This is a genomic window from Acidithrix sp. C25, from assembly GCF_904848545.2.
This window is the reverse complement of sequence record NZ_CAJHCI020000004.1, coordinates 1-230,686: the sequence shown is the minus strand read 5'-3', so window position 1 is coordinate 230,686 and position 230,686 is coordinate 1. Positions and strand designations below refer to the sequence as shown.

The 230,686-nt window shown below is 47.5% G+C and carries 193 protein-coding genes, 5 tRNA genes, 1 other RNA gene, 3 pseudogenes and 1 riboswitch; of the genes and pseudogenes, 107 read left to right on the top strand and 95 right to left on the bottom strand.

Features of this window, described 5'->3' with window-relative positions; translation table 11 throughout:
• Nucleotides 1-44: 44 nt before the first annotated feature.
• A complete protein-coding gene (gene tnpA, locus ACIDITHRIX25_RS000000103825; protein WP_201733736.1) occupies nucleotides 45-434 on the bottom strand; it encodes an IS200/IS605 family transposase in 390 nt (129 codons plus the stop codon).
• Between the two features lie 295 nt (nucleotides 435-729).
• Here tnpA and ACIDITHRIX25_RS000000103820 point away from each other — a divergent pair, with 295 nt between their 5' ends.
• Nucleotides 730-1,854, top strand: a complete 1,125-nt coding sequence (locus tag ACIDITHRIX25_RS000000103820) for a zinc ribbon domain-containing protein (RefSeq protein ID WP_201732504.1) — start codon at nucleotides 730-732, stop codon at nucleotides 1,852-1,854.
• A 387-nt stretch (nucleotides 1,855-2,241) separates the two neighbouring features.
• On the opposite strand, the gene ssrA is transcribed toward ACIDITHRIX25_RS000000103820, so the two are convergent.
• Nucleotides 2,242-2,591, bottom strand: a transfer-messenger RNA (tmRNA) gene (gene ssrA, locus ACIDITHRIX25_RS000000103815).
• Nucleotides 2,592-2,648: 57 nt separating this feature from the next.
• Nucleotides 2,649-3,152, bottom strand: coding sequence for an SsrA-binding protein SmpB (gene smpB, locus ACIDITHRIX25_RS000000103810; protein ID WP_052605440.1), 504 nt, complete (start codon nucleotides 3,150-3,152; stop codon nucleotides 2,649-2,651).
• Between the two features lie 41 nt (nucleotides 3,153-3,193).
• Here smpB and ACIDITHRIX25_RS000000103805 point away from each other — a divergent pair, with 41 nt between their 5' ends.
• From ACIDITHRIX25_RS000000103805 to ACIDITHRIX25_RS000000103795, 3 genes are all read left to right on the top strand, one after another.
• A complete protein-coding gene (locus ACIDITHRIX25_RS000000103805; RefSeq protein WP_213333505.1) occupies nucleotides 3,194-3,595 on the top strand; it encodes a M67 family metallopeptidase in 402 nt (133 codons plus the stop codon).
• 278 nt (nucleotides 3,596-3,873) lie between these two features.
• Nucleotides 3,874-5,340, top strand: coding sequence for a hypothetical protein (locus ACIDITHRIX25_RS000000103800; RefSeq protein WP_201733735.1), 1,467 nt, complete (start codon nucleotides 3,874-3,876; stop codon nucleotides 5,338-5,340).
• 107 nt (nucleotides 5,341-5,447) lie between these two features.
• Nucleotides 5,448-6,392 carry a hypothetical protein gene (locus tag ACIDITHRIX25_RS000000103795; RefSeq protein ID WP_201733734.1) on the top strand — a complete coding sequence of 315 codons (945 nt, stop codon included), beginning with the start codon at nucleotides 5,448-5,450 and terminating at the stop codon, nucleotides 6,390-6,392.
• A gap of 711 nt (nucleotides 6,393-7,103) precedes the next feature.
• On the opposite strand, the gene ACIDITHRIX25_RS000000103790 is transcribed toward ACIDITHRIX25_RS000000103795, so the two are convergent.
• Nucleotides 7,104-7,185: transfer RNA gene (locus ACIDITHRIX25_RS000000103790), tRNA-Leu, on the bottom strand.
• 232 nt (nucleotides 7,186-7,417) lie between these two features.
• On the opposite strand from ACIDITHRIX25_RS000000103790, the gene ACIDITHRIX25_RS000000103785 reads away from it, so the two are divergent.
• From ACIDITHRIX25_RS000000103785 to ACIDITHRIX25_RS000000103770, 4 genes are all read left to right on the top strand, one after another.
• Entirely contained in the window at nucleotides 7,418-8,008 is a 591-nt protein-coding gene (locus ACIDITHRIX25_RS000000103785) for an ATP-dependent Clp protease proteolytic subunit (RefSeq protein WP_052605443.1), read from the top strand.
• Between the two features lie 49 nt (nucleotides 8,009-8,057).
• On the top strand, nucleotides 8,058-9,002 hold the full coding sequence (locus ACIDITHRIX25_RS000000103780) for an ABC transporter permease (protein WP_052605436.1): 945 nt from the start codon (nucleotides 8,058-8,060) through the stop codon (nucleotides 9,000-9,002).
• Nucleotides 9,003-9,005: 3 nt separating this feature from the next.
• The gene (locus ACIDITHRIX25_RS000000103775) at nucleotides 9,006-10,220 is read left to right on the top strand and encodes an ABC transporter ATP-binding protein (RefSeq protein ID WP_052605435.1); all 1,215 of its coding nucleotides are present in this window, start codon (nucleotides 9,006-9,008) and stop codon (nucleotides 10,218-10,220) included.
• Nucleotides 10,221-10,715: 495 nt separating this feature from the next.
• A complete protein-coding gene (locus tag ACIDITHRIX25_RS000000103770; protein ID WP_201733733.1) occupies nucleotides 10,716-11,009 on the top strand; it encodes a hypothetical protein in 294 nt (97 codons plus the stop codon).
• Here ACIDITHRIX25_RS000000103770 and ACIDITHRIX25_RS000000103765 read toward each other — a convergent pair.
• On the bottom strand, nucleotides 10,990-11,214 hold the full coding sequence (locus tag ACIDITHRIX25_RS000000103765) for a hypothetical protein (protein ID WP_201733732.1): 225 nt from the start codon (nucleotides 11,212-11,214) through the stop codon (nucleotides 10,990-10,992). The two genes, ACIDITHRIX25_RS000000103770 and ACIDITHRIX25_RS000000103765, sit on opposite strands and share 20 nt — an antisense overlap.
• A 280-nt stretch (nucleotides 11,215-11,494) precedes the next feature.
• On the opposite strand from ACIDITHRIX25_RS000000103765, the gene ACIDITHRIX25_RS000000103760 reads away from it, so the two are divergent.
• The 3 genes from ACIDITHRIX25_RS000000103760 to ACIDITHRIX25_RS000000103750 all read left to right on the top strand — a co-directional run bounded on the left by ACIDITHRIX25_RS000000103760 (nucleotide 11,495) and on the right by ACIDITHRIX25_RS000000103750 (nucleotide 14,231).
• Nucleotides 11,495-11,899 (top strand): zinc ribbon domain-containing protein, encoded by a 405-nt coding sequence (locus ACIDITHRIX25_RS000000103760; RefSeq protein WP_201733756.1) that lies wholly within the window; start codon nucleotides 11,495-11,497, stop codon nucleotides 11,897-11,899.
• A 671-nt stretch (nucleotides 11,900-12,570) separates the two neighbouring features.
• Nucleotides 12,571-12,909 (top strand): helix-turn-helix transcriptional regulator, encoded by a 339-nt coding sequence (locus ACIDITHRIX25_RS000000103755; protein ID WP_052605433.1) that lies wholly within the window; start codon nucleotides 12,571-12,573, stop codon nucleotides 12,907-12,909.
• Nucleotides 12,909-14,231, top strand: coding sequence for a type II toxin-antitoxin system HipA family toxin (locus ACIDITHRIX25_RS000000103750; protein WP_283770459.1), 1,323 nt, complete (start codon nucleotides 12,909-12,911; stop codon nucleotides 14,229-14,231). Before ACIDITHRIX25_RS000000103755 ends, ACIDITHRIX25_RS000000103750 begins: the two co-directional genes overlap by 1 nt.
• Before the next feature lie 35 nt (nucleotides 14,232-14,266).
• Here the strand turns inward: ACIDITHRIX25_RS000000103750 and ACIDITHRIX25_RS000000103745 are convergent, their stop codons facing one another.
• The 3 genes from ACIDITHRIX25_RS000000103745 to ACIDITHRIX25_RS000000103735 all read right to left on the bottom strand — a co-directional run bounded on the left by ACIDITHRIX25_RS000000103745 (nucleotide 14,267) and on the right by ACIDITHRIX25_RS000000103735 (nucleotide 18,105).
• Nucleotides 14,267-14,539: a hypothetical protein gene (locus ACIDITHRIX25_RS000000103745; RefSeq protein ID WP_201733730.1), complete on the bottom strand. Its 273-nt coding sequence runs from the start codon at nucleotides 14,537-14,539 to the stop codon at nucleotides 14,267-14,269.
• A gap of 945 nt (nucleotides 14,540-15,484) precedes the next feature.
• The gene (locus tag ACIDITHRIX25_RS000000103740) at nucleotides 15,485-16,696 is read right to left on the bottom strand and encodes a glycosyltransferase family 4 protein (RefSeq protein WP_201733729.1); all 1,212 of its coding nucleotides are present in this window, start codon (nucleotides 16,694-16,696) and stop codon (nucleotides 15,485-15,487) included.
• Between the two features lie 359 nt (nucleotides 16,697-17,055).
• Complete coding sequence (locus ACIDITHRIX25_RS000000103735) at nucleotides 17,056-18,105, bottom strand: hypothetical protein (RefSeq protein WP_052605300.1); 1,050 nt, start codon at nucleotides 18,103-18,105, stop codon at nucleotides 17,056-17,058.
• Nucleotides 18,106-18,382: 277 nt separating this feature from the next.
• On the opposite strand from ACIDITHRIX25_RS000000103735, the gene ACIDITHRIX25_RS000000103730 reads away from it, so the two are divergent.
• On the top strand, nucleotides 18,383-20,539 hold the full coding sequence (locus tag ACIDITHRIX25_RS000000103730; RefSeq protein WP_201733728.1) for a SpoIID/LytB domain-containing protein: 2,157 nt from the start codon (nucleotides 18,383-18,385) through the stop codon (nucleotides 20,537-20,539).
• Between the two features lie 9 nt (nucleotides 20,540-20,548).
• Here the strand turns inward: ACIDITHRIX25_RS000000103730 and dprE2 are convergent, their stop codons facing one another.
• The 4 genes from dprE2 to ACIDITHRIX25_RS000000103710 form a co-directional block, all read right to left on the bottom strand.
• Nucleotides 20,549-21,319 (bottom strand): decaprenylphospho-beta-D-erythro-pentofuranosid-2-ulose 2-reductase, encoded by a 771-nt coding sequence (gene dprE2, locus ACIDITHRIX25_RS000000103725; protein WP_201733727.1) that lies wholly within the window; start codon nucleotides 21,317-21,319, stop codon nucleotides 20,549-20,551.
• 100 nt (nucleotides 21,320-21,419) lie between these two features.
• The gene (gene dprE1 / locus ACIDITHRIX25_RS000000103720; RefSeq protein WP_201733726.1) at nucleotides 21,420-22,769 is read right to left on the bottom strand and encodes an FAD-binding oxidoreductase; all 1,350 of its coding nucleotides are present in this window, start codon (nucleotides 22,767-22,769) and stop codon (nucleotides 21,420-21,422) included.
• Nucleotides 22,770-23,041: 272 nt separating this feature from the next.
• Nucleotides 23,042-23,950: a decaprenyl-phosphate phosphoribosyltransferase gene (locus tag ACIDITHRIX25_RS000000103715; protein WP_201733725.1), complete on the bottom strand. Its 909-nt coding sequence runs from the start codon at nucleotides 23,948-23,950 to the stop codon at nucleotides 23,042-23,044.
• A gap of 301 nt (nucleotides 23,951-24,251) precedes the next feature.
• Nucleotides 24,252-24,887 carry a LysE family translocator gene (locus ACIDITHRIX25_RS000000103710; RefSeq protein ID WP_052605295.1) on the bottom strand — a complete coding sequence of 212 codons (636 nt, stop codon included), beginning with the start codon at nucleotides 24,885-24,887 and terminating at the stop codon, nucleotides 24,252-24,254.
• A 197-nt stretch (nucleotides 24,888-25,084) separates the two neighbouring features.
• Between ACIDITHRIX25_RS000000103710 and ACIDITHRIX25_RS000000103705 the strand changes: the two genes are divergently transcribed.
• On the top strand, nucleotides 25,085-25,624 hold the full coding sequence (locus ACIDITHRIX25_RS000000103705) for a GNAT family N-acetyltransferase (RefSeq protein ID WP_160291771.1): 540 nt from the start codon (nucleotides 25,085-25,087) through the stop codon (nucleotides 25,622-25,624).
• Nucleotides 25,625-25,881: 257 nt separating this feature from the next.
• Here the strand turns inward: ACIDITHRIX25_RS000000103705 and ACIDITHRIX25_RS000000103700 are convergent, their stop codons facing one another.
• Both ACIDITHRIX25_RS000000103700 and ACIDITHRIX25_RS000000103695 read right to left on the bottom strand, forming a co-directional pair.
• Complete coding sequence (locus ACIDITHRIX25_RS000000103700; protein WP_201733724.1) at nucleotides 25,882-27,546, bottom strand: class I adenylate-forming enzyme family protein; 1,665 nt, start codon at nucleotides 27,544-27,546, stop codon at nucleotides 25,882-25,884.
• Nucleotides 27,547-27,706: 160 nt separating this feature from the next.
• Nucleotides 27,707-28,936, bottom strand: coding sequence for a serine hydrolase domain-containing protein (locus tag ACIDITHRIX25_RS000000103695; protein ID WP_201733723.1), 1,230 nt, complete (start codon nucleotides 28,934-28,936; stop codon nucleotides 27,707-27,709).
• Between the two features lie 788 nt (nucleotides 28,937-29,724).
• Between ACIDITHRIX25_RS000000103695 and queC the strand changes: the two genes are divergently transcribed.
• The 4 genes from queC to ACIDITHRIX25_RS000000103675 all read left to right on the top strand — a co-directional run bounded on the left by queC (nucleotide 29,725) and on the right by ACIDITHRIX25_RS000000103675 (nucleotide 32,696).
• A complete protein-coding gene (gene queC, locus ACIDITHRIX25_RS000000103690) occupies nucleotides 29,725-30,414 on the top strand; it encodes a 7-cyano-7-deazaguanine synthase QueC (protein WP_201733722.1) in 690 nt (229 codons plus the stop codon).
• Between the two features lie 132 nt (nucleotides 30,415-30,546).
• The gene (gene queF / locus ACIDITHRIX25_RS000000103685; RefSeq protein ID WP_201733721.1) at nucleotides 30,547-31,011 is read left to right on the top strand and encodes a preQ(1) synthase; all 465 of its coding nucleotides are present in this window, start codon (nucleotides 30,547-30,549) and stop codon (nucleotides 31,009-31,011) included.
• 47 nt (nucleotides 31,012-31,058) lie between these two features.
• On the top strand, nucleotides 31,059-31,646 hold the full coding sequence (locus ACIDITHRIX25_RS000000103680) for a VUT family protein (RefSeq protein ID WP_201733720.1): 588 nt from the start codon (nucleotides 31,059-31,061) through the stop codon (nucleotides 31,644-31,646).
• Nucleotides 31,647-31,931: 285 nt separating this feature from the next.
• The gene (locus ACIDITHRIX25_RS000000103675) at nucleotides 31,932-32,696 is read left to right on the top strand and encodes an exonuclease domain-containing protein (RefSeq protein ID WP_201733719.1); all 765 of its coding nucleotides are present in this window, start codon (nucleotides 31,932-31,934) and stop codon (nucleotides 32,694-32,696) included.
• Nucleotides 32,697-32,779: 83 nt separating this feature from the next.
• Here ACIDITHRIX25_RS000000103675 and ACIDITHRIX25_RS000000103670 read toward each other — a convergent pair whose 3' ends face one another.
• The 4 genes from ACIDITHRIX25_RS000000103670 to ACIDITHRIX25_RS000000103655 all read right to left on the bottom strand — a co-directional run bounded on the left by ACIDITHRIX25_RS000000103670 (nucleotide 32,780) and on the right by ACIDITHRIX25_RS000000103655 (nucleotide 40,441).
• The gene (locus tag ACIDITHRIX25_RS000000103670; RefSeq protein ID WP_052605286.1) at nucleotides 32,780-33,211 is read right to left on the bottom strand and encodes an organic hydroperoxide resistance protein; all 432 of its coding nucleotides are present in this window, start codon (nucleotides 33,209-33,211) and stop codon (nucleotides 32,780-32,782) included.
• 108 nt (nucleotides 33,212-33,319) lie between these two features.
• Complete coding sequence (locus ACIDITHRIX25_RS000000103665; RefSeq protein WP_201733718.1) at nucleotides 33,320-36,703, bottom strand: pyruvate carboxylase; 3,384 nt, start codon at nucleotides 36,701-36,703, stop codon at nucleotides 33,320-33,322.
• A gap of 357 nt (nucleotides 36,704-37,060) precedes the next feature.
• On the bottom strand, nucleotides 37,061-37,930 hold the full coding sequence (locus ACIDITHRIX25_RS000000103660) for a class I SAM-dependent methyltransferase (RefSeq protein ID WP_201733717.1): 870 nt from the start codon (nucleotides 37,928-37,930) through the stop codon (nucleotides 37,061-37,063).
• An 897-nt stretch (nucleotides 37,931-38,827) separates the two neighbouring features.
• Nucleotides 38,828-40,441 carry an MFS transporter gene (locus ACIDITHRIX25_RS000000103655; RefSeq protein ID WP_201733716.1) on the bottom strand — a complete coding sequence of 538 codons (1,614 nt, stop codon included), beginning with the start codon at nucleotides 40,439-40,441 and terminating at the stop codon, nucleotides 38,828-38,830.
• Nucleotides 40,442-42,314: 1,873 nt separating this feature from the next.
• Here ACIDITHRIX25_RS000000103655 and ACIDITHRIX25_RS000000103650 point away from each other — a divergent pair.
• The 6 genes from ACIDITHRIX25_RS000000103650 (at nucleotide 42,315) to ACIDITHRIX25_RS000000103625 (ending at nucleotide 49,580) form a co-directional block, all read left to right on the top strand.
• A complete protein-coding gene (locus ACIDITHRIX25_RS000000103650) occupies nucleotides 42,315-43,277 on the top strand; it encodes an NAD-dependent epimerase/dehydratase family protein (RefSeq protein ID WP_201733715.1) in 963 nt (320 codons plus the stop codon).
• Complete coding sequence (locus tag ACIDITHRIX25_RS000000103645; RefSeq protein ID WP_201733714.1) at nucleotides 43,274-44,521, top strand: glycosyltransferase family protein; 1,248 nt, start codon at nucleotides 43,274-43,276, stop codon at nucleotides 44,519-44,521. The genes ACIDITHRIX25_RS000000103650 and ACIDITHRIX25_RS000000103645 overlap by 4 nt, the downstream gene beginning before the upstream one ends.
• Complete coding sequence (locus ACIDITHRIX25_RS000000103640) at nucleotides 44,518-45,003, top strand: hypothetical protein (RefSeq protein ID WP_201733713.1); 486 nt, start codon at nucleotides 44,518-44,520, stop codon at nucleotides 45,001-45,003. The genes ACIDITHRIX25_RS000000103645 and ACIDITHRIX25_RS000000103640 overlap by 4 nt, the downstream gene beginning before the upstream one ends.
• Nucleotides 45,000-46,226 carry a glycosyltransferase family 4 protein gene (locus ACIDITHRIX25_RS000000103635; RefSeq protein ID WP_201733712.1) on the top strand — a complete coding sequence of 409 codons (1,227 nt, stop codon included), beginning with the start codon at nucleotides 45,000-45,002 and terminating at the stop codon, nucleotides 46,224-46,226. The genes ACIDITHRIX25_RS000000103640 and ACIDITHRIX25_RS000000103635 overlap by 4 nt, the downstream gene beginning before the upstream one ends.
• A complete protein-coding gene (locus tag ACIDITHRIX25_RS000000103630; RefSeq protein WP_201733711.1) occupies nucleotides 46,226-47,998 on the top strand; it encodes an ABC transporter ATP-binding protein in 1,773 nt (590 codons plus the stop codon). Before ACIDITHRIX25_RS000000103635 ends, ACIDITHRIX25_RS000000103630 begins: the two co-directional genes overlap by 1 nt.
• A 199-nt stretch (nucleotides 47,999-48,197) precedes the next feature.
• Nucleotides 48,198-49,580 carry a UDP-glucose dehydrogenase family protein gene (locus ACIDITHRIX25_RS000000103625; RefSeq protein WP_052605275.1) on the top strand — a complete coding sequence of 461 codons (1,383 nt, stop codon included), beginning with the start codon at nucleotides 48,198-48,200 and terminating at the stop codon, nucleotides 49,578-49,580.
• A 78-nt stretch (nucleotides 49,581-49,658) separates the two neighbouring features.
• On the opposite strand, the gene ACIDITHRIX25_RS000000103620 is transcribed toward ACIDITHRIX25_RS000000103625, so the two are convergent.
• Nucleotides 49,659-50,870: a YbfB/YjiJ family MFS transporter gene (locus ACIDITHRIX25_RS000000103620; RefSeq protein ID WP_201733710.1), complete on the bottom strand. Its 1,212-nt coding sequence runs from the start codon at nucleotides 50,868-50,870 to the stop codon at nucleotides 49,659-49,661.
• Between the two features lie 654 nt (nucleotides 50,871-51,524).
• Here ACIDITHRIX25_RS000000103620 and ACIDITHRIX25_RS000000103615 point away from each other — a divergent pair.
• Nucleotides 51,525-52,298, top strand: coding sequence for a PIG-L family deacetylase (locus ACIDITHRIX25_RS000000103615; RefSeq protein WP_201733709.1), 774 nt, complete (start codon nucleotides 51,525-51,527; stop codon nucleotides 52,296-52,298).
• A gap of 53 nt (nucleotides 52,299-52,351) precedes the next feature.
• On the opposite strand, the gene ACIDITHRIX25_RS000000103610 is transcribed toward ACIDITHRIX25_RS000000103615, so the two are convergent.
• The 3 genes from ACIDITHRIX25_RS000000103610 to ACIDITHRIX25_RS000000103600 form a co-directional block, all read right to left on the bottom strand.
• The gene (locus ACIDITHRIX25_RS000000103610; RefSeq protein ID WP_201733708.1) at nucleotides 52,352-52,762 is read right to left on the bottom strand and encodes a hypothetical protein; all 411 of its coding nucleotides are present in this window, start codon (nucleotides 52,760-52,762) and stop codon (nucleotides 52,352-52,354) included.
• A 1-nt stretch (nucleotide 52,763) separates the two neighbouring features.
• The gene (locus ACIDITHRIX25_RS000000103605; protein ID WP_349632179.1) at nucleotides 52,764-53,519 is read right to left on the bottom strand and encodes a heavy metal-binding domain-containing protein; all 756 of its coding nucleotides are present in this window, start codon (nucleotides 53,517-53,519) and stop codon (nucleotides 52,764-52,766) included.
• A 153-nt stretch (nucleotides 53,520-53,672) separates the two neighbouring features.
• Nucleotides 53,673-54,572 carry a heavy metal-binding domain-containing protein gene (locus ACIDITHRIX25_RS000000103600; protein WP_201733707.1) on the bottom strand — a complete coding sequence of 300 codons (900 nt, stop codon included), beginning with the start codon at nucleotides 54,570-54,572 and terminating at the stop codon, nucleotides 53,673-53,675.
• Nucleotides 54,573-54,961: 389 nt separating this feature from the next.
• On the opposite strand from ACIDITHRIX25_RS000000103600, the gene ACIDITHRIX25_RS000000103595 reads away from it, so the two are divergent.
• The gene (locus tag ACIDITHRIX25_RS000000103595; protein WP_283770457.1) at nucleotides 54,962-55,090 is read left to right on the top strand and encodes a hypothetical protein; all 129 of its coding nucleotides are present in this window, start codon (nucleotides 54,962-54,964) and stop codon (nucleotides 55,088-55,090) included.
• 169 nt (nucleotides 55,091-55,259) lie between these two features.
• On the opposite strand, the gene ACIDITHRIX25_RS000000103590 is transcribed toward ACIDITHRIX25_RS000000103595, so the two are convergent.
• Nucleotides 55,260-56,939 (bottom strand): sensor domain-containing diguanylate cyclase, encoded by a 1,680-nt coding sequence (locus ACIDITHRIX25_RS000000103590; RefSeq protein ID WP_052605270.1) that lies wholly within the window; start codon nucleotides 56,937-56,939, stop codon nucleotides 55,260-55,262.
• Nucleotides 56,940-57,468: 529 nt separating this feature from the next.
• Between ACIDITHRIX25_RS000000103590 and ACIDITHRIX25_RS000000103585 the strand changes: the two genes are divergently transcribed.
• Nucleotides 57,469-58,323, top strand: a complete 855-nt coding sequence (locus ACIDITHRIX25_RS000000103585; protein ID WP_235347889.1) for an aldo/keto reductase — start codon at nucleotides 57,469-57,471, stop codon at nucleotides 58,321-58,323.
• 275 nt (nucleotides 58,324-58,598) lie between these two features.
• On the opposite strand, the gene ACIDITHRIX25_RS000000103580 is transcribed toward ACIDITHRIX25_RS000000103585, so the two are convergent.
• A complete protein-coding gene (locus tag ACIDITHRIX25_RS000000103580) occupies nucleotides 58,599-59,315 on the bottom strand; it encodes a M48 family metallopeptidase (protein WP_201733705.1) in 717 nt (238 codons plus the stop codon).
• A gap of 286 nt (nucleotides 59,316-59,601) precedes the next feature.
• Nucleotides 59,602-60,201: a TetR/AcrR family transcriptional regulator gene (locus ACIDITHRIX25_RS000000103575; RefSeq protein WP_152626168.1), complete on the bottom strand. Its 600-nt coding sequence runs from the start codon at nucleotides 60,199-60,201 to the stop codon at nucleotides 59,602-59,604.
• 180 nt (nucleotides 60,202-60,381) lie between these two features.
• On the opposite strand from ACIDITHRIX25_RS000000103575, the gene ACIDITHRIX25_RS000000103570 reads away from it, so the two are divergent.
• Nucleotides 60,382-62,595, top strand: a complete 2,214-nt coding sequence (locus ACIDITHRIX25_RS000000103570; RefSeq protein WP_201733704.1) for an MMPL family transporter — start codon at nucleotides 60,382-60,384, stop codon at nucleotides 62,593-62,595.
• A 526-nt stretch (nucleotides 62,596-63,121) separates the two neighbouring features.
• Here ACIDITHRIX25_RS000000103570 and ACIDITHRIX25_RS000000103565 read toward each other — a convergent pair.
• Nucleotides 63,122-64,081: pseudogene (locus tag ACIDITHRIX25_RS000000103565) on the bottom strand (IS1595 family transposase).
• Between the two features lie 210 nt (nucleotides 64,082-64,291).
• Here ACIDITHRIX25_RS000000103565 and ACIDITHRIX25_RS000000103560 point away from each other — a divergent pair.
• Complete coding sequence (locus tag ACIDITHRIX25_RS000000103560) at nucleotides 64,292-64,621, top strand: hypothetical protein (protein WP_201733703.1); 330 nt, start codon at nucleotides 64,292-64,294, stop codon at nucleotides 64,619-64,621.
• 77 nt (nucleotides 64,622-64,698) lie between these two features.
• On the opposite strand, the gene ACIDITHRIX25_RS000000103555 is transcribed toward ACIDITHRIX25_RS000000103560, so the two are convergent.
• Together ACIDITHRIX25_RS000000103555 and ACIDITHRIX25_RS000000103550 are read right to left on the bottom strand one after the other, a co-directional pair.
• Nucleotides 64,699-65,307: an ImmA/IrrE family metallo-endopeptidase gene (locus ACIDITHRIX25_RS000000103555; protein WP_201733702.1), complete on the bottom strand. Its 609-nt coding sequence runs from the start codon at nucleotides 65,305-65,307 to the stop codon at nucleotides 64,699-64,701.
• Nucleotides 65,308-65,310: 3 nt separating this feature from the next.
• Nucleotides 65,311-65,673 carry a helix-turn-helix domain-containing protein gene (locus ACIDITHRIX25_RS000000103550; protein ID WP_201733701.1) on the bottom strand — a complete coding sequence of 121 codons (363 nt, stop codon included), beginning with the start codon at nucleotides 65,671-65,673 and terminating at the stop codon, nucleotides 65,311-65,313.
• Nucleotides 65,674-65,786: 113 nt separating this feature from the next.
• Here ACIDITHRIX25_RS000000103550 and ACIDITHRIX25_RS000000103545 point away from each other — a divergent pair, with 113 nt between their 5' ends.
• The 6 genes from ACIDITHRIX25_RS000000103545 (at nucleotide 65,787) to ACIDITHRIX25_RS000000103520 (ending at nucleotide 70,063) form a co-directional block, all read left to right on the top strand.
• On the top strand, nucleotides 65,787-66,056 hold the full coding sequence (locus ACIDITHRIX25_RS000000103545; protein ID WP_201733700.1) for a DUF3892 domain-containing protein: 270 nt from the start codon (nucleotides 65,787-65,789) through the stop codon (nucleotides 66,054-66,056).
• A gap of 11 nt (nucleotides 66,057-66,067) precedes the next feature.
• Nucleotides 66,068-66,931, top strand: a complete 864-nt coding sequence (locus ACIDITHRIX25_RS000000103540; protein WP_201733699.1) for a CBASS oligonucleotide cyclase — start codon at nucleotides 66,068-66,070, stop codon at nucleotides 66,929-66,931.
• A 4-nt stretch (nucleotides 66,932-66,935) separates the two neighbouring features.
• Nucleotides 66,936-67,829, top strand: coding sequence for an S-4TM family putative pore-forming effector (locus ACIDITHRIX25_RS000000103535; protein ID WP_201733698.1), 894 nt, complete (start codon nucleotides 66,936-66,938; stop codon nucleotides 67,827-67,829).
• Complete coding sequence (locus ACIDITHRIX25_RS000000103530; protein ID WP_201733697.1) at nucleotides 67,829-68,698, top strand: SMODS domain-containing nucleotidyltransferase; 870 nt, start codon at nucleotides 67,829-67,831, stop codon at nucleotides 68,696-68,698. Before ACIDITHRIX25_RS000000103535 ends, ACIDITHRIX25_RS000000103530 begins: the two co-directional genes overlap by 1 nt.
• 226 nt (nucleotides 68,699-68,924) lie before the next feature.
• Entirely contained in the window at nucleotides 68,925-69,182 is a 258-nt protein-coding gene (locus ACIDITHRIX25_RS000000103525) for a transposase (RefSeq protein WP_201733696.1), read from the top strand.
• A 5-nt stretch (nucleotides 69,183-69,187) separates the two neighbouring features.
• Nucleotides 69,188-70,063, top strand: coding sequence for an IS3 family transposase (locus ACIDITHRIX25_RS000000103520; protein WP_201733755.1), 876 nt, complete (start codon nucleotides 69,188-69,190; stop codon nucleotides 70,061-70,063).
• A 130-nt stretch (nucleotides 70,064-70,193) separates the two neighbouring features.
• On the opposite strand, the gene ACIDITHRIX25_RS000000103515 is transcribed toward ACIDITHRIX25_RS000000103520, so the two are convergent.
• From ACIDITHRIX25_RS000000103515 to ACIDITHRIX25_RS000000103470, 10 genes are all read right to left on the bottom strand, one after another.
• Nucleotides 70,194-71,693 carry an RNA-directed DNA polymerase gene (locus tag ACIDITHRIX25_RS000000103515; RefSeq protein ID WP_213333503.1) on the bottom strand — a complete coding sequence of 500 codons (1,500 nt, stop codon included), beginning with the start codon at nucleotides 71,691-71,693 and terminating at the stop codon, nucleotides 70,194-70,196.
• Between the two features lie 96 nt (nucleotides 71,694-71,789).
• Nucleotides 71,790-74,762, bottom strand: a complete 2,973-nt coding sequence (locus ACIDITHRIX25_RS000000103510; RefSeq protein ID WP_201733694.1) for a type I restriction endonuclease subunit R — start codon at nucleotides 74,760-74,762, stop codon at nucleotides 71,790-71,792.
• Nucleotides 74,759-76,195: a restriction endonuclease subunit S domain-containing protein gene (locus ACIDITHRIX25_RS000000103505; protein ID WP_201733693.1), complete on the bottom strand. Its 1,437-nt coding sequence runs from the start codon at nucleotides 76,193-76,195 to the stop codon at nucleotides 74,759-74,761. The genes ACIDITHRIX25_RS000000103510 and ACIDITHRIX25_RS000000103505 overlap by 4 nt, the downstream gene beginning before the upstream one ends.
• Nucleotides 76,192-78,303 carry a GmrSD restriction endonuclease domain-containing protein gene (locus ACIDITHRIX25_RS000000103500; RefSeq protein ID WP_201733692.1) on the bottom strand — a complete coding sequence of 704 codons (2,112 nt, stop codon included), beginning with the start codon at nucleotides 78,301-78,303 and terminating at the stop codon, nucleotides 76,192-76,194. The genes ACIDITHRIX25_RS000000103505 and ACIDITHRIX25_RS000000103500 overlap by 4 nt, the downstream gene beginning before the upstream one ends.
• Nucleotides 78,300-80,282 (bottom strand): type I restriction-modification system subunit M, encoded by a 1,983-nt coding sequence (locus ACIDITHRIX25_RS000000103495; protein WP_201733691.1) that lies wholly within the window; start codon nucleotides 80,280-80,282, stop codon nucleotides 78,300-78,302. The genes ACIDITHRIX25_RS000000103500 and ACIDITHRIX25_RS000000103495 overlap by 4 nt, the downstream gene beginning before the upstream one ends.
• A 464-nt stretch (nucleotides 80,283-80,746) precedes the next feature.
• Nucleotides 80,747-80,917: a hypothetical protein gene (locus tag ACIDITHRIX25_RS000000103490; RefSeq protein WP_201733690.1), complete on the bottom strand. Its 171-nt coding sequence runs from the start codon at nucleotides 80,915-80,917 to the stop codon at nucleotides 80,747-80,749.
• Between the two features lie 30 nt (nucleotides 80,918-80,947).
• Nucleotides 80,948-81,679 (bottom strand): WbqC family protein, encoded by a 732-nt coding sequence (locus ACIDITHRIX25_RS000000103485; RefSeq protein ID WP_201733689.1) that lies wholly within the window; start codon nucleotides 81,677-81,679, stop codon nucleotides 80,948-80,950.
• Nucleotides 81,672-82,325 (bottom strand): YdcF family protein, encoded by a 654-nt coding sequence (locus ACIDITHRIX25_RS000000103480; protein WP_201733688.1) that lies wholly within the window; start codon nucleotides 82,323-82,325, stop codon nucleotides 81,672-81,674. Before ACIDITHRIX25_RS000000103480 ends, ACIDITHRIX25_RS000000103485 begins: the two co-directional genes overlap by 8 nt.
• Nucleotides 82,322-83,569 carry a hypothetical protein gene (locus ACIDITHRIX25_RS000000103475; protein WP_213333502.1) on the bottom strand — a complete coding sequence of 416 codons (1,248 nt, stop codon included), beginning with the start codon at nucleotides 83,567-83,569 and terminating at the stop codon, nucleotides 82,322-82,324. Before ACIDITHRIX25_RS000000103475 ends, ACIDITHRIX25_RS000000103480 begins: the two co-directional genes overlap by 4 nt.
• 84 nt (nucleotides 83,570-83,653) lie before the next feature.
• A complete protein-coding gene (locus tag ACIDITHRIX25_RS000000103470; protein ID WP_201733686.1) occupies nucleotides 83,654-83,938 on the bottom strand; it encodes a hypothetical protein in 285 nt (94 codons plus the stop codon).
• Nucleotides 83,939-84,158: 220 nt separating this feature from the next.
• On the opposite strand from ACIDITHRIX25_RS000000103470, the gene ACIDITHRIX25_RS000000103465 reads away from it, so the two are divergent.
• From ACIDITHRIX25_RS000000103465 to ACIDITHRIX25_RS000000103400, 14 genes are all read left to right on the top strand, one after another.
• Nucleotides 84,159-84,479, top strand: coding sequence for a hypothetical protein (locus ACIDITHRIX25_RS000000103465; protein ID WP_201733685.1), 321 nt, complete (start codon nucleotides 84,159-84,161; stop codon nucleotides 84,477-84,479).
• A 5-nt stretch (nucleotides 84,480-84,484) separates the two neighbouring features.
• Nucleotides 84,485-84,757, top strand: coding sequence for a hypothetical protein (locus ACIDITHRIX25_RS000000103460; RefSeq protein WP_201733684.1), 273 nt, complete (start codon nucleotides 84,485-84,487; stop codon nucleotides 84,755-84,757).
• A gap of 17 nt (nucleotides 84,758-84,774) precedes the next feature.
• A complete protein-coding gene (locus tag ACIDITHRIX25_RS000000103455) occupies nucleotides 84,775-85,002 on the top strand; it encodes a hypothetical protein (protein ID WP_201733683.1) in 228 nt (75 codons plus the stop codon).
• Entirely contained in the window at nucleotides 84,989-85,543 is a 555-nt protein-coding gene (locus ACIDITHRIX25_RS000000103450) for a hypothetical protein (RefSeq protein WP_201733682.1), read from the top strand. Before ACIDITHRIX25_RS000000103455 ends, ACIDITHRIX25_RS000000103450 begins: the two co-directional genes overlap by 14 nt.
• Nucleotides 85,540-85,734 (top strand): hypothetical protein, encoded by a 195-nt coding sequence (locus ACIDITHRIX25_RS000000103445; RefSeq protein WP_201733681.1) that lies wholly within the window; start codon nucleotides 85,540-85,542, stop codon nucleotides 85,732-85,734. The genes ACIDITHRIX25_RS000000103450 and ACIDITHRIX25_RS000000103445 overlap by 4 nt, the downstream gene beginning before the upstream one ends.
• 249 nt (nucleotides 85,735-85,983) lie before the next feature.
• Entirely contained in the window at nucleotides 85,984-86,238 is a 255-nt protein-coding gene (locus ACIDITHRIX25_RS000000103440; protein ID WP_201733680.1) for a hypothetical protein, read from the top strand.
• Nucleotides 86,235-88,391 (top strand): type IV secretory system conjugative DNA transfer family protein, encoded by a 2,157-nt coding sequence (locus ACIDITHRIX25_RS000000103435; RefSeq protein WP_201733679.1) that lies wholly within the window; start codon nucleotides 86,235-86,237, stop codon nucleotides 88,389-88,391. Before ACIDITHRIX25_RS000000103440 ends, ACIDITHRIX25_RS000000103435 begins: the two co-directional genes overlap by 4 nt.
• 328 nt (nucleotides 88,392-88,719) lie before the next feature.
• Nucleotides 88,720-89,523: a replication-relaxation family protein gene (locus tag ACIDITHRIX25_RS000000103430; RefSeq protein ID WP_201733678.1), complete on the top strand. Its 804-nt coding sequence runs from the start codon at nucleotides 88,720-88,722 to the stop codon at nucleotides 89,521-89,523.
• Nucleotides 89,520-90,611, top strand: coding sequence for a DNA-methyltransferase (locus ACIDITHRIX25_RS000000103425; RefSeq protein WP_201733677.1), 1,092 nt, complete (start codon nucleotides 89,520-89,522; stop codon nucleotides 90,609-90,611). Before ACIDITHRIX25_RS000000103430 ends, ACIDITHRIX25_RS000000103425 begins: the two co-directional genes overlap by 4 nt.
• Nucleotides 90,608-90,748 (top strand): hypothetical protein, encoded by a 141-nt coding sequence (locus tag ACIDITHRIX25_RS000000103420; protein ID WP_201733676.1) that lies wholly within the window; start codon nucleotides 90,608-90,610, stop codon nucleotides 90,746-90,748. The genes ACIDITHRIX25_RS000000103425 and ACIDITHRIX25_RS000000103420 overlap by 4 nt, the downstream gene beginning before the upstream one ends.
• Nucleotides 90,745-91,062 carry a YlcI/YnfO family protein gene (locus ACIDITHRIX25_RS000000103415; protein ID WP_201733675.1) on the top strand — a complete coding sequence of 106 codons (318 nt, stop codon included), beginning with the start codon at nucleotides 90,745-90,747 and terminating at the stop codon, nucleotides 91,060-91,062. The genes ACIDITHRIX25_RS000000103420 and ACIDITHRIX25_RS000000103415 overlap by 4 nt, the downstream gene beginning before the upstream one ends.
• A 110-nt stretch (nucleotides 91,063-91,172) precedes the next feature.
• Nucleotides 91,173-91,772: an antirestriction protein ArdA gene (locus ACIDITHRIX25_RS000000103410; RefSeq protein ID WP_201733674.1), complete on the top strand. Its 600-nt coding sequence runs from the start codon at nucleotides 91,173-91,175 to the stop codon at nucleotides 91,770-91,772.
• A gap of 86 nt (nucleotides 91,773-91,858) precedes the next feature.
• Nucleotides 91,859-92,269, top strand: coding sequence for a helix-turn-helix domain-containing protein (locus ACIDITHRIX25_RS000000103405; protein WP_201733673.1), 411 nt, complete (start codon nucleotides 91,859-91,861; stop codon nucleotides 92,267-92,269).
• Complete coding sequence (locus ACIDITHRIX25_RS000000103400; protein WP_502756227.1) at nucleotides 92,247-94,076, top strand: recombinase family protein; 1,830 nt, start codon at nucleotides 92,247-92,249, stop codon at nucleotides 94,074-94,076. Before ACIDITHRIX25_RS000000103405 ends, ACIDITHRIX25_RS000000103400 begins: the two co-directional genes overlap by 23 nt.
• Here the strand turns inward: ACIDITHRIX25_RS000000103400 and ACIDITHRIX25_RS000000103395 are convergent.
• Nucleotides 94,039-94,114 (bottom strand) — tRNA-Ala (locus ACIDITHRIX25_RS000000103395). The genes ACIDITHRIX25_RS000000103400 and ACIDITHRIX25_RS000000103395 overlap by 38 nt on opposite strands.
• Nucleotides 94,115-94,497: 383 nt before the next feature.
• On the opposite strand from ACIDITHRIX25_RS000000103395, the gene leuS reads away from it, so the two are divergent.
• Complete coding sequence (leuS, locus tag ACIDITHRIX25_RS000000103390) at nucleotides 94,498-97,008, top strand: leucine--tRNA ligase (RefSeq protein WP_201733672.1); 2,511 nt, start codon at nucleotides 94,498-94,500, stop codon at nucleotides 97,006-97,008.
• A 483-nt stretch (nucleotides 97,009-97,491) separates the two neighbouring features.
• Here leuS and ACIDITHRIX25_RS000000103385 read toward each other — a convergent pair whose 3' ends face one another.
• Nucleotides 97,492-98,106 carry an HAD family hydrolase gene (locus ACIDITHRIX25_RS000000103385; RefSeq protein WP_201733671.1) on the bottom strand — a complete coding sequence of 205 codons (615 nt, stop codon included), beginning with the start codon at nucleotides 98,104-98,106 and terminating at the stop codon, nucleotides 97,492-97,494.
• Between the two features lie 455 nt (nucleotides 98,107-98,561).
• On the opposite strand from ACIDITHRIX25_RS000000103385, the gene ACIDITHRIX25_RS000000103380 reads away from it, so the two are divergent.
• The gene (locus tag ACIDITHRIX25_RS000000103380; protein WP_213333501.1) at nucleotides 98,562-98,861 is read left to right on the top strand and encodes an antibiotic biosynthesis monooxygenase family protein; all 300 of its coding nucleotides are present in this window, start codon (nucleotides 98,562-98,564) and stop codon (nucleotides 98,859-98,861) included.
• Between the two features lie 308 nt (nucleotides 98,862-99,169).
• Here the strand turns inward: ACIDITHRIX25_RS000000103380 and ACIDITHRIX25_RS000000103375 are convergent, their stop codons facing one another.
• Nucleotides 99,170-100,198, bottom strand: a complete 1,029-nt coding sequence (locus ACIDITHRIX25_RS000000103375; RefSeq protein WP_052606734.1) for a phosphotransferase family protein — start codon at nucleotides 100,196-100,198, stop codon at nucleotides 99,170-99,172.
• A gap of 120 nt (nucleotides 100,199-100,318) precedes the next feature.
• Here ACIDITHRIX25_RS000000103375 and trxA point away from each other — a divergent pair, with 120 nt between their 5' ends.
• The 4 genes from trxA (at nucleotide 100,319) to ACIDITHRIX25_RS000000103355 (ending at nucleotide 104,168) form a co-directional block, all read left to right on the top strand.
• Entirely contained in the window at nucleotides 100,319-101,029 is a 711-nt protein-coding gene (trxA, locus tag ACIDITHRIX25_RS000000103370; RefSeq protein ID WP_201733669.1) for a thioredoxin, read from the top strand.
• An 83-nt stretch (nucleotides 101,030-101,112) separates the two neighbouring features.
• Nucleotides 101,113-101,964 (top strand): dihydropteroate synthase, encoded by an 852-nt coding sequence (gene folP, locus ACIDITHRIX25_RS000000103365; RefSeq protein WP_201733668.1) that lies wholly within the window; start codon nucleotides 101,113-101,115, stop codon nucleotides 101,962-101,964.
• Nucleotides 101,965-102,013: 49 nt separating this feature from the next.
• A complete protein-coding gene (gene holA, locus ACIDITHRIX25_RS000000103360) occupies nucleotides 102,014-103,057 on the top strand; it encodes a DNA polymerase III subunit delta (RefSeq protein WP_152626131.1) in 1,044 nt (347 codons plus the stop codon).
• A 265-nt stretch (nucleotides 103,058-103,322) separates the two neighbouring features.
• The gene (locus ACIDITHRIX25_RS000000103355; RefSeq protein ID WP_201733667.1) at nucleotides 103,323-104,168 is read left to right on the top strand and encodes a crotonase/enoyl-CoA hydratase family protein; all 846 of its coding nucleotides are present in this window, start codon (nucleotides 103,323-103,325) and stop codon (nucleotides 104,166-104,168) included.
• A gap of 656 nt (nucleotides 104,169-104,824) precedes the next feature.
• On the opposite strand, the gene ACIDITHRIX25_RS000000103350 is transcribed toward ACIDITHRIX25_RS000000103355, so the two are convergent.
• On the bottom strand, nucleotides 104,825-108,286 hold the full coding sequence (locus tag ACIDITHRIX25_RS000000103350) for an indolepyruvate ferredoxin oxidoreductase family protein (protein ID WP_201733666.1): 3,462 nt from the start codon (nucleotides 108,284-108,286) through the stop codon (nucleotides 104,825-104,827).
• 645 nt (nucleotides 108,287-108,931) lie between these two features.
• Here ACIDITHRIX25_RS000000103350 and ACIDITHRIX25_RS000000103345 point away from each other — a divergent pair.
• From ACIDITHRIX25_RS000000103345 to ACIDITHRIX25_RS000000103330, 4 genes and pseudogenes are all read left to right on the top strand, one after another.
• Nucleotides 108,932-109,945, top strand: a pseudogene (locus tag ACIDITHRIX25_RS000000103345) (IS1595 family transposase).
• 611 nt (nucleotides 109,946-110,556) lie between these two features.
• Entirely contained in the window at nucleotides 110,557-111,825 is a 1,269-nt protein-coding gene (ltrA, locus tag ACIDITHRIX25_RS000000103340) for a group II intron reverse transcriptase/maturase (protein ID WP_201732343.1), read from the top strand.
• A 735-nt stretch (nucleotides 111,826-112,560) separates the two neighbouring features.
• Nucleotides 112,561-113,802, top strand: coding sequence for a group II intron reverse transcriptase/maturase (ltrA, locus tag ACIDITHRIX25_RS000000103335; protein ID WP_201732520.1), 1,242 nt, complete (start codon nucleotides 112,561-112,563; stop codon nucleotides 113,800-113,802).
• Between the two features lie 240 nt (nucleotides 113,803-114,042).
• A complete protein-coding gene (locus ACIDITHRIX25_RS000000103330) occupies nucleotides 114,043-116,490 on the top strand; it encodes an IS1634 family transposase (RefSeq protein WP_201733665.1) in 2,448 nt (815 codons plus the stop codon).
• A gap of 116 nt (nucleotides 116,491-116,606) precedes the next feature.
• Here ACIDITHRIX25_RS000000103330 and ACIDITHRIX25_RS000000103325 read toward each other — a convergent pair whose 3' ends face one another.
• Genes ACIDITHRIX25_RS000000103325 through ltrA (ACIDITHRIX25_RS000000103315) form a run of 3 tightly spaced genes read right to left on the bottom strand, consistent with a single transcriptional unit; the run spans nucleotide 116,607 to nucleotide 118,923 of the window.
• A complete protein-coding gene (locus ACIDITHRIX25_RS000000103325; RefSeq protein ID WP_201733664.1) occupies nucleotides 116,607-117,014 on the bottom strand; it encodes a group II intron maturase-specific domain-containing protein in 408 nt (135 codons plus the stop codon).
• 5 nt (nucleotides 117,015-117,019) lie between these two features.
• Entirely contained in the window at nucleotides 117,020-117,961 is a 942-nt protein-coding gene (locus ACIDITHRIX25_RS000000103320) for an IS1595-like element ISAxf1 family transposase (protein ID WP_052604138.1), read from the bottom strand.
• Nucleotides 117,962-117,990: 29 nt separating this feature from the next.
• A complete protein-coding gene (gene ltrA / locus ACIDITHRIX25_RS000000103315) occupies nucleotides 117,991-118,923 on the bottom strand; it encodes a group II intron reverse transcriptase/maturase (protein ID WP_201733663.1) in 933 nt (310 codons plus the stop codon).
• A gap of 1,191 nt (nucleotides 118,924-120,114) precedes the next feature.
• Between ltrA (ACIDITHRIX25_RS000000103315) and ACIDITHRIX25_RS000000103310 the strand changes: the two genes are divergently transcribed.
• Genes ACIDITHRIX25_RS000000103310 through ACIDITHRIX25_RS000000103300 form a run of 3 tightly spaced genes read left to right on the top strand, consistent with a single transcriptional unit; the run spans nucleotide 120,115 to nucleotide 123,193 of the window.
• A complete protein-coding gene (locus tag ACIDITHRIX25_RS000000103310; RefSeq protein WP_201733662.1) occupies nucleotides 120,115-120,906 on the top strand; it encodes a hypothetical protein in 792 nt (263 codons plus the stop codon).
• Complete coding sequence (locus ACIDITHRIX25_RS000000103305) at nucleotides 120,903-121,922, top strand: BREX system ATP-binding domain-containing protein (protein ID WP_052605267.1); 1,020 nt, start codon at nucleotides 120,903-120,905, stop codon at nucleotides 121,920-121,922. Before ACIDITHRIX25_RS000000103310 ends, ACIDITHRIX25_RS000000103305 begins: the two co-directional genes overlap by 4 nt.
• Nucleotides 121,923-121,924: 2 nt before the next feature.
• Complete coding sequence (locus ACIDITHRIX25_RS000000103300; protein WP_249685846.1) at nucleotides 121,925-123,193, top strand: BREX system ATP-binding domain-containing protein; 1,269 nt, start codon at nucleotides 121,925-121,927, stop codon at nucleotides 123,191-123,193.
• A 234-nt stretch (nucleotides 123,194-123,427) separates the two neighbouring features.
• Here ACIDITHRIX25_RS000000103300 and ACIDITHRIX25_RS000000103295 read toward each other — a convergent pair whose 3' ends face one another.
• The 5 genes from ACIDITHRIX25_RS000000103295 to ACIDITHRIX25_RS000000103275 form a co-directional block, all read right to left on the bottom strand.
• Nucleotides 123,428-123,640 carry a hypothetical protein gene (locus tag ACIDITHRIX25_RS000000103295; protein WP_213333500.1) on the bottom strand — a complete coding sequence of 71 codons (213 nt, stop codon included), beginning with the start codon at nucleotides 123,638-123,640 and terminating at the stop codon, nucleotides 123,428-123,430.
• A gap of 170 nt (nucleotides 123,641-123,810) precedes the next feature.
• The gene (locus ACIDITHRIX25_RS000000103290; RefSeq protein ID WP_201733659.1) at nucleotides 123,811-124,275 is read right to left on the bottom strand and encodes a DUF4383 domain-containing protein; all 465 of its coding nucleotides are present in this window, start codon (nucleotides 124,273-124,275) and stop codon (nucleotides 123,811-123,813) included.
• Nucleotides 124,276-124,277: 2 nt separating this feature from the next.
• Complete coding sequence (locus tag ACIDITHRIX25_RS000000103285; protein ID WP_201733658.1) at nucleotides 124,278-126,650, bottom strand: putative bifunctional diguanylate cyclase/phosphodiesterase; 2,373 nt, start codon at nucleotides 126,648-126,650, stop codon at nucleotides 124,278-124,280.
• An 860-nt stretch (nucleotides 126,651-127,510) separates the two neighbouring features.
• The gene (locus tag ACIDITHRIX25_RS000000103280) at nucleotides 127,511-127,873 is read right to left on the bottom strand and encodes a hypothetical protein (protein WP_201733657.1); all 363 of its coding nucleotides are present in this window, start codon (nucleotides 127,871-127,873) and stop codon (nucleotides 127,511-127,513) included.
• A gap of 146 nt (nucleotides 127,874-128,019) precedes the next feature.
• On the bottom strand, nucleotides 128,020-128,835 hold the full coding sequence (locus ACIDITHRIX25_RS000000103275; protein ID WP_201733656.1) for a winged helix-turn-helix transcriptional regulator: 816 nt from the start codon (nucleotides 128,833-128,835) through the stop codon (nucleotides 128,020-128,022).
• Nucleotides 128,836-129,204: 369 nt separating this feature from the next.
• Here ACIDITHRIX25_RS000000103275 and ACIDITHRIX25_RS000000103270 point away from each other — a divergent pair, with 369 nt between their 5' ends.
• On the top strand, nucleotides 129,205-130,125 hold the full coding sequence (locus ACIDITHRIX25_RS000000103270) for a serine hydrolase domain-containing protein (RefSeq protein WP_201733655.1): 921 nt from the start codon (nucleotides 129,205-129,207) through the stop codon (nucleotides 130,123-130,125).
• 578 nt (nucleotides 130,126-130,703) lie between these two features.
• On the opposite strand, the gene ACIDITHRIX25_RS000000103265 is transcribed toward ACIDITHRIX25_RS000000103270, so the two are convergent.
• Together ACIDITHRIX25_RS000000103265 and ACIDITHRIX25_RS000000103260 are read right to left on the bottom strand one after the other, a co-directional pair.
• Nucleotides 130,704-131,465 carry a hypothetical protein gene (locus tag ACIDITHRIX25_RS000000103265; protein ID WP_052606948.1) on the bottom strand — a complete coding sequence of 254 codons (762 nt, stop codon included), beginning with the start codon at nucleotides 131,463-131,465 and terminating at the stop codon, nucleotides 130,704-130,706.
• Nucleotides 131,465-131,866, bottom strand: coding sequence for a hypothetical protein (locus tag ACIDITHRIX25_RS000000103260; protein WP_052606949.1), 402 nt, complete (start codon nucleotides 131,864-131,866; stop codon nucleotides 131,465-131,467). The genes ACIDITHRIX25_RS000000103265 and ACIDITHRIX25_RS000000103260 overlap by 1 nt, the downstream gene beginning before the upstream one ends.
• Nucleotides 131,867-132,402: 536 nt before the next feature.
• Between ACIDITHRIX25_RS000000103260 and ACIDITHRIX25_RS000000103255 the strand changes: the two genes are divergently transcribed.
• Complete coding sequence (locus tag ACIDITHRIX25_RS000000103255) at nucleotides 132,403-132,843, top strand: SRPBCC family protein (protein ID WP_052606950.1); 441 nt, start codon at nucleotides 132,403-132,405, stop codon at nucleotides 132,841-132,843.
• Between the two features lie 303 nt (nucleotides 132,844-133,146).
• On the opposite strand, the gene ACIDITHRIX25_RS000000103250 is transcribed toward ACIDITHRIX25_RS000000103255, so the two are convergent.
• Nucleotides 133,147-133,344, bottom strand: coding sequence for a hypothetical protein (locus tag ACIDITHRIX25_RS000000103250; RefSeq protein ID WP_201733654.1), 198 nt, complete (start codon nucleotides 133,342-133,344; stop codon nucleotides 133,147-133,149).
• A 751-nt stretch (nucleotides 133,345-134,095) separates the two neighbouring features.
• Here ACIDITHRIX25_RS000000103250 and ACIDITHRIX25_RS000000103245 point away from each other — a divergent pair.
• Nucleotides 134,096-135,973 carry a G1 family glutamic endopeptidase gene (locus ACIDITHRIX25_RS000000103245; RefSeq protein WP_201733653.1) on the top strand — a complete coding sequence of 626 codons (1,878 nt, stop codon included), beginning with the start codon at nucleotides 134,096-134,098 and terminating at the stop codon, nucleotides 135,971-135,973.
• Between the two features lie 553 nt (nucleotides 135,974-136,526).
• Here the strand turns inward: ACIDITHRIX25_RS000000103245 and ACIDITHRIX25_RS000000103240 are convergent.
• From ACIDITHRIX25_RS000000103240 to ACIDITHRIX25_RS000000103225, 4 genes are all read right to left on the bottom strand, one after another.
• Complete coding sequence (locus tag ACIDITHRIX25_RS000000103240; protein WP_201733652.1) at nucleotides 136,527-137,993, bottom strand: purine-cytosine permease family protein; 1,467 nt, start codon at nucleotides 137,991-137,993, stop codon at nucleotides 136,527-136,529.
• A gap of 38 nt (nucleotides 137,994-138,031) precedes the next feature.
• A riboswitch (cobalamin riboswitch) is annotated at nucleotides 138,032-138,225 on the bottom strand.
• A 631-nt stretch (nucleotides 138,226-138,856) separates the two neighbouring features.
• Nucleotides 138,857-139,729 carry a hypothetical protein gene (locus ACIDITHRIX25_RS000000103235; RefSeq protein ID WP_213333499.1) on the bottom strand — a complete coding sequence of 291 codons (873 nt, stop codon included), beginning with the start codon at nucleotides 139,727-139,729 and terminating at the stop codon, nucleotides 138,857-138,859.
• A gap of 33 nt (nucleotides 139,730-139,762) precedes the next feature.
• A complete protein-coding gene (locus tag ACIDITHRIX25_RS000000103230; RefSeq protein ID WP_201733650.1) occupies nucleotides 139,763-140,758 on the bottom strand; it encodes a hypothetical protein in 996 nt (331 codons plus the stop codon).
• Nucleotides 140,759-140,791: 33 nt separating this feature from the next.
• Nucleotides 140,792-141,115, bottom strand: coding sequence for a hypothetical protein (locus ACIDITHRIX25_RS000000103225; protein ID WP_201733649.1), 324 nt, complete (start codon nucleotides 141,113-141,115; stop codon nucleotides 140,792-140,794).
• Between the two features lie 72 nt (nucleotides 141,116-141,187).
• Between ACIDITHRIX25_RS000000103225 and ACIDITHRIX25_RS000000103220 the strand changes: the two genes are divergently transcribed.
• Nucleotides 141,188-141,400: a hypothetical protein gene (locus ACIDITHRIX25_RS000000103220; protein ID WP_201733648.1), complete on the top strand. Its 213-nt coding sequence runs from the start codon at nucleotides 141,188-141,190 to the stop codon at nucleotides 141,398-141,400.
• Between the two features lie 1,054 nt (nucleotides 141,401-142,454).
• Here ACIDITHRIX25_RS000000103220 and ACIDITHRIX25_RS000000103215 read toward each other — a convergent pair.
• Together ACIDITHRIX25_RS000000103215 and pcaDC are read right to left on the bottom strand one after the other, a co-directional pair.
• Complete coding sequence (locus ACIDITHRIX25_RS000000103215; protein WP_201733647.1) at nucleotides 142,455-144,452, bottom strand: MFS transporter; 1,998 nt, start codon at nucleotides 144,450-144,452, stop codon at nucleotides 142,455-142,457.
• A 1,177-nt stretch (nucleotides 144,453-145,629) separates the two neighbouring features.
• On the bottom strand, nucleotides 145,630-146,766 hold the full coding sequence (gene pcaDC / locus ACIDITHRIX25_RS000000103210) for a bifunctional 3-oxoadipate enol-lactonase/4-carboxymuconolactone decarboxylase PcaDC (protein WP_052606565.1): 1,137 nt from the start codon (nucleotides 146,764-146,766) through the stop codon (nucleotides 145,630-145,632).
• Between the two features lie 459 nt (nucleotides 146,767-147,225).
• Here pcaDC and ACIDITHRIX25_RS000000103205 point away from each other — a divergent pair, with 459 nt between their 5' ends.
• The 3 genes from ACIDITHRIX25_RS000000103205 to ACIDITHRIX25_RS000000103195 all read left to right on the top strand — a co-directional run bounded on the left by ACIDITHRIX25_RS000000103205 (nucleotide 147,226) and on the right by ACIDITHRIX25_RS000000103195 (nucleotide 150,790).
• The gene (locus ACIDITHRIX25_RS000000103205) at nucleotides 147,226-148,359 is read left to right on the top strand and encodes a cysteine desulfurase family protein (RefSeq protein WP_201733646.1); all 1,134 of its coding nucleotides are present in this window, start codon (nucleotides 147,226-147,228) and stop codon (nucleotides 148,357-148,359) included.
• A gap of 152 nt (nucleotides 148,360-148,511) precedes the next feature.
• Complete coding sequence (locus ACIDITHRIX25_RS000000103200; RefSeq protein ID WP_201733645.1) at nucleotides 148,512-148,982, top strand: hypothetical protein; 471 nt, start codon at nucleotides 148,512-148,514, stop codon at nucleotides 148,980-148,982.
• Between the two features lie 335 nt (nucleotides 148,983-149,317).
• On the top strand, nucleotides 149,318-150,790 hold the full coding sequence (locus ACIDITHRIX25_RS000000103195; RefSeq protein ID WP_201733644.1) for a beta propeller repeat protein: 1,473 nt from the start codon (nucleotides 149,318-149,320) through the stop codon (nucleotides 150,788-150,790).
• Nucleotides 150,791-151,039: 249 nt separating this feature from the next.
• On the opposite strand, the gene ACIDITHRIX25_RS000000103190 is transcribed toward ACIDITHRIX25_RS000000103195, so the two are convergent.
• On the bottom strand, nucleotides 151,040-151,702 hold the full coding sequence (locus tag ACIDITHRIX25_RS000000103190; RefSeq protein WP_201733753.1) for an SDR family NAD(P)-dependent oxidoreductase: 663 nt from the start codon (nucleotides 151,700-151,702) through the stop codon (nucleotides 151,040-151,042).
• A 1,045-nt stretch (nucleotides 151,703-152,747) separates the two neighbouring features.
• Here ACIDITHRIX25_RS000000103190 and ACIDITHRIX25_RS000000103185 point away from each other — a divergent pair.
• From ACIDITHRIX25_RS000000103185 to ACIDITHRIX25_RS000000103150, 8 genes are all read left to right on the top strand, one after another.
• On the top strand, nucleotides 152,748-153,914 hold the full coding sequence (locus ACIDITHRIX25_RS000000103185; RefSeq protein ID WP_201733643.1) for a serine hydrolase domain-containing protein: 1,167 nt from the start codon (nucleotides 152,748-152,750) through the stop codon (nucleotides 153,912-153,914).
• Nucleotides 153,915-154,115: 201 nt separating this feature from the next.
• Nucleotides 154,116-154,472: a hypothetical protein gene (locus tag ACIDITHRIX25_RS000000103180; protein WP_052606530.1), complete on the top strand. Its 357-nt coding sequence runs from the start codon at nucleotides 154,116-154,118 to the stop codon at nucleotides 154,470-154,472.
• Nucleotides 154,456-155,361, top strand: coding sequence for a 16S rRNA (cytidine(1402)-2'-O)-methyltransferase (gene rsmI / locus ACIDITHRIX25_RS000000103175; protein ID WP_052606531.1), 906 nt, complete (start codon nucleotides 154,456-154,458; stop codon nucleotides 155,359-155,361). The genes ACIDITHRIX25_RS000000103180 and rsmI overlap by 17 nt, the downstream gene beginning before the upstream one ends.
• Before the next feature lie 1,198 nt (nucleotides 155,362-156,559).
• Nucleotides 156,560-158,062 (top strand): class I tRNA ligase family protein, encoded by a 1,503-nt coding sequence (locus ACIDITHRIX25_RS000000103170; protein WP_201733642.1) that lies wholly within the window; start codon nucleotides 156,560-156,562, stop codon nucleotides 158,060-158,062.
• A gap of 11 nt (nucleotides 158,063-158,073) precedes the next feature.
• The gene (locus tag ACIDITHRIX25_RS000000103165; RefSeq protein ID WP_052606533.1) at nucleotides 158,074-158,880 is read left to right on the top strand and encodes a TatD family hydrolase; all 807 of its coding nucleotides are present in this window, start codon (nucleotides 158,074-158,076) and stop codon (nucleotides 158,878-158,880) included.
• A gap of 565 nt (nucleotides 158,881-159,445) precedes the next feature.
• Entirely contained in the window at nucleotides 159,446-160,000 is a 555-nt protein-coding gene (locus ACIDITHRIX25_RS000000103160) for a septal ring lytic transglycosylase RlpA family protein (protein WP_201733641.1), read from the top strand.
• Nucleotides 160,001-160,044: 44 nt separating this feature from the next.
• Nucleotides 160,045-160,932 carry a 16S rRNA (adenine(1518)-N(6)/adenine(1519)-N(6))-dimethyltransferase RsmA gene (gene rsmA, locus ACIDITHRIX25_RS000000103155; protein WP_201733640.1) on the top strand — a complete coding sequence of 296 codons (888 nt, stop codon included), beginning with the start codon at nucleotides 160,045-160,047 and terminating at the stop codon, nucleotides 160,930-160,932.
• A complete protein-coding gene (locus ACIDITHRIX25_RS000000103150; protein ID WP_052606536.1) occupies nucleotides 160,929-161,831 on the top strand; it encodes a 4-(cytidine 5'-diphospho)-2-C-methyl-D-erythritol kinase in 903 nt (300 codons plus the stop codon). The genes rsmA and ACIDITHRIX25_RS000000103150 overlap by 4 nt, the downstream gene beginning before the upstream one ends.
• 174 nt (nucleotides 161,832-162,005) lie before the next feature.
• Here ACIDITHRIX25_RS000000103150 and ACIDITHRIX25_RS000000103145 read toward each other — a convergent pair whose 3' ends face one another.
• Both ACIDITHRIX25_RS000000103145 and ACIDITHRIX25_RS000000103140 read right to left on the bottom strand, forming a co-directional pair.
• Nucleotides 162,006-162,104 carry a 30S ribosomal protein bS22 gene (locus tag ACIDITHRIX25_RS000000103145; RefSeq protein ID WP_082058765.1) on the bottom strand — a complete coding sequence of 33 codons (99 nt, stop codon included), beginning with the start codon at nucleotides 162,102-162,104 and terminating at the stop codon, nucleotides 162,006-162,008.
• Nucleotides 162,105-162,645: 541 nt separating this feature from the next.
• On the bottom strand, nucleotides 162,646-162,816 hold the full coding sequence (locus tag ACIDITHRIX25_RS000000103140; protein WP_201733639.1) for a hypothetical protein: 171 nt from the start codon (nucleotides 162,814-162,816) through the stop codon (nucleotides 162,646-162,648).
• A 211-nt stretch (nucleotides 162,817-163,027) separates the two neighbouring features.
• On the opposite strand from ACIDITHRIX25_RS000000103140, the gene ACIDITHRIX25_RS000000103135 reads away from it, so the two are divergent.
• From ACIDITHRIX25_RS000000103135 to ACIDITHRIX25_RS000000103115, 5 genes are all read left to right on the top strand, one after another.
• On the top strand, nucleotides 163,028-163,834 hold the full coding sequence (locus ACIDITHRIX25_RS000000103135) for a zinc ribbon domain-containing protein (RefSeq protein ID WP_201733638.1): 807 nt from the start codon (nucleotides 163,028-163,030) through the stop codon (nucleotides 163,832-163,834).
• 246 nt (nucleotides 163,835-164,080) lie between these two features.
• Nucleotides 164,081-164,153: transfer RNA gene (locus tag ACIDITHRIX25_RS000000103130), tRNA-Gln, on the top strand.
• Nucleotides 164,154-166,087: 1,934 nt separating this feature from the next.
• Entirely contained in the window at nucleotides 166,088-166,822 is a 735-nt protein-coding gene (locus tag ACIDITHRIX25_RS000000103125; RefSeq protein WP_201733637.1) for an ABC transporter ATP-binding protein, read from the top strand.
• A 77-nt stretch (nucleotides 166,823-166,899) separates the two neighbouring features.
• Nucleotides 166,900-168,228, top strand: a complete 1,329-nt coding sequence (locus ACIDITHRIX25_RS000000103120; RefSeq protein ID WP_201733636.1) for a hypothetical protein — start codon at nucleotides 166,900-166,902, stop codon at nucleotides 168,226-168,228.
• 1,101 nt (nucleotides 168,229-169,329) lie between these two features.
• A complete protein-coding gene (locus ACIDITHRIX25_RS000000103115) occupies nucleotides 169,330-169,638 on the top strand; it encodes a hypothetical protein (protein ID WP_201733635.1) in 309 nt (102 codons plus the stop codon).
• On the opposite strand, the gene ACIDITHRIX25_RS000000103110 is transcribed toward ACIDITHRIX25_RS000000103115, so the two are convergent.
• Nucleotides 169,595-170,215, bottom strand: a complete 621-nt coding sequence (locus ACIDITHRIX25_RS000000103110; protein ID WP_152626102.1) for a hypothetical protein — start codon at nucleotides 170,213-170,215, stop codon at nucleotides 169,595-169,597. The genes ACIDITHRIX25_RS000000103115 and ACIDITHRIX25_RS000000103110 overlap by 44 nt on opposite strands.
• 1,265 nt (nucleotides 170,216-171,480) lie before the next feature.
• Between ACIDITHRIX25_RS000000103110 and ACIDITHRIX25_RS000000103105 the strand changes: the two genes are divergently transcribed.
• Nucleotides 171,481-172,683: an alpha/beta fold hydrolase gene (locus tag ACIDITHRIX25_RS000000103105; protein WP_201733634.1), complete on the top strand. Its 1,203-nt coding sequence runs from the start codon at nucleotides 171,481-171,483 to the stop codon at nucleotides 172,681-172,683.
• A 315-nt stretch (nucleotides 172,684-172,998) separates the two neighbouring features.
• Here the strand turns inward: ACIDITHRIX25_RS000000103105 and ACIDITHRIX25_RS000000103100 are convergent, their stop codons facing one another.
• Nucleotides 172,999-173,913 (bottom strand): LysR family transcriptional regulator, encoded by a 915-nt coding sequence (locus tag ACIDITHRIX25_RS000000103100; protein WP_201733633.1) that lies wholly within the window; start codon nucleotides 173,911-173,913, stop codon nucleotides 172,999-173,001.
• 70 nt (nucleotides 173,914-173,983) lie between these two features.
• On the opposite strand from ACIDITHRIX25_RS000000103100, the gene ACIDITHRIX25_RS000000103095 reads away from it, so the two are divergent.
• Nucleotides 173,984-175,063, top strand: coding sequence for a YeiH family protein (locus ACIDITHRIX25_RS000000103095; RefSeq protein ID WP_201733632.1), 1,080 nt, complete (start codon nucleotides 173,984-173,986; stop codon nucleotides 175,061-175,063).
• A gap of 128 nt (nucleotides 175,064-175,191) precedes the next feature.
• Here ACIDITHRIX25_RS000000103095 and ACIDITHRIX25_RS000000103090 read toward each other — a convergent pair whose 3' ends face one another.
• The 3 genes from ACIDITHRIX25_RS000000103090 to ACIDITHRIX25_RS000000103080 form a co-directional block, all read right to left on the bottom strand.
• A complete protein-coding gene (locus tag ACIDITHRIX25_RS000000103090; RefSeq protein ID WP_249685838.1) occupies nucleotides 175,192-175,704 on the bottom strand; it encodes a beta-class carbonic anhydrase in 513 nt (170 codons plus the stop codon).
• Nucleotides 175,705-175,981: 277 nt separating this feature from the next.
• Nucleotides 175,982-177,529 carry a sulfatase-like hydrolase/transferase gene (locus ACIDITHRIX25_RS000000103085; RefSeq protein ID WP_201733631.1) on the bottom strand — a complete coding sequence of 516 codons (1,548 nt, stop codon included), beginning with the start codon at nucleotides 177,527-177,529 and terminating at the stop codon, nucleotides 175,982-175,984.
• Between the two features lie 361 nt (nucleotides 177,530-177,890).
• On the bottom strand, nucleotides 177,891-178,610 hold the full coding sequence (locus ACIDITHRIX25_RS000000103080) for an SDR family NAD(P)-dependent oxidoreductase (protein ID WP_201733630.1): 720 nt from the start codon (nucleotides 178,608-178,610) through the stop codon (nucleotides 177,891-177,893).
• Between the two features lie 371 nt (nucleotides 178,611-178,981).
• Here ACIDITHRIX25_RS000000103080 and ACIDITHRIX25_RS000000103075 point away from each other — a divergent pair, with 371 nt between their 5' ends.
• Nucleotides 178,982-179,233 carry a hypothetical protein gene (locus ACIDITHRIX25_RS000000103075; protein ID WP_052606552.1) on the top strand — a complete coding sequence of 84 codons (252 nt, stop codon included), beginning with the start codon at nucleotides 178,982-178,984 and terminating at the stop codon, nucleotides 179,231-179,233.
• 161 nt (nucleotides 179,234-179,394) lie between these two features.
• Nucleotides 179,395-181,416, top strand: a complete 2,022-nt coding sequence (locus tag ACIDITHRIX25_RS000000103070) for an acetoacetate--CoA ligase (protein WP_201733629.1) — start codon at nucleotides 179,395-179,397, stop codon at nucleotides 181,414-181,416.
• Nucleotides 181,417-181,640: 224 nt separating this feature from the next.
• Here ACIDITHRIX25_RS000000103070 and ACIDITHRIX25_RS000000103065 read toward each other — a convergent pair whose 3' ends face one another.
• Nucleotides 181,641-182,552 carry a sulfurtransferase gene (locus tag ACIDITHRIX25_RS000000103065; protein WP_201733628.1) on the bottom strand — a complete coding sequence of 304 codons (912 nt, stop codon included), beginning with the start codon at nucleotides 182,550-182,552 and terminating at the stop codon, nucleotides 181,641-181,643.
• 38 nt (nucleotides 182,553-182,590) lie between these two features.
• Here ACIDITHRIX25_RS000000103065 and ACIDITHRIX25_RS000000103060 point away from each other — a divergent pair, with 38 nt between their 5' ends.
• Nucleotides 182,591-183,166 (top strand): glycine cleavage system transcriptional repressor, encoded by a 576-nt coding sequence (locus ACIDITHRIX25_RS000000103060; protein WP_052607206.1) that lies wholly within the window; start codon nucleotides 182,591-182,593, stop codon nucleotides 183,164-183,166.
• A gap of 40 nt (nucleotides 183,167-183,206) precedes the next feature.
• Entirely contained in the window at nucleotides 183,207-183,707 is a 501-nt protein-coding gene (def, locus tag ACIDITHRIX25_RS000000103055; RefSeq protein ID WP_201733627.1) for a peptide deformylase, read from the top strand.
• Nucleotides 183,708-183,932: 225 nt separating this feature from the next.
• Here def and ACIDITHRIX25_RS000000103050 read toward each other — a convergent pair whose 3' ends face one another.
• A complete protein-coding gene (locus ACIDITHRIX25_RS000000103050) occupies nucleotides 183,933-184,505 on the bottom strand; it encodes an NADPH-dependent FMN reductase (protein WP_201733626.1) in 573 nt (190 codons plus the stop codon).
• 162 nt (nucleotides 184,506-184,667) lie between these two features.
• Between ACIDITHRIX25_RS000000103050 and ACIDITHRIX25_RS000000103045 the strand changes: the two genes are divergently transcribed.
• Nucleotides 184,668-185,216, top strand: coding sequence for a pyridoxamine 5'-phosphate oxidase family protein (locus ACIDITHRIX25_RS000000103045; RefSeq protein WP_201733625.1), 549 nt, complete (start codon nucleotides 184,668-184,670; stop codon nucleotides 185,214-185,216).
• Between the two features lie 151 nt (nucleotides 185,217-185,367).
• Here the strand turns inward: ACIDITHRIX25_RS000000103045 and ACIDITHRIX25_RS000000103040 are convergent, their stop codons facing one another.
• Nucleotides 185,368-186,603: a geranylgeranyl reductase family protein gene (locus ACIDITHRIX25_RS000000103040; protein ID WP_201733624.1), complete on the bottom strand. Its 1,236-nt coding sequence runs from the start codon at nucleotides 186,601-186,603 to the stop codon at nucleotides 185,368-185,370.
• Between the two features lie 136 nt (nucleotides 186,604-186,739).
• Complete coding sequence (locus ACIDITHRIX25_RS000000103035; RefSeq protein ID WP_201733623.1) at nucleotides 186,740-187,405, bottom strand: hypothetical protein; 666 nt, start codon at nucleotides 187,403-187,405, stop codon at nucleotides 186,740-186,742.
• 691 nt (nucleotides 187,406-188,096) lie between these two features.
• On the opposite strand from ACIDITHRIX25_RS000000103035, the gene ACIDITHRIX25_RS000000103030 reads away from it, so the two are divergent.
• The 4 genes from ACIDITHRIX25_RS000000103030 (at nucleotide 188,097) to ACIDITHRIX25_RS000000103015 (ending at nucleotide 190,776) form a co-directional block, all read left to right on the top strand.
• Entirely contained in the window at nucleotides 188,097-188,237 is a 141-nt protein-coding gene (locus tag ACIDITHRIX25_RS000000103030) for a hypothetical protein (protein WP_201733622.1), read from the top strand.
• Between the two features lie 109 nt (nucleotides 188,238-188,346).
• Nucleotides 188,347-188,418, top strand: a tRNA-Cys gene (locus ACIDITHRIX25_RS000000103025).
• Between the two features lie 161 nt (nucleotides 188,419-188,579).
• Nucleotides 188,580-190,676 (top strand): glycogen debranching protein, encoded by a 2,097-nt coding sequence (locus tag ACIDITHRIX25_RS000000103020; protein WP_201733621.1) that lies wholly within the window; start codon nucleotides 188,580-188,582, stop codon nucleotides 190,674-190,676.
• A gap of 27 nt (nucleotides 190,677-190,703) precedes the next feature.
• Nucleotides 190,704-190,776, top strand: a tRNA-Val gene (locus ACIDITHRIX25_RS000000103015).
• A gap of 195 nt (nucleotides 190,777-190,971) precedes the next feature.
• Here ACIDITHRIX25_RS000000103015 and ACIDITHRIX25_RS000000103010 read toward each other — a convergent pair.
• The 5 genes from ACIDITHRIX25_RS000000103010 to ACIDITHRIX25_RS000000102990 all read right to left on the bottom strand — a co-directional run bounded on the left by ACIDITHRIX25_RS000000103010 (nucleotide 190,972) and on the right by ACIDITHRIX25_RS000000102990 (nucleotide 195,845).
• Nucleotides 190,972-191,661 (bottom strand): hypothetical protein, encoded by a 690-nt coding sequence (locus tag ACIDITHRIX25_RS000000103010; RefSeq protein WP_052607212.1) that lies wholly within the window; start codon nucleotides 191,659-191,661, stop codon nucleotides 190,972-190,974.
• Nucleotides 191,658-192,011, bottom strand: coding sequence for a GntR family transcriptional regulator (locus ACIDITHRIX25_RS000000103005; RefSeq protein WP_052607213.1), 354 nt, complete (start codon nucleotides 192,009-192,011; stop codon nucleotides 191,658-191,660). Before ACIDITHRIX25_RS000000103005 ends, ACIDITHRIX25_RS000000103010 begins: the two co-directional genes overlap by 4 nt.
• A gap of 1,347 nt (nucleotides 192,012-193,358) precedes the next feature.
• The gene (locus ACIDITHRIX25_RS000000103000; protein ID WP_201733620.1) at nucleotides 193,359-194,285 is read right to left on the bottom strand and encodes an NADP-dependent oxidoreductase; all 927 of its coding nucleotides are present in this window, start codon (nucleotides 194,283-194,285) and stop codon (nucleotides 193,359-193,361) included.
• Between the two features lie 458 nt (nucleotides 194,286-194,743).
• Complete coding sequence (gene coaD / locus ACIDITHRIX25_RS000000102995) at nucleotides 194,744-195,223, bottom strand: pantetheine-phosphate adenylyltransferase (RefSeq protein WP_082058826.1); 480 nt, start codon at nucleotides 195,221-195,223, stop codon at nucleotides 194,744-194,746.
• A gap of 82 nt (nucleotides 195,224-195,305) precedes the next feature.
• Nucleotides 195,306-195,845 (bottom strand): RsmD family RNA methyltransferase, encoded by a 540-nt coding sequence (locus ACIDITHRIX25_RS000000102990; RefSeq protein ID WP_052604607.1) that lies wholly within the window; start codon nucleotides 195,843-195,845, stop codon nucleotides 195,306-195,308.
• Between the two features lie 320 nt (nucleotides 195,846-196,165).
• On the opposite strand from ACIDITHRIX25_RS000000102990, the gene ACIDITHRIX25_RS000000102985 reads away from it, so the two are divergent.
• Complete coding sequence (locus ACIDITHRIX25_RS000000102985) at nucleotides 196,166-197,077, top strand: prephenate dehydratase (RefSeq protein WP_052604606.1); 912 nt, start codon at nucleotides 196,166-196,168, stop codon at nucleotides 197,075-197,077.
• 91 nt (nucleotides 197,078-197,168) lie between these two features.
• Nucleotides 197,169-198,170, top strand: coding sequence for a prephenate dehydrogenase (locus ACIDITHRIX25_RS000000102980; protein ID WP_052604605.1), 1,002 nt, complete (start codon nucleotides 197,169-197,171; stop codon nucleotides 198,168-198,170).
• 26 nt (nucleotides 198,171-198,196) lie between these two features.
• On the opposite strand, the gene ACIDITHRIX25_RS000000102975 is transcribed toward ACIDITHRIX25_RS000000102980, so the two are convergent.
• On the bottom strand, nucleotides 198,197-198,490 hold the full coding sequence (locus ACIDITHRIX25_RS000000102975; protein ID WP_201733619.1) for a Dabb family protein: 294 nt from the start codon (nucleotides 198,488-198,490) through the stop codon (nucleotides 198,197-198,199).
• A 325-nt stretch (nucleotides 198,491-198,815) separates the two neighbouring features.
• On the opposite strand from ACIDITHRIX25_RS000000102975, the gene msrA reads away from it, so the two are divergent.
• Entirely contained in the window at nucleotides 198,816-199,454 is a 639-nt protein-coding gene (msrA, locus tag ACIDITHRIX25_RS000000102970; protein WP_052604603.1) for a peptide-methionine (S)-S-oxide reductase MsrA, read from the top strand.
• 124 nt (nucleotides 199,455-199,578) lie between these two features.
• Here the strand turns inward: msrA and ACIDITHRIX25_RS000000102965 are convergent, their stop codons facing one another.
• The 4 genes from ACIDITHRIX25_RS000000102965 to ACIDITHRIX25_RS000000102950 form a co-directional block, all read right to left on the bottom strand.
• Complete coding sequence (locus tag ACIDITHRIX25_RS000000102965; protein ID WP_201733618.1) at nucleotides 199,579-200,325, bottom strand: SDR family oxidoreductase; 747 nt, start codon at nucleotides 200,323-200,325, stop codon at nucleotides 199,579-199,581.
• A 311-nt stretch (nucleotides 200,326-200,636) separates the two neighbouring features.
• A complete protein-coding gene (locus tag ACIDITHRIX25_RS000000102960; RefSeq protein ID WP_201733617.1) occupies nucleotides 200,637-202,355 on the bottom strand; it encodes a matrixin family metalloprotease in 1,719 nt (572 codons plus the stop codon).
• A 745-nt stretch (nucleotides 202,356-203,100) separates the two neighbouring features.
• The gene (locus tag ACIDITHRIX25_RS000000102955; protein WP_201733616.1) at nucleotides 203,101-203,541 is read right to left on the bottom strand and encodes a universal stress protein; all 441 of its coding nucleotides are present in this window, start codon (nucleotides 203,539-203,541) and stop codon (nucleotides 203,101-203,103) included.
• Nucleotides 203,542-203,924: 383 nt separating this feature from the next.
• A complete protein-coding gene (locus tag ACIDITHRIX25_RS000000102950) occupies nucleotides 203,925-204,581 on the bottom strand; it encodes a response regulator (protein ID WP_052604009.1) in 657 nt (218 codons plus the stop codon).
• Nucleotides 204,582-204,950: 369 nt separating this feature from the next.
• Here ACIDITHRIX25_RS000000102950 and ACIDITHRIX25_RS000000102945 point away from each other — a divergent pair, with 369 nt between their 5' ends.
• The 3 genes from ACIDITHRIX25_RS000000102945 to ACIDITHRIX25_RS000000102935 all read left to right on the top strand — a co-directional run bounded on the left by ACIDITHRIX25_RS000000102945 (nucleotide 204,951) and on the right by ACIDITHRIX25_RS000000102935 (nucleotide 208,793).
• A complete protein-coding gene (locus ACIDITHRIX25_RS000000102945; RefSeq protein WP_201733615.1) occupies nucleotides 204,951-205,373 on the top strand; it encodes a universal stress protein in 423 nt (140 codons plus the stop codon).
• Nucleotides 205,374-206,181: 808 nt separating this feature from the next.
• Nucleotides 206,182-207,789 (top strand): cytochrome b N-terminal domain-containing protein, encoded by a 1,608-nt coding sequence (locus tag ACIDITHRIX25_RS000000102940; protein ID WP_201733614.1) that lies wholly within the window; start codon nucleotides 206,182-206,184, stop codon nucleotides 207,787-207,789.
• Between the two features lie 566 nt (nucleotides 207,790-208,355).
• The gene (locus tag ACIDITHRIX25_RS000000102935) at nucleotides 208,356-208,793 is read left to right on the top strand and encodes a pyridoxamine 5'-phosphate oxidase family protein (protein WP_052604005.1); all 438 of its coding nucleotides are present in this window, start codon (nucleotides 208,356-208,358) and stop codon (nucleotides 208,791-208,793) included.
• An 85-nt stretch (nucleotides 208,794-208,878) separates the two neighbouring features.
• Here ACIDITHRIX25_RS000000102935 and ACIDITHRIX25_RS000000102930 read toward each other — a convergent pair whose 3' ends face one another.
• The 5 genes from ACIDITHRIX25_RS000000102930 to ACIDITHRIX25_RS000000102910 all read right to left on the bottom strand — a co-directional run bounded on the left by ACIDITHRIX25_RS000000102930 (nucleotide 208,879) and on the right by ACIDITHRIX25_RS000000102910 (nucleotide 214,557).
• Nucleotides 208,879-209,532: a phosphate signaling complex PhoU family protein gene (locus tag ACIDITHRIX25_RS000000102930; RefSeq protein WP_052604004.1), complete on the bottom strand. Its 654-nt coding sequence runs from the start codon at nucleotides 209,530-209,532 to the stop codon at nucleotides 208,879-208,881.
• Nucleotides 209,533-209,680: 148 nt separating this feature from the next.
• Entirely contained in the window at nucleotides 209,681-210,307 is a 627-nt protein-coding gene (locus ACIDITHRIX25_RS000000102925) for a DsbA family protein (protein WP_201733613.1), read from the bottom strand.
• A 110-nt stretch (nucleotides 210,308-210,417) separates the two neighbouring features.
• A complete protein-coding gene (locus ACIDITHRIX25_RS000000102920) occupies nucleotides 210,418-211,506 on the bottom strand; it encodes a glycosyltransferase family 4 protein (protein WP_213333498.1) in 1,089 nt (362 codons plus the stop codon).
• 1,000 nt (nucleotides 211,507-212,506) lie between these two features.
• Nucleotides 212,507-213,421, bottom strand: a complete 915-nt coding sequence (locus tag ACIDITHRIX25_RS000000102915; RefSeq protein WP_052604000.1) for an SDR family oxidoreductase — start codon at nucleotides 213,419-213,421, stop codon at nucleotides 212,507-212,509.
• Between the two features lie 206 nt (nucleotides 213,422-213,627).
• Entirely contained in the window at nucleotides 213,628-214,557 is a 930-nt protein-coding gene (locus tag ACIDITHRIX25_RS000000102910; protein WP_201733611.1) for a LysR family transcriptional regulator, read from the bottom strand.
• A 1,238-nt stretch (nucleotides 214,558-215,795) separates the two neighbouring features.
• On the opposite strand from ACIDITHRIX25_RS000000102910, the gene ACIDITHRIX25_RS000000102905 reads away from it, so the two are divergent.
• From ACIDITHRIX25_RS000000102905 to ACIDITHRIX25_RS000000102875, 7 genes are all read left to right on the top strand, one after another.
• Complete coding sequence (locus ACIDITHRIX25_RS000000102905; protein WP_201733610.1) at nucleotides 215,796-218,126, top strand: hypothetical protein; 2,331 nt, start codon at nucleotides 215,796-215,798, stop codon at nucleotides 218,124-218,126.
• Between the two features lie 536 nt (nucleotides 218,127-218,662).
• Nucleotides 218,663-218,956 (top strand): hypothetical protein, encoded by a 294-nt coding sequence (locus ACIDITHRIX25_RS000000102900; protein ID WP_201733609.1) that lies wholly within the window; start codon nucleotides 218,663-218,665, stop codon nucleotides 218,954-218,956.
• Between the two features lie 447 nt (nucleotides 218,957-219,403).
• The gene (locus ACIDITHRIX25_RS000000102895) at nucleotides 219,404-220,675 is read left to right on the top strand and encodes a MurT ligase domain-containing protein (protein WP_201733608.1); all 1,272 of its coding nucleotides are present in this window, start codon (nucleotides 219,404-219,406) and stop codon (nucleotides 220,673-220,675) included.
• A gap of 2 nt (nucleotides 220,676-220,677) precedes the next feature.
• Nucleotides 220,678-221,466: a type 1 glutamine amidotransferase gene (locus ACIDITHRIX25_RS000000102890; protein ID WP_052603992.1), complete on the top strand. Its 789-nt coding sequence runs from the start codon at nucleotides 220,678-220,680 to the stop codon at nucleotides 221,464-221,466.
• A gap of 134 nt (nucleotides 221,467-221,600) precedes the next feature.
• Nucleotides 221,601-221,810: a hypothetical protein gene (locus tag ACIDITHRIX25_RS000000102885; RefSeq protein WP_201733607.1), complete on the top strand. Its 210-nt coding sequence runs from the start codon at nucleotides 221,601-221,603 to the stop codon at nucleotides 221,808-221,810.
• Nucleotides 221,811-221,854: 44 nt separating this feature from the next.
• On the top strand, nucleotides 221,855-221,980 hold the full coding sequence (locus tag ACIDITHRIX25_RS000000102880; RefSeq protein ID WP_268749173.1) for a hypothetical protein: 126 nt from the start codon (nucleotides 221,855-221,857) through the stop codon (nucleotides 221,978-221,980).
• A gap of 94 nt (nucleotides 221,981-222,074) precedes the next feature.
• A complete protein-coding gene (locus tag ACIDITHRIX25_RS000000102875; protein WP_052607221.1) occupies nucleotides 222,075-222,260 on the top strand; it encodes a hypothetical protein in 186 nt (61 codons plus the stop codon).
• Nucleotides 222,261-222,557: 297 nt separating this feature from the next.
• On the opposite strand, the gene ACIDITHRIX25_RS000000102870 is transcribed toward ACIDITHRIX25_RS000000102875, so the two are convergent.
• On the bottom strand, nucleotides 222,558-223,298 hold the full coding sequence (locus tag ACIDITHRIX25_RS000000102870) for a hypothetical protein (RefSeq protein ID WP_201732924.1): 741 nt from the start codon (nucleotides 223,296-223,298) through the stop codon (nucleotides 222,558-222,560).
• A 36-nt stretch (nucleotides 223,299-223,334) separates the two neighbouring features.
• Nucleotides 223,335-223,715 (bottom strand): hypothetical protein, encoded by a 381-nt coding sequence (locus ACIDITHRIX25_RS000000102865; RefSeq protein ID WP_201732923.1) that lies wholly within the window; start codon nucleotides 223,713-223,715, stop codon nucleotides 223,335-223,337.
• 6 nt (nucleotides 223,716-223,721) lie between these two features.
• Between ACIDITHRIX25_RS000000102865 and ACIDITHRIX25_RS000000102860 the strand changes: the two genes are divergently transcribed.
• Both ACIDITHRIX25_RS000000102860 and ACIDITHRIX25_RS000000102855 read left to right on the top strand, forming a co-directional pair.
• Nucleotides 223,722-224,000, top strand: a complete 279-nt coding sequence (locus ACIDITHRIX25_RS000000102860; RefSeq protein WP_213333421.1) for a hypothetical protein — start codon at nucleotides 223,722-223,724, stop codon at nucleotides 223,998-224,000.
• A gap of 486 nt (nucleotides 224,001-224,486) precedes the next feature.
• Entirely contained in the window at nucleotides 224,487-225,278 is a 792-nt protein-coding gene (locus tag ACIDITHRIX25_RS000000102855; protein ID WP_349632153.1) for a GntR family transcriptional regulator, read from the top strand.
• Between the two features lie 374 nt (nucleotides 225,279-225,652).
• Here the strand turns inward: ACIDITHRIX25_RS000000102855 and ACIDITHRIX25_RS000000102850 are convergent, their stop codons facing one another.
• From ACIDITHRIX25_RS000000102850 to ACIDITHRIX25_RS000000102820, 7 genes and pseudogenes are all read right to left on the bottom strand, one after another.
• Nucleotides 225,653-226,588 (bottom strand): lysophospholipid acyltransferase family protein, encoded by a 936-nt coding sequence (locus tag ACIDITHRIX25_RS000000102850; RefSeq protein WP_052605656.1) that lies wholly within the window; start codon nucleotides 226,586-226,588, stop codon nucleotides 225,653-225,655.
• Between the two features lie 37 nt (nucleotides 226,589-226,625).
• Nucleotides 226,626-228,215: an NPN-dependent hydroxyacid isomerase, LarAH14/15/16 family gene (larAH, locus tag ACIDITHRIX25_RS000000102845; protein WP_052605657.1), complete on the bottom strand. Its 1,590-nt coding sequence runs from the start codon at nucleotides 228,213-228,215 to the stop codon at nucleotides 226,626-226,628.
• Nucleotides 228,216-229,118 (bottom strand): zinc-dependent alcohol dehydrogenase, encoded by a 903-nt coding sequence (locus ACIDITHRIX25_RS000000102840; protein WP_201733606.1) that lies wholly within the window; start codon nucleotides 229,116-229,118, stop codon nucleotides 228,216-228,218.
• Nucleotides 229,112-229,420, bottom strand: a complete 309-nt coding sequence (locus ACIDITHRIX25_RS000000102835; protein WP_201733605.1) for an alcohol dehydrogenase catalytic domain-containing protein — start codon at nucleotides 229,418-229,420, stop codon at nucleotides 229,112-229,114. Before ACIDITHRIX25_RS000000102835 ends, ACIDITHRIX25_RS000000102840 begins: the two co-directional genes overlap by 7 nt.
• Nucleotides 229,421-229,529: 109 nt before the next feature.
• Nucleotides 229,530-230,156 (bottom strand): HAD family hydrolase, encoded by a 627-nt coding sequence (locus ACIDITHRIX25_RS000000102830; protein ID WP_201733604.1) that lies wholly within the window; start codon nucleotides 230,154-230,156, stop codon nucleotides 229,530-229,532.
• Between the two features lie 63 nt (nucleotides 230,157-230,219).
• Nucleotides 230,220-230,396 (bottom strand): annotated as a pseudogene (locus tag ACIDITHRIX25_RS000000102825) (acyl-CoA reductase C-terminal domain-containing protein); the annotation flags it as partial.
• Between the two features lie 26 nt (nucleotides 230,397-230,422).
• Nucleotides 230,423-230,686: hypothetical protein (locus ACIDITHRIX25_RS000000102820; protein ID WP_213333497.1), on the bottom strand; the 264-nt coding region annotated here is incomplete at its 5' end.

Genomic DNA, 230,686 nt, shown 5'->3' with positions numbered 1-230,686 from the left:
TATGTACTTCTTCACTTCCTCTAATGGGGCTCCACCACAAGACACTATCGACTAGGAGGGCGACCAAAAGTGCTCCCCCCCCACAAAGCCTCTCGGACTTCCGGCCAGTTCTTTGCCCTTACTCTCATGGCGATAAGTGTCTTCATGGACATCACCAGTCTCGACAGGGCAACTTTAGCTGCGTTGGTGATCAGTAGGTGGGCATGATCGCCGTCTGTTTCGAAAGCATCGAAGGTGGAATCGAAACGAGTACACACCTCAAGAATCGCAGATCTGATCTCGTCACTAACTCTCTCGGTCATGACATTACGTCGATATTTAGGTACCAAGACGATGTGTGCATGTAATTGATATACCACATGCCTTCCATTGCGCCAATCATCGTCATGTAGTGAAATATAGTCCTTAGTAGATAATGCTATATTAGTTATCAAATGGCTAGTAAAAGCGCAGAGTATACAACAGCTATCGTGCCCGTTACTCTGACAGGGGCCTCTTATCGTCTAGCCCATGACTCGTGCCATAGGGCAGCACTGTTATGGAACCAAGCGGTCAATTGTGTCCATGGCGAATGGAAAGCCAAGCGCTCTCCTAATAAGTACGACATTCAAGCCTTCCTCAACTCGATACCTCGCCAAGACCGTCCATTACACGCCCATACCACTTTAGACAATCGCTCACGATCTCTCAGAGGCCATAACCACAGCTAGGGTAAACCGCATGCAGGGTATGAAGATCCGATCTCCTTGGCGTAAGAAGAACTACCGGCCTCTATCGTTCTCGAAGAACTCTGGCTGGCGTATCTCCAAAGGTCAACTCCACCTGTCACTAGGTAGGGGCCGTCCGCGTATAGATCTTTCTATTCCCACCGTTTTAGATTCTGCAACTGGCGAAGAGGTTGACCCTGGGCTATGGGGTGAGATTCAACTGTGCTGGGATCGAGATAAAAGACGATTCAGTCTGCATATCCCTTATGAGACTCTCCGAGAAGTCTCGGTGGGTGATGCTTTGAGTGCCATCGACGAAGGAATCATCAACTCTATGGCGCTAGCTACTTGGGTAGATGACAAGACCATAGACGTAACGATTATCAATGGACGCGAAGCTCCAGCTATCAAACGACAAAGAAACAAGGCCGTCGGTCAACTACAGCACAAGATCAGCAAGTGCAAGAATGGATCTAAGAAGCATAAAAGGCTGGTAACTGCGAAGAAGAAGATCAACTCCAAAGCAAAGCTATCGCTTCGTGACTTTGATCATCAGGTTTCCAACAAGGCGGCCAATCACGTCATTAGCCACAACACCGCCAGAGTTATAGTTGGTGACGTGAGGGGTATTGAGAAGGAGACCAAGTCCAAGCGGCGCATGGGCCGCCACGGTCGTCAACAACTCTCCCAGTGGTCAAGGGGTCGACAGGAACGCTACCTCAAAGACAAGACCGGATTAGACCTAGATTTCCTGAACGAATCAGGTTCAACCAAGACCTGTCCAGCGTGCTTGACACGCAATCGACCATCAGGTCGGCCCTACCGATGCAAGAACCCTATTTGTGGTTTTACTTGTCATCGAGACGCTGTAGGAGCGATCAATATCCTCCAGAAGGCGTTATGCGGGGAATACACTCCAATTGGACCGGACATAAAAGTCCGAGTCACGTATCTCCGGGCTGTCGAGCGCTGGTCACTTGATCAACGTGAAGCACACCCCAAGGTGCAGTGCCGCAAGGCCAGAGCCCGAAGTAGTGCCCAGAACCGGGCCTTGTCTGAGGCAACTCAGATTAGCAAGCCGAAGCTAGCAAACTCATCCACCAGTACCGATTCATCGGTACCAGACCAGTTGGTCGTGGTGGCGTGACGGGAGCGATGCTTGGTAACCCCAACCAAACGGCGGAGCCAGAAGCCCCGTCCGTAAGGGCGGGGAGGTTCACAGTGTAGCTAAGGTTAGCAGTTGCGTGGGATCAATTGTATTAGTCCCAGCGATCCGTAGGTTTAGAGTCTGGTCGGTTAGTGCTTTTGTGTGGAAGGACGTCGTGTACCTAGATCGAATTGGCATTTTCGCTTCAAATGGTCCTAATAGGTTTTTATTGTTGCGATCGGAGATCTATTTTAGTGGATTTCGAATGCAAAATGCATCTGCGCTCTGCGCTCTGCGGTTTGCCGCCGATTGTCGTTTTGTCCGTCTTTGTCTTGGTGTCACCACTAGTTTCAGGTTATATTTTCCTGCAACTAGTGGTGCAACCGATAGTGGAGGTGGCGGGAATTGAACCCGCGTCCTTCAGTTCCTTAGTATGACTTCTCCGAGTGCAGCACCCTGTATTTGTTCGAAATCAAGTTACCGGATGCGTATCACTTGATCCTTATTCTGTTGATTTTTGTCCGGTGATTCCAGAATGATCACCAGCTTACCTCTATTTGATCTCGCCCGATACCATCCCTAAGAGTTCGAAATGGTCGGACGTCGCTGGCTTATTTAGGCAGCGAGAGCGAGCTGAGGCTCGGCGTTTATTTATTTTTCCGGCTCTTTAACGTGGCTCCGGAGACCACGACTCGCTTCCCATACCGCAAACACCAAAGTCGAAGCCTGACACCCCCATGATTGGTAGATTAACTACAAATTAGATGCTAGTCACTTTGTGGCCACAGGGTGCGTCAGCGTCCTTTTCTAAGTGAGACCATCTCTCGCGCCGCATCTCTTTTTGCATCCTTTGCTGCAAGGTCTCGTCGCTTGTCGTAGAGCTTTTTACCCTTAGCTAATCCAATCTTTAATTTTACGTGACCACCGTGAAAGTACATCGAAAGTGGAATTAACGTCAGGGACTTTTGTTGCAACTTTCCTGTGAGCTCATCGATCTCATCTCGATGAGCGAGTAACTTCCTTGGTCTAGTTGGGTCGAATTGACCGAACCCATTTGAATAGTCATATTTGGCGATATTCATCTGGAAGATCCAAAGTTCACCAGTGATGATCCGTCCGAAGGCATCCTGGAGTTGCGCTTTGCCCTCCCTGAGTGACTTTACCTCTGAACCTTTGAGCTCGATCCCGCACTCAAGCTCCTCGAGTATCTCATATTCATGGCGAGCACGTTTGTTTTGTGCGATATTGCGAGTGCCAGCTGATATTCGATCTACAGCAGAGGACTTCTTTTTGCTCATTGGGACACCTTCTTTATCAAAAAGAGCTTAGCCTTTTTGGTGTGCTGAAAATTTCATCTGGCCTTATAAATGGCATAATTGACCATGCGGAGGTTCACTTTCCAATTGAGGTATGTGGACTGATATCTGGGGTCGACGATGATGTCTATGAAGTTTATCGGACGAGAAATGATGCAAATTCCGAAGTCCTATATCAACTGAATCCACTCGACTATTTAAAGGCGGATCGGGATGCGCAAACTAAGGGGTTCGAGATCATCGGAGTGTATCACTCTCATACAAGTTCCGAGGCTTTCCCGTCGCCTACCGATCTCCGTCTGGCACCAGATCCGAATTGGCACTACCTCATCGTATCTCTAAAGATGCAACCTCCCCAGGTGCGTTCATTCAGGATGGTGGACGGGGCTATCATTGAAGAAGATGTGCTTTCTTCCATTATGTAGGATTGTCATTTTGATGTGGCCAGGAGGAGCTATAGGCTCGGTGATTGATGGTCTAAATCCAATGCGATTTCCGGGGCTTAATGGAGTGGCCAAAGGTTTCTGATCTGACTTGTCATTGGTCGGTGTTTAATTTCTTTTCTGTTTTTGGCGCTCTCGGTAAATTATCTATGAGAATCGAGGTCTCTTACTCAGATATGGGTCACGGATAAGAGTAGATATTTAGTTATTCGTCGTTTATGCTAGCGAGGCTAGGTAGTGTCTTTTTAGTGAATCAAAAGATGAGCAAAAAGTCAAACGATAGTCTGATCGTTTTAGGACGCGTACTCCTGGTATTACAGGGCGTCTTGGCTTATTATGTCATCTCTAGGCGGGTGAGCGCCTCTTCTCTGGGGGTTTCTTTCCCAACTTATTATCAAGCATTTTCTTACTTTGCCCAGGGCCATTTTAACTTGGGTCCTAGTTATGGTGGCGCGCCCTTTTTGCGACTGACCGGCGACTTTACATTCTTTGGCCTTTCGGCAATTGGAGTGTTTTTTCGTAGCCCACTCGTACTTGGTGGCTTATATGTCCTTTTGCTTTTTGGGACGAATTTTTTGACGTTGAGCTATTCGGTTGATTTTCTTCGCACCTCGTCAAAGTCTGAGGAGATTTCGCTTAGAAACGAAGCCATCGTTTTAATGCTCGTTTTGATGAACCCGTTTTATTACCTGGCAATTCTGGGTGACTTCAACTTCGAATGGGTATTCGCAATCTTCTTTGCCATTATTCTGCTTCGCCCAGCATCGGCTACAAAACTTCCGCTTCGATCCATAGCCATTCTAGGTAGCTGCTTGACGGGTATATTCGGAGCGATTGTTTTGGCCGTTGTTGGTGTCTCGCGGGCACTTACCCTAGGAATCTCAAATCGTATTGAGGGAGTCGTAGAAGGAGCTGTTGGCGTTGGATGGCTAGTGATCCTGACGATGGGAGGATTTGACGCTGGAATCAACTATTCACATTTTCTTACGACCTATGCACCCTCTTTGGCGGTACTTGGAAATTCGGGATTAGTCCCTGGCATTGGAAGGCTGCTTTCTAGTTGGTCTGGTATAGCCTCAATCTTTAGAGCTAATCTTACTCAAATCTTGTACGTCGCCTCTGCGGGTGGCATGTTAGGTATTTTAGGGTTTTTAGGGCCGATATCTCTGATCTTTACCGTGGTTGGAGCCATGGTGTTCACCAATACCAGCGTGGCCATTGAGCCAGCAATAGGTTATAGCGCCACAATCTTATTTTGCGCCTCGACCGTAAGAGCTGTTCGGGCAATTTCTAAAGTAAATAGGCGGTTACAGTCGCTGGTGATGATCGTAGTTGCAGTTTCAATCGTCGTTTCTTTTGGCTATTTTATACTTACGACCTTATCGAGTCCGGCATTTCCATTGTCAGGGATCGATCGAGCGGCGATGGATCAGGTGGTCCTGAGGATTCCATACCGCGCTCAGGTCATTGGAGATCCAATGTTACTGGGTCGTTTGGCTGACCACCAATATCTCAATTCAGATCTTTCAACAGCACCCATATTGATAAAAGCACCCATCGTCTTTTTTGTATTTACATCTGGGAGCCCTAACTCTCTAACTCTCGGTGTGTCTTCGCCAACCAAGTTTTCCGTGGTTCAGACGCTGGGTGCCAAATTGATTTACCAGACTGGCTCAATATCGTTGTATAAGTGGATTCCTAACCACGTAGTCTCTTTTCAATTTTAATAGATCTTGTTCCTAATAACTTCCTAACAACTTCCTATGAAGATCTTCTCATTAGGTAACGAAATTTAGCCTTGTGATTTCGAGGGGTCTTTTTAGAGGAGGATTTGATGAAGGTAAAAGTTAAAGTTGCTTGGCTTTTGGCGGCATTGGGTGCTGCGGGGGCGGTGGCTGGCGGTTCTTTTCTACTAAGTACGTCCAATAGTTCGGCTGAGGTAGCAATTTCGGTCCCGCCTTCGAATAAGTTGAAAGTTGGAACTTCGAATGGAGCGGGAGCGACCGGAGGTGCGAAACCAATAGCGAGGGGACAGGCTAATGTGGCGCTGCTTCGAGGGGTGGATCATGCTGACTTTACGGTGGACCCAAAAGGCGCTGGTGTGGTGAATTACGCTTTCGATAAAGGGGTGCTAAATGTGATCAGCCCGACTTCTCTTACTCTGACACGTGCGGATTCGACGAAATTGACTTTGACTTTGACTTCGTCGACCGCCTTTGTAAATACGTCACAAAGTCAGCTGGCCCTAGATCTTTCTGGCTCAATTACTGTGCATGTCGCGGTGATTTCAAGCAATGGCATCGTAGAACGTATCACAGGACCCAAGACAAAGCCAGGTTTATCTTCTGCTTCTGGCCAAGCAACGTCGCAAACTTCAAAGGTTTCCCTGTTGTTGGGTCTTGAACATGCGTCGCTGGAGAGATACAGGAGCGGAACGGGGGTTGTTACTACCGAGGTTGATCGTGGCCGCGTTACGAAGATTTCATCTTCGTCGATAACGATTCAGCATCGTGATTCAACGACGGTTACCTTAGCAATCTCTTCTTCGACCGGATTTGGATCTTCAAGCGAATCCCAAGTTTCAACTTCTCTGGTTGGTAAGACTAAGACCTACGCTACTGTTATTTCGCAAAACGGTATGGCTAGGGAAGTTTTAGTGTTAGGTGGAAAGGGTAGTGTCCATTTTGGCGTTGGCAGTTCTGGTAAAGGTTCCTCTAACAGCACGGGGGCTCAAAATAGTGGACCGTTCGTATCCTCTGGGAATGTAGCCACCACTTGATGTTTGTCTAAGGCAATAGCTTTTTGCCTGTATCTTTGAAATGACGCTCTTTCGGCCACACTCAAAATATTACCCAAATGGGCGCCGACGTCTTCTGAGAGAGTGGTCAGTGAAAGTTAGAGAGACTCCTATTTGTGCTTTATGGGCTTTGGTGAGGCGTTATATCGTAGAAGGTACGGTCTCGACTTCGTTCTCATAGGCCAGAATTTGGGTGTGGCTCAGTTCCTCCTGCTAGCTCTGTTATTAGTTCCCATGAGCCCCTGTTCCCATGAGCCCCTGTTCTCATGAGTAGGGTTTGAATGGTTTATTTGGGTGGTCTGATTTAGTAAGATTTAGGCTCACCCTATCGGGCGATTGAATACGAGGGGCTACAGACTCGGATGACGTAGGAGTCTCAACAGCAGTTTTGGTTTTGAACTGATGTTGATTGGAACCGACGTTTTGACTGCTTACTTTAGGCGTTTGTGGTTACTTTGATAAATTGCAGATCGGTTGTCTTTGCTTTCATGGCCACATGAAATTTTAGTTGGATATTGTAATTTAGGAGAGTTTTGGCTGCGAGCTTGTTTCGTAGCGTAGCCGAAGTCTAACTACCTTGGGGGTGAAGCGTCGATATGTTGGGGAGGGTGGTCTAGCTTGTAGGGCTGATATTTGAAACGATAGGCGTTAGGGAGATTTATATATTGACCATTTTTATATCAATTATCAGTGTGCGGGCGGGGAGACTCGAACTCCCACGCCTCTCGGCACTAGAACCTAAATCTAGCGCGTCTGCCTATTTCGCCACGCCCGCATTGCTAAGTTGCGATCACTTTGTAATTAATGACCGATATTATACAATAGCGCCATCGAGCATTTCGTGATCCCTATTTTGATTGAAGGGTTTAATCTTGTTATTTAAAATCCATCAACCGCTTATTGATAGAACAGGTTACATGAAATTCGGTTTAAATCTTTTACAAACTATTAGCGTGGATGCTATGGCAGATTACATTCAAGGTCTTGGTGGTGGAGTGAGCGGTTTTATGATGGCAGGCGATCCAACACGACTGGAGTCGGGTTCAGATATTTTCCAGCGGTTGTTGGGAGAAAGAATTATCTTTCTTGGCAGTGTTGTAGATCAAGCAATGGCAAATGCGATTTGTGCGCAACTTTTATTACTTGAAGCGGAGGATCCCGAGAAGGATATTGCCCTTTATATCAATTCACCGGGCGGTTCGGTTACCGATGGTCTAGGTATCTACGACACTATGCAGTACATCAATTGTGATGTAGCTACAATATGTGTCGGACTGGCGGCTTCCATGGGGCAGTTTTTGCTTTGCGCGGGAACTCCAGGCAAGCGTTATGCACTTCCTCATTCGCGAATTATGATGCATCAGCCTTCAGCGCAGATGCAAGGCCAAGCGGCTGATATCGCGATTCAGGCAGAGCAAATCGGATACATGAAGAAGATGTTGGCAGAAAGAATTGCGATGCATACGGGTCAGACCCTTGAGACGATTCAAAGGGATTCTGAGCGGGATCGTTGGTTTACAGCAGATGCGGCCAAGGAATACGGCTTTATTGATCAGGTAATCACTCGGTCATCGTCGGCGAAATTTACAACAAAGTAGTATCCAGACTCGAGCGCGTCCAAAAGTAGGCGCAATCTAGGAGAGGGCATTGATCGAACAATTTAGCTCACACGATGAGAAACCTGATGGTGTGGCGATCCGCATGGGGCGTGAGAAACTCCATGTGGTTTCTCCTGATGTTGGCATTGGACAGCGCCTGATAAACCTTTGGGAATATCGGCCATTGCTGTTATCGTTGATTCGCAAAGAGCTTTCAGTCAAGTATAAAAATAGCGTTCTTGGCTTTGTGTGGTCAATGCTCAATCCAGCTTTGACCTTGATTATCTATTATGTGGTTTTCCAGTTAGTCCTTGGTAGCGGAATTCCACAATTTGCAATCTTTTTGCTGTGTGGATTGGTGGTTTGGAACTTCTTTCAAGCCGCACTCATGGGTGCGACCACATCGGTGGTTGGCAATGCTGGAATTGTCAAAAAAGTTTCATTTCCTCGCGAGGTATTGCCGCTAGCATCGGTTGGTTCTGCGCTAGTGTTTTTCTTTTTGCAATCGATTGTTTTGATCATCGCCCTTGTGATTGCTAGAGATGCTCCAGCAATAAGCTTTCTGCCGTTGCTCTTGGTGGCTATTGTCGCATTGGTTATTTTGACTAGCGCAATTGCCATCTTTTTGTCGGCATTGAATGTCTATTATCGTGATACCCAGCACCTAATGGAGATTGTACTTATGGCTTGGTTTTGGGCTACTCCAATTGTGTATCCCTACCATCTGGTAGCAACGCTTCTTGGCCGACACAATATACTTTGGGCGTTTTTTGTCAATCCAATGACTGCGATAATATTGACCTTCCAGCGAACTCTATATGCACAGATATCGCCTCTTGGAGCAAATCATCTCCCGGTGCCAATCTTGCCCGCTAATTCTGAACTTTGGTATGCCGGACAACTTGGAATAGTTGTCGCAGTCTCAGTAGTCCTATTCTTCCTTGCGCTTCGAGTTTTTGGGCGCATGGAAGGTAATTTCGCAGAGGAGTTGTAACTCTTGGCTAATGCTATTGAGATCGATGGTGTGACTAAGATCTTTCGACTTTATTCGGAGAAGTACACATCGCTGAAGGAGCGAGTAATTCACGCCGGTAAAAATCCATATCAGGAGTTTTACGCACTTAGGGATGTCACCTTCAATATCGAGGAAGGTTCGACAGTTGGCCTGCTAGGGCACAATGGTTCCGGAAAGTCAACCCTACTCAAGACTATGGCTGGCATCTTGCAGCCCACCAAGGGTGAGATCAGGATTAAGGGTCGGGTCTCAGCGATGTTAGAGATTGGAGCTGGCTTTCATCAAGAACTTACAGGGCGTGACAATATTTTCCTCTCGGCTACCTTGTTAGGCCTTCCGGTCAAAGAGGTCGAAGGACGTTTTGATGAGATTGTCGAATTCTCGGAGTTGGGCAAATTTATTGACAATCAGGTGAAGCACTATTCTTCTGGAATGTACGCCCGCTTGGGGTTTGCCGTTGCAGTGAATGTGGATCCCGATGTGCTTTTAGTCGACGAGGTTTTAGCAGTTGGCGATGAGAATTTCCAGAGAAAGTGTATCGAAAGAATAAAGCTTTTTCAGCGAGAGGGGCGAACGATTGTTTTTGTTTCACACTCTCCTGATTTGGTTCGAACTGTTTGTCAATCGGCATACGTCCTGGACCACGGATCATTGATTGGTCGAGGAGAGCCTAGCGAAGCAATTGCCGCCCTTAGAGACTCTCTGGGCCGTGGTGGAGTAGGAGGATCATTAATTGGTGACGAATCTTCAACTGCCCAAATTGATCCTACTGCATTGGTGGTCGAACAGGCGGTCACAGTTACCGCACTTAAGTGCTTTAGCGGTGTAGGCCAAGAGAATGATCACATCTCCCCCCACGACTCGCTGAACGTTCATGTTGCGTATCACACACAGAGACCAATAGGAGATGTGAGTCTGACAATTCAATTTTTGTCCCCTCAAGGAGAGACCATCTTTGCTGGCAATACCAAGGATTTGGATTTGCCGGGATATGACATTGACGGCGACGGAGTCTTTGAACTGTATTTTGAAAGCCTTCCGCTGTTGGATGGTGTATATGGAATTGTCGCCATGATTATAGATGCAAGCGGCACTTTGGTCTCATGGATTGAGGAAAAAGCTGCATTCCAGGTTATGAATCCTTCAAAAGTCTCTGGTCTAGTTGCTCTAACATTTAGGGTAACTAGTTCTTCTTAGGCCGAACGTTAGCTTTAAGTATTTCGATGTACAGACCGGACAAATGGCTTAGCAATCAAGCGGTATTGAGTAAGTTGAATTATCTGAAGTAAGGTCCGATTCTCGCCCAAATTCCAACGTCTATATGGGTAGGTTCTGGTTTTTTGTTACATACCAAGACTCTCATTGACTTGGCAACCTCCATTTAAATCTCCCCAATTGAAACTTAACGTATTGTTTGACATGGTGCGTGGTAGAAGCAGGGTAAGGGCGCATATAACCCTTTGGAAACTTTTATGGACAAGGTTGCGAGACTCATGTCCGTTGAAGGTTCTATTCGCGAAGATGGCTAGGTCCGTGATGAGATCTTGGTCAATCTTTCTCATTTGCCTTCAGTGACGATTGAACTAACGGGAGCGCAATCCCCTTCCGTACCCCTTCCGGTAAGGGAGGGGTCAAGCGACCCCATCCTTTCTTGGTCTCCCTGATTTACCTCTTGGGAGTTTCTGGTTTTCTATGTACTTTCTCACCGTACTTTCTCACCGTACTACTTCACTTTCTCTAATGGTGCTCCACCACAAGACACTACAGACTATGAGGGTGACCAAAAGTGGTTCCCCCACAAAGCATTTCGGACTCCATATCCCTTATGAGACGGTGCGTGAAGCCTCTAGTGGAGATGCCACCACCGCTATAGACGAGAAAATCATCAACCCTATGGCACTAGTCACTTGGGTAGATGACAAAACCATCGATGTGACAATCATTAATGGTCGCGAAGCCCGAGCTATCAAGCGCCAAAGAAACTAAGGTCATAGGCAAGCTCCACCACAAGATCAGCCAGCACAAGATCAGCCAGCGCAAGATCAGCCAGCACAAGATCAGCCAGCGCAAGATCAGCCAGCGCAAGATCAGCCAGCGCAAGATCAGCCAGCACAAGATCAGCCAACATAAGATCAGCCAGCGCAAGATCAGCCAACACAAGATCAGCCGGTGCAAACCTGCCCTGGATCAAAGAAGTATATAAGACTGGTAACTGCGAAGAGGAAAGTCAACTCCCTTGACACCTAGGGAAGACAAAATCATCACTTTGTGACTTTGACCATCAGGTGTCCAAAAAGCCGGCCAATCACGTCATTAACCACAACACCGCCACACTCATAGTTGGTGACGTAAGAGGGATAGAAAAACATAGTAAAGCCAAACGATCCATGGGTCGCCACGGTCGCCAGCAACTATCCCAGTGGTCAAGAGGCCCTCAAGAGCAATACCTCAATTAGAAAACTAACTTAGAGATACAACCCCTAAACGAGTCATACTCTAGCCAAACTTGCCCTGCGTGCTTAAGACGCAAGCGACCATCAGGTCGGCACTACCGATGCGAGAGCCCTATCTGTGGGTTCAGCTGTCATCGAGACGCCCTAGGAGCAATAAACATTCTCCAGAAGGCGATATACGCAGAGTGCTCTCCAATTGGACTAGATACAACAATCTTAGTCACGTATCTTCGAGCTGAAAAACATTGGTCACTCAATCAACGCAAGACACACCAAAAGGTGCAGTGCCCTAAGGCCAGAGCCCGAAGTAGTGCCCAGAACCGGGCCTTGTCTGAGATATCTCAGACAGGCAAGCCGAAACTAGCGAACTCATCTACCAGTACCAATTCATTAGCACCAGACCAGTCGGTCCCGGTGGCGTGATGGGAGCGATGTCAGGGAACCCCAACCAAACAGACGAGGCCAGAAGCCCCGTCCGTGAGGGCGGGGAGGTTCAGGGTTAGCCACGCAATGGCGGCAAAGCAAAGACATTCTGAGGAAATACGTGAAGTGGCTTGACTGTCACTGTCTCGAAAGTGCTTCTCACGCGCCCTGTTTCACCGCGCACAGCCTTTATGCGCAAGCCGATTTAAGAGGCAATTGTATAATTGGATCTTTGTCCCTTTTGGATTTTAAGTTCCGCACTTAATGCCAAGTAAGGCAAAGTAGCTGCAGTCTGGGCCCGAAAATACCAGGCGAAATAGTTGATTCCTGAGTTGTGAAATTGTCTTCTAGAGTTGATGTAGTTCGGAGAAGATTATCCGATAAAGTTGTACCTTGGACACGGGGCTAAACGCGCGGGAGCGCTGTTCAAGGTGTTTTGTACAACTCAAAAGGATTCGAAGAGTAGGACGAACTAGGTGGGGGTTCAGGACTATCGGAACGATCACTACTTCTTTGCAGATTGTACCCTTGTAACACAGATAAATCTATGTGTGTTATTTTGATTTCGCTCTAACACATATGTTTCTGGTGGTTAGTACTACCTTTAGATAACTGTATAACATGTACTATTCTATGTATAAAGAGCTAGATCATCACTAATATGGAGGATTATGGTAGTTAATCGTAGTTATCGTACGATCGAGGAGTGGGAGACCCTTGTCGGCGAGCAGGTCAGGGCCATGCGGATCGCGAACGACCTCGATCAGACGCGCCTAGCGGAGTTGGCGAACGTCTCGGTGGGCGCGCTCTCTAATTTGGAGCGTGGCAAAGGGTCGTCGCTTAAGACGGTGGTGGCCGTGGTTCGGGCCCTGGATCGCACAGATTGGATCGAAGCACTGGTTCCGCCCGTGACCGTATCCCCGATCCAGATGCTGCGGGCCAAGCGGAATTCGCCGCGGACGCGTGTCCGGGCGCGCTCGACCGATCCGCAACCGAGTTGGGTCCCCTGATGCCGTACCAGCCGGTCGACGTAATAGAGGTCCGGTGCTGGGGCTCCCGTGTTGGCGCAGTGGCGCTGGACGAACGGTCGGGGTTCTACGTTTTCGAGTACGAGCGAGCTTGGGCGAACAGCGGTGTTGAGCTGGCACCTATGACGATGCCGACCACGGGGCCGGCGCAGTTTTTCCTCTTCCCGACGCTGTCTCCCAACACTTACCATCGACTTCCATCGATGGTAGCCGACTCGTTACCGGACGACTTCGGCAACGCTCTGACGACCGCCTACCTGGCGAATGAGGGTTTGACGGCCGGGCAGATCACCGCGCTGGACCGGCTGGCGTACCTTGGAACGCGTGGGATCGGTGCCCTGGAGTTCCGTCCCTTGCGGGGTCCACGCACTCGCAAGGCGACAGCGATAGAATTGTCTGAACTGGTCGTGGCCGCTCGCATCGCACTCTCTGAGCGGATCACGTCCAAGGACGGGTTGACGGATGCGATCTCGCACCTAATCGCGGTCGGCACCTCTGCCGGCGGTGCGAGGGCTAAGGCTGTCGTGGCGCTCAATTCCGAGACGGGAGAGTTGAGGTCGGGTCAGGTTCCTGCCGATCCCGGCTTCGAGCAGTGGATCTTGAAGCTGGACGGCGTCGGTGCCGATCTTGACCTAGGCGCATCCGGCCACTTCGGCCGGATCGAATACGGCTATTACCTCATGGCTACTGTAGCTGGTATTGAAATGATGGAATGCCGCCTGCTGGAAGAGGGCGGACGGGCGCATTTCATGACGCGTCGTTTCGACCGCGTTCCGGGAGGCGAGAAGGTGCATGTGCAAACCCTCTGCGCAATGGCGCACCTGGATTTCCGGCAAATTGGCGCCCACGATTACGCTCAGTTGTTTTTGCACATCGAGCAATTGAGACTTGGACCAGAGGCGCGTGCAGAGGCTTTCCGCAGAATGGTCTTCAACGTCGCCGTTGCCAATTGCGATGACCACACCAAGAACTTCTCGTTCCTGCTGCCCCAAGGCGGTAGGTGGCGTCTGTCCCCAGCCTACGACATCACTTACGCGCACGCTCCGGACAGCCAGTGGACCCGACAGCACTTGATGGCTGTGAACGGTCGTACGACTGGAATCACGCGGTCGGACGTCCGCGATGTTGGCGATCGCTTCGCCGTCCCCGGTGCCTTTGATATCATCGAGCAGGTCCTCGAAGCGGTCTCCAAGTGGTCGACCTTCGCGGACCAAGCCGGAGTGCCCGCGGCGACTGCTGACCACATCTCCCGCGACATTGAGGTCTGGTCGTCGCCGCTGCGCAAACAGGTAGAAAAGCCATAGATGTCAGCTGTTAGGGCAAACTCTAGATAGACCCTTTAGCTATAACCCATTGTCACCATAAGTCCAGCGATGTTTCTCCTTGTTCCTCGGTGATCGTCATAAACAAAGAGTCCCCAATCAAGTTGAATCTGAGCTCCCGGTTTGCTTTCATAGCGAATGGTCGCCTTGGCGTGAGGTTTAATATTTGGTTTGATAGATTTTACGTAATTACGGATCGTCGTTTCTTTAGAGCTATAGCCCAAAGGTTCTATTCGAGAGAGTATCGCTGGAGCACTGATCAATCCGTCTTTGACAAAACCATCAATCATCTCCTTATAGAGGACCTAAGTTTTGATCCCCAAGGGGCTCTAGGTGGTTTAGTTTCGCACATTGCTCCATCACGAACGTACTTAGCTACAGTATTCCTAGATACACCGGCAAGTTTAGATATTTCGTGATAGCTGTGTCCTTGTGATCTTAATTCAATTAAATTCATTAATGTCCTGCCCTTGAAGCATTTGATTGCACCTGGGTGGTTTTGAATGTTCCACAGACAAGTCTTACTGGCGGGGGTGGGTCAATTTAATATTGGCGATCCTGGGTCAATTTAATGTTGCTGGTAACAGTTATAGAAGTTAGTCATGAAAAAAGCGACAAAGTGTGTCACCTTGACCAAATGTCCATAGCTTCATTGGGTCCATGGGTGACATGGCAAGATAGTTAGGCTAGGATCTCAACATTCGGGGAGGTAAAGTTGTCCTAAGGAGCGCTACCTCTCCGGAGATCTTGGGGCGACGTGAATTAATTTAATATCGTCGATGCCAAGACGGATCTCAGCAATTGCTTTAGAACCTTTTTCTAAAATGGGGGAAATCTATTGTGAGTTGCTTCAAATCCTATTCTGGTAGAACCGCTGTACTGCTTCTAAAGAGATTTCATAAAAATGGAACTTCAACCCCTAGTCTCCGCTAAATCGGAAGTGCCCTTCTAGCTGCCGACTGCCAGCTAGAAACTAAAAGAAATGGCCAACACTTAGCTCCAACTTCTCAGTTTCTTGCCGACAGCCTTTTTTTGATCTTTAGGGTAGGTCTTCATTCTTCGGTCTAGGTTCTCGCTCTACATGGTTGATATTCTGTGTAAGGCGGCGCTGTCTCCCCCTACACTTAGGGGTAAAGTAGAACCTTGGATTTTCTGGTCGACAGTTAACCAGATTTCTATTTTTTGGATTGTCGGAAACCTGTTAACCCTTCTTTTTGCTCTGGGTTCGGCTGAACTTAGTTATTAGGTAGTGACGAATCGAGTGCTGACTTGCCTTTCCTTACCGATGTGAGGAATTCGTTATATCGCGCGGTCAGGTTTGGCCATTGGTATTTTTTAGCCACATATTGAGTGCCATTATTAGCTAGTTGGTTCCGCAGTGGAGTATTCGTTAGGAGCAGCGAAAGAGTTGCCTCGAAGTTCTCATATGAGTCGAATGAGAGACCTCCGCCGCTCGCTCTTGCTTGGTTTGTTGTGGGTCCACAGCTTCGATTTACCATAACTGCTTTTTGGTGCGCCCAAGCTTCAATCAATACGATTGAGAATGATTCAAATGGCGACGGTGATATCAGGAGTTCCATGTTGGCTAAAAGAGTATGTTTGGTGGGCTCGTCCACGGAACCTAGGACTTCAATGTCTGGATGTGGATTTGGGAGAATTGAAATAGGTCCGGCGAAGACAAGCTTTAGATCGGATGGATTTCGAGTCTTGTACTCTTTGAATAGGTCGGCCAGCAAGGTGGCTCCTTTTTGCGTGTCAACCCTTCCTAAGCAAAGAAGGTACTTGGAATTGATGATACTTGAGGGAAGCAATGACCTGTCGTCTCTATTCTGACTTGTATTTTCGTACCCCATCCCAAGTATCATTGCCGGTTTTTGTGCCACAGCGAATCTATCTTCAACTATTTGACGTTCGGAAGGTGTGTGATATACCAGCGCGTCAATACTATTGAATACTTCTTTGAAGATAGGAAGATCTAACATTGGTTCGTTATGTGCGGTAGGGTGGAAGATTTTGGGAAGGTTGGTTAGGGTGACACCGGTGACTATCGGGTGATATAAATATGTATAGAAGGCGATTAGGTCTCCGTTGTAAGTCGAAATGGCATCATTTAGTTTCGGGGATACAGGGCCTTGGAGACGGATGACCTCAAGAGATTCTGCAAGCGACATGCTTTTGGGCGCGTTCAGCGCTCGTTTAGTTGCTTGGTAGAAGTTTGGTAGTCTTCGCCCTTCTACCTTATAGCGGTGGACTCTTACCCCATTCAATTCGCAATCGCCAGAAGGGAAGTGGTTATTCCAGGCTTCGATTTCTATTGCGGTTGTTGTCAGTATATCTACCTTATAACCTTGGTGTCTTACTAATGCTTCTGCTAATAGACGCGTGGCGTTTTCCGCACCACCAATTATTTCGCTTCCGTATCGCGGTATTACGAATCCAATGCGCAAATTAGTCACCTTAGGGGAGAGGTCGAATTGATTACTAAGCCATCCTATTACTAGAGTGGCCAACCTGGAACCTAGGTAGATAACCCGTAATTGATACTTTATCAGCGAAGAGAATTCGGCTTACGTCTGTGAATATTTCACCTTAGCTTCTAAATGCCATCTGGCCTTTTTGGCCAGGATGAATAGCAGCGAGCATTAGGTCGACTTCGTTTTGATTGCTTGGGGCTTGAGCAATTTTGAGGCCTTAAATTGCTAGGGCTCAATTTGATGAGGAAATCTGGAAACTCGTGCGACATCTGTTGTTATGGCTTTGTTGAGGATCTTGTGCTCGCCGATGACCATTTTTAGTTGCGGGGCAGTCAGATTGTGGAGCTTTGGGGAAGTGGATCCCGCTTTTGGAAGCGGGATAATGTCCAATTTTGCGAATTCTTTGCTGGCTCATCGATTTGAGTTAGACCATAATAGTTCATCAATTTTACGATTGTATCTGGGTGATATGAATAACGTTGTTCAACCTGAATGTCGAATTCGTTTTTTTCGGATAAATCTATGGCTAGTAGAATGACGTTTCCGTCGTTTGATATTTTCCGGCTAATTAATTCAATGAGCCCGACGATTTTTTTAGGATGGCTACGCCATAATAGGCTATCTATGATCAGTAATGACAACGAGCCGTCGGCGATAGAAGCTAAATGAGTAGCTAAGGGCTGATTGCGAATATAGATGGAGGTTTCCAATCCTTCAATATCTTTTTCTGCGTCGTCTATCAACAGGTATAGATCTAGAGCGCCATTGGTTCTCTCTGCAAATGGCAAGAGACAGGTCGTAGGCGATGCAAGTAAGATCCGACCATGGGCCCTTGAGATTTCGATTTCCAATTGTGTGTCTAGATCGATTGGAAGCTCGTGAGCTTTGATAGCACCGGAGTATCTGACTAATTTCTCGTTGGGGATCGTTTCCGAGTTGAATAGGCTCGAGAGGTTGTTCAACCGTGCGATGAGGCTAACGAGTAGCTCCGTTATCATTTTTGTGAAGTTTTTGAATTGATCCACTAGGTAGAGAATGTACCATGCCATGGATTTTCGAATAAGACGCTTAGCCTTTGTGGCGAGCCAGCTTCCAGATGCAGTTTGAGGGTCGGCATTTACATTGGCGTAGCTGCGGATTATCAACAACGCATCGGTTTCGTCGTTATTATCAGGTAGTTTTTGACCTGAAATCGTCTCGAACGAGGGTCTGAGTCTAATCAACATTGACGGGTCATAATGACCTAGATTTCGTTTTTCGGAAATCAGGGAGTCAATATCTTTTGTGATTTGGTCGTATAGGTGTGCGATATCTACGTCGCTGTAGCTCTTAGCTGCTAATTCAAATTTCGATCTATCATTGTCCTCAAAAATGGCAGCCATCCAGTTGTTGTTTCGCTTCGAATAGGTCCAAGTACCTTGGACTTTACATGGATAATTCTAGCCGTTTTATCCGACGATTTGTAGCCCACCTTAGGTGGCTATGCCCTCTGTATTTGTTGTCGAATTGTGAGATGCATGAATTTTTATGCATATTATCTTCTTGATAATCACTAGAAGTGTTAAGCTTTGCGGATTTTGTGACGAAAGTTGACGTATAAAGCAAATGCTTTAGGGGATTTAATGTTCCGAGCGACAGAATGCAGGAGGCATGGCGCAAATGAATTACCAAGGAGGAAGTTTAAGATATTACAAAAAGCCCTCACGTCTAGCTATGATGAGACGGCCGACTGTAATTGCTACGGCGGCGGTTGCCGGATTGTCACCGGGATCGGTATTTTTTTTAACTCCGATTGCCGCTGGTGCGTCAACGCCACCTTCCAGTGGTTCCTCTATTATTACATTCTCTGGCCATGGCTGGGGTCACGGCAGGGGTGCGGGTCAGTGGGGCCAACTTGGATACGCGCTTCAAGGCGGTTTGAATGCCAATCAGATACTTGCACACTACTACTCAAATACCACTCCATCTGTTGTCCAGAACACTCCCATTCGGGTAATAATTACTGCGAATTCAGGCAATGACATTGTTGTAACAGATTCATCTCCTTTTACGGTTGGGGGGTTCGCCTTTGCGGCCAACGCACAAGCCCGGATGCATTTAAATGCCAATGGAACTTGGGAGATCGATTCGACCACTGCTACGTCGTGTTCGCCAACTACCTCATGGACAGCACTCTCGAGCTCGACTCCGCAGGCTCAAGCGGTCGCGTCTCCAAACACTACGAATTATGCAACCGAGACCACTCAAAATGCCTTGGCGCTTTGTATTGGTGGGGTCCCTTATAACTATCGAGGAACGATAGATGGGGCTAGTTACAATGGCTCGGAGCGAACGATCAACGTCGTCGATGTGGAAGATTACCTAAGGGGTGTGGTCGGTTCAGAGTCTCCGGCTTATTGGGGAACTTTGGGAAATGTTGTCAATACGAATACTCCAGCGGGAAGCCAACCTACTGGAATGTATGCACTAATGGCCCAAGCCATTGAGGCGCGTTCATATGCGCTTTCGAGCCCTAATGAGTTTGGCTACGCAGATATATGTGATAACACATATTGCCAGGTCTACCGTGGGATGGCAGGCGAGAGCAGCTATACAGACACTGCGGTTTCAGCGACTGCGGGTCAAGTGTTGATGTTGAACGGAGCAATCGCTCGTACGGAATTTTCTTCATCTACAGGTGGCTATACGGCAGGTGGAACATTTCCAGCAGTGGTAGATACCTACGATGGGATTTGTACATCTAGTGCCTGTAACACGAATCATTCTTGGAATGCCAATTTGACTATTTCGCAACTTCAGAGCGATTTTCCCACCCTTGGGACCTTGAGTGCTATTACAGTTGACCAGCGCAACGGATATGGCGATTATGGTGGGCGAGTCGTCAACATTACAGTTACTGGATCAAGCGGTAGTCAAACAATGTCGGGCGAACAGTTTTCATGGGACACAGGATTGAGGAGTGATTGGTTTACCTTTTCGGGATCGGGGATTGCCCTTTCGACTAATGGTAGCCTCGCAACCACAACGACAACCCCAACCACAATTCCTCAACCACCTGCTACACCTGGTTACTATGTAGATTCATCTCAAGGTGGGGTTGTGGCATTGGGTTCTGCTTCGGTCTTTGGATCTATGGTTGGAACTAAGCTCAATAAGCCAGTAGTTGGTATGGCGGCAACGCCAGACGGTAAAGGCTACTGGATGGTTGCAGCCGACGGTGGCATCTTTAGCTTCGGCGATGCAGCTTTCTATGGCTCAACTGGAGCAATAAAGCTCAATAAGCCAATAGTCGGCATGTCCTCGACTCCAGATGGTAAAGGCTATTGGTTGGTAGCATCTGATGGTGGCATCTTTACCTTTGGCGACGCAGCTTTCTATGGCTCAACTGGAGCAATGAAGCTCAATAAGCCAATAGTCGGCATGGCCTCGACTCCAGATGGTAAAGGCTATTGGTTGGTAGCATCTGATGGTGGTATCTTTACCTTCGGCGATGCAGCTTTCTATGGCTCGACTGGAGCAATGAATATAACCTCTCCAATAGTCGGCATGGCCTCGACTCCAGATGGTAAAGGCTATTGGTTGGTCTCATCAAATGGATCTATCTATTGCTTTGGAGATGCAGCCAACATGGGTTCTATCGCAAGTAATGGCTATGGGGGAAGTGCTGTCTCAATGGCAGCTGCCCCTCAAGGTGGCTATTACATTTTGAGTTCGAGCGGCAAGATCTACGCCTTTGGCCCAGCTCCAATTATTCAGAACGCCTACGTGAATATAGGAACCATTCCTGGTTCTATCGTCGGCATTGCAGCAATTTGATGATCTAGGTTAGAAGGGGATTTTTCGAGCGAGCGCTCGAGGAAGATGTCGATAGACGCCGATGACCAATCCAATGGCGGACGGGACATAGACGGACGCATTTTGGTGATCTGTCGCCGCAAGCGTGGCTTTGGCAACCTCTTCGGGCGTTGTGGATAGGGGTGCGGCCTTTAGGTGGGAAGTCATCTTGGTTTTTACAAAGCCTGGTCGAACGACTGTGACTTTGACGCCCTTGTCGATGAGGGATTCGCCAAGGGCCATAGCAAATCCATCTAGTCCCGCTTTGGCAGAGCCGTAAATAAAGTTAGAGCGACGAACTCTTATGCCAGCTACAGAGGAGAGTACCACGATCTGTCCGAAGCCTTGTTTGGACATATGGTTAGCAACATTCAAAATTGCTGGTGCTAATTTAGAGAAGTTGATCTCTAGAATTTCCAGTGTTGACGCAGGTGAGTTTTCATCTTCATCCTGGTCGCCCATCGCGCCCGTGGCAAAGATTGCATAATCTATCGTTTCAAGTTCGGTACTTGCAACTTCGAGTAACGCTTGGTATGACTTTTCTGCTACGACGTCGTAAAAGATTACCGAAACCGATACCCCTTCACCTGTTGCGACAGAGGAGATAGCATTTGCAGAGCGTTGCATTGCCTCTAAGTCCCGACCAGCTAATACAAAACGAGTAGTTCCCCGGCGAGCTAATGATTTGGCTATCTCAACTCCAATATCCGAAGATCCTCCAACCAAAAGGACGTTGTCTGGGGTATGCATTGCGTCGAACACTAGGTACCTCTCGAAAATTCCAAGTTTTAAACTCGGATAGTAAATTTAATTCATATGTATTGAATGACGACTATGAACATTCAAATTAGCTGACGATCTTCTAAATCAGGCCAAGCCGCCGTGAAAGGTCGGATTTTATAAGGCCATTTGGATCCAGCTTTGATTTTATCATCGCGAATTTGTCGATTTCGGGGTACATCTTATGAATTGTTGGCCCTGACGCCCTTGAATCTTTGGCAAGATATATCCTGCCTCCGACCCCAAGTACCTCATCGTCTAGTTCATTTAGAAGCGAAGAAAGATTTTCTTGGCCAATTGGTATATCCAGGGCCAATGTCCATCCAGGTCGTGGAAAGGAAAGTAGCCCCTTATTTTCAGCACCAAAGCGCTTCAGGACTGCTAGAAATGAGGCCACTCCGGCAGCTGAGAGTCTCTCAACTATTTTGCGGAGCGTCTCTTCTTGACCATTTGGAACGACAAATTGGTATTGCAGGAAGCCAGAGTTTCCGTAGATGCGATTCCAGCTCCCAACTCCGTCGAGTGGGTGAAAAAATGAGGCCAGTGTTGCTATTTGGTCTTGTCGAAGTTTGGGTGCCTTGCGATACCAAAGTTCGTTAAAGGCTTTTATTGAAACTGTGTTTAGCGTTCCGGTGGGGATCCATTTGGGTGCCTCTAATTTTGTGTTTGCAACGTATTTGAGGGGTTGTTCGGCACGTTTTCCATGTAGTTCATCCAAAATAGCATGGTCGCCCCGAGTAAGGACCGATCTTCCGATGTCGCCACCTTTGGCCATCAGGTCTATCCAAGCGACGCTATAGCGAAATTTGTCGTCGCTTCCCAGCATGACAGCCATCAACTCATCCAAGTTTGTACATCTTCGGGTTTCCATCTTTATGTATGCCGACTCAATAGGAATCATCTCGAAAGTCGCCTTTACGATAATCCCTGTCAGTCCCATTCCTCCGGCGGTTGCCCAAAAGATATCTTCGTCCAAATCTTTATCTATCTGGTGCGTTCCAGTAGGTGTTATTAGTTCGAATTGAGAGACGTGATTGGTGAATGTGCCATCCAAGTGGTGATTTTTTCCATGGATATCTGCAGCTATGGCGCCTCCGACGCTCACATACCTCGTTCCCGGTGTGACCGGTACAAAGTATCCTTTTGGAACATAACTATTGAGGATAGAATTGAGAGAGACGCCACCATGTACGGTGAGGTGGTTCCCCGAGAGCTGCGAATCGTCAATTCGGTCCTCTTGAATGACGACGCGTCCCCCTGCGATTTGAGCGGCATCTCCGTACGCACGTCCCATTCCTCTTGCGATTACGCCGGCTCCATTTGCTTCGGAAAAGATATTTTCTATATCAGTTATCTGCTTGAGGTCGACTACTTCAGAGGTCACCTTTTGAGTTCTTCCCCAACCGTTTAGGAGTTGTCTTTGTGTCTTCATGGCTGCTCCCTGGTAGATCTACCTCGTTGTACGAGGCGACGCTAGAAGCAAACGATCTTTGGCCAAGATGCTCAAATTGCAAATCATTAGTTTGCATTGCATACCAAAGAGCGAATCCTTCTGGTGAATAATTTAGCCTACGGTATCTCTATTTCATCCTGATAGGTGGTTTTGTCTTTTTAGAAATGGAGTTTTGGGAGCTCGAAGACATAACGACGAGGTGTGAGTCGCTTATCTTGGACAAAGCGATCTTTAGTTTGGATCTTTTGTAATCAATGGATGAGTCTTGGATAATAGATACCAATGGCGACCAGGAGAGCCCAGATCGCACCAAATATTTGAAGGCGTCGATCGCCGAGAACGACTTCTTCGGGGCTTCCTGCTAATCCACGATCGGCTTCAAGTGCGTAGATCAAAATTGCGATTACAAATGGAATGCCTGAGAGTTGTACAAATATCTGGCCTGGCCGTGAGGCGAATCCCTCAAAGGTCCACAGGCCATAGCCCGCAATTGCAACGGCTGATGCCATGGATCGTACGTAGTTTAAGTACTCAGAGCTATATTCTCCCAAGACTTTCTTGTGGTCGATTGCGTCATCACCCATTGTCTTTACCTCCGCGTAGCGTTTTCCCGAGACCATAAAGAGAGAGCCAAACGCTGCCACTGTGAGAAACCAGACTGAAAGAGGTAGGTTGGTTGCAAGTCCGCCAGCTATTGCGCGAAGCAAGAAGCCAAATGAAACAATGGAGATATCTAGGACCGGTTCATTCTTTAGCCAGTAGGTGTAGCTGATCGTGATGACAATGTAGGTCAAAATCGCCAGAAAGAATGGGCCGTTAATGGCAAGTGAGATTGCCAAGGAGATGAAAATTATAGCGGTACCAACAAATATCGCAGTCTTTGGGGCTATTGCTCCGGCTGCGATAGGTCGGTTCTTCTTTGTTGGGTGACGACGGTCGCTCTCGACGTCCTTTGCGTCGTTGATCATATATAGGCCAGAGGCACCAAGCGAGAATGTTATGGTGGCAAGAACGGCGAGTGAAAGATAGTGGATCTCGGTTATCTTCCCCGCCGCAGCTGGAGCGGCAAGCAAAAGGCTATTTTTGAGCCATTGTTTTGGCCGAGCCAGAGAGATGAACTGAGCGAGTGTGGAACGCTTTTGATAGGAGTGTTTGGGCACGCTTTAGTCTTTCAATCTTTTGGAAGTTAGTTCGACGATGGTGGTAGGAGTTCTGCTAAAACCAGACCGAATAGAGTTTATGCCGATGCCTTGGACTCCAGCCACCTAGGTCGTGGCAATGTCATAAGGTGACGGCCACGAATACAGCTATATTTTAGGCGAGTCCCCAAGGCGGTGTGTTTGGTTTGGTGATTTGATTGGATCAGGCGCTTTGAGGAACGTGCGCGGTAATGGAGAGAGTTTTGTCCCGTGGTGGTGGTAATAGAGAGACTTAATGGCTATCTATCCTCAATTTTAGGTTCTATTCGGTAGCTAGCCGTATCGCGAATCCAATTAGAACCAGTCCAGTCCCGATTGACAGCCGTGACCTAATCGACCCCTTTGACATCCATTTTGTCAATTTCATCGAGATGGCAATCAATATTGAAAAATAGATCGCGGTGAGGATGGTAAAGACGATTCCCAAGAGTGCGGTAGTAGTTCCGATCTGATATCCAGAGGGCACGAAGCTGGGTAAAAAGGTTATGAAAAAGATTCCAATCTTTGGATTTAGGAGATCGCTCATGAGGCCGTCGCTAAAAGATCTTTTTAGGTGACCCGCCCTATCTTTAGCTCCTCCAATAGAGTATTTCTCATCAATGCCCTCGATATCCTTTCTCCTACTTCGAATTGTTGATATTCCCATCCAGGTTAAATAGATAGCACCGCAGACCCTTAGTGCCATGTATCCATATCTTGAAGCAGCAAGGATCTCCGAAACACCAAAACTGGCCGCTGCTACCCATATCATAAGCCCTACTAGGACGCCGAGGCCAGCTAGAAGTCCACCCTTTTTACCGCCTCTGATTATGTTTTTTACGACCACCATGGTGTCTGGTCCAGGAAGAAGGACGATCAGGATCGCTGTTAGCAGGAAGGATAAGAAATAGGGCCTCATTTAATCTTTATATTAGCGGCCTAATAGGGAGTAATTTATCTTTTTAGATAGGACCATCCACAAATTGTAAATCGAAAGACTTTCCCTAACTGTCTATTAGCACGCCTGGGGATCCATTTTTAGAGCGGTTAATGGTCAAACTTTAGCGATCGTAATCACTAGTCGTCGTCGTATAGCATATTAATGTTATGCACTTTTTGCGTTCTAGACTAGACGACTCTATCGAGGTTGGTATTTTAAGTCCTCGGGATGCCGATGAGATCTTTGCGCTCGTAAATTCTTCGAGGAATTCTTTGAGGAGATTTTTGCCTTGGGTTGATTCGACAAAGTCTCCAGATGACGAGGCAGATTTTTTGCGTCGCGCCCTTGAACTTTATTCTTCAGGTCTGGAGTATCACTTTGGAATTTGGTTTAACGGTTTGATGGCGGGTGGAGCTTCGCTCTCTTTGGATCCACTAAATAACTCCGGAGAGATCGGTTATTTTCTGGGTGACCCTTTCACACGTAGGGGCATAATTACCAAGGTCGTCGCCGAGATGACTTCTTTTGCCTTTGGGCAACTGGGAATTAATCGGTTGGAGATATTCGTGGCAGACAATAATGAGCGCTCTATTGCCGTAGCGAAGCGTTGTGGCTTTTCGCTTGAGTCGCGAGCTGTGCGGGCCATTTTGCTGAATGGTCTTTATCTAGATCGATTGTGCTTTTCAATGCTGGCGAGTGACTATGTCTCAAAATAAACTACGAGCGAGATCTCGATACGATCTACGGTCCGCCTTTCGCTAGATTCAGCCTTTGACCCTAGAGATACATTGTTGAGATAAGTCGAGATAAATTGTTGAGGTTTCGGTGACTTCGTTGCACTCATCTTCAATGGTAAGACTATTCAACGGAGCTTCTCATCAATTATCTCAACTTCGTATGCGCCCATGGCAGAACTCTTTATGGTCGGGCATGGGCGCATACGAAGCAGGAATTGTCCGTAGTGCTTTGTTGATTAGTCCACGTGTCGATCTCGAAGTTCGCGCTTTTGGATCTTTCCCGTAGCACCACGTGGGAGGGGATCACTTTCAATGTAAAGTTTCGTTGGGATTTTGTAACTTGCAATCTTTTTCGAAAGGAAAGAGGATATCTCTTGGGGCGAGACTTTGGAGCCTTCCTTGAGGTAGATTGACGCTGCAACCTCTTCCCCTAATCGGGGATGTGGTAGTCCAAAGACAGCGGCTTCATAGACTGCAGGATATTCGTAAATGGCAGATTCAACCTCTGCGCAGTAGACGTTTTCGCCGCCACGAATTACCATATCTTTGATTCGATCATCTACGTATACGAGTCCGTTTTCATCCAAGTGGCCGATGTCGCCTGATCTCAAAAATCCATCCACAAATGTTTTAGCATTGGCCTCTGGCTTGTTCCAATACTCTTTAATGACGGTAGCGCCCTTGAAGCAGATCTCTCCTCTTTCGCCAACGGGCACTTTTTCACCCATGGGGTCGAGGATTGCAATCTCCACAATAGGCAAAGACCGCCCCGCTGATTTTGGATATTGAAGTGCTTCGTCATCTCCGATTTGCGGTCCGTAGGAATTAGTTTCGGTCATCCCATAGCCAAAACCCGGTCGTCCGTTTTTGATTCCATTTGCAATGCGCTTGATCAATTCTGGGGGAACCGCCGACCCCCCTCCACCCATGCTCAAGAGCGAGGATGTATCGGTTTTGGTGAAATTTGGACTTTCGAGCATATCCCATGACATTGTAGGGACACCAATGAAGTGGGTTATATGTTCCTCTTCGATTATTGCAAGGGCGACATCTGGATCCCAGCGGTGCATCAGTACTAATTTGGAGTTCGTAATTAGTGAAGATAGAAGTACTGATACGCACCCAGTTACGTGAAATAGGGGCACCGCAAGGATAAAGCTAGTTGGCCATTGTGACGGCTGCTTTGGTGGGTACCGCAGGGTGCTCATTTGAGCTCGAGCCCCATTTGCATAGACTGCATTCATGATTGCCCTATGAGTCGATAAAGCGCCTTTTGGAAAGCCTGTCGTACCTGAGGTGTAGAGGATTGTCGCGTCGTCGTCGGGGTCCATGACAGGTTTCTTATACGGCTTTGTCTCCCAGGTGGCTGGGTCAAATCGCCTTAGTTCTCCAAGGTCGTCAGCCGGAGTAGATCGAACTACGACGATCGGTACCCCTCTTTCACTTGCGGGAGCTAGAGATCGCTTGGCGCGTTCTGTGTCTGCGATTAGAACTTTTGGTGTTGCATCACCTAGGGCGTATTCGATTTCGTCCCTCTGCCACCAGCCGTTTATCAAAGTGGCAATTGCTCCAATATTTAAAGTAGCGATGTAGGCTTCGATCCACTCAGGTAAGTTTCGCATGGCAATAGCGACACGGTCACCTTTTTGAACGCCATAGTGGTTTGCCAATAGGTCTGCAAACGCATCTGCGCGCTTCATTAGGGTTTCATAGGAGACCCTCTCGTCCTCGTAGACGACAGCAATCTCGTTAGCATGCTGGGCTGCGTTGGCAAAGAGATCTCCGAGGCATGATGGCGTATTTTTGAAGACCTTCATTTCGATACCATTTATTTTGGCATCTACGATCTCAAAGAACTGTCCCGCTCCAGTGATGGCTAAAAGCGCCTCTTCGTAGTCCATTCGTCTCCCTCAATTAGAGATTGATGAGCTACCGGAGATGAAAATCTCTCCGGTAGCTCATCAGTTGTTTTTTCTTCCGATATCCAAACGATCTGATCGATCTCTCAGTGGTCGTTTGATCCTTTTTTTTGGATAGATTTATCCCGCCAAATTTGAATGGCTAATCTACCATTGCACTGTAAACCAACTGAACCAATTCTGGACGAATTGGGTACGTCGAGGAGGGGAGCAGTTGTGTCATAAATGAGATCGCCAAACCCTCTTTGGGATCGATGAAAAAGGCAGTGCTGGCGGCCCCTCCCCAAGCATAGGTTCCTTTGGAGATCAGAGATTTGGTGTCGGCGGGGTTTATGACAACAGAGAAGCCCAGCCCAAAACCAACCCCAGCCGAATTTGACTCGGAGAAGATTGGCCGTCCGATCTGGTCCATATCTTGGTTTCCGGGAAGGTGATTGGTGACCATGTAATCTACTGTTTTAGGAGAGAGAATTCGGATCCTATCAAGCTCGCCACGATTTAGCATCATCGCCATAAAGGCGGCATAGTCGCTTGCCGTTGAGACTAGTCCGCCACCGCCAGAGAGCACTCTCTGAGGCGATAGACATGCATTTCCAAAGGCATCGAGGCGCGTGATTTCACCATTTACTCCTGGCATATAGAGCGCGGCGAGTCTCGATGCGCGTTCTGGCTCTATATAAAATGATGTATCGACCATCGAGAGTGGGTCAAAGATCTCCCTCTTCATGAATTCATCAAGTCCCATTCCCGAGGCAACCTCAACGACGCGACCTAGAACGTCTGTCGATACCGAGTAGTTCCATTCCGTTCCTGGATTGGCCACTAGGGGCATCGATGCCCATGCATCGCACGCACCTGCTAAATCGACATCTGGCGGCCAACCCCATTCGTAACCGTTTGCACGGTAGATCGCATCGGTGGTGTGTGCGTGGTGAAAGCCGTAGGTGAGGCCTGATGTATGGGTCATGAGGTGCCAAATTCGCATTGGTTCAGTCGCTGGAACGGTCAAGGGGGCTTGAGTGGAGCCTTGCTTGAAGACGCGGAGGTTTGCAAATGATGGAATGTACTTCGAGACTGGGTCAGTTATATCCAAGAGCCCTCGTTCGTATAGGATCATCGCTGCGACTGTGGTGATCGGCTTAGTCATTGAATAGATACGAAATAAGGTATCCTCTTCTATCGCCTGTCCACCCTCGATGTCTCTTAAACCTGATTTAGCAAGGTAAATGGGCTCCGAGTGGCGCGTGATGGAGACTAGCCATCCGGCAAGTTTTTTTTGTTCTACGTAGGATTGGAAGTGCTCTCCGATTCGATCCAGCCTCTTGGGATCGAATCCCATTCGCTTTGGATCCTTGGTTACATTAATTTTCATGTTACATTCCTTATACCAAAATTGTTCCAATAAGAATTATTGCACCTCGCAGTCGCTTATGGGATTCAATTTCAGGTTTGGTGATATTTGACGCCTTCTTGGGCGGCCAAGACTATCTCGCCAAGACCATCTCGACGGGCCAGACCGATCTTGGCTCAATTGCTTACCTTGGGCATATTGTCCAAAGAAGAGGGGGGGGTATCGCTCTGGCCGCGCTTGATAGATTTTAACTTCTTTTTTGCATTTGGCTCCGTGAACTAATAAGAGGAATCATTCGTGGATCTCGAAGGTATCTTTTAGAGCACCTTATTTTTGAATATAGCTTCTGGAGGGGGCCGATATCTTTTTCGCGATGGCGATAAGAAATGCGATCGCATTTTTTCATTTTTGCTCATAGGGTCTGTCTCCTAATCCAACTGGAGGCCGCGATGGCCCCTTTCCCCTTTTGATCATCGGCGCCGGTAATGCTTTAAAGAGAATCTTGTGGTCGACGAAGCTCGACTGAGAGAGGTTGAGTTCTTCGAGATGGAAAGGTTTCGAGTAGCAGATTTCTAAGGTACCAATTGGATAAAGGTCGCTTTTTTTGGATCTTTCGGACTCTGGATAGGCCTTGACGCGGATCCATTGATGAAGAGAGGTTCGTTTTTGAATATTAAGATTTGTATCCTCCCCAAAGTCCTTTGGGCGGATTGACAATAGGCTATTTGGGAGTAAATCTTGAACTTGGCCCAAAAACGGTCGAGGATCGTCCCTAGTTCTAGTATCTCTTTACTATTTAAGGAGTCGTAATGGCCAATTGTGTAGTGCTTCTAAGTGGTGGACTTGACTCTAGCACCGTGGCTGCCTTTGCCATGAGCCAAGGATTTGACGTTCATGCTTTGAGCTTTAACTACGGTCAGCGCCACCTTGTTGAACTTGATGCGGCTCGGCGCGTTGCTCGAGAGCTGGGTCTTCATAGCCATGTAGTTTGCGACATAGATTTGAGAGTGTTTGGCGGTTCGGCACTCACTGCATCCATTGATGTTCCTCACCGTCAAAGCGGCGAGGCGGTTGACTTTGGGGCATCTAAGGAGATTCCTGTCACCTACGTACCGGCACGCAACACGATTTTTCTTTCATTTGCATTGGCTTTGGCGGAGACGATCTCTGCCAGCGACATCTTTATAGGTGCGAATTCGATCGACTATAGTGGGTATCCAGATTGTCGTCCCGAGTACTTGGCCGCCTTTGAAGCTATGGCGAATTTAGCTACTAAGGCATCGGTTGAGAAGGGCCAAAAGACAACGATCCACGCCCCCCTTTTGACTTTGACTAAAGTTGGAATAATCGAGCTTGGCCTTTCCCTGGGAGTGGATTATTCCATAACCCATAGTTGTTATGACCCAGTTGACTTTAATAAACCCTGCGGAAGCTGTGACTCGTGTCTGATACGCATGGGGGCCTTTGAGAGTCTAGGAATGGTAGATCCGCTATTTTAGGAGCCTCGTTGATCCGTGTGCGATTGTGGCATTACGAAGCCTTTGGCTGTTTCTATCGTGAAGTTCAAGAAAAAGTATTTAAGGAATCTGAGTGAAATTTATATGGTAAGCGATACTTCGAAGCTGAGTTTATTGGGAGCAGGCTCAACTAACTATGAATATAGTTCGCCGACGGCTGACCTCCTAGAGGTCTTTGACAATCCGCGTCCTGAAGTTCCTTTTGTCATAGGTTTGGATTGTCTGGAATTTACTAGTCTTTGTCCTATGACCGGACAGCCCGACTACGGAAGTATATATATTGACTACGTTGGCGACAAGCTCTGTGTTGAATCTAAGAGCCTTAAACTTTACCTTGTCAGCTATAGGAACCACGGCGCCTTTCACGAAGACTGCGTCAATTCAATTGCAGATGACATCGTGGGTAAGATTAACCCTCTTTATTTAAGAGTCTTTGGTGACTTCAACGTCAGAGGCGGAATAGCCATTAAGCCACTCACCATTCGACGCAACTCTCCAATGGCTAGTGAACTGCGCGATGAGATCGCAGAGCTATTTGCAAGTTTTGATCGTCTCTCGGCCCGTGGCCCAAGGGGCTGATGATCGTGTTTGATTTTTTGGAATTGATTTAGGGGAAGTATCAATCGATGGCGTTAGAGGAAATTGACAGATCTAAGAGTCAATTGGTTATAGGAGCCATTGCGTTTTTGATCTACGTCTTTGTGATAGGCGGCTCAAATTGGATGATTGGTCATGTCGGGAAGGCTATTCCTGGAGCTCATGTGCTACCAGTAGGGTTTGGTTTGATGGCTCCATCGGGTGTATATCTTGCTGGGGCGGCCTTTGTCGCTAGAGACGTTTTACAACGTGTAACAGGTACCAAAGTTGGGATTTTGGCAATTATTGTCGGAGCTCTAGTATCTGCATTGGTCTCGTCAGCTCATCTTGCTTTTGCTTCAGGTGCTACCTTTTTGCTCTCTGAGAGTTGTGACTTTTTGATCTATACGCCTTTGCAGTCGAAGAACTTTCCTTTTGCTGTATTGGCTTCGGGAATTGTAGCCGACGTAGTCGATTCGGTCGTATTTCTAACGTTGGCCGGGATTCCACTTTCGCTGGCGCTGGGCGGCCAGCTTTTGGGAAAGTTTTGGGTGATGTTGAGCGGAGCGTTGATAGCCGGATGGTTGAGGCGTTTCCGGGTTTTTTCAATTCCCGCTCGGACTCTGCGAGGAGCGTAGTGACACTTAGGACTGTATCTCTCTAATTACAGATGGTCTATTTTCTATTACAGATATCTGATGGCGACTATAGATAAGTTTTGGAAGCTGTCTCTTGTTTTTTTTTGCGAAAATCCTAAATTGACCAGTAAATCAGTGAGTGCTTTTTCCATTTTCGACGTAGTGTTTAGAGGCAGTTCACAAATTATCTCACCTCAGAATGTGAGATAGCTTTCATTTTGGACACGATTTTTTCTCTTTGGGGATTTGGACCTCAGTGGTTGCAAAAGGTGGTTGAGGACTGTCGTGAATGTTGAATCTTATCTGGGTAACGAAGGTGGCCAATTAGAGACGGACAAGGTGCAGAGTTGGCTTTGCGACAATACTTTTTTAGTCTTTGATCTTGAGACAACGGGTGTCGACGTTTTTGTTGATCTCCCTGTTTCATACGCCCTTTTGATAATGAGCGGTGATAATTGCGTACTAGAGAGCTATTCGCTTGTTGATCCTGGCATCCAAATACCGATTGAGGCCGCAAAGATTCATGGTATCTCAGACGCGGCGGTAAGACGACATGGCCTTTCACTGGGGGATGCTCTTGGTCTGATCGTAGATCAGCTGATGCGTGCTTATCGAAATGGCTGGTTTGTGGTTGGGATGAATATTAGCTATGACCTATCCCTGCTGGATAATGTGTTGAAGAGGGAGTTGGGCGTAGGCTTGGGTGAGATGGGCATTAGCCCTGGTGTTGTCGACACATTAGTCCTAGATCGCCATTACGATCCATACAGGAAGGGGCGCCGAACTCTAGATGCTCTTGGAACTCGATATAATGTCGCAAAGGGTGAACTTCATAACGCTTTGGAAGACTGTAAGGTAACCTATCGCGTACTGCGCGAGATGGCAACTATTTATCCGGCCATAGCCGATTTGGAGCCCTCTACGAGTTCAGATGTTTTGGCAGGCTTTCATCATAAATGGGTGGAAGGCTACAATAAGTGGGCGCGCGCTAAGTCCAATGCCGAGATTGACGATAACGGCTGGCCGATACTGTTAGATCGAGGTCGTTGACAGTTGTGACAGACATGACAATGATTTCAATATCGGCCATGTCTGTCAGAGACTTTCGCTAAATTTTTTGGAGAGCTACAGTGTCACTCGGATGTGACCGTGAGCGTCACCTTTATATTTCCCATAGTCGCTTTGGAGTAGGGGCAGGTTTGGTGTGCTAATTCGACCAGTTCTAGGGCCAAGGCTTCATTGATTCCCGGCATCTCAGCTTCAATTGCGACTGTTAGTCCAAAGCCCCCGTCTGAATCATCGAGACCAATGCCTACTTCAACAGATACAGCTGAATCGGTGAGGTCTACCCCCTTTGATCGTGCTACAAGCTTGAGAGCAGAGTGGAAACAACCAGCGTAGCCTAGTGCGAAGAGTTGCTCAGGGTTGGTCCCATCTCCGCCGGGTCCTCCCAACTCCACTGGAGTAGTCAAATATATATCTAATTTGCCATCATGAGACTTCGCCTTGCCCTGGCGACCTCCCCAAGCGGTTGCACTCGTTTTATACCTTACGTCAACAGCCATTTCAACCTTTGCATTAAATTGCCCTTACTATGACAAAGATAACACAACTAGATTCATAGTCTCGGGATCTCTTGGGATATTGATCAAGGTCTCACAGGGTCAAGTAGATCATGATATCTCAACTTCTATGAGGAGATCGCCTGCCTCAATCTTTGTGGGACCCGAGGCCACTATTCGTTTCACGCGACCACTCACTGAGGTGGTAATGGCAGCTTCCATCTTCATTGCTTCGATAGTGGCGATTGTTTGACCTGCATTCAGGGTGTCGTTTAGAGCTACAGCTATGGTGACAACTCCAGAAAATGGGGCTGAGATATGACCGGGATTAGAAGAGTCAGCCCTTTCGTTTTTCGGTGCAGTGGACTTGATGGAGTTGTCGCGAATTGGAATTACTCGAAGCTGTCCGTTGAGGCGACAATAGACGTCTCTAATCCCTCTTTCATCAGCTCCGCCGATGGCGTCGAGAGCCAAGTAGAGGTCTACTCCTTGGTCGAGTTTGACAGATGTCTCTTCCCCGATCTCCAGACCGTAAAAGAAGGTCTTGGTATCCAATACCGATAGCGAACCATATTTATCAAGCGACTCTTCGTACTCCTTTGCGGGTCCAGGAAACAAAAGACGGCTCAAAGTAGCTCTGGGATTTGGAGCTTCAAGGGCATCTAGGCTCTCTTGGTCTAGCACTTTGGGCCCTAGATATTTTGAGGTGCGATTAGTTAGTGCTTTGGTACGAAAGGGCTCTGGCCATCCACTAGCGGGTATGCCTAACTCACCTTGGAGAAAACCTATCACACTGTCTGGAATATCATATGACGAAGGGTTTTCTTCAAAGTCAGTCGGGTCAGCATCTGCAGCTACTAAGCCGAGTGCTAGATCACCAACGACCTTTGAAGAGGGTGTAACTTTTACAATATTTCCGAGGATCTTGTTTACTGCTGCGTACATATCCTCGATTCGCTCAAAATGATCACCAAGGCCCAGTGCAATTGCTTGCTGGCGAAGGTTTGAGAGCTGACCCCCTGGAATCTCGTGATGGTAGACACGTCCTGTGGGGGCGCTAAGGCCAGATTCGAATGGACGATAGAGCTTTCTTACCGCGTCAAAGTATGGCTCAAGAGAAAGTGCCGAGCTCAGGTCAATGCCGCTATCGTAGGGGGTATTTTCTAAAGCGGCAATTATTGCAGACAGAGGTGGCTGGGAGGTAGTTCCTCCAAGTGATGCCGTTGCTCCATCGACAGCATCTACTCCGGCTTCGATTGCAGCTAGGTAGGTTGCGAGTTGACCTCCTGCTGTATCGTGGGTATGAAAGTGTACGGGTAGATCGAAGTTCGATCGAAGCGCTTTTACCAATTTGGCCGCCGCCGGTGCTTTGGCTAGGCCGGCCATATCCTTTATACATAGAATGTGGCAACCCATAGAGACAAGTTGCTCGGCGATTCTTAGATAATAATCTACTGTGTAAAGCGCCTCTTTTGGATTTGTCATGTCGCTTGTATAGCAAAGGGTTCCCTCTGCAACGGCGTTATTTTCTAAGACCGCGTCTATCTCAGGTCGCATGATTTGGACGTTATTCAGGGCGTCGAAGACTCGAAAGATGTCGACACCGCTTTTGACCGCCGCCTTTACAAATGATTTTGCCACGGGCTCAGGTTGGGGGGTGTATGCAACGGTGCTTTGGCCGCGAAGAAGCATTTGAATTGCAATGTTTGGGATCTCCTCACGCAACTGTTCTAGACGTGACCAAGGATCTTCTTTTAAAAATCTAAGAGCAACGTCGTAGGTTGCCCCGCCCCAAGCCTCGATACTCAGTAACCCGGGGAGGAGCCTTTGAATGTAAGGCGCGACTGCCACCATGTCCTTGGTGCGCAACCTAGTTGCAAGGAGACTTTGGTGCGCATCTCGCAGCGTTGTATCTGTTATGGCAACCGCTTTTTGCTCTCTTAGCAGCCTCGCGAACTCAGCCGGCCCAACTTCGCTGAGAAGGTTTTTACTTCCTTTTGATGGAGTCAAGGCCAAGTCGATCTTAGGTAATTTAGAGTTTGGGATGCTGTTTGTCGGAGCTGAGCCATTGGGGCGATTTACCGAGATGTCAGAGATGTAGGTAAGGAGTTTAGTTCCGCGGTCGGCGACTGACTTAGCCTTAAGGAGTTCAGGGTGACTTTCTATGTAAGAGGTATTAATTTGACCATGACGGAAGTCTTCCTCCTTTAGCAACTCCTGGAGAAAGCCGATGTTTGTCGCCACGCCGCGTATTCGAAACTCTCGCAACGCTCGGTCGGCACGTTGAATCGCCTCTCGATAGTCGTGGCCCCGGGTGGTGAGCTTGACTAGCATCGAATCAAAGTAGGGAAGGACTTGTGCTCCGGAATAGGTGCTTTCATCAAGGCGAATGCCAGCGCCACCTGGAGCACGATATGCCGAGATTCTACCGGTATCTGGTCTAAAGTTATCAGATGGATCTTCGGTGGTTATGCGACATTGGAGCGCGCTGCCCCTCGTTGTGATTCCTTCCTGTCGAATTTCTAAGTCAGTTAAGCTTTGTCCAGATGCGATTTTGATCTGCGCTTGGACTATGTCAACCCCGGTTACCTCTTCGGTGACTGTGTGTTCAACTTGAATTCGAGGATTCATCTCAATGAAGACATGACGGTTCTTCGAGTCGAGCAGGAATTCCACCGTTCCGGCATTCGAATATCCAATTGAGGCTGCGAATTTCACCGCGTCATTGCAGATCTTCTCTCTGATGTCGGGCGATAGATTTGGAGCGGGTGCGATCTCAACTACCTTTTGATGGCGGCGTTGTATCGAACAGTCCCTTTCGAAGAGATGAACCACCTCGCCGTATTCATCAGCAAGAATCTGCACCTCAATGTGGCGTGGCGCAATGACAGCCTCTTCAATAAAGATTGTCGGGTCACCGAATGCAAGTTGCGCTTCGGTGCTTGCGCTGGTAATCGCGTTGCTTAGCTGATCGGGGGAGTCCACCTTTCGAAGACCGCGGCCACCTCCGCCGGCTGAGGCTTTTACGAAAAGTGGAAAGTGAAAAGTTGAGATTATCTCCGATAGGTCGTCCAAGGCCGTGACGGGTCCTAGAGACTTGAGGGTCGGAATGCCGGCTCGACGAGCTGCAGCCACTGCGTTCATCTTGTTTCCAGCCAGTTCGAGAGCGCCGGTTGATGGTCCTATGAACTTGATCCCTGCCTTCACACAGGCCTCTGAGAGTAAGGGGTTCTCCGAGAGAAAGCCATATCCAGGATAGATTCCATCAGCCTGTGACTTTAGGGCGATTTCGATTATCGAATCGACATCTAGATAGGATCGAAGAGGGTGACCTGGTTCGCCAATTTGGTAGCTTTCGTCTGACTTTTGACGATGGAGGGAATACCGATCTTCGTATGCATAGATGCCAACTGTTGAAATGCGAAGTTCAGAGGCGGCACGAAAGGCACGAATCGCAATCTCACCACGGTTTGCTACGAGTATTTTTTTGAGCATGTTCGCCTACCTTAGATATCTCGAGGGATCTTGCATTCGCCATTGAGCAAAGATGGAATACGAAACTGTTATTCTAGAAACTCTCTTAGCCTACCCGAACGACCATTGACCATTCGGATTTGTTCGTGCCGACATATCTTTAGAGCCATGTCGAATAAAGGGCCTCCTTCATTAAAAAGCCAGGAACTTCGATCGATGCGGTAAGGAGTTTGTAGTTGTCTCTAAAAAAGTGCCATTGCAAGTGGTTCGAGACGATTAAAAGGATTGCTTTGTAGATAGCCAGCAATCAACTTTTACCGAGCTACAGATGATAGGTGTAGTTACTTTGCAAAAGTTGATTGCTGAAAGTTCTATTGATTAGGGGCGGTGAGCTTGTACGACGACTCGACCGTTCATCCTGAATTCTTCTTGGGGAGCCTCTTGAGCTACAGAGGCTAGAAGCTCGTCGAAGCTCGCGCTCTCTAGGAGGCCCGAGTCCACGAGTTGATCCTTCAGTGTTGCGATCTGGTCGACTATAAAGCGCTTCTCGCCTTTTTGGGGATCTGAATGAACGTGCAACGCTTCGGTCATCAGCTTTACGCTGTCGATCACAAATCCACCTCTCGATAAATAAACCGACAACTTTCTACCAACTTCGCGATCCCCGCCTCGTTGCCCTTGAAGTTTTTGGATGGCCTCAAATAGACGGCTGAAGGCATCAGATGGGCTTGGGTAGGTCATATAGAGATGGTCATCTATATCTTCGACTAAGAGCACTCCACCGGGCTTGAGTGCCCCTAAGAGGTTTCCAACGGCCTTGTCTGGATCTGAGACGTAGCTAAAGACCTCACGGACTACAACTACGTCAAATTCTCCCTCTGGAACGTCGAGTTGCATTATGTCATCAACTTGAAATTCGATAGAGATATCATTAGACAAGATACCTTGTTCCATTGAGCGCTCAATGATGGTTTTCGCACCGGCTACAAATTCTGGATTGACATCTGATGCAAGTATTGAAGCGCCAGTTCGAATCGCGATCTCGATGGCCAGTAGACCGTAGCCGCAACCGACATCGAGTACGCGCGTGCTCGGTCCAAGAGGAAGTGATTCGATTATCTGCTTCCAAGTCGGTCCAAGGTTCAAAGTGTATGCGAGCATGGATTTTCCCTCTCCGTCTTCCAACGTCGAGAGGTATCCAGCTGCTACGGTACGTAATTTTGCGAGTTTTTCATTGACCATCTGCATCTCTGAGTCGATCCCTGCTCCTAATTGTCATTGATAATGTGGGATTAATCTTCCACCGCTTGGTAAAAAAACCTAGCGCATTTTCCATTTTGGCGTCGGCTTTCCAAGTACCGATTATCCAATAAGAGTTAGGTTAGCGGATTGGTTCGATAAAAGTCGATTCATAAACGACATATACCCAAATTGGCTGCTCAATTTTTAACAATTTTAGGATTTTTATCGCGGATGAGCCGCTCCGATTGAAGCCGTGACACTTGGTTTAGAGCTTTGTCTCTTACTCATATCACTAGCTGTAGTTGAAGTAAATATGAATGAGAATCGATATCGGCTTTCCTGGTATCAACTGATACTTTTTAGTTTCATCGCGTTTTTGGGTCGGTTTTGGCGCGGGTGGGGCACCTGGTGCAGATTGCTATCTAATTTTAGGCTTTGTTGTGCGTTTGAGGGTGGTGGTAGTTGGTAGTGGATTTGGACAGATCTTTCTTGTCTTCTCTTTGTAATTCGGTGGCTAAAATGACGGAAAAATGATTAGCTGTTTTTTTAGGGTCTGCCTATTTTGTCATTGTGGATAACTAAATAGGCACTTGTGTTTGCGACTTCTCTTGAAGGCAGTCTTTTTAGGTGAGAAATCTTTTCTATGGCGCAATCCGAACTCCAAAACACCCTCTATCAAGGTTGGGTTAGATAATCCGAAGAAATAAAGCGATACTATCTTCATTTGTGCCCTTTTGACTTGTCATGTTGACTTGCCTTGGGTTAACAATATCTTGAGAGTAAGTTATCTATTTGGAGCGTCTTTTGGGACTAACGTTTGAAAAAGCTCGATCGGTAAAGTTCAAATTCCAATCGAGCTTTCTACTCTTAGTGGCTTGAAATAGGGCTCAAAGCAGACTGAGGCTACGAGAGGTCATCGACCTCTTTCGGAAGTAAGAATGTCGCAAAGAGACCAATAAGCACAAATAAGGCTGCAGTAAATGCTGCGGTTTTGGTGGCACTTGCCATCGCTTCGACCGCTGCGGTATGGATGAGCGTACCGTTGTATAGGTGGGAAAGTGTGGGTATAGCCGCTCCAGCACTAGCTCGTAGTTCCCTCACGATCCCTGCCTGTGCTGTAGGACCTAATGAAGTCAAATGAAGCAAGTTGAGGTTTTTGGTCATGGTACTTGCGAGTTGGCTAAGAAGGACGGTGCCCAAGATGGCAATTCCGAGAGCTGATCCGATCTGTCGGGAGGTGCTTTGAATCCCCGATCCCAGGCCACTTTTATCCAGTGGAACTTCCGCGAGAATTACTCCAGTCAATTGCGACGTTGCAAAGCCAACACCCACGCCGTAGATTAGAAATGCAGGTACCATCCAAAGTACTGATCGAGTTGGGGAAACTGCAACGGCGAGTGAGGTAATCCCTATCACCTCTAACCCAAGGCCAATGCGAACTACATTTCTCGCGCCTAGCTTCTTAGAGAGGGGCGTTACTGCTCCGCCTGCAAGGAAGCTCCCTAGCGCCAAGGCCAATAGGATTGTTCCGGTGCCAAGTGCGGTATAGTTTCTGGCGCCTTGAAGGAATAGCGGAAGTGCAAAAAGGATTCCGAACTCGCCCAACGAGACGATAGCTGCTGCAATATTGCCGGCACTGAAGCTCCGAATTGAAAATAGTGAGAATTCAATTAGAGATGGTCGACCCTTTGCGATGTTTGATTTTTCTAATGCTATGAATGCGATCGCCGATATGGCAAAGATCGCCAATGCAATTGGGATTGGGGAGATCGTGTTAGCAGGCCAAGTGAAGCTTGAGAGCTGAAATTGAGAGGTCTCGTTCCACCATCCGTAGCGTTGGGCTTCAATAAGACCAAAGACTAAGGAGCCTAGGCTAAGTATCACAAGTAGGTTCCCAACTAGATCTCCAATTGCCCCTGAATTTTCATCTTTCGATTCGGGAACCAAAAGAAGGGCGCCAACGAGGATTACAATACCAGTGGGAACGTTGATCAAAAATGCCCAGCGCCATGAGTAAGACTGAGTTAGCCAACCCCCAAGTAATGGTCCCAATGCAGCTACACCACCTATGGTCGAACCCCAAATGGCAAAGGCAATTCCGCGGTCCTTGCCAAAGAAGTTGGCATTTACCAAAGAGAGGGTGGATGGCAGAATCATTGCCCCTCCTATCCCTTGAATCAACCTTCCAAGCAGCAGGATCGATGAGTTACTTGCGGCCGCGGTTAGCAAGCTCGCCAAGACGAAGATTATTGTTCCAATAATGAACAGTTTTCTTCGTCCGAATCTGTCCCCGAGTCTTCCCAGTGAGATCAAAAGTGCGCCAAATACTAACGAATAGATCGAGTTGGTCCATTCGGCGTCACTGGAGTTCAAATGGAGATCGCGAATCATGGTGGGTAGCGCGACATTGACAATGGTCGCATCGACGATAATCATTGCGACGCCAAGCGCAATGAAGGGCATCATTAACCATCTACTTCGATTTGAAGTGTTCTGAATGTTTGACTTGGTATTCATGAATATCTTGACCTCTAAAGTAGTCTATTGATTTGATTGTCTTTGAGATATTGCGCTTTCGGGCTATATCCCATCTCGGCTTTTAGACAGTTCCACACTCTGGCCTTTCAACCACTCCTAAATGCTACTAGTCCCATTATTTAATGCTGGAGACCATGAGATAATTCCAAGATCGGAAATAGAGGCTAAAGTTATATTAATCGAGCCTCTCGGTCTTGCGGATTGTAATTGCCAGGCTTTCTATTGGCTTGGCCAGCAACGGGAGCCGTTGAAGACCGTTGGCTGGAAATTGTATTGGTGCCTTAAAGCCCGTATTCATATCTATAAATTTGAATATATATATCACGACTAATAGCTTTTAAATCCGCTAACTGTTGCTCAGCTTCGATATCGACATTTGCGTGTGTGATTGATCTGAAATCTCAATTGCATATGATTTTGCTTATACTTTCCATACGTTTGCTCTTTGCAGCGGGCGAAATTTGGAGATGGGATTGAGATAGGGGTGCTATCAAGGTGGATCGGAGGGGATGCGGCAATTGGTCTGTGGGCTGAGTTGGTATCGAACTCCGAAATCTAAAGCTCGCTGGGACGCTTCTAGTCAAGTCGGAGGAAATCCGGTTGGCATTTCACCTTTTAGATATCTTATCGGCTCTCTGTTGAACCGAAGGATCTTCATCTGTTGCAGGGCTATATCTAAGTCGGTAGTTTGGTGGCTTTGGTGTGGTAGAGGTAGTCGTTGGTCAATCTCATTTTTCCTAAGTTTCAATCTAAGTGAATAGTCGTGTCGGTGTCCTCGGTGGAACCGAGAGAGCCGCATCTGACATTAGTAAAAGACGTTTGTATTTTGACTAGATGTACCTATGTCATATTTGTTAGATGCCAGAGGTTTGTGCCCCTGAAGTTTCGACGGATGGTGATTGGCCATTTTCGATCTTATTTATTGAATCTTCAACCTCTAATGAGCCAACTTGCTTTGGCGAGATTTTGGAACTTGGTTTGTGATAGTGGTGAGCGCTTTTTCCAAACAGGAATAATCTGAAGTGGCCAATAACGGTGACTTCGTGTGCAGCTATTTTTTCCTTGGCTTCTCGGGGGAATTGCGACCTGTTGCTATTCAAAGAGGAATTTAGGGCTGGCTACCTTTGAGGCTTTATCTGGGCTTGACTAAGTCGATGCGGGGCTGCTTTTTAGTTTGAGGTTTATTTCTCTTATGGATTTACCCCGGCGATCCGATTTGGTGAGGCCGCCATTGTCGTCGAGGTTTTTGTCCGTCGGCGAGGCTTCTCTATGGAGCTTGTGGTAGTCCCCTGTTGTTAAAGCCTTTGGCGTGATCGGTGGAATCAACTGTCGGCGAGGCTTTATAGGAATCTTGCAATGGCTATATGGCGCATTGAACCGGCGTAATATTCGCGGTGATCTCTAAGGGTATTCATAAGATTGCAGCCTTAGGTCTATGAACTCTCTTCAAATTTAGATCTTCATGTCCATCTAGGACTCCTTTGATAGTCGAAGGATGGAAATTTAGCTGCCGTATTTGAAATTCATTAGCTAGGGTCAGAGACGATGAGCAGTATCGACTTTTATTCCTGTTTGGATGCGATAGATTGTTTCCAAAAAAAACTCAGAGGATGTAGTGGTTCTAATCTTTTATCGGCCAATGTGTTGTGGGTATGGGGGCTTGACCACCAGGTGGGCCAAGTTCTATGATCATTTAGTATTAATTTTTCAGTATCTAGTTCATGAATCTATTAGGTTCGTCTTAGATTTGCTTGATGACTTGAATAAGGGATGTCTAATTACTTCGTCACCTGTACCTTAGCTCCCTTCGCGATCATCTTTCCTGTGGCTCGGTCCAATAGGAAGGTTGATTATGCAGAGAGTTTTAGTGACTGGGGCAGCAGGATTTATCGGATCTCACCTATCCGCGATGCTAGTTAGAGATGGAATAGAAGTTGTAGGTGTTGACTGTTTTTCCGATTCTTATGATTCGGGTGAGAAATACGAGAGAATGCTCACTTTGTCTGAGCTGGAGGGTTTTGAATTTCAAAAAGCTGATTTGGTCGATGCCGATCTTGATGTCCTGCTCGATGGTGTCGATACGGTCTTTCATCTTGCGGGTCGGGCGGGCGTACGATCTAGTTTTGAGCAATACCCAAGCTATGTTCATGACAATATCCTGGCTACGACAAAGTTAGTTGGAGCTATTGCCGACCAGAATCGCAAGATACGCTTGGTGTATGCCTCTTCATCTAGCATCTATGGAAATTCACCGACTCCATTCCTGGAGTCTTATGAGCCTTCGCCCATCTCGCCATATGGTAAGACAAAGCTTGCCGCCGAAAGAGTGGTTTTAGAGGCAACTAGCCCTCTGGTCGAAACGGTTGCGTTGAGATATTTCACGGTATATGGACCCTCCCAGCGTCCTGATATGGGTTTGCGCAAATTTATCTCTAGCGCACTTTCCGATCGGGAGATAGCGATCTTTGGCGATGGAAGTCAGAGTCGTGACTTTACCTACGTGAGCGATATTGCCAATGCGACAATGAGTGCTGGCAAGGCTGAAGTTAGTGGACTTGCAATAAATATCGGTGGTGGCTCGACTGTGACCTTGCTGGCGGTGGTAGAGATGCTGCGAGGTTTCCACGGTACTGATCTGCGAGTCTCCTTTGGCGACTTTGCTCGGGGAGATGTATTGCATACCGGCGCTGATTTGGATAGAGCGAAAAACTATCTCGGGTTTTCTTCTAAGGTCTCTTTTGCTAATGGATTTAGAAATGAATATGAATGGCTAAAAGATCTCCACACATTTCAGGCGGCAGGTGTGGCACAGTGACCCAAAGTTTCACAAGGATCGATGAACTCACAGATATGGCGCCAAGACGTATTGTAATTTATTCGCACGATACATATGGACTTGGTCATCTTCGTCGCAATATAGCACTTGCTGAGGCCCTAGTTCGGATTAATCGCTCCGTCCGAGTTATCATTATGACTGGTTCGAGGGTGGCGAGTAGCTTTAATACTTCTCGGGGTATTGAGCTTGTAGAGCTTCCACCGGTAATCAAAGTTGGTCCGGATGAGTATGAGAGTTATGGCGTTTCGATTCCGCTTTCGTTGATCAAGCGTGCTCGTGCAGCCATCATCAAAGATATAGTGGTTAGGTTCAATCCAGATATCTTTTACGTGGACCATTCGCCACTTGGAATGTCAAAGGAACTCCTAGGAGTCCTGGACTTTTTGGTTTTGGCACACCCTAAGATTCATCGAGTTATTGGTCTTCGTGATGTCATAGATTCACCTACTAATCTTGGTCAAAGCTGGGCTACCGATGGTGTATTGGATGCCATTGCTCGATATTACCATGCGGTGTTTGTCTTTGGAGAAGAGGCAATTTACGACCTGCGGAAGAACTATTCGATTCCTGAAAGTGTCAAGTTGCGATACCTCTCATATTTGGGGAAGCCTGAATTCATCGAGGCGGGTGTGTGTCGAGCTGAATTTTTCGCCAACGCCTCGTCTGATCAAGGATATTTTTTAGTAACCGGCGGCGGTGGTGGCGATGCCCAGGAGGTTTGTGAGGTTGGGATTGAGGTTGGAAAGGTTATCCAAGTCCCAACTTTAGTAGTCGCCGGCCCCCTGATGGAGGTAGATGCACTGGCTCACCTCCGGCGACTGATCGGCGACGCTGCCAATATTAGTTTAATTGATTTCGAGCTGAATATTGAGGTTTTGCTATCGAAATCTAGGGTTGCGCTTTCAATGGCTGGATATAATACAACCGTTGAACTGGCGGCAGCTAGGGTTCCTGCTCTTTATCTGCCCAGGATATATCCCAGACAAGAGCAGCTGATAAGGGCGAAGATCTTTGAGAAGTTAGGATTTGGGCGCGTTGTCGACCTGTCTAGGTGGAAGATCGAGAGGATCTCCCAAGAGGTAATGCATTTTTGGTCTGAACCGATTCTTTCGAGTCAGATAAGCGTGAATATGTCTGCGATTCCAAAATTTGCAAGTCAAATTGTAGTTCCTGATTTAGTAGATTTTGATCGCGCTTGTGACTCAGCAGAGACCACACCATGATTGCCTCAACCGTTGATGGATACCAAGCTCGATTTATCGATTCCACCAAAGTACGCTTTTTCGAAGAGAGCGACTCGGCCGTAATCGTAGATTACGTACTTGTTGGCCCGGCTGATACATCCCATAAAGGGGAATGCGGTGCCGTTGATGCTATAGGATTTTCTGCTCATCAGGGAGCCACCCATTGGCAGGCACAAAGGGAGCACGCTATCTTGGGGTATCTAATAGATAGAACCTCCCAAACTAAACAAGGCGTAGGAGGCTTAGGTGGTAGCGAAGTTCCAATTGATGGCTCGCCCGATCCCCTAAATCATGCGAGCACGGTTCAAAGGGTCAATTACCTCTTGAGTATCGGGGGTATCGATAGCTCTCAAGTTGAAGATCTGCAATTTGTCATCGATGGGTCTTTGGTGTCATCCAATTGCGACTTGTCGAGCGGTGGTAATGGCTCCCAAGACAAGTGGAAAATTGGTATGAAATGAGGATAGCGTATCTTCTCTTTGACCCAGGTATCCCAGTCGGAGGCACAAAGGGCGCATCGATTCACGTAAGTGAATTTTGCCGTGCTGCCAGCGCCTTGGGCCATGAAATTCATTTGATTGCGACCAGGGTCGTCGGTGATGGGGTTCCCAGTGTGATCTTGCACCATATTGAGTTACCCTACATTAAGGCCTCAGATGGCTCCAAGTTCCAGGCTGCTAATGAATTTTCAGAACGTGCGTTTGACGTATTGAGAGAGATAAAACCAGATCTTATCTATGAGCGCCTGAGCCTCTTTTTTGGCGAGGGGCGCCAACTTGCAATCCGACTTGGAATCCAGAGATTGTTAGAGGTTAACGCGCCGATAGTGGATGAGCGTATTGAGCACTTTAACCTCGATCTTATCGATGAAGCTAGAGCCAAAGAGGCCGCTGCTATCTATGGTGCAGACGTCATCGCCGTGTCGGAGTCGTTGTGCGCCTACATTAGGACAAATGAGGCAAAGACGATATCGGTCTTTCCCAATGGCGTAGACACCGAGCGATTCGGATCAGTTATCAAATATCGATATGATACGCAAAGTATGTCGCTCAAAGTGACATCTGACCCTAAGGGGCCAAGCGATCCAACAACAATAGGTTTTGTCGGCTCCTTGAAGACTTGGCATGGAGTTAATAATTTGATTTTAGCTTCAAATCTACTCTTTGATAGGGGTATTTTTCATCGACTTTTGATAGTTGGTGATGGACCAGAGATGACATCCCTAAAGCAACTGTCGGAGCGTTCCAAGGCACGGGCTCGTATTCATTTTGTTGGAGCGCTCGAGATGAGCGAGATCCCATCTTATTTATCTTCGATGGATATAGGCGTAGCTCCATATCTGCTCCGGGGAGACTTCTACTTCTCCCCGCTAAAGATCCTTGAGTATATGGCGTCTTCGATAGCTGTAATTGCCACTAGAACTCCATCCATTGAAGCTATCGTCGGAGGCGATGCATTTCTTTTGAGCGACCCATCGCCAGAGGCGATTGCCAATGCAATTGCGACTTTGATCGACGATCCAACAAGACGCATGGAACTAGGAAAAAAGGCACGAGATCGGGTCGAGACCTCTTTCACTTGGAATCAGACGGTTAGTTCAATTCTTGAGGTGGCGGCCTCCCAGAAAGATGGCCCAGACGATGTGCAGTTTGATTCAGTGGATACGATAGGGCAGGTGCAGTAGTGAGGGCTCGAAATCGACCAAAAGGAAGGATGGTCGGTGACTTCCTTCGACAGAGTCGCGGTCGAATGGCGATCGGATTGCTTTTTTCACTCGTCAATGCAGCCATCACTTGGATAACCCCATGGCCACTAAAGATCGTTGTTGACTCAGTTTTTGGAACTAAACCTTTGCCTTCTAGCTTTGGTTACACGGGAACAAAATTAGAACTGCTCTATATCACCGTTGGCGCAATGGGCGCACTTGCTCTAATTGGTGGTGTGAGTACCTACATTTCAGCGTTGAGTTTTGCAAATGCAGGACAGATATTCTCTAATAATCTCCAGGTAAGGGTCTATGACCATATCCTAAAGCAGCCACAAGGGTTCTTTGAGAAGCGAAAGGCTGGTGACCTATCTACTCGTTTGATTGCCGATGTGCAGTCGATACAACGAGCGATGGTGGAGTCTGTTCCGACCTTGGTCAATTCGATACTGGCCATAGTTGGAATCATGATTATCTTGGCCATGCTTGGAGTCGTCTTTTTGGTAGCGGTTTTGGCACTTGGTGTATTCGTAGTCTTTGACCTAACGTATTTTATGCGACGGGTTCGGCGGGAGTCGAGGAGGGCTCGAGACTACGAGGGTATGGCGAATTCGGCTGCGCAGCAGGCGATTACCGGTTTGGTGGTAGTTCAAACTAACGGAGCGACAGAGATGGAATCCTTTCGGTTTTCCTCGCTCGTTAAATTGAGTACGCGTCATTCTTTGAATTCCAACATTGCACAGGCTGCGATGAATTCATCTGTAACCTCGGTATTGAATCTGACTATTGCAGGTTTCGTCCTCTTTTCTGGATTGGCAGTCTTTTCCCACACCCTTAGCCTTGGCATGATCTTGGTTGTGACCTCCTATGCACGATCGGTATACAAGCCGCTTCAACAATTGACCAAGAGAGCGGGAATCGTTGGAGTTGGTTTAGCGGCCAAGGAGCGGGTTGAAGAGTTGCTTTTGGCCAATGATGCAAGGCCAGGTGTAACCACGAAGAGGCGAGTTCCACTCGGCGGGAGCTCTATTAGCTATGAAGGTGTCGCCTTCTCTCATGGCGGCCGTTCGATCTTTGAGGATTTGAACCTTCGTGTAGAGGAGGGTAAGCGAATTGCAATTGTAGGCGAAACTGGATCGGGAAAGTCGACGATTGCAAAGATGCTCCCTCGGCTCTTGGAGCCCAAAGAGGGCCGAGTGACCATAGGGGGTCGCTCTCTAGATGAGATTCCTTCATTTCAGCTACGGGAATTAGTCGCCTACTTGCCTCAAGAGACCTTTATCTTTTCGGGTACCATCTGGGAAAACGTCATCTATGGCCTTCAAGGGGCGATTCGCCTTGACGCAGTTCGCTCCTGTTATGAGGCAGGAGTTATGGAAGTCTTCAAGGTGCTTCCTATGGGTATTGATACAGTCGTCTCCGAAAAGGGTACCTCCCTCTCAGGAGGGCAGCGACAGTGTATTGCAATCGCCCGAACTGTTGCTAAGAATGCAAGGATAATCATCTTGGATGAGCCAACTGTGGGTGTCGATCCGCAATTAGAGGAAGTTTTATGCGGTGCTTTCGAGCGGGTTACTAAAGGTAGAACTGCAATAGTAATCAGCCATCAGGAAAAGACGCTGCGTTTTTGTGACGAGATCTATCGCTTTCGTGACGGTCGATTGCAAAAGAGCACCTTTGAAGATTTTTTCCTGTCATCTTTGGATCGTCAACCACGTCAACAAATCGATGAATTTCTTTCATTTGGTTGAGGCGTGACCATTGAGATCTTGATGCGCTTGATTCTTTTTGGTCATTGTCTATTTGAGTATTCAATGTCTCATTGGAAGGCCGTCGTTGATTGTGCTTGGTTTTTTCACGAAAAAGACGGCACGGCTTGTTAGTTAGGGTCGGTCTTTTTTTGATCGGCGTAGTTATTTGATTTAGTTAGAAACGGAGAAAAGTTTCAAAATGGAAAGTCGCTTTGTTGTCAGGGATATTTTAGTTGTTGGCGGGGGATACGTAGGTTTAACTGCTGCCGGGTGTTTCGCGGAATTGGGTCATAGGGTCTACCTCATCGAAAAGGACGAGGAGCGAATGGAGAGTCTTTCACGTGGGAAGATACCTATCTACGAGCCCCAGCTGGATGAGATCTTTGCGCGATCTCTGCGTGATGGAAGAATCATCTTGGGTGATTCCATGGCAGATGGTTGCTTTGGGGTCGATGTAGCATTTTTATGTGTAGGTACTCCACCATCTCCTAACGGCAACCCCAACCTGTCAATTATTGCAGCAGCAGCCGCTGAAGTTGCCGGCGCGGCCACGACAAGCCTCCCAATAGTCGTCAAGAGCACTGTACCTCCTGGAACATGTGAGGCGTTGGAGCTCATTTGCCACGAGGCTGCCAAAGAAGGCGTAGAGCCTACTGTGTGTTCAAACCCCGAATTTCTACGCGAAGGACGCTCAATCGACGATTTTATGAATCCGGATCGGGTCGTAATAGGAGGCGAAGAATGGGCGGTTGACGTGGTGGCTTCGCTCTACCCCGACTATATGCCACTACTCAAGATGGACCGCCGTGGTGCTGAGTTGATCAAGTATGCCTCCAATGCCTTTTTGGCGGTCAAGGTTTCATTTGCGAATGAGATTGCAGCACTATGTGAGTCACTTGGAACCAAAGCCAGCGACGTCCTTCGGGGTGTTGGTTTGGATTCGCGGATAGGAACTGCCTTTTTGAGTCCAAGCATAGGTTGGGGTGGATCCTGTCTTCCAAAGGATACTTCTGGGATGGTCGCTATCGCAGATTCCCTCGGGTGCGATTCGGGGGTGGTGTCGGCAGCGATTTTGGCTAACCGAGCCGCTCGGGAGCGTTCGATAGATCGCATTGACAGGGCGGTTGGTGGTTTATCCGGAAAGCGTATCGCCCTTTTGGGAATGGCATTTAAGGCCGGAACCGATGATTGTCGTGATTCGCCTGCGCTCTTATTGTCCAGCGAACTTATAAATAGGGGTGGCGTCGTCGTCGGTTACGACCCTATGGCAAAGTTGACTTCGCTTCAAGAGTTTTCAATTACATCGCGAGTTGATTCCCTTAGCGAAGCTATCGTTGACGTTGATGCAATTGTCTTTGGCGCAGCATGGCCAGAATTTGGCCAACTGGATCCTATTGCGATTACCGCCATGAACTCTCGCACCGTAGTATTTGACGGCTCGAGTTCGATAGAGATCGAAAAGTGGCAGATGGCAGGGTTTATAACGATGGGTGTCGGAGAGGGCCACCAAGACAGGTTTCGTCCGATTATTTGGAGACCCCTTTCTTGGACTACAACAATGAGCCACGAAAGCGTCGCTTGAGATAAAAACACCTTCTTTCGCGACCTTTTATGATGGCCATACAGATCAATGTGGCCATCATAAAAAAGGGATTGGACCTTAGAAAAATGTAGTTGGTTCTTTTGAAGTATCGCATTGGCAGCGTATTTTTCTAGTTAGTTTTTCCAGAGCGAAGTCTTTTTGAACAATAGTGATCAGAATCGCTATCAAACAGAAGGCGCTGGAAATGATCATTCCGATTCGTAGCCCTGAAGAGGTATCGGAGAAGTAGCCGGTTACTAGCGGACCTGTGCTTTGCCCAATTGCCATGGCCAGCGTGGCAGTCCCAAGAATTTTAGCGACCTGCGAGGGCGCTGAGTTGCGTTGGGCTAACCGGGTTATGGCTGTTGTGGCGGCCATCAATCCAAGGCCAATTAGGGCCGCTGAGAGGAGAACGACGCCCTGATCTTTGCTGACCAGGGGTAGGATCGTCCCGATCGCAATTACAGTCAAGGTCGCGCCAAGTCCCCATCCTGCCCGAAGCGCGCCTAGAGGTCGGTCCCAAAAGAATCCTGAAAAGACCGAAACGACTCCAAGAACTATATAAAAGACAGAGACAAAGGTTGAAGACGATCCATTTTGTTTAAGGAATGCCACGATGAAGGTCATGAATGAGATGTATCCGGCACCGAAGATTCCATATCCTAGAAAGGAAGGCATGTAACTTCGAAGTCGTGCCTTTTCGGAAATGTCTTTTGGCGGGGTTGGGTTTGTGAGTTTGGTGAGTTCGACGCTGGTGATAATTAGGCTAATGAAGCACAAAACTCCAAGTAAAATCCATGCAGCTTGCCATTCGTTATTGCCAACCAGGTGAAGTAGCGGGGGAATGCCGATTCCAGATATCGCCGTTCCAAGACCGGCTCCGCCGAAGAATATCCCTAATGAACCGGCTGCAACACGATGGGTACTTCTAATGTTTGAATGGGCAACAATTGCACCTCCGACAACTAGCAACATGGCCCCAAAGACCCCTGATGCTGCTCGAACGATGAAAAGATAGCCGAGGGATGAATTGATAGCCGGGGCGAATGTCAATATCGTGATAGCGGCCATTGCGAATCTAAAGCTCTTTTTCGCTCCATATCGTTTCGCTACGGGCGCCGATATAATAGCGCCAAACCCATATCCGACAGCGTTGAGAATATTGAGCGAGCCGGCTTCTAGGTATGTCCAGTGAAGATTGGACTTCATGGCGGGGAGGATTAAGCCATAAGAAAAGCGTGCGAATCCTAGGGCAGTTGCGACGCCCAACGACATCGCGAAAGCACTCATGTAAGGATTTCCAGAAGCTCTTTTTGATTTAGTTTCAACCGTCGCGCTAATTTTTGTTCCTTACTTCGACGAGATAATTAATGTTGTATACAACATGTATCTATGTTCACTATTCCACCGATGGGAATTGATCTTCGTTTTTAATTGAGGCTTCATTTACTCTATCTATCCAAACTACTCAGGTCTATTTTGATGTATGTCGATAGCGGTCGAGTTGGTGGGATTCGAAGGTCAGATCGGCTGTGGGTCACTGTAATATCGACTCATCAGATAGATCGACGGGTAAGAGCTACCTTGGGAGGTTCTGGTTTTGCTTTGGATCTCGGGGGTGATAGGTGGGAGTAACTGAGCGATCCCCCCTCCGGGGTAACCTCCGTGATGGGTTGATTTGCCAGGGGGATGTGTTGATGGAGCTTTATTGGTTCTGGAGGTCGTTTGTAATTTTCTAAAAACTCATCACCTCTATCTATTGGACCTATCTGCTCTTTTAGCTCGATCTTTTAGACCTAAAAGGGCTTTTATTATTGTGTTGTAATTTGAGGCGCCGTTTTTGTTGGTGGGAAATTTTATCTTCGCAATCTTCGTTGATGATCTCGTGGAGCTAATGGCTAATAGGCGTTCACATCTCATTCTTGCGACTGTCACGAGGTACATATGGCGACTTTACTTTCATTTCATGCTCATCCCGACGACGAATGTCTTTTGACGGGCGGAACCTTAGCAAAAGCTAAATCAGATGGTCATCGAGTAGTGATAGTCGTAGCTACTGGTGGCGAAGAGGGTGAATATCCAGCCGGATTTGTATCCGATAGATCGGAACTACCTGATCGGCGTCGCGGTGAACTATTGGAATCCGCGAAAGTTCTAGGGGTGGACAAGGTCTATTTCCTTGGCTATAGAGATTCAGGGATGATGGGAACACAAAGCAATTCCAATCCCAAATCTTTTTGGATGACAGATATCGACGAGTCGGCCAAGGCTCTGGCGGAGATTATCGCGATTGAGAGGCCCGATGTCGTAACCATCTACGATGAAATCGGTGGTTACGGCCATCCGGATCATATAAATGTGAATCGGGTTGGCCTTAGAGCTTGCGAAATTTCCGGTTTGTCGGAGGTGTATCAAGCCACTATGAATCGTGACTATTTAATGGAACTAATGGCCGATTACTCCGTTGACAACCCAGGGAAGGTTCCCGATGAACCCCAAAGCGCTTTTGGAATGGGCGAGGATGCAATTGACACGGCTGTTGACGTCTCGGAGTACGTCTTTCTCAAGAGAGAGGCTTTAAGTCGCCATAGGAGCCAGATCGGTGGAGTTGCCTTTGTCTTCGACTTAGGCAACGAAGACTTCGCTAGAGCGTTTGGCACTGAATGGTTTATATCTCGTCATCCAAAAGAAAAAGAGTTTAGGACTGCAATACTCTAGGATTTTTTAGACGTGGATCGATCTGTTTTCAAATGCAATCCACGTCTAAGTTGCTATCCCAGGAGATTGATAAGTGCATTTCTAGCGTTGGCGTTGCTTGCTGCGAGAGCTGTAAGTTCACTAGCTAAAGCGAGCAACCAGTCGTCTAACTCCACACTTCTTCTTGAAATTACTACTCCTTTTACACTCTGGGATATCTGCGGGTTTATGTGGCCCGGTTTGTCCTGATTTAGCTCCAGAACTTGATTGTTGGTACGAATCGTTAGAGCAATTACCTTGCCTTCTCGTTTGGAAAAACGGTTTGACAGCGATTTTTCCCTTCGAACTTCGACCATTCCTGCAGGAAGAAGAGTTTCGAGCTTGGAAGAGAGGGCTTGTCCCAGAAGATTAAGATCCGAGGTGTCGGCACGAAGTGCCGCAGCGACCATATCTACCGAAGAGATTGGTTCTAGTTCATCGGTCACCTTAGTCTCCAAGTGGCAATACGAGCTGTGGTTTGGCTATGACGTGGTTTTCGCGAAGTGGACGAACGGCAGTTCCGATTGCAAAGAACTCCGTGGTGTGGCCGCCCCACCGATGTGGAAGTGACAAGAGCTGGACTCCAACGATACCTTCGGCATGGAGGGTTTCGGCTTCGGCTTGCATGCGACTCATGGCGAGTTCGCGAGCGTCATATAGCGCTTCAGTGAATTGAGGAATTTCGACGTTCTGGCCAAAGTTCGACATGGATTGGAACATCCTTTGATGGGCAATATGGTAGACACAGGTGCCCATCACCATTCCGAGGGGTGCATATCCTGCTTGAACTAGAGTCCAGAAGTCTTGTCCTGAAAGGTCAGATGTGAACGGCTTTCCTTGCGAACGCCAGTGCATCTCCTTGTCATCGGCGACTACCGCAGTTCCAACAGCTATGAATTCTGCTATATCTGAGCCGAATTCCTTGAATTCAACCTCCAGTCGTACCCCGACGATACCATCGGCACCAAGTATGTCGGCTTCCGCTTCCATCCTTGTCATCGCCAGCTCGCGGGCATGGTACATCGCTTCGGTGAGCTTGGTCAACTCTTGATTGGCGCTCCACTTTCCGACTTGGAGTCCTACGTGGTAGATGCTGGAGCCAAAGACTAGACCAAGGGGTCGAAATCCTGCTTCACGCACCAATAGGAACTCGTTGACTGAAAGGTCAGATGTGAATAAAGAGGTGGCTTTTCCCGGTTTCATCTCAGAAAGCCGGCGAATAGCGTCCTCGGGTACTCCGATTGACCTTGGGTCTATTGCTTGGTTGTCATTAGTCAATTTTTTCGCGCTCCCTACTTCGTTTGCTTTTTTCGCGGTTGTTAATCTTTGGCCGTCAAGGCGCTGGCTAATTGAGATTTACCGCTTGTCTTTTAGTGAGATAAACGTCATCGGTCGATCTGGCTTTGTTTTGGTGTCGAATCTCACCAATGAGGTACCGACGACTCTTACCTCAGCTACATGATCTCTGTGGTTTTCGTATGGTTCGGTTTCAAATATTCGAAGTGACATTTCCTCTATTATGGCGCCTTCGGCGCCTTTTCGAGCTACGTCATTTCTCAAGGCCCGACGGGCAGATTCCCGTGCTTGTTTGACTAGGACCGTGTAGGTGTCGATCTCGACGTTGGGTGCGAAGACCGAGTTTTGCCGTTGAGTGCGATAGTCGTCGTGTGTGACCTCGACACTAACTTCAACTGAAATGGCAACAGGAATATATCCGCTGTGGACGAGTTTGGCAAAGTCGGCTCCATTTAGATGGGTGCTAAAGGGGGATTTTAAATGTAATTTCCCTTTAGACGAGATCGCAGTGCCCATAGCAATAAATTCCGACGATCCCTCGCCGAGAGAATTTTGCATTAGTCGAACTCCAACGACCCCGTCAGCGCCAATCTCGGTGGCTTCGAGAATCATCCTTTCTATGGCTTTTCTCCAACCTGAATTGATGATATCGAAATAGTTGCCGTAGGTCGAATTGAAGCCCGTGTTGAACATCGCCCCCATTCCAGCGTTTTGAAAGTTTCCTCCACCGAACGGTCCACCGCCATAGTAGTTACCTACAAACCCACAACTTGGCATCCTTGCGCCGGTGGTGTTGAGCACAATCGCCCCCATTACCTCGCTAGCAAATGTAAAGCCGGCTGACTCTACACCTGTTGCTCCGTTGACGCTCAGAAGCGAGGATCGAAGATGAGTTGTGCGTATATTGTCAATTCGCCGCTGGGCTGCAGGTGGCAATCCTTTGGCATTCCAATCTGTCATGTGAGACTCCTTGAATCATAGATTAGCCTTTAGTTGGATTTGTGTCCACACTATCGGGCTTGATTAGGCCAATTGTTTCAACTCCTTATGCAAGTGGGAAGTTATTGATAGAGGCGAATCCCTTTGAGCCTCGAGCTATTTAACTATCTTTTGAATGCAATAAGAGGGGCTATTACTCGATTGACCTAAATATTGTGGAAATACCCCTGGATCAAGTGGGTTAGTTGGCATTGATATTGCTCGTTCGGTAATCCAAAGGTCGTAGTTATTTCCTATGGCGATGGTTTTTAAAAGTTGTTAGGTTTTTGGGAGCGAATCGAGGATAAATTCTCACTCTTGTACAATTCGGATTTGAGATCCGATCCTAGTTTGTTCCATTTGGATTACCTTTGGCCTTGGCCTTGGCCTTGGGCTTGGGCTTGGCCTTGGCCTTGGCCTTGGCCTTGGCCTTGGCCTTGGCCTTGGCCTTGGCCTTGGGCTTGGGCTTGGGCTTGGGCTTGGGCTTGGGCTTGGGCTAATCAAGGGATCTCAATCTCTGTATTGAGAGACACCGTAGCTGCTGGATCCAATCTGGCTAGGAGAGTTTTTAGGACGCTTGTTTTGCAACAATATAAAGTGCCAAGCTCTTGGGATGTGCTGGCTTGTGCGAGCGATGTAGATCGAGGTCAGTATTTATGAAGATCGCGTTTAGAGATAATCTGTTGAAACTTGATTTCTTCCGCACGCTTTTGCGGCGTATAATGCTTTGTCAGCTCTTGAAATCAGAGTAGTAGTTTGCTCTTCAATTAGGTGATGAGAGCGAGTATTACCTGGTCTGATCGATGATGCTCCAATTGAGATCGTCGCTTTAATCGAGACCAAAGCATCTATTTTTGTTGTATTGTTTTCAATTTGTTGGCGAATTTTTTCGGCAATTTGAACTGCTTCTTCGATCTTGGTCTGTGGCAGCAGTACTGTAAATTCTTCCCCTCCGTAACGCGAGATGAAGTCTGTCTTTCGGATTTGGCTTCTTATGAGAGATGCGACATTTCTGAGGACTCTATCACCTCCAAGATGGCCAAAGGAGTCGTTGATTGCCTTGAAATGGTCCAAATCCATAAACAGCAAAGATAATTCTTCTCCCGCCTGGGATGCCTTTATAATTTCGTCGTTTAATGCAATAGTGAAAGTAGCGCGATTCGGAAGGCCGGTCAGTGAATCGATCTCGGCACGCCGCTCAAGTGACTTGTATTTTTGTACTTGCGAGACCGCTATTGCACATTGATCGGCAAAGAACTCCAGTGCCTCAAGGTGTGATGGTTCAGGAAAGAGGCCAGATAGAGGTTCGTCGGCGGAGATTATGCCAATGAGTCGGCCGCTTTCGTCTTGCATAGGTATGCTCAAAGAATCTAGAGGATGCCAATGTCCAGCCTCTACCTCCTGGGTGTGCAGAGGGACGCTTAGTCTGTCCATTAGCTCTTTGGGCACGTTGAATCGGGTGTGATCAAAAACGTAAGATTTGCTTTGGAGCATAGCTGGTTGCATAAGTTTCGAAAAGAGAGAGATGTCAATATTTGTGGCGGATAGTTGCGCTTTCTCCGAGGCCGCAAATCCCCAACCGGCTTGAAAACGCAAGGTCTTTTTGTCTTCCTCGATTAGTAAGATGCCTATTCTTTGGAAGTCGCCAACTTGCGACATCGACCTTGCAAAGTCTTCCAGCATCTCATCGAGCTGAGCTTCACGGCGAATTGCGTTACTTGCTTCAAATAGCCGGACGATCTGTGACCTTTGCGCCTCGAGTATTAATATTTTTGCAGCTGCATTCGTTCTGGCACGAATTAACTCGAGAGCGATCGAGCAGAAGTTTGCATAGGTCTCTAAGATCAGCGTGCTTTCGAGCGATGGAAGATGGCCGTCGATTGGGTCGTCAGGGTTGACCAATCCGACTACTTTCCCGCTGGGATCCCTCAGTGGTGCGATTAGTAGTGATTTTTCATGCCATTCACCGATGTCGGGGTTGGTTGTTTTAGTTGCTACAACGTGTGGGAAGATAATAGGATGACGAATGAGATCGGAACGTCCATCCACCCAAAATAGGTTTCCAATTCTGCTTGCGTGCTCCTCGATCTTCTTAAACGCCTCCATCGGAAGAACGTAGTTAGATGGAGGAGGTGTGAAGTCGTCATCGTATCCTTTGATAACCTTGGGTACAAAAGACGTGGTTCCTTCGAGAACAAAGATTACGCACATGGAAAAGCCAAGATCCCGACAGACATTTGTCGCTATGGTTTCAAAGAGTTCATGTTCGTCGACCATCTGAGTTAAATGCTGGGACGCATCTATGACCGATCGAAGTTTGGCATAGGTCGTAGGTAGGATATCACTCATTATGGACAGACCTCAGCGTTGTTAATCTTTGGCCCTGTCACTTGTTCATAAATCATCTGTTGCAATAGTTTCTTGTCGGACGAAAACTCTGTATGCTTTATCATTCAATTTCCATAGTTGATGTTTTAGAACACGTACTATTACGAATTTTGTCTAGTGGAACCCTAGCGGCGACTTTATGATTATTTAATCAATCGACTCTATTATATAGATCAAAGCTTTTTTGGCCGATTTATATTTGTCTTGAGATTTGAATTCGATATTTTTTGAACCGCCAACATGGCATATCTATTTTTCAGGTCTGAAAGATTTGGATAGTAGCTTTCGAATTTTTTATCAAAGCGTGATGACCCAACTTGCTTAGGCGAAAGTGCAATTGGTGAATTGATGGGAGACGCCCGAGGGAATGTTTTATCTATAGAGCATGTTTGAAACTGAAAGGTTAAAGAAATTAATTTTGTGCAAAGCCTTTGGTCTACTTCTTTCAAGAAACCAAAGCGTTGTACGACTTTCACTGGAAGGTGGCATTTTGGAAAAACTAGGTGGCAGATTCAATATAGGTGGCTCGCTCGAGGTCAATCGACTTGGCTTTGGGGCTATGAGAATAACCGGACCTGGAATTTGGGGAGAACCTATCGACCGTCCCGGAGCGATTTTGGTTCTTCGCAAAGCGATAGACGTTGGGATCGACTTTATAGATACAGCAGATAGTTATGGTCCTTACGTAAGTGAAGAGCTTATTCGAGAGGCACTTTATCCATATGCCTCTGGTGTAAAGATTGCTACCAAGGCAGGTCTCGTCCGCACCGGGCCAAACCAGTGGCATCCAGTTGGACGGCCTGAATATTTGCGTCAGGAGCTCGAAATGAGCCTGAGGCGTTTGGGCGTGGATAGGATCGATCTCTTTCAACTTCATCGGATAGATCCAAAGGTTGATCTTGCGGATCAGATTGGTCTTTTGAGCGATCTCCAGAAGGAGGGTAAGGTGAATAGAATCGGTCTCTCAGAGGTGAGCGTAAGCGATATCACAGAAGCATCCAAGTACGCAAAGATAGACACAGTTCAGAATCTGTATAATCTAACGAATCGCTCATCAGAAGCAGTCCTGGAGTATTGTGGAGCAAATGGGATCGGTTTTATACCTTGGTTTCCGATTCAGATGGGGTCTTTAGCCGGAGGTTCTGGTGTTGTAGGCGAAGTCGCAAAAGAGCTGGATGCCACTCCGGCTCAGGTCTCGTTGGCGTGGTTGCTACATAGATCTAAAGTGGTTCTGCCGATTCCAGGAACTTCTTCGGTGGACCATCTGGTAGAAAATTCCAACGCCGACAAGGTGAAACTCTCTGATGATCAGTTTAAGAGACTTTTTGAGATTGGAAATAAATAGTCGCGATTTTTTTCGGCGCTTTAGATCGTTATATTTGATCTAAAAGTCGATAAGATTCCTTTATTTTAAATAGATCGATAGCGGAGTGCCCAATTCTAACAGGGTGCTCCGCTCTTTATTAAACTTAGGTTTTAATACTTATTGATGGACTATGTGAGGATGAAGTGATCTTGAGGATTGATTTGAACAGCATTAGGCGACCCCTTCCACTAAGACGATCGCTAATTTTGGGTTAATTTCAGATTTCGAGGCAGGCAAGAGGGTTTTATTGGACTCTACAAGGTGGGCAACATCCAGTTTGGAATTGCCTTAGACGATCTATTTAGATGCGTTTTATTGATATGACAGTTCGGATCGAATTTGCTTAGGTGCAGCCAGAATTCTTTAGAATGGTTCATGTGCGTGATATGTGCTAGTTCGTGATAGATGACCGAACGCACTAGAGTCGGATCCACGAAGAGCAGCCTTGCGTTTAAGGTGATTGTCCCTGAACTTGAGCAGCTTCCCCAGCGAGTCTTTTGGATACGAGTGGCCACCTTTTTTGGAGATACACCCATCTCCGAGGCGAGCTTAGTCACTAGTGGGGTGAACTCCACTTTGGCCCTATGTTTCGTCCAGTCGCGTAATAGATGAATCGCTTGCAGGGAGGTCTTATTGGTTCCGCCGGTGAATTCCAAGATGTTTGGGTGTTTTTCTTCGAGGTAGATATGAGCTGGATCTCCAGATATCTTTTTAATCGTCCAAAGTTCATTGGTTGCGGCCAAATAGAAGGTTTCGGGGAGCTCATGTTTTTGTGGCAGTCCAGAAATGTCAGCGCGCTTTGCAAGTCGGTTTTGAGCTTGGCTGATCCAGTCACCCTGTTCGTGGACGAAGCGCTCTATCTTGGACCTGTCAAATCCCAAAGGGACCACTACCTCTACGCTTTGGTCAGCCTTGACCTTGATGCGCGCATATTTTAACCTGTGGTTGACTGTGATTGAATAATCCTGCAATTACGTGTCCCTAAAGTGCCGATTTCCATAGAGCTATCGTAATACAACAGCTCGATCTTTCTACTTCAGTATCTGTCTTTTACGCTTGGGTAGCTGAAATTTTTCTTGGTAGGGTTGAATCTTTGAGCAAATGGTTAGATTTCTAAGGTGAGTATTGATCCACGGGACCAAAAGGGAACTGGTTCTATGTGGCTATTTGACCTTGAGCCTCTAGCTTTGCCAAAAATAAGTGAAGGTCTGGAGCGTCCCTAGTGGTGTCAAGACTTATGTCGAGAATTTGGTAGATTTAAGCATCGATGGCCGAGGTCTTCAGGGCGGGTATCTTGAATCCGCTTAACATTATCGTTAGTGACTTATCGAAGGTGCTCCTAATCAGGTCATCGCGCTCTCGCGCGCTTATCGCAGTGTCATTAGATATGTTTAGCGCCGTTCGAGCCGCTCCGAATACAGCCCTAGCGAGCACCAGCGACCAGATCTTGAGATCGAGTGAGTTTCCTTCTGGTTCGAGGTAACGAGCACGCCCTTCCATCTCTTGAGCCAACGATGACTCCCAGTTGAAGATGATCCCCAATAGTTCTTTGTGGACGTCGACGATGGTCGAACTCCCTATGAATTTTCGGATCTGGCTTAGATTGGGCGGCGAATCCTCCAAGGTTTCGTTTAACGCGAATTTGATAGCGACTATGGGGTCGCTTGACATGGGGATTACCTTTAAATTTTGAATGAATTTGGCGAGCACCTCCTTGAGATTTGAAAATAACAGCTCCTCTTTGCTCTCGAAATACCTGTAAAAGGTGCGTTCTGAGACGTTCGCTGACTCGGCAATTTCTCGAATCGTGGTATCAAAGAAGCCTTTTTCTTGGAATAATCGTCCAGCCTCTTTCATGATGGCAACCCGTGTTTGCAGCTTCTTTTTTCTCTTAGACCAAGTTCGTTCAAGAATCTTCCTCCGTTGGACTGGATTACCCCTTTAATTATAGACGCTTATGACAAATGGCAGAAGTGCCATAAATTTGAATTATATTTTAAATGGCAGTTATGACAATATTTACTTTTGGAGGAACAGGTGGATGAACTCCTAGATGGGTCGTTTCGAGATTCTTTAGCATCGGAGGGCAATTCAAATAGAGGGCCCTCCTCGACGGGGATTTTATACCGCCTAGGTGCATGGAATGCGCGACACTTCAAGACCTCGATTTTGGTTTGGTTATTGGTAGTTGTATTTCTAGTGGTGCTCATGGGAAAGATTGGCGGAACTTATTCCAACAACTACTCACTTCCTAACACCCAGGCTTCAACTGGTCTTTCTATTTTGCAAGCAAACAATAAAGCTGTAACTGGATATTCGAGTCAGATCGTTCTCGTTGACCCAAATAAGCCATTGAGTAACTTTTCCGCGCAAATATCTCAAGCTTTGACCAGCTTGTCCAAATTGCCCAATGTCGTCTCCGTTTCGAATCCCCTAACCGCCACCGGCGCTGTCTCTGTCTCTGGTGAGACGGCTTACATATCTGTTGCCTTCAATCAGAATCCTTCCTTGTTCTCGCCTAGTTACATCTCCTCGGTTGAAACTGCGATGAAGTCGGTAACAAATGCGAAGGTGAATGTCTACTACAATGACCCTCTTGGCCTTTTGGCGAATCCCAAGGCAAGTGATATTAGGTCCGAGTTGATTGGGCTTGTGCTTGCATTGTTGATCATCGCCTTTGCCTTCAGGTCGCTATATGCCGCTGGATTACCACTCGTCTCTGCCTTGATTAGCGTCTTGGGGTCGCTGGGGATAATGGCCTTGCTCGCCAAAGTTACCACCTTCTCAACCACTTCACCTACCCTTACGACGATGTTGGGTTTGGGGGTCGGAATTGACTATTGTCTGTTTCTGACTACCCGGCATCGCCAGAAGCTGATGGATGGTTTATCACCAGCGGAGGCGGCTGGAGTAACGGTTTCTACCTCTGGTGGATCCGTAATTGTTGCTGCGGCCACGGTTTCGGTTGCACTTTTGGGACTATACGTCTCGGGGCTAACTTTTATAGGTAAGCTCGGCTTGGCGGCGATGGTGGGTGTGGTTACATCTGCCATTGGCGCAATTACCCTAGTCCCTGGCTTATTCGGACTTTTGGGAACCCGTATGGATCGGATCCACTTTGGGAAAGCTGTTGCAGAGACGGGCGAGGGTGAAGATTTCTGGCATCGATTTTCGCGCTCTGTTCAAAAGAGACCATGGACCTTTTTGGTCTTAGGTTCGATTATTGCCGGTGTTTTAGTGATCCCACTCTTTTCAATGCAGCTTGGTCGTCTAGATGCAGGCTCCAATCCAACCACATATTCAGACCGGCAAGCCTACGGCGCCGTTGCCTCGGCCTTTGGTCAAGGGGCAAATGGTCCATTTGTGATAGTTGTAACGCTTCCCCCAAGCGTTGCAAACTCCTCTAGTGCGCTTGGAACTCTCGAACAAAATTTAAATACTTCGATCTCTTCTCTTTCTAACGTTGCTCACATTACGGTGCCTAACCTCTCTCCAAATAAAGCCATCTTGTATTTCAATGTTGTTCCGACTTATGGACCACAAGCCTCTCAGACAAAGGCGCTCTTTGATAATTTGGTAAATGTTACCCTTCCCAAGGTCTTGAATGGTGGAGAAAAGGGATATGTTACCGGAAATACCGCTTCGGGAATCCAATTCCTAGAGTTGGTAGTTTCAAAATTGCCAATCATCATTTTGTTCGTTATCCTTGCAGCGTTTATCATCTTGATGGCCACCTTCAGAAGCATATTGATTCCAATCAAGGCAGCCCTGTTGAATCTGTTTTCGATAGGAGCGGCTTATGGAGTTGTTGTTGCTGTCTTCCAGTGGGGCTGGGGGTCGTCGTTGGTTGGAATGAACCAGAAGGTTCCGATCGAGTCCTACGTCCCGATGATTATGTTTGCGATTACCTTCGGACTGTCGATGGACTATGAAGTCTTTTTGATCTCAAGGGTAAAAGAAGAATTTCTGCGTACTAAGGATTCGTCGTTAGCCGTTGCATCAGGCCTTTCGCAAACGGCACGAGTGATCAGTTCTGGCGCGAGCATCATGGCGGCAGTCTTTTTCGCCTTCGTTGCTTCTACCAATATTGTCATCAAGATGTTGGGAGTGGGTTTGGGCGTGAGTGTCATTATTGATGCGACCATCATTCGCCTCTGTCTCGTCCCATCAGTTATGGAACTTTTCGGCGATGCCGCATGGTGGTTTCCAAAGTGGTTGGATAAAGTTGTGCCAAGAATTGATGTCGACTGAGGTTGGTCTAAGAATTCAGAAATAGCTCTCATGGCTAGCTGCTAATCAAGTTTGTTGGGTTCCGGAACCGAGCACTTATCAGAGATGCTTGCGAGAGTCACTTTGTTTGGCCTTCAATGGATAATCCGGTCGCACTGATTCTTGGAAAATCTCTGACCTAGAGTCGATGATCTTTCGGAGATCAGTTTCGGTACGACTTCTTTTTATCTCCTTGGGCAGCTTGAATTCCATTTGGCTTTCCCTCGTCGATAGTCGGTTACTTCCGATATGGATAGGGGAAAGTTTGTTTTAACGGCCTTTTGGTTGGTCTGTGTTGATTAGATTGTTGCTCCGATGCGACCTGCCAAACAAGGGTAAAAGGCGCTGGGTAAAACTCTGAATAACAGGTTTTTAGCGATTCGTCCTTGGCCGGAGACCTCTGATGGTGTGGAACCTTTCATAGATCGGTGATAGGCAGGTGAGAGGTCGCCTGATCAGTGGTAGTCGGCGACTCCGTGTTCCCCAAAGTCGTATCTTTTCAGACTTATCAAGTTTCGTAAGCAAGAGCCATTTTGGAGTCAGATTCGCGGAGTAGCGGATGGGGAGACGCAAACACACATGTATTGAGAAGTCGCTCTACCAATGACATTTCAAAGTGCCTTGGGTTGAATCGGTATGCGAATTCCTCGAGACATAAGTTGCTTATGTTCCTCATCTCCGTGGTATGTTCCGTCGATAAATTTCTTGCAGTTCCCAATTTAGGATCTTGAGCCATTTGAATGTTACATGTGCTTGTTCGTCTTTGGATAGAGTGAACCCGTGCGCTAGTCCAAGGTCTTTCAGCACATACCCCGTAACTTGGGTTACCATCACTTATCAGCTTGGTATTAGAATCTCAACGTCTCACAAAAACATCTTTGGGTGATTTAGCAGTGGTATCTTTGATTACTTCCATGAAGCAATGAGTAGGAGCACCATTGCTAATCGATATTCAAATTAGGAGATTGGTTTGGGTCGTTGCTTTTCCTCTTTAGTCTTCACCATGGCTCTCACCACCTAAAAAGAACTCATCTACTCAGGCGTTTTCTCCAAGTTTGTATAAACCATTTCGGTCAGCCATTGCGCTCAGCCATTGCCTTAGGTAGCTTATTTAGCATCAACCAGCCAGTCGAATAAGAAACTTGAACGAATTTAGCAAGGGCTCTGATGGCTAGGGGGTAGTAGCTGAAAGACCACGCCTGTCGTTGGACAATAGATAGATAGCGGAGAACCACTTGGATAAAGAGATATGGCTTCGATGAAAGATAGTCCCGGAGGTAACGCTAGTTTGGCGGTGACAAGATTTACATTGAAAAAGTGGAGCTCGAGATGCTGCATTTCTTGAAATGATTTGGCCTTACTAAAGTAAATTGATCGAAGTTACACTTTGGACATCTAAACCCCTCATAGCATAAGCAATTTGATCAAATGATCTTCACATGCTTCTTGCGACGCGGAAGCGTACCATAAAGCCTGAGATATCTACCTAGACAGCTTTATTGAGCATCTGTTCTACTATGGATTAGCTCCAATCTGGTCTCGGTGGAGGCGAAACTTACGAAAGTTGATAAGTAGGTTGGTAATTGCTAGGAGGTGTGGCTCGTTAAGATGCCAATTCATTACCTTGGAACTTGCATCGCCTGGTTTGTCGATGAAAGTTCCAAGGTAATGACTACGAGTGGAGGTGATGCGAGGACTTTACAACCCCGTTCACCCTGCTCAATCTTTGATTATGAGCTGGAAGCCTTCAGATAACAAGAGAAAAAACAAAAAACAACCTGTCAATCTGAATAATTGTGACTATGGCTCTCAAATCAAGGAGTTCATACCAAAACAAGTCCAACATCGACTGGATCCTGATGAGGTTATCGAATTGATAGAGACCTATCAAGCTGGAATCTTAGTGAAAGAGTTGGCAAAATGTTACCAGATTGATCGCCGAACGGTATCAGCGATATTGAAGCGACAGGGAGTGAATAAGCGCTTTCGGCAGACACAATCTATCTAAAAATTGTCGGCAAATTTAAAATCAGCCCTCAAGTTCATGGGTTTTGATCGCGAGGAACTTCGGTGCCAAAGTCAACCTTATGCATACTTTTGTCTATGAAAAGGCTTGCCATAAATTGATTCTTCCAATATTTTCCACTTTGTCTGAATCAAACTGCCCGTGGCGGCGTACCCTAAGCGTTCACCGCGCTTGGATAGACCCGCGTAGCTCAATGTGGTACCAGTCTCTCGCTTCAGGTCGATAATAGCTCGTTGTACTGTTTCCAAACCCACGGGCTGGTGAAGGCTGACGCCACGCTGGTGGAGTTCTTCAATGAAGATGGCTTCAGGTAGGAGCAATTCCGCTGCAAAAACTTCTGCGGCGATTTCACGTACATCTGAGCTGTTATCTACAGTGCTACAAGCACCGTTATCGATCAGATGATGCTTTAGCTCGTGTGCAAGCGTAAATAATTTCGGGTCATCTGGCAGTTTTTTGTAAACCATTACCGTCGGACCATCTTCGTCACAGATGTATGCCCCTCGCAAAACACGAAGTTTGAACGGCCAATAAATAAGATCGATTCCCTGATGCTTATAGATCTTTCGCATTTGCTGAAGTTTGAGGGATGGGCCATCAATCCCATATGTTTCTCGAACTTGGAGAGCCTCGGCTTTGGCATGAGCATAAGTTTGGCTTCGGCTCATTGCTCAGCCTTTGTTTTTTTCGATTGCTTTGTGTATATATTTTGCGCGTCTGAACTCAGCGAAACGGACTAGTTCCTCAACATCGTCAACCGGTAAAGCCTCTGCTGCTCGTAGTAAAGCTTCTGTCTCTTTCTTGACGGGATCAGTATCTTGCGGAAAGAAAGTAAGTATGGACTGGTGGAAGAAGCGAGCTAGCTTATCCAAGTCAGCCAGATCGGGCTTGTATGCTCCAGTCTCCCACCTCGACACTGTATTAGCGGCTATACCTAACTCTTTTGCTAGTGCTTCCTGTGAGAGGCCTGTCTCTCCGTAGGTGGTACGTAGCTGCCGTATTCTGCCTGCCACATATTTCAAAACATCTGTCATTAAATATATCCTCCTGTTTTAGTAAGTAAATATCCTATAACTGTTGACATATTCTATTGACCTGCCATATACTAAAAGAGTATCATAACTCAACACGAAAAGGAAGTGTCAAAATGGTCCAAATCACTGCGATTCATATGGTCGGGACAGAACATCACAAACATATTGCTGAAATGAAGTGGGTCAATTCTGGCACTGGCGCCACAGGCGCAAGCACTCGCGAAGCTATGGTCACTTTCGTTCGCAGTAATCCCAACCAAGCCTACGTTCAAGGGCCAACGATGAGAGCGTTTTTGCAAGTACGTGAGGCAACCCCACCTTACGTCCAAACCTATGCCGATAGCACATGGACGGATAACTTACTGAGCTTACCAAGGTATTAGGAGATGAACTGATGGCCACGACAATCACCGCATCATTCGCTAAACTGCGACAGAACTTGGAGATCACGGATCTTCAGGCTTCAACTGTCTCGACGAGACAAACGAACGTAAGAAAAGCCGTTGAAAAGGACTTCACGGTACTGAGATCGTTCCTGACGGGCTCATACAAGCGATCAACAATGATCGCACCTCTGCGTCAAGCTGACGTTGACATCTTTGTAGTACTGGATCCCAGCTACTTCAAGAGCGACGGGCACGCATCTTTGCTCGACAAAGTACGGGCTACTCTATTGAAGACATATCCCGACACTCCCAGAATCAGCCGCAATGGACATGCCGTAACGATCTCATTTACCGATTTCAAAGTTGACGTGGTCCCAGCCTTTAACCGCAACGGTGGTGGCTTTTTGATACCAGACTCGAGTAACAAACGGTGGATATCGACAGATCCAACTATTCATGAGACCTACATGAGTAAGTCGAACGCGGACCATGGTGGGACAGTGGTTCCAGTTGCCAAGATGATTAAGGCCTGGAATCGGGAAATTTCAGGAAGTTTCGTTCCGTTCTACCTGGAGCTAGTCGCTGTAGAGATCTTCTCTGGCGTAACACTCAGCTCTGATTCGAGCGCAGTTCGTTACTTTTTTGATAAGGGGCGTGAACGGATCAAGACGAAAGTCAAGGACCCTGCTGGACTTGGAGAGCAGATTGATCCGCTCTTGGCGACCAAGACTGTCTCTGACGCAGTCAACCGCTTTCAGGTCGCTTACGACAGAGCGATCAAGGCTGAGCAGTTTGCTAAGAACGGCAATACTTCCGCTGCGATAGTTGAATGGAGAAAGGTGTTCGGGGATTACTTTCCGGCATACGGTTAATTCTATGGCACAATTTTCCCCTTCGACTCCATCTATGCATGACATTGGTGTTGCGCAAGACAGCAATCGCAATCTTCGCAGGCAAGAAGCCAAAGATCGCTTCTATAAAATAGGAAACCGTTGGCACTTTTGGGGAGCTTCAACAGCCATTATCTTGGCTCTGGCATCGCCACTTGTGCTCGTGTATGAACCAGACTGGGGTCCGTTGCTCGGAGCAATCGCTGGAGTATGGATCTTCATGTCCCGCCTCCTTTTCGAACCTCTCAAGCAGGGCTGCCAGGTAAAAGGGGCCTCTGCCCAAGAAATGTTCGATTGCGATGTCCTTGGCCTTACTTGGAATGATGCACTGATTCGTCAGCCTTCGGAGGAAGAGATCCGATCGGCAAGTAAAAGATTCAAAGATCCGAAGTCAACAAAGAAGCATTGTGGCTGGTATCCCACCGACATTGATATTGCCTGGCCAAGAAGTGTCATCACTTGTCAACGATCGAATACCGTCTGGGCCAGACGTCAACATCATGCCTATGGATGTTTTCTCTTGGTCTCGGCATTCGTATGGGCAATCTTCGGTGTGATTATTGCACTTGTACAACAAGCAACGCTCGCCGGGTACCTGACTACAGTTGCCCTCCCGTCGCTCCCAGCTGTCCTTGATGCTGTTGATCTGTCGAAGAAGCACTTCCTGGCCTCATCCCGCCGCCAACATCTTGAAGACGAGACGAATGCAATGTTCGACAAGAACGATTCCTCGCATGAGGCGCTGCGGGAGATTCAAGATCAGATATTCGATTTGCGACGGGATGCTCCGCCAGTTGCCGGGTGGTTCTACTGGATTCTGTCCAAGACCTACGAAGAAGACATGCGTTATGCTGCCAAGGAAAGAGCGGGTCGCGACTGATGGCCAGGACTGTTAACGAAGGATTCGAAGAGTTTCTAAAGCGCCTGACGCCGACGCAAGCAGAGCGTGATGCGGGTTCAAGCCATAGAGCGTCTATCAAAGCCGCGCTTGAAGCAAAACTCACGATCATGGCGTACTTCGAGACCGGTTCATTTTCACATGGCACCGGACTTCGAGGATTTAGTGACATCGACGTGCTTGTAAGTATTGGTAATAGTCGTCCAGAGACCTCGTATACGGCTATTGCCTGGGTGAAGGAAGCTATGGAAAAGCGATTTCCGTTGACTACTGTGCAGATACGTAGACCAGCAGTAGTTATTAAATTTGCAGGCGGTTATGAAACATGGGAAGTGATTCCAGGTTTTCTCACCAACCGAGGAGTCAATCAACTAGTTTACGATATTCCCGGCGCAAGTGATAACCCGAGCTGGATTGATTCGGCTCCGAACGAACACTTGTCCTATGTAAACGACTGCAATCTCAAACCACATAAGGGTGATGCGAAAGCGTTATCACGCCTTATCAAGGCTTGGAAGTACTACTGCGATGTTCCAGTTTCTTCGTTTTACTTGGAGATGAGATGTGCACAACACGTGGCCACGCAAGCAACTTACATACACGTGTGGGACGTTTGCCAGGTGCTCGAAAAGCTGGACTCGACGCAGCTGGCGGCTATGAATGACCCCAAGGGAGCGACGGGGTGGATCTATGCCTGCTCGAGCACGGCCAAAGCAACAGACGCGCTCTCCAAAGTCCATACGGCTGCGGTCAGAGCTCGAAAAGCTCTTAACGCGTGCAACAACAGTGATCCTGTGACAGCGTTCACTTATCTAGATCTGCTCTTTGGTGGTCAATTTCCCTCACGCTGATCTATTGTCTCTGCACGTAGTCACGGTAGCTCGCGAGCTCATGTTCTTGGATGTTAACCGTAGGCAGAAAGTATCGATGCAGTTCAAGTTGAGCGTCGGTGCATGATCTCATATGAACCTTCCCATCGTATACAAATGAGTAAGTTGTCACCCTCCCGCTAAAATGAACACATTGTCTTGCTAACAGGCGGTACAATATATGTAACATTTTAGAAGGGAGTTTTTTATGCCAGTTGGTTTACATACTGACCCGGCCATTAAAGCCGAGATAGTGAAAAAAATACGTGATGAGGGTATGCGGGTAACCGATGCCGCTAGTACGTATGGTGTCCATTACAAAACCATTTATGGTTGGCTTAAGGACGGCGTTGTTAACGGCAACTCCAGCCTGGTCCTGCAGGTGAACCGCCTTAAGAAAGAGAACGAACAACTCTACAACTTACTGGGGCGGGCTACAGCCGAACTAAAACGCCCAAAAGGCTAAGCCTACTGGATGAGGTCGATCCAGGATGGCGCAGACACTTTGCCACTGTCCTGGAGATATCCATAACCAGCTACTACTGCCGGCCAACTAAACGGGCTCAGGCTGATCAACTGGCTGTGAGTCAGCTATTAGCCGTCCACGAAGAGCATGCTTACGATGGTGTTGGACGTTTGAGCATGCGTTTACACTGGAGTAAAAAGAAAACCAGACGGATACGTAATCTAGCCGGCATGGTCATACCCAGAGCCACTAAAAAACATCGCTATCGCAAGGGTAAAGCAGAGATAATGGCTCCAGCTAATGCCCTAAAGCCTTATGCCGTGTTTAAGGACGAGGCCCGGCCACAGGATGGCCAGGATTACTCTGGCATGGTTAACGCTGGGGCTTGGGTACAAGACTTTACTCACTTGTGGTTTGAGCGAAGCTGGTACTACCTGGCCATAGTAATGTATCTAAAAACCAGGCAAGTAGTTGGTTGGCGGTTAGGTGCCAACCATAGTAGCGAGTTAACCTATGTCTCCTTACTTGACGCTCTATCTAAACATGAGCCACCAGCTATCTTGCATAGTGACCAAGGCAGTGAATATTTGAGTCACAAACATGAACTGCTGTGTGAAAAGATGGAGATAACTTTGTCAGCTAGTGACAAAGGCTCGCCTTGGCAAAACGGTTTCATGGAACGCTGGTTCGGTAACTTCAAACTAGAGCTTGGCCCACTAAACAGGTTCAAGGATATAGCTGAATTACACGAAGCCGTTGCTTTGCAGATCCACTACTACAATACAAAAAGAATCCACACAGCTTTAAAAACCACGCCAGTAGCTTACGCTGCAGGGCTACAAAAAAGTCCAGACAAGGTGTTCATTAAAAGTAGAGGTTGACAAGTAGATTCTGGGATACCAATCGTTCACCAGGGGTAGCGAGCTTGCATCCTGAACGGTGCCCGTAATAGGTGAGCGACTCACCTGCATGGGACAGTAGGCCTCACTATCGCATTTCGATTGCAATATGTTAGTAATCTTCTATCGCAAAGAGCTGAATCTCCTCACTGCTTATTACAGGATCCATCGTTCTTAGGATCTTCGTATCGATTAACTCCGCGTTCACAATTATATCTCTTATCGATTGGTCAGCGATCCAGCCACATTGATACAGCGCGACCTCGTTATCTGTAACTTTTCTGCAAATATCTTCTTTAAAGTCATGATCAGACGAATTCGAAAGCATGACACGCTGTAGCCATATCTCCACGAGCCCAGAATTAGGGAGCAAACTAAGCTTTCGCCAGATTCGTTCCATAGCGGTCTTCTTCGCTTCTATATTCAAGGTACCAACAATGCTACTTATGAATGCAGCTACCATTGGAAAGCAATCAGGACTATCAAAAGCGATGTTAACTAAAATACTCAATAATTCGTATTTCTGGTTTTTGTAATGTCGTTCCTTTGCAATCCCATATAGTTTTGTAAGCCTAGTTTTTATTGTTCCGGCGTTCGGATAGGATCTTCCAAGTTCGTAAATTTGGAGTAGCTCTACCTTCATTGCAGCTTGCGACAACTTTGAAGGTATTTTTTTATCAAGCATGACGATCTTTGCGGGCTTAATCGAACTCAGTATGACGTCATCACTTCGTTTCGTTTTTGAAGTATTCAAGCGTAAACCTAAATCGATCATGACTTCACTTAATGCTTTCATAATCAAATCACCGTGGCTGGGTTCACGAACGAAGATCCTATAGTCGTCCCGATAACGAAGAATAAGATAAGCATCATCCGGAACCTTGCTATTGATCTTCTGATATAGTTCGCGGTCGGCATACGCAAGAAGCATTTCGGCAATGAAATTCATCAGAAGACTTCCCTGAGGTATTCCATTGGTTTGCCCGTTAGACATTGCCTGCAAGTGATGATCAATTAAATTGCCTAATAAGGCGTCATAACGGCGATTAGCCTTGGCTGTTATTTTGTCGTGTAGCGCCCAAGATATCGAATGTGTATAGATTGACCCGTAGCAATCGGTAATGTCAGTCTGGTAGATGTGCTCGAAATCGAGAGCATATCGAAGTGATGCCTTTTCGATTGTTTCAAGCCATTCGCTAACTTGCGTGGCTTTTTGTGAAGCGCCGCGGTCCGGCAGTACCGGGATGCTCATACACTGGATCGATCGAGTTACGCGTAGTTCGTCGAAGCGGGAGGTGATTGTGCACCAGTTGCTCTCTTCAGTAACCGCGTTGACGAGAGAGACGTAGAGTAGGGGATTTATCAATTCATACTTCCGCCAGTCGTACTTACCGTCCTTATTTCCATATAAGACGTGGTTAACGGTATCCAGTCGTTTGGCTGCGCTGATAGCCGTGATTCCTAGAAAGGTGCCGTTTAGTACGACAGAAAGCTGCGATAACATTGTCTGAAATGTAAAATATTTAGGCAAGTCGAGTGTAGTGTATGCTTTATCTTCTAAAAAGAAACGTCTTACACGTGTGTGGTCAGTATCTAGGATTGTTGGGCGCATAGCTACCGCAGAAGTGAAGTTACTGATGATCTAGCCCTCAATATCCGATGGGGACTCATCCCGATGTCAATGCTTTTCTTATAGGTGTACATCCCTTCAGTCCGCCGCTGCTTTCTCGTGTGAATTCTCCATGTCGTTTCGATATGTTGCCGAGAAGATCGAGTCGGATAACCAGCGCCGGAATGACTCATTGTCACTGAATTGCTTGAACAATTCGGTATCATCTTTCAAGAACGCATTCATTACACGGCCTAGCGCCTTATCGTGTTCGATCCGAGCATTTCCCTTGTCGCTGTTGCGCTGTGCGTTCTGGTATCTCTTATCAGCCGCAACCTGGGCCGGGATGTCTTCGGCGATTTGGCGCTGCACCCTATCGGAGTTAATCCAATCAATATTTCCGAATTGATCATTGAAGGCCTTCAGGATGTTTGATAGTCGTTCGAGTTCAGGTTCAGGCTTGTGGCCGCCACCAGAAGTAGGGACCGGTCCGATTCCCCCATCCTCGTCGGCGAGAGCAATGCGCATGGCGGCCATCTTCTCGACTCGGTAGCTATCCATATCGATGGTTTCAAGGATGCCTCGCGAGAGGTCTTCTTCTATCGGTGCTGGAAGCTTGGGGATTAGGAAATTGAGGAAGATCGAGAGTTTCTCCCATTCGGCGTTCGAGTATGGGAGAACAGAAGCAAGGAATCCATAGGTACGAGTAAAGGCCTTTGCCTTACCTTTGAAATCCACCTGCCCGTCTTCGTCGAGATTGTCTTTGTACGCAGCAACACAAGCATCAAGAATTGGGTCGAGCTGATCTCTATCGGCATTTCCAAGATACAGCTTAACGAAGTTGGTAATCTGGCTGTCGTCGTAGACCTCGTAGCCGTCCAGCTCACTTTTTAGATCGTGTAGCTTGTTGGGATCCGTCTCTTCGGCAAGTACTGTCGTGCGGTAGTAAGGAGCGAACGACTTCTCGATCACATCCGTGTTGTTCATAAAGTCCAGTACTGCCACATCGTGTTTTTGAGGATGGGCACGATTCAGCCGAGACAGAGTCTGAACGGCTTTGACGCCAGAGAGAGGCTTGTCGACGTACATCGTGTGCAGAAGAGGCTCGTCGTAACCTGTTTGGAACTTGTCGGCGCACACCAAGAACCGGTAGGGTTCCTCTTGGATCTGGTCAGGAATCTCCCTGCTCGAAAAGCCATTGAGTGAAGCTTCCGAAACAACCTGACCGTGGTATTCAGGCTCACCTGAGAATGCGACGATAGCGCGATAGGGACTCTTGCATTCGATTAGGTACTGGGTAATGGCGTAGTAGTATTGGATCGCCCGCTCAATGGAGCCTGTGACAACCATAGCCCGGGCCTGACCGCCAATCTTCTTAAGACCGATCACCTGTTGAAGAAAATGGTCAACCATGATCTCAGCCTTGAGACCGATAGCGTGGTCGTTGCTCTCAACGTAATGGCGAAGTTTCTTTGACGCTCTTCTGATATCGAATTCCGGGTCGGCCTCGACTGTCTTTACTAATTTGTAGTAGCTGTTGACTGGCATGTAATTCTTGAGTACATCAAGGATGAAACCTTCCTGGATGGCTTGTTTCATCGTGTAGCTGTGGAATGGATGATGGGTAATATTCCCACCTTCATGAACCGGCTCACCGAAGATCTGCAGGGTCTTGTTCTTCGGGGTCGCCGTGAAGGCAAAGTAGCTGGCATTGGGCAGCATCTTTCGAGCTTCCATGATCCGGTTGATGGCATCCTCGGGTGATTCATCGTCATCTTTGGCTCCTACCTCTGATAACGCAGTACTCATGGCCGCCGTTGTGCGACCTCCCTGACTGGAGTGCGCCTCATCGATCAGAATGGCGAATTTGCGATTTCGATGCTCGCTTCCGATGTCTTGTACGATGAATGGAAACTTCTGCACCGTCGTGATGATTATCTTTTTGCCACCCTGGATGAATGTGCGTAGATCGCCGGAGCGTTCCGCGTGGCCTACCGTCGCCCCTACCTGGGCGAACTGCTTGATGGTATCTTTGATCTGTTGATCAAGGATACGTCGGTCGGTGACGACGATGATTGAGTCGAATACCTCAGCATCATCTTTTTTGAGCCCGATCAATTGGTGGGCAAGCCACGCGATGGAATTCGACTTGCCGCTACCCGCTGAGTGCTGAATAAGATACCTCCGACCCGCTCCATGCTCAGAAACGTCGGCGAGCAGTTTGCGCACGACATCAAGTTGGTGATAGCGAGGAAATATTTGCGTAGAAGACTTCTTTTTCGTCTTGGGGTTCGTCTCAATAACAACTTGTGCGTAGTTCTCCAATATATCGGTCAGCCCTTGAGGCGAGAGAATGTGTTTCCAGAGGTAGTCGGTCTTTAGTCCGTCAGGATTGGGCGGGTTGCCTGCTCCATCTTGATATCCCTTATCAAAAGGCAGGAACCAGGACGCCTTGCCCTTTAGGTGAGTGCAGAAGCGAACTGACTGATCATCAATTGCAAAGTGGGCTATGCAGCGCCCAAAGCCGAAAAGCAATTCCCTTGGGTCTCGATCTCGCTTATATTGCTCGACGGCATCTTCGACCGTCTGTTTAGTGAGGTTGTTCTTTAGTTCGAATGTGGCGACGGGCAGACCGTTCAGAAATATAGCCAGATCCAATGCGAGCTGGGTTTCGTCACGGCTGTAACGGAGTTGACGAGTGACGCTGAAACGGTTGGCCTCGTACTGAGTTTTAGCCTTATCGTTTCCGGGCGAGGGTGAGCCGTAGAACAATGTAATCTCGTGGGGACCGTGCTTGATGCCATGGCGCAGCACATCTATGATTCCACGCTTGGCGATTTCTCCTTGCAAGCGGGCAAGAAACTTGCGCCGCATAGGGCTATCCGCTTCGAGATCGAGCGCCTCAGATATTTCCGCCTGAGTGTCATTTAGGAAGGCAGTCAGTTGGGCTAGATCTACGCAGTACTCTCGGTCATAGTCAGATGCTTCGCCCTCCATCCATCCGCCGTTCGTGCTCGTCATGTCATGGACGATGAGAGATTCAAGACCGCCTTCGCTAGTGTCGGTGGTCATGCCTCAACCTCCTCCAGCTCCGTATTGAGGTCATCATCGCTACCTTCAAATTCATCGTCAACCATCGGAGTATTCTCCTCGTCAAGCAGCTCCGACTCAATCTGCTCGTCAGGTAATCTCGCTGCAGCTTCACGTATGTCCAGCTTGCCGGTGACCACGTCGGCAATGAGACGAGTTCGGTATTGGCTTAAGAGCACGATTTGGCGATGTAAACGTTCAGCTGTGTCGTTGATCTCGTGTAACTCTTGATTAATGCTTGCGACGATATCTCGTTGTTCCGCGACGGGCGGAATCGGTATGTACCAGCTTGCCAAAAACTCAGTTGGAACTCGCTGCTGGCCAGCAGACCCACGCATATTGAAAGCACCGTGCGCACGAAAGGCCTGCTCTCGCGTCAAATAGTACAGATACCAAGGTAGTATTCTTGCAAAAGGCCTGAGTACGTGAAACTCGGTTGACCCGAATGCGACGCGATTCGCTAGTCCAGCGCAGACAGCGCCCTTTCCATTTTCGAAGCAAGGGGTAATCTTTGCAACAATCACATCACCATCGCGCATGTAGGTAAAACCAGGGTTTACGGAACCTAGTTCAGAGGTCCTCGAGCTATCGATTTGGCCCCATTCGCTAACATTCTCCATCGGTAAGACCGTAACCACTGTATTACTGGCAAGTTCATCTAGTTCAGTCCTTGACGGATTCATTTTTGCAAGATACTTGAGTCGCTCTACCTTCCAATGCTCGGGTACATCGCCCAGCCACTCCACACCGGAAGGCTTGAGACGGACATCGGAATCAAGACCACGGGTTATCGCTCGATGTATGATTGCTTGCTTCTGCTCCTCCAGCAGTTTGATCAGCTTCTGCTTTGCGCCTATATAGCGCCGAATCCGTCGGTCCATATAGTTGAGGAACTTTACGATCACCGCTTGTTCGTCTAGAGGCGGGAGAGGAATTTGCACATATCGCAAAAAAGGCCAGAAGATTTGACGTTGGATATCACCCACACCCTTCGAGGCGATCACAAACTGGTCAACGATCGCAGGGCAACGTACTAGGTAATTCGCAAATTCGGAATCGATCCCACACGGCAACTCAAGAACTATGTATGCAGGACTAATAATACCATGATGGCAAGATACACCAACTGAGCCCCGCCATGCCTGCTGATTATTAAGTACCAAGTCGCCAGCATGAACCACTTGGTAATTAGTCAAATCCAAGCTCGGAGCATGGACTTGGCCCCCACCTTCTTCATAACGAATCACGCCGCGGTTTAAGAATACAGAAAGTAGCTGGAGTGCACCGAGTGTTCTCTCGTTCCTAAGTTTGCTGATCGTCCAGAGAGCATGCGTTTTCCAATGCTCGGGTACATCGCCAAGCCACAGTGAACCCGATTCCTTGTATGTTGGATACGCCGTTAATGTGGCTTTCATTGGTCACCCCCGTTGCCTAGCTGCTTCTCAAGCGCTTGACGAACAAGTCCCATTACATAAGGCAGTTCCTCCAAAGAGGCAAAGCCAACCTCGACATCTCCGTTGCCCCAACGTCCGAGGAGTGTCACGTCTCTGCACATGGCACGTGGATCGTCAATTTCTACGTACCCAATGTTTAGTGACAGCCGTAGTCGCTTAGATTGCGGCACCACATCCACGAAGTTGGTCTCCGCCTTGTAGGCGACATAGAGCTTTAAAAACTCCTCAGTAACGCAAGGGTCGAGAGCGAGCACCTCTCGGCGAAGAGCCTCGAACAGCTCGCGTACGGGACTACTGAGAAGATATGGATGGTCGGCAAGACGGTAGCCACTGATCTGGGTTTTTCCCTGGTATGTCTGCAGAATACTTGCGGAAAGCGTTGGAGACTTCCAGACGTCGATCGCCAAATCAGCAAGCGTGCTCGCCCGCTCCTTGATTGTGTCCTCATTCCACTGCTCAAGTTTGCCGAGGCCCGCATTAAGCCTGATGGGACTCTCGGCGAAGCCACCCTTCATGTCGCGCTTTTCAATGAAGGCTCGATCGCCGTATTCTGAGTTGTAGCCCGTGAGGGTTAGATTCCCAAGCGTGTGAAGCCAGGTCTGCTGAATTGTCTTCCAATTTGGGCCGAGAGCTTCCTTCCAGGCAGAAGACAAGTTCTCGTTCTGAGGCATGATGTGCTCAATGGTGTATTCGTCTACCTGCACCCATTCCTTGTGGCCGTAGTTCTCAAGACGCCGAAGCCAGTAGCTACGGCTTCGGAAGTTATACAGGTCGCGGGTCTGTAGGTCGCGGTGGAATTCTTCGTCACTTGGAAATCGGCGGTATGAGGGAAGTCCAAGGAAGTGTGCCTTGATACTTTCGAGATATCGATCCTTCTTGAGAGCCTTGGTGAAAGTTGCAAAGGTCTTATTAAGTGAATTAGTAGGAATGGCACAAATGGCACGCCGAAAGACATACGCCTCTACTAGACGGACAGCTTCAGCGAGATCATCCTTTGCCAAAATACCCGCACGGTAATCCCGGTACAGTTCCAATAGGAACGGATACGCAACATCCACCTTCAGTTCACGAAGATCTCGGAATGATCTCTTCAGATCTGTGTCGGTCTCGGCACCAAGGGCCATAGCGCAAAAATACTGCGCAAATTCGCGAATGTCGCCCACCAAAGCCTCGATGCCCAACTCGGCTAGCTGTGGTGAACGGGCATAAGACTTGAATGCTTCGTAGACTTCGTCCTGCTTGGGAATTGTTCCGGTCTTCACCGTCAGATAATGCCGCATGAAGCCATCGAAATGCGTATCGTAAGCTTCCTGTCCAAAATCAAGTTCGATGGGATGCCAGAATCGATCGTACAGTTTTGTCTGCAACTGGGGCTCGATGCCCATCAAGAGAAAGTTGCGGATCAAGTCCGCTTGGCTTAGTTCACGGCCTGTCGAGTTCATGCTCTCGAAGATAAGTTGTGGGTTGTCCTGGCCACGATTGAGTGCAAGGTCAACCACCATTAGCTTGGATATGCCTTTGAACAACGACGTGAGGTCGCTTTTGTGCTCGTCTAGCTTTGCCTCGAAGAACGCAAAGTTCTTCATCACCCTTAGAGACGGCTCTTTGGGCGGTTCGGTACCCTCAACGACCGCGATGAGCGAGTCCCGGTCTGTCTGCGACAATAGCAATTTATAGTGACGATCGCCGGATTCTTCCGGGTTGACTAGGTAGTAGTTACGCAGCTTTTTCGGCGTAAAGTCGTCATCTGACTCATGCTGATGCGGTTTGGCCTTCTCTAAAGCCTTGGCTAGCGCAGCTATGAAAAGGGTTACGGTCGTAAGACGCTGTTGACCATCAATCACCAATACTGGCGAGAAGTTTGCAACCTGGTGAAGATCCCTCTCTATGTACACAATTGAGCCGACGAAGTGAGCAGAAATGTCATCGTTAGCTCCGGTGCGCAATATGTCATCCCAAAGTTGCTGGCATTCACGTTCGGTCCAGGAGTACATGCGCTGGTAGATCGGGATCTGAAGCTGTTCTACATCCTTGAGGAATTTCAGTAGCTGCGCCTCGTTAGCCTTCATCTCGCACTATCCCCGATTATCTCACTTAGCAATCCCTCGGTCTCTTGCTCAAGTGCCAAGATATCGGCGCGAATCTCCTCGAGTGTACGCAAAGGTTGAGGCTTGTAGAAGTGGCGGGTGAAACTGATCTCATAACCAATCTTGACGCTATCGGGTAGATACCATGCATCCGACGCATAGGGCAATACCTCGCGCTTCAGGAATGCCTCGATGCCGCCATCCTCGTTTAGCGGTATCTGTTCGGTATCACGGAGATCAGGATCTGGCTCGTATTCGGCAACACAATGCTTGGAGCCGATAGTGACTTCGAAGAGACCACGCAAGGGATCTGGATTGGTGTCCCTCTTGTGAATCTTTCGGATCACCGGTAAAGCACTGTCGCTGCGCTCAGTACTCTCTTTCAGTGACTTAATTTCCTTGGGGCTATACACACGGTTTGGATCGATGCCAACTAGTCGCAGTGGACGCTCTACGGTGACCTTTGAGTAGCCAAAGGCTTTGTTGGGAAAGATCTTTGACTGTTCAGTTTCCTCAAAATCCAAGAAGGTCTGACAGATGCGGTTGATGTCGTCCTCGGAGAGTTCACAGTTCTTCTTGCCTAAGTTCTTGCGTAGAGGCTTGAACCACTGTGTGGCGTCAATTAGCTGGACCTTACCTCGGCGATGCTCAGGCTTGCGGTTAGTGATCACCCAGATGTAGGTGGCAATGCCAGTGTTATAGAACATGTTGAGAGGCAGCGCGACTATGGCTTCGAGCCAGTCATTTTCGATGATCCATCGTCGAATGTTGCTTTCGCCCTGGCCAGCATCGCCAGTGAACAACGACGAGCCGTTGTGGACTTCTGCGATCCGGCTTCCAAGGGGCGTGGCATGTTTCATCTTTGAGACCATGTTGGCGAGAAAAAGCATCTGGCCATCACTTGAGCGAGTGACCAGTGAGTACTCGGGGTCACCAGCGTGTGCGATGATGAAGCGTTGATCTCGCAAGCCGGATTTGCCACCCATGCGCTCTAGATCGCTCTTCCAGCTCTTTCCATAAGGCGGATTGGAAAGCATGAAGTCGAACTCACGGGAGGGGAATGCATCGTTGGAAAGTGTCGAGAACTCCGGTCCTCCGACTACGTTGTCCGCAGCTTCGCCCTCTCCCTTGAGTAACAGATCCGCCTTGCAGATGGCGTAGGTCTCAGCGTTGATTTCCTGGCCATAGAGATGTGTTGCCACTTCTTTGCCATGTTCGGCGGCTAATTCTTGTAGGGTCTCTTCCGCCACGGTGAGCATGCCACCGGTGCCAAGGGCGCCGTCATATAAGAGATAGGTTCCGGATTCGATCTGGTCGGCAATCGGCAAAAACATGAGACGAGCCATGAGCTTTACGGCGTCTCTCGGGGTCCAGTGCTCGCCTGCCTCTTCGTTATTCTCTTCATTGAAACGACGTACCAGTTCCTCGAAGACCGTTCCCATTCCATGGTTGTCAAGTCCAGGATGTTTTTCAGTCCCGTTGGAGTTCATCACCGGGTATGGACTCAAGTTGATACTCGGGTCGAGGAGCTTCTCCAAAAGGCTCCCCAGTACGTCGGCTTTCGACAGACGTGGAATCTGGTTTCGAAACTCGAACTTGTCAAGTATGTCTTGAATATTTGGTGAGAACCCATCTAAGTAAGCCTCGAAATCAGCTTTTAGTTGTTGCTGATTGGCACGGGCTTTGAGATCACGCATGGTGAATTTTGATGTGTTATAAAAGGCTTGTTCCGATGCTTGGCGCAGTGCTGAATCCTGGTTGGTAATGCCAGCTTTGTCAAGCGAGGACTTCATGTCGAGGACCGCTTGTTTGGTCGGCTCTAATACGGCGTCAATTCGACGCAGTACCGTCATAGGCAAGATTACATCACGATATTTGCCTCGGACATAGAGATCCCGAAGTAGATCATCTGCAATGCCCCAAATGAGACTAACGATCTGGTTGTGCTGTTCGCCGTTCACTGGGCAATCTCCGTGCACGATTGATGGTTGGTGTTCGACCCATATTCTGAGGGAACATGTGGCCACAATCCCTCCATCTCGAACAACGTTATAGCCCGCAAACTGTGTAATGTGATTGGTCGATGGGCATTCTTGCCAAGAATGGAGATCTTATTCAGATATGCCATCCTCGTGAATTTGGAATATCGGTTGTTATCCGTGGAAGTCATTGCAGGATTATTTATCATACTTACCTTCGATTATATAACATTGTTCGAAAAATAGCTGGTAAACGAACTATAGCGACTCAGTGTTACATGTACCTTCTCAACTGGTGATACCTGCAGGGCGGTACGCTCAGATTGATTTCCAATTTCCAAGCAACTGGATAGCCTGCTCCCGCTTAGTTCGGTTGAGCGGCGCCGCATTGGCTTGAAGTGCTCGCTCAAGTGCAGCCCGTGATTCGTCGTCCAACCCGTGTTGTTTTAGACACAAAGCCCGCCAGAAATGCAACCACCCGCTGCCGGAACGACTGCTTCTGCTATTGAAAATTCCCGAAGTGCTGCGTCTAAATCACCCCAGGTCTTCAAGAAAGGTGGAGTTGCTACATTGCACTGGTTGCGTTCAACTGTCATAATGTCTATTATTTGTGTCAATTTCTTGTACTTGTGGTTGGAAACCTACTTTTAAGTTAGAACCATCTGGCATCGTTGAAGTATTGAGCGAAATCCGTCAAGTCCACTGAGGCAGAGGAGATCAATAGAGCTTCGTGACTTCCACGACGGTCCTAAAACGCTCTGCAATCCGGCATAGTCGATACTTATGACATCAATACCAGCGTCCTTTAGAGTACTCTCTTTGAGATAATTTCGCCCTCCTGTACCACAGATGTAGGCGTTTCCCCGAACCGACTTTGTGATGCGTGCAAGACGTTCAGATCGTTCGCACTGTGGCTGAGTTGCATTAGCAATCACAGTGCCTGGCCAATCCATCAATTCAAGCATGAAGTTCATAGAAATTTGATTGGCCTCGACGAGATCATTTGACACAATGGCTTTGCACACATTTAGAACACAGTTAGTTGCAATATCCCACCCTGGGGTCAATCCATAATGGTAACGAAGCGTGTCGAAGAGATGCTGTGCACACATTTGTGGTTTTACGATTTGGACATCTGTAAGTAAAGTCTTCTGCCCATTTGTCAGATGCACTGGCACCGTCAACCATCGAATTTGTTCGTGATCAAGCCGGTCAGAGATTCTAAAGCGATGTTGATAGTCACGCTGTGTGAATTGCACCTCTGTAAGCGGCACGTAGATGTTGCTGAGTAGAATCTTTGTGAGCGTCGTAACGCGAGGGAATAGATTCGGTTGATGGATAGAAACAAGTTGTCGTAAATCAAGGAAAGGATCAGTCACTGTCTACCAAAAGCCGTGACGTATATCCTCTGCGGACTAGGAAATCATAAGCAGATTTCACCTCAGCTGATAACGACTCTTTGAGAGCGAATCCCTTTATCCCGTAGATTTCGATTCGTTGAGTATCGCCGACCAGCATGCTCAAGACCAAGTCCTCAGAGCCAATTGAACATATGTACTCCTCGAGCGTCATTGATTCAGAAGCACATGTCACGGTGACTTCGGGCCATACTTTGCCGCAGGTTAAATAAGCTCGGCGCTGCATGTACGGTTTGCAGACAACCAAAATTGAAGAAGGAGAAAGCCCCTCATCTTGAAGTAAGCCCCGTGATTTAGTGAAGTTCTCACTGGTATTAGTCGCCGTGGGCTCAACTATCAGTGCAGATTCAGGCACGCCTTGTCCAATTGCGTATTGGGCGAAGGACGCCGCCTCGCCGTCTGGAAAACGGTCCTTCGTGGTTGGACTATTTGCTCCGGTAAAAAGAAGGACTGGAAAGTATCCTTCAAAGTACAATTTAGCTGCTCTTTGCGCTACGCCTAAATCGTGTGAACCAAGACCAATTCCCACATCGGACTTTTGCGCATCTTGATCTATCTGGTGATAGTCCCAGAGAATACGAGCAGCATTCAATTCTTCATCAATCATTTTGATTCCTCTAATTCAAGTGTACGACAAAGTGCTTCAATCGACGAAAGTTGGTGCTCAAGATTATTTGTTCGTGCGAGCATGCGTGCGTTCTCGAACAACGTTTCCGAGACTGATCGCTCACCGCACATCCAGAGAACATGAGCTTTAGCGATCATAAAGCGAACGTGAGTAAGCGGTGTATTTGTATCGGAGAACTCCTCGGCGAATTCCATCGCACCGCTGGCAAGATGAGGATGTCGAGTCTTAAGGTGAGCCAGTGCCAGTTTCTGATATGCATTACCGAGCATTCGATGATCGCCTGCGTCGACGAAATATGAGATTGATCTATAAATTGGAGGGAGAGCAGACTCGCCATCGCCCTGTTTCGCCAGCACGGTGCCCGTCCACAGGCGTGCTCGTTCTCGGTCAAAGTCGAGCACCGGCTCATCAATTGACAGAGTAAGCCGTTGATAGCTCCGATGGGCTACTACCAGGTGGCCAGCCATCTCTTGGCAAACCGCGATCATCAACTCATTCGAGTTTGCTCTAGGCAAGCGACCAAGCTGGAGGTTCAGCTCCTGTGCTTCGCGGTATCTATGCCGAGCTCCATTCGGTCCGTCCAGATTACCTCGATCACGTTGGGCATCCCCCGCAAGTTCAAACGAGCGAGCCAAAAGAGTGGTCGCCGCCGGCCCGTTGAGGTGCTCTCGCCGAAATGCGATAGACAGTCGCGGTGTCAGTAGACGATCGGCGTCGGCAAAAGCCTGCTGTGCAATGGAACTCCCCGCACGTTCGAGATCGTACTCCCAGTTTTCAAGGCCCTCTTCATAATGTAAGTCGTTTCCTACTCTATGCACTGGTCGCTCGTCTGCAAGTTGCTTTAGAGTCAAGAACAGCTGATGATCAAGAACTTTCTCAATATCGCGATAGAAGGTGTCGGCGCCCCGGTACATACCGTCCCACGCAGCACTCGCTAATCTGCGTCTCGCATTTAACCCAACTGTTTGATACCCCTCAATCCCAAATAGCTCGCGAATAGCTTCCGCAAAATGCTGTTCTGTCGGTAGCGACTGAAGAACCAACTCGAATACATCTCGAGTGAAATCATGTCGACTAGCAAAATCGCGAGGAAACGGTCGACAGGCAATCGAGCTCATCATCGCAACGAGACATGAATACCGCTCTGGACGCTCAGCCACATCGGAAACTGTCGCCTTGCGTAGGCGAGCAATCTCGTTCATCACATCAAGGTCTGAATTCATCACCCCGGAAATCTCCCGAAAATTCATTAGATGTTCCGATTTCTTTCAATAAGCATAGGCACAGCACGAGAACGGTTCTCATTGCTAGTAAAAAAGATAGGGAACGAGTCCGCTGATGATCCATACGATTATTACTTCACTTCGCCAGCTACCACCAAAATCAATGTCTTCACTTAAGCGTGTAGCAATGATACTCAGCGTTGGCGAGGATTCATGACTTGCCATCCTTGTCAAAACCATATTGCAAGCTGCGACCACTGCGTCCGTTGCGATGTGCTTGGTGAGTGCTGCATGACGAACCCTACTGGTGTCGACACCGCGACGCACTACGCCGCGAACCTGCAACAGGATCTCGACATTATCCGCCAAGCTATCGCCACAGACCAAGTCAATCGGCCAACTTTTTCAAAGCTAGTACTGACCGGAATTACCGTCTTCCCCATTCGCTATGCCCCCGAAGCAATCAAACCAAGCCCGGTGTACGAAGTGCCCAAAACACTGAGTCAGCTAACACCGCCTGCCTTACCCGCTGGATCGCCTGCAAACACCAATTTCTTTAACCCATATACCAACCGAAAGGAGCAACATTATGTCAACACTCATTCCCGCAAGTCGTAGCAACGGGCTTGCTCAGCTAAAAACGATAAAGGCTACTAGAGCGCAGTACCGAGCAGAAGTGACGGTTTTCCGGCACAGTCTTGAGACGGCAGTTATGACAGAACTTGACCGCCAAGATAGCCAGGCCATCGCCGATGTCATGACTACCGCTACCGAAGAGGAGTTGCGATTTCTTGACTACGGCCTGGCCCTTTCAGGCAACAGTGTCGCTAAGACCGAGTTAGTAGCCCGCAAGGTCAACCTGATGTCAAACATTAACAACCAGCGAATCGCCCGCCGGTTCGGGCGGTGATGGCCATGTACGAAAGCGTCATCACGGTCGTTGCCGCCACGATATGTGGCGGCTTGGCTGGCGGAATTGCCGGTCGGTTCCGTCGCCGCACAGTTGATCGACAGCCTATCGATCAGACAATTCCCAGTTTTGATCCAGCTACCGACGCTTGGATTGACCAGGCCGCCAAACAATGGGCTACCGCCCACGGGCGTCCTGAAGCCGAAACAGTTATCGCCAACAAGCTACGGCTTGGGACGACTCTGCAAGAGCGACGTCAGCCTCGGCGGTTCCGGTGATAGCGGTGGTGGTACTCATGATTGCCTTGCTAATCGTCGGCCTGTTCTTGCTTACCGGCTTTATCGGCAGATCGCTTTACCAGACAGCAGCTGATGCAACAGTACGTCTCCATGAAGCCCGAACCCGCCTTGCCGTAGCCCAAAGCAAGGCAGAGATTCGGGCGACCTCGGCAAGGCTACGGCGGGAACTTGATAGGGAGATGTGGTGGGCCGAACTGAAGGAGGATTCAGATGACCAACAATAGCAAAGAACTTTCAGATACCGAACTCTTGACTGCCCGGCAACACCTCAGTAGATTCATTCGTTCAGAGGCACGGCGCACAGCAGGCGAACTCGGATTTGGCTGGCGTCCAGCATCCCTAGCTCCGAGTGACCTGGATGCCCTACGGACTGAGTTCCAAGCCTGTCATGCCTCTGGTCTGCCACTGCGGGTTCTACGGGACTTTTCAGATGTCACCATCTATGATCGCCCGGCCACAAACTGGGCCTTCCGCTATGTGCATGACACTCGACATGTCTGGCTCTCGGCCGACTTCTCAACTGAGGCAGAATTGGTGGTGGCTTCTTGTCACTTGGCTAGAGCCAAAGCCGAAGGGCTTAGTCCTGAATCACTGGAATATGCCCTGTTGTTGGCGGACACAGTGAACCAGACATTGTATACAGCTCGTACCCACCGCTTCGTTATTAACCAGCTCCAGTTTGCGCTCGACTGCATCCGGTTTGACTTCGACACGGCACTGGAGCGTGAGGCCAGATGGAGCCTCATGCAAGGAACGGCAATATGACCACACCAGGTTCGTCGGGTTGGCGCAAGTCACTGACAGGTGCCGCCTTCACCCTATTGGTCTCAACTTTCGCTATTTACATGGCCATTCGACTTATCGAGGCAATGCTACCGGTGCTTATCGCAGTGGGCCTGGCAGCAGCCATTGTTTACGTGTTGCGGTTAATTCATCGCCGGAGGCAAGGGTGGTAACTGGAGGCCACTATGAGAACAATGCCAGAGGTGGATGATGTCCAATCGGTGTTGTGGAATTAACAATCATCATTGACTAATGCGTAAAAGCATTATTTACTTATCAGTCCATAGCAATGCGTTTTGGCATCAGGCGAAATGGATCGGTGCGGGCATAACCCATGAAGTCCATCCCATTTGCATTCAAAGCTCTGGGACCAAACGCCCTTGTTTATTAACCCATAACTAACAGAAAAAGGAGGTAACGCTATGAGCAGAACATTTCACAATAATGACGATCATATCAGAGTCCGAGGTGTCAGAAAAGATCCACCTGATCTGCGACGTTTGGCGAGGGCGTTGATTGCCCTGGCTGAAGCTCAAGCCGAAACTGAGGCCGAGGCTGAAGCTCGAGCCGGGATTCAAGCCAAGGCAGAAATCCGGGCAAAGCGTAGCAGAGCTAACCGGACAATCAAACCCGTCAAAGATCAGGACAACACCAGTAACCAGGGTGATGCAGCGTGAAGGCGGGACTCCTTATCTGGTACCGGCTGCGTTGGCCCCGAAATGTCTCAGCCCAGCAGGTTGAACAGGCTTTTCTGCTGCTCAGCGCTACAGCTGGAACCCCAGTTGTAATTGAAACAGTTGGCAGTGCTGACTTCGTGGAGCATCGTCTGGCACTGCCAAGAGACCGGGTCGGAAGCATCGTCCATCAGCTACGCGCTGGTCTGCCTGGACTGGCCGTTGAGACAATAGACCACAATAACAGTGCATTCAATCGGGCGGTAGAACTGCGGTTATCGACCCGCCGCCGACCACTTGGTACCGACGATCCTGAAATTGTCAGTACGGCACTGCTGAGTGCCCTTTCTCACCTTGGTGCCAATGAGCATCTGGTTTTGCAATGGGTACTTGGCCGTCAGCTGTCTTCAAGTCCGGTTCCCAACAAAATCAACGCCTCTCATGAATTCTGGCTGGCTGATGTGGCCGATACCGTTCTTGGTAAATCACAATCAGCTGACAGTGAATTTCGCACTGCCCTGCGTTCCAAGCAAGGCGTCTCGGGTTGGCAAGCTGTCGGGCGAATTGGCGTTATGGCTAAGAGTGAGGCAAGGCAGCGCCAGCTCATTCGCCAGGTTCTCGGAGCACTGCGCACCTCTGAAGCCCCCGGTGTCAGTTTCCGGGCTCGTTCGACCAGTCCTAAACGAATCACGAGTCTTCACCTGCCCTTGTTCATTCCGCTGCGGCTCAATGCACTTGAACTGGCCACGGTGTCTGGTTGGCCAATCGGTGCCACCAGCGATCTTCCGGTTGCCAAGGTTGGCAGTCGAATGCTGGCCCCGACATCGGCGATACCAAAATCGGGACGCATTATTGGCGAAGCGACATTCCCAGGTAGGGAACGACCGTTGGCTATCTCGGCAGCCGACTCGCTGCGCCATTTCCATGTGCTTGGTCCAACCGGATCTGGTAAATCGACGCTGTTGCTCAATCTTGTTGTCCAAGACATGGCAGATGGCAGGGGCGTTGCGGTAATCGAACCCAGAGGCGATCTGATAAAAGATATCTTGAGCCACGTTCCGCCACATCGCGCAGGTGACGTGGTTTTGCTCGATCCAACCGATGACAAACAACCAGTGGGACTCAATCCCTTATCTACCCATGGTCGTTCACCTGAACTGGTAGCCGATCAGTTGCTTGGCGTCTTTCACAACCTCTACGTTGCAAACTGGGGACCAAGGACCCAGGACATTTTGGGCAGTGCCTTATTAACCCTTGCCCGTAATCCCGGCATGACACTTGTGGCTTTGCCGCTGCTTCTAACCAATGCCGGATTTCGCCGCCGAATGGTGGCCAGCCTTGATGATCCGATTGGCCTGGAGCCGTTTTGGGCCTCCTATGAAAACTGGAGCGAAGCTGAGAGAACAACCGCCATCTCGCCGGTTATGAATAAACTCCGTCCATTTTTACTGCGGCCCCAAATTAGGGCCATTATCGGACAAGCTAAGCCCCGATTCGATGTCCGCGATCTATTTACCAAACGAAAAATCCTGCTCGTCAATCTGGCTAAGGGAGAACTGGGACCGGAGACGGCAGCACTGCTTGGCAGTTTGGTAATTGCTCAACTGTGGCAGGCTACCTTGAACCGTTCAACAGTTGCCCCGGAGAAACGGCACCCGGTCTTCATATACGTCGATGAATTTCAAAATTATTTGCGGGCTGCTACTGACTTTGCAGATGCCATGGCTCAAGCTCGGGGATTGGGTGTCGGATTCGTCTTAGCACATCAGTACATGCACCAACTGGATCTGCCAATACGTTCAGCGGTAATGAACAACGCCCAGTCCCGCATTGCCTTTCGACTGCCAAACGAAGATGCCAAATTGATTGCCGCCGGTAGCAACTTGGAACCAGAAGATTTTCAAAGTCTGAGTGCTTATCACTGCTACGTGCAACTGTTGGCCCGAAACTCGGTTCAGCCCTGGTGCAGCGCCCGCACCCTTATGCCAGACAATTCCACGAGCGATCCGGAGCTTATTCGAACTGCATCACGTGATGCCTACGGCATTGACCGAAGTGTTGTCGAGGCCGCAATCCGTGATCTTGCCTATGGACGAAAAACTGAGCCAACAGAGGATCTTGGCCGCCGCAGGCGTAACCGCGGGGATAGCTTATGAGCGGCCTATGGCAGTGTCCGCTCGCTCTACCGGTCGTGTGGTCAACAGGGGTGGGTACTACCTGGCCAGAAGGCATAAATACCTCAACAAGGGCGCGGACTCTATTGCTGCTTCGCTGCACTTTCCCTTTTTTCGCCAAAGGCCGGGGGCCTGAGCCAACGGCGACCAATGAAGGCTATTACTCGACGGACAGAAGTCCCAGAACAATCAATAATCAGATAGCTCCAGGGGGTTGTCTGTCCCTTCGTGTTGCCAAATTCCCACTCACTTACACCTTTCATACTCTCTCTAAAGGCGCGGAATTGGTATGCAACTCAGGGAGGTTTCGATGAGTGATCAACGGACCAGCTCAAAGGGACTGAGGAGATCCCGCCAACAACTCTCGACCCGGGATCTTGAGATAATCAGCCGAGTTTTTGAGTTGCGGCTGATGAGTGGCCGCCAGATCGAAGCTCTTTATTTTTCGGGCGAAGATCACGCCAGTACCTTATCGGCGGCTCGCAGTTGTCGACGAGTTCTGGCCGGACTGACTAGAGACCGGTTGCTGGTGCGACTTGATCGTAGAGTCGGTGGGGTTAGGGCCGGATCGGCCTCGTATATTTACGCCCTTGGTCCGGTTGGCCACCGGATACTTACATCAGGTGGCAATCGTCCCAGGTTTCGGGAACCAACCACCACTTTCGTCGATCACACTCTGGCTGTCTCCCAGGTTGTGGTTGACGTGACCCTAGCCAGCCGTCAAGGTGCGTTCGAGATTCTGAGCTGTCAGAGCGAACCTCGCTGTTGGCGGGAATTTTCCGGACTGGGTGGTCCAATGTTTTTACGGCCTGATCTGTTTCTGGCACTCGGTGTGGGCGACTACGAACAGCGATGGTTCATCGAGATCGACAGGGGCAGTGAACACCTGCCAGCCCTTCTTCGCAAGTGCCGCATCTATGACACCTACTACCGCTCCGGTAAGGAACAGGCGGCTCACGGTCTCCATCCCCAGGTTTGCTGGATTATGCCAGACAACAAACGTGTTGCGCGGTTACAAACAGCCATTGCCCGTGATCATCGATTGACCAAGGAACTATTTGTGACAACCACTTTTGATCAGGGGTTATCGACACTTAGCGGAGGCAGTTCATGAGCGGCCAATCAGGCAGGAATCTGCCCGGCAGCTCTATTATCACCAACACCGTTATAGTAGGTGATGCCCGAAAGCGGCTGGCGGAAATCCCCGAGGCTTCAGTGGATTCTGTTGTTACCTCGCCGCCGTATTTTCAGCTACGGGATTATGGAAGCAAGAATCAGATGGGTCTGGAGCCTGACGTATCGGCCTGGGTCAATGAGCTACGTCTGGTAATGGGTGGACTTTCAAGAGTGCTCAAGCCGACCGGATCGGTCTGGCTGAACCTGGGAGACAGCTTCAGTCGTCACCCGCATTTTGGTGCACCGTCGAAAAGTCTGCTGCTGGGACCGGAGCGGTTGGCACTTGCTCTTATAGAAGACGGCTGGACGATTCGAAACAAGGTTATCTGGGCCAAGACCCGTTCCATGCCAAGCAGCGTTCGGGACCGACTGTCGTGCACCTGGGAAGTGATCTATTTCCTGACCCGTTCCCATCATTACTACTTCGATCTTGACGCCATCCGGATACCGCATCTCACGTCACTCAAACACCCCGCCAAAGCACTAAAGCCCTACCCACCATTATCGGCCAGTCCACCAAATTGGGCCGGACCGCTGGCTGGCAACAACGTTGGACTGGCAAAGCTAAAAGCCCAGGGGTTGAGTGGTCATCCGCTCGGTAAGAATCCCGGGGATGTCTGGACAATGGCATCAGCGAACTTCCGGGGTGAGCATTTCGCCACTTTCCCGCCCCGCCTCGTGGAGCAGCCCCTACTGGCAACCTGTCCGGAAAAGGTCTGTATTCGTTGCGGTAGTCCCTGGCAACGAAATCAAGCCAAGACCGTTGGGCATATCACAGTACCTGGTGATTTGCGTCCATCGTGTAAGTGCCGCAAGGGGTGGCGTCCAGGGGTGGTGCTCGATCCGTTTTTCGGAGCCGGAACTGTTGGTTTGGTGGCTGAAGCACACAGGCGGGATTGGCTTGGTATTGAGCTGAACCCCCGCTTTGCCAAACTGGCCATGGAACGGATAACTGAGGCTCGAATCACCAGGGACCGGATAACTGGGGATAGCGCTGGACAACAAGCAAAGGAGGAGGTTTCATGACGCATGAATGCCTCGTCGGTGAAATGCGGCTTTACGAGGAGATGCCATTCGGGGATCGCCGGTCGCACCAAACCGAGGAGGATATGGTTATGAGCCATGTTGCACTCAAGTACTTCTGCCAGGAGGTGGCACTGTGAAATCACTTGCCATTCGCTTGGAAGAAGATCTACACGCCCAGCTGACAATGATTGCCCAGCTCGAGGAACTTACGATAAGCGACGCTATTCGCCAAGCCATCGAGAGTTTCATCGAGACAAAGCGCGGCAATCCGCAACTGGCTGGACGGGCTGAAGCCGTTCTCGCTGAAATCGAGAGCGATGCCGCCAAACGGCGTGAAGCCATCGTCACCCTATTTGGGGGCGAAAGTGCAGCGCCGGAGTCAGGTAGTCCAACGGGAGCAAAATCCCAACGGTCCAACCGCTCAAAGGAAAATGAGCCAGCTTTGAGCTGAGCACCCATTTCCACCCTGACAGGGACTTTCTGAATCGCAATTATGCGAACCTCAAGAAAGTCCCTGTCATCAACCCATAAAAAGATAACGAATAACTAAGGAGGTGAACAATGGAAGACGAACCGAAAATACCAGAGGGTGAACAAGAACAAGACAAAACTGAATGTTTAGAAGCAGAGCCACGCATTTACGTGGCCAGCCTGAGTGACTACAACGACGGTTACCTGCACGGCGCATGGATCAGCGCTGCACAGGAACCGGAAGATATCCACACAGCGATACAAGACATGCTGACAAAGTCTCCAACACCTGGAGCTGAAGAATACGCCATACATGATTATGAGAACTTTGGACCGCTAAAACTTGATGAGTACGAGAGCATTGCAACTGTTGCTCGGTTGGCCCAGGGAATCAGTGAACACGGAGTGGCCTATGCCCACTGGGCGACACTGGCTGACGAGAACAGTCCCGAAACACTGGGTCGTTTTGAAGATGCCTACCGTGGACACTTCGACAGCCTGGTTGACTATGCCAGTCAACTCTTTGATGATTTAGGTTATAACGATCTGATCGAAACCATCGTGCCAGAGCACCTTCGGTCTTATGTCCGTATTGACATTGAAGCCTTTGCCCGAGACCTTGAATTATCTGGGAGCATTTCCACAAGTGAGGGAGACGGGGGTGTTTATGTATTTGATGAAATTTATTGAATTTTCTCGTTGTGGAATTGGCAACAATGGGATGCGTACGCGCATTATTCCTGGTAGAATGGGTATTGGGAAAAGGAACAATATTCATGAATCCAGAACAATCAAAGGCACTCGGAGAATTATTCCGCCAGAAACGCAAGGAACTGGGATACTCGGTCTATCAGGTGGCCGATGCTGCTGGAGTCAGAAGCTCAACGGTAGTGCGTTTCGAACAAGGCAAATTCGCCGCTCCCCGGCCCGACAAGCTGGCCCGTTTCGCCAGTCTTTTGGGGATACCCTTAGCCGATGTATACGCCCGGGCCGGATACCTGGTGCCCAAAGAACTGCCCAGCTTCGAGTCTTATCTGAAAACCAAGTACCAGGATCTACCAGCCACTGCGGTTATAGAACTGAAGAAACTCTTCGAAGAACTCTCAGCTCGCCATGGCCTAGACAACAACCAAGCAGTTCCAATTACAGAAGAGGCAGGTGATTATGGAACCAGAGACAGCGCATGATGAGTCAGGAGCAACAGAGGCCATGACAATCACTGATCAAAGCACTCTTACACTTCCAGCGGAAGTGGCGCGCGACCAACGTTCAAATCCTGAGGATATCGATACAGCTTCCCAGGATATTTCCACCAAACGTGCCGTTGCCTATATCCGTGTCAGCACCAAGGCACAGGCAGAACGTGATGGAAATCCAGAGGGCTATTCACTGCCGACTCAGCGAACAGCTTGTACAAGCCGGGCCCGCCAGCTTGGAGCGATAATCGTAGACGAGTACATAGACAAGGACAGCGGTACCAGTGTTGACAAGCGTCCGGCCATGTTAGCGCTTATTGATCGGGTGACCCAGGAACGCGATGTCGACTATGTGATCGTGCACCAGCTAAGTCGCTTCGCCCGTAACCGCCTGGATGATGCCAGCATCACCATGCGCTTGGAAGCATCTGGTGCGACATTGATTTCTTGCATGGAGGGCGGCATCGACCGGACTGCTTCTGGCCGGATGCTTCAGGGAATGTTGGCAGTCGTCAATGAGTACCAATCGCGCAATCAAGGTGACGACATCAAGCGCAAGACGCTACAGAAAGTCAAAGACGGTGGCACTCCATCGCTCGCGCCAATCGGCTATCTCAACGTCCAGGGCGCAAATGCGGAGAAGGACAAGCGTTGGATCGAGACCGATCCAGAACGCTCTCCGCATATCACCTGGGCTTTTGAGACATATGCCACTGGGAACTGGACACTCGCTAAATTACTTGAAGAGCTGACCATGCGAGGATTGATGACTCGTCCGACACTAAAGAAACCATCCCAGCCGTTACATCTGTCACTTGTGCAACGATTTTTAGTCAATCCCTATTACAAAGGGGTCGTGGTATATCACGGCGTTAAATACCCAGGCAAGCATCAACCGCTGGTAACACCAGAGCTATTTGATCGTGTACAAGAAGTGCTGGCACTGCATAACACATCTGGCGAGAAACATTGGCGGCACGAGCATTATCTCAAGGGCACGGTATTTTGTGCCAAGTGCGGGGCCCGGCTCTGTCTGACGCACGCTAATGGACACGGGGGGTCATACGTCTATTTCTTTTGCTTGGGCCGTCGGGCCAACGGCAACTCCTGCTGGCAGAAAGCCTTACAGGTGGAGCTTGTCGAACAACGAGTGGAGGAGTTCTGGCAAGATGTTCGAATTACGCCGGAACGCTCAGAAGAACTTCGAGCGGTGCTGAAAGAAGGTCTGGCCGACACCCGGGCTGATGCCGAGCGAGAACAGCGCTTGCAGAAACGTCGGATCGAACAGTTAACAACTGAACGCAAGAAGTTGCTTGATGCCTACTACGTCGGTGCAGTGCCAATGGATCTGTTGCATTCTGAGCAGGAGCGCATTAGTTCTGCGATGACACAAGCTCAAAAGCGTCTGGATGATTCCAGCCAAGAATTTGGCAACATTGAGCTGAAGTTGAATCGGGCGATAGGTTGGGCAGCCGATTTGCCACAGGCTTATAAATTCGCTGGCAACAGCGTTCGGCGGCGACTCAATCAGGCAGTCTTTACTCGACTGATGGTCTTTGAAGACGGAGTTGCAGCATATGAGTACACCGAAGGGATGGGACTTTTACTCCAAAACAACCCGAGAGTAGTAGCCATGCCGATGCGACATGACGAGGTGCGGGTTTATGAAAGCATTAGATCCTCCGACTTAATAGCCGAAGGATCTAATAACAACAGTAGTGCCGGTTTTTTTAATGACGTGGGTTTGAACGTCCCACATTTGGTGGAGGTGATGGGGCTCGAACCCACGACCTTTTGACTGCCAGTCAAATGCTCTTCCAGCTGAGCTACACCCCCAAGAGGTCACCATGACAGTATATTGCAAAATTGTTTGATCGGTTAGCCTCAAGTCGAATTAATGAACTTTTGTCCTTCTGACACCCTGACCGAGTGGTAAATGTGAAAGGTGGAGCCATAGCTTTGACAAAAATTAGCAAGGTCGGATTTGGTCATTTACAGGGCAATAGGTCAGTTCCAATGTGTCGATACTAGCTTGCACTAGGTCGGTGCTGCCTCTTGGCCTCAGGCAATCTCTGGGTATGGAGCTCCCGGGCGCTAGCAATGGGGTGATTTTCCATCAATGAAACCTATATCGTTAGAATACACTTTTGACACACAAAAATGTATTCTAACGACGCCCCGTTTAGAATGGTTGTAATTTTGTAACGACATGAGGGTCAATGACTGAGGTTTATAACGTACAAGAAGTTGAGCGTAAGTGGCAACGGATTTGGGAAGAATCGGGAATCTACCAAGTCGATGAGGACGATACCCGGCCAAGATCATATGTCTTGTGCATGTATCCTTATCCATCGGGTGCTGCGCATCAGGGCCATGTTAAGAACTATACCTTCGGCGATCTAAATGTTCGCTTTAGAACAATGAAGGGCGAGGCCGTCCTTTCGCCATTTGGCTTTGATTCGTTTGGACTTCCTGCAGAGAATGCTGCCATAAGGACCAAGATTCATCCTAGGGAATATACCGATGCACGAATTGACGAACTTCGTTCCAGCGTAAAGCGCCTTGGAGCGGTCTTTGATTGGCGACGTGAATCAAAGAGTCACGATCCATCGATGATTAAATGGTCACAGATTATCTTTGCCAGACTTTATGAAGCGGGCCTTGCTTACAAGGCAGAGGCCCCAGTCAATTGGTGTCCAGGTTGCCAAACGGTGTTGGCAAATGAGCAAGTGAATTCCGACGGTACGTGTGATCGCAGCGGTGACATCGTTGAACGTAAGAACCTTTCGCAGTGGTTCTTTCGGATTACTTCCTATGCCGATGATCTTCTTGAAGGCCTCGACAGTTTGGATTGGCCAGAGCGAGTCAAAACGATGCAGCGTAACTGGATCGGTCGGTCTGTCGGCGCTAAGATGAAGCTCAAAGTTGCAGGGCTGTCTGACTATTCGATTGAGGTTTACACAACCCGGCCTGATACCTCCTTTGGCATGACTTATGCCGTTATCGCCCCTGAGCATCCGTTTGTCGAGTTGATCACGTCTTCGAAGATCCAAGATGAAAAGTGGAAGATTGACAATGTGGTTAGTCCCGAGTTTTCTGTAAGTGAACAGAATTCTCGAGAGATCCAGGATTTCGTTCAATCGGTGAAGAACCTTTCTGACGTGGATAGGGTCACGACTACTTCCGAACGACCAAAGAGAGGAATCTTTACCCGATGCTCGGTAATGAATCCATTCACCGGAAAATTGGTCCCACTTTATATTGCGGATTACGTGCTTATGACTTATGGAACCGGCGCAATCATGGCCGTTCCTGGTGAGGATCAACGGGATTATGACTTTGCCAAAGTCTTCGATCTGCCTATTATTCGAACCGTGGCACCACCAGAGGGCTTTGAAGGCGATGCCTATACCGGAAGCGGCGAGAAGATAAACTCTGAATTTTTGAATGGACTTTCCATCGAGGAGGCCAAATCTAAGGCGATCTCTTGGTTGCAAGAGCGTGACTTAGGTGTTGCCTCTACGCAATATCGGTTGCGCGATTGGTTGATCTCCAGACAGAGATATTGGGGATGTCCAATTCCGATCGTTTATTGTGACAAGTGTGGCACTTCAACGGTTCCAGTGGATGATCTTCCGGTTTTGGCTCCTGATGATGTTGAGTTTCTTCCAACAGGCGAATCTCCATTGGCGCGCCATGCAATATTTTCAAAGGCTGTCTGTCCAAAGTGTGGGGGTCCAGCAACTCGAGAGACAGACACAATGGATACCTTCGTCGACTCGTCATGGTATTTTCTCAGATTTTGTGACTCGTTCAATTCCAAAGAGCCATTTTCTCTGACGGCACTTGAAGAGTGGATGCCGGTTGATCAATATATCGGCGGTATCGAACACGCGATTTTGCATCTTATGTACGCTAGGTTTTTTACGCGTGCGCTTTCAGATCTTTCGTTGGTTCCAAAGTCACTAAAGGAACCTTTTGCTCGTCTTTTTACCCAAGGGATGATCAGGATGGACGGATCAAAAATGTCCAAATCAAAGGGTAATTTAATTTCTCCAGAGCAATATTTTGATGGAGTGGGTGCTGATGCACTTAGGCTCTTTCATCTTTTTATTGGGCCTCCCGGCGACGACTTTGATTGGACAGGTCAAGCCGATGAGATGATAGAGGGTTGCTCTCGTTTTCTCAAGCGCGTCTATCGCGTCGCTGTCAATGAATATGTACCCACTAAGGTTCAAGATTCAGAGTCGAAATTGCTCAGAGAATTTACCCATCGAATCATCGAAAAGGCAACAATAGACTACGAGCGCTGGTCCTACAATACAGTTGTATCGGGAGCTATGTCGCTGTGCAACCAGATATATAAAGGGATCTCAAACGGAGCAGATTCTTCAAGCGTCGACGAAGCGATCGATATCTTGATCAAACTTTTAGCGCCTATGACTCCGCACATCTGTGCTGAACTTTGGTCGATTCGCCATGATGGCGAGATCGTGCATCTTCAGAAATGGCCAACTCCTGACCAGGCACTGCTCTCTAGCGTCAAAGAGACCTTGGTCGTACAGGTTGCTGGGAAGGTGCGAGAGAAGTTCGAAGTTGATGGATCTATTACAGAGCAAGAGGCTCTTGCCCTCAGCATGGGCAGCCAAAAAGTTTTATCATTCCTTGCTAACGGCTCTGCATCAAGAGTGGTCTATAGACTTCCAAAGTTGATCAATTTGATTCCTTAGTCCATTTTTCGTGAATCATTGAGATATTCTCGAGTTCGCGTATTGGATGGGCGAAGCTATTTGACTCAGAACAATCAAACGCCCCAATGACACCTTTGGGGCGTTTGATTCGTTAATTCACATTTAAGCCATCGAGTTGTCGGTAATAGTTATTTCCACCGCTCGCGCCATTGGCCTTTTAGCTTTTTACTCTACTTTCTGTTTGGAAGTAGTTTTTGTATCTCTGAAGTCTCTTTTTTTTGAGCGCATCTAGAGCCATCAGGCCAATATGGTTCTTAACTGGCAAGATTTTTAAGTGGCTTGAACCTTCGAGTCTGAGTATCCTAAATGGATCTTGTTCGATCGAGAAGTAGCCACAAAAGATCCAAACAAGTTGTGGTGTTTGTGGTCTTTGAGATTAATGGATGTATTTGCGCAATTTGCTGATGCATCTTATTAAAAATTGAATTGCTATTTTTCCAATGCGAACCGATTTCAGTCGATTTATAGGATCCCAATCTCCTTCAAAACCCGTTGACACCCCTCGATTGCATTTACCTGGTATGCCCTCAATCCGAATTCCAATGCGGCATCAACGTTCATTTGGTTATCGTCTAAGAAGATTATCTGCTGGGGGTTACGGTTCGTGACCCGGGTTAGGTGCGCGAATACCTCAGGGTCTGGCTTTAGCAAGCCAATTTGAAATGATAGCAAGGGGAAATCGAAGAGTTCGATGAAATCCCATTTTGATATCGTGTTAGTCCAGTGGGGTTCGTTGGTATTGCTCAAGCAGCCTATTTGCACCTTTTCCTTGACCGATTTCAAAAGTTCCAAGGAACCCTCCAGCGGTCCGTTGACCCAGGATAGGAATTGTGATTTGAATTCATCCGCAGTGATCGTGAATTCCCACTCTTTTGTGATCTGAATAGCGAATTTATCAAATGTGGAGCGGCCGGATTCAAATTCTCTCACGCTATTTGAGGTAAGCCACTTATTCCAAAGTTCGTTATCGTCCTTTAGATCGGCAATCTCATGAAGTGTATTTATTCCACCGAAATCTCCAAGGACCCCACCTAGATCGAAAATTACAATATCATTTGGGTTTTGTTTCTTTGTCACATAGAAATCTTACGGCCAAAGCGTTCCCTTTGCGCGATTGCAACTCTAGACCGCTGGCTAATGGATATCGCTAGCAGGCATCGAATCGGCATTGATTTCGCAGCTTTGAGATAAATGGCTTTTACATTTTTCTATTACGGTTTCTTTTGATTTTTGGATCGCAAAGGGGGAGTGCGGGCGTTTTAGCGTTATCTTGAGCTGGTTCACTTTGACCGCGACCCCGCTGCCCTGCGACCTATTTTTCATAATGTCGCATTTTCGGTGAGGATTGGGTTTTTGGACTTTGGGCGAAAGCTGTGGTATCTACATCATCTATTGGAGAAAATCGTTATTAGTAATTATGCTCAGAGGGTAAGTAGGTCATTGATAGTTTGATTTTTAAGCGACGGATTGGACTCCCAGGTTCCCTGGAGGTTTATCGGCTTGAACTGCTTTATCTGTTAGAGAAGGTATAGATGTATTTTGTTGTGAATCGTATAGCCGCCCCCGTTAGTGAATCTTTTGAAAAGGGATTTTCGACTTCGATGGATTCTACCCTCAAAGAGGTTGTTGGTCTTGTTCGGGCGAGTCTAATGAGACCAAATAAGGAAGGATCTCCTTATTTGGCCACTATGGAATTTGAATCCGAAGAGGATTTTATTAATTGGCGTCAATCTGACGCCTTTAGGGCGGCGCATGGAGATCGAGGCGGCTCTTCAGGATCGGAAGCCCCAGGAGCCGATTCGTATGAAATCGTGGCCGATCTCAGGAATTGACCTATAGGTGTGATTTGGGGTTGGAGTCGCTTGATCATTTGAAGACGATCTCGAAACCCCTGTGTGAATCCAATATTCGTCGAGTCGTGGCAGGCAGCTTCTTTGACGTCGGACTTTTTGTTTTTATGAGTTGTTTTGGTCTTATTAGGATTGCCAAATAGCGTTGCGCTGTGGCATGAATTCTTTTCATCAAAGTTCACAAATATGCCATTGCTTATTCATCAGGGTACTTATTCATCTGGTACTTTTTGGACCAAGATGGAAACGCAAAGATGCAGCTGACTCTAGAGTCAGCTGCATCTTTGCGTTTAAAACTTCTCGAGGGCAGCGAAACTTGATTGCGCCAAGAGCATTACTTGTTTTGCATAATCGGTAATTTCGCTACGATCGCCGCCACGGGCTCCTTGGACATACCGGGAGTAGACGCCTTCGAGGATGCAGGCCAACTTCCAATAACCAAAGGATACGTAATAATTGATCAACCCTAGGTCTACCTTTGCGGCATTAGCGTAGCGCTGTGCGATTTCGGCTCTTGTGTAGAATCCATCGAGAGAAGTCACCGACGACAGTGGTGGATTGGTATCACTCGGTTCGGTCCAGTAGACCAATAAAAGTCCGATATCGGCCAATGGATCGCCTAAAGTACAGATCTCCCAATCTAGAACCGCTGCAATTGTGCCATCTTGTCCAACAGCGGTGTTGTCAAGGCGATAGTCCCCATGGACTATGGCGGCGCGTTTTTGTTCTGGAACTGTTGCACTGAGGCGAGTAAACATTTCGTCAACTTCGGGGACGCTATGGTCGATCTCAGAAGCACTAGATCTGAACTGGCTATACCATCGTTTGAGTTGGCGCTCGATGTATCCTTCTTTGCGCGCTAAGTCTCCGAGGCCAATCTCGTCGATATCATAACTGTGTAGCTTTACAAGTGTATCTACGACCGACTCTGAGATTGTTTTTCGATCATTTGGGTTGGGAAATTTTTCTAAAAGTAGCTCCGGCTCTTTCAATATGTAGCCGTCGACGAAGCTCATTAGGTAAAAAGGGTAGTCATTTACCTCCTTGTCATGGCAGACCGCCAAGGGGGTTGCAACTTCAAATCCCACTGGCTTTAGGGCGGAGATTATTCTAAATTCCCGTTCCATGTCGTGAGCCGTCGGTAAGACATGTGAAACTGGAGGTCGACGAAGTACGATCTTCTTTCCTGTCGCCCCTGTTACTGCAAAGGTAAGGTTGGACCTACCTCCGGCGATGAGCTCGTAGTTGTAGGGACTCTCAAAGTCTGGCAGTGCCGACTTGATCCAATTTGTTACTGCGGGTTCGTTGATGCCTTCCATTGCCCATAAAACTTATACCCCTTATGGCTGCACATGTGGCTCAATTCCACAAAAATCGTCAATAGCAACCTATAAAACTCTCATGGGTGGCGTAATGGCGTCGCTGCTAGTATTGGTTATGTGAGTGCGATTGATGTAACAGATGCAAATTTTGAGGCCGAAGTAATAAATCGTTCAATGACAGTCCCTGTCGTTGTGGATTTATGGGCAGAGTGGTGTAATCCTTGTAAGATTCTCGGTCCAATTATTGAACGAGTAGTAGATGAAAAAAATGGGGACGTTGCCCTTGTAAAGATCGACGTTGACGCGAACCCAGAGATAGCAGGCGCGTTTAAAGTCCAGTCCATACCGGCTGTCTATGCCATTAAAGATGGCAAGGTTGTCGATGGATTTGTTGGCGCTCAGCCCGAGGCAACGGTTAGAGCTTTTGTCGATAAGTTGGTAGAAGCAAACCAGTCGCCTGCCGATGTACTTGTCCAGGCAGGTGACGAAGAGGCGCTACGAGAGGCCCTAACTCTCGAACCGGGTCATGAAAAAGCCATTATTGCGTTGTCTACGATTCTTATTGAGCGTGGAGAAAACGAAGAAGCCCTCGGCCTCTTGAGTAGAATTCCTGAGAGCGAGGATGTAATTCGCTTAAAGGCAATGGCTCGCCTTGGAGGTGAAGGTGCGCTTTCGTCGGTTGACGCTACTGAGCGATTGACAGTCCTTTTAGAGTTAGTCAAAGATGATGAGGACGCTCGTCAAGAGTTTCGCGATCTACTCGAGGTCTTGCCCGATAGGGAGCTAGCTACCAAGTATCGTCGGGCGATGGCCGCTCGTCTATTTTGACGATTTTTAGCATCTTCGAGCCGCTTTCTTTCTATAAAACCAGATTGGGGCGGAATCGAGACAATTGTTTTTCGGTGGTATGAATGCTTAGATTTGGCAAGTACACATTTGACATTGCAACACATGGCCTTGTGATGGGAATTCTCAATCGTACGACCGACTCTTTTTTTGATAAGGGTGCCTACTTTGAATTTTCTAAATTTTTAGAGCGAGCTGAGGAGCTTGTTTCAAGTGGTGCCGAGATCTTAGATGTAGGTGGAGTAAAGGCAGGCGCTGGCCCTGCAATATCAACGCAGGAGGAGCTTGATAGGGTAGTTCCGGCGGTTTCAGCTTTGGTGGAGCGTTTCGATGTTGCAGTTTCCATCGACACTTGGAACTCAATCGTCTTAGATGAGGCGCTTAGTGTCGGTGGTGTATGTGGAAATGATATCAGCGGCTTTGGAGACCCAAAATATTTGGAGGTTGCCGCACGTCATGATTGTGGAGTCATAGCCACTCATATTCGATTGGCGCCCAGAGTTCCGGACCCAGATCCCGTTTATCACGATCTCTACGGCCAGGTCTGTGAATTTTTGACATTAAAGGTAAACGATGCCATTTCTAGTGGCGTCGACCGTCAATCGATAGTTATCGACGCAGGGCTCGATCTTGGTAAGACGACCGCTCATTCGCTCGAATTGTTAGCTCGCACTGGCGAACTGATAGACGATGTTGGCTTTCCGCTTTTGCTTTCGGCTTCGAATAAGGACTTTATAGGTGGCCTGCTAGGGTATGACGTTTCGGCACGGGGTCCTGGTTCTATCTCGTCTGCGATCATTGCGTATCTAGAAGGAGCAAGAATCTTTCGAGTTCACGACGTCAAAGGAACTCGTCGCGCCCTCGAAATATCAGAGGCTATCGCCGACTCGGTTTCTCCGTCGAGGCAAGTTCTCTAAAGGCGATAATAATATTAGCTTGGCCCTTGAGCCTGGATCTAGAGATGCTATGGATAACGAACTAAGCTTAGACCACCAAAAGCGGATCTTCTTGATTAGAGGGAACGATCCTCGCCTTGTCCAAGATGGAGAGGCAGCGGCAATTGAATCATTACAGAAAAAAGGGCAACTTGAAGTTGTGACCTTTGAGTCGTCTTCTGTTGAGGGCTCTCAGGTGGTTATGGCATTGAGTCAAGCCTATATGTTTAGCGACGGGGCGATAGTGACGTTGCGATCCATTGATGCGTTGGATAGTTCGCTAACAGAGATGCTTGGCCAATATTTGATCAAAGCAACCGAAGAGCGATTGTTCGATAATTATTTGGTTCTCTCAAGTAGTACCGGAACTATAGATTCAAAGCTTTTGAAATCTATTACCACCTGCGGCCAGGTGATAGATCTTAAACTAGGAGATGCCAAGGACCGGAGATCGTTTCTTGAAAACGAGATTCGATCGTCTTCTTTGTCATTTGAAGCCGGTGTGACTAATTTGATTGCCAATCACTTTGGCGAGGATGTCGCTAGGGTTCGATCGCTTCTAGAGGTTTTAGAGGCGACTTTTGGGAGCGGATCTAGGCTAGGAGTCGAGGAGATTGAGCCGTATTTGAACCGGGCTGGATCTCAGCCACTTTATCTTTTGACCTCTGCCATTGAAGAGGCACGGGCTAATTCTGAATCAAAGGTGCTGGGAGAGTTGCGTCGGTTTATAGACGATAGCCGGATCCATCCTCTTCTGGTATATACCACCATCTCGCGGAGAATCATTGAGATCGCGGCGGTACACGGACTTTTAAATTACTCAGTCGACGAAATCAATCGGGCCTTAGTAGCAAGCGGAATGAGAAAGAAAAACGATTTTCCCGCGAAGAAGTTAGCGAGCGCCGCTTCTGTGCTTACCTACGATGACGTTTTGAAAGCACTGGAGTATTGTGCAGAGACTGAGGGGCGAATGAAAGGACTCGATGGCATTTCAGATCGATTTGCTCTTGAGCTTTTAGTTGCGCGATTGACCAATCTTTTTGGCCGGCGGAATCAATCTTCCTCTCGCCGATAGGTAGATGCAACTAGTTTTTCTCTTTTGGTTGTGATCGATGACAACTTGGCCCACGATAAGGTGCTTTGGCTAGGCCATTGTTAGAAAGATCGTCCAAAAACAGAGCTATAAGTATTAGCTTTGCCCCTCTGGGTACTTTCGTGAGGCGAATTAGCAGATTTGTTTTAGCTTTTGGCGCTTTGGACCATCTCATGTGATCTTTTGGCTAGTGTTTGAGTTGGAATAAGAATTTGTGTGAGACATTTTAATCAAACAAGGGGCGGGCGTGGCTAGCGAGATCATTTTTGAGGTTGTAGGAAAAGTTGGGCTCATCACTTTGAATAGGTCTGAGCGGCTGAATGCCTTCACCAAGACTATGGCATACGAACTTATTGAAACTTTTGACCAAGTAAACAATGATGATGCCATTCGTTCTGTGGTGGTGACTGGAGCAGGGCGAGGGTTCTGCGCAGGCGCTGATCTTGTTGGCGGGGGAAAAACGTTTGATTATTCAAAAGATGAAGCACGCTCAAACGGTAAAACGCGAGATACCGGAGGAAAGGTGTCGCTGGCGATCTTTCAATCTAAAAAGCCCATCGTAGGAGCTATAAATGGTCCAGCGGTTGGAATTGGGGTAACCATGACCCTCCCGATGGACCTAAGGATTGCATCAACGAAGGCTAAGTTTGGATTCGTTTTTACTCGCCGTGGAGTGATACCAGAGGCTGCATCGAGTTGGTTTCTACCTCGGATAGTCGGAATCTCCCAAGCGCTGGATTGGGTTTTGAGTGGTAGGGTTTTCGACGCCCAAGAGGCTCTGGCGGGGAATTTGGTGTCGGAGGTCATTGAGCCGGACCTTTTGATAGATAGGGCGCTTGAGCGTGCTAACCAAATGACATTAGGAACTTCGCCGGTATCAGTGGCATTGGCGCGACAGATGCTTTGGACGATGATGGGCGCAGGAAGTCCAATGGATGCTCATCGCTTAGATTCAAAGGCGATGGTCTCGAGGGGTCGTTCGGGCGATGCATACGAGGGGATCGAATCTTTCCTTCAAAAGCGTGAGCCCAATTTCATGGATTTAGTCTCAGTTGATGTGCCAGATTTGATTCCTAAACTCGATGAATTTTGATAGTACTAAAAGCCACTTTAATACAGGTTTATAGTTGATCAATTCGATTTGATTGTGATGGCTATTTCAGGATAGTTTCCGATGGTATCTAGTCAGTATTTTACCAGGGTAGGCTCCTTTTGGAGTTATTTCCATAGCGGTACACTGGTCATTGGCACGATCTATGGAATTTTGGTTTGTCTGTGCTATCAACTTATTTTTATTATCGGTATCGGCGATGGTTAGAATGTTCGCTAGGTGGCCACTTGCTTTCATGGAATGGATGATCCCTGAGAGCCACCCCCATCTAGGGTGAAAGCTGTAGAAAGTTAATTTTATAGATCTTCGTCCTGTCGTCCAAGTGCAGTAGTTGTTTTGAGGATGTTTTCAATTGATCTGGCCTCTAATTGGGTCATGTTGGATCAAATGTCGCGCGGATCTCCAACTCTGAATCTTTAGATTGATTCTGCGATCCCAAAGATTCAGAGTTGCTACAGCGACGATAGTAAGTTCCTAATTGGTTTAACTCTCGTTTCATAATCGATGCATGGTCCTTTAGAAGGTCTGTCTTGGATTCAAATACCTCGACTATTCATGGTGTTGTAAAGAATTGTCGAGTCGATAAGTTGACCTAGACTTCAACTCAATACTTTTACTATTGAGCTAGAGATGCCTGGCTATGCTTTTGACACTTTACTTTGAGCCAACGTATCCTGGATCTCTCTAACACGAGCACGATATCGGTCGAGGTTTGCTAGTTTGATCTCTTCGTAACCACGAACCTTGTCATATAGCATTACTAGCTCTAGAAATAGTGCATAGTCAGCCGCGCTTACGATATCCAGTGCGTTGGTGATGGTTTCTCGGTATTCAAGTGCTAACTTGGCTTCTTCTTTTCGAATCGGAGTCTTACCAAAGACGTCAAGTTTTCCTCCTCGGAGCACTTTACATCTCGCTAAAATTGGCATAGCTACTGCCGCACTCTTGTTGAGTTTGATCTTGTTTTTCATCCCTAATGAACGCAGAATCGGCGGATGTAACAGAATCGTAGGGGATTCGCTGTAGTTTTGAGAGGCGACCCATTCAAGATGCAGTCTCGCCACTTCGTACTCATCCTTATAGGCGGTGAATTTGTAGAGACCTCTTGTAAATTCATCGATCACTTTGGTTGGATTATCAAATTTAGAACAGGCCGACTTGGCAAAGGTGACCACAGATGAGAGATAGTTTTTGGCTAGTTTTTTATTTTGAAAGCGAATCAAATCTTCGTATCGAATTGCTACAGTTTCGACCAAAGACTGTTCGTTGATCGGGAGTGCCTCTTTTACTAAGGTGAGGGTCTTATGTGTCGGCTGATTTCTAGCTGACATCGGATCAATCAATTCAGAGATCTTGTCGGGATGGGTTATTGCGATCCGTCCCCATGCAAAGGCGTCTTTATTCGTCTTTAGGTTCGCCCCGTTGAGTTTGAATGCACCATCGATAGCTTCGAGGCTTAATGGAATAAGTCCAAGCTGCCAAGCTGCACCAAAGATAATTACATTTGCCGGTATTTGGTCTAAGAATAAGATATCGGAGAGTTCCTGAGCTGGAATAAATCGATTTGACTCACTGTTGGTGAACTCGTTTATCATCTCTATGGCGCTAGAGTCGGGAGTTTTAGCGTGCTTTACATCCGTTACTTGACGTCCGGTGGGAATTACCGAACTAGAGACGATGGCAATGGTTCGGTCTCGATCTGCCACCTTTAGATTTTTGGTGGCAGCGGTGCCGATGAGGTCGAATCCTAGGATCAAATCGGCTCCTCCCGATGTCAATGGAGCTGAACCCTCCTCGTAAATGGAGGAGATCACTATATCGGATATGACCGGTCCTGCTTTTTGCGAAAGTCCGGTTTGGTCTAGCCCACGAGAATACTTTCCATCCAGAATGCAGGCAACTTCAATGATCGCGGCCAGGGTTACAACCCCAGTCCCCCCAATTCCCACTAGACGTATATTGGTCGCCCCCCGGAAGTCTTTGAGATTTGGTTTCACGAGATCGACATTGGGTAGCGCAATGGGCTTGTGTGATTTGGGGCCGTTTGGAATTGTCATAAACGAAGGACAATCGCCTTGAAGACACGTCTGATCAGAGCTACATGAGCCTTGGTTGATTCTGGTCTTTCTTCCGAATTCAGTTAGAACCGGTTCGACCGAGAGACAATTGGATTTGTCGCCACAGTCTCCACACCCTTCGCATGTTCGTTCATTTATAACGATGAGAGTCTTCGGAGCATCGAGGGTCCCTTGTCGTCTACGCCTGCGCTTTTCTATCGCGCAGAGTTGATCGTGAATGATTACGCTAACACCATTGATCTTTGATAGGTCGCTTTGGACCTTATCTAGCTGCCCTCGATCAAAAACGGCAGTACCTCTTGGCAGGTTAACGCCGTCGTAAGCTTCCCGATTGTCAGTTGTAACCACCACTTTTGATACGCCCTCGAGATAGAGCGATTCGATCATCTCGGGAATTGTTAGTTGTCCTTCGACGCGCTGGCCCCCTGTCATTGCTACCGCGTCGTTGTATAGGATCTTGTAGGTGACGGGGATTTTGGCTGCGACAGCGGCTCTAATGGCCAAGGAGCCGCTGTGGTGGAATGTGCCATCTCCCATGTTTTGAATGAAGTGCTTGCCGGGAAGGTATGGAGCCATTCCGATGAATTGGGCTCCCTCTCCTCCCATTTGAGTAACTCCGGTAATCTCTCCTCTGCCTCTTGGGTTGAGAAGGATAAGAGTATGACATCCAATTCCAGCGCCGACTATGTTTGAGTCCTCGGTGCGGGTAGATGTGTTATGAGGGCATCCTGAACAAAAAAACGGAGTTCTTTGCTCTACTTGGAGAAGCTCTCTCGAATCAATCTTGGTTAGTTTGTCTAAGTATTTGGTAATTGACTCTGTTCGGTGACGGCTAAGGTAGCGTCGACCTACAATTTTGGCGATATCGTCGGATTCAAGTGCACCATGGGAGGGAACAAGGGCATTGTTCCGGTCGTCTTTTTTGCCTGTGATGATGGGCGCTTGCGCGCGGCCATAAAGTATCTCTTTGATTTGTCGCTCGACAAAGGCTGGTTTCTCTTCGATGACCAGAATCTCTTCAAGTCCATTGGCAAATTCGATGATATCACGTTCATCCAGCGGGTATGTGACCATCATTTTCTTTATTGCAATGTCGTCAGAATCGGCTATGCCTAGGTTTGCAAGCGCCGTCAAGAGGTCATGATAGACAGTTCCAACGGCTACGATTCCAAGGCGTGCATTTGAAGATCTGGTGGTTGGATTCAACTTATTTTGGTAGATGTACTCTTTGGCGATATCTAATCGGATCCCAAGGAGACGCTCCTCTAACTCCAAAAGGTGGGCACCAAGGAGTTCCGCATCAGGTATGTGGTGGTACGGGGTGCCCCGATAGTCGAGAGTCGGGATAATCGGATTGAAGTCGGCCCCTACCGGGAATATACCTGTAGAGTCCGCGACTTTGGTGACGACTTTGAAGCCGCTCCATAGTCCACTTGCGCGAGAGAGTGCTATGCCATGGAGAGCTAGGCCGATCAGGTCGTGGGTGTTCCCAGGAAATAGAACTGGAAGACCCATAGCCGCTAAAGTGGCGTCCGACGAACCCGGAACTGTAGAGGATTTCGCTGCTGGATCATCCCCGGCTAATACTAATACTCCGCCTTTTGATGAGGCTCCGATGAGATTGCCGTGTCTTATCGCATCGCTAGCTCGATCCACACCGGGGCTCTTACCATACCAGATACCAGTTACGCCGCTTACGCTTGATGATCGATTCAAAGCTAGCAGCTGGGTCCCTGTTATCGACGTCGCACCCAACTCTTCGTTTAGGCCAGGTTGAAAGACAATTCCGAGGTTGTCGATGGATTTATGAGCGCGCAATAGTTCGGTATCTAATCCGCCTAGCGGTGAGCCCTGATAGCCACTGACGAAGGCTGAAGTGTTGAGACCGTTTTTGATATCGTATCTTCGAATCTCTATGAGGGCTCTAATTATTCCCTGAATGCCAGAGAGCGGAACCCATCCCGTTTGCAGGGAGTAGCGGTCCGAGAGCGATTGGAATTTGGTTTGAACTGCATTGGTCATAACGTCTCCATGCTTTGGCTATCGATGAGTTGGCAAAGATGGTATATGGGGTATCTATCGAGTTTCAAACAGATCTCTTCGTCCATTTCCATTCCATTTGGAAATACAACAGTTGACAATTGTCTCGACCCCACCCCTTCTTGACTGCTCCTAGCGAAATCTTATTCCGTAAAGTTAACCCTATAGCCCAAGCTAGCGCATCGAATCCAAAGTCGAAATTACTTAGATTCGACTATCGTTTCTATCCGAACGACTTTGGGTAAGCGTTTAACCTGGCGTATATTTTTAACTTTGTAGGTTTAAGGCAATCTTAGTGTGATTAGTCGCAGTGAACTTGCCTCCTGGGGCAAAATTCGTATGATGAAAGCCAGATTCGCTGGCTTTTTGACTCCAAGACAGCCCTAGGCACCACCCATGGCCTAGCTATTTTTGCTATCTGCTAGTGTCCCTATTGGGAAGTTCCTTGGTGCGTCATGAATGAAAGAGGTTGTAAATCACCTACAAGCTGATAACAGCCACACTGCAATGCTACATAAACCTACTTATCAACTTTCGTAAGTTTCGCCTCCACCGAGACCAGATTGGAGCTAATCCTTAGTAGAACAGATGTTCAATAAAGCTGTCTAGGTAGATATCTCAGGCTTTATGGTACGCTTCCGCGTCGCAAGAAGCATGTGAAGATCATTTGATCAAATTGCTTATGCTATGAGGGATTTAGATGTCCAAAGTGTGACTTCGATCAATTTACTTTAGTAAGGCCAAATCATTTCAAGAAATGCAGCGTCTCGAGCTCCACTTTTTCAATGTAAATCTTTTCACCGCCAAACTAGCGTTACCTCCGGAACCATCTTCCATCGAAGCCATATCTCTTTATCCAAGTGGTTCTCCGCTATCTATCTATTGTCCAACGACAAGCGTGGTCTTTCAGCTACTACCTCCCCCAGCCATCAGAGCCCTTGCTAAATTCGTTGAAGTATCTTATTCGACTGGCTGGTTGATGCTAAATAAGCTACCTAAGGCAATGGCTGAGCGTAATGGATGAGCGTAATGGCTGAGCGTAATGGCTGAGCGTAATGGCTTATACAACCTTGGAGGAAATGTACAGGTAGATGAGTTCTTTTTAGGTGGTGAGAGCCATGGCGAAGGCTAAAGAGGAAAAGCAACGACCCAAACCAATGTCCTAATTTGAATATCGATTAGCAATGGTGCTCCTACTCATTGCTTCATGGAAGTAATCAAAGATACCACTGCTAAATCACCCAAAGATGTTTTTGTGAGACGTTGAGATTCTAATACCAAGCTGATAAGTGATGGTAACCCAAGTTACGGGTATGTGCTGAAAGACCTTGGACTAGCGCACTGGTTCACTCTATCCAAAGACGAACAAGCACATGTAACATTCAAATGGCTCAAGATCCTAAATTGGGAACTGCAAGAAATTTATCGACGGAACATACCACGGAGATGAGGAACATAAGCAACTTATGCCTCGAGGAATTCGCATACCGATTCAACGCAAGGCACTTTGAAATGTCATTGGTCGAGCGACTTCTCAATACATGTGTGTTTGCGTCTCCACATCCGCTACTCCGAGAATTTGACTCCAAAATGGTTTTTGCTAGCGAAACTAGCCCCAGTTTCGACGTGCGTCATGAATGAAAGAGGTTGTAAATCATGTAGAAGCTGATAACAATCACACTGCAATGCTACATAGATGATGGAGGTAGGCCCTCCGGGATCGCCTTTTGGGAGGAGATTCCAAACCACCGTACGGGGCATTAGCTAAAGACTGTTGTCCAAAGCGGTACGGAAAAGTTAGAGCAATGACTCTTTCAGGTATGAGTTAAGAAGACGAGTGAAAACAAACCACTGACGAAGCGTTCGAAATTGGTATGGATGATGTCGAAACCGAGGGACGTCGAACTTTCGGGACAACTTGGAGACTAACCCAATTAGTGCTCCTTGGGCATCCGGCGTGTAGGTGGCGTGAGCTTAACATCAGGCGTTTATGTGGAACATGAGAACCCAGTCCTAGACGTTCTTGGCTAAGCCCACATGGGCTAAGCCCAAAGATGAGGAAAAACCTACAAGTTGCAGATCAACAAGAGGGAAAGTACCAAATGCCTATGGATTGGGGGCGGACCATCCCGTAGTAGCTACGAAGTCCTTGTAATGAGGATGTAAGCCAAAGAGATGGAGTAAACAGCAGATCTAGTTGTAATTGGCAAATGAACAACTTCTCAAGGTAAAAGTTGAGGGGGAGGGATCAAATGTCAAGACCACGACAAGAAAAAGCTTTTGATATCGACAAGTACGTCGTACTTAAAGCATACAAAGAGGCAAAAGCCAATCGAGGAGCACCAGGGATTGATAAGCAGTCCATCTCAGTCTTTGAGATGGATCTAAAGAACAATCTCTACCAACTCTGGAATCGAATGGCTTCTGGAAGTTATTTTCCAGCGGCAACTAGATATGTCGAGATAGACAAGTCAGATGGCGGTAAAAGAATCCTAGGTATTCCAACCGTCAAAGATCGCATCGCCCAAGGGGTAGCTAAAGCCTACATAGAGCCAAGATTGGAAGAGGTCTTCCACGAAGACTCCTATGGTTACAGGCCGAATCGCTCAGCCCATGATGCCATTGAAAAAGCACGCAAGAGATGTTGGAAGTACGATTGGGTCATTGATCTAGATATCAAGGCCTTCTTCGACACAATAGATCATGAACTGCTGCTAAAAGCTGTCTCTATGCACGTATCAGAGCCATGGATAATTCTCTACATCAAACGTTGGTTGAAAGCTCCAATGCAAAACAAAGATGGACAACTAATAGATCGAGAGCAAGGATTACCCCAAGGCGGGGTGATTTCTCCGATTTTGGCGAATCTGTTCTTACATTACGCTTTTGACAAATGGATGGTAAAGAACTTACCCTATGCCCCGTTTGAACGATACGCGGATGACCTTTTGGTACATGTGGAAACAAAGAAACGAGCCGAAGAGATCCTAGAGGCTATAGGTCAGAGAATGACGCAGGTCAAGTTGGAGTTACATCCACAAAAGACCAAAATCGTCTATTGTAAGGACTCCAACCGTAAAGGAGAGTTCGAACAAATACGCTTTGACTTTCTAGGATTTACCTTTGCACCACGCTACGCCCGCAATAAGTTCAAGCAGCAGTTTAACAACTTCCTGCCAGCGGCTTCAGATAAAGCGGTAGAAGAAATGGGCAGAGAACTTAGGCGGTTTCGTATTCACCTCCAAACAGGCCAAACCATAGCCGAACTCGCCAGGCTTTACAACCCGGTGATCTTAGGCTGGATCAACTACTATGGACGCTTCTACAAATCCAGATTAGGCCAACTCCTCCGACGTATCAATATCTATTTGATTAGATGGGCACGCAAAAAGTACAGGCGACTTAGCATACGAGCAAATGCTTGGAAATACCTATCTCAAATAGCCGAACGTGAACCCAATCTTTGGGCTCACTGGTCATTTGGGGTAATACCAAAAGTCGGTTCGCTAGGAGCCGTGTGAATTGAGAGGTTCACGCACGGTTCTGTGAGAGCGGGGAGGGGAAGTTCCTCCCCGCCACTCGACGTGCGTCATGAATGAAAGAGGTTGTAAATCATGTAGAAGCTGATAACAATCACACTGCAATGCTACATAGATGATGGAGGTAGGCCCTCCGGGATCGCCTTTTGGGAGGAGATTCCAAACCACCGTACGGGGCATTAGCTAAAGACTGTTGTCCAAAGCGGTACGGAAAAGTTAGAGCAATGACTCTTTCAGGTATGAGTTAAGAAGACGAGTGAAAACAAACCACTGACGAAGCGTTCGAAATTGGTATGGATGATGTCGAAACCGAGGGACGTCGAACTTTCGGGACAACTTGGAGACTAACCCAATTAGTGCTCCTTGGGCATCCGGCGTGTAGGTGGCGTGAGCTTAACATCAGGCGTTTATGTGGAACATGAGAACCCAGTCCTAGACGTTCTTGGCTAAGCCCAATGATGAGGAAAAACCTACATGGGCTAAGCCCAAAGATGAGGAAAAACCTACAAGTTGCAGATCAACAAGAGGGAAAGTACCAAATGCCTATGGATTGGGGGCGGACCATCCCGTAGTAGCTACGAAGTCCTTGTAATGAGGATGTAAGCCAAAGAGATGGAGTAAACAGCAGATCTAGTTGTAATTGGCAAATGAACAACTTCTCAAGGTAAAAGTTGAGGGGGAGGGATCAAATGTCAAGACCACGACAAGAAAAAGCTTTTGACAAAAGACAAGTACGTCGTACTTAAAGCATACAAAGAGGCAAAAGCCAATCGAGGAGCACCAGGGATTGATAAGCAGTCCATCTCAGTCTTTGAGATGGATCTAAAGAACAATCTCTACCAACTCTGGAATCGAATGGCTTCTGGAAGTTATTTTCCAGCGGCAACTAGATATGTCGAGATAGACAAGTCAGATGGCGGTAAAAGAATCCTAGGTATTCCAACCGTCAAAGATCGCATCGCCCAAGGGGTAGCTAAAGCCTACATAGAGCCAAGATTGGAAGAGGTCTTCCACGAAGACTCCTATGGTTACAGGCCGAATCGCTCAGCCCATGATGCCATTGAAAAAGCACGCAAGAGATGTTGGAAGTACGATTGGGTCATTGATCTAGATATCAAGGCCTTCTTCGACACAATAGATCATGAACTGCTGCTAAAAGCTGTCTCTATGCACGTATCAGAGCCATGGATAATTCTCTACATCAAACGTTGGTTGAAAGCTCCAATGCAAAACAAAGATGGACAACTAATAGATCGAGAGCAAGGATTACCCCAAGGCGGGGTGATTTCTCCGATTTTGGCGAATCTGTTCTTACATTACGCTTTTGACAAATGGATGGTAAAGAACTTACCCTATGCCCCGTTTGAACGATACGCGGATGACCTTTTGGTACATGTGGAAACAAAGAAACGAGCCGAAGAGATCCTAGAGGCTATAGGTCAGAGAATGACGCAGGTCAAGTTGGAGTTACATCCACAAAAGACCAAAATCGTCTATTGTAAGGACTCCAACCGTAAAGGAGAGTTCGAACAAATACGCTTTGACTTTCTAGGATTTACCTTTGCACCACGCTACGCCCGCAATAAGTTCAAGCAGCAGTTTAACAACTTCCTGCCAGCGGCTTCAGATAAAGCGGTAGAAGAAATGGGCAGAGAACTTAGGCGGTTTCGTATTCACCTCCAAACAGGCCAAACCATAGCCGAACTCGCCAGGCTTTACAACCCGGTGATCTTAGGCTGGATCAACTACTATGGACGCTTCTACAAATCCAGATTAGGCCAACTCCTCCGACGTATCAATATCTATTTGATTAGATGGGCACGCAAAAAGTACAGGCGACTTAGCATACGAGCAAATGCTTGGAAATACCTATCTCAAATAGCCGAACGTGAACCCAATCTTTGGGCTCACTGGTCATTTGGGGTAATACCAAAAGTCGGTTCGCTAGGAGCCGTGTGAATTGAGAGGTTCACGCACGGTTCTGTGAGAGCGGGGAGGGGAAGTTCCTCCCCGCCACTCGACTGAATTTCCCCCAAGACCCCGTTTAAGCCCCCTTTTAGCCCCTATTTAGGGGTAACCCCTATTTGGAGATGCTGGTAGATGAAGTTCGGTTTTCTCAAGTGGCGAATGTAGTGCCCTAAGCTGAGAGTTAGCTGCGAATATTGACCTACAAGGTAATTCATCTGGTATACTTGTTATATGTTCATTCGCGAGAAGACCACTAAGAATAAGGCAACTGGAACTAAATATATAAAGCATCAGTTAGTTAGGTCTTATCGCGAAGGAGATAAAGTACGCCAAGAGATAGTTATGGATCTAGGACGACTTGAGATCGATCCTAAGGACTACAAGAAGCTAGCTCAGATATTGACGATGAGACTAGCTGGCTCTGAGTCTTTGTTTGAAGGTGATCTAGAACTAAAGTCAATCGCCGATAAAGTTCTATCTAGCTTTTCTGTTACTCAAACACTTCGCTCTGATCGTGAAGTAATCACAAAAGATGCCGAGTTCCTAAATGTCAATACATCATCTCTAGAGGCATCTGATATTAGGCGCTTAGGTCCTGAACTAATAGCTAGTAGCTTCTATGACAGATTGAAGATCAAAGAGCAACTACTACGGTGTGGCCTTAGTGAAAAAGAGACAGCAATTGCTAAAGCTGTAATATGTGCTCGTTTGGTTGCTCCTTCTTCTGATCTTGAAACACATCGCTTCCTAAAAGAGGACTCTGCACTCTATGAATTGGTAGACCAAGACCTTAGCAATATCGGTAAAGATGCTATTTATGAGATAGCTGATGCTATCTACGAAGCCAAAGACTCAATCGAGATGGCACTTATCAAAGCCGAGAATGAGCTTTACCCAACTAATAAGCGTCTCTTTTTATTTGATCTTACCAATGCCTATTTTGAGGGACGAACACTTGGTAATGATCTAGCCCAATATGGCCACTTCAAAGAGAAGCGCTTCGACTGTACTTTAGTAAGTCTTGCCCTTTTGGTGGATGATCGTGGACTACCGATCTATAGCCACATATATCCCGGTAATCAGTCAGAGCCTGAAACCCTTGGTGATGTCTTATCTAGTATCTCTAGTCACCTAAGACAGGGACTCTTTAGCGAAGATCTCCCAACGGTTATCATGGATAGAGGGATAGCAACTTATGACAACATCGCACTGATTGAGTCCTATGGTCTTAGCTATCTGGTAATTACACGCGCTAATGCAGCTAGACACTATCTAGCTGAACTACGCCAAGGAAAAGATACCTTCTTAGAGATCAAGAACTCCTCCAATGAGAGCATCTACATCAAAGAACTGGGTGATGACCTGGGTGGTGAGATGGATGACAAGGGAGAAGCTGCCGAGGCGGGTGCTGACCTGGGTGCCGAGGGAGAAGCTGCCGAGTCGGGTGCCGAGGTAGAAGTTGCCGAGTCGGGTGCCGAGGGAGAAGTTGCCGAGTCGGGTGCCGAGGGAGAAGCTGCTGAGTCGGGTGCCGAGGGAGAAGCTGCTGAGTCGGGTGCCGAGGGAGAAGCTGCTGAGTCGGGTGCCGAGGGAGAAGCTGCTGAGTCGGGTGCCGAGGGAGAAGCTGCTGAGTCGGGTGCCGAGGGAGAAGCTGCTGAGTCGGGTGGTAACCTGGGTGCTGAGGTGGATTCTGAGCAAATAGTTGTTCATCTACAAGGCAGTGAGTCGATGGGCATCGAGTCGATGGGCAGTGAGTCGATGCGTGTTGATTTCATCGATGCTGGATCACTCAGCGCTCATCCACAAGCTAACCATTCACTTGGCGGCGAGTCCCTCGGTATCGATTCGATGGATACTGCTCCACAAGTTGGCGGTCCACAGGCCAAGCACTCCCAGAGCAATGAACCCCAAGCCAACCACTCCAATGGCGCTCAACCATACGCAAGTGACTCAATGGACAACAAGATAAAGCAGATCCTATGTATCTCAGAGCGTCGCAGGGATAAAGAAGAGGCAATTGCTATAGGTATGCAAACTAAGTTCCAAAGTGCATTTGACAAACTAGCTGACTCAGTTAAGCGTGGTCAATATTCCAATGCCACAACTGTGGCTTCAAGAATAGGAAAGCTAAAGCAAGAGCATCGCTCTATTGCACGTCGCTATGAGATAGATGCCATAACTGGCGATGACCAAAAAGTCAAAGAGCTGGTTTTGACCGAGAAACCAAAAGTAAAAGAAGCAGCTGAGACTCTCTATGGTGCATATGTGATTGAGACCAATAGGAACGATCTAGAACCAGAAGAGATCTGGAAGCTCTATATGACCCTAACAAAGGTAGAGGATGCATTCAAAGCCCTAAAGAGCAATCTTGGGATGAGACCGATCTATTACCAACTAGCTAGTCGTACCGCTGCTCATCTATTTATCTCGGTAGTTGCTTATCACCTCTATGGAGCAATTGCACTTAGCTTATCTCAAGCCGGTGACAAAAGAAGTGTTCACAGCATTCTTGCTCAAGTGTCTACCCATAGCCGCTTGAACGTAACGATGTTAGATGATAACAAACGTCTACATAACCTTCGTATCTCCTCTACTCCAAACTCTACCCAAAAAGAGATCTACTCTATTCTTGGAGTAGTAGATACCCTAGCTCGAACCAAGAAGGTGATTGCTCAACTGTAGTGCCCAAATCCAGACACCAATATGGTCATGACCTGGGCTTTCATGGGGTGGTTGTCGAGTGGCGGGGAGGAACTTCCCCTCCCCGCTCTCACAGAACCGTGCGTGAACCTCTCAATTCACACGGCTCCTAGCGAACCGACTTTTGGTATTACCCCAAATGACCAGTGAGCCCAAAGATTGGGTTCACGTTCGGCTATTTGAGATAGGTATTTCCAAGCATTTGCTCGTATGCTAAGTCGCCTGTACTTTTTGCGTGCCCATCTAATCAAATAGATATTGATACGTCGGAGGAGTTGGCCTAATCTGGATTTGTAGAAGCGTCCATAGTAGTTGATCCAGCCTAAGATCACCGGGTTGTAAAGCCTGGCGAGTTCGGCTATGGTTTGGCCTGTTTGGAGGTGAATACGAAACCGCCTAAGTTCTCTGCCCATTTCTTCTACCGCTTTATCTGAAGCCGCTGGCAGGAAGTTGTTAAACTGCTGCTTGAACTTATTGCGGGCGTAGCGTGGTGCAAAGGTAAACATACTTATCAAGTTTCGTAAGCAAGAGCCATTTTGGAATCAGATTCGCGGAGTAGCGGATGTGGAGACGCAAACACACATGTATTGAGAAGTCGCTCTACCAAGGACATTTCAAAGTGCCTTCGGTTGAATCGGTATGCGAATTCCTCGAGGTAAAGTTGCTTATGTTCCTCACGTCCGTGGTATGTTCCGTCGATAAATTTCTTGCAGTTCCCTATCAGGATGTTGAGCCATTTGAATGTTACATGTGCTTGTTCGTCTTTGGATAGAGTGATCGAATGCGCTAGTCCAAGGTCTCGAGCACATACCCCGTAACTTGGGTTACCATCACTTATCAGCTTGGTATCGGAATCTAAACGTCTCACAAAAACATCTTTGAATGATTTAGCAGTGGTATCTTTGATTACTTCCATGAAGCAATGAGTAGGAGCACCATTGCTAATCGACACTCCAATTAGGACATTGGTTTGTTTTGTTCCCTTTCCTCTTCTGCCTTCGCCATGGCTCTCACCACCTAAAAAGAACTCATCTACCTGGACGTTTCCTCCAAGTTTATATAAACCATTTCGGTCAGCCATTGCTTTTCGTAGCTTATTTAGCATCAACCAGCCAGTCGAATAAGATACTTGAACGAATTTAGCAATGGTAGTAGCCGAAAGACCACGCTTGTCGTTGGACAATAGATAGATAGCGGAGAACCACTTGGATAAAGAGATATGGCTTCGATGGAAGATGGTTCCGGAGGTAACGCTAGTTTGACGGTGACAAGATTTACATTGAAAAAGTGGAGCTCGAGATGCTGCATTTCTTCGATGGTTTGGCCTGATTAAGGTAAACTGGTCAGAGTCACACTTTGGGCATCTAAATCCCTCTTTCCACCGCAATTTGATCAAATGATCTTCACATGCTTCCTCTGAAGCGAAGCGTACCATAAAGCCTGAGATATCCACCATGCCTCCTTAATCGAACATCTGTTCTACTAAAGATTAGCTCCAATCTGGTCTCGGTGGAGGCGAAACTTACGAAACTTGATAAGTATGAAGGTAAATCCTAGAAAGTCAAAGCGTATTTGTTCGAACTCTCCTTTACGGTTGGAGTCCTTACAATAGACGATTTTGGTCTTTTGTGGATGTAACTCCAACTTGACCTGCGTCATTCTCTGACCTATAGCCTCTAGGATCTCTTCGGCTCGTTTCTTTGTTTTCACATGTACCAAAAGGTCATCCGCGTATCGTTCAAACGGGGCATCCGGGAAGTTCTTTACCATCCATTTGTCAAAAGCGTAATGTAAGAACAGATTCGCCAAAATCGGAGAAATCACCCCGCCTTGGGGTAATCCTTGCTCTCGATCTATTAGTTGTCCATCTTTGTTTTGCATTGGAGCTTTCAACCAACGTTTGATGTAGAGAATTATCCATGGCTCTGATACGTGCATAGAGACAGCTTTTAGCAGCAGTTCATGATCTATTGTGTCGAAGAAGGCCTTGATATCTAGATCAATGACCCAATCGTACTTCCAACATCTCTTGCGTGCTTTTTCAATGGCATCATGGGCTGAGCGATTCGGCCTGTAACCATAGGAGTCTTCGTGGAAGACCTCTTCCAATCTTGGCTCTATGTAGGCTTTAGCTACCCCTTGGGCGATGCGATCTTTGACGGTTGGAATACCTAGGATTCTTTTACCGCCATCTGACTTGTCTATCTCGACATATCTAGTTGCCGCTGGAAAATAACTTCCAGAAGCCATTCGATTCCAGAGTTGGTAGAGATTGTTCTTTAGATCCATCTCAAAGACTGAGATGGACTGCTTATCAATCCCTGGTGCTCCTCGATTGGCTTTTGCCTCTTTGTATGCTTTAAGTACGACGTACTTGTCGATATCAAAAGCTTTTTCTTGTCGTGGTCTTGTCATTTGATCCCTCCCCCTCAACTTTTACCTTGAGAAGTTGTTCATTTGCCAATTACAACTAGATCTGCTGTTTACTCCATCCCCTTGGCTCCATCCTCATTACAAGGACTTCGTAGCTACTACGGGATGGTCCGCCCCCAATCCATAGGCATTTGGTACTTTCCCTCTTGTTGATCTGCAACTTGTAGGTTTTTCCTCATCTTTGGGCTTAGCCCATGTGGGCTTAGCCAAGAACGTCTAGGACTGGGTTCTCATGTTCCACATAAACGCCTGATGTTAAGCTCACGCCACCTACACGCCGGATGCCCAAGGAGCACTAATTGGGTTAGTCTCCAAGTTGTCCCGAAAGTTCGACGTCCCTCGGTTTCGACATCATCCATACCAATTTCGAACGCTTCGTCAGTGGTTTGTTTTCACTCGTCTTCTTAACTCATACCTGAAAGAGTCATTGCTCTAACTTTTCCGTACCGCTTTGGACAACAGTCTTTAGCTAATGCCCCGTACGGTGGTTTGGAATCTCCTCCCAAAAGGCGATCCCGGAGGGCCTACCTCCATCATCTATGTAGCATTGCAGTGTGATTGTTATCAGCTTCTACATGATTTACAACCTCTTTCATTCATGACGCACGCCGAAAGTAGGGCTAGTGGCTTTTGGGGTCCATCTCTGGCGATTATTGCCACAGCTATAGTGTATGAACTCTTAGCTTTAGCCATTTGACTTGCGATAGGATGACGGAACGACCCCATATACCCCTAGAGGCAAGGGCTCTATTAACTCTTATACCCATGCCGCGGTTAGTTTTTTTAAATAGATTTTCCAGCTTAGATGAGCTCTAATTCAATTCGTAGATGCGAGCGAAATGTTATTTGTGATAGAACAGTTTGATCCTACCAAAACCTTGGATTTGACTGTAGAGTTCCCTCAAAGATACGCTAGGCGGATTTGTCAATGGTGCAAGAAGGAGGCTTGATTTCTTGATCTTATCCGGTTGGGGAGGATCGGTTTTATCAAGGTCATTTCTTGGTGTTTCGTTACGAGATAACTACATTCGATCCCTATTTCGAAGGGTGCGTATGAAATTGTATCTAGGCGACTAGCTGGGATGATACATTAAAGTAGTACTAACTTGCATTTGCACTTTTCGTGTTTTTAGATGTGTAGCCGCTTTCATATGCGATCGAAAGGATGATTGTTTGAATCCCAATTTGAAGCAGGATAGTTCTCTAGAGCGACACTTTGAGATGGCCGAAGCAACGGTTGATGAGTTGGTTCGTATTGTAAATTCCATCAGCGCTCGGGGGAAAAAGGCTAAGAAGGCCTCTCAAACTGGTTCAGTTCGAGATTACATCCTTGCTGTGACTGAATTGAAAACATTGGTTGAGGGGATTGGCTCGGTGGTGGATGAACTTAGTTCCCTTGCTGAAGTAGATGTCTCAAAGATAATGGAGTCGGGCTCTTACAAGGAGGAACTATTTTCTCTTTGCGAGGAGGAAGATATAAGGATTATTGAATCCGATGGAAAATTCCTCTCCTATCCGACAATAATCTCGCTTTCTCCCTCAGATGCAACAGTGATCATTGAAAAGAAGAAACAGCGGGGGATTCGCCCTAGTTTTTTGGTTGCTCAATTGAAAAGCCTCTCAAAGCGCCAATTTGGATTAAAGCCAGAAACATTTATTGAGATGATCGCAACTGCCTATGACCTAGTAGTTGCCGAAAAGGAGCTCCCAGCAGGTACAGTTGTCAAACTTGTGGATCTCTATAGAGTTTTGACGATTCTTCCAGCTGCTAAGAGTTACACGAAATCGGAGTTTGTGCGAGATATCTATCTGCTCGATCAAAGTGGAATTGATACCACCAGAGGTGGCCGTGTCTTGAAGTTGCCAGCAAGTGCAATGACTCGAAGTTCCGGCACGATGGAGACAGTTGCTAAAGGTGGTCAGATCAAGCTATACGCAGGAATCTCCTTCGAGGTGACGCAATGATAGATAGCGATAAGTATCTCGAGTTTTTCTCCCAAGAATATCTAACGAGCTATATACCCAGGGGAGGTACTACGACAAAGTTTGTCTTACCACCTTCCGGTGAAGAGGCTAACTTCGTTGATGCTATCTGTTCGCAAGCACAGTCGAGTGGACATTTAGTGGCACGAATTGATTCAGCGACCTCCAAGGTGCAGATGATCGAGCAGATTTTTTTTGGTATCGCAAGGCAGATCGATTGGCAAAAGCTAGCAAATAGCTTTACCAGAATTGCAGCCCATAGTGCAGGATATCCAGTTCCCAACGACGATCAGGATCTTTCTCTAGCGATGTTGGCTTTTTCTTATGGGGCTGATGAACGTGAAGTTAAACGCGATATCAATATCGTTCTTCAGCAAAGGATCTTCAAAGATTACTCTATGGTTGGAGAGTTTCGCATAGCAATGATGCGACTTTGCCAGTACGAACTCAAGAGCGGACAGGTTACAGAACTAGAGCGTGATTCAATAATTGCTTGGCTGGAGGGATCCCTAAGGCAGATCTCTCTATTGAAGAGTGCTCTAATCTTTCGTAAGATCTCTCGTTCGAATGCGAGGGCAATGCTCTTTTCTCTCTCTCGATGGATAGTGGCGAATGGCTATGAGGGATTTCTATTGACGCTCGATATCCGTCAATTTCAGAAATTGAGAAAAGAACCAGACATTGAGTCGCCCGGAATAATTTATAGTCGCAATGCAGTAATGGATGCCTATGAATCATTACGCCAACTCATCGACAATGCGGACGAATTTTCTAATTTTGCCACGATCGTCGTTATCTCACCAGAGTTTTTGAGTGACGACTCGCGAGGCCTGTCAGCCTATCAAGCCCTTAAGCTGCGGATTTATGACGAGGTGAGAGATAAAAACCGTGACAACCCATACTCTTCTCTTATTTCTCTCTCCTCTTCAACCGCGGAGGAGCTCTCCCAAGATCTCTTAGATGGTAACTTGGCAACTTTGAAGGAGGTGTCGCATTGAACGTGGATCAAGAGAGCTTAGAAGATGTACGACAGATCGCCCGGCGAGCGATAGAGGCACTTCGATCTGGAGTTCCTAATGGCGAGAGTGTCAAGGCACTTGGAACAACGCAGCGTTCGATTGTGGATCGATTTGAAGGTTTGCTTACCGAGACCTCCGATGCTACCAGCGATCGATCTTCCCTTGGCATGGTCATCAAGGGTGGTTTTGGATCAGGAAAGAGTCACCTGCTTGAATATCTAGGCGAAGTCGCATTGGCCAAACGTTTTGTGGTCTCAAAGATTGTCATCTCCAAAGAGACTCCGCTTCACAATCCTACTGCAATGTTTCGCGCGGCGATAGCTTCAGCTAAAGTACCAGAACGATCTGGATCGGCTATCGATGAGATTGCAGCTGCATTGAAATTTGATTCACCTCGATATGCCGCGCTCTATTCTTGGCTCCATCAGCCCGAGTGTAAGCTAGACCAGCGCCTTAGTGCGTCACTGCGGCTATTTGAGAGCTTTCAGGGTGATGAGGAGTTTGCCGAGAAGCTTACTCAGTTTTGGGCCGGAGAGCCCTTTTCTATAGCAGAGATGAGAAAACGCCTTCGCGAAGCTGGTTGGTTGGGAGGTTATTCTCTTCGTTCCACCAAGGCAATGGATCTCTCCTTGGATAGATTTGCATTTGTATCCCGCTTGATTCATGCGGCGGGTTTTTCTGGATGGGTGCTTTTGATCGACGAAGTTGAATTGATCGGACGTTACTCCCTGATGCAACGGGCAAAGTCCTATGCGGAGATTCGTCGCTGGGTGGAGGGTTCGAAAAAGTACCCACCTTCGCCAATTATCTCGGTTCTAACCAGTGTGGACGACTTTGAAGGAGAAGTCCTAATCGGTAAGGGTGACTATAACAAGATTCCCCAACGCTTAGGTGCTAAAGACCGGTTAGAGGAGGCAATGCTTTCAATCGACGCTATAGCTGGGATGAAGATATTGGGCAGTCGTCAATCAGAGCTTCAGTCTCCAAATGATAATGAATTGAACGCAACCTATGAGGCAATTCGAAGAATTCACGGCGCTGCCTATAACTGGGACCCACCACATGTGGGTGGGCTAGAGAGGTTGGGCTCAAATAGAATGCGTCAGTATGTGCGAGCGTGGATCAATGAGTGGGATTTGATCCGTCTTGACCCTACCTTCATACCGCAGACTACCGTAACCAAGGTTGAGATTGACTATGGGGAAGACGGTGATTTGACACAATTGTTCGATTTGCTTGAGAGCACTTAGCTAGAGTCTTTCCCCGTGTGCTGCAAATGAAAGAAGTCGTAAACCCAATACCAGCTGATAGCACTCACACTGAAACGTCCGACAATTGATGGGTTTGGGCTCTTCGAGATTGTTTTTTTTTGGGGGGCAGCTCCAACTCCTATGGTAAATATGACATGAGGTATGAGCTATAGGGCGGCTTTCGAAGCGGCGCGAAAGACGTGATTAAACGATTGAGTTAGGTCAGATACTCTTTCAGTTCTGAGTCGGAGAGACGAGTGGTAGCTGACCATCTTTATCAAGAATAACAACCATCTTGATTCCCCTAGGATAGATGTCTGAACCGAGGGATCTCAACTCCTTCGAAAACTTTTCAGTCGGGAGTAATAGGTGTGCTCTGTGGTTCTTTAGGGCCATTGATATTTGCATCGAACGATCTTCAACTTGTGATTTTAAGGCAAAGATCATTACAAGGCCAAGATATCCATTTTTGCACTTTTATGGGCTATCTTTTTCAGTGATAACTACGTTGATTCTAGGCTCGATAGAGACTGAATTTACGCAATACGATAGCCCTCTAAAGCGAATCTAATATGGCGATGATCAAAACGAAACGCTCGGCACATCTCTGAAGTCCACTATTGCACCCATGGGCTTGAACTGCTGTTAGAACTGCGGTGATTCTTCATAATCGGTTTTGCACCTTCGCTTGCCGTAGTTCCGAAATACAGAGAGAATGCACCCGTCATCAAATGAAGGAAATTATCAGGATTGCCTATTCCGTTAACTCCTAAAAAGCCAAGAAGATTGAAGAGTCCGAGTAAGGTCAAAGTGCCAAAGACAATACCTAGGATGATATTGACCCGTTTTGACCATTCAAATCTAATTGATGCAACTAACCATACGATGCCAACAACTAGATGAATTATGCAATGCAAGGGATTCATGCCAAAGATGATGAACGTTCCATGGGGCAAAAGCGGAAAGCTCTGAACTCCTACGAAAGCCAATCCCCCAATGCCAATTATGAGGTATAACAGACCAACACCCACAGCGAAAATTTGGGAGGTAGAGCCGCTTATCTCTTTAAAAATCTCTTTCATTTTCAATCCCTCTCTTCAACAATGCTAGATAGAGTTACTTCGGACGGTGATTTGCTGTTATCGGGGCGAAATCGGCTGCGAGAACTATTCGATCGTGGCGTAGCTACCTTTGTATTTAGAAACTTTGCCTCGAAGTCATCACCAGTCTGTGGAGGTGCAAAATGAAATCCTTGACCAAAGATACAGCCGAGATCTAGCAAGGTTTTTACCTGGAAGGCCTCTTCTATTCCTTCAACAACGAGCTTCAACCCCAGAGCTCGACCCAATTGAACTATCGCCTTGAGGGTGATCGATGCATCACCGTTTGCTAAACGATCTGTAAATGATTTATCGATCTTAAGCACGTCAATAGGCAACTCTTCCAAAAAACTAAGCGAAGAATATCCAGTGCCGAAGTCGTCAATTGCAATTCGAATCCCCAGTGCTTTAATCTGATTGATCTTGCCGATGAGGGTCTTGGGGTTGTCCATGAATACCGATTCGGTTATCTCAAGAATCAATAACTTGGGGTCTAGATTGCTTTCGCTCAACACGCTAGCAATGGCCTCCACGACATCTTTCTCGTGTAATTCCACCACTGAAAGATTGACATTCAGTGATAGTTTTTCACCGGATCGTTGTCTATTCCATTTCGCAACTTGATAGGCTGCTTTTTTCAGGACGACTCGATCTATGTCGACGATAGCATGACTCTCTTCGGCGATAGGTATAAATGCCCCTGGCGCAATTAGCCCTCGCTGGGGGTGAAGCCAACGCACCAAAGCCTCCACGCCTGCGGTAAGGTTAGTTGTCATATCAATCACGGGCTGATACATTACTACAAACTCATCACGATCAATCGCTCCTTGAATATCGCCTTTTAGTGTCAGACGATCGCGAACTGAGGCATGCATCGAGGGGTCGAAAAGGGAAAATGATGCTTTCCCGCCTCTTTTGGCTACGTACATGGCGACGTCGGCATCTCGCAGGAGGTCCTCGACCGTGTTCTCCCGGCTAGTTGCTCGTGCTCCACCTATGCTCGCGCGGATATTCACCTCTCCGGTCGAAAGCAAGAATGGATGCGAGAACTCATCGATAATGTTGCGAGCAATCTGTTCTAAATCATCGCTTTGCTTCAAAAGCACACCAAATTCGTCTCCCGCTAAATGAGCTAGCGTCCTGTGCTTTCCAATGCATTGAGAGACTCGATCGGCCACGCCAACCAGCAACTGATCCCCCACCTCGCGCCCAAAAGAATCGTTGATAGTCTTAAAATCATCAAGGTCGATAAATAATATCGCCGGCATCAATCCTGATTCGTTGCGAATCTCTACTTTGAGTCGCTCGTTGAGTAAGATTCGATTAGGTAAACCGGTGAGTGGATCGTACAGGGTATTTCGTATGAGCTGCTCTTCAAGCGCCTTTTTTTCGGTAATATCGCGACCGTTAATAACAATGCCCCCAATTTCTGGCAAATCAAGGTAATTTGAGATGAACGCGGAGATATGTCGATAAGAACCGTCCCCATGGAGCATCTGAAAGACAACTTCTGCCGTTGAACCCTCCACCGATAGATCAAGGTAGCTCAGTAAACGCAGACAATCATCGGCATGCACGAATGTAAGAAAATCATATCCAAGGGCATCATCTTCAATATGGCCAAAGTTTTTTATCCAGGATGGTGCGACAAATTTTATGGTTGAACGTGCGTCTAAAACAATCAGAAGATCCGAGGACTGATTGATTAAAGTTCGATAACGAGTCTGAGCGGCCTCTCGCTCTAGACTCGCTCGCATCGCACCTGCAATCTTCGTGTTTGTAATTTTAAAGAAGAGCATCAATGCAAGTATTGACGCAAGGACGGTAAAAACAAGGGTCTCCGAGTCGGCTGTTAACTTTAAGCTGGCTGCCACTGCTTCTTGTTGCTTTATTGCTCGGGAAATTGCATTTCGAAGAATTTTTAAGTCATGATTGGATTTCGTGGTAATAACCGATTGAGCGAGAGAGGTATTTTTTCTCCCAAGCAGCGTCATAAGTTTCATATTCGCAAGGTGAAGTGCTCGCGCCTCTAAAAGAACCTTGCTATTCATAAAATTGTCCTTCGTAAGCTGGGCAAGATCGAAGCTCCATTGACCATCGATTGAGCGAAATGTCCTTTGGGCTGAGGTCGAAAGTGAACCCGACGAAGTTGCACCGAAAAGCAATGAATTCTCTTGCTCGGAGAGTGCCCAGAGATAATAGGCCTTTGACACCTTGGAGTTGGAGGCAGAAACGTTGGAATAGAGGGCGATGACACTTATCGCCATGCCAATTGCAAGGTTGATGACCAAAAATATAGATACGAACTTTTTCGCATTTTCACGAACTTTTTCGCGATTTGACTTGGGTCGAACCATAACAGTATGCTTCGACCCAACCAAAGACGCCCTTGACCTAGTTAATTAAAAGGGGAGTGCAGCGCCACCATCGTTAGTTGGGTGTGTGGCGTTCGATAAAGCGACATTTGGTACGGTGATTCCTATTATTGGTTTAGGTGACTTATTGATTTAGACGATATCGAGTACTTTATTCGCGGATTAATTTATTAAAAGGTCAGCTCCAAGGTCTTTAAATATGCAATGCCCCGGTCTTGCTAGAAACTTAAGGCCTGACTCCATCAGCTTTCACTTGGGCAATAGCGAGGGCCATTCGATCTGAAAACTCATGTTTCTGTTTGCCATAATTTGGGATTTCACCCTTGGTGTTTTTTGCCATACCGAAAACGCTTCTACGGTATGCGATTACGCGCCATTGCGTCGTTGGGTTTTCAATACTGACGGGCCATAAGCCAGACAGTAGCCCTCCGTCGAGGACATTCGTAATCTGGCAGGTAACTCCCCTTTCACAAGCCATAAGCGAAAAATAATCCTGATAGAGAGTCACCCCTATATCAGAATTCTCGACATAGCCAATGCAATCGGTATCGACCAGACCTGGGATGAATTTGGAACCGGGAGCAGTCTGTCGATCCTTACAGTCGATCCTTACAGTCGATCCTTACAGTCGATCCTTACAGTCGATCCTTACAGTCGATCGTATTCTTGGCTCCATCAGCCTGAGTGCAAGCTAGACCAGCGCCTTAGTGCGTCACTGCGGCTATTTGAGAGTTTTCAGGGTGACGAAGAGTTTGCCGAGAAGCTCACTCATTTTTGGGCCGGAGAGCCCTTTTTATAGCAGAGATGAGAAAAGGCCTTCGTGAAGCTGGTTGGTTGGGAGGTTATTCTCTCCGTTCCGCCAAGGCAATGGATCTCTCCTTGGATAGATTTGCATTCCGCTCCGGTGTGGTGAGTGTCAAGATAGTTGGCATCCCTGCTTGGTACAAGTGCATTGCCTGAGTATGACGAAATAGCTTGAATTTCCACATCTTTGGCGCACCCTGCTCGTAGGTTTCCCTGGCCTCATCAACATAACGACCTGCCAGGTCAATCGAAAATGAGTCGTAGCCATGGGCAATAAAATAAAAGCGCAGTTCTTCCCAGCCGTAGTTGTACTGCCACAGCGTTGACTTGCTGTGGTTAAGGAGAGCAATCGCTTTTCTCGTACAAACGATCAAATCCTCAAGTGAAAGCTGTTTCTCCATCTGGTTCTCCATAGCTCGAACCGGCGTTGTTGCCGGTGTCATAAGTATGGATGATGTTGTGATTTGGGTAAATGCACTTGGGGTTTGATCTTTTGGTTATCCCGAAGATTTATCTACCCTTGACACCCTGAATAGGACTTGTGCAATTAATTCGGGATAACTAAAACTTCGGGATAATCTTTTGGCCTGCGAACCCTGGTCGGAGCTATTAAAGTACCAAGATGGTTGGCAAATTCCTTGAAAGAATTATTTAGCTTCAGCGCAGTCTTAGGACCTTTGGCGGTAGTTACCGCTGCAGCCATATTGTCTGGGACTAATCGACCTACAACACCGCCAAAGAAGTAGAGAGCCCTTTCGGTTGCATCTATCACACAAGATACATCTTGATATCTGGTAGCCCAAATAAATGTCTTGCCTGAAAAGGCAAGAGTAGCAACAAAAATAGAGGCTTGGTAGTCGGGATCACTAGCACCTGGCGATGAGTAGATTCCCACCTTATCCCCAGCGAAGTCAATCAATAACTGATCCCCTGGTACATGCTCTAAGTGCATCGTGAGACTACGGTCTTTTTTGGCTTGACGGATAAATTCGCCAAATTGCGAATATCCATAGTGCTCATCGGGAAATTGCTCACAATACTCGTCAAAAAGTACTTTACGAGTTGGTGGATTCGGCTTGGCTAGCTCTGTGAGTATTGCATCCAAATTCGGCATTACCGCTCCATTGGATTTTGGACCCGGACTATTTGGATAGCAGATAGCAGAGAGTGCCTCATCGTCAAGGTCGCATGCCTCTTGGGTACTAACGCCTGCTTTGGCGAGCCTATCGAGATGTCGACTTACGCTTTGGTGTGAGATACCAAGCGATGTTGCTATCTCGCTATTGCTGTAACTACCCTTGGCTACAAGAGCCAATAAATTACGGATATCCTTCATATCCACCTTCCATTTCTTTGAACTCATTTATGATCATTCCTCCTTTGGCGTCCACATTTTTTAAGACGCCAAAGCAAGTTAATCAGATAAAGAATCAGGTGGTCCAAAGATTTCGGCGAGGTGGTCCAAAGATTTCGGCGAGGGAGTCCAAAGATAAACGAAGAGTCAGGCCGTGAGCTACATAGTTGACGACTCCGAATACTTGCCTAAATAAGAGCTACAAGCTAGACCATGGGTGTTGGTGGGTTTCTATTGTAATCTGATCAGGTTGTTTTCCCGTTTGAGCTAGGGTCAGCTGCCACTTCTAGGGCAGGGGTCTTTCGGAGGGTTTTCCTAGACGCGGTTGACAGGTTGAGCTTTTGCAGATTTTACCAAGGGCAACTAGTTTTATAGGTTATGCAGTTGCTAGAAAAGATCGATTCGATAACTTCTACGTGGGATAGCGTTGGTTTTGGAGGCTTTGTAATTGATGCGTTGGGTCCGGACCAGGCTCATTCCATAGAGTATTTCGGAGACGTTGGCGGTAGCTTTCGATTGGCGTCGCTGAGCAAGATGTTCTCTACTTACGCTTGGCTGGTTGCTCTTGAGGAAGGCTTGGCCTCTTCGTCTACCCACTTTGAGGGGTTGGATTTTACCATTGGCGACTTGCTAAGTCACCGAAGTGGGCTCCGGTTTGATAGTGGCGGTGTGGTTTCGGATGAAATTGTAGATTCGGTGCTATCGCAGGGACGTGCTTCTATCGCATTTGAGCGGCCGCTTGCATCGAGGCGTATCTATTCAAATATCGGCTTTGAGCTTCTGGCACGTATATTGACGTATCTATCGGGTTTTGGTTTTCAGGATTATGTTCATGAGGCAGTACTGGCACCCCTGTCGCTGAGCAATACTTCGATCTCCTCGTCGGTCTTTCCAAGTGCCGGTCGTTCGGGGGCTGCTGCTGGTTTTGTATCATCTGTGGTCGATCTCAGTTTATTTGCCTATGAAGTTATGAATCCAACTCTTGTGAGCCTAAGGAGTCGTGACTTTGCCTCTAGCGCTAGCCAACCAGGCCTTGGAGGAATCCTTCCTGGCTATGGTTATTTTGACGATAACTCCTGGGGCTATGGCTTTGAAGTCAAGGGTGAAAAGTCTCCCCATTGGAGTGGCTCGCTGACCTCGACCTCGACCTATGGTCATTTTGGTGCGAGTGGGACCTTTTTGTGGTGTGACCCGAGTCTATCGCTTTGTGTTGGACTGCTGACTGATCGGCCGTTTGATTCATTTGCGAAGGTGCAATGGCCAGCGCTATCCAAGGCGATCATTCAATCACTGCGATAGTAAGAGGTGCGGAAAAGAGCCTTTAGTCGCAGTGGTAACTAGGGCGTTTTTTGGATGACCTCTTCAATTTCCGGTAGCTGATCTAGTGTCTTTGATGATAGATCATATCTAATTGGGCGGAACTGCGATGCAAAGACAATAGATGGAACTATCGGGTTATGGAATTGATCTTAGTCCAGGTACCGGAAGCAAAAGAGTTATCTACTCCTTTGGAGGGTTGAACTATCAAAAGCTACATCGTGGCTTGTCGCTTAGATAAGCTACACTTCGAGATTGAATCCGAAAGACCTTCCTGGTGAAGTTGGAACTTCAACCGTTCTTAGGCGATGTGGCATTGATTTAGGCGGACAAAGTTTTCTTATTTTTTTATTCTAAGATAGCCAGAGTTGGCCCTTGGTGGCATATTGAATTTAGCGATAGCTATTTGTTTGGGCAGTTTTCGAAGAGCTGATTTCCTTAATCCAAAAGGTGACTCGTGAGTCAAATCGACGAGTCACCTTTTGTTTTATCTTGGGACTAGTTAGGCTGAAGTTGAGCAGATGCAAAAATCAACCTTTTACTCAACTGGGCTTAGTAAACTAAGCGATTCCTGTTATTGTTTTGATATCTTGGTGATCTTGTTTTAATGTAGCCCAATCGTTCTTTACGCTTTGCCACATCGAAAGTACTTGGCTATGGATCCCCGTTGGATTGGCGTTGAAGGCCGAGGGCGTCAGGGAGCCAAGTTCGGAATCAATGTTCGTTATGCTAGAAGTTATCGCTGTCACATTGGTCTGAATCTGGTTGTAGGCAGTGGTGTCTGTGGCGGAGTTCCCATTGTCGGTCACCACGGTTGATACGTTAGGTTCAATTGAAGTGATGAGGCTATTGATATAAGTGATTTTATCGGCGGTAACTGTGATGTTTACCACTGGAGCCACAACTACATAGACGCGAAGATCTGGAATCACTGCAGTGCGATCAGCTTTTAGTTCTGCCATTGTGGTGTCCGATTGCACTTTGGTCAGCGTCGCGTTGAGTGTGCCTAGATCTCCGGTTGAACTACTGCCGACTAAGGCGCTAAGCGTCGTACGATCTGTAGGAGTAAGTGTCGTTGAACTGGCAATCTTCGAACTGAGTCCTTCAAGCTTGGAAATGCGATCCTGAATCTGTGTTTCCAAGGCTGACTGAGCCGATGTGAAGTTTTGTGCACTATTGGTAGTTGGCGAAGGATTGATTGCTGAGCTGCTGCTTGTTGTTGTTCCCGCGCTAGAAGAGGTTGCGCTGGCTACTCCTGGCATGAACATAATTGTGCTCGTTGTCGCTAAGGTCGATAACAGAATTGCTATTTTAGGTCTCATTAATTTCCCGATCCTGAGTTGTTTATATCTGAATTCGCAGAGGTGATGTCGGCATTCAATTTTGCAAGTTGGGCGTCGATTGATTGGATATTATTTTGGAGGGTGCCCTGGGATGTACCCGCCAAGGTATTGTTTGTCGCTAAAGTGCTCGTTGGTGTTAGGCTTTGTGGTCGATTCGAAAGATTTGTCAGCGATATTGGATTTGTGGTTGGTTTTGGCTGATTGCCACTGTTTTGAGCGATTGCATTGTGGGTAACGATTGAAGTAGTAACTCCCGTTGTCTTTGCCGCCTGAGCCGAACCGGCCGGATTTAGGACCGCACTTGAAGTGCCGCATCCAGCTAGCACGCAACCCGTTAATACGCCAAAGGTCGCTAAAAATCTGATCGGTTTCTTTTTCATTCTTACTCCTTTCTTTTCCAGTGCTTTAGATCAGTGCTTTAGATTCTCGAGGGATTGTGTTATCGAATTGTGATGATTGGATCAATGAATGGTTAGGGATCCCTACATTGTTTGATTATCTTTGGGGCGCCGTTGTCGGAGTGCTTGTTTGGTGAATATTTTGGGTTATTTTTTGGATTCTGTCCTAGAGATTAATCTTGGGGAAAGCTACACGACCATGGACCCTAGTTTTTGATGTTGTGGTTTGGAATGAGGCTATCGGGCCCCAGGTCAAAGACCGCTGGCTCTCGTCTCTCTTTACGTGATTGAATTTTGATGATATTTATATCAAGATAGATGGTAGATATGGATAGTAATTGATGCCTTCGCGCTCATTGTGATGGTGCGAATTTGGTCCCTGGGGTAAATTAAAATATCTAGATCCAAACCTTTAGCATATCTTATTTATTTTTTTTCGAGTTAATATTTGATCTTCGCTTGCCTAGCAGATCTTTTTCTATCGTCGTATGATCTTTGATTCAACTAGGATTTACCGAGTGAGTGTTCATATACGAAGTGCAGTAATTATTTCTCGTGTGCCTGAGGATGTTTTTTCATCAATCCGTGACGTGAGGACGCATACAAAATGGATGGTAGATGCCGAGCGAATCGAGATAACTTCCATCGCTCAGGAGGGCGTCGGCCTTGAGTTTGTCTGTCACACTCGCCTTGGTCCCCTAAGAACCAAGGACACTATGTTGGTGACGCAATGGCAAGATGGTAGCTTGATTGAGATTTCACATGGAGGAAGAGTCAAAGGCTTGGGCAGATTTGAACTTCGCGACTACGGCATAGGGAAGACACTTTTTACCTGGAATGAATATCTCACTCTTCCCAATTACTTAAGTTGGTTTGGATTGCAATGGGTGATGAAGCCGCTTTTACGGATCGTTTTTCAGAAAGATCTAGATAATCTCAAGCGAATTTTAGAGAGCTAATAATTCTAAATGAGTGTCAACATTTGGACCATGTAGGTTTGATTTGACCACGTAGTTATAATGAGAGCATTTGGATATGAACAGAAATGTAGCTTGAAATTGTCGGTTTCTATTGATATTATGATTCGCAATATGATAGGATATTAGCTTAAATCTTGTAGTTTTATAGTTGCTCATGCATATTTAAATAAACTGGTTTGCTTGTCAACTAGCCATGATTGTTAGGGCATGGAGGCTTTTTGATCGGGTTTTTCTTTAGCTGTCTTTGCATGGATATTCTATCTTTGGTCAATTGGTTTCGGGTTAATCCTTATCTTCATCTCGGAACTCTTCATCTCGGAACTCTTCATCTCGGAACTCTTCATCTCGGAACTCTTCATCTCGGAACTCTTCATCTCGGAACAGAGAGAATTTGTCTGCTTGGCTTTTGCTAGTGATGGATCCCCATTCTACGGTATAAAGAGAAAGTGATTTTTGGATTGGTCTGGTGAGCTTTATCATTTTGGTGGTACCAAGGTACCATCGGTCTGAAACTGAGCAGATGTGCCAACCGTTCCGGAACCCACTGTTGGCTTTAGGTCGGCTTCTTTTATTGCCGTTAGGTATTCGTACCGATGTGCAAGAATTCTTGAAAATCGTATTCTTGAAGATCGAAGTGCGGTGGTGCTTTTGCTAAACGGGTAACTTAGGGTTGTGGCATAAGCAAAGTCTTAGCCGAGTTATTTGTCCTAATCGGCGATCTTCTTCAGGAACAATGCTTGATTACTATTGGGTCAATCGGGAAGGTCTTTTGGAATGCATGTCAATTTCTTTATATTTACATTATGGATACAGGGCTCACATAGGTAGCGGATCAATTAATTAGGAGCCTTCAAGCACTAGCAGCTTGGAGTTTTCCAATCTCACTAGGGATAAAACTTACGAACTTGAGAAGGATGTACTGCTTTAATGCGCGAGGCGCAACTGAGCTATATGAGTCTACGCTTCATTTTTAGATGGTGTTTTTAAAGTGGTATTCTTGAAAATGTAAGAATCGCTCCCTTAGCGTGGGACTTATATGCGGGGAAAGCTATTGTTTTGCGTATGAGTAATTGATCCCCGCTCTGGACATTGCGATAACGCGAGCATTTATGTCAATGTAGATTGAACCCCGCGCTCGTTCTAGTCGATATTCTTTGTGGTGTTTCAACATAATGCTAAGGAAAGATTAGTTTTTTGAGCACGTTTTTGGGTTTGTGGGGAGTTTAGGCAAGTGAAGTTGTATCGAATTAATGTCCCGTCGAGATTGACTTCTCGTGTTTTAGCGCTTTTTGTGGGTAGAATCTTCTTTGTCGTGGCGCTGTTCGTCGGTGCCATGGGGATTGTCTATCCTCCTATGGGACAGAGACTGGTCTCTAGTAAGCTAAGTTCATCCCCTGTGTCAGTCGCTGGTGGCTACTCATTGGTCGCAAGCGACGGTGGAATCTTCACCTATGGAGACGCAGGCTTTTATGGTTCAGCTGGAGCCCTACCACTCAATAAGCCAATAGTTGGAATGGCATCTACTCCAGATGGAAAAGGCTATTGGTTGGTCGCAAGCGACGGTGGAATCTTCACCTATGGAGACGCAGGCTTTTATGGTTCAGCTGGAGCCCTACCACTCAATAAGCCAATAGTTGGAATGGCATCTACTCCAGATGGAAAAGGCTATTGGTTGGTCGCAAGCGACGGTGGAATCTTCACCTATGGAGACGCAGGCTTTTATGGTTCAGCTGGAGCCCTACCACTCAATAAGCCAATAGTTGGAATGGCATCTACTCCAGATGGAAAAGGCTATTGGTTGGTCGCAAGCGACGGTGGAATCTTCACCTATGGAGATGCTGGCTTTTACGGTTCAGCCGGAGCCCTACCACTAAATAAGCCAATAGTTGGAATGGCATCTACTCCAGATGGAAAAGGCTATTGGTTGGTCGCAAGCGACGGTGGAATCTTCACCTATGGAGATGCTGGCTTTTACGGTTCAGCCGGAGCCCTACCACTAAATAAGCCAATAGTTGGAATGGCATCTACTCCAGATGGAAAAGGCTATTGGTTGGTCGCAAGCGACGGTGGAATCTTCACCTATGGAGATGCAGGTTTCTATGGATCCGCTGGATCAATACCACTCAATAAGCCAATAGTTGGAATGATTGTTCCATCGAGTAGTGCGCCGTCGACTTCGGTAGGAGGTACTCCAACCACACCTCTTGGCAATTCCACATTAGCGGTAACCACGACTTCGATTTCTGGAGCGGTGGTTGGTTTGAACTATTCCTTTCAACTTGGTGCAAGTGGAGGAGTTGGTGGCTATACGTGGGGTGGTTCGGGTCTGCCGCCTGGGTTAGCACTTTCTTCTACTGGGGTTATTAGTGGAATACCACTTGCTTATGGGGTATTCACAATATCTCTTAGTGTTGTAGACGCCAGTGGTGTCTCTGCGTCATCTTCATTGCCGATGGTTGTTGGCAACAGGTCGACTAATTGGGCGGGTTATATTGCAAGTGGAAGTGGATTCACAGGGGTAAGCGCAACATTTAATGTTCCCGCCATTCCATCTGCATTGCCGGCCAATTGTAACCTAGGGACTCCAGGACAGGTTAGTCAAAATTGTGCTTCATCTGTTTGGGTTGGCGTTGATGGCTATCCTTCGTCTAATCAAAATTTGATTCAGGCTGGAATTGCCGAGCAACCGGTAGTAGGTAGCAATCAGGTTCAGCTCTATGCTTGGTGGGAAGTGCTACCAGCGTCCGCTACCCCGATCTCATCGATCAACGTTTCACCAGGTGATTCTGTTGCGGTTTCCATTTCTCAGGTGTCTGGTGGGCAATGGCAGATCAACGTTACGGATACTACAAATGGAGAGAGTTTTTCCACCGTATCTTCTTATAGCGGGCCTGCTAGTTCGGCCGAGTGGATCGTAGAGGCGCCTCAGATCAATGGTTCAGTTGCTACTTTGACACCCTTTAGCGATGTTAAGTTTGTGAATGCGAGTAGATCGACTTCGGCAACTTTGAATTCCTTGATTCCTTTTGATATGTATCAAGGTGGTTCGTTGGTTGCTTCGCCGGGGCCGATCTCCTCCTCTGGCTCGTTCACCGTTAGTTACTTCTAGCTGCTCTTATGCCCTTGGGCGGTTTCTTGCCGGGATATGCTATCGTCTGGGCAAGAAACCGCATCCCAAGGTGTTCTTGAAGAAGGTGCTATGTTGAGATTTGATAATACGTACATAGACCGAGAGGCACAAGTTTTGGGAAGTATTTGCTCCTTGTGCAAAACGTAGCACCTATGACGTAGCACCTATGACGTAGTGCCTATGACGTAGTGCCTTTGATTTACTCCTTGGATCTTGGTCCACCTGGATGACTAATGCTGGTGGTTGCGAGTTAGCTTTTGCTATCAATTGGTTCGAACTTTTGGAAGCTGAGATTGAAGAGTTGCATTTCAAATCAGAGAGTTAAACGATAATTGGAATTTGACTTTTCTTGCCAAACGTCCCTGTCCGAAGAAGAAGCCAGAGTTGATAGAGGTTATTTGGGACAAGAGAACCTTGGCCAAATGTTTGACTGAGAAGGTCTGATGTGGATTCCGATCACATTTACCTCAATTGCCTTGACTTTTTCTAACTCGATTTTTTCTAACTCGACTTTTTTATCTCGGCTCGGTGTTCAGAGTCGGGCTTCGTTTGTCAAGGCGACAACCGATAAGGGCTCTTTATCTTTTTTGAAGTGTCGATCCAAAGTGCTTACGGTCACATATAACCCGAGTGCTACCATAGCGCCAACTACGAATCCTAAGTTATCTTTTCCAATGGTGCCATTGCCAAATGGGCCACTAAAGACCGAAGAGTTGGTCAATGCTAATCCTGCGAATGTCCCTGTAATCCAAGATACGAACGAATTCCAACGACTGATGAAACCACTTTTTTGGATCATGGAGCCATTTTCGGCAATGATTCCGATTGCAAAGACGACGGCCCATGAGCTAATTGGCACAGCTAAGAGTTCCACCAGACTCACCAAGGTTGTAAGGATCGGTCCTGGTTTTGTTACAATCCAAGCTCCCAATGCGACGACTATAGCAGCATCAACGAACACGGTCTTGGTGCGCTTGGTCCGAATGCCAAGAGCCAGTAGGCTTAGGCCCGAAGAATAAAGGCCAAGGATCATTTGGGCTATCAATCCAGCAATAGCCAGTGTGATATATGGGCCAACCATCCAAGTTGGAAGTAAGACGCCAAGAGCGTGTATTGGATTTTCACTTCCAGCCAACGAAGGAATCGACTTGGCGAGCAGATAGCCAAAGATTATTAATATCGAAAATGGGATCCCAGCTCCCAGCGCTGTGTAAATCGTTACTTTAAACGAAGGTTCAGTTCGTCGAAGATATCGGGAATAGTCAGCGCTTGCATTTAGCCAAGAAATCCCTCCACTTGCTGCAATTATTGAGGCTGATGCCAAAACTGAGGTGAGTGGCGCGGGATGCGCTTGATTAGAGACGCCCAGGGCGGTTTTGTTACCGACTTCCAATATTAGTAAGACTGTAGCTGACCCGAAGATCCATGCAATGATCTTTTGAATAGTGACTATCGCTCTATGGCCTAGGCGACTGGCTAATAAGGAGATAATTGTTATGGCGGTGAGGATCAGAATGGATAATTCATTTTTGTGGCTAGAAGAGTGGCTACCAAGGAATGATTCGATGGCTTCGGTCGCAATGACTGCTGTAATTGTCTCCCAACCCAATAGGCTGAGCCAACTAGCGAAGGCGGGTCCTTTGTTGAATTTGTTGCCGAAGACTCTTACGGACAGGCCGAGCATGGGTTCGCCGTAACGTTTTCCCGAGATGCTCAGTAGACCAACTGGAATGAATGATCCAATTGACGCGATTATCGCGAGGATGATCGCTTGGAGGGGATCGAGTGCCATTGCGGCCATTATTGCCCCGTATACGACGGCAACGAGTCCGATGTTCGCAGCCATCCAAATCCAGATCAGATCTCGAGGTTTTGAGATTCGGTCATGGTCGTAGATAGCTCCAAGACCGTAGGTCTCGGGCTTCCATCTTTGGTTTGGAGTTGTCTTTGACAACTGCTGACTTTCTAGTGACGTCTTTACTCTCGAAAGAAGTGACACAGTTATACCCTTAAGGTTGACTACCGCTTCCAGGGGTAGTTTACGAAATCATCGAGGCCGGTCTCCTGGCTTGCGGATCAAACGTCACTGTTCGCCTTCCCGAGGAATTCTCAGTGGCATATTGAACATAGACTCTCCGTTTACAGTGGCGGGCCCGCCTAGGAGTTTCACCTAGTTCCCGATTCTCCCTCGGTCAAAGACCGATTTGGGCACCTCGTGACAACGTAGTAGAGACGATACCATTCACTAGGCGCTTGCGCAAATCTTTAAAGGCAGTAATTTGATCTATTGGGGACTTGAAGCTTTGGATAGTACGACTTTTTGGCGTTGACCCTGAAGATCTAATGTATCCAATTGACTATTTTGTCTTGGTCTGAGCGAAGGGCCTTATGTGGGTTTTGATATAAGCGATATCGGGGGTTTCACGGTTCCACCAAGGCGTGATTAGTACCACGGATTTATTGAGGCCGGGATTGGTGACATGCCAGCGCCTGTCTAACTCTTTTATCTAGACCTCAATGCAACGGGTAGATAGCTGAACTGAGGGAAGTTATTACTTTAGGCAACCTGATTGCGATGAAACCCACAGAGGCTTCGCAAGTTTGCATGGTAGTTAGTCAAAAGTAACAGACCTAGTAGTCCAATAGATTCCCCTTGAGCAGTCTTATGTCAGCGGTACTGTCGCCTATTTCTACGGTAGTGCTGGCGGGTCCCCACGGTTAAAGATTAGGTAGGTGACCTTCTTGTTTGGTCGCTAGATATTGGCAGAGCAATGTTTTACATCTTTGCCCTAGAGTTTTTCTTCTTTTAGTGCTGATCTAGTTTGGGGGAGGGAGTAGTGGATTATCCAGATAGTTGCAATGTCATTTTAACTCACCGCTTCTATCCCCCCACCTCAGTTGCCCGTCGACAAGTTGCCAGACGAGCCGACAAGCAGCCTCTCGCCTTAAGTCTTTTCCGTAGGTGGCAAGAAGGGCTGCTTTGATGCGATCTTGGTCCGCATGGACGGTACCGATCGAGACATTCATAGCTTTGGCTATTGCTTCAGGGCTTGCACCATCGTGAAATCGACGGAGAAGCTCAAGGTAACGCTTGCTAAGGTTCAGCCGATAACGGATCGTACGGCGCGACCACGTTGACCAAATTTGACTTGTTATGGCATCAAGCTCTTGGGTGGGAATGGCCCTGAGAACCTCGTCGCCTTTGGCGAAGAGTTCCTCAAGTAAGTGCTTCGAGCTTTGGGAGAGCTCAAAGTTGCCGGGAAGGGGCCGATCATTGATGTCGGAGAGGTGTCGTGCCGCTAGCGAGCGTGAAAGATGGCGTTGGCCACTGCTGATATCACCAACTGCAATGCCAAAGTCCCCCCAGTCTAAATTGTCTCGGTCTATAAAACCTAGTGCGCCAACGCCGATAACATCGCCCACCTCGTTGGCGCGAGCTACACTGGAAAGAGCTAGGATATTTCTACCTTGTGAAACCAGTTCAGCAACGCCGGCGGCTCCTTGAAGCGCGCGTCCTTCTCGACTTAAAACAAGGTCGCAGCAGACGATTTCGGCGGGATAGTCAACGGACTCTTCAATCCGAGAGATCTCAGCGACGACGCTTACTCCTAGACGTTCAAGCGCAACGCTCAGTCCGAGAGCGGCTGTTGCGTCGTTGTCGATCACGAGTGCACGTTTACCGACACAATCGTCCCTTAACTCTTGAGTGTGTTTAACTCTCGATTGTTGATTCATGCTTGCCATCTCAATTCCCATCGGCTTCCCAGATCAGGGTCGCTTTGCACGCTTATCTGCAAGTTCACCGAACGGGCATCGTTGACTAGTCTTATTGTGTGTGTGTGGAGACCACTTGGTGTGTCTTGGATCGAATCCCAATCCATGGCCCAAGAGGTGCATGTTGAGGCTCATTTGGTCGGATTCTACCGCTAGTTCACAGACGGTAGCTCCGCCGTCATGAACTGCGTTGCCAAGAAAACCCTCGAGCAGCCGCAGGGCGGTTTCTGTAATGGTCAGCGGTGGCTCTTGTATTATGAGTGGGACGACTTCAAGGCGTGCTCCTAGCTGAACGGCTTGGTCGCGTAGATCGGAGAGGCCTTCGACTATTCCGGAATGGGATCGGGCATCCCCAAGAACGCCAACGCGTGCACGGTCAGCGATTCTTCTGGCAAGCCGGCGATCTCCAGGCGCACTGGTTCCGTGTGCAAGTCTTTCACATAGACCTATGAGGTCCTCGTGGATCCAATGTTCTTGTTCGGCTCTTTCTGCCGCTCGTTCTGCTATGATCCGATCCGCTACAGCTTGGTCGAGCCGCGTGGCAAAGAGGCGTAACGCGGCGGCGACGAGTGATCCTGATATGAGCCAAAGGAGAAAACCCCCTTCGTCATTCCAGATAATTGCTCCTCTTCCTAAAGGCATTACGGCCCAAATTGCCCCTGCAATTGCGGTGATCGTTATTCCACGCCAGGACATTCCGGCACCAATTCCGGCAAGGCCAGCGATCATCATTACATATGGGGTAAAGCCATCGAGGCCATGCCTCCTTCCGAGTGGTCCTGCGCCAATGATGCTAAGTAGAGCCACGATGGCGATGATAGCTAAGTCAAAGGGGAGGATGATGCGTCCGCCGAGTTGTGCTCCCTTTCGCAAAAGTGAAATTTCACAACACCCGCCAAGAATTGCTACTGCGATTCCGCCGGCGACGAGATAGGGATGGGCGTATTGGCCAAAATAAGCAAGTAGACCAAAGATTGGGAAGCCAATCATAGCAATCCTTACTGCTATTAGAAGTCGCCTAAGCTAGATTTCAAGATCTTCGAGTGCTTCGCCTTCGTGGCTCGGGTTGAGAGTCAGTACCCGCTCAAGGCGAGAGAGAATGCCGGCGCTGGCTCGGCTTCCAGGTGTGGTCGACTCTATGGAGAGTGGTCGAAGAACTATTCTCGGTGGGTGCGTGGGCGTTGGAAAGTCATCACTGATCATGGCTTGATTGCCCCTATCGAGTAAGGAATTTTCCGACATTACACTCATAGTGCTAAGAATATTCTCGCTCGCATCTAAAGAACTATCGCAGATCTGCCAAAGATCATATGGCCCGGCATTGAATTGTTCGAAAACCTCACTCATATCGGTTTGCCTTTCTTGGCGACAGCTATCAACTACCTTAAAATATTGTGAAGGTGTAGTGCTTAATGCTTTGTGTTTATTTCAGCAGCTTCACTACCTAAATTGCACCCAAGTCGCTTTGAAGATGCCATAGGTAGGGTCGGGGCTATCTCTGCGTTACATCGGATCGGATATGACGAACCCAAGGGACACTACATTCACCATCGCTACACAAAGATGTTCGTTTGGCGTGAATTTGCTCGAGCTCAGATGGAGCGGGATGCGTGGCTTTGTCTTCAGGCTTAACTTTTGAGGCTATATCTTTAGCTAAGACGGTATGTAGATTGATCATGGCTTGGCTTCAAGGAGTGTATCTTTCTATTAAAACGGTCAGATTCAGGACCTATTGGTAACGCCGGTATTTGTCTATCACCTTGAGTCGATTTTATTACAGTTTCTCGAGTTGAAATGATGGCGGAGGTCAATGAGTTCGAGAGATGATGTTGGAATTGAAATTTTTGTATGGATTTTTCAAAACCATCAGCCATGACCTACCCAGGCCCTCCAGTAAGCCTTAAGCCTCTTTAAGATAAGCAAGATTTCCATCGCTAATCTTAGGGAGTAACCATTGAATAGATCCTATCAAAAATTTGAGTTGCGAGCATTGAATACGTGATGGAAAAGAATAATTCGTTTCGAGATGTCTATCAATAAAGAGGATCGAATTGTAGATCTGCTAGTCGAGCGTTACGTCGATGTAGCGCTTTGGCTATATTTGAAATGATTTGCCAGGTCTCTTGCTTATCGGACTTTTTAGGGCAGAAAGTGGTGAGGTTAGGTCGTTTCAATTTGCTAAAGCAGCGGGCCGAAAATGGAATAAAAGTTATTTTCGAAGCTAAACTTCGCACGGATATCACTTGATGTAATGTCTAGAGGTCTAACAAGATTCCGATTTCGAAACCTATCGGTGGCTTATCAAGAGTTTCATGGCTATCGAAGTAACGAGGAATTTCGTTAAAATAGTGTTGGAAGATCAGTGCGCTACCTTGAATCGAAGATTTATGTTTCAGATCGAGAGCGTTTGGGGGTCGATGAGAGGTGTTTATCCTGATGTGATTTAGGTTTCTAGAGATCTTTTCGTCTTGAGCTAACACCGTCAATCCTATTTAATTTCTAATATCTCCAAGTGTTGACCCATTGGATCCATTGCTGATCTTTTTTTAGCAATTTGAACCATCGTAGTTAAATTTTAGATCGCGAAGGTGCTCCATAAATTGGAAGACGGTCGTGAACTACTTCGAATGGAAGGCTAGTTCACGACCGTCTTAAGAGTTTTGGTTATGTGGACAGACTATGTACTTCAGACGAGATGCAAATTTTCCATCTCTTTTGCAACCATTGCTTCGTGAGCATCCTCATCCTCTTTTGCCTTTTTAGGACTCCAGCGCCCTCGCATGAGCGGTACGCTGGCTAAAAATAGCACACAAGCAGCTGCGCAGATCCAGTACCAAGTTTGCCATTGCTTAGGCGACTGCTTTGCATCGCTTTGAACAGCTGGCGCATGAAGCTTTAGGAAGTTGAGTTGGCTAGATGCTTTTTGCAGCGCCCCCAATTCCGAGGCGTTAGCCGAAAGTGCTTGGAACTGCGTAGCGTTTGCAGCGATTGCTTTGAGCTGGGTCGCATATGGAGCGAGGCTCTGCAATTGTGAAGCTACAGCTATGACTCCCTCAATGGCGGCCTTATTCGCCGAGATTGAGGCAAGGATTGCTCCACCTTTAGCTCCGCCTCCAGCAGCGGTAAGTGCTTGGGATAAGAGTGCAGGTGGGATCGTAGCGGGATTTGAATAACCAGCCAATTGAGTGAAGATGGCCGGGTGGGCCTCAATTACGGCTAACTCCGGTGCAAATTTTTGCGCGTCAGCTAGCTGTGCTGAGTAGGTAGTGGCCGTTTGAATTATTGTAGGGTGAGACTGGGCGAAAGCGATCAAAGAGCCGTGGCTCTGGACAAATGCGAGTAGAGGTCCATGCGAGGCCGCGAAGGCAAGTTGACTTTGATCTTGCGTGGCGTAAGCCTGGACTTGAGCTCCGTATTCAACCAAAGGAGTTGCTGAATTGACGACGGCCGGGACTACCAAAAATGCTACAAAGACGATCACTCTCAAGATCCATCCCCAAACTGCAAGACCAGTCGCAGTCAGTGCCGGATTTCTGGCTTCTACTGTTTCGGTAAAGCTGGCCATCCATGGCGCATATGCGAAGGCTAGGAAGATGGAGATTCCGGCCAGTAAAAATGCAATCTCGTAGTAGCTGTTTGTGTGGCCAAGTTTGAAGATGAATACGATCGTAAGAATTATAGCTCCTATACCTCCAACGATCATGAATGGCTTACGGACCCTTACTTTGTCGGAGATTATACCCACCAGGATCAGGGCTATAGCATTGGCAGCCCACTGCCAATTGGCAATTCCGTTGGCGTTTTTGAGAGAGAAGCCAAAGACGGTGGTAAGCAGGACCGTGCCAAAGGCTACAGCCGTATAGTAGATCAAAAGCAGGATCGACACCGCCACGGCCGATATGATAATATCAGCCTTTAACATCTGGCGCCAAGGGTTCTTCAGGGAGGCCTCAATGTCGATTCCTTTTGCCCTTGCCTCAATTAGAACTCGGTCTTTAACAGAAACCATTAGCTGGTCGCGAAGGTTTGGCGAGAGCTCGCGGAGGCCGAAAAGCGCGATAACAAAGATTACGAGGCCAACGATTCCGCAGATGCGATATTCATATGGCCATTGTGTCGTAGCTGTTATGGTGGTGGAACCTACGACAGATACTACGAGACTTCCCAAGACTGGTCCAGTTGTCCAAAGTCCCATCGCGGTTGCCCTACCGGTTTGTGGCGAAAAGTCTCGGATTAGAGCCGGAGTGGCAACAAGGGCGATTCCTTCAACGATTCCGACTAGGTAAGTCGCGATAACGAACGACCATTTTGAAGTCATGGATGGTATCACGAAAGCGGTAGCGAGGCCCGTTATCAAGAGACCCGCGACGACTATGTTCGCTCGGCCGAGACGATCAGAAAGGCCAGCGGCCAGCGATCCAAAGGCTCCAATTAGATTACCAAAGGCAAGGGCTGTCACGTAAAATGTGAAGCTCATTCCTAGCTTTGGAAGCAGAATGGTCGTAACCGATCCACCCACGTAAAGTTCGTAATAAAGTGCGATTGTCACTAAAACGACAATCGCTAATTGCACCATGCGGGGTCCAAACTCTGGATAGGACTCAAGTCTTCGATTGGTAAGACTAAAGCCCGATCCTCCTTTGGGCGTTTCCCCCGAGACGCGATCAGTTACTGATGTAGTCATATATTTCCCCCAAGATTGCACTTACAACCCCCCGGTTGATTACTGCACCAAATTAAATTCTGGTGTCAGAACCGATGATACAACATGGAGGATCGGTATTGCGTGACATTTGACACATATGGGTACTCCTTTTAAACCAACGTCGAAAAATTGGTGATTTTAATTTCGCGTTACTCTGAGTCGAGGCAAGCGAGCCTTCGGGGGTAAATGACGAGATCGTAGCTCTAATTCAGAATAAGCACATTGCCTGCCTCCAGGGAGCGTCTTTGACTTTTTGGGGGGAGTGCCATCTTTTTCGGCGACTGCTAAAGCCATGATTAATTATCACCTAGAGTCTAGAAGTCGTATAGAAAGTCTTTAATTCCACCGATCACGAGTCGATAAAGCCACAACATTGCACCAATAGCTCTAAACAATCATTTCGGGGACTAGGTATTGCAAGAGTAGGGACATTACCACCTCTCGGGTGAATTAGCTCAATTGCTAATGCAGCAATAGAGCTAATTCTGAAAGAACTCTTCATGGAAAGACAAAGTGCCCCTCATTGGTTCTTGTTTCTTTGGCGCTTTTTGTGGATTGAGATCGCCATTTACCCCCGATCGAAGATGTTGAATAACCCTCGGATCACTACCGCGCAAGTGACCGAGGAGGAAGATAGATCGTCGCCTCTTTATCCATAACTCATCAGTCGCCATTGCCAATCCAAAAGGTCCGTCAATTTCTACTTGTCATATGGACGCGGTGCTCGAAGTTGCTAGGCGCGAATTTAAGAATTTAAAAGGTGAGAAGGTGTCGAACCTGAATCTAAGAGACCATATTTTACCAAGATAGGTATTACGATAATCTTAGGTGTGATCACTATCTTGCATATGACTCGGGCCATTTCTCAATCACTACGAATAGTTCAGCGTTGAAATGAAAAGCTATAAGGGTAATCGTAGCCACTCCAACCGATGGCTAGTTTGATATGGCTTTTTAGTCTTGTGCCTAAGGCTGCAATAGTTCTACTACTACCTAAAAGTTCTTGGCTTGACATGAACGGTTAGGTAATTCGCCAGGTGCAATGGGAATTTGCATTCAAGTAAAGACAATCCAAACACCACTGTTGCCAGCTAAAAGCCAAGGCTTAGCGGTGGGTCTCCTTGTCATGGTCGAGATTGGAATTGAGTCGCGTTTGCTACCATGTGGCTGGGTCCTCGCTTAGAACTTTGCTGGCAATTTCGAATGCTGAATTTGAAGCAGGAACACCAGCGTAAATAGCAACATGAATAAGTATCTCGCTCAGTTCAGCCTCCGTAATGCCATTCCTAAGTGCTCCTTTGATATGAAGGTAGAGCTCTTTTTCGCGACCAAGCGCCGTTAGGGCGGCAATCGTGATTGCCGAGCGCATCTTTAGATCTAGCCCGGGTCGTGACCAAACTTCGCCCCATGCATAACCTGTAATGAAGTCTTTGAAGTCTTGATCGAATGAATTTGCAGTAGCTATGGATCTGTCGACATGTTTGTCTCCAAGTACGCTTCGGCGGATTCGAGATCCCCTGCTGGTTTGGGAGTCTAAGAGGAAATTCGATACGACTTGATTAAACTGATCGGGTTTTTCAATATTCAACAGGTGCGATGCGTCGGGAACTATCGTTAGAGATGAAGATTTGATGGCGCTGTGTGTCTCAAAAATCATTGATGGTGGCGTTACTGGATCCATGGAGCCGCCTACGAGCAGTGTTGGCGCTGTTATCTTTGCTAAAAGGTGACGTTGGTCCATGTGGCCAATTGCCTCTGCGCACCAAGCGTAACCTTCGTCAGGAATCGATTCGATCATTTGTATAACCGAAGAAACTTCTTGCGGGTGAGAAGCTATAAAGGCTTCGCTGAACCATCGTTTGATCAAAGCTTCGGCGATAGATGCAGTTCCGCTTGTCCTAACGGTGTGGGCCCGTTCTTGCCAACCTTGCAGCGGAGGTAGATAAGAAGATGAAGATGATACTATCAGCTTATCTACGAGGTTTGGCTGGTTGGCCGCTATATTCATGGCTATCATCCCACCTAGTGAGAGGCCACATAGCGATACCATATTAAGGTCCAGATGCTTTATGAGATCAACTATGTCGCTTCCAAGTTCTTGGATTGAGTATGGTCCCGACGGTGGTTTTGTATCTCTCGTATGGCCGCGAGTGTCGACTCTGATTACCTTGAATCTCTGAGTTAGGAAGGGTAGTTGATATCTCCACATATCCATCGTGCTACCGAGCGAGTTTAGGAGTACGAGGGGTGGCGCTGAATCTGGTCCATCTATTTTGTATGAGGTTGGGATCATTGATTTACCTTTTTTCGATCTCCTATTAGGGCACAGCCATTATTTTGATTTTCATCACCATTCCCGGCTTTGATCGATATTACCAAAAAGCTAAGGCTGAGGCATTTTGTTTTATCCTTGGTAGCCCCGACCACTAGCTTGATCGATAGGCGTCTTTAGGCTACGGCAGTTGATTGGCTCGCTCTGAAAGGGTAATTTAGACTTTTGAATTATCATTTTGAACGATAAAGGCAAGGGCTGCTCTTGAGTAGTTGAGTAGCCGTATCTCCAAGGCACTAATTCTGCCCCGAGTGGGCAGAATTGATGGTAAAACGATGGCGGTCGATCTCGAGCCTGCATAAAATCGCGTTTGATTGGTCTGATCTTTGGGGGAAGCCCAGAGTTCTGACAAGCTGATCCAACCGGGGTTTCAAATCTTTCCGGGATCTCTCCCTGGCAGTAAATTGGTAAGATGTCGAAGTGGGTATTTATCTAGACAATGCTTCGACGACTCCTATGTCGGCGGCGGCACTTAATGAGTACCAGATGCTCGCTAGTGATTTTTATGGAAATCCCCAAGGGAACCATACTGTTTCGCGCTTGGCACTCAGGAAATTGGACGAGTACCGCCAACGTGCGTCCCAAGTTTTGGGCTGTGCCGTCTCTGAGGTTTACTTTACCTCCGGTGCTACTGAATCTAATAATTTAGCGCTTCTGGGTTCGCATCGAAAGTTGGGCGACTTGGCGTGCTCATCCATTGAGCACAAGGCGGTGCTTTCTCCTGTGGAGTACGGCGGTGGAGAAAAGGTGCCCGTCAGTGGCGATGGTATGATTGATCAAGATCTTTTTCGAGATTACCTAAAAGAAAAGAGAGGTAATCTTGCGGCGGTCTCAATAATGGCCGTTAACAATGAGATCGGTGTCATTAATCCAATACCGATATTTGCGGGGATGGTCCACAAACATAGCGGTGGAGCGATATTTCATTGCGATGGTGTTCAGGCCAGTCAGATTTTGAATCTAGCCCCGATCGTGGCATCGGTGGATTGTCTTAGTTTGAGTGGTCACAAGTTCAATGGCCCAAAAGGCACTGGAATTTTGGTGGTTAAGGAGGGGACGGCCCTGAGACCGATTGTTCGAGGTGGCTCTCAAGAACGCGATATACGTCCTGGAACTCATGATTTGCCTTCGATAGGAGCCATGGTTGTCGCTTTAGAAGAAGCACAATCTCAAAGGTCAACAACCCATGAATACTTGATTAAGATTCGTGATCTCTTTGAGGAGAGGTTGACGGCTTTGCTCCCAAACGTGAGCGTCAATGCTTTGAATGGCGATCGTTCGCCTGCAATTTCTAATCTATTGTTTCCTGGTACCACAAATGAAGAGATGCTGTATCTTCTAGATGGTGCCGGTGTGTACGCGTCAGGTGGAGCGGCGTGCGCTTCGGGTGCACTTGACCCAAGTCATGTAATCATGGCCCTTGGAGTTGACAAACTTCTTGCCAAGAGCGCACTTCGGTTCTCATTTTCAACCTCGAACACGGCCGAGGAGATTATCGAAGCTAGCGAGATTGTGGCTAAGGTCTATTTGCAACTTACTGGGGGTCAGCTTTAGTGATCATCTCTCAAAGTTTTTGGCGCCTTTGCAATCTTCGAGGTTTTCTAGACTATTCGAGCTGCGAGATCGCTAAAGCTAAAAAGGATCTTGCCTCTAAAGTAATTTTAAATGAGTTTTTTTGGATTGGCGCTTTTGAGATTGGATGATAAATGAACCCAAATAGCCCAATCTATATTGTCTTACTTGGTCTGCATTTTGGAAGTGTCACTTTTGGGTTTGGCGGGGTAGGGCTCTCTGGCCTCTATGCATCGCGACTGAGCACTGGTGACCCCGAAAGTATAAAGTACTTTAGTTCGCGGCGGATTGGACCAAAAGTACTTGTTGTTGTAGCGCTTTTATTTGGACTCGTTCTTATTGCGCTCTCTAAGCATCCCCTACTGTTCGTAGATGCTCCATGGCTTCGAATTGCGTTTATCGCATATCTGATAGCTGCCACTATTTCTGGCGCCTTAATCTGGCCAATTGAGGCGACGGTTAGGCGTTTGATAACTACCGGCAACTTCGAGATGACTGCTGAAGTTCGGGTTGCAATGAAGAAGATTTTAAGGTTGAGCTTGATCGTTGACCTTGCATTTTCTTTGGCGCTCATTTTGATGGTAACGCAGCCAGGTCATGGTTAGTTTGGACCAATCCCGCCGCTTCCTTGTTTATCGCTAGATAAATCTATTGGTGGTATTTCGGTTTTTTTCTGGGTAAATCGCAACTTGGTGGCTATCGTAATGAAAGAGACTAATTTGTGAAACTGTGGTCTCTAAAAAAGGGCTAATTCTAAAGTTTTGAAGCCGATCTAGATGCAGAGGCTTTTGAGGGGGTTTGCTTGAAGTATCAACGAGCGAAAGATCATATTTGCCGGGGTCGAACCATAATGGGCTTGATTTCTTTTTGCTTAATGTTGTCTTTAGGGCTACCTCTCCTGACGGGTTCTAACTTCGTTGAAGTATCTAGGAATGTTTCCTTGTCTCTTTCTTCTCGAGCATCTTTGATCAATTCGTCATTTTCTAATAAGCCAATAGTTGGAATGGCATCTACTCCAGATGGAAAAGGCTATTGGTTGGTCGCAAGCGACGGTGGAATCTTCACGTATGGAGACGCAGGCTTTTATGGTTCAGCTGGAGCCCTACCACTAAATAAGCCAATAGTTGGAATGGCATCTACTCCAGATGGAAAAGGCTATTGGTTGGTCGCAAGCGACGGTGGAATCTTCACCTTCGGAGATGCAGGCTTTTATGGTTCAGCTGGAGCAATACCACTGAATAAGCCAATAGTTGGAATGGCATCTACTCCAGATGGAAAAGGCTATTGGTTGGTCGCAAGCGACGGTGGAATCTTCACCTATGGAGACGCTGGTTTCTACGGATCCGCTGGAGCCCTACCACTAAATAAGCCAATAGTTGGAATGGCATCTACTCCAGATGGAAAAGGCTATTGGTTGGTCGCAAGCGACGGTGGAATCTTCACCTATGGAGACGCAGGCTTTTATGGTTCAGCTGGAGCCCTACCACTCAATAAGCCAATAGTTGGAATGGCATCTACTCCAGATGGAAAAGGCTATTGGTTGGTCGCAAGCGACGGTGGAATCTTCACCTATGGAGATGCTGGCTTTTACGGTTCAGCCGGAGCCCTACCACTGAATAAGCCAATAGTTGGAATGGCATCTACTCCAGATGGAAAAGGCTACTCAATGGTCGCAAGCGACGGTGGAATCTTCACCTATGGAGACGCAGCCTTTTATGGTTCAGGTGAAACTTCCAGTTCTAATCATTCTTCTCGGGTGATACTTCCACCTAGCAATCCAGCTACCAATGTACCTCCCGTGCCTAACTACGCTTCGCCATGTCTGGCTAATAATGAAGCAACTTGCCTTTCGGATTCAATCGCTGCCATAAATAACGCACGAGCCTCGCTAGAAGGGCTAGGCCCTATGGTATTGCCTGGTGACTTTGCGTCAATGTCTATGGATCAGCAACTCTTTATCTTGATCAACCAAGAGCGCCAAGCACGAGGGTTACCTTTAGTCTTGGGTTTGGTCTCTCAGTTGAATTCCGATGCTGCGGTAGGTGCGAATGGCTTTATTGACCCTATCTATCGCAATGAAAGTATTCCTGGGGCGACTGGGGTTTTTGGCTATACAACTCTTTGGTCCAATGACTACTCTTCACCGTCGTCAATCTACGACTGGATGTACAACGATGGCCTCGGATCCTCGAACATAGACTGCAGTTCTGTATATTCTCTCGGTTGCTGGGGTCACAGAGACTCAATCTTGACGACACCTCCACCAGGTACATCAATAGTTATGGGTGCAGCATCTGTAACTAATGGTTCTTTTGTCTCTCAGGGCGTTCTTTTGGTATACGTAAAGGGAGTTGTTTCCCCCAGTGCTTTTACCTACACATGGGACCAAGCCTTAGCATCCGGAGCATCATAGAAGCTTTTTGAGAGTCTCTCTGGAAAAACTTCTTCAACCCTTAGGTGTTTGCTATTCGTTCTGAACCCTCTTTTTCCATAACTAATCAGTGCCTTTAGCAATGTGGTTAATTGGATTGGTAAACCAAAGGATGTTTGTGGAATTTAGGTGCAAACAAACACTCAGGTGTGTTTAGGACGGATCTATTTTACTTTACACGCCGCAGTCAATCTCCTTTGGTGATTGCGCTAGATGCAAGGGCGATCATTTTTATTGAAAGGACCTGGGGAGGATTTTGTTTAGCACGGTCAGACCGATCTTGTTATTTAGCCCTGGTGTGTAAGTTGGCCCTCCCTCAAGGTGGGATAAGCTCTGGTCAACGACTTTTGCCGGATCGAGTTGCCCAGGGGTCTTTTTTTGTGCTCGAGAGATTAGTCCAGGCGTGGATATGGCTCCCAGTGTTATCGTCAATATGGAGATATTCTTATCTTTTACCTCGCCCCAAAGTCCTTCGCTTAGTACATGGAGGTAGGCTTTGGTTGCTGCATAAGTCGCGACTCTTGGTGAGCCCACGTACCCCGATAGTGACGAGACGACAATTAGTCCATCCATGCCACGTTCGTTTTGACGCTTCAGAAACCTTTGGGAAAAGAGAGTCGGTGTTGTGCGGTTGGTTGTGATTGTCTCTCTCGTCACCGCAGGATCAACTTCTGAAAAATTTCCTATCGGCGAGAGGGCTGCGTTGTATATCGCTATCCCGATATCTAGGTCTTTGATGCCATTAAATATTTCATCGACGGCTTCTGGTGACGATAGATCGATAGCTAGTGCTATAGCTTCGACACCGTATTTATTTTGTATCTCATTGGTGAAATCGCTTAGAAGATTATCACGTCTAGCAACTATTACCAGATTGAGACCTCGCTTAGCCAGTGCTTATGACCATTGGGCGCCTAATCCTTGGCTTCCCTCCCACAATCAAAGCCCATGGTCCGTATCTGCCATTAAAGCGATTCAATGGGTAATCTCCTTTGTCCTTTGAAAGGGGTTGCCGTGATCTCCATATTCTGGCAACCTATCAAGAGAGAAACAGCCACTGCAAGTTGTCTTTTAAATCTAAGATCAGTTGTTACCAGCGCTCGCGCCCGAAAATCTATCCCCTCAGAGTAGTTGTTACAGTCATTAAGATTGCTCAGGGATAGGTTGCATCAGGCGACCTTGTCCAATTTTTGCCTTTCACAAAGCGATAGGTGGCTATCATGCACAATGGACTAGGTCTTGGCCTTGGCATCAAAGGCTTGTCAGTTAAAACGCTGTCCTTTTGTCACATCGCTCTTGTTTTGGATCGTGGATTGAGTTTCCTGGCGCACCCATGAATTTTCTCAATTGCGATTTGGAGCGGTCGAAGCGCTGCGCTCGAGCTACCCCGAACTTGCACTGGCCTACGATTCAAAGGAAAACTTCTACGGGATCTATGACAGCCATTATAAAGCTTCTCAATGCGAACCTTCGATGAGCGGGAGAGCTTAATCCTAAACAAGGAGACAAACGAGTCAAATTCCTTTGCGATGACGGTTCGAAGCCACCACGCTGAGACCTTTGCGTACTGTGATTCTCGGGTGTAGATTACGAAGGTTTACACGGAGAGTCTGAACGGTCTGATCAAAATCGCCAATCGCAATGGCTCAGGGTATAGTGTTGAGATCCTCCGGGCAAAGGTGCCACACGCCAAAGAATCCCACAAGATGTGGAGTACGACTAGGTTGGCCGACAGCGGGAGAATAGGCGTCCCAACCACTGAAGCTAGGAATCTACTCGATTATGGCTCGCAAAACCCAACCTTGGTGGTGCTGTGTGGGTCAGGTCAGCTCGAGCAACGGGATGTACCCTTTCCAACCTTAATTTTGCACAGAGCTTTTTTTTAAACGAGGGTGATCTTTTCAATTCGCGAGTGATTTCGATGGGCTAGCGTGGGGAGATGAATCAAAAAAGTGATGATAGAGAATTCGTAGATGAGGGCTTTGGCGAAGTGGCCGACGTTTTTCGTCGCCATTTTGACGAGAACCTTGAAGTTGGTGCCGCGGTTGTGGCCTACATCGGTGACATCAAGGTGGTAGATATTTCAAGGGGATACCGAGACTTGGGCCGAACCAAACCATTTACGAGTCAAACCCCTGTTATAGTATTTTCCTCCACAAAGGGAATCACTGCGATTGCGATTCATGTAGCAATTTCGCAGGGACTAATTGGTTATGACACACCAATTTCGCAGGTGTGGCCTAATTTTGGGGATTCGGGAAAGGCCTCTATCACTCTTTATGACACTTTGACTCATCGATCAGGCGTAGCCATCGTCGATGATGAGCTTCTGTCAATCCAAGACGTTACTAACTGGGATAAGGTTATAGCTGCTATTGAAAGACAGCGGCCTATTTGGGAGCCAGGATCACGGCATGGCTACCATATGAGAACCTTTGGCTGGATACATGGGGAGCTGCTGCGAAGGCTGTATTCGACCAGTGTTGCTTCTGCGATTTCTGAGACGGTCACATCTCCGCTAGGTGTCAGCGTCGCCTTGGAGTGGAATGACTCACTTGAAGGCGAGATAGCTGATTTAGTAACCGATCCGGTCGCGGCTGACGTAGATCAGCTGATCGAGATGGAGCGAAGTGCTGGCCTAGCTGAGGTATCCATTAGTGCTTTCCATGGTCCAGGAAGGCTATTTGCATACGATCAGCGATGGAATAGTCTTGCCTACAGATCACTGGCTATGCCCTCCTCAAGCGCAATGACCTCAGCTTTGTCTTTGGCGCAAATTTACAAAGGAGTCGTATTTGGTCATAACGGGGTGAGGTTACTTAGCGACGAAATTGTGCGTGAAGCGATCATTCCACGCTCTAGGGGAATCGATGAAGTTTTGGGTGTCGAGACTGCCTTTGGCATGGGGTTTGCATTGGCGCCAATGCTTGGCGAGTCGCTGCCAGCTAGCGCGTTTGGCCATCCTGGAGCCGGTGGGAGCCTTGGCTTTGGTGATCTGGATGCACGTATAGGTTTTGGCTATGCCATGAATCGAATGGCAAATGCTTTAATTGACGACTCGCGATCAAATGCTTTGGCCGCTGCGCTATATCGAGTATTGGGCTAGGTTGTGAAGTGTCGCCAATGGGAGCCTCCTCCTTTTAGATAACCATGAAATGCTGAGGTGACAAACTTTGAAGGTTGGTGGGATCGTTGAGTCGAAACCTGTTTGATTTGATGATTTCACGTAGACGGCTGGCAAATCGATCATTATCTATATTTATTTATTTGGTTGGTTCGCACGACCAGCTAGCGCGTTTGGCTGCAAATGCATCCACGGGGGTTTGTTGATATGGGATGGTTACTAAAGGATGCACAAGTTCTGGCGAGTGCTCTAATTTTCGATTCGACCAAGAAGGTAAATGCGACACTGAGGAGCTCGACGCTTGATAAGGACGAAGTTGTCATAGTGCGAGGCCGAACTTTTATAAATTCTTTTTTTCATTCTGGGGATGTGCTTTTGGTGCGTTCGGATGGCGACCTTAAGGTAAATTCAATCAGAAGGCTAAAGCGTAATCGTATCGGGATTCCCGTTCTCGGCGATACCTTGACCTTTTATATCCCGATTCGCATCGCGGCCAAATTAGACATCCACATCGGGGACCAGCTTGAAATCAGAGATTAATAGGCAAGAAAAGAGAGACGGTGAGGCCACCAATTCCACGCCGTGTCTATATCTAATTGGCACACCGATAGGTAATCTCGAGGATATAACAATTCGAGCTAAGCGACTTCTTGGCGAGATAGAGGTAATCTTTGCAGAAGACACGCGAAAGACCAAGGCCCTTTTGTCACACATAGGTGCTTCCAATAGGCGCGTCTTTAGATATTCCGATCATGACCGCACATCAGGAGAGCAGGCGATTCTGCGTGAACTTAGAGACGGTAACGACGTAGGATTTGTTACCGATGCCGGAATGCCAGCTATCTCGGATCCCGGCTCTCAATTGGCTGATCTCGTTATTAGGAATGGTTTCAAGATCGATGTAGCACCAGGGCCGTCGGCTGAATCAATGGCAGTTGCACTCTCTGGTGTGGTGAATGGGCCGTATATGTTTGTCGGATTTATGCCCTTGGCGAAAGATCGCTTTGAAACTGTCTTTTCAAGTGCTGCAAATAGTGGTTGTTCTGTCGTTGCTTACGTTGCACCACACGATTTACAGAGAACCTTAAAAATACTAGGTGACGTTATCGGCGAGCTGTCTCGAGTCGTTCTTTGCAGAGAGATGACAAAGTTATTTCAATCTCGAATCGACCTTAGTGTCAAAGAGTTGCTCGAACATGAGCGGGTGCTCTCACCCAAGGGTGAGTATGTCCTTGTTGTACCATCGACCTCTAATCAACCAAGGCAAATAGAGGAGGATCATGCGATCGAGATCATCAAGGTGGTAAGAGACGTAACACTTTCTCGATCCGAAAAGGCACGTCGACTGACTAAGTTAGCATCAATTTCTCGATCTGCAGCTTATGGACTTTTGGGAGACGATGGAGGCGGTCGATCTTCTGAGAATTGACAGAGGTGTTCAAGTGACCCTAGATACCCTCGACGCCAACTGGGGCCTGAGCAAACTTGGCCATGATCGTGTGCTGTGAATGCTAACCATAAGTCGACCTTTGAGGTCGCTGGCCAAGCAATGCAATTTGAAAGATGACAGAAGGAGATTTTAGCTCCCTGGCCTTTCGATATCCAACTTACGAGAAAGGGATATCAAACCGGCACAAGCTGCGTTGGTAAAGAGCCTAAGGTGGCGAGCGTTTTGTTAAAAGGCGGAGATACCTCCGTTGGGTAAGTACTACGAAGATGAGCGAAAGCGTACCATCCGATGACGCATCGAAACCCAGATGGTTGACATCAGAACCAAGGTCGGCTCATATCCTTGGGATAAGCTTGGCAGGTTGTCTCGTTCTTGGCCAGACAAAGGTTTCGTGCAAAGGTGGCATGAGCACAGTAGGGGTGGACACAGTAGGGGTGAACACAGGAGGGTCCCAAGATGGGCTTTCATGTTGAACTTAAGGAACCAGTCGTGTAGTTGTCCCTTTGGAAACAGAGAGAGCGGGAGTATGCCGAGGCCAAAAGCAAAAGGTAAGAGTACCGGATGCTACGCAGCGGGGCGGACTGGGGTGTATTAGCGACGTGGGTCTTGTAATGAGACTTTGAGTAAAGGCTAAAGGCGAACGGACTGCAATGGACTAGCCAACTCAGCAACGAGGAGGAGCTAACACAAAGCAGTTGCGAGCGAGAAGCCGGATGAAGGGATACTTTCACGTCCGGTTTGACGGGAACGGGAGGGGGAAGATCCCTCCCGCCACTCTACAAACTGGGACATGAGGAAACTGGGACATGAGGAAACTGGGACATGATCGGTGTCAGTTATGGAATTTCATTTGTTGGTACTTCAACTCAAAGATGGGTAATTTATCAATGTGCCCGATAGTTACTTTGATCTTGTCGGTTGAAGGGATCGATCTAAAGGCGATTTAATTTAATCACTTGCCTGGGAGGATCCTACTTGATGAAGTAGGTTAGTCAGTGTTCTTTGCGCTGGCCTAAACGAGATACTAGGTAGCAGTTGAGGTAGAAACCCGCCGAACAACCCGCCTTTGTCGATCGGACTCCTAATCTTATATGGTAAAAGTTTCAATTAATAAGTGACTTTCAATTGGGCGGGATCAACTTCCAAACAACTGGAAGTCCATTGCAAGGAAGTCACCGTGCCAGATTACTTCATCTCGACGCCGATATATTATGTGAACGACGTACCTCATCTGGGCCATGCATATACCATGATCAATGCCGACTCTTTTTCAAGGTGGCATAGAGGAATGGGCGACGACGTGTATTTCCTCACGGGCACAGACGAGCATGGCCAGAAGGTCGCAGAGTCTGCTGAAAAGGCCAATATGTCTGTCGAAGACTGGTGTGACTCCTACTCTGGTCGCTTTAGGAATGCATGGTCAAAACTAGAGGTCACATATGACGACTTCATTCGTACTACCGAGAATCGCCACAGGGTATCGGTGCAGAAGTTCCTGCAGGCGGTTTATGACAATGGGTATATCTATTTAGCCAAATACGAGGGCCACTACTGTGTCTCCTGCGAGGCTTACTATAGCGATGCTGAAATGGAATCGGGGATGTGTCCGGTCCATAAGCGACCACTTTCTGTAATGGCTGAAGAGAACTATTTTTTTCGACTTTCCGCATTTCAAGAAGATATCTTGAAGTGGTACGAAAGCGGTAATGACGTCGTATTTCCCGATTTTAGAAAGAATGAAGCCCTCTCGTTTGTAAGAGGAGGTTTACAGGACATATCTATCTCCCGTACCTCAATTTCTTGGGGAATTCCGCTTCCCTGGGATGAACGTCATGTCTGTTACGTCTGGTTTGATGCCTTGATCAATTATCTGACTGGAATAGGTTATGGAGAAGGTGGCCCAAAGTTTGAGGCGCGGTGGGCGAATTCACATCATCTTATTGGCAAAGACATTATTAGGTTTCACTGCGTCTGGTGGCCAGCTATGTGCATGGCGGCCGGTTTGAAGCCACCAACTCAGGCACTGGTGCATGGTTGGCTTCTGGTTCAAGGCGAGAAGATGGCAAAATCTGGCGGGAACGGAGTGGACCCGATCAACTTGGTAGAGACCTATGGCGTTGAGGCGGTCCGATACTACCTGATGCGCGAGCATGCATTAGGTTCAGATGGTGACTTTTCACTTGAAGCTCTTGAGCAACGTTACAACGTTGAATTGGCGAACAATATCGGTAATTTGCTATCGCGGGTAACTAACATTGTGGAGCGCTCTTTAGATTCCATCTCTCCCTCTTCGACCGGACGGGTTATCGACTCCTCGATCGTACAGGGACATGTCGATCGTGCGCGGGACTTTTGGAATGGCTATGCATCGTCCCGGGCCTTAGAGGAAGTTCAAAATCTAGTTCGATATACAAATTCGGTTCTAGAGGATAGAGCTCCATGGAAGGTCAGTGACCTAAACGAACTGGGTGAGATACTCGGAGACGCCCTTGAAGTGCTGCGTCTCGTAGCACTTTTGACCTCTCCGGTTCTAGTACGATCGTCCCGCACAATCCTGAGTGCTATTGGAATCGATCCAACAATTATAGACTTTGACTTTAGTGGTCAATTGTCCTGGGGTGAGTATCAAGGTGGGGCTAAGGTGCTAAAGGCTAAGCCCTTGTTCCCCAGAATTAGCTAGGTAGGAGTAAAATGCTAGATTTAGAACCCCTATGGTTTGATTCACATTGTCATATCCAGGAGGCACAGAGTCCAAATGAGATAATCGAGGAGTGCCGCCAAAATAATCTGGGCGGATTGATCAACGTAGGTACGACTTTCGCCACCTCTCGTCAAGCGGTCGATGTTACCTCCAAGGTAGCCCTTGACTTTGAAGGTATGATATTTGGCGCAACTGTCGGTATTCATCCTCACGATGCCGAGGAGGTTGCTGGCGATCAATTTGGGGGTTTTTCTGACTTTGCTAAGGAGGCTAAGACAAATTTCCCTGATTTGATCTGTGGAGTTGGTGAATGCGGCCTCGACTATTTTTATGACTACAGTGACCGAGCCACCCAGAGAGATATCTTTGATAGACAGATCGCTTTGGCCGCAGAGTTGGGTCTTCCGGTCGTGATTCACACTCGAGATGCCTGGGAAGATACCTTTTCCATAATGGAGAATTATCCAAATCATCCCTATGTGCTTCACTGTTTCACCGGGGGACCAGCTGAAATGGAACGATGTTTGACCTTTGAATCGATGATCTCTTTCTCTGGAATTGTCACTTTTAAAACCGCTCAATTGAATGCGGAAGCTGCCAAGATTTGCCCCATGGATAGGATTATTATTGAGACAGATTCGCCATTTCTTACTCCGGTTCCACACCGAGGGAAGCCGAATGTTCCTCACTTTGTTTCACTAACGGGTGGGTTTATCGCTAATTTAAAGGCGATGGATCCCCTTGTCTTTTCTAGGCAAACTTTTGAAAATACCCTGCGTACCTTTGCGCTAGGCTAGGAAGTTTGCTCATCTTATTTTGGCGCATTAAAGTGCTGGTTGCATAGGTTTTTGATAGTAATTGACCTTGTTTGGTCCAACTTATGGTAGTTTATATAGAGCCGCGGAGACGCCAGAGAAAAGGTAGTTTCCCCAGAGAGCGGCAAGCCAGTTCTCGTAATAATCAATACGAGGATTTAGGCGCCTTCTTGCTCGTAGCGACTAGTTGCATTTGTCCTCCATTCCGGGAGAGGACTAACTCTTTGATCTCGAGTTGCAGCTAATTGCATGCCAAAAATAGTTTTGGCCCAAAAGAAAGTGAAGCGATAACGCCCAAGACACACGAATAGTTCTATCCAGTCGTACTGAACGCTCGAAAGGTTTACACTTGACGGTTCAAAACTACTGGAGAAGTTATGTCGTATTGCCATTAAGTTTTAGCGCAACCTTAATTTCACCGCAACTTCTCCAAAATCATAACTCTACTTTTAACTCTAAAAGTGGGTCGCAAATCAGCGCGATTGCACCCAAATTATCCGATCCACAAGGCCAGAATCTCTCGCTTGGTAGGCGCAATCTATCGATCATGAGTGCAAAAGCCCTGACTAATGCAGTGGCTAATAAAAGCCATCCATCAAACGTCCCTGTAGAGGCTCTCTCGTTTGGAGCCCTTATGCCTATCGATGTGGCCTTAATTTCGACTGTGGTATCGCCAGCGATTCCAGTGACAGTTGCGTTGCCGTCAGCGCCGGTGGTAGTGCCGCCAGCGCCGGTGGTAGTGCCGCCAGCGCCGGTGGTAGTGCCGCCAGCGCCGGTGGTAGTGCCGCCAGCGCCGGTGGTAGTGCCGCCAGCGCCGGTGGTAGTGCCGCCAGCGCCGGTGGTAGTGTCGTCAGCGCTGACTCACGTCATGAGTGGCATCGGTTCTTGGTACGCAACGTTCTTTGGCAGTTGTGCTAACCTGTCGGCTCCTTTTGGGACGATTATTACGATTACTGACCTATCTACAGGCAAGTCGACTACCTGTAGGGTAGATGACCGAGGACCCTATGTAACTGGGCGGGTTATAGATCTTTCGCCGGATGTATTCTCTCAGCTGTCTTCTTTGTCGAATGGTCTGATACCCGTGAAGATCTCCTGGTAGCTAACCTTAGATAGATTGAATCTAATAATGCTAGGCGGTCTGGGTTGAATATAAAAGATGTGGGCATAACCAAGAGTGAGATCGCAGCTCTCCTTGGAGATGCCTCGCTTTCTCCGAAGAGATCACTAGGGCAGAATTTCTTAATCGATTCGAGCGTCGCAACCGCAATTGCACGCTTGGCAGATCCAGATGGACGAAGAATCTTCGAGATTGGACCTGGTCTAGGATCTCTAACCGTTTTTTTAGCAACTCTGGGACAAGACGTTGTTGTGCTGGAGAAAGATGAAAAGATTGCCGAGTCGTTACAGAAAGTATTGGCCCGCCGAGAGATCTCAAATGTTGAGGTTATAAATGGAGACGCGCTTCTCTTTGATATTCTGGGCTACTGTGATGATAGACAAATTAGAACAGTCGCCGGTAATCTCCCATATAACATATCCGTGCCCCTGATACTTTCTTTGGTTGAAAGGCCAAGCAGTTTAGAGAGTCTATCTTTCTTAGTTCAAAAGGAAGTAGCTCACCGATTGTGTGCAGTTCCTGGCGGTAAAAACTGTTCTTTTGTCTCGCTTAAACTCGCGGTCTATTGCGACTCAAAGGTTGAGTTAGACGTTTCCAATGATGCCTTTGTGCCCAAGCCAAATATTACTTCGTCTGTAATTGTATTAAAGCCAACGAGTCGTAATGTATCTCGCTATTCTTCTGGTGCAATCGATATCGCATTTTCGATTGCTAGGATTGGCTTCAGCCATCGTCGCCAGATGCTGAGAAGAAACTTAACTGATCCGATGATAAGAGCAGGTATGGTAGCGCTTGAGATTTCGCAGGAAAAGCGAGCTGAGGAAGTTACGACCACCCAATGGCTGGATCTGGGAGATTGGTTGGCGAGGCAAGGCTACCAGGGCCCTGAGAACGGAGTTGTGGACCAACAATGAGATGGTTTGGCTTAGAGCGATCTCCTAATTTACTTTACGCGCCAGCAAAATTGACTTTGGGTTTGAAGGTGATTGGTCTACGTGACGACGGATATCATTTGATCGACTCCGAGATGGTGTCGGTCTCTTTATTTGATACCTTGGAATACGAACCTGCTTCTGGTTCTGCGCTTGACCTTTCTATTGTTGACTCGTTCGGCTCTGAGGAGATTGATTTCAACATCTGCTCAGTCGCTCTAGATTCCTCCAATACCATAACAAAAGGGGCTGCATTGTTTGGAATGGGGGGCCACTGTATTGTGTACAAGAGGATACCTCCCGGTGGTGGTCTTGGTGGCGGTTCGAGTGATGTGGCAGCAATGATTAGGTATTGCACTTCAAAGTATGAACCATTGCTCAATGCCTCTGAACTTTCCAGTGCAATTCTTAGAATCGGTGCAGATGTTCCTTTTTGCGTTGGGGTCGATCGAGCTTTCATTAGCGGTATTGGTGAAGTATTTGCTCCTGGGGTGGCCCGGCGCGATAAGTTCGTATTGTTTTTGCTCCCTGTGCATTCTTCTACACCCCAGGTCTATCGACGATTCGATGAGATGGGTCCGAACCTTGACTCCTTGGGTGAGCTTGGAGAATTCGAAAATGATCTTGAATCTGCAGCGATTGCTGTGTCTCCCATCCTTGGTCGTTATCGCAGTGCGTTGACCGATCGGTTTAAAAGGGTGCCGAGCATGGCTGGCTCTGGCTCTACGTACTTTTGTAATGGAGACTTTGACGATTTGGACCTAAGGGCGATGGGTGAAGTTGCGGGTGCTGAATGGAGTTACGTTGATTTTGGCGACGATGGTCTTGGGGCGGTTTTAGCGGTTAGTGTACAAGAGGTTCATCGGTCGGATCTTGATTGAGGTTGAACTCAGTGAAGCTGATGATTGAGCCTCGATCATATTAAATAGATAATAACGGTCATCATTTTGCTCATCACCGCTGTAGTGGGTTATTTAAATGTAGCTTTTGTGCAATGATCGGGAATTTGAGTTTAGGGCCATATTTTAGCAAATGCATCTATAGCCCTAAATCAGCTATTTACCAGCCCTACGCTGCCAGCGTGTGGCCTTCATCATCTTCTTATGCTTCTTCTTGCGCATGCGCTTTCTTCGTTTTTTAATAAGTGATCCCATAGAAAGATAAAAGCTAGCCGCTAATTGAGCTCGATGTGTAATCGAAGGGCGGTTTTTAGATAATTTGTTCTCGAACCTCCTGTTTTCGTCGTTTTTAGCTTGAAATCGTCCGTAATTCCTCGATGATCGGCTTGGGAGTATTCTGTTTGTGGCTTATGAATAACTTATATTTTGATTATCAAGCTGAGAGTCTGTGGTGACGGCTGAGATCTCATGGCCATGGTATCGACCTAGCCTCGCTCATCTACTTTTTGTAGTGGTCATCATTTGGGTATCTTTGTCATTGGATTTAAGTCGATCAGCCAATTGGTCCGTTCATACCACAACGCAGCACTGTCATGGAACCAAGGCGTCGATTGGGTTCATGGCCCTAGGTGTCAAGGAGAGTAGAAAGCCAAACGCTCTGCGAACAAGTATGACATCCAAAGGTTTCTCAACTCGCTAGATCGACAAGATCGTCCACTGCACGCCCATACCACTGAAATAATTGCACATGATTTACACGAGGTCATAACCACCTTTAGGACGAACAGTAAAACAGCTATGAAAGTTCGATCTCCTTGGCGCAAGAAGAACTACCGCCCTCTATCGTTCTCAGCTCTATCGTTCTCAGCTCTATCGTACTTAAGGGGGTACGGTTGGCGTATCTCCAAAGGCCAACTCCACCTATCACTAGGAAGAGGCCGTCCACGTATTGACGTAGCGATTCCAACTATTTTGGACTCTTATGTCTAACAAGAATGTTGACCCTGAAGTGTTAACCCAAGCTATGGGGGTGAGATACAACTGTGTTGGGACCAAGACCACAGACGCTTCAGCCTCCATATCCCTTACAAGACGGTGCGTGAAGGCTCACATGGAGATGCCACCACCGCTATAGACGAGAAAATCATCAACCCTATGGCCAGTAACAGGCGTGCGACATGAGGTCGCCGAATTTAACTGTTCTAAAAGGAGGAACTTGTCATTCAGCTGGCAAAGCCCGAGCAATCAATTCCCAAAGAAATAAGGCCATAGGCAAGCTCCAACATAAGATCAGCAAGTGTAAGAATGGATCACCTAGGCATCGCCGTCTAGTTGCGGCGAAGAAGAAAGTCAACTTTAAGACAAAGCTAGCACTTTGTGATTTTGACCATCAAGTCTCGCACAAGGCGGCCAATCACGTCATTAACCACAACACCGCCACACTCATAGTTGGTGACGTAAGAGGGATAGAAAAACATAGTAAAGCCAAACGATCCATGGGTCGCCACGGTCGCCAGCAACTATTCCAGTGGTCGAGAGGACGCCAAGGGCGCTATCTACAAGAAAAGACCAAGCTAGAGTTGGTTCACCAGGACGAGTCATACTCTAGCCAAACTTGTCTAGCGTGTTTAAGACGCAACCGACCATCAGGTCGGCACTACCGATGCAAGAGCCCTATCTGTGGGTTCAGCTGTCATCGAGACGCCCTAGGAGCAATAAACATTCTCCAGAAGGCGATATACGCAGAGCACTCTCCAATTGGACTAGATACAACAATCTTAGTCACGTATCTTCGAGCTGAAAAACATTGGTCACCCGATCAACGCAAGACACACCAAAAGGTGCAGTGCCCTAAGGCCAGAGCCCGAAGTAGTGCCCAGAACCGGGCCTTGTCTGAGACATCTCAGACAAGCAAGCCGAAACTAGCGAACTCATCCACCAGTACCAATTCATTAGTACCAGACCAGTCGGTCCCGGTGGCGTGATGGGAGCGATGTCAGGGAACCCCAACCAAACAGACGGAGCCAGAAGCCCCGTCTGTAAGGGCGTGGAGGTTCACGTACCCTCTCTGTTATTTTTCGTTCATCCCGACTCATGATTCGGCTTGAGTCGGCGGTAGTGGTCGTTGGGTGATCTTTTTTTTCAATTTTCCAATTTATTAGAAAATTGCAGGTACTTTGTTTTGAGAACTTTCGCTAGACTTTTCATGTTGAATCGCGTGCGCGATCTATTGGCGGATAGTTCAATTGGCAGAACGCCTGACTTTGGATCAGGAGGTTCCAGGTTCGAGTCCTGGTCCGCCAGCAATACCAGCGATAGCCGTGCAGCGAGGTGTCTTGATCTCTAGCGCAGCTACTCAGGCTGTTTGTTTCAAAACTTTTGAGATGCTTTTGATGCGCACCCTCTGAATTGGGGTGTACTCTTATCACTGGGGTCATTAGGGCCATCGATTAGAGTTGAGTATGTGTGCAGTGGGTAAGGCCACGGCAAACCCTCAGCAGACCGAGGCCGGATAGTGCTACGGTGGTTGAAAGTTCCGCTATCGCATTCGACCAGTCGTATGCTTGATCTTTGGGCTAATATGACCGGATCAATCGAGAACTTTTTGAGGTTGTTCAGGATGCCATGACTTTGGCTTTTGGGATTCTTTGACTATTGAGACCGTGTGGCTGGGAGATTTTCCGGGAGCTGTCCTCCAGAGGGTTCTTTCTCCTGTAATCCGAAAATGATTGGCTTTTGTGCTTCTGGCCCCAAAGGACCATCCGGGGTTGAAATGGCGATTCAGGGTAATCTAGCTCTCACCATTTGAAGCCAGGGTTTTCCTGTTTTGATTTTTTAGCGGGCTTGGGAAAGTTAGGAAATTGGCAATGCCAAGGAGATGAGTGATTGGAAGCCCCGGCTTATTTACGATTTGCCCGCATGCCTGGTCGAATCTGATTAGCCAAAATCATATGAACCCGTTTGGTCTGGTGACCTAATATTTCTGTTAGAGCACTAAACAAATGGAGGTGTTCCTGCTTGATAAAGTCGGAAATTCTAGTGCCCGAGGCACGAGTAATTGCCATGGCAGTGGATTAAAAGCAAAAGAGGAGCATTATGGCTAAATGTGGACAAAGAGCCATCGAAAGAGGGTGTTGCCAGTCCTATGGCGTCTTTGCTGGAGAGGGATTGCTAAAAAACAAGGTCACTCTGGCGGGTCTCCATTTAATGGTCCAAAATTAATGTGATTTTTGGATCGGGTTGTTTCTATATGTTAGCGACTCTAAGGAAAATTCATAGAGCTTTTTGTTAAGTAGTAGTAGGTTGTTAAGCCTGTCGCCAAAGAGACCTTACCTTTTTGATATTGACATGGTATCCCTTGTCTATGACGTAGCGATATGCTCTTTTGTAACCCTGAGCCTTGTGTTCTAGGACAAACGTTCTTAGGAGTTGCGTGATCTCTTCGTCTAGATCTGCACTTTTGCGTTCAGGTGCTACGGTACGCTGCGTAGAACGATTTTGACCTGCTACTTTGCAGGCTCGTCTCTTTAGAAACCCCGAATCGTATCTGTAGTTTGCGAACTACCAAAGACGTGAGATTTTAGGGTTAGAAGTTTCTTATCGTCACCTCCTTAAGCATGGAGACATCAAGAGTTAGGTCGACAACGATGCTCTTTAGGCGACGGTTCTTTAGATTCAAGTTCAATGAGTAAGCTTTACTTTGGTTCCCTTCAATGCAGCGTAGGTACCCTTCCATCGGTACCAGGTTGTCTCGGTAACTGCAGCGCCTTAGGGCTTTTATGGCAAAGCGGCAACTTCACTTATGGTTGCACTGTCATTTAGCATCTTGTCCCCTTCGGCGATCTTCTTGCGCACCTGCGCCCTGCTTACCTTGAGTAGAACGGGTATGCCTTTTGGACTTCACAATAATTTCCTCCATCTGCATTATGGATACAAGACTCACATTGGTAGCGGATCAATTAAATGGTAGCCTTCCAACTCATTAACTAGAGTTGAAATCCTAAAAAGAGATAGTTCGTCCGCTATGATCTCAAAGGAATGAGAATGATTGATTCTGGATCGTTAAATTTCTTTGAATTGGCGAACTAGAGCTCTTTTATACGTCGGATGCGTGCATTTGGTCCTAAGATAGGTTTTTGTTTGGAAGCTTATCGGGCTTATCGTAGCGTAAATCATTGCAATGCATGGGATCAAAGGAGCAAAAACAGAGTGGGCTTCTATGCGGAAGAGACAGCGCAATGAATCAAACGATTTTGAACGCGGAGGAACTCAGTCAGGTCTATGGAACGATTACAGCCGTAGACAACTTTACTGTGAAAATTTATCCAGGTGAGCTTGTAGGCCTATTAGGTCCAAACGGTGCGGGCAAAAGTTCTACCATGCGAATGCTTACCGGTCTCGTTGCGCCTTCGAAAGGTAGCGTCACATATCGCGGTTATGACATTGCTGATGATCCCATAGATGCCCGTAGACACTTTGGTTATGTGGCTGAGCAACCTATGATCATACCTTATCTGACGGGTATTGAGTACGTGGAATTTGTTGCTGGAATGTATGGTATCGACGGCAAAACGGCTAAGTGCCGAGCAGAACCCTATCTAGAGCGATTTCGGCTGACTGGTGCCATTTACAAAAGAGCTGATCAATATTCTCACGGAATGCAGCAAAAGATCGCACTTATTGCGCAGTTGGTTCACGAGCCTGATCTCCTGTTGGCCGATGAACCGAGCGTAGGGCTAGATCCTGACGGAATCTTGGAGATGCAAAAGACATTTCGCGAATATGTGGAATCTGGTAATTCAATTCTTCTGTCCACGCACCAGCTTGAAATGGCCGAAGGAATTTGTAGTCGCGTACTCATTTTGTCCAAGGGGGTTCTGCTGGCAGATCAACGTATTGATGAAAACTTGCTCGAATCACATAGCAACCTTCAGAATTACTTTTTTTCCTTGACCAAAGGAACTGAACGATGATCTCCTTCGTCATACGTTGGCAACTCTTTTTGCTGAAACGGCAGCTTCGATCCTTTCAAAACTGGTTTCCCTTGATTATGTCAACAGTGATCCAGATGGGCGTTTTGCTCATTTTTTTTCTTGGAGGCGGAAGGAGTCTCGAAAGACCCCTTGGGGAAGTTGTTCTATTTATGTTCTTGTACTCAATGCCACAGGCCGTTGTTGGATATAGTACCCAGAAGTTAGCCACCACCCAAGGAATCATTGGTATCTCTCCACTTCCTTCTTCTGCCAAGTCGGCTTGGGTACTATTGATGTTAAGTATCAACCACTTTCTCAGCTCATTTGGTGTTGGCTTAGCCTTGGGCATATTGGTGGCGATTCGACTATCGCCATTGGGAGGTCTTGTCATCTTCCCCTGCGCCTTTGTATTCTTCTTTGGTATGCCTTTTGGGTTTTCTGCACTACTTGAATTGGTGATCAAAACATTCAAGCCAAAGGAGCCTCAAAAAGTATTTGCCCTTGCTGGCTTTTTGATAATGATGCTCGGTTTCCTCTCTTTGGCTATCTTTGGCAAGCAAAGTAAACCTTGGCTTGAGAAGGTCGGGAAAGGAATTCTTGACGTTGGAACTCTGAACACGCATGCATTTCCGATAGTGGCTGTCGCCATGATCATCGGCATTGGTGGCTATTGTTTGCGTGTCGTTGTCACCTTGCGCTCGCAAGAAGAGATCAAGGTTATGAAATTCAAGTCAACTAGCAAGATCTATCGTTCAAAGAGCGCTCCTCATGGTTTGAATAATATGCTTCATTGGGTTGAGGCCATCTACTACAAGCGACGAAGGGCTGAATTCATCGCCCCTATCCTTATGATATTTGCCTTCACCTTTTTTCAACACCATATGTGGATGTCTGGAGTGGCGATTGCTTCGGGGATATTGGGAGCTTCACAACTTCGTTACTTAACTGGGGTCAAAGGGTTGCCGTTGTTGTTCGTAGCACCCGTCTCTCTCTCGAAGGTATGGTATTCGCGCATCATCTCATCTTTGCCCGTGATAGTTGCCTTTTGGGTACTTTCACTTTTGGTAGCGTTAGCGTCATTGGGCCATTTAGCTGTCGTTGAGATGGTAACCAGTCTCGCAGTGGCCTTCGCGAGCTTCATAGCTGCTTCAGTAGTACAATTTGTCTTTCGTTCGGGCGATATCGATTCATCAAAAACAGAGAGTCCAAAAAAGCGAAGAACTGTGATAATGGTATTATCTATGGTTTTTGTGCTGGTGGCAATCCCGTTTGGGTTAGCAACTCTCTCTTATAGCCATGCGCTTTTTGGGACAATTTTGTCTTTGGCAATTATTCTTAGCTCGTTTTTCACGGGCCGCCATTTGCTAAATAATTCCAAGCCTTTGCGTTACCTTTGGGCCAATTGAAGAACGCTGGTTCCGCTTGGAAGAGACCGTTTTTTTATGATTGTCTGTCTACCGGTGATGGGCATTTTTCCAATTGTTGCTTCCAACTACTTGATGCCAAGTTGATTGTTAGAGTGACTTACTTTCGATTTGTGGCGTCAGTTTTATCGTTATGTCGCGGGTATGGTTGGCTAAATGGGTAAGAGATTGAAGGTGGCATCTTCGTTGACCTCAGCGCAAGGCCACCGATTAATTGGCCAACTGCTGGTGTGAGTTTGGCATGCGTGGTGTACAAGGAAGAAACTATTGTGAACTCCAAAGAAGATACCCTATGCATCCGAGGTCAGCTGAGCAGCTGTGCTGAAGAAGCTCACATATGAGGAGAACGTGCTCAGTGAGGGTGCAACGCAAAGTGATGTTGTCAATTTATCGTTAAAATCCAATCGCGCTGTGATCGGGATACTACTTGGTAAACATTCCTACGATGCATTTAAGGGAACCGACGGGTAACTTTCACAAAGAAGGCGAATATAAAGATCAGTGTTCTAGAGAAGATCGTCGCTGACCCAATTCTTGATACCGCAATTGCCAGGTAGCTGACGGTTGAAAACTTTTAAAACCAAATTCTCATGAGTTGGTAGTTCTAAAGATACCTTTTGCGAACTATGAGTTCGTACTGGCCTAGTTTTGGTCGTCTAATAGAACTAGCGTTTCGTTCTGGCGGCATTGAATTTAGTAGCGCCCGTCGATACCACACTTGGGTGAACTTTGAACCTATTTGCCGCACCTCTTATGGAAATGCCTTCTTTATTTGGCGAGGTTCTGATAGTCTCATATAGTTGCACTGTTAGCATCTTTTTCCATCTTTCGAGTCGTTTCCCATAAACTCAATAATAGGAAATATTGTGTCTAAGAGTGGGGCCACCTAGTCAAGCCGATTGGGGCCAAATTGCTCCGGTGTTTCCAGGGGATCTATAAAGTTCGACAGATGAATTCCTTTAGCCGACTTCTAAGGCGTTTGGCAGCGTTGATAGTTTGGACGAAGCCAATTTCAGTTCTTGGCTATCTCCAAGCAAATAATCCATCTGAGATCTCTCCGTGGTAGTATTCGAGTGATTGCAGATGGTGAATGGGCTATATCTTGGCCGTTCAGGCTTTTTGGCTGTGGCCGCCCGGGAGGGTCTCGGTGGAACGATCGGTACCATCGAGTGGAATGCTGCGACAGGTGACCCAGCCGAAGCAGGCCCTGTTGATCTCGACGAAGACCATGGGCTAGGTGTTATAGCTGCCGAGGCCAACCGTCAGACTAACACTGGTCTTAGGCCATTTGTCCATTGGCTCCTCGTGGGAAATAGCTATATGCGATTGTTCAAGATGACATTTATTGCTAGGCAAGTTCCTGCCACATTAGCCAATGACCTGATCGATTGAGAACGTATAGCTCAATGGAGAGTCCTGGGTCACAGGCTGCTACCGTTGCGGTTGCTGAATTGCAGACCACGATCAAGGGGCTGTCTCTTACTATCTTTGCGAAGCAACCTGAGTAGGCGCTAAGAGGTGTCGGTCGAGAGATCTGTATTTGTACGTGTTCTGCGCTCGCGGCAGACATGACTGGATTTTGTGAGGGTCCTAGTGAGACCTGGGCCCATAGGGCTCTATCCGATAAGCTAAGCCGCGTCGCTATTGAAGAGGCCATGAGCCACTCTCGGGTCGTCTGGATCAAGGAGGTTCGCAGCTGCCCAGTAGGATTTGCATCAGCACCAACTCCAAGGGGATTGGGACAGGAAGAGTATTTGGTGCCAGCGAGAGGAGGAGGATATAGCGATTGATCGGACTCCAATTTTGCCTCAGTAGCGGCTAAACTCGTCGTCACCGCCGCGGTTGTGGTGGTGGAGTTAGGAACACTAAGTGTTGTAGAGGTAGTTGTAATACTGGTTCGTGGCGTCAACGTAGTGCTTGAGGTCGCCACCGACGTACCACAGGCGGACAATAGGATCGTAGAACACACTAACAATTGACCTTGGGTCAGTCGCTTTCGGACCTGCCACCGGGCGTATTTGGGCGATTTCATCACTTTAAGGTTCCATGGCAAATAATTCTGTCGATAATACGGTCGATACGGATATTTCCGCTCTTTTTCGACTACATGATATTGAGTTTATCGTGACTCGATCTTTAGCTCTCCGTGACCCTTTTGCATTGCATGGTTTTGCATTCTTGCAGTTTCCTTTCCTTGACTGAAGTAGCGTGATGCACTTTGGATCTTGTGGAATGGATGGCTGATTTAACGAGAGTTCTAATGAGCCTGTGTGACCTTATGTCCTGCAGGCGACATCGGCAAGCCTTAGGTCCTTATCAGGTTGTGCCAGTTCGAAGATTAATAGGGTGCGCCAATAGTTATGGAGGGGAACCTAATGTGTTTGGTGTCGCCTTCATCTATCTCGCGCGCGAAAGGATGATAGGAGTTGGATCTAGTTCGAACCAGCAAATACACTGACGGTCACCGCTAATCATCAGCCCTCAAAAATGAACCAATTCGATGGAACCAATTCGACAAATCTATCGATCTATCTGTAGATACAGTGTGTGGAAATGAGTTCTGGGAAAGATCGGCGATCGATGCTGGCGAATTCCCAAGTCTGTTGTGGCTGCACGAGCTCATAGCCTAAGTGACCTCACGTAAAGGATCCTTTTTCTCCAAGGCACTCGTAAATCCCAAGTGACGCTAGATGCCATTTGCCAAAGCCACCCGAGACCCGGCCCCCTTCAAATCGGCCCCCTTTCGAACCGTATTAAGCCCTTATTATCGATGACATAAAGGCGCGACTGAGAGCACCGAGTTGACTTCCTCGATTGAAAATGCCTAACGGTTCAGGCTCGTGCACAACAAAGGGCATAGCTTTTTTGATTAGTGTTTCTACTTGTCACGGATTTGTAGATTTGTGCCCCGAATCTCCCTGTCCAAAGGTAATGTTTGAATCTTCGTTTTTAGAAGATCTAAAGCCTTAGGATGACGCTGAAAGAGCTGCCTACCATGACGACCATCGACTCTCTAGAACTGACTGACCGTGGTTGATTGGTCGAAAGACGAAGTAATCATTGATCCAATCAAGCGATCATGTGGGTGTTTTGGATATTGCTCTGGATTAATTGGTGTAGTTTTCTTTGGTTTTTTAGGCGAGCTTGCACCAGATGTGGCAATTACCAGATGGTCCGTTCGCTTTTTATCGTCTATAGTCGCATTATCTAGGAAGCTTGAACGATGGGTAGGATATGACTTCGCAATTAGATCGATATTCTGTGGCAGGGCTAGGGCGTCTTCGAGAGTTCTCTCACGCCGCTATGAGTGATGATTTGATCTTTGTATCGGGCACATTGGGAACCTCTGAAGATTTAGGACTAGTTGATGGTGGGATCGGACCACAGACGATCCAATGTCTGGGGAATATCGAACGGATCTTAAACGAGGTCGGATCGTCCTGGAACGACGTATTGAAGGTGAGCGTCTTCGTTGCGGATATGGCTAACTTTGATGCCATGAATCGTTCCTATGCCAGCTTCTTTGACCAGGAGCCACCAGCTCGGATAACAATCGGCGGGGTCGTCTTAGCGTTGGGCGCCGCGGTGGAGATCGAATGTGTGGCAAGGCGTCATCGTCCTGAGAGGGTCTGGAGAGCGAAAGATATTCCACGCAGGACGGGTTTTTTCGACAATGAAGGCGAGTCCCTCTATTATGAAGTTATTGGTGAAGGTGGAGTGCCGTTAATCTTGAGCCATGGTGCGGGAGGAAATCACGCTTCATGGTATCAGCAGGTGGCTGAGTTCGCTCGTGATCGTATGGTCGTAACTTGGGACCATAGGGGGTATGGGCGCTCCAGCGATCGTGCGGGATTGTCTGGACCAGAAGTGGCGGCACGAGATCTTTTGGCGTTGGTAAAGGAGCTGTCTATTGGCAAGGCAGACTTCGTCGGACAATCCATGGGAGGATGGAGCGTCGTTGGAGCTGCACTAATGGAGCCATCTTTATTTCGCCGGTTGGTCTTAGCGGATACACTAGGTGGTTTTATAACCCCTGAAATTCAAGCGGCTGTCGCATCCTCGAAGGGTTTTGAGATCCAGTCCACCGATCATCTTGGTGGTCACCCAGCCCTGTCTCTTTCGTTTACGCAAAGGTTTCCAGATCGAGCACACCTCTATCAGTGCCTATCCGCAATGGGAAGTGTCGACGGTCAGGTCATGATCCCGCGTTTGCTTGCACATACTCATTCAAAGGAAGATGCGGACTCACTCACCATGGCGATCTTATGTCTCGTTGGAGATAGAGATCCTCTCTTTCCTCCTAGATCGATTCGGGCTCTTACCGATCTTCTTCCCGATGCCCGCATTACGGAGATTACCGGCTGTGGCCACTCTCCATATTTTGAAGATCCCCAGGCGTGGAATTTTGCAGTCAGATCCTTTTTGGATAGGCAATAGTCTTTGAGATCTCGCCAATAAAAGGTCGGATCTTGATGCTTTGCAAGGGGTTTTCTTGCAAAAGGAGGGTTGTGACGGCGAGGTTTCGAGATGGAATAGCCAATTTATAGTTAGGGTTTTTTTGTGGCAATTCCTTTTGACTAATCGATTTTTTTGAGGGAGCTGCTTTGAGTAAAAGCGGCGCCCTCAAAGCATTCTTCGAATTAAAGTCAAAGTCCACTCCTTTGTCGAAGGTCATACCTTGTGTCATTTGAGGTGCCATGACGACAATGGGACTAAATCACCCACCTTTACCACCGGGGCGTAACTGTTCGCCTACAAGGCAGACTTGGATTCTTTGGCGATCTTTAGGAACTTCAGAGTTGGTTCGTCTAGGTCGGATTCGTTTCTCCAAATGGCCCTAATTTCTCGAGATAGCGAGAGGCCTTCGATTTGAACTTCGACCATTTTTCCACGTTCGATATCATCGTGGACTGCTAACCAACTAATTACAGCTGGGCCGAGTCTGCCTTCAATGGCTGATTTGATAGCCGTGGTGGAGGAGAGTTCAGCGACTGGAGTAACTAGGGATCCATGGGGTTTGAGGGATTCCTCGAGTACTTCACGGGTTCCTGAACCAGTTTCACGAAGGACGAGAGGTGTCTTTGCGAGTTGATCGATCGAAACTATCCGGTTTTGTTTTGCCCAGGGGTGGTTTGGCGCAACGACAACTACTAGACGATCGTGGTAAACGATTTGGCACTGAAGATCTTTTGGATAATCAATACCCTCGACGAAAGCTAGATTTACGCTACCGTTGGCGAGCAGACGTATGACTTCGGAAGAATTGCCCATTGTTATGGCTACTGTTAGAGCCGGATCGTGGTCGTGGAGGGCCACGAGCCATTTGGGCACTAGGTATTCGGCTACGGTCATGCTAGCACCGACTGCTAGGTGCGAGGTTTTGCCTTTGCGAAGCGCTGTCGATCCAATCTGAAGGTTGGCTATTGCAACTAGTACCACTTCCGCCCATTCCACTACTGCCAAACCATTAGCGGTCAACTGAGCTCTTCCGCTCGAGCGATCGATGAGGGTCAGCCCTAGAGTTCTCTCGAGTTCTTTAAGTCTCATGCTCGCAGCCGGTTGGCTGATCCTATGGGCTATCGCGGCTTCGGTGATCGAGCCAAGGCCTGCAACGCTCTTTAGAAGGTCAAGTGATAGAGCGTCTGGAATTGGTTCAGATAATGGCATAAGAACTACTTATAATACCATAATGTAGGCGGGTCATAGCCTCGGGTACGCGAGCCATATCGTCTTTTATATGGACCCAAATATAACGCCACCAGATACTGAACAAGCCGATGGAGATGTTGTTCAAAATCGATTTTCTCCTTCGCATCTAATGACCTTGATCCCAGGAGTTGGGGTAGCAGCTGTGATAACTGCGATTGCTACCTACCTGGGACATTTGTTCCCAATAGTCGGCTCGCCCGTCTTTGCAATACTTATTGGTGCGATATCGACGATCTTTATCAAGTTACCGTCTTCTTTTGCACCGGGGGTCCGCTTTACCTCCCGCGGAATCCTACAAGCTTCGGTAGTCCTTCTAGGGCTCGGCCTCTCACTCTCACAGGTGTTGAGAGTTGGGGCATCTTCGCTTCCTGTCTTGGCGGGAACGCTATTGGCTGCTATCGGTGGGGGTTTTTTAGTTGGACGGTTACTTAAGATAGAACCCGATATCTCACTTTTGGTCTCAGTCGGGACTGGAATTTGTGGAGCCTCTGCCATTGCAGCCATGAGCGCAACCATCGCGGCGACTGAATCTGAAATTGCCTATTCGATAGCGACTATCTTCACCTTTAACGTGGCTGCTGTCCTGACATTTCCTCTATTGGGCCACTTGATTGGCATGAGTTCACGCTCTTTTGGTCTTTTTGCCGGCACTGCGGTAAATGATATGTCGTCTGTCGTAGCGGCAGCCACGGTTTTCTCCGGAGCTTCAGTTGGATACGCAGTCATTGTGAAGTTGACTCGAACACTGGCTATCGTGCCTTTGACGGTTGGAACTGCACTCATTCGACAGCGTCGACATGAGGATCCTGCTTCGTCATCACTCGCAGTCTTTTCTCGTCAAATACGTAAGGGATTCCCTCCCTTTATACTCTTTTTCCTATTGGCAGTAGTGGTAAGTTCTATTGGAATCGTGCCAACCTTTGTACGAGTTCATGTCTCTACCGTCGCGACTGTGATGATTACCGCAGCGTTGGCTGCCATTGGGCTTTCCATCCGTTTTGATCAGATTAGGCGTGCAGGTTTCAAGCCTTTAGCAATGGGTGCCATTCTTTGGGTATTGGTGGCTGCTACGAGCTTATCCTTGCAGACATTTTTGCATATCAAGTAGGGCTATTCTTTGCCGGAGAGCGATAGAAGTCCCAAGGAGTATCCAGTGCGACTTCATAGATTTGGAGACCAAGGAGAGCTACCTGTAAAAATGGTAGCCTTTGGTCTCCAAATCATAATCTAAAGGTGTCAACTTGGGTATGGATCTACTCGAACGAGTTGATGCTTGTCGACTTCATAGACAAAACCGAAGATGTTTTGTTTGTGAGTTACAAATGGAGACGCTGCCAAACGAGCGATCGACTGACGTACGTCGTCGTAGGGATCTCTGAATGCTTCGACTGCCCAAGATGGGCGAATGCCGATCTCTCGTTCAATCTGAAATTTAAAGTCGTCGTCTGAAATCTTTTCTAGACCGCAATCTGTGTGGTGAATTAGAACTATCATATTTGTTCCGAGCGACCTTTGTGATACGGCGAGGGAGCGAATTACATCGTCGGTAACAATGCCACCCGCGTTTCTAACGATATGGGCGTCTCCGATATCGAGCCCCAATATCCCAAAGAGATCAAGACGAGAGTCCATGCACGATACGATAGTCAGCTTCATGGCAGGATGTACATCTACATGTGGTTTGACGCTCTGTGATTCGGTGTATTTTTCTGCCGCTGTGACAATTTTTATGATCTCGGTTGGATCCATCTTTCCCCCATGAGGTCGTTCAGGCGCTTTCATAAAGATTTGCAATCTTGGCCGAGTTGGGTTGATATCTTCAGATGTTGCCTCGATTTATTTGTTATTGGGTATTTCGATATCAATAGATTCACGTGCACTTGCCTCAATTGGTTTCTTTGGAAGGTCAGTTATCTACCTCTAGGTGTGTCCTTTGCGAAGCGATTCGCAAGCCTATTTTGCTGGGGTTTGCATGGGTCTCCAAATGGTCAACGTATTCCTGGTCTTATCCTTGATTCTCTCATTCTCACCACCACGCATCGCGTTCTTCGATTAGTCCTTCAGATGGAGAGAGAAACTGGCCGCTGTTTAGTCGCTCGTCGTTTCTCATCCTCCATTGCAGTGCCTTGTTTGAGTACTCCCACCCTATTGATGCTGCGTCGCTCGAGTGGTTTGCAACTAAATCGTAGATTTGGTTTGGATCCTCTTGCAAATCGAAGATAAGCGGAGGAAGTTTATCCTGGTCGGTGCCGAATGCTACGTACTTGGTCGTAGCGGATCGAATGACATTCAAGCCACAATGTGCCATTGGTATCTGAAGGATCGACTCTGCCCACTTGGTAGAAGGAGACCTAAAATCCCACTCAAAATGGGCCTCACTTCGCCAATGCGATGGAGCCCCTTGGCCATTTATAAATTGCGTTAGGGAAAAGCCATCACACTGTAGGGGCTTTTCTATCCCGAGCCATTCGCAGATCGTGGGAACAATATCTACGGATTCTGTAAAGTGCTCCACGGTATTGTTGGAAGTCGTTGTATACGGGTCGAAGATTATGAGTGGAATATGGTAACTTTCATCCCAGTAGCCAAGTTTTTCAAAGAGCCAATGATCTCCTCCCATCTCTCCATGGTCGCTAGTGAGGACGATAAGGGTTGATTCGAAGAGGCCACTGTCGCGTAGATAGCTGAATAGGATCTCCAGTTTGTCATCAACTTCGTGCTGAGCCCCGTAGTAAGTTGCGCGCATCTGGCGTTTTTCACCTTCATCATTAGGCGCGCCTACCCTGGGCAATTGCGTCGCGATAGCAGCTAGAGGATGAATAGCTGCCTCTTGTTCCTTGGTCTGTGCTCCTTTTGGGTCATCTACATCGTTCGCGTCGTATAGGTCGTGATAGCCAGGTGGATTTCGACGCGGTGGATGCGGTCTTATGAATGAGGCGTGGATAAAGAAGGGTTTGTCGCCATTTTGGTCTAGGTAGTGCGTGATCTGTTCCACCATGAAGGAGGTCTCAGAGTTTTCGGACGAAAAGCGGGTTGGGGCCCATGTTGATCCGTGGGTTGTGGCGCCGGGAAATGTCGTGTCGGGTAGGTAAAGATCGTGAGGGTTCGAGGGGACGTCTATGCCTTTTTTGGCGAGCCACTTTGCCCACATTGGACTCTTAGCTTCAAATGGATCGTGAACAATTGGACGAAAGCCGGGAAGAATGCCTTCGTATGAATAGAGTGCCGGGTCATTTTTTGGGACAGTTGACGGATCGATGCTTGTGTCGGTATAACCAAAGAGAACGGGATCATATCCTGCATCCCGGGCAAGGAGCGCGATGTTGGTGAATCTTTGTGATAGGGGAGTTCCATTTAGGACTGATCGATTTCTATGAAGATAAGTCCCTGTATACAGACAGGCGCGTGACGGTCCACAAGGGGCCGCGTTTGCCCAATGGTTTTTGAATATCGTTCCTCGCCTAGCCAATTGGTCTAGGGTTTTGGTCTGAAGAACCGGGTGACCAAGGAGGGAGATTCCGTCACCACGCCATTGATCTAGGGTTATAAAAAGTACATTTCGGGTGGGTTCCAAGTGCCGTCCTCCTTGAAGGGTCAGATTGATTAAAAGAATGGTTTTTTGAGAGTCTCGAATCGAAGCTAGAGTTTGAAACTACACAGGTGCTTTTTCCAAGGAGCTCGATGCCATGGTCTCATTTCGTCATATTTGGTGTTGCCTCTGCCTGAATTGCAAATGTACAAGCTTCTCCCAGCGTCTTTATCCGTTTGATTTATCCGTGTGGCACTTGCGAGCTTCGCATTTGGAAGCCCACCTGCCTCTATGGCTGGATTTATTAACAAATTTGGTGACTTATGACCTAAAGAGTTGGAGCCTTCCAGTCTTTTTAGATTTCGATAGGAACACTTTGGCCGACTCGAAAGATCTCTATCGGAGGTTACTTTAGTGTAAGCCCGCCATCTACAGTGATTACTTGACCGGTCATATAGGTGGCGTCGATGATAGAGCAGATAACCGTTGCGACATCTTTGGGCTGTCCTGAGCGTTTTAGCGGTGCGGTTTTGCCTACATGCTCACGAATTTGCTCCCAGTCCTTGGTCCATGGAGTATCGATCAATCCGGGCGCGACTGCATTTACTCTTACCCCATTTTCAAACGATGCAGCTAGCAGTGTTGTGAGATGGTTAATTGCCGCCTTAGAGACGGCATATGGTATCGATGAACCCGTAGGCCTTATCCCTGCGATCGAAGTGACATTGATGATACATCCTCCATTTGCTCCTAAGAGGGGATAGAACTCTTTGCACATCCACCACGTGCCCATGAGGTTGGTGTCGAGTATTTTCGCCCATACGTCGTCACTTGCTCCTTCGAGGTCTCTATGTGGAATCACCTTGGTGTACCCAGCATTATTTACAAGTACATCAAGGCCACTGACTTCGTTTTTTATAACTTCATAGAGGTTATTTCGGTGCTCTTTATCTGTTACGTCAGTTTGAACATAGCGAATCGCCCCGTTTGAGGACTCTTCCATTTCGAGTCCAGCCTGGGCGCTTCTGACCGAGGTTACATAGACCGTATATCCCTTTGCCACAAGCGCCTCTACGGTGGCCAATCCTATTCCAGATGTTCCACCTGTAACCAATGCAGTTTTCAAAGCATGCCCTTCTTCCTTGTCTAATTTGAAATTAAAACTTATCAATTTAGCGACCAAAGCTGTTTGCTTTGAATAACAAATATTAGGTTATTTGTTCGTTTGTAGAATCTGGCAGGATCTATGGGTCAAGGGCAAACCACCACCCGATGATTTGGACCTGTAATGGGGCTGGAACTTAGGTGGTCAGGGTTTATTGTGTGACCTCGTCTTGCAGGAAGGATCTGTTTTTAAAATTTGGACCTTGTCTATTTGATCTTGGGGCCCTTCTGTGAACACGTGGAGAAAGTCGTCATCGACTATTGGGCTGGCGGTTATTGTCTTACATGAAGACAGCTGCGACTTAGCAAGATTTATTTGATGGGTCGAAGGTATTGAACTACTCTTTTTTTCTGGAGGTTCCCGGGATGATCTCGCGTGAAGATGTTAATGGACTTCAAAGCCGAGTCGAGAGATTGATTGAAGAAGTCGAAGAGCTAGGTTATGCCCGCCTGATTGGAGTTGATCCAAAATTCACCAGTGAGGCCCTAGCAATCGAGAGAATTCTATCCAAAGTCCTTCGGGCGCTAAAAAAAGCCCAAGGGGATCTTACCTTGCTAGAACCACACATTAAAGAAGACGAATAGTGGCATTTGCAGCCTAACATAGCGCACGTCACATTGTGAAATGTGGTCTTGGTCTTTTTTTGTCAATAGCAAAGCATGTCATTCGCATTGACATTTGGCAACAATGGGTGTTGACTAATTCCAGTGATTGGCAGTTTTGTGGATAATTGGAGTGGTCGAAGTTGACTGATAAGGCTAAAGCGATGGTTTCTGAAGGTGAAGTTCTTGCTAGGTTTGATCAAGCCATAGCAAAATCGTCCAACTTGGCTGTTTTTATGGACTGGCTTAACCGCAATATTGGAAGCCAATTTGAAAATTACGATCAGCTGTGGAAGTTTTCCGTTGAGAACTTGGAACGTTTTTGGACCTTATGGTGGGCGTTCATAGATCCGGCATTCGGCCAAAGCGATCTTGGAAGATCTGGCATATCCAATATAGGGTTTGATCCTACCTTGGTTTTAGACTCCAGAGATCAACCAGCCAGCGGGTTCTTCAAGGGCCAGCGGTGTAATTATGCCAGTTATTCACTTGCGCGGTGTGATGATGCGATTGCGATTGTGGTTGTGTCGGAGCTGAACGAGGCAAAGGTAACTTTTAGGGAGTTGAACGCACTCGTAGCCGCATTTTCCAAGAGACTAAGAGATCGCGGAGTACGCGCAGGAGATGGAGTTGTGGGGTATCTTCCCAATTCGCTCGAGGCGTTGGTGGCCTTTTTGGCCGCTGCATCTATCGGGGCAATTTGGTCTTCGTGCTCGCCAGACTTTGGATCTTCGGCTGTTGCGGATCGTTTCATTCAGCTAAAGCCAAAGGTACTTGTTGCCGTAAGCAGCTACTCCTATGGGGGAAAGGTCTTTGACCGAAGCTCAGAGGTGCGAGATATTTGCGGCGCTTTGGGCGCCAATCTTGAGCTTCTGATTGTGGATCATACAGAGTCGTTTGTTGAGGATAGGTTTGGGGTGTTTGCTACTGCTGAGTTCATGGAGCCAATAGAGGGTTTAGATCGACCGCAATTTGAAGATCTCGACTTTAATCACCCCTTGTGGGCTCTCTATTCGTCGGGTACGACTGGAATGCCAAAGGCGATAGTGCATAGCCACGGTGGAATCTTCTTAGAGCACACTAAGGCGTTGTCGTTGCATTGTGACATTCGAGATGGTGATCTCTTTTTTTGGTTCACAACCACTGGCTGGATGATGTGGAACTTTTTGATTTCTGGCCTTTTAGTTGGATCTGGAATCCTTTTGTTTGATGGATCGCCAGGATACAAGGACTTATATCGTCTTTTTGATATTGCGGCTTCTAAGAAGGTGACCTTTCTTGGGGTTAGCGCACCTTTTATAACCTCGTGTCAGAAGGCCAATATCACTCCAAAACAAAGATATGACTTGCGAGGCCTTCGTACGATAGGTTCAACAGGTGCACCGCTTTCTCCCGAGGGATTCTCTTGGATCTATGAGAACGTTGCAGATGGAGTTGCCGTAGCATCCGTAAGCGGTGGGACTGATTTGTGTACCGCCTTTTTACTTTCCACTCCGTTTCATGATACCAAAGCCGGCGTGTTGAATGTGGCTGGCCTGGGTGCATTTGTTATCGCGGCAAATAGTGAGGGGCAGGGCGTAGTGGACGAGGTAGGCGAATTGGTAATTGTAGACCCAATGCCTTCCATGCCGATCTATTTCTTGAATGATCCTTCGGGTGAAAAGCTTCATGACGCATATTTTTCTACCTATCCAAATATGTGGCGCCACGGTGATTGGGTGAAAGAGCGCAGTGATGGTTCGTTTGTAATCTATGGCAGGAGCGACTCTACCTTGAATCGAGGTGGTGTTCGTATGGGTACCGCTGATTTTTATCGTGTGATTGAGATGATTCCTATGATTGTGGACTCCATGATAATTGATACCTCGAGATTGGGGAATGACGGGAAATTGGTATTGCTGGTCGTCATTGAGGCTGGTGGCGTCTTTACGGATGGGTTGAGATCTGAAATTCGCACTCGTATTCGTGAAGAATTGTCCCCGAGGCATGTGCCTGATCTTATCGTAGAGGTTTCAGCAATTCCACGAACGTTAAATGGTAAGAAGATGGAGGTGCCGATTAGGCGTTTGCTCCTAGGTGAGGAGATAGATAAAGTCGCGTCGCGAGGTTCCATGGCGAATCCGGATCTGATCCTTGAATACCAAGACCTCAAGGATCGTCTCTAGCTGATCAGTGAATATTTAAACCCAAGCCTCGATTTCCCGGATCTGGTCCTTGGATTGCGCTTCCTGAATTTCATGCTGAATTTTATGAGAGGAGAAGGCCAAGGAGAGACTGCTTTGGCTATGGAAAAGGAACAAAATATTGCTATGTATTGTCAATGGAGTTTGATTGACGGTGCAATCCTCAATCTGCCTCTGCCTTGCTTATTTGAGGGTCAACCCAAAAATTAGCCAAGGGGAAATCTATTTGGAGTGTTTAGGCTCCCTGGTGCAGTCCCGGTGGCAACTGGAAGCGACGTCTCCCTAGACCAGGCCGAGAAGGAACCTTCATAGATTTCGATCTCGATCGAGAATGCATATTTGAATGCCAATGCAAGATGGCAAGCTGTAATTCCAGATCCGCAACTTCCGATTATCTCTTTTCCTGATTTTGGTTCGAATCCGACTCGGTCCATTAGGGTCTTTCGGAGTTGTTCGACCTCAGGAAAATATGAGTTATGATCAAGCAGCGATCTCGTTGGAAGTGAAATTGCACCAGGGATGTGCCCGGGGCGAGGATCGACTGGATCGCTGTCACCTCGGTATCGACTCTCGTCCCGTGCATCTAGAACTATCGCTGAGCTTTTTTCGATGGAAGTTTTGACGTATTGTGTATCGCAGACCCCAGGACCCCATCCGCCAAGGTTATTTTCAGCGAGAGGCGTATCGTATCCATTAAATTGTGAGATTCTGGTTGACCCTGTTTCGAGCGGGCCATCCCATGCCGCAATTCCACCGTTTAGAACTGCGGCTTTTAGACCAAGGCGACGGTTCATCCACCATATTCGCGCTGCGATAACACCTCCGCAGTCGTCATAGATGACAGTTGGTTTGGAAAGATCGATTCCGCAGGTTTTTAAGGCTAGCTGAAAGGCGTTTGAGTCAGGAAGCGGATGTCGTCCATGATTGCTTACCCGGTGGTCGCTTGCTACCGCATCAATATCGATAAAGATTGACCCTGGTATATGGCCTTTGAGATATGCATCGTACCCATTTCGACCATCTAGATACCATCGAGCATCGATTACATTTACTGTGTTTGTATGGATTAGCTCAACTAGTGCGTTGGAATCTATCAGTGTTTCTAGATTATTTTGCATATAACCCCCCCCGCAATGTGATAGTTAGGGATAGCTCGTTGGGTATTTCCCTTATACAACTATCCTTTATTAGCGTGAATCGCTTTATTCTAACTGCGTTCGGCTCTGATAGGCCAGGAATTGTATATCGGTTGACAAAGGAGTTGGCTCGGTTGGGCGCAAACCTTACCGACTCTACGATGACGGATTTGGAGGGCCAATTTGCGATAATGCTTTCATTTGAAGTTGAAGGTCTTTCCAATTCGGATCAGTTGAATAAAGAGCTCAATGAGAATCTAGCTGATTTAGGCTTAGCACTTTTTGTAAATCAGATCGAGATTAAGGATTGGATTGACCTCAAGGACGTATCCCGGGTCGCCATTAGAGTCATTGGCGGTGATCGTCCGGGAATCGTTGCAGGAATTTCTGAAGTCTTGTTCAACTATAAAGCTAACATCGTTGAACTGAAGACTCATTCGACGACTCCATTTCCATCTTCCAATTACGTGATGATTATTCTTGTTGATCTCGATTCCTCTGTAAGTTTTGAGAGAATTCGGGCTGATTTGATCGAAGTCGCTTTGAGGCTCACTGTGCACTTGAGTGCGGAACTTATCGAGCCAGACACCATCTAAGGAAGGTTTTGGGTTTTTTAATTGTCAAAGTCGGGATTTCATGGCTATTAGAGAGGTCGTAAGCGTTCCGCATCCAGTACTTTCTCGTCAAGCTTTGGAAGTTAATTTTTTTGACGAAGAGCTTGCGAAGTTGGTCGGCGATATGTGCGATACGATGGCTGTATCTCCGGGTTGTGTAGGTCTAGCTGCAGTTCAAATAGGAGTTCCCCTGGCGATCTTTGTGGCCGACGTGGCGGGACACAAGAAAACTCGTAGTTATAACGGCCTGATCGTGGCAATCAATCCGGTGATAACTGCAAAGTCGAAGCCGATCAAAGTGCGCGAAGGTTGCATGAGTGTCGCTGATTTTACCGGGGCAATTGAACGTTTTTCTAACGTTACGCTTCGGGCTCAAAATTGTAATGGGGAGATCTTTGAGATTGAAACCGATGGCTTTGAAGCTCAGGCGATACAGCATGAAGTGGATCACTTGAATGGTATGGTTTTTTTAGACCGAATCATGTCTCCTGATAATTTATATCCAAGAAAGCGTTATCTCTAGGATCTCCATCCAGCTTTTTGCTAGATTGGCTCGAACTAACTATCTACTTCTTGGAGATGAAATGATAAACATAGAGGCATTTGTTCTTCGAGAGCGATCATTGTCTCGAAGAACAAGTTTTGACCAAGTGCATGCTACATGAGCGCATTCAATCAAGTGAATTCACTATATGCATTTTCCTAATGGAGCTTGGAAGCCACAAAGGCGCCCCGTACCTTATTAGTACTAAGCCGCACTATCTTCAACCTTAAGATCTGCATGTACTATTAGTGCCTCAACGGCCTGCTCGAGCATGGTCCAAGTCGATTCATCGGTGAGTTCTAAGTTGGAGTTGAACTTTTGTGCGGCCGATGTGACAAAGATCTCTGGACGTGACAGAACGAGCGAGCCCGTTGCATGGAGAACTTCTCGAAGGTGAAGCTGACCTCTTACTCCACCTAAAATGCCAGTGGAAGCACTAGCAAGAACCACCGGCTTTGCAATCAAGACGTGCTTGCCATAAGGTCGCGATGCCCAATCCAATGCATTTTTGATTAGGCCAGTGAATGAGTAGTTGTACTCTGGACTTGCGATTATGATAGCGTCTGCCTCTTTGATCGTTTGGCGAAATCTCGATGCAACTTCTGGAGCGTTCTGGTTGTCGAGGTCGGGGGTGTAAAAGGGCAATGCTTTGATATCTTCGAAGAGCTCGAATTCGACCGTTTCTGGTAGGAGCGATCCTATCGCTCTCAAAAGTGCGCTGTTGTAACTTTTTTGGGCTGCAGATCCCGATAGGGCGACAATTTTTGGCTTTGACATCTCTTTCCGTTCTGCTTAGTTTCTGTAAAGGTTTTACTTGCATAGTCAACTAGTTTTAAATTGATTCTATTTCCAGTTGGTAGTTTTTACTTTGGCCGTCTGGAGATTTTCTCAGGTTCGATACGAAATTAAAGATTGGGTTTAATCGCTAACATGGTAATTATGGCTTATGCAACCGTGATTGGCGACTTTGAAAGATCGATGATTGAGGGATCGAGCGTCTTTTTCGTGGCGAGCGCTCCGCTGGATCCCAACGGACATATCAATCTTTCCCCTAAAGGGATATCGAATACCTTTAGGATCTTGGATGATCATCACGTCGCGTATCTAGATCTGACCGGATCTGGAGCAGAAACAGCAGCCCACCTAAGTGAAAATGGGCGGATTACGCTAATGTGGTGTTCGTTTGGGGGTGACCCTAATATTTTGCGAATTCACGGCCGTGGTCGAGTTGTGCGACCACAGACCCCCGATTTTGAAGAGCTGATCGCTCATTTCCCTCCACACAAAGGCGTTCGCGGAGTCATTGTGGTAGAGATCCAACGGCTCGATAACTCTTGCGGTTTTGGCGTACCTGTGGCAGTTGAGTTACAAGAGAGATCGGATCTAGATGGGTGGTTGAATCGTAAAGGTGATTCGAAGCTTCTCGAATACCAGGCCAAACATAATCAACTATCGATTGATGGCTTGAATGCTTACCCGCTTTCATGATTAGTGAATTTTGATCAAATATTGATACCCTTCCAAAGTACCGCTAGAAAAGCGCGACACCTTTTTGATTGTCGTTGATTTTTGGCCCTATCCATGGGTTTTTTGGGGAGTTCTCAATTGATTGAGCTGATTGTCGAGTCGTTGATATTGATTACTGGGTCATCCCTGCTAAGAGTTTCACTCCAAAGGCGACTGATTTGGCTAGTTTGATTCCCTTGATATGGCCAGCTCCTTCAATAAGGTCGTTCCAATAGATCCCCCAAGCTGAACCGACTGTAGAAGGCATCCATTTGCTCGTCAGAAGGTTTGCTCCATTTTTGGCTAGTTTGGGATGAGCTAGCGCCAACCTCTGTATTGCTGCGGCTGATTTCAAATAGACTGCATGGTTTTTCTCTAGCTCCTGTCGGTAGATTTGTGCGGCATTTCCAGGATTTGAAGAGATTGCGCTAGCTGCTCGCATACCTGAATCCATCGCTGCATAGATTCCCTCTCCCTGAAGGGGGTTCACCAGCCCTGCGGCGTCGCCTATAAGTAGGACATTTTCTCTGGCTGGGATGATTCCATGGTATCCCATCTTGAGCCAGCCACCTAGCTTGGTAGCGGGGTCAAATTTAGATGACTTTATCCAACCTTGTCGTTTAAGGAGCTCGAGATAGGGTAGTAGCGCTCGAGTGGCCATCGATGCGTTTTTTTTATCGCCCAGAACTCCCATGCCAACTCCGCAATTTGCCATTCCTTCGCAGTCGGAGAAGATCCAGCCATAGCCCGGGAAGAGTACATTTGACTCTCCCCCTATCGACTTTTCGTCAAAGAGCGAGATAACAGGAGTGTCGACTGAAGCCTCTAGATATCCTCGAATGGCAAAGCCATAGAGGGCACTTGCCTCATCTGAGAGGTTCATCTCCTTGGCGACTAAAGAATTTGCACCATCTGCACCTATAACAAAGTCTGCGCTGATAGCCGAATTCCCGATGTAAATTTGATATCGGCCACCATCGGCTCTTGTGATTTTGTTTACTCTAGCGCTGATTGGCAATGAACCACCAGAGATTGCATTTTCATAAAGTGTCTCATCAAAGATGCGGCGTTTGATTAGCCAACCGCTTCCCGGATAGGTAATTCCAGATTCCGCCGGTAGTCGCAGTGGTCGTCCCGATGGTCCAACCAATAACATATCTGAGACGACCCTTCGGTTTCTAGGTAGGTCAATGCCTAGGTCGGCTAAGAGGGCTAGGGCACGCGGTCCAACCAAATCTCCGCAAGCTTTGTCTCTGGGGAAGGTGGACTTGTCGATTAATGCCACCCTTGCGCCACTCGATGCTAGAAGGCTTGCGGCTATGGATCCCCCCGGGCCCGCACCGATCACCGCGACGTCATATCGATTCAAATTTACTCCTGGGGTATTTTTTGATTATGATCTTTGAAATTGGAAAGTGGACATAGGATCAAGTGACTATCTTTTGGACCAACTGTTCATTCGAAGGTAGTTAAGTTGACGTTCCCATCCATGAATAGTCTTTGTCCTACTGGAAAGAGACAATTAAGAGCCTAAGTGAGATGGTAACTTTTGCGACGGTTGCACCAAGGCTTATGATATTGGACTTTTTGATGTTTACCTTTTCTTCCCAAAGCTTTCCGTCAGTGCCTGACTTTTGGAGATAGAAAGTTGAACCAGTTGGAGTGATTTGGCGGCTGAGAAGTCGCCAACCCATGTGTGCTATGACGGTTTGTTCGAAAGTAGTTGCTTGCGAGATGGTGAATGGAATCGAAAAGGTAATCTCTCGGTCGAAGGGGCCATTGCCCATGTCTAGGTTGGCCAAGCCAAGGAGTGAAGCACCTAGCGGGACTACGCTAGCTGAGAAGATATTCTTGGGCACGACACCCTCTTTGTCAAGAGGCATAAATGCCTTGGCGATAGATTGATAGGCAAGCGTGATTCGCACATTACTATTTGGTTTTGCTCCAATAGGAATCCCAGCTAAGGTACCACCGGTGAAGATCACAAGGAGCACCCCGAGAATAATTCTCTTTTGCAATTTTGAGAGGCGACTCTTTTTTACTGCCCCAACAAATGAGGAATTCTCAATGGCGTTTGTCTCTGTAGAATCCGAGGTCGCTTCAGATGACTCGAGGTGATCTGTGACCTCCTTGTCGGGATCGTTTTTTTGATTGCTAGATTGGCTTTGCAATTGTCTTCTCTCTAAGTTGTCCGACTTTCATTTAGATATGTAACTCCGCTAGATATGTAACTTCGCTCCGTTGTTCCCATGGTGATGAAGTTGAATTACCCTAAACAAATTACCTGGTCACGGTGTATGCTTGGGTAACCTAAGGGTCGGGTCGCTCTTGTGCTTTAAACTTTTGCCCCGTAATTGCGAACTTTAGCTACAGGTGACCAAGCCACTTCGTGTGTCGTTTTAGGCATAGGAAACAGCATAGTTGGAGCGATTAAAGTTGATTGGATCAAGGCGTGAATTGATATTTCGCGTCCTGGCATAGATTTCTCCAATCGAGGTGTTTGAGCCGTGATGGCCAGAGAAAAAGACCATCCATTCCTAAGGGCAGTCTTTGCCTCGGCGTAGAAGATAGGTTACCTTGGCGCCTTGCAAGGAGTTCCACGGGGGATAGTTGGCTCCATGGCGGATAATTAGCTCCACTGATAATAAGGCGATCCAAGGAGAGTGACCCCTTGTCATGCGTGGTATAGACTAACTCGCAGTTTGGTTTTTTGCCTTGCCAAGCTCAGATTTGTTCGATTTTTCTTATTTTTCTACGATGTAAAAGGGTGCAAGGTTGAGGCACATAAGGTTGAGTCAGATAATTTTATGTGTGTTCTTGTGAGATGGCTGAGATGGTGGTTTTTGCCGTTGAAAGGTTGCCATGACTCTTTTGGATCGACTTCTTGAGCCAACAGCGCCGAGCCAACAGCGCCGAGCCAACAGCGCCGAGCCAACAGCGCCGAGCCACAGTGTCGGGGTGATGGTCTCTTGTGAGGCTAAGATCTGGAATTTTGGAGCTTAGATCAAGGTTTCAAGAGGGTGATATCTTCTAATCGCATCTGATAGAGCACTAACTAGCCGGAATAAGACCGGAGGGCTATTAGGTTTTTCTAGACAGTAATTACAGCTCTGGCGGCGTGGCCGAGTGGTTTAGGCAAGGGCCTGCAAAGCCTTGCACAGCGGTTCGATTCCGCTCGCCGCCTCTCTTTCTCTTGATCGTTTTCGGCTACATCTCCTCTTGCTGGCGATGGCCTACTCAATCTTCGTTAGAAGAATTGCCCTTAGGCGAATCTCGTCATGAACTCCATAGTGCTCGCAATATGGCTAGCATTGTCGAAAAGAAGATTTACCCTAGAGTCTTTACGTGTCGATTATTCAGCTATGGGGCCACGCTACAAGGAGATTTCCAATCAAATCCGTTGACTTCGAATCGATAGATCTATTGCCCGGTTTGACCAAAAATCAAGATGGAACTTACACCATTAAGGTTTTTGCAGGTAGAGCAGAGTCGTTATCTTTGGAGTTATTTGACGATCGTCGTCATTTGATTTCAACTAGTGCATTGCGACCCATTGGCGATGGATGGTGGATCGGCGTATTTGCGGGAGCGGACAAGATGCTCTATGGCCTTAGGGCATCGGGGGCATACCAACCAAATGATGGTCTGTTTTATAATTCAAACAAGATCCTCTTTGATCCATATGCAAAGTCATTTTCTGGCCACATCTCCTTTGGCGATGTCACAAGAGTCCACGCTCCGTATGACTATCTTACGAAGTCATCGGTCGATTCAATAACTGGAGTTGCTCTTGCGCAGATTGATGATGGAGATTTTGCCCAAAGGGATCGACCCAAAGATATCGCTTCTTCATATTCATGGCGAGATACGACCGTCTACGAGGTTCACGTAAAGAGTGCGACCATTTCAAATATGGTAGTTCCCTCTTCACTTAGAGGAACCTACTTGGGTCTATCGCATCCAAGTGTAATAGAGCATTTTCATAGATTAGGTGTCACAACGCTGGAGTTGCTGCCAGTCTTTCACTTTGCTGACTCTGAGGCACTTTTTCATAATGGATTGACAAATTTCTGGGGATATTCACCAATCTCTTTCTTTGTTCCCGAGCCTCGATATGCAAGTTGTAACGATTTTGCAACAGCTAAAAGTGAATTTGCTGAGATGGTTGATCTGCTCCATCAGGCTGATATAGAGGTTCTCCTCGACGTTGTCTACAACCACACCGGAGAAGGTGATATCTCTGGCCCCACCCTCTCTTATCGAGGTTTGAGCGCGCATGACTACTACTTGATGGAAGGACAGGGCAACTATCACATTGACATAACAGGAACCGGAAATACGCTCAATGTTGCCTCTGAGGTTTGTAACCGAATGATTATTGATTCGATGCGCCACTTCGTAGAGGCCTATGGGGTTGATGGTTTTAGGTTTGATCTAGCTACCACTATAGGACGCGATAATGACACTAAGAATGGTTATTCCTTTTCCCCTATGGGGGGTGTTCTCTCCGCGGTGACAAACGACCCGATTCTGTCGAAGATCAAACTTATTGCGGAGCCTTGGGATTTGGGGAACAACGGCTACCGCCGTGGCTTTTTTCCTCGACCTTTTGTTGAGTGGAATGATCGCTTTCGAGATGGGATGCGGCGAGCTCTTGTCAATCGTCAGGGTGACCCAAATGAGGTTGCGGAGATAGTCGAAGGACGTAATGATCCTCTTTCGCTTTCACGAAGGATAAACTTTATCACCTGTCATGATGGCTTCACCTTGATGGATCTTGTTTCGTTTGATTACAAACATAACAATAGCAACGGTGAAGAAAACAGAGATGGATCCGACAACAATCTTTCAAATAACTTTGGCTTTGAAGGTTTGAATGCGCCGGTAGAGATTGTAGAGATGCGTGATCTTGCGCGGAGAAGTGCGATAGCGGCTCTGTTGCTAGCTCCAGGTGTTCCGATGCTGCTTGGTGGGGACGAACTCTCGAGGAGTCAGCAGGGCAATAATAACGCATATTGTCAAGATCGAGTGGACTTTGGATTCAATTGGTCGATGGCCCAGAGTCCATTTTGCGAGTGGGTGTGCGCCCTATCAAAGATTAGAAAGAACTACATATCTTGCTGTGACTCCATAGAGGCCACCATACTTGAGAGCGATGCCAGTGGATTCGATGGTGATCCAGAGATCGATCCTCGCATCCTAGAGGTCTGCCTGTGGCGCGAGAGCGGTAGTTCCAACAAGGTCGTCATCTACTTCAATCTCTCGCAGAACGAGATTAAGATAAGTGTGGCCGATAGATTCCCAACCTCAGATGCAGCGATCTTGTTGGATTCATCAACGGGACATGCGGCTACGGTCCTGGGCGATATGACCTATTGCGAGGTAATCAATCTAATACCGAATTCACTAATCGCATTAATTCTGCGCGAAGAGACCCGATAACCAACTATCTTTAATAGAACAAAATATGGGCCGTTGGCGCAGCTGGTAGCGCACTTGCATGACACGCAAGGGGTCACAAGTTCGAGTCTTGTACGGCCCACAATTGATTTTGTAACCTCAATAATCTTTGGCATCTAGCTATGTACGAGTTCGAGTGTTGTATGGTCTTGAGTCTTGATCGAGAATCACCTCTGCGCTGCGACATGGTTGCGACATGGTAGAGTCAGCATGCAAAGCTGTGTGGCAATTTAGCTAGCAAAATTGTTTTTGCCTTTTTGTCATTTTGGTCTCATGCTTAATTATCCAAGAGTGGGTCCCTTTGTGATCCAAGGTCATTCAGGAGGCCCGCTGCGACTTTGGAGTCCGTGATCGTGACAATTAGCGATTCTCCATTTTGTTTGTGCACCTCAAGTGCCTCTCTTCCACGGATAAAAAATGCCCAAGCTCGTCGTCGAGGTAGCCAACACATGCCGTAGATGTGAAATCTTCCAATCCTGATTGACTCGGCCTTTGCTATATCTTCCATTGGAACATACCGTTGGGGCCTTTTTAGGGGCCAAGCGATGACCCTGAGACCCTTGGAATCGATGTGAACCGTAATGGTCGAAACGCCACCGATTACATAAAGCCATCCCAAACCCCCGATTAGCTCGATTGGGGTGATACCAGAGTAGAAATATATGCCGAGCAGAGCGAGGCTAAACACGAAAAGCAGGGGGTTTGTAACCCGTTTGTGATAGATGGCCCTTTCGCCTGGTCGTAAATCTATGGTCTCTTGAGATTCATCCGACTTCGAGATCTTTTTTGGGGCCGACAAATATTTTCGAGCACGAATTTGCCCCACAATTATCGATGTAAAGGTGGTGACCACGATAACTGACCCTATCTCGAGGCGATAATTTGGTGATTTCGCGACAATGATAGAACCTGTGGCCGCAAGAAATATTAGGGAAATGATGTAAGGCTTTCGTTGTTCTGGCTTCATGCCATAGCGCCCTTGATCAACTCAACTACCTCATCCGAATTGAAGCCGAGTCTTTTGGCCTGTAGAACGAGTCCTTGGACTTGTTCAATTATGAGTGCCCGAGAATCGGGATGGTTATCAGAGACGTACGCACCGCGTCCACGTCGCATGTTTACTAGATCTTCAGCGCAAAGAATCTGATATGCACGTAGGACTGTATGCATGTTGACTTCGAGGCCTTCTGCAAGTTCTCTAGCCGGTGGGAGTGGGCTTCCCCCTGGTAAGGAGCCATCGGCAATGGCCCTTCGAAGGGCGCTAGTAATCTGTTCGAAGAGAGGAACTGAGCTATTGGTGTCGATACGAATGAGCATAGTTCTAATTGTAATAGAACTTTAGGTTATTGTCAATCTTTTTCGCTAGGGAGCTCGTATGGAATTTTTACGATACCGTGATTTCATCCTCCGGATTTGGAGCGTTGGTTTCCAACATTAAAGCTCTTTCCATCGATATTTTCTGGTTCGATCTCAATGTCTTAATAATCTGCGCCATGATCTTCGATTCATGTAGAGGTGGTCTTTGTGGTTTTGGTCCATGAGATCTAATTATTAATGGCGTGTTGATTTTTTAGGATTTTTTATGAGGCGATCCAACGAAGTAGGCGGTCTGATCTCAAGGGCGCCTTTATCCTTACAATCACCCATGAGAGCGACCTGACATCTTCGCATTCATCAACCAGCCTCGCCAAAGGTGACTTTCGCTATGTGGTTTTATGGGCTGTGGGGCTTGTAATCTCTTTCGAACTACCTACCAGGGGTGAGGCTCATACGGATCTGGTTCTGGCGCTCTTTAGGGCACTTGTGTTTCGTTCTGGGATTAGTTATTTGAAGCCTTAGCATTTGGGAGCCCATCAAAGCACTAACGGAGCAGTGTTGAAGTTATCTGGCACTCTTGCTTTGAATAGCTGCATTTTGCTGCAAGGGTCTTTCTTCAAAGGGCAACAGGCAAATGTAGTTTCGATGTCGCTACGCGCTCGCGCTTTGATATTTAAGGGTGTTTGTACAGACAATGATTGGAAATATCTTGTCCATGAGTGCGCCTCCAAATCAGGTTGGTTAGGCTCGATTCGATTCGATTCGATCCGATCCGATCCGGTGTTGGCTTCTTGGCTAACGCGCATTTTTGGTTCAGATGAGCGAGATCATCGTCAACTGCCGTTTATGGGGGCTAGAGATGGCCGAATCCCAAGCGACGCCAAGATTCCCTCGGGGTTAGAGGCGCAGCTTGTTCAAGGTTTGGCTGCTTTAACTTCCGCAATGCTAGACCAATTAAAAAAGAGATAACCTCGTCTCAACATTGGATTAGGGAGACTTTAGTTTTTGACTCTCAATTTCGGGTTGCACTCAATTTCGGGTTGCACTCAAGTTTAGGTCTGCATCTTTTAACGTTTTTAGAACTCTTCTTTTTCGCCATAGCCTTTGGTGATAATGGACCATCGGTTGAGATGTTCCTGTTGGCCGGTACTCCTCCTTCAAAGAAGGTATCTTTCGAGAGCGCGATGAAGGAGGAGTATTTGAGGTGAGCTGAATTATTATTGGATAGCTATTTTGAGAGCAATCTTTGGATCTTGTAATTGAGATCTATCTGAACGCGCTAATTGTCTTTTGGATGGCTGAGCCAATTGCCTAAATTCCAATGGTTAGTTGGAGATTTGGAGCGTGCTATTTGACTACGATTGAGATTTTGCCGCGCGTGTGACCACTCATATTTGACTTGAAGGCGTCAGCGCTATCTTTTAAGGCGTAGCTCTCGGTGACTATCGGTCGAATTTGTTCGGATTCGATCAACTTGGTTAGATGATTTAAGTCTTGGATGCTCGGGCGAACGAAGACATATTTGCCTCCGATTTGAGCGACACTAGCGTCGGCGATAGATGCGACCCTGTTACTTTGCTTTAGTAATTCGATCGGACGGTGGCCTTCTGGACCGCCATTGAGGTCTAAGTACGCGTCCAAACCGCCTGAAGCTTGCTTTGAGATCCCAGCTATCAGGTCTGCTCCGTAGGTTACGGGCTCTGCGCCCAACGATGCAATGAAGTCATGGTTAAGTGGAGATGCACTGGCTATCACGTTCGCCCCGAGTGATTTTGCAATCTGGATTGCAAATGTACCGACTCCTCCAGCACCCGCACTTATAAAGACGGTATCGCCCTTTTGGATACCTAGAGCGTTGACCAGACCTTGATAGGCAGTTAAGCCAGCTAGAGGAACACATGCTGCTTCGGCAAAGGTTAGATTCTTAGGCTTGAGTGCGAGTGTTCTGATTGGGGCAGCAATTCGCTCTGCGAAGGTGCCAGCATGTATGAAATCCATGCGGATGTAGCCATAGACCTCGTCACCCTCTTTTATTTCAGAGGCGGCGGGTCCTTTTGCCGCTACTACGCCAGAGGCATCCCAACCTGGGATGATAGGAAAGGTTGTATACAAGACCTGGTCTAGGTATCCAGCAGTAATCTTCCAATCGACTGGATTGACCGACGTTGCTGAGATATCGACTAAAACTGAGTCTGGACCTACCTTGGGTTCAGGTACTTCTCCATATTGAAGGACATCAGCATCGCCGTAGTTTTCGTAATATATCGCTTTCATCTGCTTCTTCTTTCTAAACTATCGATTTGTTAAAAACGTATGAGACTGTCCCCTATTCCCACATAGGCACTATCGACCTTCTCTAGGATGGCTAATAGCAGCTATTTGGTACGCTTTGATGCCTGACTGAGTCGTGACGAGGGCCCTTGGCCTTGAGGAGTTTTAAACCTATCCGATTTGGTTTCAACTATAGGGTTCGATCCAATTTGACCATTGTTATGTCAACTTGGATCGAGAGTGTTTTGGTTATCGTGGCTTTTCTGAGATATTGGTTGAAATATTGTGTTCTTTTCATAAAGTTATGAAGTGGACAACCGCTATCTAGTAAGGGTCCATGAGATCAATTCTTGCCTTTGATGAGATTGAAGTTTCAATCGATGAGGTTTGTTGCAGCGATGCATACTACAAGGCTGCAAGTGAAGATTTTCTATGGTTCAATTGCCGGTCTCCTATTGAACTCACTCTCTAAATTTAGCAAGTATCGCGTTAGCTATAGGCTCTGGTACCATCTTTGATACATTACCCCCATAGGATGCCACCTCTCGGAGCAGTCGCGACGCTAAAAATGAATATTCAGATGACGTTGGAATAAAGATTGTATCTATCCCGGAGAGTTGTCGGTTCATCTGAGCCATTTGAAGTTCATTTTCAAAGTCAGAGACTGCCCTGAGTCCTCGAATGATAACGTTAGCTCCAATTTCTTCGGCAAGATTTACAACCAATGTAGAGAGCGCGACGATCTCTACATTGTCAAGGTGAGAGACTGATGCCTCTATGAGTTCCTGTCGCTCTGAAAGGTTAAATAGAGCAGATGCCTTTTGAGGGTTTCTCATAGCCGCAACTACCACTTTGTCAAAGAGACGAGATCCTCGCTCGACGACTTCCATATGGCCGTTGTGAAAGGGATCAAATGATCCAGGAAATAGTGCAACTCTCAACTTTTGCTATCCCACCCAACTGATAAATCTTTGTTCATGCCAATATTGCTAAAGAGATAACTCTTATCTCGATCAATCGTATCTAGCTTTGCGCTAACGTGCGAAACGAGACATAGGTATCACCATACACCTTTAGCGTAACCTCGTTATAGTTGGGGTGTTGTGCAATTTGACGATTTGATTCAACTACAAGGAACCGCCCAGGGCGAAGTGAAAATAGATCGTCCCACTCGCTAAATAGGTAAGGGGGATCACAAAAGGCCAAGTCCACAGGGTGATCTACTCGGTTAGCATTTCTCAGGTAAATGAAGGCATTTTGGTTCCAAACTCTAAATTTACAGCTCGATTTTTCCTCTAGGGAGGTGGCTGTACGCAAAAGGGCGTTGGCTGCCATTCGGTCGATATCCACTAGGTCTACCTCGGCGGCACCGCGAGAGGCGGCCTCAAAGCCCAAGGAGCCCGTCCCTGCAAACAGATCTAAAACACTCGCGTTGGCGATTTCAAATTTTCCAAAGAGGGTATCGAAGATGGCCTTGCGCACTCGCGCAGTTGTTGGTCGTGTCTTCTCACTGACTTTTGTGGAGATGGCTTTTCCTTTTGAGCTTCCAGATTGAATTCGCACCCTAGATTTCGCCTTTGGTTAGTTGTTCTTGCACCCCAGATTATGAAGGATAGCGATGAATCTCGTAAGATGATTATCGCCCAAAGACGCTTGATTATCTTGGGAACTGGGTCCTTCCGTCCCTATCAAGATTAGGATAATTTTTCCTTGCAACTGCCGATACTGTTTCTTGGTTTGCTCGTTTTCCTATAACTTTGGTCTCAATTCTGCTCGTTCGATTCAATTGAGATTGCGAGAGGAGATTCTTGTCGTGACTTTTGCCTGCTGATTGTCGGAAGCCGTTTAAGATGACCCATAGAAATTGAAGGAGCAATTAAGGAATGATCATCTGTTACCTGGGACCTAGAGGTACCTCGGACTTTAGGGCAATTTCGTTGTTGAGATCGGTTGAGGGGCCCGAACCGCTTCCTATGTCCTCAATCTCTGATGTGGTTGAGACCGTAAATTACACACCCGGTGCCTTGGGAATTATTCCGCTTGAAAATTCTACCGATGGCGAGATGACCATCAATCTTGACAAGTTGATCTTCGAAGTCGAGAATGTAATGATTCGCGAAGAGGTTGTGCTTGCCGAGAGTATTGATGCATACTGTCTAGATCCAGCAGTCCAGCCAACCACAGTCGTTTCACATCCGCTAATTTTGGATCTGTGTACTAAATATATTAAACAACACTCGCTTGTGACCCGCCATGCTCTTTCAACGGCTGAGGCAGCGCGATATGTCGCAGACAATCGTGATCCTACCGTGATTGCTCTAGCGCCAATGGTGGTGGGGGAGAGTTATGGTCTCTCGCTGGTTGCAAATGCGGTGATGGATGTACCTGATATTCGAACCCGTTATGTGCTTTTGGGTAGGGAAGTGGCACCGCCATCGGGGGATGATCGCACGTCGTTAGTGGTTACTCCGACTTCAGATCGGGTCGGATTTCTATCTGAGGTGGCAGCTATATTTTCACGCCATGGCGTCAATATGAATCACATACTCTCTCGGCCCCTTTCGGCAAAGATTGGCAATTATGCAATGCATATTGTCCTAGAGGGTCATATATATGATGAACAGATATCGTCGATGGTTGGTGAACTATTTGAGCTTGATGCAACCATTAAACTTTTAGGTTCCTATCCGCGGTGGCGAGGAATCGATGTTTCAGTTCCTTCGCCCAACCTTCCAAGAGGTAGTGTTGGGACGTTAGAGGCACTTATTTCCCACAGTACGCTGAGTCGTCGCTAATTTAGAAATATTGTCTCCGGCTAAGTCTTCTCGAGTAAATTGGACTTACTGGCAGGGGATTTGAGAAATTGCTAGTCTAAGGATCTTTCGATTGCCAGGTTTCAAGAGGGTGGGAATTATAGGTTTGGGCCAAATCGGCTCTTCGTTGATGCTTGGACTCAAGGGATCCTATGAGGTTTATGGGTTTGACCTAAGCGAGACGGCTTGCGCCTTTGGGGAGGCTAACGGAATCGAGATAAAGGCTAATTTGATAGAGATTTTGGAGAGTTCCGAAATCGTATTTCTCGCGGTACCATCATTTGAAGTCATTCGACTTCTTGAGATGATATCTGATTTAGCCCTAAAGTCGCCAATTGTCTTGGTAGACATGGCCTCAACCAAATTAGATATCGAAACTAAAGTACTTTCTTTAAACTTTGATTCGCGTTACGTTAGTTACGTAGGCATCCATCCCCTTGCGGGAAATGAGCGACCATCTTTTGAAGGGGCAGAACTCGACCTGTTTCGTGGGCGGACCATGGTTGTATCTTCTGGTAGCGCGAGCGATCCTAGGTCGTCATTGGCCGTAGCACAATTGATAGTTCACGATCTAGGTTCACGTGTGATCTTCGTAAATCCTGCAATTCACGATCGCGTCACCAACTTTACGATTCAGCTTCCTCATGTATTTGCCTATCTGACATCGAGTTTCGCCAATGAGGTCAACGATCAGGTTCTACTGCAAACTCTGTCTGGAAACTCCTTTGCTGGTGTAACACGCGTAGCGCGTAGCTCTCCAGTTATGGTTGGTAGCTTTCTGTATTCCAATAGAGAGATATTGCGCCATTCACTGGTAAATCTTTCGAGCAAAGTGGATGCAATATTGAAAGCGTTGGACGGCGATGATGCGGAGGAGATTATTGAGATATTGAAGCTCTATTCACCCGCTAAAGTCGATCTGATTGAGGAGAGGTTTGCAGAGACTATTGCGCTGGTCGATGAATCGAGCTACCATCTTGCCGTAGATCGATTTTCGCGGGAGCGATATATTCTGGACTCCATTGAGGCGATAGATCAAGAGCTTATAGTCTCAGGCGTGACTACTAGCTCTTGATCTCTCTCGAAGATAGTATTGCTGTGTTAGATCTCGATTTGTACTGCAGCCCGAGATTCTATGATCGGCGCTACATAGTTTTTTATCAGCTCTAGGTGATCTTTGTCATCAGCATAAGCTCGGAATTCCTGTTCACTTTCAAAGTCGACGCAGATGCCTAGATCGCCATTCCCCTGACGCAGTTTGAGGTCTTTGCCTCGAATGGCTTTTGTGAATCCAACGTAGCCGGTGTAGAACTTTGAAAGCTCATCTGCTAGAAGATCGATCGCCTTGGGATCGGTACCCTCTTTGAACTTAAAGATAACCATGTGCCGTAACATTTGTCCGTTTCCTTATCTATCGCGGTACTTCCAGGGCGATCATTATCGATCAGTCCATACAAAACTCCACTCTAGATGCGAATCGATTGACGTGAGCGTCTTAATCAAACTCTATGGCGAGTCGCGGGTGATTTGGCCAGCATTGCTTTTGATCCTTTTAAAGTGTTCCCGATGGCCTAGGCTGGCCGTCTATCTCCGGAGAATATGGTAGCTGTGTGAATATTTTTCGTTTTTGACCTGTTGTGTTGGTTTAGATAGTCGGTTTTTTGTCTCTCAAAACAATTGAAGTTCCTCGATCCGATTTTGGAAGGATAAAACAAGTTAAATGTTTGGGAAAGTTTCTAAGATGACAGGTCCGAATGAGGCGTTAAAAGGTCGAGATGAACCGATCTTTTTAGGCGCACGCCACAGAGTTTTTGGGACGGAACTGTTTGGACCATTCGATCCTAACCTTGAGATTGCAGTTCTTGGAATGGGCTGCTTTTGGGGCGCTGAGAGGATCTTTTGGCAATTGAATGGAGTTGTCTCGACTAGCGTCGGTTACAGCGGGGGTTTTACTCCGAATCCGACCTACGAAGAGGTTTGTAGCGGACGTACCGGTCACGGTGAAGTTGCCCGGATAGTCTACGATCCAAAGATCATTAGCTACGATGAGGTTCTCTCGTCATTCTTTGAGAATCACGATCCAACTCAGTCGATGCGGCAAGGCAATGACGTGGGCTCTCAATATCGCTCGATGGTATTAGCTTCAACCGATGCCCAATATTCCATTGCCAATAGGGCAAAAGAAGCTTATGGTAAGGAACTACAAGAGCGCTCTCGGGGCTTGATTAGGACCGAGGTTGGCCGTTTGGGGCAATACTACTATGGCGAGGCCTACCATCAACAATACCTATATGCCAATCCGAATGGATATTGCAACCATGGCTTTAATGGAGTTAGCTGCACAATCTCGTGGCGATAATGAAGCTTTGGTAGGTTGAGTTGACTTACGTGGGTCAAGATGACAAAGGTAAAAGCTTTAGCCCACACAACAGGCGAGGGTCTCGCAGTGGATTATGGTCGGCCATGGTTTAGGTCTGGCTTTCTCAAAAGAGACCAGGCGTCAGTCCTCCGTCAACGGTTATTGCTTGTCCCGTGATGTACCAAGCCCACTTTGAACAGAGGAAGGCCGCAACTTTACCAAAACTTTCACTGTCTCCCAGCTGAAGAGATGGGACTGTCTTTGCACGTTCTTGTAAGTTGGCTCCGCTGAGTTCGATCAATCTTTGTGTTTGATGAAGGCCAGGCAAAAGTGAATTGACGGTTATGTTATTGGGCGCAACTTCGTTTGATAGAGATTTCAGATATGCAGTCAGTCCAGTTCTGGCCGTATTCGAAAGGGTGAGAGGACTAGATGGAGCCTTCACGTAAAGCGATGTTACCGCGATAATTCGACCGAATCCCCGTTCCACCATATTGGGTATTACGCCTTGGCAGAGGCCAATGGAGGAGAGTAGATTTTGGTTTATCGCTAATCGAAAGTCCGAGAGCGCCAATTGCGATGGCATGGCTGGTCGTGGGCCACCAGCGTTGGCGATAAGAATGTCAATTGGTCCGAGATCCGAAGCGACTTGATCAACTAGGGTGGCTGCGTTTTCGGGTTGAGATAGATTACAGACGAAGCCTTTGGCGCCATGGCCTATTTCGGAGATTGCTTTTTCTAACTTTGCCTCATTCCGTGATGCTATTGTCACTATTACACCTTCGGCTGCTAGTGCATTTGCAATTCCAAGGCCTAGGCCGCTTGATCCACCTGTTACAAGTGCATGTTTCCCACTGATACCGAGTTCCATGTTATAGAAAATAACAGTGACCTGCGAGCCCTAGCATCAAAAAGGGTTAAAAACTTTTGAGAATATCAAAGTTTGATTCTATGCCCGTGGTCTGGGGGACCATGGATAGGGTCGACTCTCAATGCTCGAGGGATTCCGAGGGACTTTTGTGAGACGATTTGATTTTTCCCTAGTGATCCTTCGGTTGGTTTATTTGACTGGATGACTTTAGCCACCATCGAACTTTTTGCCTTCTGGCTATTTGTGACGGTGGCTGTTTGGCTAGCTAGGGGTGATTTGGAGTTGTGCGATCTATCATTTCCATGATCTAATCAATCAAGGCAGCCGGCGGCCAGTCCTAACCGTGCGAGTCCGGCGAGGTCGCCTGATTGGTAGGTAGTCGGGTTGGATTGGTTGTATGGATACATTATTTGACTGTTCTGGGAGGTATGTCCAAGGCCTATAACGTGGCCCAACTCGTGGAGAGCTAGATTTATCGTTTGTCCCTGGGATAGATTGTAACTAGAAGATATTGCTGCTTGGCCAGTTATGTATTCATATTGCCCAGCGCTCGAACTATAGGTAAAGGATGATCCTCCCATACCTACATAGTTGTGGCCGGCCGGTAGGTAATTGGTTTGACCGTTATGTTCCCACGCTACGAGTATCGGTGAAGGGGTGCCATTTTGCCAACCTGGATAGGTAGAGGATGGAAAGGTTGCTGTCGTTCCGTCGAAGACGAAGGTGATACCTGTAGCGTCATGGAGTTCGGCGAAGGCGCTTTTGATAAGTGATAGCCCCCATGAGGGTGCTTCCGAGGTGTTGACGACATAGTGGATGGGAACGCACGGATTGTACCGGACGGGAAGAGATGAACCCGGTTGAGTCTCTAGGAAGCCGAAAGTCCCAGCTGCTGGTGCGCTCTGGCCAATTGGAGGTGATGCTGACGAGAAATGAACTCCGCTGTCGCTGGAAACTCCTTGGCTATTCCATGTCAGTCCTGTCGAGCTTACAAGGCTTTGTCCCGAGGGGTTGATAGCGCTCTGTGAATTAGATGGCGCCACCGGAAGTGGTGTTGGTAATGGTGTATTTTTATTAAATGTATAGCCTTCCCCGTCTTGTCCTGAGAGAAGGTATCCATTCGATCCAGATGGTGCAATTGAAACGACATCTGAGATGCCTTGACCACCCTCTGAACCCCAAAAGGCTGCGTCTCCATAGGTGAAGATTCCACCGTCGCTTGCGACCAACCAATAGCCTTTTCCATCTGGAGTAGATGCCATTCCAACTATTGGCTTATTGAGTGGTATTGCTCCGGCTGAACCATAAAAGGCTGCATCTCCATAGGTGAAGATTCCACCGTCGCTTGCGACCAACCAATAGCCTTTTCCATCTGGAGTAGATGCCATTCCAACTATTGGCTTATTGAGTGGTATTGCTCCGGCTGAACCATAAAAGGCTGCATCTCCATAGGTGAAGATTCCACCGTCGCTTGCGACCAACCAATAGCCTTTTCCATCTGGAGTAGATGCCATTCCAACTATTGGCTTATTGAGTGGTATTGCTCCGGCTGAACCATAAAAGGCTGCATCTCCATAGGTGAAGATTCCACCGTCGCTTGCGACCAACCAATAGCCTTTTCCATCTGGAGTAGATGCCATTCCAACTATTGGCTTATTGAGTGGTATTGCTCCGGCTGAACCATAAAAGGCTGCATCTCCATAGGTGAAGATTCCACCGTCGCTTGCGACCAACCAATAGCCTTTTCCATCTGGAGTAGCTGCCATTCCAACTATTGGCTTATTCAGATTCGAGATTGCAGGGTTCAACTGTCCAGGTGAAACAACTGGGGTTACTCCGTCGGCTGTGTTGCCTAAAAGGGAGTTTTTCCCCTTGACTGAGGCTGCTGTGTTTTGAGAGTGGTGATAGCTGGATGTATTTTCGAGTCCAATTCCAAAAGTCGCTATCAGGGTGGACGCCACCATTACAGTCGCCTTTGTGCGGCTTGGGTGTCCTGGTGCTAAATGGCTACTTTTGTCCTTCCACGTCATTGGAGTCCTTTCCGACTGTGGGTTGTATTCTGCTCTAAGCAACGGACGTTTTGTGGTTGACCTTGAGCAAAATATCACCTAAAGTGATAAGAAAGCAGATCACAAGGATTAATTGCATGATATAGCGATATCTGCTGATCTATTGCAGTCGATGAGTGATAAATAGTGCTATGAGTAGTATAAAATAGGCGCGATAGTGATTGGAGTTATAAAATCCAGGTCGTCATTTGCGGAAATCTCTTGTTCTCTGTCGCTCTTTATCCGTCTTGACCCCTTTGATCTTGAAATTACCAGGGAATTTCCCTGCCTCTTGATAGCTTGTATTTCCCAAGATAACAAGCGGAGCGCTTCGCTGCGTTGTTTGGCGATTGGCCATAGTCTTAGAATTACCACTTCTAGTGATTTAGTCTATGGCGATTAAAAGTAGTAATTAGTTGGTGCCAACTTCGCTTGAGTTAGATCCTGTACTTGTCTTGGAGGTAGTCGCTACCACTTTGGAGTTGGGACTTTATGTAAAAATTTCGTCGGATCCCACTGGGATCGTTTTGTTGCATCTGCCAATGTGGGTCTGAGAGTTTAGTGATTACTTGTATTGGTGTCGTCTCTATTAGGGGCTTTGAGTGTCTTGTGGTGAAACTATGGCTATCGACATGTGGTTTTAGGGTTCATAATTAAGCATCGGGCCTCCGTCTATTTGACGAAGGCCCGATGCTTGGGTTTTTGGGTTGGGAAACTGTGTCTATCGTTAGTTTTTGGCGTTGCGCACTATCACCAACGGAAAATTTGCATGATGAGCGAGTTGCTGGGAGACGGATCCTAGCATGAGTCCAGTGAATCCTCCATGGCCTCGTGATCCAACTACGACGAGGTCAGCGTTGTTTCCACGTTCAATGAGTGCCACTGCTGGAGGTCCTTGGCGGATTGTTGACTCGATCGTAATGTCGGGATAGCTCTCCTTGGCCTTCGTTGTAATCTCGTCTAGGAACTTTACACCATCTTTTTCAAAATCATCTAATTGGCTTACATATCCGCCATATGCCATTGTAGGCAATCCCCAGATGTGAACTATTTCCAGCACTGCATGACGTAGTTTGGCTTCTTCTGCCGCAAATTCTAAAGCCGCCTTCGAGGACGGTGAACCGTCTACACCAACAACTACCCTCGAAAATTCTTTTCTGATCGACATTTCTATCATCTCCACAATAGGTTCGTTCGCATGCCAACATTATCGCACACTTATAAGAAAAAATGAATTGCCATATTGCTATTTGTTTTAAGGACATTAGTCCCTAAGCCTTTTTTACTAGGGATTGTTCCTAGGATTTTTTCATAGAGCCTGTGTATCGACTATGAAAGCTGATTTATGGAGGATTGCGCCACCGCCTAAACTTCATTTTAGATAGATTGAACTCATCTGTTAATTGAAAATCAGAGCGGGAGGAGCTATTGACTGTGCTGTAGTAACGACGGTAATTCAACTAGGGTACTCTTGCGTAAAATGAGCCTTTTAATCTTCAAGTCGACGATTTTTGGGTTGCATCGATCGCCAACGATCGTCATCAGGCAAAGCTAATCGTGGTCCTTTAGTCGCTTTCGCTCAGAGAGACGAGCCGCATATGCTGCTGCTTCACTTCGGTGCCCCATCCCAAGTTTGGAAAGCATGTTTGAGACGTAGTTCTTTACGGTCTTTTCGGCCAAGAACATCTCGTTGGCAATCTCGCGATTTGTCATTCCCTCTGCTATAAAGTTAAGGATCTTGCGTTCTTGAGGTGATAGTTTTGATAGAAGATCGTCTTCTGGTTCGGGGCTTCTAAGTCGTTGTAGGACTCGTGCTGTGACGGCGGGGTCGAGAAGGGACTCGCCATTGTGAACTCGACGAATACCATCAATAAGATCGGAACTTCGAATTTGCTTCAATAAATAGCCGGCTGCTCCCGCTAAGATTGCCGAGAAAAGTGCTTCATCGTCAGAAAAAGATGTGAGCATTAAGCATCCTATCTCTGGCGATTTGGTCTTTATCTCTCTACAGAGCTCGATTCCATCACCATCTGGAAGTCGCACATCTAAAATTACGACTTGAGGTTGCACTGCTGGGATTCGCGCCAACGCATCAGCAACGCCCCCCGCTTCTCCAACGACTTCTATGTCGCTTTCCACGTCGATTAAGCTCGCGAGGCCACGTCGAACTACCTCATGATCATCTACCAAGAATACACGTATTGCCACATGACTTAAACTAATCTAAGATAGCAAATGAACGGCATTTGGATATTAATGGAGTCATTTGACCCTATTCGAATTGAAAATAAAAGTTTCAAGGGACTTGTATGCCTGTACCTGTTATTTATCGTTTGGGGTGACTTCTTACGCGAAATTGTAGGGCTTTAAGGTGGGTTTGGATGTGCCAATAGCCTCTCTGGACAAGACGTCCTCTCAAATAGGATAAAGGAACGAATGAGGCGCGATACCAGGTGAGTTCTATATCGATTGAAACAGGATTTTCGCGCTGGTTTCCTCTAGGGAGATCTGTTTGGGTCTTCATTTGGCAGCCCGTTCATTGCAGTTTTACCCATTAAATTACCCTAAGGGAATGTGATGATTTCAACGATTATGGTCGCAATCGACCAAGATGATGCATCCAAAGCAGCATTGTTATGGGCGATAGAACTTGCTTCGATCCTTTCAGCGAAGGTAGTTGGCGTCCATGCTTGTGGATTATTGAACCAAGATTCGAATGGCTCTATCACCCCGACCAAGGGTCACATGGATTCGATCAGAGAACGTTTTGGCAGTGAATGGGCTAAGCCTCTTTCTGATTCGGGGTTAGACTACGAACTCGTTTTGCGGGATGGTAACCCAGTTTCGGTGCTACTTATGCTTGAAAGTGAAGTCGGCGCGGACTTGATCGTTGTGGGATCTCGTGGCCACAGCGTAATTGGCGGATTGATCGACTCCACATCACATCACGTCTCGGAGGCCGCTCGTTGCCCCGTTGTAATAGTTCATCCGCCCTTGTAACAAGGGTAGCTTTCTCCTTGGAGAATGTGATTTAAGCAATCTCGACCATTTGGCCGACGCTATGGAGTGATACTTGCTTTTCTAGGAAGGCAACTGCCTTACGATGGGCAGTTCGTGAACTGTTCGAAGCTACTTGGTTCACATATCTATCACCGCGGTACCGAGTTGGTCCGAGACATAAGGGTAACTTGGTGTGTTCGTGGAATTTTGCCTTGGTTAGGTTCAGATTTTTTAGATTATTTTTCCTATTCGAAAGCCGCTGGTGGTTTAGGTTTGAATTAGCGAAGCTGCCAGGCCAAGGAGTCTTTAAAGATTATGGGTGCGCCGATTTTAGAAATGAATATCGGTCAGAGCGCTATTCATACGAAAGCTGTTGCAGGTAACTTATTGAGATATCGCCTGATCCGTTACGGTTTGGCCCCTAGCGGGGCTAATATCACCCTAAGGGGTTCACATTACTTTTAGCGATTGAACTTTCGCACAAGTGCATGGATGCGAGTAAATGTTGGGACATTATAGGGTCGCAAAAGGGTAAAAGGTCACTTAGCAAATCGGTGACTATCGGTGAGACTGTAAGTGCGGAGATATTCTTCGTTTGAATGTGCAAAGTAAGGTGGTGAAAGATGAAACTGGCGTTTGCTGCTCTAGTTCCAATTATCGCCAGTCTCGTGAATTTGAATACTCCGGGGCATTTCATCAGTGTTGGGGTCATTTCGATCTCGGTGGCTAATTTTATAGTCATTTTGCTGATGATAGCGGTATTTCTATTGGCAATTTTCGTGCCATTTCCTGGAAAGAAACATCAATCATGAAGACTGAAATGGATGGTATGGATCGTGAGTCTATCGTTGCGGGGTTGCCCGAAGATAGCGATATGTGGACAAATAAGGTCAGAAGAAAGTTCTACGGAAAGCTACCACCAGAGAAATTGCTCCCCGATCGACAACCTTCTTATGTCTCTTCGTGGATCTACGTTTTTGGAATATTGACCGTTTCGGCTTTGGCTGTAGTCGCACTCTCGGGTGCTATCTTGGCCGTAAAAGGGCCATCTTGGTGGCATGGTTCTTCAATCGGCCACTATGTGAACTCTCTCCATATGTGGAGCGTGGAACTCTTCTTCTTCTTTATGATTATCCACCTGTGGGGCAAGTTCTTTATGGCCTCGTGGCGCGGGAAGAGATCCCTCACATGGATAACTGGAATGATCACATTCTTGGCATCCGTAGGTACTGCCTTTACCGGTTACGTTTCCCAGCAGAACTTCGATTCTCAGTGGATCTCTACTCAAGGTAAAGACGGCCTTAATGCTGCAGGCATAGGCTCGTTCTTCAATGTTTTGAACTTTGGACAGATGCTAATGTGGCATATCGTCCTTCTTCCATTGATTGTCTTGATCATCGTCGCGATTCACGTGGTTATGGTTAGGTTGCGAGGAGTGGTTCATCCATTCCCACCAAAGGGCGCTAAGGACTACCCAGCTGATGATAAGCCTTGGACCGGTAAGTATCGCCGATACGACATTCTAAAAGAGGGTACCATCGCTATGACGGTAGTGCTCGTCTTGACGATTCTGTTCGCAGTGGTCTTCTCCTCTCCTGATGAGGCTCCAATTACCCTTCAAACTTGGGCAAGAAGTGCTCCCGTGGACTTTGTTTCAACGGCTACCAGTGAATTAGCAGGCACTTCGATCTCTGCTGGATATGGTTACCCTTACAATAACGTTCCAGGATCAGGTCAGAAGCTAGGACCAATCTCCTTCCCTTCGATCTTTGGCGTAACGATTCCAGTTAATCCAGCTCAAGACTTTGTTCTAAAGCCACTTGCCACGGTCACAAACGACCCGACATTGGCGAGTGATCTATCAACTTACAATAGCGCTGGAGCATCTCAGGATGGCAAATGGGTCGACGCCTATACTAAGGCTCTTAGTAAAGGAACGGCAGCTGGCGGTGTGGTAAGTGTACCGAGTGGGCAATATGGTCCTGTTCCGTACATGATGAACTCACTACTACGTCTCGCAAGCTCAGGCGGCCTTGATGCTTCATTGGTTGCTGGAACTGGATTCTACGGAACCGACTATACCAAGCCTCTGCTCTTTTTGGCAGATGGTGGATACATGGCAGGAATTGCACAAAAGCAACATCTGCTAGGTACTCAGTGGGGAATGATGAACGAGACCGGAAACTACCCTGGCCAAGCGTGGCTGTGGCTGTATACCTTCTGGTATCAGATATCTCCATTCTCGACTTCAGGTAATGCGGACGTTCTGGTATGGTCAATAATCATTGTTCTAAGTTTGGGCATGATGTTGCTACCATTCATTCCGGGTCTTCGGGCAATTCCAGAGAAAGTAAAGCTCTATAGGCTTATTTGGCGAGATTATTATCGCGAAGTTGAGTCAGAGAAGATCGACTAGATATAAGTCAAAGAAACCTCAAAGATTCTTCTTATTGTAGCAATAAATATTTCAAATCAACAAGGAAGCCTATCGACAATTGTCGATAGGCTTCCTTTACGAGTGGGGTAAATATTGGCTTCTGTGTACTTAAATTATCCAAGTTCAGAGTTTTGGATCGACTGCTGGTTTAGATTAGATCTATAAGTTTTCAAATGTTAGGTTGTCGGCAATTGGGCGTCTTTATAATCTGATAAAGTGACAGAATGCTCGTTTAATGGTGGCTGTATATTTGTGACAACTAGAGGGATTGACCCGAGCGGACTTGGAAATAGATTGGTAATTGTTGTCCTTTGATGTATCTGTAAATTCGTAACTTGTCCCGCCTCAAGCTAGGCAGCGTCGAGCTTCTATTTGAGTCGGTAAAATCAATTTAAATATTTTGCTAATGAGATCTGTCGAATGCCCCAAATACTCTTTAATTCACAGTTAGCGTAGACTTGGTAACTAGACATGGCAGGACTTTTCGTTCGACTTAGTGACCTTGGACCCTTTGAATAGCGACTCTTTTAGGTAAGGATTGATAAGTGACAACATTTGATAGAAACGGCCTTGAGATGCTTACTGGCCAGGAATGCCTTGATTTGCTAGAGAGTCGAGACTTCGGACGTATTGGCTTATCGGTAAATGCCTTACCTGCTATTTTGCCAGTTAATTATAGATTTGTAGACGGTGTTATTATCGTTCTCTCGGCCAGCGGTGCGAAGCTTTCCGCTGCGACCAACAAGTCGGTCGTGGCTTTTGAAGTAGATGAATATTCGAGTGAAGACGAATATGGCTGGTCGGTGCTGGCGATAGGAGTTGCCTTTCGCTTGGATGAAGAGCCCACTTTGATTTCTAAGATAGATAATGTTATGGAAGTTTGGATCGATGCGGATTCCGCAAGTCTTCTTGGAATACGCCCCGACATCATATCTGGTAGGCGTATCTCTGGACCGAAGAATATTCGAGCCTTTGGTCGATAAATTGAAAGATGGGTTTATACCAGACTAGATTTGGACTGCCAATTTGCTGAGATATAGCCGCTCAGGAAAGCAGAAAGTTAGGGATCTATTTCATCCAAAGTTCCCTGAGCGTTCTTCCGAGGTTTACTGCGTGATCTCCAAATCTTTCGTAAAACCTGGCAATCAATGCGAGTTCGATTGTCACTGGAATAGGAAGCCCACCCGAGGCTAACTCTGCTACCAATGCGACTTGAAGGTCGTCGAGTTCATCGTCTAAGGATTCGACGGTAGACTGGTGGGTGCATTCGTGATCAGCAAAATCATCGGCTGTTAGCATCCACATTTTGAGACCTATCTCTCCCATTTGGGCGATTATCCCTCTCATTCGTGGAGTCAGTTCGGCTGTTACATTTTGGAGGGCGCGTCTGGCGATATGCTCTGCTAGATCTCCAGAACGTTCTAGTTCGGGGATTATTCTCAAAATTGAGATGAGATAGCGCATAGCGCTTTCCTCAGGAACCGTGGTAAGGAGAACTTCGTAGGAGAATCTCTGAATGTTCTTGTAGAGTTCATCCACCATGGAGTCGCGGCGTATTAAGTCTCGAGCAATATGGTGATCGCCTGAAAGGAGTGCTTCGGTGGCGCCGGATAGGTGGCCACCCACTAAGCCAAAGAGTTGGATTACGAGTGTCTCGATCGATTGAAACTCATTTGTCTCCAATAATTTGTTCAGATAGGGACCCCGATCAGAATTATTCAAAAGTGACTCCCCCGGATCCTTAACTTTTGCATTAGGTGCGACTCCTTGTGCCCTTATATCTTAGGACGAAAGAGTGCGAGCCGTAGGCACTTCTTTGAATTGTATTTGTGACTACGGCTAACGCCTATAGATAAACTGCTTTGCTCAATTACTCGAAGACCGGTGCTTTTCGAACGGCTCTTTTCATCTCGTAGAAGTCTTCCCGACTGGCTAAAACCTTGTAAGCGCCATAGACTTCAATGGCATCTTGTCCCTTTGGGATCGTGCTCATGACAGGGCCAAAGAGTGAGGGTCCATTTTCTCCGAAGGTGATGATCGGGGTGCCAACATCTCGTCCTGTGCGCTCTAGCGCTGTGTTGGTCTCTGCGGTGATTAGTGCATCGTAAGTTGAATCACTAAAGGCGCCCTCGAGTTCCTGATCGATGCCTGCTCGCTTTAGGATCGGCGCTATGGACTCGCCGGCTATGTAGCGTTCACGGTTCTTATTTGTGTGGAGTTCGGTTCCAATTTCTCGGTACCAACGGGCAACTCCGTCGTTTCCGGAGTCTTGTCTAACTGCGGCTGCTACACGAAGCAGATTGTGGCCCAAGCCGTGGATATTTGTGTATCCTTGTGGAAATTCCGCTTCGTAATCTCTTGATGAGTTGACAACCGCAAGTGAGATAAACCTCCAGGTAGGTTCGACGACTTGTTGGTTGGCTAGATCATCAATCCATCTGGAAGTTACCCACGCCCAAGGGCAGATCGGGTCGAAGAAGAACTCTATTTTGTCCAAGATAACTCGTTTCCTTTTTGTGACTCTATTGTTGACTTGGTTGATCAACAAATTGGCTTTTGTTTTGTTCCCAGCTTTGGGAGGACGGTAAAGGGGATTTTACCTTCCAACTATAAGTTTTGGAGCATATTGGTAGAATGGTAACGCGCGATGGATTTGGTGAAGGTGGCTAAATAGCTAGATGCCATGGCTCTATAGTCAAATCGTTCTAGAGCCTCCTTTCGACATGTGGAACGAGAGATTTGATCGATGTGTTCTATGGCCTTCACCATTGACTTGAGATCTTGGGTCACATATCCGGTTCTTTCGTTGGTGATGATTTCGGGAACAGCGCCTCGATTGAACGCTATGACAGGCGTTCCACAGCTGAGAGCCTCAATGATCACAAGGCCAAATGATTCTTCCCAACCTACGGGGAATATTAGACCGCTAGCGTTTGCCAAGAGGTTTATCTTGTCTGGGCCGCCCACCTCGCCAATCCACGTAACGTCGTTTCCCAACTTGGGAGAGATGAACTCCTCGAAGTAGTTGAGTTCAACTGGTTCCTGACATTTTGCTGCAATTATAAGAGGATATCCGGATTGACGAGAGGCTTCTATGGCGATATGAGCACCTTTGAATTGTGTCATTGATCCCAAGAATACCAAGTAGTCGTCACTGGGATGCGACGTTGGACGATAGACATCGGTGTCTATTCCATGGTGAATTACTGTTGTGATATTGACGTCTACCGCCAGCTCGGCCTGTCGGTTGGAGATCGCAACGATCGGTGTATGCCTAGAGATCGCACCATAAAGTGCCCGGTATTGCTCATCCATGATTCGATGTGCTGTCAAAACCGCAGGCGTGGAGGTAAGTGACGCCATTTGGGAGCCGATAAGCGTGTGGTCGCTGACGCAGTCCCATTTGGTCGATCTGAGCGCGTCTAGAAATGCGTTGTGGTGCGCTATGAGTGGTTCGGGTTGTGAGTAGTTTTGATTTGCACTTTGTCTAAGGCTCTGAAAATGGATGATATTGTGATCGCCGTCGATGTTGAGATTTCCAGGCGAGACGATTCCAACTTCAGCCCCCAAAGCGTCAAGGCCCTTTGCTAAATTTGCGCAAAAGGACTCAATTCCACCGTAGGTGCGGGGTGCAACTTCGTACCAGGGTGTTGAGTTTATGAGGATCCTTAATGTCAATTGCTTCTCTGATTTCAACTTGTTTTACATATTACAATGGATGATCTTTTGGATAATATTACTTCGTATTTATAAATTTATGAACTTCTCGCCTAGTGATCTGCGGGAAGACATATAGGTTGCCTGGGCATGATTGATTTGGATATATTCTCAACTAACGAGCATATTGATAGCAAAAGGCGATCCAATAAATTGTTATGATTATTTGCAGTAGTGATCAACAATCATTATTTGCCCAAGCAACAGAGCGCATCGTGTGCTTCGCACATATATCACTGGGACCGCTATAAGTTGTTTAATTTTTAGACACAGCTTTATAATTTGAGTTAATGTATGAGCTATGCTGTGGTTGTTAATCGTCAATATTTTGATTATAGAATCTCCTGTTTTCATGCTTGAGTTCTATCTTATTTTTCAATAGTAACCATAGCAGAGCAATTGAGCATTTCGAATTCAGAGAGGTCTGCGTATTTATAGTAATTTTATATTTTGCTATTTCACATATTTATCTTGAGTGAATTGCCAGATAAATTGTCACTTTCCAGCGTTGAATCCTTCGGAGATTGGGAGGAATGAACCAATATATTCCAGACCAATGACATTGTAATAATGGTAAATTAGGTAATATGGTTTTTGTTTGAAGAAGTGCTCTATCTATTGCGAAAAGTCTTCAGATGGCTTTATAAAGGTAATTAGAAGTGAAATGAACCAATTGATAGGTCGCGGCTATTGAAGCCTTAGATATTTCAAGTAGGCGGATATTTTAAATAGGCCACGTCTTGATTGTATTGAGTTATTTTTGGATGAGCTTTGGTGTTATTACCCTAAATCCGTGATCCTCATGGTGCTAGATTTCGATCTAAGGCTTCTCTGGGTTAATGCGCATGATTAGTGGGTAATGGCTAGTAATGAGGCGATGATCTCGCCAACAACCAGCTTTGGAGTTGACCGGTGCTGGTCGTTGGCGAGATCTATGCTATGACTTGTATTGTTTTCTAGTGCGCAAAGTTGGACGCTGTTACGAAGGAATTCTGCCCGACATGTCAGCATTTCGTGCCGCTTTGTTGACAAGGTCCGGTATAAGGTCGGCGAGTTCTTCGACGCTCCAACGATCGTTCTTGTCGATCGCAGGTCCGCCATGCCATCCTTCAGCAACGTCTATATGGCCGCCCACTACATCGAAGACTCTTCCTGTGATCGCCTTGGAGGCGGAGGAGCCCAAATAAACAACCAGTGGTGATATGTTCTCAGGTGCAAAGATGTCAAAGGCTTCTGGCTTCTCATCGTTGGACGCAAAGCCAAGGTTGGCGGTCATTCGTGTTAGTGCCGCGGGAGCCACGGCATTGACAGTGATTCCGTAACGGGCTAGCTCTTGGGAGGTTATGACCGTAAAGGATGCTATCCCAGCTTTCGCGGCACCGTAGTTAGATTGGCCGACGTTGCCATATATGCCGCTCGAAGAAGAGGTGTTGATTATACGAGCATCATTGGTGTGGCCCTCCTTTGCGCGCTCTCGCCAATAGGTCGCGGCCCATCGGCTTGGTGCAAAGGTTCCTCGAAGGTGTACGCGGATGACCGCGTCCCATTCCGCATCTGTCATATTGATGAGCATTCGGTCCCTGAGAATTCCAGCATTGTTTACCAGAACGTCTAAGGTGCCAAAGGCTTCGACTGCGCTATTGATTAAGCGTTGGGCGCCTTCCCAATCTGAGACGTCATCGCCGTTTGCGACCGCTTCTCCGCCCATAGCACGGATTTCATCGACCACTTCGCCAGCTGGTCCAATTGACGAGCCACTGCCGTCGACCTCGGCTCCAATATCGTTGACTACAACTTTCGCACCTTGACGGGCAAATTCCAGAGCGTGTGCTTTTCCGATGCCTCGGCCAGCTCCAGTTACTATTACAACTCGATCTTCGCAGATACCTGCCACTTTTTAACTCCTTGGGGATATTCCAGGCGGCAAAAGCCGCTTTGGAGGTCGTTATGTTACTAGATGGTAATATCCAATATAGTTTGCCACAAAACAATACATCAGGGTCAAGTGAAAATGTCGCTCAAACAGCTTTTCCCGTCTCATTTCTAAGTCCGACCGGAAGGTGCTGGTGAGATTTTCAGGCCTGATTGGCTTAGGGATCTTCAAGGTATCTGGCGTATGCCTCTTGGAAATTTGTACCTATGGGCCAATTTGGACGAACTGAAGAACTCATCTACGATATCAAGAACGGTCTTGACGGCCGCAGAATGCGCGACCCTTTTTCGCCGTGCTATCCCTACTCTGCGGGGAGGCAGTCCGGTAATCTCGACAATTCCTAACCGTTCGACCATGAAGTCTGGAATTGCAGACGTTGGTGCAATGGTTGGTGCGAACCCATCGAATGCCATGGAGGCTAAGAGCCGTATCCCATCAATTTCTGCTTTAGGTTGGAGCGTGATACCTACTTGCGTTGCGATCAATTCGATTTGGTCACGAAATTGGGTGCCTCGGGGAGGCAGCAGAAGTGGCTCGTTATCAAGGTCAGCCAAGGTGATTGCCTCTCTATTTGCTAGTCGATGTTCTTTGGTCGTAATCAGCACCAGAGGTTCTTCAAAGGCGGCCCTGAAGGCCAGTTCATCGGTGTTGGTGGGTCGAGTCATGATTGCAAACTCAAATGCATTTGAATAGACTCTTGCTTCCAGTGCAGAGGTTGTTCCTTCTGCAACTTCTATTTTGAGGTTGGGATGGCGAAGGGATAATTCGTTGATCAGCGGAGGTACGAACCATCGAGCAACCGTTCCTACCATCCCTATCCTAACCCGACCCCTGACGTCATTTTTTAGTCCGGAGATGTCGGAATCGATGGCGTCCAACTCCGTCAAGAGGCGCCTTGCACGTAAAGCTACCGCACGACCTTCTTGCGTCAACGACCCGCTCTTCCTGTCGATTAAGATTGCACCGACAGAATCTTCTAGCCGCGAGAGGTGGGCTGAGATATTAGATTGAACTGTTCCTAGTGCATGGGCGGCTTGTGAGAAGGACTTGAAGTCTTCTATTGCTAGGAGGGCGCGAAGTTGCCGTAATTCGATCATAAAATATGATTCTAGCTATCGTACATTACTGATAGAGAGATAATTGCACATTGACTATTATGTTTATTAGCAAGATAACGGATCCCCCCTCCAGCTTGCAAATTAGAAGAAGGCCAGCTCCCCCCGCTGGCCTTCTTTTTTACTCTGCCAGCCTGGACGTCTATCTGTGGTCGCCCTCTTTTTGATCTGGCGGATCGTGAGATTACAGTTCTCGATGATCTGGAAGATTATCCTCTTTGTGCTGCTCGGATGTTCTTTGGTGGGCTTGAGATGTTCTGGCATTTCGAACGGTGTTTTAGTTTCATAAGTTTACATCACTGCCAAAGTCCTATGTTGACCTCCTTGATTGAATCGACTTTGAATACTGCATCTTTCTTGAGATCTTTCTTGAGCATGGACTCTTTTTAGCTGGGACGTATTGTTCTGATATAGCTGTCATCATATGAAATTTTCAATTTGGACTTTTAAGAAGTTGTGCTTTGACGGGAGATTTGACGGTGGCGAATTTCAGTGAGGAATATAGGTCGGGCTCTTATTCGTCAGATGAATATTACCTTTAGATAGGAATTGAAGGTTCTTCAGTTGAAAAGTGTTGATGTGTTCGTAGATTCAGATTATTTAAAAACTAGTTGGAATCCGCGATTGAGGGAAAATTTTCCGCCAAAGTTAGGACCAGAGCCACATCTTTACTATCCCAAGATGAGATTTCCTTCTCTGTGGATTTCTAGCCCCTATGTGCTCGCTGTCGTGACTACTAGGGAATATCTTCGCAAACTAGCTTTAAAACCGTGATTTGGGTGATTTAGTTGTTGTGACATTTATTCGCTATGTTGCCTGGATATCGAGCGATGTTATGCTGATTTAGGCTTGCAAACCTCCGGCGTGGCCAGGCAATCTTGTGTGCTCTAATAGGAGTTTATTATGTGCTTAAAATGCAGTAGTTTCCCTGGTGGGTTCGCCCAAGTTGCTAATTGATATTTAGATGAGTCACCTAGGTATTTCGTCTTTGTTGTTGCATAGGTGTGTCGATGTGGCTTGTTGAGATGGCGGGTAATCACCGGCCTATACGTATTTTTACCGTGAGATCATTCCCGAATAGCAATTACATCCTAAGTTACGTAATTTTGTAAACAGTGGTGGATGCCTTTATCTTTATGATATTTTCCTCATTTGGAGGTTTTTTGTGTGCTAGAACTGTGATCTCGAAAACTATTGATAAGAGAGATGAGAGAGAATATATGAAGCATTTGAAGGGGTCTTTATCAGCCCTGGCGCTATTGGCTGGCGCATCTATTCCGCTGGTAAATTCGACTCCAGTTGGAGCGTCGAATAGTTTTTCCTGCGCTACTTCGTCTTTGGCAACTCCAAATATTTCAGCGAAGCCCACGGTTAGTACCTGTACCACGGTGGCCCCCGATGGGTCAAAGGAGCTGATCCAGATACCTTCTAACTTCAATGGCAATTTGATTTTGTATAGTCATGGTTATGTCTTTTCTGGAAATCCGCTCACCGCTGTCGACGCTTTCTCGGCGGGAACTGCTTCAATTTTATTAGCAGAGGGAGATGCCCTGGCGGGTTCGAGCTATGCGAAGAATGGATGGGGAGCAGTTCAAGCTGCACTTGTGGATCAAATTACGACTCTCAATGACGCTAAGAGCTTGATTGCTACTAATGACCCTGCGGTTTTGGGCCAGACTTTGTCGTCCAATGCGGTTAGCGCTACATATGCGACTGGCGTTTCCTTGGGTGGAATGATTACAGCTGCGCTAGTGCAGCAAAACCCGACCACCTTTACTGGGGCTATGCCGGCTTGTGGAGTCGTTGGTGGTGGCGTGACCGCTTGGAATCGAGCCCTCTATTCCGAGGTTGCCTTTAAGACGCTATTTGATCCAACAGGGTCTCTATTGACGACTGGTATCTCACCAGGAGCAGCAACGAGCAACTATGCAAGCGCCGATGCTATCTTGGCTGGAGCCCTTTCAAAGGCGAGTTCCTCGGCAGCTACCGCGGCGCGCTTAGCATTGGTAGCTGCCCTTGGTAGCGTGCCGACTTGGTTTTCCCAAGCTCCTTCTGGCACGCCTACTTCTACTGAAATTCCATTTCAATCGAGTGCCACTGCACCTAACTTATCCACCCCATCGGGACTACAGTCTGCTCTTTTAGGCCAAGCTGACTGGATGTTTTATGTAGATTTTCCTTTTGCTTTTGGTCCGGGGAGATCTGACCTTGAGTCTGTAGCTGGCGGTAATCCATCTTGGACTAACGGCGTCAATTACGCTCAAGTGCTCGCTAATTCGCCAGACTATGCTGAAGTCCAGGCACTTTATGCGGCTGCTGGAATTTCATTGAGCTCTGATTTGGCTTCAATTCAAGGTACAACTCCGATTTCGGCAAACCCATCATCGTTGCACTATCTGCAAAGTTATTTCTCATTCAATGGGAATATACAAATCCCGGTACTTACGATGCATACAACCAATGATGGATTGGTGCCACCTGAGAATGAGACTTCCTATGCTAATGCAGTGGCGGCGAGCGGTAATTCAAACTTATTGAATCAAGTTTACGTAAATGATCCGGGCCACTGTGCCTTTAGCGCCGCCGAATATGCCAGTGGACTTCATGGCCTAATGTCGCGAGTAGCCACTGGTTCTTGGAGCGGCGCAACACCGGCGGCACTTAATGCATATGCCGCCAAGTGCTATAGCGACCCTAGTTACAATGCAACTGCTGACTCTAGTCCGCGGACTTTCCCAAGCAACGTTTATCCGGCACCCCCAGCTTTTGATACTTCTGGATTTACCCCAGGTGTTCCACTTGGGCAAAGCCAATCGGGATATCTTCTTGCGGCAAAGGACGGAGGGGTCTTTGCCTTCAATGGATCATTCAGAGGATCGATGGCTAGCGTTAAACTCAATGCGCCAGTAGTGGGAATAGCTCGTACACCCGATGGTCAAGGCTATTGGTTAGTCGCAAGCGATGGTGGAGTCTTTAGCTTTGGAGATGCTAAGTTCCAAGGATCTCTTGGTGGAACTCACCTGAATGCACCTATTGTTGGAATAGCATCGACTCCCGATGGGAAAGGCTATTGGTTAGTCGCAAGCGATGGTGGAGTCTTTAGCTTTGGAGATGCTAAGTTCCAAGGATCTCTTGGTGGAACTCACCTGAATGCACCTATTGTTGGAATAGCATCGACTCCCGATGGGAAAGGCTATTGGTTAGTCGCAAGCGATGGTGGAGTCTTTAGCTTTGGAGATGCTAAGTTCCAAGGATCTCTTGGTGGAACTCACCTGAATGCACCTATTGTTGGAATTGCATCCAGTGGATCCGGTCAAGGCTATTGGTTAGTCGCAAGCGATGGTGGAGTCTTTAGCTTTGGAGATGCTAAGTTCCAAGGATCTCTTGGTGGAACTCACCTGAATGCACCAATAGTGGGAATCAAGTATTACGCCCCGTTGAACGGCTACAGCCTTGTCGGGGCTGATGGTGGAGTCTTCAACTTCAACTCAAGCTATGACGGTGGAGTTGCCTCAATTCACTTAAATGCGCCAATTGCGGCAATTGCATAGTAATGACAAAAGCCTATATTTGAGGATCCATCTTTAGATAGGATTTTATCCTTCACACAGGGGTGCTCAATGGATTAGCTGCCCCATGTTACAGGGGAAATATGGCCCGTGGGTCGAAGGTGGTGAACGATTAATCGTTCACCACCAAATTTATCTCTTCATCTTCAACTAAAATGACACTCACTATCGCGATGCATCTAGGGCGGGACGACCAATTGAATAAATCCCTAGGAAATCGCGATTAGCGGAACTGAGCAAGCTCTTTTTTCAAGGAGTGCATGGGATCGTTAATCCAAAGCTCTTAAGCAATTTGGCCATTGTGCTTGTGACGCTTTATAAAAGTAACAAAATTCTCCAAAGGGCAACGAGCAAGCGCCTGGAGTGTTTGTAGCCCTTTAAAATTATAAGCAATTTGCCATAAAAGGTCTATTTTGTGGACCGCATCTATCTTGTTTCTCATGGCCGTTGACAGACGTTGATAGGGCTTGGGAAGTTCGCTGCTAACAGCCCCTAGGATTTTAGCTGGACAATGGTCCTTGGATCTTGAGAATTTTCGGGGAATTGACAAAAGACAAGAACAAGATCGCTCCTCGACAGTTCGGTATTTGTATAAGTTCTTTCTCTTGTGGGACAACCGCCCTAATATTCCAGCGGTAAAGGAGGTAGATGAGAGCTTAGGGGTGAAATCTAAAGGCGAGCTATCTAACTTTGAGGTCGTTATCTTTTTGGATCGATGGAGTCTTTATGTCTTTGCGATAGCAAATAGTCAGCTTCTTTTCATTGTAAATGGCAATTTGAACCCGCATGAAGGAAGATATGACTGGTGTTGAACCTAGCGCCTTGATCAAAAATGCTCTCATTTAACCATCAGGTTGAGTCTTTAAATAGATAAGATTCGACTGATTGGCACATAGAGACGTTGACCGCTATTGGCCAGAGCCAAAGCTCAAGATGGTGGCGCACTCTTCCTGAGCCGAATGAGACAGAACGCCCTATTAGAGGGTTGGTAGGCCTGCATCTCTAACGATGGAGTCATTTATATTTTTGTAAATTATGTGATTATATTTGAGGCAATGACTTCTCGAGATTAGATTGATCTGTATAACTTTTGCGCCGCCAAGTATCGAGTGGATCGGATGTTTTCGATTGTGCAACCTGACTGTTTAACTACTTCTGTTGAGGTTAAGTTGTGATTTTGTAAATATGCTCTAGTCGTATGAGGCACCGTTAAGGCGTTGGGTTGGCATATGTTCGATGATATTAAGGTTGCCTAAAAATTGATTTCGAGAAAAGTTTCTGGTTTTACTCGATTCCTAGCCGGACCGTTAGCGACAATTGTTGGTAGAGCTTCGAGGGCTAGTGGTCGGGGCTCAGGGGAAGCAGTAGCTGGTTTGATATTAAATCGGCTTGATCCAGGTGGTATCGAACGCATCTCGAGGGACAAGTCGATTGTTTTGGTGAGTGCAACTAACGGCAAAACGACTACTACAGCCATGTGTGTTTCGGTGTTATCGAAAGTTGCGCCGGTCTTCACTAATGCGTCTGGAAATAACATGACTCCTGGCGTAGCCTTGGCTTTGGAGAATTCGAATAAATCGAAGATCGGAGTTCTTGAAGTTGACGAAGCGCATTTAGGTGAAGTCGCACGACGTACTGGCGCGCAGTGGCTAGTACTCATGAATCTCTCACGGGATCAGTTGGACCGCATTAGTGAAGTCAAATCCTTGGCGCTTCGTTGGAAGAAATTGATCGACCAAAATCCCGAAATTTCCGTGATTGCTAATGTAAGTGATCCCCACATACATTTTGCGACAATGAATTGCAACAAAGTAGTTCGTGTTGCGCTTGGTAATCAGTGGAAACTGGATTCGACAGTATGCCCTGTCTGTGATTCGGCGCTTGAGTTTGGCAAAAATGAGTTTTATCGTTGTATTGATTGTGACTTTCGAATGCCTACTGCCAAATATAGCTTCGAAAGCGAGGTGCTCTATAGGGATAAGTCGGCGATCGGAACAGTCCATGTCGGACTTCCTGGTCATTTCAATGCGTGCAATGGGGCATTGGCAGCTATCTTGGGAATTGAGTGGGGCCTATCCCCAGAGGATGCACTCCTGAGCGTTTCCAAGGTTCGAACCGTAGCGGGACGCTATGACACGATCGAACATAAGGGTCTTTCGCTGACAACTTTGATGGCTAAAAATCCAGCCGGTTGGCAAGCGTTGATAGATATGTTAGCTAGTGATGAGCGAGACATCGTAATTGGTATCAACGCCAGAGTGGCAGACGGTAGAGATACTTCATGGCTTTACGATGTAGACTTCGGGCGTTTTTCAAACCGTCGGGTTATATGTTTTGGCGATCGACGATGGGATATTGGCCTTCGTCTTAGCTATGCCAATGTAGATCATGAGGTTGTTGAATCTTTCGAACGGGCTCTGAGCCACGTCGTTGGCTCTGAGGCTGTCGTCGTTGGAAACTACACCGCGTTCCAGGATGCGAGATCGACCCTTAGGGTATCGAGTCGCCCAAATATCAACGGAGGTGTCTAAGGATGGCTACGTCCAAGTTTAAAGTGGTGTTGGTCTATCCAGATCTTTTGGGCACATATGGCGATTCGGGCAATGCTGAGATATTAGTGAGGCGGGCAACTCTTCGAGGAGTTGATGCTGAGCTGAGGGTGGTCCACTCTCAGGAACGCTTAGATGATTCAGGTGATGTTTATGTTCTAGGCGGAGGGGAGGATGGACCCCAACAGGCGGCAGTCGATGCTCTGCGGAGAGATGGAGTCTTGAAAGAGGTTCATCAGCAGGGTCGTCAAATATTAGCCATTTGTGCCGGATTTCAGATAATTGGGGAGTCCTTTGCAACCTCGGACGTGGATAACGTCCCAGGGTTGGGCCTGATACCGGTCGTTACGCGGCGCGGTCGCCAACGGCGTTGTGTCGGCGAGCTCCTCTGTGAGGCGTCGTCGGAGCTTGGAATTGCGTTGTTAAGTGGATATGAAAACCATGGGGGTCAGACGGAGATATTGGATGGTAATCCGTTAGGGCGTGTGATCCGCGGGGTTGGAAATAGATACGAAGACACCCAGGACGGTTATTTGTCGGATAACGTTATAGCAAGTTATGCCCATGGGCCCCTTCTTGCTAGGAATCCTGCGCTAGCCGATCGACTTTTGGAGAGGGTTCACGGACTCGAACTAGAGTCGCTTCGAAGGCGCGATATAGGTATCGAAGCTGAGAATTTGAGGCGTGAGCGAATCAAAGAGGTTCAAGGCAATAAGGGGTCCGTTCGCACCCTTATGAGACGGTTAACGCAACCTAACTCTAGGACTGTTTGATAACTCTAGCCTTCAGAGTCCTTGTCGGAAAATCTAATTCAGTCAAAGATAGGGCAAAGATAGAGGAGTCATGGAAACGGTATACCCAGGAAAATAAAAGGAACGAGTGCTGAGGAAGTTCTTATGTTTAGCTGATGACGGGGATAGACAAAGGTGCAGTTATCGAGCTTTCTAATGTTGAAGGAATTCCACTCAATGCGCGCTACACCCAGAACACGTCACTGAAGCGAACCGGTGCCATTGGCAAGTTCTCCGCATGTGCGAACCCGTCGATTACGCTCTCGTTCAAGGCAAAGTACGAGAGATGTTGTGAGAGTCCAATCCCTGACCAAACTCGAACTTGACACCTACCTCGGGCACTTGGGATTCTGGCGTAGGATCGCGATGGTTGGAAAGGGCGGCCTGTCGCAATGCCAATGACCGCTTTAGCATCGCCGCCAAGGAGTACCGTGCGAACTTAGCGATTGAACGGGCAAAGGTGACCCTCTTAGAACGCGAGCTTGCTCGTAAGTAGCAGGCGCAAGCTCAAACCTATACATTGTTGGAGTCGCTAAGTAATTGTTGGAGTCGCTAAGGAAGAACCTAGGCGTTAGGGGGGATAGGGAAGATTGATCCCTCTTTCAGGGAGCCAACAAGCCCTAATCCTCATCGCGATGCTAATAGCGCTGGCGTTAGCCTCTCTTTTGACTATTCCACAACTTGCGATCACTAAATCCGGAATCTCGCGAGCATTCGTGATTGATGGTTCGGAAACCGAGACTTATCTAAGAAAGTCAGCTGGTCGAAAGGTTTGATATTCACCTACTCCAAAAGACTGGTAAAGAGTTTCCGGAATGGATGGAAACGTATTACTAGAATAGGTGGAAATGAATTACTGGAATATCCATCCCATCAATCTTTGGGTGATGGCAATGAATACAACCGGTACGACTGACCACGCAGACAGAACAGATTGAGCGTGGATCACTCCAACACCACTGAAGTAGGCGGCGTCGCGAATACCAGTAAGTGCCACACTCATAAGCAAGAGGCCGCGCAACGCTCCGAGCCAACGAGGATGCCACGGAGCCGGGAGCAGACCCCCGCTCGCGCTAGCGAGTGCACCAGGACCACAGTGGCCATGGTTGCGCGAAAGGTGTTGAAGATACCGAGGAACATCGCTGTTCCGCACCTACAACAAGCGACAGGAGAAAGAGGAAGACGATAGTGGCGTGGCCGTTGATGGTTTGAGTACTGAAGCGAGCAATCAACGTTGATAATGCGGCGAGTAGCGATGCAAGCAGGGACGCCGGGGCCCAGCGACCAGTCGGTGAGAGGCTCCGACCCGTAGTCACCGACGCGATCCCGAACAGGTAGCTGGCAATTACAACGCCAAAGACTGGATAGAAGAGGGGTAGCCCCGACGTGTCATTGGGCAGTAGGGGCAACTTGTCGACGGTGTGCAATGGAGCGCTCTGCGAGATCATCGAGTGTAAGAGTTCGTTTCGAGGCCAGATGTCACTGACAGCCCGTTGGCGCCGGCAACGTAGAGAGTTGGATTGCTGCTTAGAGTGAGGACGCCGAATATCCGTCCCTCGCGTAGCGACTCGAGGCCTATTTCGCTCGAGCGAGCCCGGACAAGGTCGAGAGCCCCCGGTTTGCTTTGATTGACATTGATGAACTAGCGCCGGAACGGATGCCGGACTGCCAACCACGTCGACGCGGCCATCGCGCGGGCGTGGTGAGTGATAACCAATCAGCAATACCGCGACGAACACGACGCCGACTGTCAGGGCTTCAGCTACAGGCAAGAAGAAGCCTCGCTCTTGTGATGCGCTGGGCCAATCACGCAAAGTTGTACCCTCTTGAATCTCGGGCCACCGGAACCCTCACACCGCAGATACGACGAGGGTTCCGGTGGCGATGTTAGCGGAGGTCGCCCTGGGCGAAGGCGTGATAGACACCCTCTTCACCGGACGCGGCGTAAAGCTCCCCAGAGGCAGGGTTCTAGTAGTTCCTGAGATTATGGAGGTGATCATGGGTATCACCGTCATCAACTCGATTTCCGTGGCTAGTAAGAGGTCACGGCTGTTCTGGGCACCGATTTTGGTGCAAGCAGCCGAGGTGTCCATCAGTGCTACGACGTTGAAGCCCTCTTCTTTCGCCGATAGGGCTGGGGGACCAAGCAGACATCGGTCGTCAAACCACCTATCAGCAAGTTCGTCTTGCCAGTGGCTCTCACTGCCTCGGCGAAAGCCGGGTCCTCCCAAGCATTGATGACTCCCTCTCGCTTGATGCGCGCGACGAACTCTTCGGGAAGGAACTTTTCGAACTCGGGCAATAGCGGTCCTTGTGCTTCGGTTTCGAGGCTGCTCGTGAGGACAAGAGGTATACCAGCCGCCTCAGCGAAGCGCGCGATGACCGTAACTCACATCTTGAGCTGTGCTGCCAGCAACAAACTGCTCCTTCTCTTCGACCACGAGTTCGCCCGCCCAGCTGATCGTGCCGACGTGGTGGTCGATGAGGACCAGTGCTGTGTTCTCGAAGTCTTCTGACCACCAGATGCGTTCGATGGATCTCGCCAGCGGTCTTGGCTGGTAGCGCAGTCGTACCTCTCAGCAGCTTAGCCGGATGGCGTGCGTGGCGTCGTTGTTCGCAAGGATATGTAGCACCGATCGGCGTGGATCGATTAAGGTGCTCACTGAAGAGGGTCTGAAGCGAATCACTATGGCGGAGCCTATCCACGCCGTAGCAGTCTGTCATTGCTTTGCGAATGTGTTGAGTGGCCAACAGTTGATCGCGCTCTCGGAAATTAGCCAAACGATTTTGGCGCATCTCGAAGTTGAACAGCTAACTAATGTCTACAGAGGAGATTGGCTGCTTATAGGTCGGTGAGCGAATATATACCAACCAGAGAATCTACCCAACCAGAGAATCTCTCGCCTAGGCGCTTTTTGTACCTAGCCTAAGTTGTAACGCTAAAATTAGAACCTAGCTTTTACTTTTTTGCTTTTAATGATTGTTGAGGGCTCGGTTTTGGAATTGTATCCAACTTTGGGTATCTTGGGAATATAGAAAGCAAAAAAACACCCAGATATATAGAGATTGCATCCAGCCTCCGTACGCAAATTGTGTCCGGACAGGTGAGTCGTGGCTCGGTCTTACCGAGCGAGGCGGCCCTTTCACGAACTCATAGGGCTAGTCGGATTACTGTAAGAAAAGCTCTCGATGTCTTGAGAAGCGAGGGCCTTGTTGACTCAAGACAGGGTTTTGGTTGGATCGCGAATTCAGACCCGGTACGTCAGAGCTTAGGGCGCTTCACTACCATTGAAGCCCAGATGTCTGAACGAGGTGTTAAACCGGGCAGGAAGATTATCTCCGCACGGGTTGAGATCGCCGAGGGCCGGCTGAAGGAGATTCTCGGCGAGGGCGAGTTGCTTGTCATAACGAGAATCAACCTCGCCGATGGTAATCCGTTTGCTAGGGTTACAGTTTGGGTTCCGGCGCAAATTGGTGCTCAGTTTTCGATACCTGAACTGGAGGAGGCGAGTTTGTATGATCTTTTGGGGGAGCGGGGTAATCTAGCTAAGCGTCTGAGTCGGGCGGTGCAGACAATTGTGGCCATTGCAATCGACCATGACGATGCCAAGTTGCTTGGAGTACCGCGTGACTCGCCGGCGCTTTGGTGTGAGAGGATTACCTATGATGAAGACGGTGGGGCCAAACTTTATTCAGTCTCCGTCTTTCCTGGTCATAAAACGGAATTTGTTACCGAGTTGGTTAGTGAGCCAGATTCTATAGCTCCTTCGGGTCTGCGTCTAGTGCAATCATAGCCGCTCTTTCGGCGCCGATTTTTCAATTTTTAACCAATTAGTACTGCCTTAGGCTATCTCAGTCCCTCGTTTTATTAGGCGTTAGGTCCAAGTATAAGTCTCCTCGTATCTAGAGTTTGGATCAACCAGGGGTTAGTCCTTGGAGCGATTGGTAGTTAGGTTATAAGTGGATGGGATAACCACCGCTAGACAGCCAAAGAGCGACGGGTAGATGATTTTATCCTTAAAACTGACCTTATAAATAACGAGCTGGCATCGTGTAATTTGGCCTTACCTAAACCGAGAGAAAGCCGTTCCCTGGGAGTACATTGGATAATAAATATGTCGACGTCGACCTTAAGGCTCGGCTCGTCTTTCTCTAGCAGGCTTTTAAATCAGAGTGGCTTGTCGATAAATGGTAATCTTGGCCAACGACTTTTCTTTGAATCTTCAAAGGTGTCGCTAAACCTGGGACGATTCCACTCTGCTATCCAGGAATTATCGCCATTGTCGGCCAAGTCCGGCGTGGAACTTGCTCCGCTTCTTAGCGCAGCGTCCCAGTAGTCGCTGTAGACTTCATCTCCAAGACGGTTGACCGCACTTTGTAACTCTTTGGTTAAATCACGGGGATTTGAACCGCTAGGACTTATTGGCCTGCCAAAGTTTACAACTGTAGAACCGGGGCTAAAGCCTTTTTTATTTTTACCTAGGACCTCATAGGTGCCACCTATGAAGACGGGTACGATGGTCGAGCCTGTCTTTAGGGCTAGCTGCGCGACGCCCCCTTTGAACTCCCTTGCGAAACCGTCAGGGGTTCTGCCGCCTTCAGGAAAGAGAATTAGGTTCCAGTCATCGCGCAGGATCTCTAAGGCTAAATCGGTTGATCTTCTCGATACCCTTGTTCTCTCGATAGGAATTGCTCCTAAGAGGAATGACCAGATGACTGCCTTGTATTTGCGGTCAAAGAAGTAGTCTGCTCCGGCTCCAACAGCCGTCTTGTGGCGAAAGTCATCTGGAAGCACCGAGAGTAGAAGCGGAGTATCTAAGTGAGAGGCATGGTTAGCGGCAAAGATAACAGGTACGTCGATACCCTTTAGGCGATCGGTACCGAGCACTTTTGGGGAAGCAACTATATTTATCGCGGGTTTAGTGACATAGTCAGTTATCAGTGATCGTACAAGACGTACTGAGTACCTTCTAGCCCATTCTGTATCGTAGTTTGCACCGAGTTTTGACTTGGGAATTGTTCTTTCTACATTGGCTGGCCAAGTGGGCCGACCAAGTGGGAAGGGCATAGTTATCTTGCCCAGTAGTCCACGCATTTTTGCCATTGCTCGTCCTTGGTATTAGATCTTTTCGAATTCTAGATTATTCAACTTGAGCCATCAACAGAGGAGGTGAGTGCAAGTGTGTAATCGACGGAGAAGTACCAACATAAGCCGAGGCCATTGCTAATGCGTCATTAAGGGTACTTGCTGCCATGAAACCCAGTCGCTTTGCAACCTTAGGGTCGCCACCAAGAATAATCACTGCTCCGAGGTGGTCAAGTGCGTGGGCTCCCCAGTACCACATATAGAACGGATGAACTCCATGGTATGCGTTACCTGTTCTATAGAGATGGATATACCAGGGGTCCTCAGCGTAACTCTTTTCGTACTTTGCCTCGATCTCAATTGGATCTGTGGTTTCACTTAGGACGTTTTCGTAAAAGTCAATGTAGGAAGGGTGAAAGACCGGGTCAAATTCGTTGCGCGTGGGGTGGCTCATTATCAACACACCTCCCTTTCGCACGAGAGGCTTGTTTTTGTACATATTAAAGAAATACCCAAGTCCCAAACAATAGACCAGAATTGGGTTCATGATCGAATTGACATTGTATGGACCAATGAATGGCAAACCCATAGTCAATATGTCGGATTGTCCAGAGACATGAACCAGTTGTTGCTTGTAGACCCGCTCAAGCGTCTTTTCATGGACGGCGTCTACCTCACCTGCGTTCACGCCAGTAAGGCCATAGGGAGATCTTATGGAGTGAAAGATATTACGAGCCATCCATGGGGGAGTGGCCTCTAGAGCTTTAGATGTGGTGATGAATTTCGCGCGGTCTTTTAGGTTCCACTCCCATTCGCGCTTTTGGAGGAATTCGAATTGCTTTGGAAAGGTGTCGTTATTTAGAGTGGTTTCGATCTGGAAGATCTTGATGCCTGCCTCTTTTATGACTGCTCCCATCCTCCAGTTGGACGAGTGCAACTGCGAATTGTGACGATCCATAAATGACTTAGAGTGGACCATTGTCTTTACGTTATGGTGATGTCTTAGGCTCCGATAGCTAGATAGACCAGTAGCTACGCTCTTGTGGCCGCCATCCATGGAGACTAAATTGACATTTACATAGACTATCAGGTCGCTTTCAGCGGCGCGCTTGGAGATTTCGACCTCTTCGCCCTGTGGCGTGAGGCCTATAAAGCTAAGCCCCTTGGGATCTTCGGCGTCGTGCTGCAAAAGGAGACCGCGTGGGTAAAACGAGTCATAAACTCGATCTCCGACCGCATGGCGAAGTTCGGATTCGGTCATTCGGCGATGGAGAGCTAAAGCAGCTATCAGCACCACGTCCTCGACGCCTGCTCTAGCCGCACGCTCTAATACTGCTTCAATTATTAGGGAGCGAATGTCGGGTGAGACCATTTGAGGAAGAGGAAGCGACACGTCGTCAAAGGCGATTGTCAAGCGCATCCCTGAGGTCAGAAGGGTATCCAACGGATCGCTATCGCCAACTGGGTTGTCCAGAGCATCTTCGATGGCCCCGAGAGGGTCAGATAAAGATGGTAGCGATTCAGGTGCATAGATGACAGATGAACCTTCGGGAAGTTTTTCAATTCGATAGCCTTCGCCGTGCCAAAAGAGAGTTCCCGGATACGACTTGTCTACATTTAGGATAAATCCAGGTCTAGGACTCAATTAGGATGCCTTTCGAGGTGTGTGTGAAACTTTGGATGCAGGGTCAAATGCGATCTTGGTCGCTCCTCTGCGCCCTGAATTTCTAGCGTGATTAATTGCTTCTTCGAAATCTTCGAGGGGATAAATTGTCGATACAAATCGCTCCAAGCCAAGCGAGTTGGCTCTTTGAATAGCGAGTTCAAATGTTCGTATCGTCTTATCTTCGTAGATTTCGCTACCATATGCGTAGGTGCCCACGATAGAGATTTGTTTGTGCCAAAGCGGAGTTAAATCTATTCGCATCGGAGAAGGAAGACCGGAGAGAATTACAGTGCCACCAGGTCTAGTTATTTCGAGTGCATGGCTTAAGGTTTCATTTGTGCCAACACAATCAAATGTGGTATCGAAGCCGCCCATTACCCTATTGGCAACCATGATACCCTTTGACTTTCGCCTTGCAGTTCGACGTAGTTCGTCGTTGGAACGTAAAATCGAGGCACCGAACGAACTAGCTAGTTCGGCTTGGTTTGAGTAGCGGGCTAAGGCACTTACCTTGGCCTCAGGCGCCAAGGTGAAGAGGGCTGCGAGCGTCATCTGACCGACGGTTCCAGCGCCAATAACTGCTACCTCAGAATCGGCCTTGGGCTTAGCTCGCAGAACTCCATGCATGGCACATGCAAGTGGTTCGATCATGAGGGCTGCTTCATTTGAGATCGACTCTGGCAAGTCATGGATTTGGCTCGGGTGGGCGATAAAGTTCTCAGACCATCCTCCGCCAGTTGAATGGCAGTAGCCAGTTTGAATTCCACTATTTAGTGATCCGGAGATGGTGTTTATGCATTTGTCGGTAGCGCCAACGCTGCAGTAGTCACAGAGGGGCGAGATTTCTCGTACGATGCAACTTAATCCCGGTTCAATTACCACTCGCCTTTTAGTCCCATCGTCATTGGGGCAAGCGCAACAATTTCATGGCCGGGGACAAAAGGAAAGCTGGTGAAATCTTCGAAGTATCGAGAAGAAGATGAGTCCAGCATGGATATGTCAGAGCCACAGATTCCGCTCAAAAGTACCTTGCATTGTTGATAAGGAAGGTTTCTATTTGGTAGTTCGAAGTTAGTTGTGAAGTCTAAGGGAGAGACCGACGCATTGAAACGCGAACTAACCACGCTAAGAGTCCGCGTCGCCGCGTACCTCGTTGGAGATCTTGAGAATACTAAAGCTTTCATCGTGCTTTACCAATCGGGAGGAGTAGTTTTGAATGTCCTGGTTGCCGTTCCCAATTTTCTATCGTCCAACCCCGTCTTTTTGCCATCGCTAGTAGGCGCGGTTCTGGATTTACAGCCACCGGGAAGCCAACAGCCTCCAGCATTGGAAGATCGGATGACGAGTCCGCATATGCAACGCATTTGGAGAGGGATACCTCGTATTTATCGGCAAAGTCTCCGAGCAGAATGGCTCGCGCTTCCCCGGTAGGTGGGTTTGATCTAAGTTTCCGGTAAGGCGTCCACGGCTATCGGTCGTCATGGTACATGCGACGATGTCGTCAAAGAGTGGCGCTAATGGTGCTATGACAAAGTCGAGTGCTCCAGTTATCAGTATCGTCTTGTGACCCAATCTGCGGTGATGGCGAATCCGTTCGATAGCCCGAGGAAATGCTTTCTTTAGGAGGTAGGAGTTGAAGAGTTCGTTGGCGTCTTCACTGAGATGAGCCGCTTCTGCCTTTGAATAGCGTCGATAGAAGTTGCGCAGAAAGTCACCTCTATCACTTCGATCAGAGGCTATCAGCGACGGTCCTTCAGCCATTAGCGCGAGCGAAAAAAGTGCTTTCTTACCAAGAGGGAGATCTTTTGTTGCAAACCAGGCATATGCATCGACGACATTGGATGCTATAACTGTGTTCTCTAGGTCAAAAGCTGCCACTTTGAATTCATCGTTCAATATGGATGAGGTGGTACGATCCACTCGAGCGCTAGTGGACTTGCGATCTGGGGTCGTCTTTACTCTTGCGTGTTTGACTACTGAAGGTAGATGAATCTCTGTTACAAAAGAGTCCCAATTGATCAGTCGCGGATCGAATGCAAAATCTAATTGATCTGAGGCGCTTTGCTTATTCCAAAGCGCAAGGAGGTTCTTTACGTCAAAGATAGCTTCGGTCTCCGCGTAGGAGCCATAGAGCTTGACGTATGAAAGGGCTCTATTTATAGCCTCCTTCTTCTCCTCTAAGTCTGTTACGAGTTCGGCTCGTTCCCCTCTGAGGGGAGATGTGAAATTATCGAATCAGCGAATTCTAAATTGGTAGCTAACCTTGCGAGTTGTTTTTGGACCCGACCTCGGCCGGGGAAGTTCCACTCTGGTACCAGGATAGGTTGTCCCTGTGAATCATAAAGTGGGTGTTCTAGGAACCACTCTCGCACTAGGTCGACAAGGACCTTATAGCGTAGAGGATTAGCAGAGCCCGAGGCAACCTGATAGACAGGAATATTTGTCGAAGG

Bases quoted from the DNA above. Each gene is read 5' to 3' on its own strand.
- ACIDITHRIX25_RS000000103800 (WP_201733735.1), top strand. From the start codon at position 3,874: ATGAGCAAAAAGTCAAACGATAGTCTGATCGTTTTAGGACGCGTACTC.
- ACIDITHRIX25_RS000000103095 (WP_201733632.1), top strand. From the start codon at position 173,984: ATGGACCCAAATATAACGCCACCAGATACTGAACAAGCCGATGGAGAT.
- ACIDITHRIX25_RS000000103330 (WP_201733665.1), top strand. From the start codon at position 114,043: ATGTTCATTCGCGAGAAGACCACTAAGAATAAGGCAACTGGAACTAAA.
- ACIDITHRIX25_RS000000103250 (WP_201733654.1), bottom strand. From the start codon at position 133,344: ATGATAAAGCTCACCAGACCAATCCAAAAATCACTTTCTCTTTATACC.
- ACIDITHRIX25_RS000000103090 (WP_249685838.1), bottom strand. From the start codon at position 175,704: ATGGATCCAACCGAGATCATAAAAATTGTCACAGCGGCAGAAAAATAC.
- ACIDITHRIX25_RS000000103285 (WP_201733658.1), bottom strand. From the start codon at position 126,650: ATGGTTCGACCCAAGTCAAATCGCGAAAAAGTTCGTGAAAATGCGAAA.
- ACIDITHRIX25_RS000000102885 (WP_201733607.1), top strand. From the start codon at position 221,601: ATGACGGGGATAGACAAAGGTGCAGTTATCGAGCTTTCTAATGTTGAA.
- ACIDITHRIX25_RS000000103750 (WP_283770459.1), top strand. From the start codon at position 12,909: ATGCCGTACCAGCCGGTCGACGTAATAGAGGTCCGGTGCTGGGGCTCC.
- ACIDITHRIX25_RS000000103200 (WP_201733645.1), top strand. From the start codon at position 148,512: ATGAACCCAAATAGCCCAATCTATATTGTCTTACTTGGTCTGCATTTT.
- ACIDITHRIX25_RS000000103540 (WP_201733699.1), top strand. From the start codon at position 66,068: ATGGCCACGACAATCACCGCATCATTCGCTAAACTGCGACAGAACTTG.
- ACIDITHRIX25_RS000000103290 (WP_201733659.1), bottom strand. From the start codon at position 124,275: ATGAAAGAGATTTTTAAAGAGATAAGCGGCTCTACCTCCCAAATTTTC.
- ACIDITHRIX25_RS000000103680 (WP_201733720.1), top strand. From the start codon at position 31,059: ATGGCGTTAGAGGAAATTGACAGATCTAAGAGTCAATTGGTTATAGGA.
- ACIDITHRIX25_RS000000103420 (WP_201733676.1), top strand. From the start codon at position 90,608: ATGACGCATGAATGCCTCGTCGGTGAAATGCGGCTTTACGAGGAGATG.
- ACIDITHRIX25_RS000000103555 (WP_201733702.1), bottom strand. From the start codon at position 65,307: ATGAGCCGAAGCCAAACTTATGCTCATGCCAAAGCCGAGGCTCTCCAA.
- ACIDITHRIX25_RS000000103450 (WP_201733682.1), top strand. From the start codon at position 84,989: ATGACCAACAATAGCAAAGAACTTTCAGATACCGAACTCTTGACTGCC.
- ACIDITHRIX25_RS000000103505 (WP_201733693.1), bottom strand. From the start codon at position 76,195: ATGAAAGCCACATTAACGGCGTATCCAACATACAAGGAATCGGGTTCA.
- ACIDITHRIX25_RS000000103180 (WP_052606530.1), top strand. From the start codon at position 154,116: ATGCATCCACGGGGGTTTGTTGATATGGGATGGTTACTAAAGGATGCA.
- ACIDITHRIX25_RS000000103440 (WP_201733680.1), top strand. From the start codon at position 85,984: ATGAGCAGAACATTTCACAATAATGACGATCATATCAGAGTCCGAGGT.
- msrA (WP_052604603.1), top strand. From the start codon at position 198,816: ATGTTTGGGAAAGTTTCTAAGATGACAGGTCCGAATGAGGCGTTAAAA.
- ACIDITHRIX25_RS000000103010 (WP_052607212.1), bottom strand. From the start codon at position 191,661: ATGAAGCCAGAACAACGAAAGCCTTACATCATTTCCCTAATATTTCTT.
- ACIDITHRIX25_RS000000102960 (WP_201733617.1), bottom strand. From the start codon at position 202,355: ATGACGTGGAAGGACAAAAGTAGCCATTTAGCACCAGGACACCCAAGC.
- ACIDITHRIX25_RS000000103625 (WP_052605275.1), top strand. From the start codon at position 48,198: ATGGAAAGTCGCTTTGTTGTCAGGGATATTTTAGTTGTTGGCGGGGGA.
- ACIDITHRIX25_RS000000103125 (WP_201733637.1), top strand. From the start codon at position 166,088: ATGAATCAAACGATTTTGAACGCGGAGGAACTCAGTCAGGTCTATGGA.
- ACIDITHRIX25_RS000000103455 (WP_201733683.1), top strand. From the start codon at position 84,775: ATGATTGCCTTGCTAATCGTCGGCCTGTTCTTGCTTACCGGCTTTATC.
- ACIDITHRIX25_RS000000103445 (WP_201733681.1), top strand. From the start codon at position 85,540: ATGACCACACCAGGTTCGTCGGGTTGGCGCAAGTCACTGACAGGTGCC.
- holA (WP_152626131.1), top strand. From the start codon at position 102,014: ATGGATAACGAACTAAGCTTAGACCACCAAAAGCGGATCTTCTTGATT.
- ACIDITHRIX25_RS000000102905 (WP_201733610.1), top strand. From the start codon at position 215,796: ATGAAGCATTTGAAGGGGTCTTTATCAGCCCTGGCGCTATTGGCTGGC.
- ACIDITHRIX25_RS000000102955 (WP_201733616.1), bottom strand. From the start codon at position 203,541: ATGTCGATCAGAAAAGAATTTTCGAGGGTAGTTGTTGGTGTAGACGGT.
- ACIDITHRIX25_RS000000103045 (WP_201733625.1), top strand. From the start codon at position 184,668: ATGGCTTATGCAACCGTGATTGGCGACTTTGAAAGATCGATGATTGAG.
- folP (WP_201733668.1), top strand. From the start codon at position 101,113: ATGCTTAGATTTGGCAAGTACACATTTGACATTGCAACACATGGCCTT.
- ACIDITHRIX25_RS000000103475 (WP_213333502.1), bottom strand. From the start codon at position 83,569: ATGAATTCAGACCTTGATGTGATGAACGAGATTGCTCGCCTACGCAAG.
- ACIDITHRIX25_RS000000103510 (WP_201733694.1), bottom strand. From the start codon at position 74,762: ATGACCACCGACACTAGCGAAGGCGGTCTTGAATCTCTCATCGTCCAT.
- ACIDITHRIX25_RS000000103530 (WP_201733697.1), top strand. From the start codon at position 67,829: ATGGCCAGGACTGTTAACGAAGGATTCGAAGAGTTTCTAAAGCGCCTG.
- ACIDITHRIX25_RS000000103755 (WP_052605433.1), top strand. From the start codon at position 12,571: ATGGTAGTTAATCGTAGTTATCGTACGATCGAGGAGTGGGAGACCCTT.
- ACIDITHRIX25_RS000000103375 (WP_052606734.1), bottom strand. From the start codon at position 100,198: ATGGAAGGCATCAACGAACCCGCAGTAACAAATTGGATCAAGTCGGCA.
- ACIDITHRIX25_RS000000102890 (WP_052603992.1), top strand. From the start codon at position 220,678: ATGGCTACGTCCAAGTTTAAAGTGGTGTTGGTCTATCCAGATCTTTTG.
- ACIDITHRIX25_RS000000103655 (WP_201733716.1), bottom strand. From the start codon at position 40,441: ATGAATACCAAGTCAAACATTCAGAACACTTCAAATCGAAGTAGATGG.
- ACIDITHRIX25_RS000000103410 (WP_201733674.1), top strand. From the start codon at position 91,173: ATGGAAGACGAACCGAAAATACCAGAGGGTGAACAAGAACAAGACAAA.
- ACIDITHRIX25_RS000000102940 (WP_201733614.1), top strand. From the start codon at position 206,182: ATGAAGACTGAAATGGATGGTATGGATCGTGAGTCTATCGTTGCGGGG.
- ACIDITHRIX25_RS000000103460 (WP_201733684.1), top strand. From the start codon at position 84,485: ATGTACGAAAGCGTCATCACGGTCGTTGCCGCCACGATATGTGGCGGC.
- pcaDC (WP_052606565.1), bottom strand. From the start codon at position 146,766: ATGATCCCAACCTCATACAAAATAGATGGACCAGATTCAGCGCCACCC.
- ACIDITHRIX25_RS000000103695 (WP_201733723.1), bottom strand. From the start codon at position 28,936: ATGAAAATTAATGTAACCAAGGATCCAAAGCGAATGGGATTCGATCCC.
- ACIDITHRIX25_RS000000103635 (WP_201733712.1), top strand. From the start codon at position 45,000: ATGAGGATAGCGTATCTTCTCTTTGACCCAGGTATCCCAGTCGGAGGC.
- ACIDITHRIX25_RS000000103065 (WP_201733628.1), bottom strand. From the start codon at position 182,552: ATGCAAAATAATCTAGAAACACTGATAGATTCCAACGCACTAGTTGAG.
- ACIDITHRIX25_RS000000103185 (WP_201733643.1), top strand. From the start codon at position 152,748: ATGAATCAAAAAAGTGATGATAGAGAATTCGTAGATGAGGGCTTTGGC.
- ACIDITHRIX25_RS000000103100 (WP_201733633.1), bottom strand. From the start codon at position 173,913: ATGCCATTATCTGAACCAATTCCAGACGCTCTATCACTTGACCTTCTA.
- dprE1 (WP_201733726.1), bottom strand. From the start codon at position 22,769: ATGAAGACACAAAGACAACTCCTAAACGGTTGGGGAAGAACTCAAAAG.
- ACIDITHRIX25_RS000000103430 (WP_201733678.1), top strand. From the start codon at position 88,720: ATGAGTGATCAACGGACCAGCTCAAAGGGACTGAGGAGATCCCGCCAA.
- ACIDITHRIX25_RS000000103145 (WP_082058765.1), bottom strand. From the start codon at position 162,104: ATGGGATCACTTATTAAAAAACGAAGAAAGCGCATGCGCAAGAAGAAG.
- ACIDITHRIX25_RS000000102860 (WP_213333421.1), top strand. From the start codon at position 223,722: ATGACTCCCTCTCGCTTGATGCGCGCGACGAACTCTTCGGGAAGGAAC.
- ltrA (WP_201733663.1), bottom strand. From the start codon at position 118,923: ATGACAAGACCACGACAAGAAAAAGCTTTTGATATCGACAAGTACGTC.
- ACIDITHRIX25_RS000000103225 (WP_201733649.1), bottom strand. From the start codon at position 141,115: ATGAGTGAGGTTTTCGAACAATTCAATGCCGGGCCATATGATCTTTGG.
- ACIDITHRIX25_RS000000103425 (WP_201733677.1), top strand. From the start codon at position 89,520: ATGAGCGGCCAATCAGGCAGGAATCTGCCCGGCAGCTCTATTATCACC.
- queC (WP_201733722.1), top strand. From the start codon at position 29,725: ATGGCCAATTGTGTAGTGCTTCTAAGTGGTGGACTTGACTCTAGCACC.
- ACIDITHRIX25_RS000000103525 (WP_201733696.1), top strand. From the start codon at position 68,925: ATGCCAGTTGGTTTACATACTGACCCGGCCATTAAAGCCGAGATAGTG.
- ACIDITHRIX25_RS000000103615 (WP_201733709.1), top strand. From the start codon at position 51,525: ATGGCGACTTTACTTTCATTTCATGCTCATCCCGACGACGAATGTCTT.
- ACIDITHRIX25_RS000000103670 (WP_052605286.1), bottom strand. From the start codon at position 33,211: ATGGCTGTTGACGTAAGGTATAAAACGAGTGCAACCGCTTGGGGAGGT.
- ACIDITHRIX25_RS000000103215 (WP_201733647.1), bottom strand. From the start codon at position 144,452: ATGACTACATCAGTAACTGATCGCGTCTCGGGGGAAACGCCCAAAGGA.
- ACIDITHRIX25_RS000000102850 (WP_052605656.1), bottom strand. From the start codon at position 226,588: ATGGCAAAAATGCGTGGACTACTGGGCAAGATAACTATGCCCTTCCCA.
- ACIDITHRIX25_RS000000103550 (WP_201733701.1), bottom strand. From the start codon at position 65,673: ATGACAGATGTTTTGAAATATGTGGCAGGCAGAATACGGCAGCTACGT.
- ACIDITHRIX25_RS000000103590 (WP_052605270.1), bottom strand. From the start codon at position 56,939: ATGAGTGATATCCTACCTACGACCTATGCCAAACTTCGATCGGTCATA.
- ACIDITHRIX25_RS000000103605 (WP_349632179.1), bottom strand. From the start codon at position 53,519: ATGAAACCGGGAAAAGCCACCTCTTTATTCACATCTGACCTTTCAGTC.
- ACIDITHRIX25_RS000000103745 (WP_201733730.1), bottom strand. From the start codon at position 14,539: ATGATTGATGGTTTTGTCAAAGACGGATTGATCAGTGCTCCAGCGATA.
- ACIDITHRIX25_RS000000103135 (WP_201733638.1), top strand. From the start codon at position 163,028: ATGAGGTCGCCGAATTTAACTGTTCTAAAAGGAGGAACTTGTCATTCA.
- ACIDITHRIX25_RS000000103650 (WP_201733715.1), top strand. From the start codon at position 42,315: ATGCAGAGAGTTTTAGTGACTGGGGCAGCAGGATTTATCGGATCTCAC.
- ACIDITHRIX25_RS000000103000 (WP_201733620.1), bottom strand. From the start codon at position 194,285: ATGAAAGCGATATATTACGAAAACTACGGCGATGCTGATGTCCTTCAA.
- ACIDITHRIX25_RS000000103515 (WP_213333503.1), bottom strand. From the start codon at position 71,693: ATGCGCCCAACAATCCTAGATACTGACCACACACGTGTAAGACGTTTC.
- ACIDITHRIX25_RS000000103030 (WP_201733622.1), top strand. From the start codon at position 188,097: ATGACTCTTTTGGATCGACTTCTTGAGCCAACAGCGCCGAGCCAACAG.
- ACIDITHRIX25_RS000000103665 (WP_201733718.1), bottom strand. From the start codon at position 36,703: ATGCTCAAAAAAATACTCGTAGCAAACCGTGGTGAGATTGCGATTCGT.
- ACIDITHRIX25_RS000000103265 (WP_052606948.1), bottom strand. From the start codon at position 131,465: ATGAGACCTAAAATAGCAATTCTGTTATCGACCTTAGCGACAACGAGC.
- ACIDITHRIX25_RS000000102945 (WP_201733615.1), top strand. From the start codon at position 204,951: ATGATTTCAACGATTATGGTCGCAATCGACCAAGATGATGCATCCAAA.
- ACIDITHRIX25_RS000000103785 (WP_052605443.1), top strand. From the start codon at position 7,418: ATGATGGCAGGCGATCCAACACGACTGGAGTCGGGTTCAGATATTTTC.
- smpB (WP_052605440.1), bottom strand. From the start codon at position 3,152: ATGAGCAAAAAGAAGTCCTCTGCTGTAGATCGAATATCAGCTGGCACT.
- ACIDITHRIX25_RS000000103405 (WP_201733673.1), top strand. From the start codon at position 91,859: ATGAATCCAGAACAATCAAAGGCACTCGGAGAATTATTCCGCCAGAAA.
- ACIDITHRIX25_RS000000103700 (WP_201733724.1), bottom strand. From the start codon at position 27,546: ATGGACTACGAAGAGGCGCTTTTAGCCATCACTGGAGCGGGACAGTTC.
- ACIDITHRIX25_RS000000102965 (WP_201733618.1), bottom strand. From the start codon at position 200,325: ATGGAACTCGGTATCAGTGGGAAACATGCACTTGTAACAGGTGGATCA.
- ltrA (WP_201732343.1), top strand. From the start codon at position 110,557: ATGTCAAGACCACGACAAGAAAAAGCTTTTGATATCGACAAGTACGTC.
- ACIDITHRIX25_RS000000103600 (WP_201733707.1), bottom strand. From the start codon at position 54,572: ATGACAGATTGGAATGCCAAAGGATTGCCACCTGCAGCCCAGCGGCGA.
- ACIDITHRIX25_RS000000102975 (WP_201733619.1), bottom strand. From the start codon at position 198,490: ATGTTACGGCACATGGTTATCTTTAAGTTCAAAGAGGGTACCGATCCC.
- ACIDITHRIX25_RS000000103050 (WP_201733626.1), bottom strand. From the start codon at position 184,505: ATGTCAAAGCCAAAAATTGTCGCCCTATCGGGATCTGCAGCCCAAAAA.
- ACIDITHRIX25_RS000000103735 (WP_052605300.1), bottom strand. From the start codon at position 18,105: ATGGCTGCCATTTTTGAGGACAATGATAGATCGAAATTTGAATTAGCA.
- ACIDITHRIX25_RS000000103465 (WP_201733685.1), top strand. From the start codon at position 84,159: ATGTCAACACTCATTCCCGCAAGTCGTAGCAACGGGCTTGCTCAGCTA.
- ACIDITHRIX25_RS000000103165 (WP_052606533.1), top strand. From the start codon at position 158,074: ATGCTAGATTTAGAACCCCTATGGTTTGATTCACATTGTCATATCCAG.
- ACIDITHRIX25_RS000000103380 (WP_213333501.1), top strand. From the start codon at position 98,562: ATGTATTTTGTTGTGAATCGTATAGCCGCCCCCGTTAGTGAATCTTTT.
- ACIDITHRIX25_RS000000103620 (WP_201733710.1), bottom strand. From the start codon at position 50,870: ATGAGTGCTTTCGCGATGTCGTTGGGCGTCGCAACTGCCCTAGGATTC.
- leuS (WP_201733672.1), top strand. From the start codon at position 94,498: ATGACTGAGGTTTATAACGTACAAGAAGTTGAGCGTAAGTGGCAACGG.
- ACIDITHRIX25_RS000000103400 (WP_502756227.1), top strand. From the start codon at position 92,247: ATGGAACCAGAGACAGCGCATGATGAGTCAGGAGCAACAGAGGCCATG.
- ACIDITHRIX25_RS000000103235 (WP_213333499.1), bottom strand. From the start codon at position 139,729: ATGAATCAACAATCGAGAGTTAAACACACTCAAGAGTTAAGGGACGAT.
- ACIDITHRIX25_RS000000103535 (WP_201733698.1), top strand. From the start codon at position 66,936: ATGGCACAATTTTCCCCTTCGACTCCATCTATGCATGACATTGGTGTT.
- ACIDITHRIX25_RS000000103280 (WP_201733657.1), bottom strand. From the start codon at position 127,873: ATGGAGAAACAGCTTTCACTTGAGGATTTGATCGTTTGTACGAGAAAA.
- ACIDITHRIX25_RS000000103295 (WP_213333500.1), bottom strand. From the start codon at position 123,640: ATGATCTTTGCCTTAAAATCACAAGTTGAAGATCGTTCGATGCAAATA.
- ACIDITHRIX25_RS000000103230 (WP_201733650.1), bottom strand. From the start codon at position 140,758: ATGATTGGCTTCCCAATCTTTGGTCTACTTGCTTATTTTGGCCAATAC.
- ACIDITHRIX25_RS000000103120 (WP_201733636.1), top strand. From the start codon at position 166,900: ATGTCAACAGTGATCCAGATGGGCGTTTTGCTCATTTTTTTTCTTGGA.
- ACIDITHRIX25_RS000000103575 (WP_152626168.1), bottom strand. From the start codon at position 60,201: ATGAAAGAGGCTGGACGATTATTCCAAGAAAAAGGCTTCTTTGATACC.
- ACIDITHRIX25_RS000000103710 (WP_052605295.1), bottom strand. From the start codon at position 24,887: ATGAGGCCCTATTTCTTATCCTTCCTGCTAACAGCGATCCTGATCGTC.
- ACIDITHRIX25_RS000000102835 (WP_201733605.1), bottom strand. From the start codon at position 229,420: ATGAAAGCTTTAGTATTCTCAAGATCTCCAACGAGGTACGCGGCGACG.
- ACIDITHRIX25_RS000000103795 (WP_201733734.1), top strand. From the start codon at position 5,448: ATGAAGGTAAAAGTTAAAGTTGCTTGGCTTTTGGCGGCATTGGGTGCT.
- ACIDITHRIX25_RS000000102985 (WP_052604606.1), top strand. From the start codon at position 196,166: ATGATCATCTGTTACCTGGGACCTAGAGGTACCTCGGACTTTAGGGCA.
- ACIDITHRIX25_RS000000103640 (WP_201733713.1), top strand. From the start codon at position 44,518: ATGATTGCCTCAACCGTTGATGGATACCAAGCTCGATTTATCGATTCC.
- ACIDITHRIX25_RS000000103005 (WP_052607213.1), bottom strand. From the start codon at position 192,011: ATGCTCATTCGTATCGACACCAATAGCTCAGTTCCTCTCTTCGAACAG.
- ACIDITHRIX25_RS000000103820 (WP_201732504.1), top strand. From the start codon at position 730: ATGAAGATCCGATCTCCTTGGCGTAAGAAGAACTACCGGCCTCTATCG.
- ACIDITHRIX25_RS000000103545 (WP_201733700.1), top strand. From the start codon at position 65,787: ATGGTCCAAATCACTGCGATTCATATGGTCGGGACAGAACATCACAAA.
- ACIDITHRIX25_RS000000103115 (WP_201733635.1), top strand. From the start codon at position 169,330: ATGGTGAATGGGCTATATCTTGGCCGTTCAGGCTTTTTGGCTGTGGCC.
- def (WP_201733627.1), top strand. From the start codon at position 183,207: ATGGCTATTAGAGAGGTCGTAAGCGTTCCGCATCCAGTACTTTCTCGT.
- ACIDITHRIX25_RS000000103305 (WP_052605267.1), top strand. From the start codon at position 120,903: ATGATAGATAGCGATAAGTATCTCGAGTTTTTCTCCCAAGAATATCTA.
- ACIDITHRIX25_RS000000102910 (WP_201733611.1), bottom strand. From the start codon at position 214,557: ATGATCGAATTACGGCAACTTCGCGCCCTCCTAGCAATAGAAGACTTC.
- ACIDITHRIX25_RS000000103260 (WP_052606949.1), bottom strand. From the start codon at position 131,866: ATGAAAAAGAAACCGATCAGATTTTTAGCGACCTTTGGCGTATTAACG.
- ACIDITHRIX25_RS000000103325 (WP_201733664.1), bottom strand. From the start codon at position 117,014: ATGTTTACCTTTGCACCACGCTACGCCCGCAATAAGTTCAAGCAGCAG.
- ACIDITHRIX25_RS000000103275 (WP_201733656.1), bottom strand. From the start codon at position 128,835: ATGAGTTCAAAGAAATGGAAGGTGGATATGAAGGATATCCGTAATTTA.
- ACIDITHRIX25_RS000000103480 (WP_201733688.1), bottom strand. From the start codon at position 82,325: ATGATTGATGAAGAATTGAATGCTGCTCGTATTCTCTGGGACTATCAC.
- ACIDITHRIX25_RS000000103160 (WP_201733641.1), top strand. From the start codon at position 159,446: ATGAGTGCAAAAGCCCTGACTAATGCAGTGGCTAATAAAAGCCATCCA.
- ACIDITHRIX25_RS000000103270 (WP_201733655.1), top strand. From the start codon at position 129,205: ATGCAGTTGCTAGAAAAGATCGATTCGATAACTTCTACGTGGGATAGC.
- ACIDITHRIX25_RS000000103660 (WP_201733717.1), bottom strand. From the start codon at position 37,930: ATGCAGATGGTCAATGAAAAACTCGCAAAATTACGTACCGTAGCAGCT.
- ACIDITHRIX25_RS000000103500 (WP_201733692.1), bottom strand. From the start codon at position 78,303: ATGAAGGCTAACGAGGCGCAGCTACTGAAATTCCTCAAGGATGTAGAA.
- ACIDITHRIX25_RS000000103730 (WP_201733728.1), top strand. From the start codon at position 18,383: ATGAATTACCAAGGAGGAAGTTTAAGATATTACAAAAAGCCCTCACGT.
- ACIDITHRIX25_RS000000103150 (WP_052606536.1), top strand. From the start codon at position 160,929: ATGAGATGGTTTGGCTTAGAGCGATCTCCTAATTTACTTTACGCGCCA.
- ACIDITHRIX25_RS000000103770 (WP_201733733.1), top strand. From the start codon at position 10,716: ATGTACTTTCTCACCGTACTTTCTCACCGTACTACTTCACTTTCTCTA.
- ACIDITHRIX25_RS000000103105 (WP_201733634.1), top strand. From the start codon at position 171,481: ATGACTTCGCAATTAGATCGATATTCTGTGGCAGGGCTAGGGCGTCTT.
- ACIDITHRIX25_RS000000103350 (WP_201733666.1), bottom strand. From the start codon at position 108,286: ATGACCAATGCAGTTCAAACCAAATTCCAATCGCTCTCGGACCGCTAC.